Here is a 230,686-nt window from a genome sequence, read left to right on the forward strand (position 1 = left end):
ATCCTGCAATCTTCATATGACAAACCGAAAAAACATCAATCTGATTTCCGGCATCTTTCGCTCCCCGTATAAATGCATCCACCATAGCCGCCGTATTCCCCTTCGGACGGGGGCTGCCGTTTAAAACAAGTATTTTCACAAAAACACCTCCTTAATCCGCTGCTGTAACAGTAATCTCAATAGCTTTTGGCAAACCCTTAAGATCGTTTACATCTTCCAGTCGCCCAATAATCATCAAATCCTCATAAGCCTTAGATCCTTCCTCTCCGGCATACAGCAGCGCAAACCATCCACCCGCCAGATTAATATCGCCGTTTTTCCATCCTGCCTGACGCTCATTTGGATCACTTTTTCCTTCCTTGGCAGTACAGCAATAATCAATACCGGAATCGTAACCCGCTGTGTGAAATGGCAGGCGTGTTTCAAAATCCTTTGCCGCAACGGTGTCGTTTAATACCGCCGGGATTTTCCTGTCTCCAATATGTAAGATAATATCTTTCATGGTTTACTCCATCCTTTCTATTTGAAGTGTACTGTAACCGCCAATCAATTACAAACAGTTGTTAATAATGCTTTATCATCGTTGACAGGAATAGTTATGTTGCGTATAATTAAAAGAAGTGAAAACATCGGGAGGAACCTTTGTATATGATTGAAACAAGATTGTTCCATTATTTTCTTGCCATTGCAAGAGAACAAAATATAACAAAAGCTGCTGAATCTCTGTATATCACACAGTCCACACTCTCTAAACAGATGATGGATTTGGAACAGCAGCTGGGGAAACAGCTTTTTATTCGCGGAAAACGGAAAATTACCCTGACGGAAGAAGGTATTTTTTTGCGCAACCGGGCGCAGGAGATTATGGCACTTATTGAAAATACGGAGTCTGCTCTTCAAACAGATTCCACACACCTATGCGGGGATATCACCATTGGCTGCGGTGAAACCATTGTGATGGATTATATTGCCGAAATGTTATTTGCATTTCATACACAGTATCCGGAAGTTAAATTCCATACTCACAGTGGGGATGCTGACACTGTTTTGGAAAGATTGGATATGGGATTAGCGGATATGGGATTGCTGCTCGGTCCAATTCGACAAGAAAGGTACGACTATCTCAACATACACAGGAAAGATATATTCGGTCTTTTAATGCCTGAAAACTGCATATTGGCTGAGCAGGAATTTATCAATATTGACCAGCTAAAAACACTGCCCCTGATTTTGGCAGAGCAAACTTTTTCCGGTCATCAGGACTTAGACTGGTTCGGAACAGATGAATCTGTGTTAAATGTAGTTGCAACCTACAATTTAATTCATAACGCTACTTACTTAGTAGAACGAGGTATCGGTTACGCACTCTGCCTTGATCAATTAGTAAATACTACAGGAAGAAATTTAGCCTTTCGTCCTATCACCCCGGAACTGTCTGTTGATTTATATATCGTAACAAAGAAATACCAGGCATTCTCTCCTGCAGCAAAAGCTTTTCTGAATTTGGTAAAGCAAACCATTTCACACCAAATCAATCAAATGTAAGCAAAATATCTGTACAAGCAAAGTAACAAGCACCCTGCAATGCTGCAAGGTGCTATAAATATGTTCCTCAATTTTATAAAACTGTGACTTGACAATCATTCCTTTTAGAGTTTATATAGCGATGGCGGGGTTTCTCCGACAATAAAAAACGTCATGGCAGACTGATGTGTTCCAGCACACCAGTCCTGCACTAAGGTGAATCGACCACCCAGCACAACCGCAAAAGCGGCACCACGACAAGGCTATTATATCGCATTTGTCACAGCTGCACAATAAGCAAAATAACAGCGTGTGCATGGGAAAGAGGATACTATCCTTTGCATACGCTTTTGAAGATACGGGCAATACCCGACCCTATAATGAAAGGTCGGGATGACATGAACATTTTTCAAAACAAGGACAGCTTCTTTGGGTGTCCGGACTGTGAACTAACCGAAGACTCTCTGCTGTCAATTTTTAGACTGGCAAGGCAGATCCGTCTGCGGTTCGGCAAACAAGGGTATTTGCTGGAACACTACCTCTCCCTGATTTTTGAGGGGTTGAGCGAGTGTGAACTTACCTTTGAAACCGCTGATGAAGGATTCCGGACAGGGGGCGATTTACAAGGACTGCTGTTTCACGTACTGGATGGTACAGAGAGCCAGCCACAAAGCCCACACCCTCTTTATCCACGTATGAAGGAGATTTTGCTCAGTATGCTGATAAGTTGATTTTTCAGGAATGCTACACCAATCTCTCCATACTGGTATTTCATTTGGCAGACGAAGTTATGAAATCATCCACGCTAAAATTCATAAAGGAGCAGAAAAACAACATGGGCGGAGTGGTGGATATTGTCCGGCTCCAGAAAGTCTATGAACAAATTTTTCATGTGGCTGGTGAAGCCATGATGGAGGAATTAAATGAACGATCAAACAGCGGTTCATTATTGCACCTGCCACTGTCCTATTTGCTCAAGGATTCACAGATGAACTGCTCTATAAACTTACTTATCGTGACATTGAAACCAGCAGGCAGATGTTCCAGCTTCTTCTGGATATCATACCATCAGATATGGAAGAGGTATAAGGCTCATGGAAAAATATGAACCTTTAACTCTGGAGCAAATCAATATCCTTCTGAAATGCTATTACTTAAAGAGATACACAAAAGTTGCCATGACCGAAAACATAAGCGCTGACAAAGTAAAGCGGATAAAAGAGAATGCCTTCCGGTCAATCCGTCTGGCATACAGCAAGTCGTATATGCAGGGCAAAAGATTTGATGGAAAGGCCGTTCTGCAGCATATGGCAGAACGCTGCGGCATAACAGATGAGGAGTTAACCGCAATATTTGATGACTATATAGCAGAGGGTCTGGCTTCTGAGAACAAGCGATATTGGGAAAGGATAAAGAAAAAGGGAAATATCCCTACAGCGGCAGAACTTCTTGATTTCATTTACGATAAATTTGAGGTGGATATTGAAGGCTTTATTGGATAATTGAAAAGCATCCTAATGGGGATATTCTGTCTAATAGCAAGTTTTAATGCGCCATAACATTATCTGGGAGCAGCACCTTTTATGGATGCTGCTCCGTTTAAAATACACATATCTGATTATCGCTCCACCTCCAGGCTGATACCTGCCTTGAATTCTACTACAAACTTTTCTTCGTAAACCGTGACCTTTTCAATCATCTTTCTGACCAGTGCCTCATCGTAACTTTCAATATCTGCATCTTGGTTTTTTAAGAAATCCACCATCTCGGTAATCCGCTGTTTTAATCCATCCCGTTCGGCATTTTCCACCAAAGCATTCTGCTTCATTTCCCGGAGGCGATCTATTTCATCTGCAATCTCCGTATAATCTGCATTGCTGTTGGCAAGTTTTAGCAGTTCCTCCAGCCTGCCGTCCACATTATCAGTAGGCTGTTCTGCTTCAGAAAGTACTGCATCGATATTCTGCTGCAGCTGTTCAAGCACAGCATCCCGGCTATGGTAAGCAGTGTTGATTGCCTGCATGACCGCAGCCTGCAATTCTGTTTCCTGCACCGTTGGCACATCGCAGCACTGTGGACCATGTTCCACCCGGCTGACGCATCGCCAGACGATGGAGTACTTGCCACGGTTGTTCCATGCAATCCTGCGGTAAATATCACCGCACTTCGGCAGTAGACGATACTGGAAAGTGCATACTTGCTGCTGTACACCCGTTTCTTCCGAATGGCTCCGCTGTGGAGATTGGCTCGTCTGACCATTTCTTTCTGTACCTGCATATAAAAGTCACGGGGAATGATGGCTTCGTGGCTGTTTTCAACATAATACTAATATTCCTGCTGTTTTGATGCTTTCTACCATCTTCTGCATTCTAATCTCACTATAACGTTTGAAACCATGTCCCGGATAAGGCTTTAATTGAGAAATTTTTATTTCATTCAGTTCTGTATCTGATATGATCGGACTACCATCATCTCCAAAGATACTGTCAAGATCTCGCGGGCGTCTTATCATTTTACATAACCTCCTGTATAACTTCTAAGGCAAGTTTTTCAAATGCAATGGATGCCTTATCAAATAGCAATAATACTTTTTGTAATAGTGTCAATCAATTCAATCAATTCTACAATTTCTTTCTGTTCATCATTCGAAAACAAATAACCATATTTTTGGAAATGTGAATACATAATTTTCATATTCATCTCTGCTGCTTCATAGGCTTCTAAAAGCCCATTTTCTTGAAAATTTTTTTGAGAAGGCAAATTTATAATAATATGACCTAAAAGCTTTTCCTCTGGCAATACATTAAGTAATTCGGTATAAGCCTCTCTCAATCCTTTATATCGTTCTTGATTTACAGTGAATTTTTGTTTGCTTTTTTCAAGTTCTACTAAGCGTTTATTATTCTTAAATGCAATAAATAAAGAAAAGATACCTGTAACTAAGGATGCTATTACACCTGTCGAAAGCAATTCTAATATAATAGTAATGTTGTTATCCATTTTGCTCTCCTATTCTCATAATAACTTCCCTAAAATATATCCTAATATGGTACTAAGCAAACAAAAGAATAAGTTCCATAAAAATGTTTTAGGGAATGCCTTTTTTTCTTGCTTATTCAATGTGTTTTCCAAAAGTTTATTCAATGCTTCAACTTGTTCTTGATTCATAGAAGTTATTTGTTGACTTATTTCTGCTTCCTGTTTCATCTGCTCAAACAGCTTTTTTTGCTTTTCCATTTCAAGTAGTGCATTTTCAATAATTTCTTTAGAATTCTGCAAGTTCTTGCTAACATAATCAATGTTTTCGCTTATTACATTATCTTCTGATGTCTTTAATTTCTCTTTATTTAAGCTTGCTTTTATAGCTTTTAAGTCTACTCCTAAAAACGACGAAATAACTGATATAAGTACTTCCAATATTGCTGTGTTCATTTTATCCCTCCACGATATGTAGCTCATCAGTTTGCTAAACTTGTTTTATTTCTTTAAAATCTTATAACATTGGCTATTTTAGGGTTTGGGTTGTAGAGCATCCGCCCAATAACATAAAACAAGCACATAATAATATCCATCTTCTCATCTTACTCACTCCTTCCATTTTTCATTAGTTGATAAATATCATTTTGGATTTTTTTAATATAATTGCAGTAAATTCTTAACATGGCATCTACCTCTTTGGTTGGCATGTCAATAGGTTTTCTATTCATTCCTGTTATTGTTAGGAAAGCCTGTATTGAATCATAAAGAATATCTAATTTGATTTGTACATCCTCTAGCGTATGTATGTACCTCCTTATCAGCAACATACACTATCATACAAGTCTGCACATATCCATAAGAATTGGTATTTCTTTTTATACTATAATTCTATACTATTTTACGTCTTTTCGTATACTCTCTAGAATCTCTTTTTTTCCTGAACACTACATATATGCGAAAAGGTATAAAAAAGCCTGACTTTATATGAAAATCAGGCAAAATATTATTTACTAGCAAATATACACCAAAAGCAATTAAAAAGAGCACAAAAAACAATTAAATACAAATAAGAGTATAAAGAAATAATTCAAATGACTCATCTGATTTATAAAGAAAACATCTTTTCGGAATATGGAGAAGTTGCTAATCAGGTAATTTACGAATTGGAGCAAGAAAAGAAGATGGCAAATATAAGAATGCTTTCGTATCATGAAAACTGAGTTTAAGGCTAGACCTGTTTATTTACAAGGAGAAGATCGAATCAAAGCGTATTTCTTAATTTGTTTTATATCACCATTGATATATCGTTTACTAGAAGAAAAAAAAATAAAGAATATACAGTAGAATAAATAATTCATACATTACGAGAAATGAATGTATGTGAAATTGAGGAATATGGATATATCCCTACTTATAAACAAACAGATTTAACAGATAAATTGCATGAATAATTTGAGTTTCAAACGAACACGCAAATCATTAAGAGAAGCAAAATAAGAAATATTATTCATCAAACAAAACAAAAAAATTAGAATATACTACATATCGTTACAAAGCGAAAACTCAAGATTAGTCTTTATTTATCAGCTAATCTTGAGTTTTTCTCTCTCTTAAGGTGTCAAACTTGGGATATTAGAATTATAGCACATCATTCAGAATTTCACGAACGGTCATAGTCGCGCAAAAATCGAACTTGTGAGAATGATTGATATATCCTTAATATATAATAAATTTACTTTCTTTAATTTGAATAATTTAAATATTTTGAAGAAACAATATAACTAAATCTTGTTTATTGCTTTTACGAGAATACTGAAGCAAAAGTTTTTTATTCTGATATCATCTTAACTTGCTCTTTTTATAACCTTATTTGTTATTGGCTTAAATACTTTTAGTATTGGTCCTATTCCAAAAGCAAGAAGAATAGTTCCAACTTGTATTGGTCCTCCAACTAGAAATGCTAAACTAGCAATTGAAACATCGATGATTACTCTTAAAAGGAATGGATTTTTATTGATTTTTTCACTTATTGAAAACGATACAGCATCATAGGGAACCATGCCTAAATCACAATTCATATATAAAGACATTCCCAATGCAATACACACCATTCCAACACCAAATAATACAAAACTAGCAATTATTGACATAGAAGTCGGTAATACAGATTCCATTACTTCATTTATTACTTGTAAAATATATCCGAATGATATCATAGGAACTAAACTTCCAATTCCTAAAAATCTCTTTTGAATAAATAGAATGAGTACTGCGATGATAAACTGTGCAACAAGGGTAAATGTTCCTAAGGAAATATTAAGCATATTGGAAGAACCTACACATAAAGCATTAAATGGATCAATACCAAAATTTGTATAATTGCATAGCCCTGTTCCAAATGCCATAAAGATAATTCCACATATAATGATAATAATTTTTCTAATCATGGAAAATAGAAACCTCTGATAACATGTTTCTTAATCTCATGGCATCCCAAGGCAAGTGTTCAGCAATTGTTAATCCAACAATATTACTATATTTAGAAATATCGCCTAGAATTCTTCCAATGTGTTCTAACTTTAATTCTCCAATTGCAGCATCGAATGATTCAAGATATGGTTCGGCAGGATATATTGAACGAAAATCTTGAGGATCCAATACATCTAAATCGAAATGCACAGCTACATGCTTTATATTTTCCTTCTGAATCCAATCTACAAGAATATTACTATCATTTTTTAGTTGAGAAGGAGTAGCGTATGAAATCTTTTTGATATTGACAATTTGATCCTTTTCTCTTAAATCATCATAAATAAGACCAGCTAGCATTACTTTATTTTTATTAATCGGATTTTTCACCATTGATGCAAGTGTGGATCCTTCTCCGGAAATAAGATTATTTAAAACCATTTCATGGTTTCTAGTTGATGTTTCAACTGTAGATACATCTGGATGTGCATCTAGCCATAATATTCCCAGTTTTTCCCCATACTTCCCACTTAGATAGTCAAAAGGGACTTGAGATACAGAACAATCTCCTCCAATAACAATTATTCTATCTGGATTCTCTTGAATTAAAACTTCTTCGGTATCTTTCATTTGTTTTTTTAAGGCTTCTTCTCCTTCAATACCATTTTTTTGTTTTAATTCCTCATCAAAACTTATATTTACAGGTACTTTTACTGTCTTAATAGACGATACTTGAGGGACTATTATACTTAATAGTTCACTTCCAAATACATAATTTGGATTGTTGCCGCCCTGCCACTGTGGAATATCTAATCTTATTGTTTTCATAAATGCATCTCCTTAAATCTTGCTTTTTAATGACTGACCATTTGATTGAATAACTTCTTTATACCAATCAAAACTATCTTTTTTAAATCGTTTTAAGCTTCCTTCCCCTTTATCATTGCGATCTACATAAATAAATCCATAACGTTTTTCCATCTGACACTCACTATTACTTACTAAATCAATTGGCGCCCAACTTGTATATCCTAAAACTTCCACACCATCCTGCAAAGCCTCATAAACCTGTAACAAATGTTCTCTAAAGAAATTTATTCGATATGGATCATGAATTTTACCATTTTCTAGCTTATCTTTAAATGCCATACCATTTTCAACAATAAATAATGGTAATTGATAGCGATCATATAATTCATTTAATAAAATTCTTAATCCTTTTGGATCAATTTGATAGCCCCAATCAGAAAGTGTCAAGTACGGATTTTTAATAGTTGAAGCAATATTTCCTCGTGTTGTAATGTATTTGCTCTTATCTGCAGTAGCACAATCACTTGCATAATAACTGATAGAAATAAAATCAACTGTGTGTTTCAAATCCACAAGATCTTGATCTGTAATTTCAAGATGAATGTTATTTTCTTCAAAATAACGATTCATATAATTTGGATATTTACCTCTAACATGCACATCTGCAAAGAATAAAGTTTTTCTTTCTCTGTTTATTTTTTCTAGGACATCATCTGGTTTAGAAGTCAAAGCATAAATTGGAGCTCCTGCAATCATACATCCAATCTGTAAATTTGAATCTAACTCATGTGCAACTTTCGTAATAAGTGCACTTGCAACAAATTGATGATGGATTGCCTGATACAATATGTTTCTATTGATATCCTCAGGTACCCCTTGAATTCCTGCTCCATTAAATGGTGCATGCAGTGTCATATTTATTTCATTGAAAGTTAACCAGTATTTTACACGATCTTTGTATCTTTCAATCATAGTTTTTGCATATTTCAAATAGAAATCAATCAATTTTCTATTTTTCCACCCACCATATTTAATAGCAAGATTCAGCGGCATTTCATAATGCGAAAGTGTTACCATGATCGCAATATTGTGTTTTATTAACTCATGAAATAAATCATCATAATATTTCAATCCTGCTTCATTAGGTGTTTTTTCATCTCCATTTGGATAAATGCGTGGCCAAGCAATTGATACTCTCAAAATTTTGAAATTCATTTCAGATAATAATTCAATATCATCTTTATATTTATGGTAAAAATCGATTCCAATTCGTTTTAAATAATTTTCCTTTGGCGGTATAGAAACATCACCAAAGACACCATCAGGTAAAGCGTCTGCAGTTGAATATCCTTTACCATCTTCTAACACTGCACCTTCACATTGGTTAGCTGCAATCGCTCCTCCCCACAAAAAGTTATTAGGAAATTGTATTTCGTTATGCATCTTGAATTCTCCTATTCTATGGTTAACACTGTTTGTCCAGCTTGAACATTCTTTTCATTCGTCAATTGAATTGTTTGAAAATCATTTGAGTTGCAAACAACATGTATAATCATTGTTGGATAACCTGCTTTTTTCACTTTTTCTAGTTCAACTTCAACTAATAACTCCCCTTTCTTAACTGCTTGTCCCTGTCTAACATGACAGTTAAATCCTTCACCATTCATATTAACTGTATCAATGCCGATATGAAGCAATAGTTCTAATCCCTCATCAGTTAATATTCCAATTGCATGTTTTGAAGGAAAAACCGCTGTAATTGTTCCATTTGCTGGAGAAACTACTTTTCCATTTACTGGTTCTATTGCAAAGCATTGTCCCATCATTCCTTCTGAGAATACATTATCTGGAATATCACTCATTGGAATAACACTTCCTTCACAACTAGCATCAACATTAATTTTACCTAATGGAAGATTCTTTTGTTGTTCTTGTGAATCAAATCCCTCTGTATATTCATCATCTTTTACATCATCAAATCCAGTTACAATTACCCAAATGAATGCTACAATAAACGCCACTGTACATGATACAACAAACCAAATAAATGTATCTGTTAAGAATAATGGAATACCAATGATAGGTCCTGTTGCCATACCTGTTGCAGTTACATGGAAGAATCCAGCAATAGCACCACCTACTGCTCCACCAATACATACTCCGATAAGTGGTCTTTTTAATTTAGAAGTAATTCCATATAATGCTGGTTCTGTGATACCTAGAATTGCATTTAAAGCCGCTGTTCCTGCTAATGATTTAAAATCGCGATTTTTTGTTTTTAGGAAGACGGCAAATGTTGCTCCAGCTTGTGCTGAGTTAGAAGCGACATTTAGTCCCATTAAGTATTCAACACCGTATGTCGATAAAGACTGAACCATAACAGGTGTAAATCCATTATGAATTCCTAATAATACCATAATTGGGAAGAAACCAGAGAAAATGGCTCCAGCAATAACTCCATAATTTACATAAAATGTTAAGAAGTTTGAAGCAAGAACATCACTGATCATAGAGCCAACTGGACCAATCGCAACAATAACTAACACTCCAGTTACAAACACTGTAAGTAATGGAACCAAAATTGTTCTTAAAATACTTGGCACTACTTTAGCAAAGAATTTTTCTATATAGCTCATTACAATCACTGTCATAATAATTGGAAGAACTGAACTAGCATAAGAAGCACTAAATACTGGAATTCCTAATAAATGATGTGTTGTTCCGTCTCCAAGCATATTAATTAAATCAGGATGAAGCATAATTCCTGCAACAACCATTGCCAAGTAACGATTACATTTGAAATGTGTCGCTGTACTTACTGCTAATAAGAATGGTAAGAAGTAATATGCTGCATCTGAGAATAACATCAGCCATTTAAACATTTCGCCATCTGGTGAAATAACATTTGCAAACATTAATCCTAATAAAATTCCTTTTAATAACCCTGCACCAATGATAGCTGGTAAAATTGGTGTGAATATTCCTGTAAAAGTATCAAGAATTACTGCAAGTAGTTTTTTCTTTTCTTTTGGCACTTCATTATTCTTTGATAAACCTACTAATGGTTCAAATTCCAAAAAGACATCTGCAACTTTTGGACCTAAAATAACTTGATATTGCCCTTCTACAAGGTTCACCCCCATAACTCCAGGAAGCTTTTTAATTTGATCCTCCTTGATAATGTTTAAATCTTTGATCGTCATCCTTAAACGAGTAATACAGTGAGTGACTGCTGAAATATTTTCTTTCCCACCTACTAATTCAAGAATTTGTGTGGCTAATTCTTTATTTGTCATACTTTTTCCTCCTCTACATTTGCTTTAAATATTTATACTTTCTGTATTGACAATTGCATTATAGCAACCAATGTAAGCACATACAATATAGCTAAATATCAATGGTCTTAAAGTTTCAAACTAAGAAAAAAAAGAGAACTTTTTTTGAAATTATGAGTTTCAAAAATCCTCTTTCTTACTATAAATATTCTCCACATCTAAAGCATTCTTTATATGATAATCAAAATCTTTTACTAACAAACAGGCAAATAAAATATCTAAAATGTAATTCATTGATATTGCAAGTAACATCATTTCAAAACCAGCTATAATATTTTTATCATATACCTGTAAGTAATGATCACAAACATTTTTTAAATCATCAAATTCTTCTCCACCAATACCTAATGTATACTGGCCAATAGATTTAACCTTTCTAGCACTATATACTGCTTGCTTATTTCCTCCAGTAAATGAAAGAATAATGGATACTCTTTTATTGTTTTTTGTACTCATAACATAATGCTCATTTAAATTTGTGAAAATATTACACTGCTTACCCAATGTTTGAAATTTAAACATTGCTGATTCTGCTATTGCTTGTGTTACTCCTGAACAATAGAAATCAATTACTTCTGCATTTTTTATTTTTTGAACGATACTTCTCACTAATTCTTTATTTAACATCAAATTTGTGTTTACTATTGCAACATTATAAAAATGAGGCATCTTTCCTAAAATATCACTTACGCCACTATACTTATTGAATGGTTGTTTTAATCGAATATCTTTAATCTTATCTCTTTCATAATTTTCTTGTTGAATGACTCTTTTAAGTTCTTCATAGCTGCCTACACCTATTTTTTTACAAAACCTAAATACAGTAGATTTACTAGTTAATGTAATCATTCCTAAATCATCAGCTGTTAATTCATCTAAAGAATATGGGTTTTTCAAAATATAATCAGCAATACTTTGCTCAGAATGAGTAAATATTTCTTTTTCTAATTTATCAAAAATCACTTTAACACCTCCTGCCAAATTTATAATAATAACATGTGATCAACTACCTTTATTATATACTTAAATTAAGTAAATGTCATACTATAATCATCATTTAAATCACTATTATTTTAAACATATATTAGATTTTTTGCTTTTATGTTTTACCTTAAATCTCTTTTTTTCTCGAACACTAAAACAAGGAAAAAATGTACAAGAAAAGCCTGACTTTTATTAAAATCAGGCAAATTAGCATTTACTATCAGTTGCACCCCATTTTGAGTGCTTCAAATTTTGCTTATCAAAAAGTGTCGAAAAGCCTTTATTCATGGGCTTTTTTGCACTTTTATTTTCTCACTATCAGACACACACATTCGACGTGATGTGTAAATGGAAACATATCCAGAGGCTGCACAATTTCTGTACGATACCCCTTCTCTTCCAGCAGCTTTAAATCCCTTGCCAGTGTCCCGGGATCACAGGACACATAAACAATCCGTTTTGGCTGCATCATCACCATACTGTCAATCGTCTGTACATCACACCCCTTGCGCGGCGGATCTACCACAATCACATCCGGATGTGCCCCCTGCTCACACAGCTTTTTCGCATAGTCAGCCGCATCACTGCATACAAAATCAATATTCGCAATGCCATTCAATGCCGCATTCTTTCTCGCATCACGAATCGCCTGCGGTACGATTTCAATTCCCGTCACATGCTTGGCCTGCTGTGCTAAAAACATGGAAATCGTTCCAACCCCGCAATACAAATCCAATACGGCTTCCTTTCCCGTAAGCTGTGCAAACTCCAGAGCCTTTCCATATAATATCTCCGTCTGTCTTGGATTCACCTGATAGAAGGACTTTGAGGATATGGAAAATTTTAAGTCATGAATACTGTCAGTGATAGCATGCTCACCAAACAACAGCTGTTCCTTATCCCCCAAAATGACATTATCATCCCGTACATTCAGATTTAATATGACACTCTTTACAAACGGCAATGCCGCAGTCAGCTCCTGCACCATCTCCTTCCCATGTGGAATCTGAAAGGAACGCACAATCCAGACAACCATTACCTCATCACTGAAAAATGCATGCTTGATCAACAGATGACGAAACAGCTTCGCATTCTGATATTTCTCAAATAATTTACGCATTTCCTGTAATACCGCATTGATCCGCTCACTCTGAATCAGACACGTATCCGTATCGATGATGGCATTGGAGTTGATACGATAAAAGCCGGTAACCGTTTTACCTTTATCAACTCCGACCGGAATCTGCCCTTTGTTGCGATAATTGGTATAGCAATCCTGCATCCCCAGCACATCCTGCACCTCAATATCAAGGTGTGCTATCCGCTGCATCACATCCTGCACCTTCTGCTTCTTAAACCGCAGCTGCTCCGCATAGGACATATGCTGAAGCTGACAGCCTCCGCACTGCTTTGCAATCGGACAGGGGGGAGCAACACGCTGTGAGGATGTTTTACTTCTTTTCATCAGCCTGCCATAGCCAAATTTCTTTTTTGCCATCGTGACAACCAGCTCTCCCGCTTCCCCCTCCAGCATGCCCTTCACAAACAGCGGAAAGCCGTCTATCTTTACAACCCCGTGCCCGTCGTGCGTATATCCGCTGCAGACACCATATACCTGATCATTTTTCTTCATCTTCTCACCTCATTGAAAAAAGGGCAGGCCGCCCTTTTACTTGTTTTTCTTAGCTGCTTCTTCCTGCTGCTTTAACAGCTTTTCTGCGACGGATTTATTTTTCGGAGATGAAGGTGTAGAAACGTTCGGCTTCTTCGCTGCCGCTGTCTTCGTCTTGATCTTATAAATCTGATCATCCGCAGAATGCTTGTCATCCGGAATGAAATTATAAACATGCACTTCCAGATCATACATCTTATCGGAATCGTTATTTGTAAAATACTTCTTGATAGGAAGAATATCATTCACCTTATCATAGGCTTCATTCATAATACTCTTCACCTTGGCACTGCTGGCATCATCCTTAGTATCAATATTGATACGCAGGGTAGCACTGATCAAATTGACTTCAACGCTTTCAACACCATCCAGCTTCATTGCGGACTTCACCTTGTCCAGCTGCTCTTCTGTTATGGCCGGGTTCAGTGAATTGTCAAAACGGCTGCCGACCGTAGGACTTCCGCTGCTCTCCTTGGCACTCAGATAAATCCATCCAAGCAGCAGTACAGGAATCAGAATAACAATACCGGCAATCCAGTATAGTATCTTGCTCTTTCCGCCGCCTGCTTTTGTTTTTTTCTTCTTTTTACTCATGGGGTTCACTCCTGACTATATAGACAATGAGCATACTCCTTAGGAGTCATGCCTGATTACACGATTGTGTTTCTAGTATAGCACATTTACCAGTATAACACAAAACCGCGAGAATTACAGCGGGAATCTTCTTACGATTTCCTAAAATTGACAGCTTCACAGACAGGCTTTTTCAAAAGCTACCCTGCAATATATAAGCCGGTGTTTCGCATAGCATCCGTGCCTTACGCTCGCAGGCTTCATCACCGGCTGGCGCAACAGAATGCTAGCGCTTTTTCAACTCCTCCTGAATCAGCTTATTCGTCATCGCCGGATTCGCCTGTCCCTTGCTGGCCTTCATTACCTGACCAACCAGGAAGCCGACAGCACGGTCCTTACCGTTTTTGAAATCTTCAATGGATTGCGGGTTGTTATCCAGAACAGCGCTAACCATGGCAAGCAGCTCACTGCTGTCACTCATCTGCTTCATACCCTTTTCTTCCACGACCTTCTTCGGATCCTTGCCCTGCATGATGTCCTCAAACACGATTTTTGCCTGCTTGCCGCTTATTTCACCGGCATCCACCATATTTACCATATCCGCAAGATGCTTTGGATTACACGGATTATCCACCAGCTTGATATTTGCCTTATTCAATGCAGCTGTAACCTCAACGATCACCCAGTTTGCTGCCTTCTTATAGTTCTTTGTATACTGACATACCTCATCGAAAAAGTTGCTCAGCTCACGATTGGCAACGAGTACATCAGCATCGTATTCCTTCAGTGCATAATCGTGCATATAGCGTGCCTTACGCTCATCCGGAAGCTCCTCCATATTGTCCTGAATGTCTTTGATCCATGCCGCATCCAGACGAATCGGTGGAATATTCGGTTCTGGGAAGAACTTGTAGTCCACATTTCCTTCCTTTTTCCGCATCAGAATCGTTGTTTTCTGCGTTTCATCATAACGACGGGTTGCCTGTACGACTTCCTCACCGTTTTCCAGCAGCTCCCTTTGACGTGCCACCTCTGCATCAATCGCCTTCTGTACATTGGAAATGGAATTCAGATTTTTGACCTCGGTTTTGGTACCAAGAGCTTCACTGCCCTGCGGACGTATGGAAACATTGACATCACAGCGCATGCTTCCCTCTTCCATTTTAACATCACTGACTCCAAGGTAATACAGCATACTTCTCAGCTTTTCCACATAGGCAGCTGCCTCTGCCCCGTTTCGGATATCCGGTTCACTGACGATTTCCACCAGCGGTGTTCCCGCACGGTTGTAGTCTACCAGTGTCCCCGCATCGCTGTGAAACTGCTTAGCGGTATCCTCTTCCATATGAATACGGTTGATGCGGATATCCTTTTCCCCGTCATCCGTTTTAATGGTAATGACACCGTTGGAGCCAATCGGATGAAACTGCTGGGTTATCTGGAAGCCCTTAGGAAGATCGGAATAATAATAGTTCTTGCGATCAAACTTCACCAGCGGATCGATTTCACACTTCAATGCCGTTGCGGCCAGAATTGCCAGACGCACAGCATCCTTATTTACACAGGGGAGTGTTCCGGGATGTCCCAGATCCACTTCATTTACACAGGTGTTCGCTACCTCTCCAAAGGATGTCGGTGCCCCTGAGAACATTTTTGTTTTGGTTTTCAGCTCGCAGTGGATTTCAATCCCTATGACTGTTTCGTATTTCATGCGTCTACCTCCACATCATTACCTTTTAATCCTGTTTCCTCTTCAATCGCCAGTCCGATATTAAACAATGTCTGCTCATCAAATGCCTTCGCCGTCATATTGATACCGATCGGCATACCTTCCGCAAAGCCGGTCGGCATGGTCATGCTCGGATATCCGGAAAAGTTGCCCAGCACCATATGATTTTCAGCCACATTGTTATCTGCCCCAAGATGAGAATCCTTGGATTCCTCTGCCAGCGGCGCGATTGTTCCTGCAGCAGAGGCAATGACAACATCGCTGTTGGCAAGAACACGGTTCAGCTCCTCCACAATCAGGCGGCGAACCTTCTGCGCCTTGCGGAAGATCTTATCCTGATTTTCCACAAACAGAGAATAGCTTCCGATGACAAAACGCTTGCGTACATAGGAACAGAAGCCCTTTGTCCGGGTGTTGATCATGACATCCTCCACGTTTTCTCCAGCCTCACGCATACCAAAACGGATTCCATCCAGATTGGAATGGTTGGCTGTAGCCTCGGCATTCGCAATAATATAGTAGGTAGGCATCAGTGCCTTCATCAGCTTATCATCCATGCGCACATGTGTAACAGTAGCACCGCGTGCCTCCAGCTTCTTCATCAAAGCGTCAAAATTCTCACGGATTGCAGGATCTGCAACCGCCTCCTGTACATTATCCAAAACAGCAATTCGCTTTCCGCGAAGGTCATGATTCAGGTTAGCAGCATAGGCCTCCACTGCACGGTTGGATGAGGTCATGTCACGGTCATCGCGACCAGCCAGCACCTCCAGTGCAACCGCTGTATCCTGTACGGATGTGGTAAAATAACCCACATGATCCAGACTGGATGCATACGGAATGATACCATAGCGGGAGATTCTTCCATAGGTTGGCTTCATGCCGATAATCCCCTGGTATGCGGCCGGCTTGCGCACACTGTCACCGGTATCCGTACCAATGGCAAACGGAACGACTCCAGCCGCTACAAGTGCTGCACTGCCGCCGCTGCTTCCTCCGGAAATTCTGCTTTCATCCCAGGCATTGTTAACTGGTCCTGTGTAGGCATTGCGGTTGGTTCCGCCCATGCCCAGCTCATCCATACTGGCCTTTGCTATTACAACAGCGCCTGCAGCTTGCAGCTTATCAACGATATGCGCATTGTATACCGGGATATAATTATCCAGAATGCGGGAGGATGCCGTGGTACGGATTCCCTTCGTATTCACGTTATCCTTTAAAACAACTGGCATGCCATACATCGCTGCATCTGCGCCGATTGCTTCCAGCTCCTTCAGCTGCTCTTTCGGGTCTACAAAGGTAACAGCAGCATTCAAACGCGCCTGTGCTTCCTTCGCTTTTTCCAAAGCCTCGTAAACGCGGCCCTCCACGTCCTGCTTTCTCGCTCTTTCAAAATCCATTTTACTTCACCACCTTTGGCACATGTACATGCCCTGCTTTTGCACTTTTCACATTCAGAAGCGCGGCTTCCTGTGATATTACATTATCTACGCTGTCCTCACGCAGAAATGTCGTTTCTGCTTCAAACGGGTAGATCATTTCTTCAACACCCTCTGTATCAATGCCGTCCAGCAGCTCGATCTGCTGCAGCAATACCTTAAATTCCTCCTGCAGCTCACTGACCTCTTCATCATTCAGATCAAACATGATGTCATGTGCCAGCTTCTTGAAATATTCTGCACTAAATTCTTCCATGATTGCCTCCATTCCTTCGCCTTGCGCGATTCAGATTTCTGAAAAAGAGAATGCGTTTTGTTCGATACCGTCACATCTCTTTTCGATCTTCCCTTTTTTATTTATACCGTTGTATGAAAATCTTGAAAAGGCATAGCAACAGTTCCTACGAAATTCATTTTATTCTTCTTTTCTATTTCTGGATTAATACAGCAGTGTCTGTGCAACCGTACTGCTGGTACCCTTGTTTCTCGTAATGGTGGCGACATCTACATCATCCGCCTTGACTACGACCGTGATTTTAAAATTATTGCTGGAAAAGATGGAAAGCCGCTCATCCAGCAGCTGCACCGCCGCAATGACCTCATCCGCACTCTTGGCATGCAGCTTCACATTGATGCGCAGATCTGTCAGCTCATTATCCATGAAATGACCTTTGCCGATCATGTCGATATCCTGTCCCAGAAAATCCTGAAAGCTCGCCTTGTAGCGGTCGAAATAGGTTGCGTTTGTCCCGTCCAGCTTGGTTGCCGTGCTTGTTGGAAACAATGCCCATTTTTCATTGATTGCCTTGAATTCCGCATTGGTCTTGGATTCAAAATAGGCTTCCTCAAAGTACGTTCCCGGCAGCGTCGCATCATCGCTGGAGGTATTATACAGCGCTACATAAATCGGTGTGTTGTTTCCGATTTCCGGCTTTGCCTTTCGCAGATAATTAACCAGCTTACGCGCACATTCCTCGCCATACAGCTTCATTTTATCGCTATCGATGGTTGCCTCCTTTGGTTCCGTTCCGATTTTATCATTGAATACGAGCGCCAGTGACAGCCCCTTCAGCTCCTTGTTCTGATACCAGTCATATTCAAAGATATCCAGCAGCAGCACATCATTGGCTGTTATTTTTTTATCCCCGTCATCGGTTGGAAACACATCACCGACTGCAGGATTTAAACCGTTTGCATTTTTCTTGCTCGTTCTCCCCAGCAGTCCGCTGTTATCCGCGGAGGCATCCAGTGTATTGTAATCCAGATATTTTCCACCCCGAAAGGCATACGTCTTACTGGAGAAATATTCCTTGGAAAGCTCCATCAGCCCGGTACCGATGGTCAGGGTATCACTCAGATTGGTTTGCATCTGGGCATGCTTCTGCCCCGCATCACTCACTGAAAACGGCAGCAGTGCAGAGTATTCCCCTTCGTTGATGGCCTTTGTTTCCTCACTGCTTTTATCATTGTCCGCCTTGTTTTTATCTTCCTTATTACAGCCGCCGAGTACCAGCATGCAGCTGCAAAGAAGCAGAATCGGGACTGCTCTAGGTTTCCTGTTCATTTCCGTTCACCTCTTTCATAAAGGTATCCTCATCCATCGTCATGACACCGAGGGAATTCGCTTTGGTCAGCTTGCTGCCAGCCGCCTCGCCGTAAATGACAAGGTCGGTTTTTTTGGAAACAGAGCCGCTGACATTGGCCCCGAGAGATTCCAGCAACGCCTTGGCATCATTTCGTGTCATCTGCGTCAGCGTACCGGTCAGTACGATGGTTTTGCCGCTGAATGAGCTTTCCTGAATCTGCTCAGCCTCGGTATCCATCCGCAGGCCATAGCCCTTTAAATGGGCAATCAGCTCCATGTTCTTCGGCTCATGGAAAAAGGCGGTGATGCACTCTGCCGTAATCTGTCCGATATCCTTGATTGCCACAAGCTCTTCCTCATTCGCTGCCATCAGTGCATCCATGCTCAGAAAATGCTTTGCCAGAACCTTTGCGGCTTTCTTGCCAACCTGGCGGATGCCCAGTCCATAGATCAGATCCTCCAGCGGATTCTGCTTGCTGTCCTCAATGGCATCCAGCAGCTTATCTACCGACTTTTCCTTAAAGCCCTCCAGATCGATCAGCTCCTGCCGATGCTCCTTCAGGCAGTATATATCTTCAATGGTATTCAAAAAGCCCTGCTTATGGAAAAATTCCACTTTCTTATCACCCAGTGTATCGATATCCATCGCATCCCGACTCGCAAAATGAATCATGCTTTCCACAACACGGGCGGGGCAGTCCTGATTGATGCAGTAATGGGCAGCTTCCTCAGGAAAGCGTACCAGCTCACTTCCGCAGATCGGGCAGTGCGTTGGAAAGTGGTAAACCGCCTGCGTATCGTTTCTTCGCTCAAGCAGCGGTCGAACGACCTCCGGTATGATATCTCCGGCCTTGCGTACCACAACATCATCATGAATACGGATGTCCTTTTCCTTAATCATATCCTCATTGTGCAGCTGTGCCGCCGATACCGTTGTACCCGCAACCCGCACCGGCTCCAGTACGGCATTCGGAGTAATACGTCCCGTTCTTCCAACCGTTACCACGATATCCAGCAGCTTTGTGATAACCTCTTCGGCAGGAAATTTATATGCAATCGCCCAGCGCGGCACCTTGACCGTGGAGCCCAGACGATTTTGTGCGTCCAAATCATCCACCTTGATGACCATACCGTCAATCGCGTAGGGCAGATCATTTCGCTGCTCTGTAATTTCTTCGATAAACTGCCACACCTCATCGATGCGCTCACACACCTTACGAAGCGGATTCACCCGCAGATGCATTTCACTCATCTTCTGCAGTGCCTCTTCATGGGAATGAATATCGTATTCCTGTGCATTCACAAAGTAATACCAGAAGGCATCCAGCTTACGCTTTGCCGCAACCGAGCTGTCCAGCTGACGGATACTTCCCGCCGCCGCATTTCGCGGATTCGCAAACAGTTCTTCCCCGTTCTTTTCCCGTTCCTCATTCAGCATCTGAAAGCTGGCATTGGGCATATACACCTCTCCGCGCACTTCCACCTCACCCTGTAGCGGGATATGCATCGGAATGGATGGGATCGTTTTGACATTGTGCGTAACATCCTCACCGACAACACCGTCTCCGCGGGTCAGGGCCTGTACAAAGCGCCCGTCGCGATATATCAGGGACATGGCAAGTCCGTCAATTTTCAGCTCCACCACATAGCGTGCGTTTGGCACCACTTCCCGCACACGCTCGTCAAAGGCATGCAGATCCTCCAGATTGAAGGCATTGCCCAGACTCAGCATGGTGCGCTTATGCTCCACCTTCGTGAATGCGTCCAGTACGACACCACCGACGCGCTGCGTGATGGAATTGGGATCGCGGTACTGTGGAAATTCATACTCCAGTGCCACCAGCTCCTGATAATAGCGGTCATATTCCTGATCGCTCATGCTTGGCTGATCCAGTACGTAATATTCGTACGCCAGCCTGTCCAATATGCTTCGTAATTCTAAAATCCTCTGCTGACTCATTAGAAACCTCCTATTTTTTCGATAAAGCCGGATGGTCGATCTTGATCTTTCGGATTCCGAATTTCTGTTCGAAGGCAATCGTTGCCAGCTGTTCTTCCAGCTTGATAACAACACCGTCTCCGAAGCTTTCGTGATGAACCAGATCGCCTTTTCTTATTTTACCCTTTTTCTTAGGTTTCCTATCCTCATTTATGATTGGTGCACTATCAAATGAATCTGTGATGCGCACATCGCTTAATTTTCGCTCGGCCTGTCTTGCATAGCCGCTGCTTTCCTGAGGACGATGCTGTACCATGTCACTGTGCATGGACAGAAAGTCACTGCCGCTGAAGGTATCGACATCGCTGGAAAATGTATTCCGCGGTTTTGCGCCGACATCCTCGATACAGTCCTCGGGAAGCTCCTTGATGAACCGGGAGGTTGTTTTGATTTTATCCAGTACATAGCTGTAGCCGTAGGAGTCGGATAAAAACAGCTGTTTTTTAGCCCGGGTAAAGGCTACATAGGCAAGACGGCGTTCTTCCTCCAGCGCCGGTTGTCCGCCTTCTCCCACAGAGCGTTCATTCGGGAAGATTCCCTCGCATAGGCTGTACACAAAGACATTATCAAATTCCAGCCCCTTTGCGGCATGAATCGTCATCAGCTGTACAAAGTCCCCGTTCTCCTGTTCCTCCTTATCGGAATACAGGGAGATTTCCTGCAGGTATTCATTCAGGGTACCCTCCGGATGTGCTTCCACATAATCCGAGATATCCCCGATCAGCTCCTTGATATTTTCCAGACGCTCTATTTCCTTGTCTTCCCGCAGCATATTTAGATAACCGCTGTCCTCCAGCACCTTCTCCAGCAGCTGGTCGATGCTGATGGTATCCACCAACATGCGGCATTCCTCAATCATCGCAACAAACGCCTGTATGTTGGCTCTTGCCTTGCCCTTTCCGATTTCATATTCGCACAGGACATCATACATATTCGTTTCATCATGGTTTGCCTGCAGCTCAATGGTTTCCAGCGTCTTTGCACCGATTCCCCGCTTCGGAGAATTGATGACGCGCTTGACGGCAAGATTCTTGTACATCGCCTTGGGATCCTGTTCATCAAAGGGAGCCAACAGACGCAGATAGCTTAAGGCATCCTTGATCTCCGCACGGTCATAGAAGCGCACACCTCCGTAGATGCGATACGGAATATGAAAATCCAGCAGTGCTTTTTCCAGCCCTCTTGACAGAAAGTTGGAGCGATACAAGATTGCAATATCCCGATAGTCCACATGATCGTGATGCAGCGTCATGATTTTGCTGGCAACCCAGACCGGTTCGTTTGCATCATCCATAGCAGAGAAATGAATGATTTTATCCTCACTCTCCACACGGGTGAACAAATCCTTATCGATACGGTTGCGGTTATTCTTGATCAGTGCATTGGCACCGTTCAGAATCTGCTGGGTGGAACGGTAGTTCTCATTCAGCACAACGGTATGGCTGTCCGGAAAATCCCTTTCAAAATTCATAATGATATCCACCTGTGCACCACGCCAGGTATAAATCGTCTGATCGGGATCGCCGACCACGCACAGATAGCTGCCTTCCTTTACCAGCAGCTTGATGATGGCATACTGCAGATTATCGACATCCTGAAACTCATCGACATGCAGATAGTTAAAGCGCCGCTGCCATTTCGCGCGTACTTCTTCATTGTTCTTCAATATACGGTGGGCAAAAATCAACAGATCATCGAAATCCAGCGCATACATTTCCTTCAGACGCTTCTCGTAAAACTCGTAGACATCGGCCTTGATTTGTTCTCCCGCCCATTTGCCGGCACCCGCCCTGGCGGTTGCGGCATCTATAAAATTCGTTTTGTTGTTGCTTATGTACGACAGCACACTGTTGTAGCTGTAGCTTTTGACATCGATATGCATCTGCTTGTAGGCATCCCGCAAAATGCTCTTTTGGTCATCCGCATCCAGAATCGTGAAATTCCTCGGATATCCCAGCTCCAGAATGTCCTCCCGCAACAGACGCACACAAAAGGAGTGAATGGTGGAAATCGTAACCGCCTTGGCTACATCTCCCAGCAGATTCTCCACTCGCTCTTTCATTTCCCTAGCCGCCTTATTCGTAAAGGTGATGGCTAATACTTTATTCGGATATACTCCGCAGTCATTGATCAGATATGCAATTCTGGTCGTTACCACCCGGGTCTTTCCACTTCCTGCCCCCGCAATGATCCGCAGGTGATGATCCACACACTGTACTGCCTCTAACTGATGCTCATTCAATTGATCTAAAAACGACACAACATCACCTCTTATTTACCTTCTCGACTATTATACTATACTTTGTCTTCCTTTTCTTTAGAAAACAACTTCAATTATAACCCAAAACGGCATGGTACTCTATAGTTATTACGAAATTTTCAGAAATCTGCCATAGTATTTTAAATTTGTTTATACTATAATGTAGACTGACTAACTGAGGTGTGATACATATGGCAAAACAAAAACCGAAACGATACTATACCCGCACGATCGACCTGCTGTTTCTGCTGGCGTTTCTGATCGTGGGAATCGTATCCTTTACCATAGCATTTACCTTCGGCATCCTTCCTGTGAAATGGACGATGGCAGCCGCAGGTATCCTGCTGATTCTATTCCTTATATTATTTATGCTGTCCATGAAGAAGCTTCCCAAGTGGGCTGTGATCGTCAAGCGTCTGTTTATTCTTCTTTTGACGGTGGTTATCGGTACCGGGGGATATTTTCTGGATAAATCACGAAGCACTCTGCATAAGATGAGCAAAAATGCGGCAGGCTCCACCACGGAAATCTATGTGGTCGTGAAAAAGGGCAGCGGTATTGATTCCCTTTCCCAGCTGGAAGGCAAAACGATCGGCTATCAGAAGGGCGTCGATAAGAAAAATGCCGCCTATGCAAGGGAAAAGCTGGACAGCGAGGTTGGCAATACCACGCCCAAGGAAGAGCTGGATTATACAACGCTGTACAGCGATCTGAATCTGGAAACGGTGAATGCCTTTGTTATTTCCGATTCCTATTATGATATGTCCAAATCCAATATTGACGGCTTTGCGGACAGTGTGGATATCATTCAGACCTACAAAAAGAAAAATGATGCCGCCAGCGGTCCCGATATCGATGTCACAAAGGATACCTTCACCGTCTATCTGAGCGGACTTGATAATATGGGAAGTCCGGACCAGCAGACAAGAAGTGATACGAATCTGATTCTGATTGTCAATCCGAAGGCGAATCACATTGATATGGTGTCTCTGCCAAGAGACGGCTACATACCGAATGCCGCCTACGATTATAAAAACGACAAGCTGACGCATACCGGAAACGACGGGATTGAAAACAGTGTGGAAACGATACAGAACTTCTTCGGTATCCCGATTGATTACTATGCCCGTGTAAGCTTCAATTCCCTGATTGAAATTGTCGATACGATCGGCGGTATTGATGTGGATGTGGAAATTGACTTCTGTGAACAGGATGAAAATCGAAGCTTTAAGAAAGAAGATTTGATCTGTCTGAAAAAGGGCAAGCAGCACTTAAACGGCAAGCAGGCGCTCGCCTATTCCCGGCACCGTAAGACCAAGGGCTATGACAATGCCGGAAGAGAGCGTGCACAGCAGCGCATTATCAAGGCAATTATCAATAAGCTGATCTCCGCAAACGGGTTAACCAAGGTGAATGATCTGATGGATATTGCACCGAATTACATTATCACCAATATGCCGGCAGAGAAGATTGCGGATTTTGTATCCGGTGAGCTGAATGAGCTGAAGCCATGGACGATTTCCTCCATCACCAGCGATAACGGTGTCTATGAAGACCTGTATGTGGCAAGTCTGGATCCGTCCCTTGGTGTAAGCAATGTGTATCTATTCAGCCGGGATGAGGTGCATGCGGTTGTGAATGCCTATGATGCGGCACGCAGGCAGCTGCAGATGAACAGCTTTACGTTTAATTTGAATGATCTGTATGCGAATACTCCGAAGATCAATACCTCGGAAAACATACGCTATGCGGATATGGCAGAGAATCCGCAGTAAAGAAAACAAAACCATGCAGCGTCAGCGATGAGTGATATCGTTGAGGGCATGGTTTTTTGATGTTTGTTATCATGGTTTCATAATGCTTTGTCTATAAATACATCCGGGCAGTTTTCTGCCTGTTATTCAAATGGGTGTGTGTTTCCTGCGATTGTCCGCTGCAATCTGCATAATTTTTTTAAGCACACCGTATTGATCATTGGAAGCAATGATTTCAGATACCACTTTTTTTACTTGTTCCTGTGCATTTTCAGGCGCATAGGAATGTACAAAGCTCATCAGCATATCCATATCATTTCCACCATCTCCGAATACAGCAATTTTCTGTTTGTCCCATTGTTTCCGATGCGCCAGAAACATCAAAGCACTTGCTTTTGATATTGCTCTGTCCGTCAATTCAAAAACATTGGAATCGAAGGAAGCATTTACAATATCATTTTCAAACATAGTCAGTCTGTCGAGAAGGTCTGCACGTTTGTCCTGATGTAATTCCAAACCGTTTATTTTCAGAATATCCAACTTCAGGATTTCTTCACGCTTCGCTTGAAAATGAAACCGGCTGAGATATTCATCCAGATATCCGCTCTTTCCATTATCAAGAACCTTCTTTCTCCATATATCCCATTTCATATATTCCTCTATGTATTTTTTCCGTGGCAGCATCGTTAAAATTTTATCTTCTGTGAAAAATTCCAGGTTTGCATGCGGCATAGCATCCAGTATTCCCGCTACCGTCCTTTTCTTTATCGCCCCACGGAACAGTGTCGTTTTATCTTTATCCAAAATGAGTGCACCGTTCATAACGATAACATGAACCGGCAGCGCCCAGAGTCCTTCGCAACCTTTTACACCTGCAATCGTTCGCCCCGTTGTCACGACGAATTCATAACCATCCCTCAGAATCGCCTTCATGCCCTCATCCAGAATGGTATCCCATGCATAATCTGCATTTAATAATGTACCATCCAAATCACTTGCGAAATATTTAATCATAGAGTGCCTCCTCATCTTTTAAAAAAGACTTCATTTTTGAAGTCTTTCACCCTTGCTCTTATAATTTCTCTCCGTTACTTTCGATAACCTGTTTATAATAGTAGAAACTGTCTTTTTTATACCGGTTATAGGTACCGTTGCCATAATCATCTATATCCACATAAATAAAGCCGTAGCGTTTTGACATCTGTCTCGTGGATTCACTGACAAGATCAATACAGCCCCACCATGTATAGCCCCACAGCTCCACACCATCTTCATTTATGGCATCACTCATCGCCATGACATGCTCCTTCAGATATTCACAGCGGTACGGATCATGTATTTTTCCATCCTCTGTAATCTGATCACGTTCCCCCAGACCGTTTTCCACGATAAACAGAGGCTTCCTGTACCGGTCATAAATATCAACAAGTGAAATCCGCAATCCGGTTGGATCCGTCTGCCAGCCCCATTCAGAGGATGGCAGATATGGGTTTTTCACACCATTCACAGTATTTCCTGGTGCCATATCCAGACCTTCTGTTTCTGCAGCCATACAGCTGGTCATATAGTAAGAGAAGCTTACAAAATCAACTGTTCCCTCTTTTAAATCCGTCTCATCACTGTCTTTCCATTGTATGACATACCCCTTGTTTCTGATTTCATTGTTTAAATAATTTGGATATTCTCCAAACACCTGTATATCTACATAGCGGTAGATACTGCGCATCCGCTGCTGTGTCGCAAGATTGTCCTCCGGCTTACAGGTAAACGGATAGAAACACAGCTTTGTCATCATGCAGCCGATCTGTGCTCCGGGAACAAGCTCATGTCCCAGCTTCACTGCTCTTGCGCTCGCAACCATCTGATGATGCATTGCTTGATAAATCGCCTGTTCAAATGGGATATCAGCAAATCTGTCTTCAATCAGTGCTCCGCTTGTCACAGGATGCCTGAGCATAGCGTCCACCTCATTGAAGGTAAGCCAGTAAGTTACATATTTCCCAAAGCGTTCAAAGCAGACACGAGCATATTTTTCAAACAGATCAATGACCTCTCTTGAATACCAGCCACGATACTTTGTTGCCAGTACAACCGGTGGATCATAGTGGGAAAGCGTAACGAGCGGTTCTATGCCATATTTTTTACATTCCTTAAACATATCCTCGTAAAAAGCGATACCATCCTCATTGGGCTTCTCATCTCTTGGATCTGTAAAGATTCTCGCCCAGGAAATGGACATACGGAATATCTTATAGCCCATTTCCGCAAATAATTTAATATCTTCCTTGTAATGGTGATAGAAGTCGATTCCCCGTCTTTTTGGATAATTTGCATCCGGTCCAGCTGTCAGTGCTTCTTCTAAATCTCTGCTGCTGAATTGAAACTGCTTCGTAAAATCAGCAACGCCTACTTCACGATAAGGCAGACAATCTTCAATCGTCATACCTTTTCCATCCTCATTCCACGCTCCTTCAACCTGATTGGCCGCAGTTGCACCGCCCCACAGAAAGTCGTTTGGAAATTTCAATGGTGATGTATTCTTATACATAATTTTTCCTCCTATTTCAGAACCGTCAACAACGGTTCTCCTTTTACGATAATACCGCTTTCTTCATTCGCCAGCACATCCAGGTAGCTAGCGGAATTCGTGATGATAACAGGAGTGATCAGAGAATAGCCTTCTTTCAGAATTCCTGCCAGATCGACTTCCACCAGGATATCACCAGCCTGTACCTCCTGCTGTTCACGCACCTTCACATCGAAGTATTTCCCCTGTAAATTTGCTGTATTGATACCAATGTGAATAATACATTCCACTCCCTGCTTTGATGTCAGTCCGATTGCATGCTTTGTAGGATAAACCGCAGTGATTGTTCCATCAAATGGTGCAGCGATCACGCCCTCATCCGGATCAATCGCAATTCCCTTCCCCATACTACCAGAAGCAAACACGTCCTCCTCAACGTCACTCAGCTTCATCAGTGTGCCATTCATCGGTGCCTGTATTATTTCATTCCGGCTGTTTTCCACAGTCTTTGTATCTACAGCTGTACTTTCACAGCTGTTTTTTTCTTCAGATAAGCCCAATACCATAATCAACAGGAAGCCAAGGGCCGCAGACACGGCCATTCCCAAACATACTGCCCAGAATCCATCTCCCATGAAAACAGGCAAAGACAGGATACAGGAATTGACATATGCAGTTGACTGTCCACCAAAAGCACCGACGATTGCTCCACCGGCTGCACCGGCAATCATAACGGCAATCAGTGCATTTTTAAATTTCAGCAGTATTCCGTAAATTCCCGGCTCTGTTATTCCGATAAAGGATGATATAGCAGTGGATGCACCGATTGATTTTGTCTGTGTATTCTTTGATTTCACCCAGACTCCCATACAAACACCAAACAGTGCCAGTGTTCCCATTGTATTCATCGGCAGCAGGAAGTCAGACCCGAACTGATTGATATTTTCCAGTATTACTGCCCCCAGCGATAAATGCATTCCGGTTAATACGACCAGTAAGCGTGTACCACCAACAATAGCTCCGGCAATTACCGGTGATAAGTCATACAGGAATTTGACGACCATAACCAATCCCTGAGAAATATAGCTTGCCAGCGGGGCAATCGCAATCAGTGTCAGAGGTACCATCATCATCAATACGAGCATCGGTGTAAATACCAGACGCAAAACCTTGGGAATGAGCTTATCAATGAACGGATAAAACCAGCTCAATACCAGAACAGCAAGAACAATCGGAATACTGCTTGCCGCATATTTTACGAACGGAATCGGCAACCCCAGAAAATGCATAGGATCTGCCCCTGCCGCAAGACCCGCTGTCATGGTGGGATACAAAAGACAGCCTGCCAGCGCCAGTGCACAGGCGGTATCTGTTTTAAAGCGTTTGGATGCAGACCATGCTACTAAAAACGGGAAGAAATAGAATACACAGTCCCCCGCAATCGTAGCTACCTGAATAAAATCAGAGGCCGCATCAAATCCGCAGTAAGAGGTGAGAATCGTGATCAGACCCTTAATCATCCCGGTTCCTGCCAATACTGGTATCGTCGGCAGGAAAATAGCCGCCATGGTTTCAAATACGCCTGTGGCTCTGAATTTTTTCTTTTTCGCCATTGTCTCTTCATCATGGATGAACCCGGTCAGTGCAGTAACGGCATCATATACGCTGCCTACGTCGTTTCCGATGATGATCTGCAGCTGTTCCGTCTGATACTGCGCCCCCATTACCCCATCAATTTTTTTAATATGTTCCAAATCCACCTTTTTATAATCCTTTACATAAAAACGCAGCCTCGTCACACAGTGAAACATCTCCTTGATATTTTCTTTTCCGCCTACTTCTTTTAAAATCTGAGCGGCTGTTTTCTTCACGTCCATTACAGACTCCTTTCTACTTGTCAAAAAAGACCCAAATTAAGCTACCTTATAAGCTGTCTTATAAAGATAAGGTTAATTCAGGTCTTGCCTCTTTCATGAGTAACAATCCTAATCATTAGTCTCTCTAATTCGTTCAATATGTATTGTCAGATACAATCGTTCCTCATTTGTCAATGAGTACCCGAACTCCAGATTCATATATTTCACAATTCTGTTAACGCACTCATAGGAATCGGGATATTTCAGCTTTACAATTTCCAGTAGTTGAACATCTTCCTTCGCTTTGCCCTGTATTTTTTTAGCGGTTATGCGTTGTGCAAAAAATTTCAGATGCGTAACTAAGCGATAATATGAGATGGAATCCTCCTGAAATGTCATGTTGAAGAAATTTTTAATAACGGTCAGGGTATCCTGTACGATACGTGTCTGCTGAACCGTATCCTGCATACTTCCGCCTGTACTGGCATTGACGAAATGAAGCGCGATAAAGGCTGCTTCATCCTCCGGCAGCTGAACGTCAAATGTTGTATTGATCAATTCCACAGCTTCTTTGCCTGCTGCAAATTCATCTTTATACAGAACCTTAGTCTCCAGCAGCAGCCGATTCTCAATCAGCATACCTTCCCGATATCTCTGAATTGTAAAATTGATATGGTCCATCAATGATATGTACAGATTATCATTAAAATCGTGATTCAGCTTCAGCTTTGCATTCAAAATGATCTTCTCCGCTATCTCCAGAAAGTCCATTGGTATTTCGCTTAACATCTTCTGAAATCTCGCTGTTAATTCAGGAATCTGCTGTGTAAAAATACGTTCTATTTTTGAATCATCAATTTGATCTCCATATTTTTTCTGAAATGCGATACCATTTCCAAGTACAATGACATCCTCATGATTCTCATCCATTGAAAGCACAACGTTATTGTTTAATACTTTCACAATATTCACGCATATCCCTCCTTAAATATTAAATATAAAAAAAATACAGACCACCCAAAGTAACATCTTTTACTTTCGGTATTGCCTGTAACCAGTAACAATCCTCATCAAGTTTATTTTGTAAACGTTTACGAGATTATAGTATATCAAGTTCACGGTAATGTCAACCGAAAAATTTATTTTACAACTAAAAACCTATATAGCGGTAATACTTCCTTTGTTGAAAGATACCACCTTGGAATACCTACATATGCTTTTTCAAATTAACAAGATCTTAAATAGCAATACATCCTATCTGTCAACTCGTGGACAAATGTCCTTGAAAACGCTATCACAAATTGGCATAATGTCCATGGTCGTAAATATGTAAAGCGAGGTACAGACAATGCATGTAAGAGAAGAAATCAACGAAGCGTACGAGTATATCAGAAAGCGTACGCACTACACTCCCGCAATCGGAATCATTTTAGGGACCGGATATCATCAGCTTGCTGATATGATCGAACAACCTGAGCAGTACCGCTATGCGGATATCCCCCATTTCCCGGTGCCCGGTGTCGCAGGACATGAAGGAACCCTGATCATCAGGAGAATACAGGGGAAAGAGGTGGTAGTCATGAAAGGAAGATGCCATTGCTATGAAGGCTATTCACCCAGCAGGGTAACACTTCCTGTTCGTGTCATGAAGCGTCTTGGTGTAGAAACCATCATCATTACAAACTGCAGCGGGCAGGCCGGTGAATCCGTAAAGGCACAGGATTTATTCGTCATTCGCAACCATCTGAATTTCTCCGGCTTCAATCCTTTGATCGGAGAAAATTTAGAGGAATACGAAGAGCGGTTTCCCGACCTTGCCTATCCATATAATCGAGACTGTATACAGCAGATAAAAGAGCTTGCAGCACAGGAACACATTGAACTGAAGGAAGGCGTTTATGCAATGTTTTCGGGGCCGAGCTATGAAACCGTCATGGAAACCTATATGGCGGCAAGACTGGGCGCTGATATTGTCGGAATGTCCACCATTCCGGAGGTTATCATCGCCAATCACTGCGGGATGAAGGTTTTAGCCTTATCCGGTGTTCCATGTCCGGCAGCCGCCTATTCCGATCAGGAAATCACACATGAACAGGTAATGGAGAATTGTCAGAGCATTTCTGACAAAGCGATGATTCTGATTGGAAGATTCATCAAAGAATTATAGGAGGAGCCCATATGAATATCATTAAGAAGTCAACCGAACTAACCAAAAGCCCGATTTTTGCCATACTATCCTGTCTGCTCTGCATCCTTGCAGGCTACAGCATAAAGTCCAGCCTCATTGAAATCTTCGCCTCGGTGATGGGCATTATCAATGTATGGCTGCTATCAAAGGAAAAAATTTCAAACTTCATATTTGGTATTATCACCGTGCTTGCATATTTGTATATCTATTATACAACAGGCTTATACGCACTGGCGATTCTGGCCTGCTTTCAGGTCATCTTCAATATCTATGGATGGTATTACTGGGGAATGGGGGATGACGGCAACAGCACAAAAACATCCGGCTTAAACAGACAGGGGCAGCTTCTCTGGATTGCGATCATCCTGCTTCTGTGGGCTGTATGGGGTTATGTGGAAATCAATATCCTGCATGCTCAGAATGCCATCCTGGACAGTCTGACAGCTATCCTTGGCTTTATCGGTCAATACTGGCTGAGCAGAAAGCTGTATGAAAACTGGATTTTATGGATTATAAGCAATCTTCTCTTCATGGTAATTTATGTCCTGAACGGCTATTTTATCATGCTGATTCTGGTGATTATTCAATTCATCCTCTCCATTGCCGGATTGATAGAATGGTACGAAAGCTATCTCGAGCAGGGCAGAAATAAAATCATGTTCTGATTCGCATGGAAATACTTATATAATCTGTGATATTATACATATGATACACGTTGGAGGTACGTATGAAACCTGATCTGACAACCTTTATAGCCGCCTGTCCTGCCGATATCCGCTCTCATTTTCAGGAACAGACCTATTCCTTTCAGGATAAGCTGATGGAACAGAATAAAAAAAGTGACTGCATCTACATCCTGTTGAGCGGAATTGTAAAAAACTATCACTCTGAAATCAATGGAAATGTCTACATAGAGGATATTGATACCGGTGTGACGATTTACGGAGAGCTGGAGGCACTCATTGATAAAGAGACCGTCTCCACCGTGGAAGCCGTTACGGAATGCAGGGTGCTGAAGCTGGAAAATGCACAGTTTCTAAAATGGCTGCGTGCAGATAATGCATTTACCTTATATATTACGACGTTGATTGCACAGAGGAATTACGCTTGCAGTAAACAGGAAAGAGTAAATGCCTTTTACCCCCTGAAATACAGAATTATGTATATGATTTACAACACTCTGTGCAAAAAAGACCTCACGATCACCAAGGATCTTCTGGTAGAGGGAACGGGCTCCAATATACGCAGCATCAACAGGGTTGTGCATACATTGATCAGGGATGGGATTCTGGATTATAAGTCAGGTATTATAACGGTTCATTCCATGGAACGCCTGGAGGAAGAAATAAAGCTTTACAGCTAACGCAGCACTTGTTCACGCGTTGGATGAAACAAAAGTGTTTCCTAACGCTTATGCATCGGATATAAATCAAACAGCTGCAGTGGATTTCTATCTGTCTGACGAAAGCTTTTCTGATTGTTTTTTTCAGTAAGCATGGATTTCCTGACAGAAAGCTCCACCGTTGATTATCAAAACAGCTTTTCCATTGTCATAAGGATTCCCCGATAGGATGCTTTATGATAACCGGAAAGGATTGCTCTCAGGCGCAGCCTTGGCTGCACGTTTCGTGATGGCAGCTTTTCTGTTTTGAATATGTAAAAAGGCAGGACGAGAGCTGAGATTTGTAGTATACTGTACCTGCAAGCTATCAGATCGTTCTGCCCTGTTCTTTTACAGATGAATGACGTTGCCGCTTTCTGCGGATGCATGCACTGCGGCAGCGATTCTTGTCGCCTGTAAACCATCATACGCATTTGTCCGGAAGGAGCGCTGGTTTACGATGTCACTGACGAAGTCCTGCATCGGCTCCAGTCCAAAGCCGCTTGCATTATGTTCATCAAATTTCATGAAGATATAGTTTGGCAGACTTGCCTTTTTGTCAGTATAGGTTTTAACTCCCCGATAGGATTCATTCTTCAGATACTTGTGCTCCGTCACGATCACAAGCTGTCCGTCATTTGATTTCGGATACGTATTGGGAAGAATCCAGGAGTTTTCCACCGTCCAGCTGCTTCCATCCTCCATCGTCAGAATGGCCTGGATACTGTCATAGGTCTGATAGCCTTGCTTTTTTAGTACCTGTTTATTCCCGACTGCATACACGCTCTCCACCTCACTGCCGCTTACATAGCGAATCAGATCATAGCAGTGCACACCGAGAAACCAGGAGGGTGAGGATTGATCAGTCCAGGTAAACCAGTTCATAGGAACATCGATCACATCATCCAGTGACATATAGCCGCGGATGATGTTTTCTTTATCCATCAGGATTTCATCACGCATATTGTTATAGGCCGGATCCCAGCGTTTATGGAAGTCCACGGCAATCTGCACACCGTACTTCTCTGCCATGGCAATCAGTTCTTCACATTCTTCTACGGAGGTTGCCAGCGGTTTTTCAATCATCAGATATTTGATACCTGCCTCCATGGCAGCCCTTGCCGGTTCATAGTGATAAGGGTCCGGTGTCGCAATGCTGATAGCATCCAGCTTCTCTGCCGTAATCATTTCCTTGACATCTGCATAGCCTCTGATCTGATAGCGGTTTTGTGTGGCTGCTCTGCGCTCCTCGTTCAAATCACAGAACACCACCGTTTCCACATGCGGGTCACAACTATACGTATGGATATGATAATTACCGTAAATTCCGGCTCCTACCACTCCGATGTTAACTTTTTTCATACTACCTACCTCTTTCTTTTACCTATTAAAATACTTATTTCGCTCATAACGCATTAGACAATCTCACTTTGCCTGCTTCATTTTTTAAATCCCACGATCCTTTATACAGGGTTCGCCTTATTCATAATACTTCGCTTCAAATGCCGCATCCTCTTTCGCATAATAGCGCTCGATAACCTTTCCGCCAAACAGTACTGCGATATCAATGATAATCAGGATGCCTGCACCGATCACCGGTGTCTGAGCCAGGACGGTCGGCAGCCAGATAAACATATTTCCAAGAGCCATGGTCGTTGCCTGCTGTCCGGCCTGTACATAGCTCAGTCCGGCATTGGAGGCGAGCTCCGTGAACAGCGGTGCTGCCCAGCTTGAAATCCACAGCACGATCGGAATAAAAATCAGGCTGGATATAATTGTTCTTTTACGGTTACCGCGGTGAACGATGGTCGCAAAGCACACATAGAAGGCCGCAAACGGTACCTCACCAAGGGGCAGCGTGGTATTGCCGGGAAGAATTGCCGCAAAGACCATGAAGACCGGAATCATCAGAAAGCCGACACTGATTGTCACAGGATGTCCGATGGTTACCGCAGAATCCAGTCCGATATACAGTTCTCTGTCCTTAAAATGTGTGGTGAAGAATTTCTTTGCCTGATTGGATATCGGAATCAGACCGTTGACGATCATTTTTACCATTGTCGGAAACAGCATCATGATCGCAGCTGTCTTCATCATCACATCCGCAATCCCCTTGAAATCATAGCCGGCTACCACGCCGAACAGCAGTCCCATGATCAATCCCAGATAGATTGGCTGTCCCAGCACAGAGCCGATCACCTTTCCGATACCGTGCTCTCCACTCTCCTCTTCACTTTCCTTACGGTGCTTCAGATAGGGAATCCGGTCATATACCTTATCCAGCAGCATGAACAGCGGTGCACTTGCCGCCGCAAAGCCGTGTGGAATGGAGATGGCATCAATACCGATAATTTCCTGTGTGCGATGTGCCATGACATCTGCGACCTTCAGTCCCAGAATGGCATGCGTGACTCCTGCCAGGATTGCCAGCCAGTAGCTTCCGGTAAGGAGCTGAACAAAGCCTGCTGTTATAGCAAAATACCAGAAGTTGTAAATGTCGACATTTACTGTTTTGGTCAGCTTTAAAGCGACCAGAACGATATTGGTAATCAGAATGACGATAATCAGCGCAGCCCCAAGCAGACTTCCGAAGCCAACAGCTGCCGCCGGTGATCCGCCGACATCGATTGCGGTCAGATTCAGATCCAGCACCTTGACCATTTCATTGATGACCGGTGACAGGGAATCTGCCGTTAGGGTTGATACAATACTGACTCCGATGAGTCCGATTCCCACCGTTACCCCCGCTTTGATGGCCTTGGAAGGCTTCAGTCCGAAAATCAATCCGATGATGCACATCAGAATCGGTACAAATACATAGCTTCCCAGGTCGACGATATACTGAATGATGTCTAATACTGTCTGCATAATTTTCTCTCCTGTTCTTATCCGCACGCTATGCGAGAATATCCATAATCTGTTGCGTAACTGCTTCTTCATTGATGCCTGTCAGGTAGGCACTGCCGTGAACGAGCGGTGTTGTGAATTTCTTCTTTACCTTCATCGTCGTGATGATCAGATCCACCTGACCGTCATAGCTCTCTACCTCATGCAGGGTGCATTGCATGATTTCACAGGAAATCCCATGCTCCTTCAGTTCCTCCTCCACCTTTTCACGAACCATGCTGGAGGTTGCCAGTCCTGCCCCGCAGGCGATTACAATTTTTTTCATATTCGTAGCCTCTCCTTTTCCTTATGATTTCTGTCCTTCTATAAATGCATTCAGCTGCCTGCATACCTCATCTGCATCATGCAGCCTCACAAGCCGGATAAACAGCGTGTCATCCCCCAGCATCCGCATGATGGTCTGCAGCATTTCCAGCTGCTCATGGGCACTGCTGATTGCCATGAGAAACACCATGTCAACATCAATTTCACTGTCCGTATCCTCCATGTTGCAAAAGCGAATCGGATGCTGCAGGATAGCCAGTGCAACATGATTGCCGCTGATTGCCGGATCAAAGGCATGTGGAATAGCGATAGCAGCACATTTGGTACGCAGCCCGGTTGGATATTCCTGCTCACGCAGCAGCACCTTATCCGCATATGCCGCATCACTGCATCCATGTGCTTTCAGCTTATCCGCCAGATGGCGAATGACCTCTTCCTTGTCCTTTACACATACATCCGTTTCAATCAGCTGTGGTATGAATTGAAATCCCATCTTCTCTACCTCCCTTCGATTCCTTTGCCTGAAAACATTGAAACAGCTCCTGCGGCGTACTGCTTTTCAACAGGCTTCGCAGTGTCGCTTCATCCGTAACTACACTCGCCAGCATCTTCAGGATTCGCAGATGTGATTTTGAATCTACAGAAGCCAGAATCATCAACAAGCGGATCGGTATGCTTCCATCGTCAAAATATACCGGTTTTTTTAATGACAAAATGGAAATCTGATTTTTCCGCACGCCCTCCTCAGGCCTTGCGTGTGGAAGTATGATGTAGGGTCCGGCCATGAAGTAAGGTCCCCATGCCTCAATATTGCGAAGTATGGCTGCTGTATACCTCTCTTCCACAAAGCCGTTTTGAATCAATGGCTTCACTGCGGTTTCTATAGCGGATTTCCAGTCACAGGAGCGCTCCTGTATCTGAATGTTCTCAACGGACAGCACTTCTTCTTTCATTGCCTTCACCTCCATGCCTGAAAGATATGCATCTCTTTCCATGTTCATTATACAAATGACGGTAAACAGAAAAAAGTCCAACCTGACTGAACTTGAAAGTGCAAGTCGTTGGACTCTATCGTATTAAGAGAAAGCAAACTGCAGAAGCCTTCGCACCTCGGCTGCATTTTCGCATGCATCCAACCGTCTAAGAAGATCCCTGTTTCTGCTCAGCTGCAGGATTTCATGCAGGACATTCAGATGCTTGTCGTGAGCGGCGTCTGACAGTACAAACAGATACCGCAGCGAAGATACCTCATCAAAGGGTACATCCCGCTTGACTATCAGGAAGGACAGTCCCAGACGGAAGGCGCCATGCTCCGGCTTCGCATGAGCTACGGCAACGGAATTCGCCAGCAGGATATATGGTCCGTATTCATCCACCAGATGGATCATCTCCTGCACATAGCTGTTTTGAATGACACCGCGGCTCAGCAGCGGTGTGGATGCCGTCTGAATCATCTCCTTCCAGGAGTCCACCTGCTCCAGAACCTGTATATCCTCCTTTTGCAATATATCCAGCAGACCGAGCTGCTCTTTATCATGAATACCGACAAAGGAGTTTCCCCGGTTGAGATAGGCCAGAACATCCCGCTTCAGGGCGTCCATATCCGTTTCCTTCACATAGGAGGCGATGATGGAAAGCAGACCGCCCAGCTTTTCATTGTTGATTTCATAGCAGTCGAAATTCAGCATCATCATGGAAGCGATTCGTGCCTTATCCTTTCTGCTTAAAATCGGATGCACCTGTATTACTGGCACCTCGCTTTGTACATCGATTGTCGATACAATGAAATCCACCTGCTGCTCATATTCCTGCACATGCTCCAGACTCGCGGTATCCACAACCCGCACATTCGCATACAGCCCCTCGATTTCCCGCTTGAGAAGCATGGATGTGGAAATCCCGCTGGGACAGACAATCAGAATACGGATTTCATCATAGCAGCGCACCCCCTGCTTCAGATGTCCGCCGAAATGCATGGTCAGATAAGCGATTTCACTATCTATGATCGGCATCTGAAACAAATCCCTGAGGTCTTCGCATACCAGCTGTGTAATCATATAAATATCCTTGTACTGCTTCTGTATTTCATCGATCAGCGGGTTTACGACCTGGATGGAAAGACGGTTGTAATACATGGACAGCTTCAAATGCATATAGATGGAATTGATCAGGTCATTTTTATCATCAAAGGATACACATGCCGTACGCTCAAAGGTTTCCACAAGACGGCTGGATAATTCAAAGATGCGGATATCATGCTCATCATCCTGCGGACACAGCTCCCTGCTTGCCTTGGAGCCCAAAAGATGCAATGCGAGATACAGCCGCTCATGCACATTCAGCTCCTGAAAATAACGGTCAATCAAATCCAGCTCCTGTGTTTCACACAGATCACGTAGCTCCATGAGAGAAAAATCATACTGCTCCGGTGAATCGCGGATAATGCTCAGCATACAGGCGATGGATAGCAGATTGTCCTGTCGGTATTCATGCTCACGCTCACTGGATATTTTCTGTAGTCTTCCATAATAATCGTCCACCAGCGCTGTGTCCAGAAAGGGCAATGCGTGATAATTCACCTCATCCAGCAGCTGCTTCAGAAAATACAGCAGAACCGCCCGCTTGTTGAATGCCTTTCCCTCGATGCCGTATCCGTTTTTCAAATCGATGCGCAGCTCCAGACCATAGGCTTTCAGCTGCTCCTTCACATTCTTCAAATCACTGAACACGGTATTGCGGCTGCATTTTAACAACTGCATGATATCCTCCACATGAATAACTGCTTTGGGATAGATCATATAGCAGATCAGAAAGCTGACACGCTGCTGAGGTGTCAGTACATCCGGCTGCAGCTGCCGCTTTTGCAGAAGGGCGGATAGCTGCTGCTTCTGCTCATCCAACAGAAAATAACCGGCTCCCCGTTTGCACATCACAGGCTTTAGTGCATTCATCTGCAGTACCTCATTCGTTTTATTCACGATATAATACACACTTCGCCTTCCTGCATGCAAAAGCTGTGATATTTCATCCAACGCAATCGGTGTGCTTTGTTCCATAAGCAGCTGAATCAGCTGCAGCTGTTTTCCTGTAAACGGTATCATAACGGATCCCTCTTTCAATTCAAGTATCCTTATTCTATAATATTTGCGGCAAAAAATGCAAATCATTCCATATTTATCCTGATTTATAGTTTATTTTCATAAAATTCATAAAACGTTCACATAGAGTAATTACAGGTAATCTGGAATTTCCGTACTTTTTATACTATAATGTAGATTATTGAGGTGTTTTCATGGAAAATAAAAAACTAAAACGCAGGAGCCTGATTATCGATATCATCATGCTCGCTGTATTTCTGATGGTAAGTATTGTATCCTTCTATATCGCCTACAGCTTCGGACTGCTCCCAATCAAGTGGGTTACCATAGCAGCAGCAATCTTCGGACTGCTGTTTCTGATTTTACTGCTACTCGCATTTAAACAGATGCCGACCTGGGGCTTAGTCATCAAGCGGCTGTTTCTGATTCTGCTTGTCGCAATTGTTGGCACCTTCGGCTATTTCATGGAGAAATCCCGTACAACCATCAACAAAATGAGTAAAACGACCAAGGTCAATGATGACGGTACGACAACCATTACCACAAACCTGTACCTGATTACATCAAAAACCAGCGGTATCAGGAGTGAGGCAGAGCTTGCGGATAAGATTATCGGATTTCAGAACGGAAGTGATGCAGATAACCTTTCCTTTGCCAAGACCTCGGTATCCAAGGACATCAGCTCCTATACTGCCAAAGAGGAAATGGATTATACGACACTCTATGATCAGATGGAGCAGGGAAATGTATCCGCAATGGCAATCTCTGAAACCTTCTACAATATGTCGAAAGCAAACATCAAGGATTTTGAGAAAAATGTACAGATTCTGAAAACCTATTCCAAAACCGATACCATTAAGACCAAGGAACAGAAGGACATCACCAAGCAGACCTTTACCGTTTACCTGAGCGGTCTGGACAGTACCGGTTCTCCGGATCAGCAGACGCGTACCGATACCAATCTGCTGCTGATTGTCAATCCGGTCGCAAATCATATCGATATGGTTTCCATACCAAGGGATGCGCTGGTACCCAATACGGCCCTGAACAATGCCAATGACAAGCTGACGCATACCGGCATATATGGAATCGATACGAGTGTGGACACCATCTCACAGTTCTTCGGCATTCCGGTTGACTACTATGCACGTGTCAGCTTTAATTCCATGATTGAAATCGTCGATACGATCGGCGGTATTGACGTGGATGTGGAACTTGATTTCTGTGAGCAGGATGAAAACCGCAGCTTTAAAAAGGACGATCTGATCTGCCTGAAAAAGGGAGAGCAGCATCTGGATGGAAAGCAGGCGCTCGCTTATTCCCGTCACCGTAAAACCGAGGGCTATGACAACGCCGGAAGAGAACGTGCACAGCAGCGTATCATCAAGGCAATCATCAACAAGCTGATTTCCCCGTCCGCACTTGGCTATGTCAATGATCTGCTGGATGTCGCTCCCAATTACGTGATTACCGATATGCCGGCAAACCAGATTACAAAATTCGTTTCCAGTGAGCTGGATAATATGAAGCCCTGGACAATTTCCAGTGTCATTTCCGATACCGGTGTCTATGATTCACAGCAGGTCGCAAGCCTGAATCCGCTGGAGGGACCATATGATGTATATCTCTTCAACAAGGATGAGGTACACGCTGTCGTCAATGCCTATGACGGTGCAAGCAACCAGCTGCAGATGGAGAGCTTTCATTTCAACATGGATGATCTCTACAGGGATACTCTGCCAATCAACGATGATCCCAATATCATCTGGGACACCATGGCAAGCACGCCGCACTAACAGCCATACGAAAACACCCTATGACAGGGTGTTTTTTATGATTTCTTATACTGCACGAGTTGTAGCTGTGAAGGATGGGAAGGATAAAAGACAGGACAATGGAATGAGGATGTGCCTTTTGGCATAGCCTGCTGGCAGTACAAAAAAACGCTCTTTAAAGGATACTCTGCCTCCTTTAAAAAGCGTGATCAGCCTCTATTCAGCTGTGCAGCTCATCGCTGATGGTAACACGATGCTTGATTCCCTGACACCATTCCTTCAGCAGCGCAATATCCTGTTCATCACGCACAATGCACTCAAGAAACAAGGTGTCCTTTTCACAGTTTGCCTGAACAACCACGGTATAGTATTCATCCAGATTCTCCACAATTCCCTTGCAGATCACCGCTTCCTTTTCGAAGCTGAAGGCGTCCATGACATCGACCGGCTTCTCCAGCTTTTCCAGAAATGTCGGAATTTCCTTTTCGAAGGTATAGGCGTTTGCCTTGATCATCCATTTCCAGGGCTCCTGTGCATCCTTGTACGGTGCCATAAAATGCATCGTCTGTGTTGTCTCATCAAAGCTTTTTTCACTGCAGCCATGAGCAGGAATACTCCAGCTTCCGAAAGGATAGGAAACAACTCCGTTTCGATAGCCCAGATGCGCGATCTTCAGCTCATCCGCATGCTGAATCAGAATCTCACGGTGGATTGCCGTACAGATACTGCGATAGGCATCCATCGGCAGCGGAAGCAGATCATCCTTCTCATACGCCGCCTCCAGATAATCCAGAATGCTGTTGGCAATCTTATCCGTATATTCATTCATAGAGCTGTATGCAAAGTAACACTCCTTCCACAGCAGCACCATGGCGCAGTTGCGATAATAGCGTGCAGTACGCTTTCGATCATTCCATACAAAGAAATCATCTGCCAAGTCCTCGACATCCCTTGTCTGAAAATCATCTCTGTGAATATAACCCAGCGGTGTGACGACAAAGCCCTCTCTGTAGACAGGGTGATAATACTCCTGCGGCCAGGAGATGCATAATTCCTTTTCCTCATCGATATGATCCAGAACATAGCCCTGTATATCCTTCAGCCAGCGGTAAAAGTACTTGTATTTCAAATTTTCAAAATTGCGGTCCGTATAATATCCCGTCGGATCGTTTACCTCCAGCGGAATCTGGGAACCGCTGATGATCTCATCAAAAACAGTGCAGACAAAAGCATGGAATCCGGGTCCTGCGACATTGGTCTGTGCCGCAATACTCACAAAGCGGTCCTCATAGCCGCATTCAATGTACCCCTCCGGACAGATATCAATCATGACGGTGGCATCATAATCCTCCAGCTTCAGCTTTTTCTCATCGCATACCTGCTTTAGAAAAGCACTGAATGCCTCTTTGTCCGTTTCCTTTTCCAGCTGTCCTTCCAATACAATTTCAATAGACATTGTCAAAACCCCTTTCAAAAAGGAACTGATTTCTCAGTCCCTTATTCAACTGCCAATACACGATAGACATTTTTCATTTCCCCATCGTAGATGACATCTTTCTTGTAATTCTTTGTACGGTCATATTCATAATCCTGAATTTCGATAACGCTGATCGTCATGGACTTCTTCAGACTCTCCACTTCCGTTTCTGCATAGGTCAATGTCAGCTTGACATCGTATCCTCGGCAGGCAGAGCCGTTGTAGGTAAAATCCTTGGCTTCTACAGCATCCACCTTATAACCGGATACCTCCGGCAGGCTTTTCTTCCCGTATTCGTTTACGATGGTCGGATAATTTCCATAGTAGTATGCCTGTGCAAACTCCATGAAGTTGCGGATCTTATCGCTTGGTATAAACTGCAGTCCGCCAAGATCCTGGGCATCCTCTTTGTTGGATAATGTAAAGAAATCAAATGCAAAGCTGACTGCTACCATGGTAGCCTCCTCTTTTCTGTCCTCGCTGGTAATTGCTTGCGACAGCTTGTTATACGCCTCGATTTGCGCCTGAGTTGGATTCAAGGGCTCCACATATAAATCATTGGCAACCATTTTCACTTCCGCCTTCTCTTCATTTTTCGCTGTTTCTTTTTTCTTGCTGCTGTCGTCAGAGCTGCATCCGCTAACCATAGTTACCGATAGGATTCCGACGCAGAGAAGTAATTTCTTTGCTATTTGATTCATACAGACCTCCATAAAACGTTTATTAGTATATCATAATTTTTCAGGAAAACCTATGCGTTTTGACAAATTTAATAATTTCTTCAGAATACATGCCGCCTCCCTGAGAAAGCCGGGCACTTCCGCCCCCCTTCAGGTGATAGGCATCCGCAATTTCTTTGAATACCTTTGCGGAATCAAAGTCCATATCCTTGTGAGAGGCTACGACTACATGAACATTGTCATATGTCTTTGCCACGAAGATGACCGCCTTTTTGTAATTCTCCGTTACATATTTTGCGACATCCGCTTCTGATTTCACATCAATATCATCAAAGAAATGGATGATGATATCCTCCTCGCTCTGTCCAAGCTCTTTTCCAAACATCTCATAATACTTCTGCTTCCAGACAATGATATCCCGATTCAGCTGACGTGTTTCATTGATTAAACGGTTGACACCGGTATTTACATAGAGGTGGGATACAGCCAGGGAACGGCTTGCTTCATCCAGCACCTTATAGCGTCTGGAAACGCAGTCAAGCAGCTGATCGCCGACAAGATATTTAATTTTATACCCCTTTGCTGTTTTTTCATACCCGCTGATGTACAGCATCTGCAGGTAGCGAAGGGATGGAACATGCATACAGCCGCACATATTGTAATCCAGTGCCCCGATGCGTACAACACGCAGATCATCGCGGTCAAGGTTTTTACCCTTGGCCATTTTGCTTGCCTCTACCCTTGTCGGATACTGTATACTGACTTCAAGATCATCGCGAATCAGACCGTTGCACAGAACCTGCAGCTCAAATGCCATCTTATCGGTGAAATCCTCAAAGCTGAATTCAATATCATTTTCCTCATCCCCTACATGATGAGCCAGTGTCTCCACCTTATAAACATTGCCGAGAACCGCACTGATCAGATGCTGTGCCGTATGAATCTGACATTTACGGAAACGCTCATGCAGGTTCACACTCATAAAGACCGTACCCTCGAGTCGGGTATCCAGAAGGTGCCACATATGACCTTCCTCATATTTCAAATCCAGTACCATGTGCTCGTCGATCATACCGATATCACTGGCCATTCCGCCGCCTTCTTTATAAAAGATGGTATCCTTGCAGGCATGCCAGAAGAGGCCGTTATCTTCCCGGACTTCCAGAACCTTGGTGGAAAGCTCCGTTGTAAAGCAATTATCATACAGTTTGTTGATCATAAGTATCCTCCTTTTCCAGTGTATTTTCTTATATTCTACCACACTTTTGTGTCTTTTTCTCAAGAAACTCATGTAACTAACACGTTATCTCATGATATAATGGTATGCGTCAGGAGTTGATGAAATGAATCAGGTAGCGAAACATTGGAAGGACTATGAATGCATCGATGCCGGCAGCGGGGAAAAGCTGGAGCGATGGAAGGATATCATACTGCGCCGCCCCGATCCGCAGGTGATCTGGCCGATGGAGGAAAACAGCATGTGGAATTCACCGCATGCACATTACCACCGTTCAAAAAGCGGTGGCGGTAGCTGGGAATATAAAAAGAAATTCAAGGATAGCTGGACGGTCTCATATGGCGATCTGCGCTTTAAGGTTTCTCCAACCGGATTCAAGCATACCGGCCTGTTCCCCGAGCAGGCTGCGAACTGGGACTGGATGATGGATACGATTCAAGGCAGCGGACGTGAGGATTTGCGTGTGCTGAATCTGTTCGCCTATACCGGCGGGGCAACCATGGCATGTGCCAGTGCGGGAGCGGCAGAGGTCGTACACGTTGATGCCAGCAAGGGTATGGTGAACTGGGCCAAGGAGAATATGATGCTCTCCCATCTGGAGAATCATAAAATACGGTTTATTGTGGATGATGTGCTGAAGTTTGTTGCCCGTGAAAAAAGAAGAGGCAGAACCTACCATGCTATTATCATGGATCCGCCAAGCTATGGCAGAGGACCGAATGGAGAAATATGGAAAATTGAGGAACAGCTGTATCCGCTGATCTCCGCATGTATGGAAATTCTGGATGATGATCCGCTGTTTTTCCTGGTAAATTCCTATACGACCGGATTCCCGCCGACTGTATTGTACAATCTGCTGCGTACGACTGTTGGGAAAAAGCATTGTAACGGAGCGATTGCGGCAGGAGAAATCGGACTACCTATCACAACCGGTGACAGTGTTCTGCCATGCGGAATCTATGGTAAATGGGTAAGAGACAACAAATAAGCAGTATATAAAGGCCGGATAATCTCCGGCTTTTTATATTGATTATATGCCGAACTACCAGTGGGGAGCAGTTCAATCCCGTACTGCTATACCTCAGTTATCGAAAAGCAGATAAGGGAAGCACGCACATGCAGGATGAAGAAATGCAGAAGTATATAGAGTGATAATCAAACAAAAAAGCATAATGGCTGCCAACAGATTTAGAAAACTGCCTTTGATAATAATAAAACAGACTGCTATACAATGTTATGCATGGAAGCACTTATAAAAAGATAATATTCGAGCATCCTCATAAAATAGAAATATCCTCCTGTTGTATGCAGGAGGAAATGCGTTCCTCCCTCTTATGCTTACGGAAACGGAAATACGTTCTTCGTTTCATTTTAAAGCAGATACCTTAAGGATTCTTTCAGCGGATAATTGCAGAATCAAAACGATAAGCCTTATGATAATCGCCAAAACAGAGATGTACAGCTTATATACCTGCAGTCTATACGCTATACAGCAGCTTTTTATACACGTCTTATAAGGACTGTAACAGAGGAGCACTTGCTATATGCTGTCCATTTAAACGAAAACAAACACAGCAGCCTGAAATCGTGAATCCGATTCCATACTGCTGTGCATTTTATTCTTTATCGTGCATATCCTCGCGATATACAGTAAATCCGTTTTTCCCTCTTACCTTTGTTTCATACAATGCCTGATCTGCCTTTTCATAAAGCGTTTCAAAATCAGTGCCATGCTTCGGAACCAGCGCAATCCCTATGCTGGCAGACATATGCCAGGAAGCTGACTTCTTCTCACATTGCATCTCCATATTCTGTGAAAGGTCCTGTATACGCTTCATCAGCTGATCGAGCTGTTTATACTTGCATAATACCACAAATTCATCTCCCCCAATTCTTCCCAGAATATCTGTTTTTCGGAAATGGGAGCGAATCGCTTTCGTAAATTCCTGAATACAGTAATCTCCGAAGGCATGTCCGAACCGATCATTCGCCTGCTTGAAATTATCTATATCAAAGATGAAAAACGCATAATGCTCATCATCAATGTTCTTCAGCTGCAACGATATTGCTTCAATACACGCCTTTCTCGTATAGAAACCTGTCATATCATCAATGACGGCAAGACGCTCCTTCATCTTTTCATCATCTATGTTTTTCCGATATGTGAACATATGAATGCAATCATCCTGCGCAGACAGAAAGATATACGCATCTATCCGCATCCAGAAATAATCACTTCCATCTTGTGAAATCATAAAATCGTATTGCAGATGATTATTGCCTGCTTCAAATTCCCGTATAACATTTTTCGGAGTAAACAGAGTAACATAGCCGTCTCTAAATTCCTTTTTGATCTGCTTTTCCGCAATCATTGCCAATCCTTCGTCGTAAGGCAGCCCTTTCGCGCCCAGACTGTCGAAATAATTTGCTGTACGCTCTCCGACATAACTGTTTCTGGTAATATTCAATTCATAGATATTGTCGTAAAGCTCTTCTGTCGCTGTTCTGAAAATCGCCTGTTTTTCTTCCATCAAAGCGGTAATCTGCCGGTTAAAGCTTCGGATAACCAGCGTTATAATGCCAAGAACAATAAGTATGATGATAAGCATCATACATGCAATTTTCAGAATCTGCAGGTGCATCGCATTCAATAGTACACCTGTATCCTGCTGAACAATCAGATGCCAGGACAGTTCCGGTATATAGCAAGCCACCACATAGCTTTGTTGTACATCATGCTTTGTCCACAATTCAAGATTATTCTGTTCATCCTTCCATGCCTGTATGGATTCTCTAACATCCTGCTGGTTGTATTTTTCAAACCAGTCCACCTGCTCATAGCCACTGTTATCGGTTGAAATTTCTATATTCCCTGCGGAATTGATGAGGTATGCATTTACATTATACTTTTTTTCATATTCCCCCAACAGTTCCTTCAAATGCTGTAGACGAATGCCGACACCGACAATTCCAATCGTCTTGTTATGCTCATCTGTAATCTTACAATTTACAAACACTGTGATTTCATTGCTTGCTCCTTCCACCTCATCATTGTCAACATTAAGCGCATACTCATCCCTGCTGTACAGCAGATCATAATACCATTCATTTTCTCTGCTCTCCTTGGTTATCACACGATCCAAACCGCGGTAACTATAATATCTGCCGGATTCTGTAGAAACAAGAAATACGGAATCAAAGCTGTATTTTTCTTTATAGACATTTAAATACTCCCGTAGTGTTTCTATATAGCTTTGCTCAGTGAATTGCTCCTGCTCTTTTTCCAAATGATCCTTTAAAAAGCTGTCGTGTGCCATCGTCAAAGAGATATTGACGGGGCGTGTGAACATGGATGTCAGCTGATAATAGATACCTTCTGATGTAAGAGTTGAGACATGTTCTATAGTATTAAGTGAGCTTTGATAGTTTGCCTGGTATCCGAAGAAGGCTGTTAACATGAAACCGATAATCAACACAAAACCTATTACTATATTCGTTTTAAACAAACTATTACTTTTCATTGCACTCCCTCATTCCATTCCTGCGATTGTATAAATGCTGTCTTTTTTAAAATTATATCACTAAGCAAGTCAATATTATTTGAAAAATATAATGTTTATTTATTTTTTCTGAATAATATTACATTTGGCTAAGCAAAAAGGACTCTCGTGTGATGAAATCAAGTAGTCATATAGGCATAGAGAATATGAATATAAGACAATATGCTAAGCATCATAGATGACTAGTATAAGAAATGGATACCTTGCATAGTCTCGTAGTAATATCATTCTTCCGATTTTACGATTTTATTCTTTTATTACAGCAAGCTGACTTCCGAGATTTAACAAGGCAAACTGTAAAAGCGCAGCTATTTAAGCCGGCAATGCGACCAATGCTATAACATGGCAGGTTTGAGTAAAAAATCTACATCAGCTCAACGCACGATATGCAGAAATTGGTATAGCAGAGAAATAAAAATGCAGGCATTCGATATCGGATCAGCTGCGAAAGTTAATTTTCACAAAATCCAGAGCAGCTCCTAATAACCATTTATTAAATATTACATTTTCTATGATAAGTAATTGTAAAAAATAAATCGGTACGTGTTATAATACTGTATAGCAAAGGAAGGAGCACTGGCATATGAAGCAAACCACAATACCCCCGGCGCAGAGAGATTTCCTTACAGATGGCGGCGATGAGCAATGGCTGAAGGAGCGCTTTGATGCACTTGTTCCCCAACGCTATCCATCCTATGTCTTTGTCGATATGAATATCAAACGATTTCAGTATATAAATAATAAACACGGAAGAAAACGTGCAGATGCCGCATTGAAGCATCTTTACGAAATTGCTTCTCAGTTTTTAAAGGATGATGAGTATATTGCAAGAGTATGCAACGACGATTATAATCTGTTATTGCATTACTGTGATATGGATATCCTTATAAAGGAATTTCTGGTACCGCTGGTGGATGCTGTGTTTGATGATCCCGACGAAATCTTTTATCACAATATATATCTTTCATTTGGATTCTATTTTCTTGAACAAACGCCCTGCAGCTTTTATGAGGCGCAGAACAAAGCGCAAATCACAAGAAAGAAGTGTCCGCATCTCCAACGGCGCACCTTTTCCTATGATATCTATCATTCAGAGTTATACAAAGATTTCATGCGGTTCCATGAAACGGCGGATCGCGTTACGCAGGCTCGTTTTAAAAAGGAATTTATTCCGTATATTCAACCGAAAATCCGCTTATGTGATGAAGCAATCGTAGGTGGAGAGGTCCTGTTGCGCTGGAAAACCGCTGATGGCTGCCTGATTCCGTTATCCTCCTTTCTTCCTGTTCTCAACGCAAACGGAGATATCTATCTGGTGGATTTGAATCTGTTTGATACGGTTTGTTCCTATATACAGACAGCCCAGAAAAATGGAGAGCCGGTAGTGCCGATGAGCTTCAATATCACGAATACTTCCCTGTTTGATGAAGATTTTCTGCATGACTACCTTGACATATACAGCAAATATCAAATCAGTGAACAGTTAATCGAATTTGAGTTTATGGAAAATATTCGCTTTGACTATTATGATCAGGTCAAGGAAATGATAGTCGCTTTTAAGAAACGGGGATTCACCTGTTCGCTCGACGATTTCGGCAGCGGCTATTCCTCCTTTAACATTTTGCTTGAAAACCTGGTAGATGTCCTGAAAATTGACAAGATGTTTTTCGATAAACCGCTGAATCACAAACATCAGGAAGTCATTACCCACATCGTGAACATGGCGCATACACTGGGAATGAAGGTCTTGGCCGAGGGCATTGAAACAAAGGAATACGTTGATTTCCTAAAAAGCATCGGCTGTGACTATGTACAGGGGTATTACTATTACCGTCCGATGCCGCTGCATGAATTTCAAAATCTATTGAAAAAGGACAAGCATCGCAGTCAAACAACCTAGACGAAAAAAATACACCTTATCACGGGTGTATTTTTGTATATCTTATGAATGGAATACTCCCCTTTAAAGCTTCAGAGAGCTTCATTTTCTCCAATTCACTCAATAATGTGAGGCTGACAATTACGAACCTGTGATGCTGTACTGTCAACTCACGCTATTCCATAAGAGCGATACCGTTGGCTTGCCAATCAATTCAAGTAGGATTTCCAGATTCCTAGTTCCCGCTCTGCGCTTTCGTGAGAATCCGATGCATGAATCACATTGTTCACAAGCCGTACAGCTGCGGATGCCTTGTCATAGCTGTCATTGCTGTATTTTCCGCGAAGTGTATCTGCGCCTGCTTCCTGTGGATTCGTCTTTCCGGCAAGCGTCCTTGTCAGGGTGATGATATCTTCCTCCCCCTCATAGCTTACCTCCATTGGCATAATGGAATGCGGCCCGTCATAATAAAAGGAATTGAATAGTTTTCCCGGGAAATTAAAATCCTTACTCATGGAATCAATCACACCTGCATAATGATCAATCAGTGTTTTCATTACCTCCATAGTAACCGTGATCGTACAGCTTTTCTCAATCTCAAGACCATGTGCGCGAAGTTCATCCAAAACCTCCCGGACATGTCCGCTCTCAAATGCATCCGGCTTCAGCATCATAAATGTTTTCTGTTTCATAAGTGACCTCCTGTTTTCATTAGTATACACCATTTCACTGCATTATGGATAACTATCTCCCATATCTATCAAATCGTGGGACGCATACCTAGTGAGCATGAATATGAGAAATAAGCTCTGCAATGATTTCAACGCGGTTAAACGGTGTAATCAGATAGTACCCGTCAACATACGCACGCATTGCATCTATGGTCTGACAGCTGATGGTAACTGCCAGCCGTTGTGCCTCTTCTCTGCTTGTTCCCTCATATCGTGCAACGATTTCCTCATCCACTTCAATTCCGGAGATTTCATTGTTCATATACACGGCATTGCGATGTGATACTATAGGAAGCACACCTCCCAGCAGATAGGCATTCAGCGCTGTTCTTGCACGCTTAAGATTTATAAGAGCCTGCTGAGAATGTACGGGCTGTGTCAGAAAGCCTTCCATCCCCTGTTCCGCCTTTCGCTTTGCCTTCGCCAGCTCTGCTTCAAAATTAACCGCGTTCAGATTCAGAGCGCCGAACACCATGAAGGGATTGGAAAACATCGTTTCATTCAAATCCCGGATATAGCCTGCCAGAATCTGCGAATTGAAATTGAACACGCCCTTGACCTCCTGACGGTCCTCGCTGGGGATCGGATCACCGGTAACCACCAGCACATTGCTGATCCCTTCGATCTGCAGACCGAACAGCAGTGCTTTCGTGGCATTGATATTGCGGTCACGGCAGGTCATGTGCGGTATGATATCCAGAGCGAGCTCACGATGCAGCTTGCATGCCAGCAAAGAGCTGTCCACCCGTGCACGGGCAATCGGGCAATCTGCGATGGTAACAGCATCCACACCCGCTTCCTTCAGAAATTCCGCATTATTCATAAAGCGTTCTATCTCACAGTTCGCCGGTGGATCAAATTCTACCGCAATGATGGACTGATGCTTCTGCAACTTTCTGCGCAGCGGATTGCGGTCCTCCTGTACGATTTTTTCAGTGCTTGTGATGGCTGTGTCGTCTTTTGCACTCCGTCCTGTACCATGAGTGCTTCTTTTAGTTTCTGAATATAGACCGGTGTTGTACCGCAGCAGCCGCCTAGCAGCTTTGCGCCCTTTTGCCAGATTTGCTTCATTTCCCCCGCAAAATAGGAAGAGCTGTCTCTGAAATAGGTTCGGTTGGCCAGAATGGTTGGATATCCGGCATTAGGCATAATCAGAATCGGCTTTATCGTTCGGTCAATGGAATCCAGAAGTCGCTTCATATGCATCGGTCCGCATACACAGTTTAGTCCGCAGGCATCCACATCATCATCCTCCAGACAATCCTGCAGAAGCCGGTTCATCGCGATTCCCTGACGGCTGTATCCATCTGCAGTTACTGCAAAGGATACAACGATGCAGGCATGCGGACAGCGCTCCTTGATATACGAGGTCACAAGCCGCAGCTCATGGGTATTCAGAAAAGTTTCAAACAAAAAGCAGTCTGCCCCTTCTTCGAGAAAAACATCCGCTATTCGCTGATACTGCGCAGCCACAGAAACGTTTTTCTGTTCCATGATCGGGCCGATATCCGCGAATACCCTCGCCCTGCCTTGTGCGGCGTCTCTGGCTATGTGATAGCCTTCCTGCAGGATTCGCTGTATCATATCCCAGCTGCATTCCAGGTGCTGCTCGTTTGCTGAAAAGGTATTTGTCTTAATGGCATCTGCCCCCGCTTCAATGTATTCCTGATGGATCGCGGCAACCCGTTCAGGATGATTCAGATTGGCAAGCTCACAGGGCTCCTGATCATCCTCATACTTCTGTGCATAATATGTGCCAAACGCTCCGTCAAACAGGAAATATCCCTGTTCTTTTAACAGCTCTGTTATCATCCCAGCACCTCCCTTGCGATATCCGCACTTTCCTTAGCATCCTTTGCGTAATAATCCGCATGAATCTGCTTAGCATATTCCGGTGAGACAACAGCGCCTCCCACCATGATTTTACAGTCATGTCCGCTTTCATGCAGTGCTGTTATCGTATCCTCCATAGACTTCAAGGTTGTTGTCATCAATGCACTCAGCCCGATCAGACGCACCTGTTCCTTTATCGCCGTTTCCACCACTGCCTCTACCGCTACATCCTTTCCCAGATCGAATACCTGATAACCGTAGTTCTCTAGCACAACCTTCACGATATTCTTTCCGATATCATGGACATCCCCCTTGACGGTTGCCAGGATAATCTTCCCTTTCGATATGGATTCCAGACCGCTGGACTGCATATGCTTTCGTATTTCTTCGAAAGCGCACTGAGAAGCCGTCGCAGCATTGATCAGCTGGGGTAGGTAGATTTCCTTTTTTTCATAGCGGCTTCCCACGGCATCCAGTGCCGGAATCAGATGCTCATTCACGATCTGCAGAGGTTCCTTCATTTTCAAAAGCTCACAGCATTGATGACGGGTTTCCTCTTTCAGCCCGTGCATGATGCTGTCCTCAATATTTGCCTGAGAAGAGGCAGAAGCAGGCTTCATCTCTGCCTTTTTCTGCTGTGCATATATGCGGATATACTCCTGTGAATCAATATCAATCCCATACAGCACGCGATAGCTGCGCACAGCATCCATCATCGCTGTCTGATTCGGATTCATGATTGGCATACTCAATCCTGCCTGCATAGCCATTGTAAGAAAATTCTGATTCAATGTAATACGGGATGGCAGTCCGAAGGATATGTTTGATACGCCAAGCACTGTGTGAACACCAAGCTGTGAGCGGATGTCTGTCAGGGCCTGCAGGGTTTCTCTGGCACCGCTTTGCTGAGCCGAAACCGTCAGGGTCAGACAGTCCAGAAACACCCTGTCTCTCGCGATACCATACCGCTCTGCAGTTTCCACAATACGCGTTCCAATCACCAGACGTTCCCTAGCACTTTGCGGTATTCCGCCCTCATCCATGGTCAGTCCGACAACATTCGCTCCATATTTTTTTACAGATGGCAGTATGCGTTCCATAACACCGGCTTCTCCGTTTACAGAATTGACAATAGCGACACCGTTTACTGCACGGAGAGCAGCCTCAATCACATCCGGATCTGTGGAATCAATCTGCAGAGGAAGATCAATCACGGATTGCAGTTCCCCAATGACCTCCACCATCATCGCTTTTTCATCAATGCCCGGAAGTCCGACATTCACATCCAGAATATCGGCGCCTCCTGCTACCTCTTCCATCGCAATCGCCAGAATCTCATCCATGCGGTGTTCCAGTAAAGCCGCCTTCATCCGTTTGTTTCCTGTTGGATTTATACGCTCGCCGATCACATGCACATCCTGTATATGAAGACATTTCGTCGGTGTGCATGCATAAGAGCCGCTGCGCTGTTTCCGCAGTGACAGATCAATGGTCTCCGGCAGTGTTTTCTTCAGTTCCCGTATAAACTGCGGCGTCGTACCGCAGCAGCCGCCTACGTAGGTGACAGGAAGCTTTGTAAAGGCTGTGAGCATTTGAGCGTATCCAGACGCATTAATGCTGTAGGTATTGGTGACTGGATCCGGCAGTCCTGCATTCGCCTTGATGATAAGCGGCAGATTTGACATCGCTGCCAGCTCTTCGGCAATCGGCAGAATCTGATCCGGTCCCAGAGAACAGTTAATGCCGATGGCATCTGCCCCCAGCCCCTCTGCACACAATGCGAAGCTTGCTGTTGTACAGCCTGTAAAGGTGCGATGATCTGCCTCAAAGCTCATCGTCACGAATACCGGAAGCCTTGTATGCTCCTTCGCAGCAAGAATGGCTGCCTTTACTTCATACAGATCACTCATTGTTTCAAATACAATCAGGTCGGCACCGGCCTTTTCACCGACGATCACCTGCTCAGCGAACAGGTCATAGGCATCATCAAAAGGCAGATAACCGTTTGGTTCTAACAGTTCTCCGATCGGCCCGATGTCAAGTGCGACACGAACGCCGGGTTTACGCTTTGCTGCAGATTTTGCAAGCTGTACTGCGGTTGTGACAATTTCCTCCACGGTATACCGGGTCTTGGTGAGCTTTTTAGCATTCGCTCCGAAGGTATTCGTATATATGATATCGCTGCCGCTGTCTATATAGGCAGCATGTATTTCTTCTATGATATTGCCGTGTTCCATCATAAAGATTTCCGGTGATGCCCCGGCTGGCAGACCGTTCGCCTGCAGCTGCGTCCCCATAGCACCATCCAGAAACAGGATTCTATCTTCAGTTTCCACAAAAGTTACCTCTCTTTCGAAATTCACACTGCTTTGCGAGAAGGCAGTGCCCGCAGCCGCGTAATACTGCCGGCTGTATACGATCCGCGATACCGATAATTGCCGTAACACTCTTCATCGGTACCAGCAGACTGCTTTCATTCACATGGAGTCCAATCCGTTTTTGAGCATCCAGCGCCTGGATAAAGCCGGCCTGCAGAGTGATTGGCAAATCACCATAGCCACAGGAATAGCGGTCTGTCAAATAAGGATAGTGTTCACGCAGCTCCTCCTGTACCTGATCACAGACTGCTTCAATGGCTGCACTGGCACAGCTGTCAAACAAAACCGCCTTCATCATATCCTGCAGCTGCAGTTTTTTCATTTCCTTATCTATACGCGTGCCAAGGGTAGCTGCCATAAATATACAGGCATGGCTTTCCTGCAGCAGCCGTTTTATATCCTTCCCCGCAAGCTGCACATCACAGTCAAGAGGCTGATTATCGTGTAACTCAAATACGCGATACACAACACGCGGCTCACTAGATTGCATGACAAGCGTTTTCATTTCCCTCAGTGCATGCAGTGTCTGTTCATCAGGAACAGCATCACCATATCCGAGAAAATGCAGTATTTCCTCCTCACTGATATCCTTTAACTCTCTACGCATCTGTGCAGCCTCCTTATATATAAATAAAAAAGCTCTCCTCCATAGGACGAAAGCTGTATTTCGTGTTACCACCTATCTTCATATCCGCATGCTCAGCAGATACCTCACAAGTACGCCGAAAGGATTCGGTTATACCCTCACGCTGTAACGGGCGCTTTCCCGTCATGAACTCTGATTGCCCACGCAACTCCAAGACCATCTTCCTCAGGGATCCCCTGTTTTCTCACACCATACCCGAAAACTCTCTGCTAGCTTCACCCTGTCTACTCTTCTCTTCTTTGTTTTAATTTTGTTACATTTTATCATGATAATGTTTTCACGTCAATGAAAACGAATGAAAAAGAAAAGCAGATTACTCTGCCTATTTGTTACTGAACAACGATGAACCAAGCCAAAAGCACATTATTCATAGCATATTACCTTATTACTATTCACAGCTAACGCAAAAAGCAATGATAATCAATAAGATATATTGAACATTACTGTATGTAACGATCATTTACATATCCGTCTGCTGCATCTTTTCCTATTTCATTCATGTTCTTCAGGCGTGAACATCAACCATAGCTTATCATGAGCCTTTATCATTAACATTTATATTTGACAGCCTATTTCTATAGGCTCATACCCGATTTTCAGATTTGGAAACAGTACGCCTATTTCTCCATAAATTCTCTGATCATATCCAACCGGTTTTTTGTATCCTCATATCCAAGGTCGAACCAGCGTCCCAGCAAGTCTTTATCATGTGTATAGCGGGTAACGCCATAATCTGCGCTTGGTCGAAGAACGATTGCATTTCCCTCTTCCTCCAGTTCTTTTACAATCTGCCACTGCTTCTGGTAGTTGATATGACGGATTTTCAGATTTTCACGAATTTTTTTATTTCCGGGATACATAAGCTTTGCGAGCTGAATCTGCCAGCCCGGAGCGGGTTTACGAATATAGTTTTCTTCTTTTGTAGATATGAAAACATGCTTGGTATTCCCCTGCCGGATACTCTGTTCAATCGGGATCATATCGACCAGCCCTGCGTCCATATAGGTATGTCCTCTAAACTTATAAGGACGTGTCAGCAGGAACAGCGCACAACTTGCCTGCATAAGGATTTGTTCTTCCGGGTCAAAGTATTCCTTTGGAAAATATTCGACTTCATTGGTATCCATATTATATACACCGATATCCAGTTTTGTAGTGTTTTTCATAAAAGCTTCATAGTCCAGGGGTGCATGCTTCTCAATAAATTTACATACATAGCCGATTCCGAACACGCCTTTTTCATGAACAAGCGGAGATACCCCGATAGCTCCTGATTCACAGGCCGCATCCACTCCCGTAACACGTAGGCGATCTTTCTGCTTTGCGACAAACGGCAGCAGAACCTCTGCACCGGCACTTATACCAACAGTATATGGAAATTCAATATCATAATCCAGAAAACACTGCAGGACACCACAGGTATATGCAGCCTTTGTGCCTCCGCCTTCGCAAATCAAACCAATTTTTTCTGCCATTTTTCTACACCTCGCAACCCTTTTATTATACTATGAGCAGACAATTAGGTAAAGAAATAATTTACCTGTAAATGTAAATTAGATGTCTATCCTCACAAACAGACTCAACAGTCTCGCGATGCTGTACAGATTGCAGATAAAAAAGAGTAAAATCAAAGCAGCACTGCAGATATCATATGTGAAGCAGTACATTCTATAGAAAACCTGTCATTATGATACCCGCGAAAGATAGTATATTCAGCAATGATGCCTAGCATGACGATACATAAAAGGACAGTACAGATAATCAGATAATAGGGATGCATATCATGACTTTCCCCCATAGACAAACTGCACTTTCAACAGAAAATACTCGGTATGCACCGCTTGAAAGGACAATCTGGCAATAGCGTTATATTGTGAAGAAAACTGCACATCAGCAATAGAACATAACGTATTTCTGTTCCTGTACTGCACGGATAAGCAGACGCTCGGCACATGAGAGATTCTGAATAATCGTGTCCTCTCCATAGGCGCCATCTGCATAAAGCTGGCATGGAAACAATCTTTTCCATGCATTTATATTTTTCTCTTTCTGGACCTCTTTCAGAATTTCTCTAACCTCCTGCCAGGAGCGGATCACCAGAAGTGCTTTGTGTGATTCCTTATTTGAATATTCATCAATGACAGGAAATTCCTGTACATCGAGCAGATGCTTATAAAACGATTCCTCATGAAGTACCTGATAGCCGATATATTCGTCATCCAGTTCCAGCAGCTGGTTCGCAATGACATCATCTATAATAAACAGTGCACTTGTGTTTTTCATGTTTCTCACCTTCTTATGTATAATTATATAAGTCTTACAGTTAGTTTTTGGTTAGATACTCTGGGAAAAGAAGAAAACAGCCATAAATGGCTGTTTCTTCTAATATTTATGAATGCGCTGTTTCTGTGCTGTTATCATTCTCATCCAATTCTTTCCACTTTCTGCCAAACAGAACGAAGATTATTTGAACGATCAGGAATGCTGCCATGAGCAGTGTCCATTTATCCATCAGAATCATTGGAAGCGTGATATCTTCTGTAAGGAAGAATGCTATGACAGAGACGATTGCTGTAATTGTACTTGCTAATCGCAGCCATTTTCTTCTCTTATAGCGTTCGGATTGTTCGTCATCCTTGTTTGCCATAGCAGAAGTCTTATCGTCTTCCTCATCCTCTTCTTTTTTCAATTTAGATAGCAGAAGAATCAAGCCAAGGAGGACTGTACCGCCTGCACACAGCAGATTGATCAATGCCCATGAATCTTCAGAACCAGCTTTTGGTGTTGGATTATCCGGAACATCGGTTGTTTCTCCACCCTGCGGTTGATCCGGATTTTCCACATCCACTGTAGGTCCCGGAGTTGGTGTTGGTGTTGGAGTCGGCAATACCGGTCCGATGACTGGTGTAGCTGCCGGCGTTGTGCCTGGTGCTGCAGGTGCTGCCGGTACCGGAGTACCCGGAGTTTGCGGTGTAACTGCAGGAGGGATTGGTGTTACCGGTGTTGGAAGTACCGGTGCTGCAATCACTGCAAACCCTGCTGTAAACACTGTATCCTCTGCGAAATAGGTGTTTCTCAATGCATCTGTATTCGAATAAACATTTCCATTCGCTGTCCAGCTCACAAAGCTGTATCCGGTATTCGCTGCAGTGGCAACGAGTGCCTGAGGTCTGACGGAAGCTGTCGTACTGTTGCCAGGACGTGTTACATATTCAATAGTTGTTCCGGAAACAGAACCATTTGTACCTGCTGTGTATTCGAAACGCACCTGGTATTTATCCGGGATTCCATCCGGCGTTGTATCCGGATCATCTACTCCGCCTTTTGTATCAGCTGCGTAATATACATTAACAACGACACCATTGCGTTCGATTATTTCTGTATCTGCAATCGTAAATACATGGCCAGTAATATCAATTCTGTGTTCTGTTCCATACAGGATACTGCCATGCTCAATGTCATTCAATGTTGCTGATGGAGCAAGCTCTTCGTCCGTATCTTCATTGATGAATCGAACAACTGCGCTATACGTATTGATTGCATGATTCGCTGTAAATGCAGCACCTTCCCTGGATATGATCATATCCTCATTCGGAGTATCAGGTGTCCAGTTCACAAAGTGATATCCGTTATTCGCTGTGGTTGCAGGAATCTGGTTTGCCGCCAGCCTGCCAGTTCCATTTTCAGAATATTCACCTTTTTCATCATAGAGTGTTACATACGTTTTTTCAAAGCTCACAGAACCGTTTACAGCTCGGAATGTGACTTCTGTCTGATATTTATCCGGGATATTATCCGGTTTATCTGGATTCTCCGGATCAGTACCATGATTATCCTCTGCAAAGTAAGCATAGAATACTGTATTTCCGGTTACAACATAGCTTCCCGGATCTTTAATTTCGATTCCTTCTGGATGTTTAACATCTTTTACAATCCATTTATCAAATGCATAATTTGCATTCGCCTGTGGTATTGGCATTACATAATCCTTTATTTCACTGATTTTGGTATCAGCAAGTACACTATTATATAATGTTGTTCCCGCAAGTGTTCCATTGGCCTCTGCAACGAAGTTCACATTGTAATTCTCTTCTTTATAATCAGGCTTGCCGTTGCCGTTCTTGTCTTCTGCAAATTCAGCGTATACTGCAGTGTTTCCTGTCACCTTGTAGGTTCCCAGTTCTGCTGTTACGATGCCGTCTTTGTTTTCTACATCCTTCACTACCCATTTATCAAATGCATAGCCTTCATCAGCAACTGCCTTTGGTTCTTTGTATCCTTCTGCACTGTTGATCGCTGTGCCTGAGAGGTAGTTTTTATAAAGTGTAGTGCCTTCCAGTTTTCCGTGATCGCCTGCAACGAAGTTCACATTGTATTTCTCTTCCCTGTAATCAGGCTTGCCGTTGCCGTTCTTGTCTTCTGCAAATTCAGCGTATACTGCAGTGTTTCCTGTCACCTTGTAGGTTCCCGGTTCTGCTGTTACGATGCCGTCTTTGTTTTCTACATCCTTCACTACCCATTTATCAAATGCATAGCCTTCATCAGCAACTGCCTTTGGTTCTTTGTATCCTTCTGCACAGTTGATCGCTGTGCCTGAGAGGTAGTTTTTATAAAGTGTAGTGCCTTCCAGTTTTCCATGATCGCCTGCAACGAAGTTTACATTGTATTTCTCTTCCCTGTAATCTGGTTCGCCGTTGCCGTTCTTGTCTTCTGCAAATTCAGCGTATACTGCAGTGTTTCCTGTCACCTTGTAGGTTCCCGGTTCTGCTGTTACGATGCCGTCTTTGTTTTCTACATCCTTCACTACCCATTTATCAAATGCATAGCCTTCATCGGCAACTGCCTTTGGTTCTTTGTATCCTTCTGCACTGTTGATCGCTGTGCCTGAGAGGTAGTTTTTATAAAGTGTAGTGCCTTCCAGTTTTCCGTGATTACCTGCAACGAAGTTTACATTGTATTTCTCTTCTTTGTAATCTGGTTCGCCGTTACCGTTCTTGTCTTCTGCATAAAATACCTTAATCACGTTTTTCTCTACATCACTGCTAATTGTAAGTGGATTGTTTTGCGTTTTATCTAATGCGTAGGTATTCCCTTTATATTCAATAGATTTATCTGGATTTATGGAAATAACATTCTCAAATTTATCAGATTTTTTTACTGTGTCTGCTTTTATATTATCGTAATAATACTCGATGCTGTAACCAAAGCTGTCTTTTTCGAAGGCAGCTACAAATTCTGTATCCTTACTCAATTTCAAATCAGTTGTCGGAGCAGCCGGTGTCCATTTCAAACTATCCTGAGCATAACCTTTTGCTGCAGTTGCTGTTCCGATTTGATCTTTTTTCAGAGAACCAACTCCGCCATCTTCAGCTGTTGCAAATTTCCCATCTTTATAAAGATTGACATAGAATGTCTTGTTTTCAGCTTCATTCGCATGATCTGCATCAATCGTACCATTCACCGCTTTATAAATGACTTTTATCTGATATTTATCAGGTATCTTATCCTCATTTTCATCAGTTGCATAATAAACACGGATTACATTAGTCTTTTCATCTGTGCTGATTGTCAATGGATTGTTCTCTACGTTATCCAATACATACGACTTATTATTGTAAGAAACAGATTCCTCAGGTTTGAGTGTGATTACTTCTTCAAATTTATCAGATTTTTTAACTGTGTCTGCTTTTACATCATCGTAATAATACTCGATGCTGTAACCAAAGCTGTCTTTTTCGAAGGCAGCTACAAATTCTGTATCCTTATTCAATTCCAGATCAGTTGTCGGAGCAGTCGGAGTCCATTGTAAACTATCCTGAGCATAACCTTTTGCTGCAGTTGCTGTTCCGATCTGATCTTTTTTCAGAGAACCAGCTCCGCCATCTTCAGCTGTTGCAAATTTCCCATCTTTATAAAGATTGACATAGAATGTCTTGTTTTCAGGTTCATTCGCATGATCTGCATCAATCGTACCATTCACCGCTTTATAAATGACTTTTATCTGATATTTATCAGGTACGTTATCTCCATTTGCATCTTTGCTGTAATAGATTTTGATAATATTTTTCTCTTTATCCGTACCAACCTTGAGGCTGTCAGCTTTTGTAAACGCGTAACCTTCAATAGTTTGCTTATGATTTTCCCCATTGATTACATCACCATATTTCGCATCAAATGTTTCATCCGGTTTCAATTTTGTATTTGTATCTTCATCTATATGTTCAATGGTATATTTCTGATCTGTCTTTTTCCATTGTGCATACAATGCTACAGAGTTTTTTACTGTAAACCTTTCGCCTGCCGCATAGCTTGTACCGGAGCCATCAGCTTTCGTATTCCAGCCGGTGAATATATAGCCGGTTCTATTCGGAAAATCACGTATACTGCTATAGTCTTTCACAGTATACTCATTACCCGTTACCGCATGTTCTATGGATGATGAATCTAAGCCGTCAATATTAGCATAATATCCAATTTCAACTTCTACTGCTTTTATATAACCGTCTACATGTGGTTTGCCATTATCCTGTTTTTTAATAGAGTACCAGACAATGTTCTCCAGCTTCATAACTTTTCCTTTATCAACACCGTTATTCACAGTATATTCTGCAGGTATGTTACCACTAGGAATATAGATATAGTTACTGTCTACACCTTTTTCATTTGTAATCGGTTTTCCTTCAACATAAGCCTTCTGATAGGCATCTTTACTAATATATCCTGAAAATCCTGTACCTTGATCATGTGATATGTTGGAGCCGTTCCAGCCTGGACCATTCCAGCTGTTGATGTTTGACGGAACAAAATTATTGGGATCATAATTTGCCGACAAGTTATCCGGAAGCTTAGAACTTGGTAATAAAATAAAGTATTCCGCTTCATTCGTATACGCCTTCTTTTCGTATACTGCTTCAAATTTTAAATTCTTATTGATGTTCATTTCAGCAATATCCTTGTTTGAATAAAGTTTATTGCCATATCCTTCCAAATTCCAGCCTTTGAAATCCTTTCCTCCAAGGGTTGGGACAGGAATAGCCGATTCTGATATTTTCTTACCATTCTCAACCTGAACTATGCTATTCTCTGTCTGGTTATTATAAACTCCTCCAGCTAAATCAAATGTAACAGTAAATTTTACAGCTTCTTTATTCTTTCCTTTTGAATAGATAGTTGTAGGAGAGTTTATTATAATAGTTGCTGGATCAACTTTTGTATTACTGTTTTGTTCTCTTGTCCAAAAGTAATCTTCATTTCGTTTATCATAAAAACTTTTTGCCGCTGCTTCCGGGACATCTTTTTCATTGATTTTCTCGCCTTCGTTTACATAGATGGATCCTAATTTAGATAAATCCTCACTTGTTAAGAAATCAACTTTATAGGTATCTTTATCTGGTGTAGGAGGATTCATCATTCCTTGATAAACATCACAGCGTATATAGGTTACTACCTTGATATCCGTAGAATACTTCAGAACCACATAATGTCTATAAGGTAATACATCACTGCCAAGATTTCCTACCTGACCATTAGCACATGGTTTACCGTTCTCTCCAACCTGATTCGTATCATGGTAGACTTTTCCACTTCCGGTTTGAGCAGTATATTCAGTCGGATACAGAATACCATTTTCCGCTACATAAGTTCCATCAGCCTTGAAGCAGTTTTTGCTTGAAGCTGCAGAACATGTAACAGGCTTTGAAGCCTTTGCGTCTGCTTTTTTGCTGATCTGAGCTTTATTGACAGCCTTGTTTTTCTCATATACAAGAGTAACTTCATTGCTTGCTTTATCCAACACAGCCTCTGAAGCATTATCCTTAGATGCAGTATAGCCGTCAATAGCTTTTCCAGTGAAAGCAAGCTTTTCATTCAGCTTTCCTTCTTTCATATCGTCCGCAGTTATTTTATTTCCATTAGCATCCTGATAATGAATTGTCAGAGCAGCCTTTGTATAAACATTGATCACCAGATTCTTTTCAGATTCCCCAGCTTCTCTGTTATACACAATATTGTTTTTAAATGCTTCCCCATTCAAGGTCACCTGCTCAACAGCATATCCCTCTTTCGCAGTAACCTCTGTTTTTGCTGGATCTATAATTCCAGGAAACGTCAGTACCTTCGAATCCTTCAATACTCCGTCTACATTCACTGTAACATTCAGTTTTGAAACTCCCTCCGGTATCTCATTTGAGGTTATCGCATATTCTCCTGCCGGCTTATTTTCCATAGTGACCTGTACAAACTCACCCTCATAAGCCACATTGTCATTTGCTACGATTGTTCCCATAGAGGATGGTACCAGCTGCAGCATCATAACGATCGCTAAGAGCAACTTGCTGAACCTTTTTTTCATATACATCCTCTCCTTTCTCTTTTGTGTATATATAAAGTTTCTCCCACTTTACATTGCTATTATAATGTTGCCTGAGTTAGATTTTGGTTAGATTGATATTGCCGATAAAAAAAAGTTCATCAATGTATCAATGAACTTTTTATACGCTGTTACTGATTTGTATTTTGTATATAGTAATGCAGACGCTCTTTGCGGTTTCGAACCTTTCCCTGGAAGCTGGAGGATACCCGCTGTGCTATCCGATAGGCATCATCCTCACGCTGACATGGCAGCAGAACAAGAAACTGATAACGGTTCAGCCTTGTAAATACGTCCCCGCTTCTTAAAGAGCCTTTAATGGAAATCTCAGCCTTTTGCGCCAAAACATCCAGCCGCTTATCATCGCCATCCGTCTTAATCTCAAAAATGAACAGAAAATATCGGATATTCTCCCGTGCTGCATTTCTCATGGATATTTCATAAATATAGTCAAACGCTGTATTGTCACAGCATAATGCTCCGCTTGGAATCTCCTTGCTCCTATAATAGGTGGTAATTCCTTCTATATTCTTTTTTTCTTCATTATTGCCGATGATACTGGAATACAGCTCTTTCATTTTTTCAGATAGACTGACGGCATATTCACTCACCAGCATTCTTGTAGAGGTTTGATAATATTCGTAGGCAGAAGTATAATCTCCTTCGCTGATCAGTGCCTGTATATAATAGAAATGATTCTCTTCTACTGAAGGCTCCAGAGTAGCAGCCTTTAATGCGATCGTTTTCAATTCCGAATACTGTTCACTGCAAAGATAATATGAACACAGCTTATTCACAACCGTTAAAAATGCGTTGCGGAAATACTCTACCTTCTGAACAAACCACAGCTGATCTGTATCCTTATATAAGCTTCCATCGTACAGGTCAATGATGATTCGCGCACGCACTGCAGTCTTATCATCGTATGTGTCTATTTTTCCAATGGCTTCAAATTCCTTTTCAAACAGGGATGAATCAACGATTGTTTCTACTTCAGGCTGGAAACGATATCCCCCTTTTTCTGTTTGTATCATATCAATATCCTGCAGAGCCGTGATTTCTTTCAACAGCTTTCTCAGCCGAAAGATATTGAACTTCAAAGAGCTCAGTGGATTGTCGCTGTTATCCCAGAACAATTCCATTAAAAAATCCCTGGATACGTTCTTTTGGTCCTGTAGGATCAGAACTTCCAGCAGGCTGAGTGACTGACGGGAAAGATAATCCCTCATATTCAATACTGCATCACCATATTCGATAAGAAAGCCATCAAACAGATGGATATACATTTTGCTGTTGTTCATGAAACTCCTCCTTTATCAGGCATGTTTGAGTCTGCATATAAACCAGAGTATACACATTTATGCACTACAGCAGCTGGCACCCTTTACGAAATCCTGCTTTATGATGCTGCTGCATTTCTTGAACATTGTCCACACTAAGTATACTATATTTTTTTTAAATACTGCACTTGAAACTTAAATTTATGAAAGAAATAAGTTTTTTCCAAATCCTTCTGCTGCGATAATACATGTATGCTTCATGATTGGCGCAGTATCACTGCTATGAAACTACGATGCTTTTAATGACAAGAAAAAGACCCGAGGGTCTTTGCTTTACATCATAGGAGAAAACAGATTCAGAATCGCCCGCATTATACGGATTGGAAGCCGCACCTGATGACATTCCTCCAGCGTTACCTGATGACTTTTCGCCAGAGTCTCCAGATAATCCTTCTTCACATCCATTACCACCTTGCTGCGGTAGAACCATACACCGCACTCATAATGCAGATAGTATGAACGATAATCCATATTGACAGTGCCGACAATCGCCATTTTGTCATCGACGACAAAGCTTTTGCCATGAACGAAGCCCGGTGTGTACTCGTAGATTTTCACACCGCCCTCAATCAAATCCTTATAATTGGAGCGGGTTACGGCAAATACATACCATTTATCCGGTATATGCGGTACAAGGATGCGGACATCAATACCGTTTTTAGCAGCCAGCAGCAATGCTGTTTTCATTTCGTTATCAATCACAAGATAAGGCGTAGTCGCATAGACATAGCGGTTGGCACTGTTGATCATATTGATATGCGTGTATTCCCCGACATTTTCCTCATCCGTTGGAGAATCGCTATACGGCTGAACATAGCCGTCACTATGGATATGCTCAAACTCCTTAAAGTCCGGTTTATAGGAAAACACATCATCCTTTTCCTTTTCATCATAATTCCAGAATTGCAGAAACATCAGTGTCAGATTCCATACTGCCTCACCGCGAATCATGACGCTGCAGTCTTTCCAATGTCCGAAGCGTTCTTTCTTATTTATATATTCATCGGCAAGATTGATTCCCCCGGTCATTCCCACTTTTCCGTCAATTACTAAAATCTTTCGATGATCACGGTTGTTCATCTGCATAGCAAGACGCGGCTTGATCGGATTAAACACCTTTGCCTGAATGCCCAGTCTTTGAAGCGTCTGATAATAATCCTGCGGCAGTGTGGTTATACAGCCGGCATCATCGTACATAACGCGTACTTCAACACCCTTTTTCACTTTATCAATTAAAATATCCAGAATGGTGTCCCACATGACACCCGGTGCGATGATGAAATATTCCATGAAAATGAATTTTTCAGCTTTTTTCAATTCTTCCACCATTGCCCCGAATTTCGCTTCACCAACCGGAAAGTACGTCGTTTCAGTATGGTTATAAATAGGGAAGATGGCATTCTTCCACAGATAATTGGCCTGTTTATGCGCAAGCGGATCTTCCGCCTCCAGTGCTTCCATAATTTCCGTATTCTGCCATGATACTTCCTGATAGTTTTCCAGTGCCTCGCTGTCTCTTTTGCGCAGCTCCTTGGGAACCTTCTGTCCGCCAAACAGCAGATAAATCAGCCCCCCGAAAACAGGAACTGCCATGATCAGCAATACCCAGGTCAGCTTGTAGGTCGGATTGTCATTTTTATTGATAATATAGATACTCATACAGAAACTCAGCGCAATCAGGATGAAATAGATTGCCACGAAATATTCACTGAGCTTAAAGACAATACCGAAGAATACAAACAGCTGTATTAAAATCAATACTGCGACAATTAATATCTTATTATGTAAAAGGGACAGTAGTTTACGAATCATGCAGCTCCCTCCTTTTTTTATTTCTGGTTATGCAGATATTCTTTTACCATAGCTACATTGCCATCGAGTGTTTCCATATCAATATACTTATCCTTACCGGTTCCGGTCCCTGTAACACAGAGACTTCCTGCGTCATCCAGTTCTCCGCAGGATATGACAACCGCCTTTTTAAAATAGGCCATAGCACTCTGTGTACGCATATCCTCATTCAGCTTGATGACATCTATAGCTTTCTTCTTGGGATGATATTTGGCAATTTCATTTGCCAGCTTGCGGTTCTGCGGATTAAATCCGATCTGCACCGTATCGCCCCTTCCAATGCAGTCCAGACAGATCAGCGTTGGATTTTTACCTGCATTTGCAAAATCCTTGGCTGCTGCTTCTGCTCCGATGTATCGCATTTTGTTCTTATCTGTAAACAGGAAGCCCACTTTTTTTCGTTCATCCCTGCTCAAACCCTTTGCAATTTCAACAGCGGCTGCGATGGATGCGGAATTGCGGTTATAGTTATGTGCGTTGTGAAAACCATGCATCATCCAGTACATCAGCATAACCGTTAACAGGAACAGCCCGAAAGATATTAAAGATGCCAGACCTGTTGAAGTGATCAGCGGCTGAAGTCCGTACAGACCTCCGAAAATAAGGGCAAAGAAAACGAATATCGGAACATAGGTTGCCACCATCGTCTTGTTTGCGGTCTTAGTTCCGTCAAAAGGAAAATACAGCACCTTTTTCCAGAACTTTCTTTCCGGTGTATCATAAGGAACGACAACCACCGTCTTGATCTGCTTCATGTTCCCATACAGATAGTTATGTGCGCGTGACAGCAGCTTCTTTCCTTCTATCCTTGTGGATTCATAGCCCAGCGCATGAAATTCCTGATTCAGAACGTCAATAAAGCGTTTCTTCTGTCTGCGGCTAAAGCGCGTGCCATATGTTTTTGTATACTTCTCCAATACTGTTTTATCCATATATATGCCTCCTGAAACTAATATTCTTATTATACTAGAAATAAAAGAAAAATTATAGTAAATACTGGACATACCGTAGAAAAAAAGCATTTACAGCTTTGAATCCCCTTTCATTTCCCCGATTGTGACAAAGCCGCATCACTATGTGATGTTTGATATGCCGTCTCCTGATTTACATCCGCCTCTATTTTTTCGTATTAACATGCACTGCAATAGATGTTCTATTTAAATATGTACAGGTATAGAGAAAAAACTCACGATTGCTCATGAGTTTTCTGCTTTAAATACAAATGTTTTTAGGCTTTACCGCTCTTCTTTCTGCGTCTGATCACAACAGCAGCTCCACCTGCAAGCAGAGTAAGCATACCGGCTGCGGCAGCGGATGTCGTATCTCCTGTATCCGGGTTCGTTGCATCCGGTTTCCCGCTCTCCTTTTTCTCATCCTCCTGCTTCTTATCTTCTTCCAGCTTCATCGGTGAAAGAGCACGATAGGCTTTCTGCAGTGCTTCATATGCTTTCGTAACATCTGCCGCACTGACATGCTCATCCTTCAATACAGCTTCCGCCTGCTGCAGGGCTTTTTCGAAGGCTGTCCAGGAAGCTGCTGTATAGCTTTCTTTCTTAACCGTTTTCAGTATCTTTACCAGATCCTCCAGCTGCTTTTTGTTCACTGTTTCTTTCACAGCTTCAAGAGATGCTACCGCTGTATTCACAGCCTTTACAGCGTTATCAACGTCACTCTGCAATGCATTCTCATCCGCCATGATTTTTTCAGCGGCCTTCACTGCCGCAGTAAGTCGTTTATAGCTTTCCGCTGTATAGCCGTCTGCTTTGATGCTCTTCGCCTGTTTGAGTACGTTCTCCAGCTCTGTTTTATCTGCTTTCTTGATATTCTTCTGAAGCTGTTTCACTGCAATATCAAGCTTTTCAACGGCATTATCAATCTCACTCTGCGTAGCCTCGGCTTTATCCAGTACAGCCTGTGCTTCCTGCAATGCGGCTGTGAATTGTTTCCAGCTGTCCGCAGTATAATCGTTTTCTTTGTAATTCTTCGCAGCCTCGACCGCTTTCATAAGCTCTGCCTTATTGGTCTGTACAGTGACAGTAATCTGCACTGCAAGACCATCCGCTGTCCCTTCCACAAGATAGACGCCCGGCTTAGATGTATCCACAGACCTTGTATTCCAAGTGATCGGCTGAGCAAGCACTGCTCCGTTATCATAGCGGATGTTCACCCGCTGAGGCAGCTTCTTATCCACATCAGCTTCTTTGTATGCCACGCTAATTGGTGCTAATGTTTCTTCTGCTTTCACCGGTTTCGCATCTGTATATGCGATCGTAACATTGTTAAAGACCGTGTCAGATTTGAAGGTCTGAATACCGACAAAGCCCTCTGCCGGAAGATCCGCATGATCTCTGCTTCCGATTTCCAGATCATTCACATAATAGGTTAATTTTCCGGCGCCGTCATAGACAAGCTTCAGATGATATGGTGCCGCACGTTTTGTAGAAGGTACAAGCTTGCTTACTGCCCATTTCTCACCATTCTCATTTTTGAACAGCTTCGCAAGATCACCGTTTGCCGTGCGTTCGATATTGGCACAGAACCAGGATGCAGTCACATTGTTCTTATCCTTAACTCCGAAGGTGATACCGGCGGCAACTCCTGTATCCGAAACAATATCCATATCGGCTTCCAGCGTGAATGCCTGGTCCTTATACACTTTGGCATCCGACATAAAGAAGCTGTCTCCACCGGTATTCCTTCCCATCATACCGTTATCTGTAATACTCCAGAATGCGTTTCCTTTCGGCCATGTGGTTATATTTGTCTGGAAATCCGGTACGAATATCTGCACACTGATTTCCTTTGAAATCCCGCCCACAGTCGCTTTGACCTTGTAGGTTCCTGTTTTATTTCCCTTCAGAACGATGCTTCCGTCCTCTTTCTTGACAAGCGTCAAGCCCTTATGCTCCCATGCAATATCGGAAGTATCGCTGATATTCGGATAAATGTTTGTATCAATTCTAAATTCACTATCAATCTCAGCACGTTGGGGTGCAGAAAGATACAGCTGTGCTTGTTCAGTTTCGGAACCGGATTCGCCCGAATACATTGATTTCATATCATAGATATGCAGCTTATCAATGGTAACATCTCCATCCTCACAGAAAAATTCCATACCGATATTGCTGTTTTCCTGATACATTGCTGTTGAAATGTTAGCTTCTCCGTCATTTCCAAAGGCCTCCACGGCACCCTGATCAATCAGGATGCGCAGCTTCACCTTGTTGCCTGCCATCGGCTTCAGCGTATAGGAGAAGTCTCCGCTGTTCACATGATAACCCGCATTTCTGCCATCTACATACATTTTCTGCGTATCCTGGTTATACTTGAACATCAGTTCTTTTCCATTTCCCTGACGCAGCTTGAATCCAAATTCCTTTGCACTTCCCAGTGTAAATTCACCCTCCAGGTCATAGCGGATACCGGATACTCCCCGCAGGATATTGGTGTCGGAGGAGGATACCCTTTTGTTTTCTGTCTGATACAAAATATGTTTCGTATCCCTTAGCTGTTCCACCTCTTCAACAACATTGGAGGTTACCGTATAATTTCCATCCTTGTCCTGCTTCAGACCATATTCCTGCGGCAGTGACTGCAATCCCTTATATGTCTTGCCGTCAAATTCGATGAAATCCTGCAGCCAGCTGATGCCGATCTGTCGATTTTTACCGGTGCCGTCTTTAAAGAATGTCATGGTTGCGTATTTTCCGAAGCCACCCCATGGATTAGCATTGGAATCAATGTCCATCTTTTCTGATTCTGCACTCCATTTATAAATACCATTCGTATCCTTTTTCATGCTTCCCACGATATAGAAACCGGCGCTGCCATTGTAAATCCATTTTGTTTCCCCGGTTCCGTTCACTTTCGCAGGAATCAGTCCCGGACATTCTGAATGAATCTGATCACCGTTTTTATAGGTCAGATTCTGAGATCTTGTCCAATGAATCAAATCGCTGCTGGTGAATATCTGTGCAGCGCCTCCTGCGGTTACCATATACCATGTCTTGCTATCATCACCGTCAATCTGGAAAACCTTCGGATCACGGAAATCGTTTCCTGAAAGTGTATTGCCTTCATTAGGAAGTACCGGATTTCCGGCATACTTCTGCCATGTCACACCGTGATCTTTACTGGAAGCGATTGCCTGTGCCTGTTTTCCTGTTTTCTCATTATGATATGTGTAGATAGAAACCAGCTTTGATTCTCCTGGTTTATTATCTGTAAATAGACCGGAAGTATTCTCTGTATCCTCTACCGCAGAGCCTGAGAAAATCAGCCCATGCTCATCAATCTGCAAGCCCAGCGGCTGCTGTTCCCAGTTGACGAGGTCCTTGGAACGGACATGTGCCTGTGACTGCTTATAGAAATTATTATTCGGAGAGTACTGGTAGAATAAATGCCAGTAGCCATCTGTGGAATCGTATACCATTCCGTTTGGATCATTCATAAAGTTGATCTGCGGCGTCACATGGAACTGTGCACGATACGGCTGTTCTGCCAGCTCTGCTGTGGAAAGCCATTTATTAACAGCAAAGTTGATATTCCTGCTGAAACCGTCTTTTTCCACCGTTATTTCCATATTCAGAAAGTTCATATCGAAGTCCTCTGCAGTCAGTGCAAAGGTATCCGTTACCTTCTGCTTTTCCTTTGTAACTTTTCCGTTTCGATCCTTTAGGGTGATATAAACATCTCCGTTGGATTGCGGCTTTACGTCTACACGATCCACTCCGGCAGGAATATCCATACCATAGTTCTTCACTTCCGGATCAAATGCCGGTGTGATCGTGACCCCATCTGTCAGAACCTGAAAATCACTTAACTGAGCATCCTCTACAATCGGTAAATCGGAAGCAGCCTTATGATTCAGATTCTGGTACATGATATTGCCTTCCCATGTCAGCAATCCCAGATATCCTTCTCCCTTGTGCCGGCTATCCTTTTCCCGCATAATCCCCTTGCCGTTCGCATACACATAAATATCTTCCCCAACTACGACAACCTTCATGTCATAAGAGCCGTCCGCATTCGGTTCAACATCACTCAAGGGAACCTCAGCAATGCTGGCACCACTCGGAAATTCAAATAATTTGAATATATTATTTTTGTAATCTGCATTCATTACATAACAGCCATCCTTCGGATTTGCAGGATTCTGTACGCGGAACATCAATGCTCCCGCACCATTCTTATCCAGGTTGTTGATGTTTGCAGAGTACTCGAAATTTTCTATCTTCGTATCAGAAATAGCAAAGTTATCTCCGGAACCCTGTGAATGCATTCCGTTATCTGTTATTTTCCAGCTGCCCTGAAGCCCACGCAAATTTTCAAGGGTCGTATGGAACAGACTTTCATCCACTCTCACCGTTCTGTCTGTGAACTGTACATTAGAAAATTCAGCTTCTGTACTGAACGTCAGCAATCCGATATAACCGCCTGCCCAGTCATCCATGTTTCCACTCATGATATTTTCAGTGCCGCCTTCGCTTATCACCTTGTGTGTAAAGTCACCATTTGCCTTTATATCCAGATCCAGATGAACCGTTTTGGATGAGTCATAGCCGTTCAATACCTGCATAGGTTGATAGTTATGATCTCCAGGTACCCGGAACATGCGCATTTTATTTTCGCCTTCATGGTGAATGACATTTGCCGCTCTCCATGCATTGCCCGGCTGACTGCGATCACCAACCCCGACCAGCAGCGCTGCACAGGCAGCGTCCCCGCTCTTGATATTCAAATCAGCGCTATAGTGAAAATCATCCGCAATCTCTTTCATATCCTCACTCATTGCAAAATTATCACTACCCGTATTCCCCATGGCTATTTTGCCATCTGCTGCATGCACATTGCTTCCTGTAAAATTACTAAGTGCTACCGGTGCCGCTTCCTTTACCTCAGGAATCTGTTCATTCGTCTGTGGCATCTTTGTTTCCTGTTTTTCCGGTATCGTTTCAGCCAGTACGTTAAAAGGAATTAAATTCGATACTGCCATGGAACATGACATAAAAGCAGCCAGCATCCTTGTCGTTTTTCTCGTCATACAATCTCTCCTTTTCCTTTTTTCAAACACCGTTTTGATGTTCTATTTAAAGTATATCGAAAGTAAAAATGTCTACACAGTGAATTTTGTAATCACTTACATTGACATTCGTTAAACTGTTTATAGTTAAGCTAAACGTTGAAAATGACTGCATTCAGTACGTAGGCTGCAGCTTTGCACCACTCTGCAAATACCATATTGCCAGCTGCGTACGATCTCTCAGCTGCAGTTTTTCCAATATGATGCTCAAATAATTGCGTATAGTGCCCTCTGTAAATATCATTTTTTCAGCAATTTCACGATTCGACATTCCATACGCAATCGCCCCGATGATATCCCATTCTCTGCCGCTCAGCTTCTCAACACATAAATCCACACGTCTATGCTCCTGATTCTCCTGCTTTACTGTTTTCCCGCAATGAATCATACGAAGCATCTTTGCACCGACATCCGGATTCAGAACACTGCCGCCTTCTACTCTACCGTTGTTTCAATCGAATATTTCAATTCTCTAAGCGATATCCCTTTGAGAATATATCCGCTGGCTCCATAGGCAAGTGCCTTTAATACATACTCATCATCATTGAAGGTTGTTAACATCAACACATGAACATCCGGATACCTCTGCTTTAGAACCCGCGTGCTTTCCACGCCATCCATAACAGGCATACGGATATCCATCAAAATAATATCCGGCTTCTCATTCTCCAACTGCTGCAATACCTCTTCCCCATTGGCAACGATACTAATCACCCGAAGCCCCTCGATAGAATTTAAAATAATTTTCAAACTCTCGCGAATTAACTGCTGATCTTCAGCTATCATGATTTTTATCATATTTTTCCCTCTGCAATGTCTCTAATAGTATACATTCTTGTATAGTTAGTTTCTACGAAAAAAATGATGTGTTATTGGCTGATCAGCACAAAAAAACAGCAAAAATCTGCTGTTTGCGTCGTATTTCATAAAGTATAATTAAATGAATACTTCCCCTGTGACAAGAGGATCACACCCAGCTGCTTTCTGCTGCCTGCGAAAATTTCTGAGGCCTGTATTATTCTGCTTGTAAGCAGTGTCATACCGTTTCTACCCTTATAAAACAGTCATCTGCCGCGGAATCCTCCTTTCCTTTGACAACACTTAACGGCTCTTTATCATGCATTACTGTGCTTAACACCTATATTCTAATGCGGCAAAAAACGAACGTCAACTAACATTTGTAATCGTTTACAATATGTAAAAGCAGCTATATGCGAATTATCATAAAACCATCACAGCATTTCAATTCCCTTCCTGTATATAAAAACATCCGGCTGGGTAGACCGGATGCATCTCATCATATTATAAGGTTATTTCTATCACGTTTTCGAAAGGGTTATTATATGCACGGACATAAACGAGCGGTTTCCCGCTCATACTGCTGATAACCGACTCCACACGAATGATGGGAGTGTTCATTTTGATTTTCAGCAGATTCGCAAACTGCACCGGAACCAGCATGGGGATAAACTTCTGTGTAACACGTCCGTTTTTTACATAGTCGTTCATATCCAGCAGATTTTTCAGGTTCTTCATATCTGCATCCGATATCTGGTTTCGAATAAAGAAAATTTCCTCTACGCTCGTCGGCTTTGCATTGACGGTATTCAGCCTGACGACGCTCAGCACTTGGTCATCCTGATCAATTTCCAGTATCGGTGCGATATCCGCAGCATCTTTTACATTAAAATACATGACGATGAACTCGCTGATTTCTTCCTGCAGCATTTCCGCAGCTGTATTCCTTTTCAGCAGCTTACGGTCAGCGACAAAGGTTCCCTTGTTTTTATCGCGGTAGAGGAAACCTTCCTCAACAAGCTCATCTATTGCTTTACGAACAGTCATACGGCTCGCATCGAAGCGAACCGCCATATCACGTTCTGAATCAATCGGTGAATTGGCAGCCTTATCTTCAATTTCCTGCATTATTAGGTCTTTGATTTTTCGATAGATAGGAGTTGCCATAGTTTCACCTCTTTCCTGATTCTAGCGCATGAAGCCAAAGGATTTCCATGGTTTGATGTAATCCAGCAGCATGGTCTCATCTTCCGGAATATGACCGATGACATTCTTTCTGCCGTCATTCGGCATATCCTTCAATACAATATGCAATTCTCCTTTATAGCGTGAATATTCATCATTTACAATGACAACATCTCCACGTTTTAAATCACGGGTATTCTTCGGCGGCACACTTTCCTTTGCGTAGGTAACGCGCGGCATGGTGCTTCTCGCCATATACTCGCTCATATCTCCACGGACAAAATGCGGGTGTTCGTAGAGTATTTTTTCTTCTGTCGGGTGAAGATCCGCTTCAAAATCAATCTTAAAGGTAAGCTTACCAGGATCAATTTTTGAAAGCGTAGAGAGTTCTTCCTCACTCGCATAAGCATTTGCGATGATGACATCATCCACCACTCTTGTAGCAAACAGATGTCTGGCCTGCACATCAATCGGCAGGTCGCGGTGTATTTCCAAAGTGCACAAGCCTTCGTTTACCGGCCAAGGGCCATAGGTTCCCTCTTCCTGAGAGGATACGAAGGCTGCCACTTTAATATTCAGATTCTTGATATCCTGGCTGCATTTTTCAAAATGCTCATAGCTGATTCCGCTGTATCGCTGCGGATAAAAGTTATGACAGGTAATAATATTATCCAGCTTCGGATAATGGCTCATGATGTTGTCCAGATATTTCGTACCCAGACTTGCGTTAATTTCAATTTTCAGATTTTGCGGGTTATACGTCATTAAGGCTTCCTTTAAGGAGTCAAAGCCTTCATCCAGACGGATGCCGTCGGCATGCATCTCGGCGAAGAATGACAGATCGTCATAGGAAACATGCAGTTTCTCAAATACAAATGGCGCAACATCCAGTATGACTTCCATTCCATAGGAATGTGCGTGGTCGATCAGTTCCCTAAATTCCGCAAGGATTTCCTCACGTTCTTTCTCAACACTTAGCAGACAGGTGAAGATTCTTTTGAATCCGTATTTTGCAGCAAGTGTTACATATGCTTTATCTTTCTCCAGAGTTGAATGCTCCGGATAAAGAGAAATTCCTAATCTAGCCATGATTAGCTCCTCCTTTGACAAGCAGCCAATACTATTACGATTCGGTTGCTTCTGACTTCTCTTTCTCTTCGTTCTGAATGTAGCTTTCCATGTTACGCAGCAGCTTCACTGCCTTCTTTTTCGCACCGCGGTTGTAGAAAAAGGACATGATTTTAAAATTCACGCTCTTTGCTCCGCTGGCTCCGGTAAAGTCTTCCATATACGTTACACCGATATGATCTTCATCCAGCTGTTCAACTTCATAGGAAATCGTGTTGATACCCTGACTGCTTTCAAATTTCGCCTTGTAAATTCTCGGAGCTTCAAAATCCGTAATCGTCACTTTGACTTTTCCTTCACGCTTCATTTTGTTTTTCATATCCTTCGTGTAGGAATACCCCTTGTGAATCTGCTTTGGACGAACATTCTTGCCCGTTGATGCTGTGACATCATATGCGACAGACTCAGCGATTTTCTCAAAGAATACCTCCGCATTCACATACAATTTTTCTTCTACTTTGATCATGTGCTTCTCCTTTTTATTTCTTTTTTACGTTCTTTTTGTCCTTGTAAACCATAAAGGCTCCAAGACATACAACAGTGACACCACAAATACAATACAATATTTTTTGTGAAAAGTCATTATAAGTTTGAGAATACATCATGATGATGCAGCCGATTGTTACAGCAAATAAGCCCCAGCGTGTCATAAATATCACCTTTTTCCTATGTTTTCGCTCTTTTTACTTTGTTGTTACCTGAAAGTACATAACGCTTCCGATTGGTGTAGCCTTGATGGTTTTCTTGGCAATGGCACATGCCTTGTCCAGATCCTCGGTGTTTACGTTAAATGCAAGCTTGATTCCCGTTTTTCCCTCATATTTGAAGCTGACGCCTTCCTCCGTCGTCTTCTCCAGCAGATCAATAATAAATTCCTGATTTAATCCGCAGCTGATGTATATCATTCTGTTCACCTCTAGTTTCCCTTATTTTTAATTACTTTTTGATTTCCTTATATAAATCCATAAATTCCTGAGACAGGATTTTGAATGCTTCCGCACTCATCAGCTGATCTTCAGCGTGTGTCAGCAGCAGCGTCATCTGTGTCGCTTCTCCCCCTGCTTCCTGCTGAATCAGCTTTGCATGTGAATGATGCCCTTCCGTAAAGGATTCATCTCCTTGTTTAATAAGCTCCTGTGCCTGTTCAAAATTACCGACTTTTGCTTCCTGAATAGCTTCAATATATAATGAACGCGCCATTCCCACGCTTGAGATAATTTCAAAACAGATCAGTTCTAAACCTTCCATATTGTCCTCCTTATAGTAAGTAAGGGAAGAGTAAATATCCTCTTCCCTTTCTATTTACTTTTTCTGCTATAGTTTTTATTCTTCTACGTTGTTCATTCTGTTTGCAACGATAACAAACGGAATCCAGCAGAGCACTGCTACAACCAGGTTGATTGCGGCGATAACTCCGGCCATCAGACTACCACCTGTTGCCAGGATTGCATAGATTACTGGTGGAACTACCCAAGGCACTGTGATGAATACCGGTGGGATCAGTCCGGAAGCTGTTGCAAGATAAGCGATTGTTGCCAGAATAACCGGTGTAATCAGCCAAGGAATAAAGTAGATAGGGTTTAATACGATTGGCAGACCGAAGATAACCGGTTCGTTGATGTTGAAGCAGCCCATTGGCAGACTCAGTTTTGCTACTGCTCTTGCATCGTCTCTCTTGGAGAAGATCATGATGGCAATCAGCAGTGCAATGGTACATCCGGAGCCACCCATCCATACAAAGGCATCGAAGGAACCACGTGTCCATACGAACATTTGGTCAACAACATCATTCAGTGATTTTCCTGCAGCCATAGCAGTATTGTAGATGTTTGTATTGTCGTTCAGCAATGGAATATATCCACCGTCCAGAATTGGAGCCAGTACGTTTGGTCCGTGCAGACCGAAGAACCAGAATACCTGTACAGCAAATACAAGAATGATGATAGCGCCAAGACCCTGTGACAGGTTCTGGAATGGAATCTGCAGATACTGGTTGATCAGCTCAGGCAGACCGTTTCCTAAGAATTCTGTACATAAGAACTGAATGATACCTGCAGTGTAGATAGCGATGGTACCCGGAATAATTGCAGCGAATGCTTTGGATACTGCTGGCGGTACCTGCTCAGGCAGCTTGATGGTAACTTTCTTAATCATCAGTTTCGCATAAATGATAACAGAAACCAGACCGATAATCAATGCAGAGAACAGACCACCGGAGTTTGTCCAAGCATATGGCAGGAAGCCCCAGCCGGTAGCATTATTCAGTAATATAGCATCTTTCGTGTCATTCAACGCAACATCCAGTCCTGCACTTTTCAATGTGTTCAGTGCATCAACTGCAACATCAGGAAGCTGATAGTTGAAGGTAGCGCTCTGTGCTAAGATCGTAACGAAGGAAGCCAGTGCAACAAGACCTCCAGCAAGCGGGTTCACATCATAGGCCTTAGCCAGATGGTAACCGAAGGAAAATGCAAATGCAATGGCCAGCATTGCCAGTGTTCCCCACCATACATTTCCGTTGATTCCAATCAGCCACTGGAATGTTTCTGCGATATGCCAGTCCGGCAGATAATTGTTTGGCAGATCACGGAAGAATACGTTTAATAATGTAGCGACAGCACCTGCCATGGTAATTGGCATGATACCGATGAATCCATCACGAATCGCTACCAGATGTTTCTGAGAACCGATTTTCGCCGCAATCGGCACAAAATGTTTCTCCATCCACGCTGTGAATTTTTCCATTTTTCTTTCTCCTCCTAAAAATGAATTATTTTACACTGTCCGGTAAAAGGAGCCACCTGTTACCGATAGTGACAATGCCATTGTGAGGGATTTTACATCCCAAGAAGCTTTAACGCCTGTTCCAGAACCTTCGCTCCGTTCATGGTGCCGTATGCCTGCATGTCGATGACTGCAACCGGTTTTCCTCCTGCAATCGCCTTCATTTTGGATTCCAGGAAACGAACCTGAGGTCCCAGAAGCATAACGTCCATTTTTTCTACATTGTTGACAGCATCCGCATCACCGACAGCCCATATTTCTGCTTCGATTTTTTTCTCTTCCGCTGCTTCCTGCATTTTCTTAACCATCATACTGGTTGACATTCCTGCAGAGCATACAAGTAAGATATTTGTCATGAGTTTTACCCCTTTCTAGTGGTCTATACCACTTGGTACACCCATATGATACAACACCCCTTTAAATAATGCAAGCGTTTTCTTTCTAAATTTCTAAAATTTTCTTGCCAGATACCTCTACATTTTTCGAGCATATGAAAATAACCCTTTATTTATCGCATTATTCTAACATCATTATCGTTTTAGTTATTTTAAAATGATGTTGCAGATTTGTGATAATTTCTTTTGAAAAAGCTTTTTCCGATGGTTTATACCATAGTCCAAGTGGTCTAAACCATGGCATCATATAGGTGTACCATATAGCACAAGCAGATGTTTGAAAACAATATCTTTCCGTATGCTTTAACTGCTGAATATGTCGCTGTGCAAAATCCGTAAAACAATAAAGAAAGCAGTATTTCTGATTTAAAATCATACCTTTCCGTTGTCTGCAGTATCTTTTAATCTGCTGTCATTCATCCATACTGCAGATTCCCTTATCCCATTTTCAAATATGGGTTTTATCTGTCACTTTTTCTTTACATAAGAATGCCTTCTCTCAAACTGCACTCCTCTACCAGACATAAACACAGCAAACATTTTATAAATACGCAAAAGACACAAGATCACCTGCCTGATAATCTTGTGCCTGATTGCTTGCCGCGGAAGTGCCGTACATAAGGGCTTGGGCTTGATCTGCTGCTTAAATATACAGATCAGGACTCATCTTCATTCAAATCAAACAGAACCTTTGTATAGTCCTTTACAAAATAACGAAAATTCGTTCTTCCTTTTCTGATGATCGCATGGCCCTCTGCTTCCAGCTTTTCTTTCTGAGCTTCCACCCCGCCCGGGTATTTCGCATTCAGCTCGCCATTTGCTTTTAAGGTTCTCCAATAGGGCGTCTCATCCTTTGATCGCTGATAGCTCGCCCAGGCCGCAATGGATACAAAAATACCTGCGGTAATCGGTTCTGTAAAATCCGCATGATTCACCTTTGCAAAATACTCGCGCAAATCGCCCACGGTAATCACTTTTCCATATGGAACCTTTCTCATTCTCTCATCATAGTCAATCGGCGGTGCGAAGTACATGTTGCTGCTACCGTATTTTTCAATGCTTTTAAAATCTGTTATTATTTTATACTTCGGCATATCCTTGCTGTCGTGCAGCATAGCATTGAAATCCTTCCTGTCTTCATTTGCCATCATTGCCACCTCCTATCGTAAGCGAAGTATGGTTTTGTAATATATGCAATGAGACTGTTTAAGAAAAGTTTGCATACTGTGATTTTTATCCTCAGCGCCTACATAAGAAATCACATTTAAATTGGTATTTATTCTGCATCCGGCCTTACCACAGGAATTATAATTCTTATAAGGAAACACCTTGAGGTACAGTCTCCATATGAATATGTGGTTTATCCTGCTTCCAGTATTCCTTCAGCCCCTAGCCCAAGAAAACTTTTCTGATGTACAGTCATCCAGTTAATGACGATGTGTTTATACTGGCTTCGCTTTTTTCCTTACCATTATCATGAGAAAAACGCTTCTGTTCTGCGTAATGTGTTCTCACCGAAGGTTATGTGAAGCCATACAGTTTTCATGTTGCTATTCAATCATGATTGGGATCTGTTCTCCAGAGCGTATCAAAACAGAGTCGGCTTGCTTTTTCGCACTCTTCAAACGTCTTTCCATTCTGTGAGAACAGGAACTTCTATAAACGTATACTCATAGTTTTTCATCCTTCACTTCTTTTTCTTTCCCCTTTTTTATACATTTGACATATTCCGCAACCATAAACACATTATTCAAATCTTTTTCATCAAGTCCCCGAAATGCAAACAGATCATCATATATCTGTTCTGAACCCTCCACACAGAAATATCCGCTTACCAGATCAATTCCGATAAATACCTTTTGTTCATCTGTATGATATGTAATCGGACACGGCTGCATATTATCCGGCAGTTTTTCTTTAAACACTCGATTGCACATGATATTCTCAATCACTACGTTGTCCGCTTCTTTTGTTTGAATAGGATGCACCTCATATTTGTCTCTTACATACGCATCTAGTTCTTTTCCTGTTTTTCTATTGGGATACAGGAAACCTCTATGTTCATCATATAGTTTTTTCCATTCTTCCACCATGTCAGCTGCAGCTTCCTGTGTCAGCATTTTGATCACCTCCGCTTTACATGTATGTCTTATAACGCCTAAGATATAATACCGATTATCAAATTCTAGCCGTCAACGTATACGCCCTTGTTCTGCCTCATGATACCATCCTTTCAAAGCTGCGTCAATTTTTTATGCGTACAGCAATCTATGTATGCACATACTATGTTACTATTCACCAATCTATATTGTTGAAAATAGCTTAGCTAAGAGTGAAAAGACTATTATCGTATTGCAGTAATCTTATAAATAACGGGATGCACCTCAATTTGCCCCCTTATTGATTTCTTATTCCATGCTGAACAGTAACCTTACTATCTGCTTTTTCTGTTAATAAAAAGATACAGCCATCACATAATGCAATGCATTGTATCTTTTGTAGATGCTTATTCTTCTATAGCTTCGCACATCTGATCCGCCATCGTCTTTAGAATGATACAGCAGCTTGTCGCTCCCGCATCCAGATAGCCTCGACTTCGCTCTCCAAGTCTTGCCGCTCTTCCGATCTTCGCCACAAGCTCCTTCGTATGCTCCTTCCCTGCCTCGGCTCCCTTTTGCAATGCACGCAGACACGCTGCATAGCTTCTGCCTTCCTGTAGCGCCTGCTCATATGCCCTTGTCGCCGGTGCGAGTGTATCAATCAGCGTTTTATCGCCTTCCTTTGCCCCTGCAAGCTCCTGCAGCCCCTGCAATGCATCCTGCAGGGCTTTCAAGAATACTTCCTTTGTGATCCTTTCTTCCTTCCTGCTTGCCTTCGCCAGCTTCGAAAACATCGTTCCGTAGATCGGCCCCATGCTTCCTCCGATGTCCATCACCAGCGTCCGTGAGATCGTCTTCATACTCTCGGAAAAGCTCATATCCTCACGCAGCCGCTCCTTCGCCATCAGAAACCCCTTGTTCATATTGACACCGTGATCGCCGTCTCCGATCGCCCCGTCGATCTCACTCAGATATGCAGCGTTCTCATGAATCGCATCACATACTGCCTGAGCTATCTTCGCATTACACTCATTTCTGATATAGTCCATCACGGCCTCCTCACCTGGGTCAGTCCCACACATTCACAATCCATATCCAGACATTCCTTCAGTTCCTCATCCAGCTTCATCATCGTCAGTGTCACTCCATTCATTTCCAGTGATGTGAAATAGTTTCCTACATAGGAGCGGTATACACGGATACCAGCCACTCGTAACAGCTTCTCCACCTCATCGTAGAAGATGTACTGTTCCATGACCGGCGTCGCTCCCAGTCCGCTCACCAGAACTGCGACCTCATCCCCGCTCACAAACGGTGCATCGCGGATGACCATGTCCACCATCTCCTGCGCCATCTGCTCTGCCGTTCCCAGGCGCTCCACACGTACCCCCGGCTCGCCATGATGTCCGATACCGAACTCCATCGTCCCCGGCTCGATTTGGAAATTCGGCTTTCCGTTTGCGGGGATCGTACACGGCCCCAGACCGACGCCGACACTTCTTGTATTGTCGATCGCCTTTTGTGCCGCATGGATGACCGCGTCCAGATCCGCTCCCTGTGCCGCCTTTGCGCCGCCGATTTTCCATAGGAAGATTTCTCCGGCAACGCCTCTGCGCTTGGCGATGTCCTCCTTTGGCGCACTCGCCACATCGTCATTTGCCACGACGGTCCTCACCTCGATGTCATCATCCTCCGCAAGCTCCATCGCCATCTTCACATTCATATTATCTCCGGCATAATTGCCATACAGCACCGCAACTCCCATGCCCTGATCCACGGCACGGATAGCGCCATAGAAGCTTTTCGCGGTCGGTGAGGAAAAGATTTCCCCTACAGCGACGGCATCTACCATGTGTTCACCGCAGTAGCCGATGAAGGCCGGCTTGTGTCCGCTGCCTCCTCCGGTTACGATTCCCACCTTTTTCTGTTTATTGAAGGAATTGCTGATGATGACTCTTGGATTCTCTTCCTCCACATGGATGATATCCCGATGACATTTCGCAAACCCCTTGAGCATATCCTCTACGACCATGTTGGGATCATTGATGATTCTCTGCATTCTGCTGCACCTCCTTATCCTCTGTATTCCTGTTCGATCTCCATGATGCGTGCCACCTTTTCCGCACTGGCACCACCCGCAAAATCACATTCCAGCCAGCGCTCCGCCAGCAGCTTTGCATATTGGGGCGCAATGACTCTGGCTCCCATGCACAGCACCTGACAGTGATTGGATTTGATACTGCGCTCCACGGAGAACAGATCATGTCCGACTGCTGCACGGATGCCGGGAATCTTATTGGCGGTGATCGCCATACCGATGCCGGTCCCGCATAGCAGGATACCACGCTCACAGCTTCCATCCGTTATGCACGCACACAGCTTTTGTGCGGTATCCGGATACAGGGACGGCTCTTCATTATAGACCCCGATATCCTTCACCTCATGCCCCAGCTGTATGATATATTCCTTCATTGTTTCCTTCAGGCGGTATGCCGCCTCATCACATCCGATGACCAGTTTCATAAGTACTCCTTTCCAGCTCCTGCTGATCCTGTGCAGGGCTGCTGAATCCATCCTCTGTATCTCATTCGCTTGAAAATCACGGTTTCCCCGGCATCTGTAGAAATGATAAGGAAAGAAAAGCCGCAGCATATGCACACGGCTTTCCCTGCCAGCTACAGCTTCGTGATTGCGAAAACCGTTTTTACCGGATGATTTTCAAAATTCACCAGCTGATACTTCACTCCTGCCGGGATAAAGAACGTATCTTCCGGCTCCAGCACGAAGCTTTCCTCCAGATCGACCAGATTGACCGTTACCGGACCGTCTACACAATACAGTGCTGCGTCCCCCTCGTGAGTATCCGGATCAGAGCATCGCGGTCCATAGCCGCCTGCCGGCAGTATGAACTCTCCGAAGTGACCGTAATCATTGCTGGTGATGAAACGCATCAGCATCGGATGCTTGGTTCCATGCACATTGTTCAGCTTTTCAAAATCTCGGACCGCATAGACCGCACCGGTTTCTCTTGCTTCCTTGGGATCGATGGGCCACGCACCGATATCATCCGTACAGCCCTGACGGGAGATATCCTGAATCTTTCCACGCATATCCGGAAGCGTATCGTTGTTTGGTCCTTTATAGAACTTCGTTTCCTCATCGCTTGGGATCACTGCAGGCGGAATGGATTCACTCCATGCCTTCGGTGTGATGAAATACAGGATTCTTGCCTTCTGATCGGAGAAATTGTGACAGCAATGCCATGCCCCCTCCGGCATGAACAGCCCCTCTCCTGTTTCCAGATAAGCGAACTGTCCGTTACCGCTTCGCTGAACGACCGGGCCGTTCAGGATGTAATAGGATTCATCACCCGGATGAATATCGAGCGGTGCAAAGACGCCGCCCGGACCCAGCTCATAGATACCGAGCATGAAGGTATCCGTGGTAATCATGGTGAAGGTGTTATCGGAAGTAAATGCATTGTTGGGCGGATACAGCGCTGTGGAATACTCGCTTTTGCGAATCAGCGTCGTTTTTTTATCCTCTAATTTAAAGGGGAAATTCCCCATGATATCAAATAGTTTTGCCATAGTCCTGTGTCCTTTCCTATTCTTCAGCTTCTACTGCAGGCTTCCGCAGCAGGATCAGTAAAGCTGCACTGACTGCGCCGGCAATCAGAAGTGCTGCAATAAACAGAAGTGCGTTATTCAATGCGAACAGTACAAACAAGCCGCCATGCGGTGCACGCATGGTCAATCCGAATACATAGGATAATGCACAGCCTACTGCGGAGCCTGCCATCAGAGAAGGAATTACCGTCAGTGGATTTGCGGCCGCAAACGGAATGGCGAATTCGGTGATCATACTGAATGCTCCGGCAAACAGACCGGGTACCGCTGCACGTTCCTCCTTTGTAAATTTGTTTTTGACCAGTGCCGCAACCGCGATTGCCAGCGGAGGTGCCATACTGCCGATAAAGTTCGCTGCCATCGGCATGTAGTTTCCGGCATCCATAGCAGCAAGCGCGAAGGCATAGGCAACCTTATTGCAGGGACCACCCATATCAAAGGCAAGCATACAGCCCTGGATGATACCCAGCAGGACAAGATTTCCGGTTCCCAGAGAGTTCAGCATATCGGTTAAAGCCGTTGTTAATGCAGATAGCGGTGTACCAATAACGTATACCATGATCAAACCGATTGCCCCTACCCCGATGATTGGAATAATCAGTGTTGGCAGCAGTGATTTCAATGCCATCGGCAGATTAATTTTCTTTAACAGATTCACAAGGTAACCGGCAATGATACCTGCAATCAGGGCACCAAGGAAGCCGGACCCCTGCATATCCGCAAGTGCACCGCCGACCATACCGACAGCAATACCGGGCTTATCCGCAATGGAATAGGCGACATAGGCACCCAGAACCGGCACCATTAAGGCAAATGCCTTTTTTCCTAACCAGAAAATGGTTGAAGCGAAGTTCCCATATTCTTCCACGGAATTGGGAATGTCATAACCACCAATGGCGAAGCCCAGAGCAATCAGTATTCCTCCGGCGATAACGAATGGCAGCATATAGCTAACACCTGTCAACAGTGCCCCTTTTATTTCACTAAGTTTTTCTTTCATGACTTTTTTCGTCCTCCTAAATAACATACTGTATGAATTATTTCAGTGTTTCGAAAATGATATCCGGCTTCTGAATCACCTGATGCGGTGTATGTCTGACAATCTTATCCTTATAAGCGTCAAAGCGTTCTGCCTTACTGATTCCCACGTCATTGGCAAAAACGATCAGGTCTGCCGTCTTGATATCCTTTTCCGAGAGCTTGTTTTCAATCCCTAAAGCTCCCTGCATCTCCACCTTGCACGCATACCCCTTCTTTTTGCATTCCTTTTTAATAGCCTCTGCGGCCATATACGTATGAGCGATGCCTGTTGCACAGGATGTAATTGCAACAATTTTCATAAAATTCACCTTCCTTTCCGTTCCCATTGTGTTCCTTACGCACAATTCGATTGCAGGGTATTGATAGCCTGAATGATTTCTTCATAGCTTTGTGCATGCTCCAGTACTTCGATAAATTCTTCATGCGTCAACAGCCCGGCCAGTGTGGCAAGCACCCGCAGATACTGATCTGAGCTTTGATTAGCGGCAATCGCCAGCATGAAGACATAGCGTACATCGCCCTCCTCATCATGGGAGCAGTAGCGGAATGTCTGCTTGCAGCGGCAGAAGCCTATCCCCGGTTTTACTACAGCATCGCATTTGCCATGCGGCAGTGCAATCATGTTTCCCATATAGGTGGAACCCAGGGTTTCCCTTTCCTCCAGCGCTTTGATATATTGCTTTGCATCTGTCACGATACCGGCTGCCTCGAATTTTGCGGCCAGTGTTTCAAACATGGTTTCCTTATCCGTAAACGGCTCGACATCCAGCAGAACGGTATCCCTGATCAAAACCTTCGATAAATTTACTTCGTTCATAACGATTCCTCACCCCCGGTGCTACTTTCCGTTTTTGAATACAGTCAGTACTCCCTTTGCATATTCTTTCATAAAGCGGTAGCTTTCCTCTTCCACCTCATGCCAGAAGGCTTTTCCATCCCGTTCGTTCAGGTATTCCCGGATATGCCTGCTTGCGGCTGTTGCCATGTAGCTGTAATAGTTGACCTTGGAACAGCCTGCTGTGATCGCTGCACGTACCTGTTCTTCGTCCACTCCGCTGCCTCCATGCATGACCACGCGCGTTTCCTTCGGCATTGCAGCTCGGATTGCCTTCACTCTCTCGATATCCAGTAGCGGCGGCTCCGCATAGATGCCATGCGCTGTTCCAAAGCACACCGCCAGTGCATCCACACCGGTTTCTCTCGCAAATTCCGCTGCCTGTGCCGGATCAGTAAACGTCTTTTTAATACTTTCATGTGTCCAGCCCATGCTTCCTCCATGAGAATCTTCTTCCGTGCTAGTCATAATACCCAACTCAGCTTCCACTGTGATGTTTAAATCGTGAGCAATTTTCGTAAATTCCTTCAGCTTTGCCATGTTTTCTTCAAACGGCAGCGCACTCAGATCATACATGATGCTGGAAAAGCCACAGCGGATCGCACGCATGACGAAGCTGTAATCACTGCCATGATCCAGATGCACACATACCGGCACCTTTGCCTGCTTTGCATACTCCACCATCTTTGGACCAATGCTTTCAATGGGAATCAGTGGATCATGTACCTGCGCATGGTCGATAATGATCGGCACATTCAGCTCCTCAGCCGCATCCACAACCGCACGCAGTGTTTCCATATTCGGTGTGTTGATACAGCCGATGGCATACCCCTTTTCTTCTGCTTCCTTCAAGATTTCTTTCATGTTCACTAACATTTTCTATATATCCTCCTTAATATGTCTGCTGTTTATACGCCCAGCCCGGCGGCAATACGCTTTAAATTGGCTAATCCCTGTACAGCCAGCTCTTCTCCGGTATCCGCAAATTTACGCCAGATGGCACAGTTCGCATTCAGCTCTTCAAAGCTTGGATCAAAGGATTCGATGACACACGGTCCCTCATATCCGATTTCATGCAGCGCTGTGAAGAATTCTTCCCACGGCACCAGGCCCGTCCCCGGGATACCGCGGTTGTTTTCACATACATGCACATAGCCCAGATAGTCCTTTCCACAGGTGAGAACCGCCTCCCTATAGCTGGTTTCTTCCCGTATCATGTGGAAGCAGTCCAGATGCACCGCCATGTTTCCGGTTCCTACCGCCTTGCAATAGCGTACACCCTCCTCTGCAGTATTGATGAAGTGGGTTTCAAAGCGGTTCACCGGCTCCACGCATATTCGCAGCTGCGGATGTGTTTCCTTCGCATACCGGGCAGCTTCACGCATCGCTTCCACAGAATGGTTCCATTCCTCATCCGTCTTCGGTTTCCCGCTCAGACAGCCCCAGCCGGCATAATTCACACCGCCGAGGATGGTACTGCCTAGTTCTTTGTTGATATCCACCAGTCTTTTGAGAGCCTCCACTCCGTTTTTACGGATTGCCTCATCCGGAGAAATCAAATTCGTCTTTGCGTCCAGAGTCGTTGTTGTGACAACCTCCAGCTTCGTCTTTGCCAGCTCTGCCTTTACCAAAGCAGTAGGAAAGGTTTCCGGATGGGCAATGGCGATATCGATGGTAGAAAAGCCCAGCTCCTCCGCCTTGGTGATGACCCACAAATCCTTCTCTGAAAACACTTCACTCCAGATAAAGGTATCTACTCCAAATCTCATCGTATTCCTCACTTTCTATGCGGTGATTCCACTCTGCTGCAGAATCTCCCAGATTTCCATTTCATCCCTTGCATTCTTCAAGGCCTTGATATTTGATCGATCATCAATGAATGCATAGAATTGCTGGAAAAAGTTATATACTTCGGACTGCGTATTGAAATCAATGGCCATTAAAAATACAATCTCAATACGATCCTCGTATGTCCAGTTCATCGGACGCTTTAAACGCATGACAACAATGCCGCTTTTTTTCACATATGTCTTATAGCCATGCGGTACTGCAATACTGTTTCCAATAGAAGTCGGTGTTGTCTTCTCCCGCTCCCATATCTTCTTCTCAAAACCTTTTTTCACATATCCTTTTTCATAGAGCAGCTGACAGCCTCTGGATATGACATCCTCCTTTCGCTTGGCATTCACATCACACAGAATCAGCTTCGGATCAAACAGCTGGAAGGCTTCATCCCGATCCGCTACTTCCACATTCTGCTTCTCTGTAATTGCCCGGCTTATCTTTTCAAGATCGTCATCGCTGATTTCGCGACTGACAAGCAGGACATTTTTCTTCAGCTCCAGCGGTACGGTCGTAATAATCAATTCAAATTTAGTAATGGAGCTTTCCTTTATATCCTCATAATGCAGAATCTTGCTGATGGCCAGATTTTCCACATTGCGCATTATTTTATTCGCCTGATACTTGGATGTATGGAAATCGGCTGCCGAGATAAACACGGCATTGACCGGATGATCCGATTCATCGATTGCATTGTTGATCAGCATGACGATATAGGCGATATCATCATCCGTGAAGCTGATTTTCAGGCAGGATTCCACTTCCTCGATCGTTGTCAGCGTAATACCGTACAGGCTGGGAAAACGATGCTTGATATCCTGACGGAAATCGTACCGTTTGGATATGGCGAAGGTCTCCTGCGCCTTCTTTTTCTGGATAAAGAGACTCACATCATGGACAAGTCCCTCACTGATCACAAAGCGCTTGTTGGCGACGATTGCTTTGAGATGCTCCAGAAACTCCCTGGTAATCGCATCAAAGTATTCCATATTGATTTCATCATCCAGTCCATGGTTGCTGAAGACGATGAACTGAGCCGCCATGCATCGGATTTCCAGTCCCAGATAGGCCTGCAGACCGTGAATTGCCGTATCAAACAGATTCTTAGCGGCAGTGTATTGATCGTTATTGACATTCAGCTTGTTCATGATATTCTTTTCCACAATAACATTGCCCTTGCGAACTCTGCGCAGCGTCACGGCAACATATTCCATAAGCTGCCAGTAGTCTGTATCCGTGAATGTCATTTCCAGATCATCCTCCACATCCTTTAACAGCTCCTGCAGATACAGGATATCGAAGTCGTCATACATTTCCAGAAAGTAGTTATAGAATTTTTCTGAAATACGGTAATCCATTCCCTCCGGCACCTGTTCACTGCCATAGATTTCATTCATGAACTCCTTATTATTCTCCAGAATCGCCTGTCGGATATTAAACTCTCCACCCGCCACACCGATTCCCATATTGCGCTTCTTCACAATTTTTAAATCAAATTTTAACAGCCACTGCTCCAGCACCTCCAAATCCTTTGTAATAACGTTGCGTGCCACATTCAGTTCCTCGGCAAACAGCTGTATCGTATAGCTGGAATTGTATTCAAACAAGACATCCAGTATATATTTTTTACGGTAATTATAGGATGAGGAATGATCACTGTTCTCCTGTAGCAGCTGTAAAACAGCTTTTCGCTGATGATCATCCGCAGATAACCAGACACCCTTACCGGGGATGGAATTCAATAGGACACCTGCCTTCTGCAGTGTCTTCTTTACATAATCCAGATTGTGCTTGATGCTGCTTCTCGAAACACCGATTTCATTCGCAATCACGGACGTGGTGATCGGTTCTTTTTGTTCCAGCAGCAGGCGTATGGTTTTTTCTGTCATCCGGTCAATCACGAACGATTCCTCCCTTCGTTGTATGCGGTTTCTTTTGCACCTTTATCTTACCGTAAACGATTCAGAATTGCTATGCTTCATAAATTCGCTTTGTGCACCATCTTGGTGCAAATTGAAAGCGTTATCAGCATTTGCACCATACTTGGTTCTTTTTGAAAAATATGCAAAAAACACTTGTTTTCCCGGGATTATTCAATTTCATAAAAAAACACAGCTGTTGGATAACAGCTGCAGCTTTACTAATGTCCGCTTAACTGAAGCAGAAAAACGGACAATCTTGAAATGAAAACCTATAGATAAGGCCTTCCCTGTTGCCATTTCGTAGGTTTTCACTTTCGCAAAGGTTTTATGAAATGTCGTTTTACTTACTATCGATAAATTTAACCAGAAAAATCTTATTGCATAGGACGAAGACTTTGTTATGTAGGATGCACAAAGACAATGATAGTATCCTTACGTATTTGGCTTTATCAATTCCTTAACCGCTTTGGGAAGCATTCCATACAAACGCTTGCCTGTGTGGTTTTCTAAATAAAACAATACTCTTGTAATGATGGTGTTATCTCCGCTTTTTCTGGATAAAATCATTTTTTCAGATGTACTTTTTTCTTATATACATCGCCGCTATGACGGTGCCTGCCCTCTGTTATGGAAAGGGAATCAAACAGGTTGAAGCTATTGTCCCGTTCAGACAGTGCTCATGCTAAATTCAAAAGGATCAATGTATCGAAAGAAACGATGTACCTGATTCCTTTTGCTTATGCTGATAAACCGCAGCTTCATGACTTCTTTGCGTTATTGTGTAAGCTTTTGTGTGATATACTGCTGTGTTTCTTCATCTGCGAATTTTATTAAATATTCATAGTTGTGCGCGGAAATGTAATCTGTGATTCCGGCTGTATCCATTGTCTTTTTCAAAAGATGGGAATACAGTGTCTGGTCATCATGTAACAGAGAGCTGATTTCCATAAAATAATAGTCCTTGTATTCCAGCGAAATCATATCAAATATCTCTTCTATCGAACTGCAGGCCTCCAGTTGTTGCTTTAAAGCCTCACTGCGATAATCCTCCACTGTCTTTCCTTCCTCTATCACGATATCTTGAAATGGAAATACCAGCTGCCGGTAGTCCTCCCGCTTTTTTCTGGCTTTTCCATATGTCAACAGATACTTCCATAGATATTCCTTATGTTTCTGTAAATCAAGCATGTTCTCACCTCGTTCTGTTATTATACAATATTTTATCGATATCAGGCAACGGTAAGAGCTGTCATTTTGATACATCCACTACCTCCTGCTGAAAATGGCTGTGTACTTTGGGACATGGAGCCCTGCCCCTGCATCATGAAAAGTCTCCCTGCTGATATATGCCATCTTCCTTTTTCTGTATCTCCGTGATATAATCAGAAAAACAAGGAGGCGTATTTATGGAGAAGAAACAATATGTCTGCCCGAAATGTGGTAACACACAATATGAAAGTGATCAATTTCAGGCAACAGGCGGTAATTTTTCAAAAATCTTCGATGTACAGAACAAGAAATTTATCACGGTTTCCTGCACTCGCTGCGGTTATACTGAGCTGTATAAACAGGAGACAGATGCCGGATGGAATATCCTCGATTTCTTTATAGGGAATTAGAAAAGCTGTAACGTATTGCTTTCACAGTAATCGCGTTACAGCTTTTTATATACAGTACTAATGCTTTTCAAGCTCTTCAAGCTTTCTGCCTATTTTGTGATACAGCCGCAAATATAAAATAAAAACCGCAAGTATCAAAAGCAGAATCACACCGGAAACCTGAATTCCTAATGTAGTAATGGAGGATGCATTTACACCCAGCCATAAAAAGGCAAGAAGCCCTATGATAAAAGCCGAACAAATGGCCAGCATGGTAAGCAACGACCTCCAGCTTGTCAAAAGTCGCTTATATAAAGCAATCCTTGATGTTCGATCACTGAAAATCTCCGGTTTTGTGCCAGTTTCCATCTCTGTACGAAAGTAATTCCACACACCATTAAACTCGCCTTTTTCATGATAGATATTGTCCCATCCCGCCTCTTTGTAATTTTCCACATACTGGTCAGGGTCACGAATATCTTTTTCATAATATCCAAGGTGATAATAATAATTTTTCGGCGTATCTTTTTTAAATATGTATTGAATTCCGTTTTTCCTTACGAAATGAAGCCCTTTCTCTGACATGCTGTGCAGATACTCTGCTTCTTCATCCATATCGGAAACAAAAAACAGCTTATACTTTTTCACATTCTCAGCAGGAGCTGCGCTCACTGGCTTTTCTATTTCCTGCGTAGCTTGCTGTGGCTTGCCGTCCGCATCCGCTTTTAGCTCTTCCATCATTTTATCCAGACTGTCTGACGCAATCAGCTCTTCCTTATTTTCGTCATCCGAAGAAATCTGATCAAGTCCAGATTCCGAAGTTGTGCTTTGTTCTTTTTTTTCTTCACTCATGGCGTACCCTCCATTTCCTCTGTATCAATACCGTAATGCTATTGTTCTGTCAAAAACAGCTGAGCAAGCTTTGAAAATGTATCCACACTTGCTGCATAATCATCCGCTTCACCGAATCCAAAGGAAGCATAGATGAATGGTATCCCTGCCTTACAGCAGGATACCTGATCTGTCTTTGTATCACCGATATAAACAGGCTGCTGCAGGTGATTGCGTTCCACTATGGATTTCAGATTTTCAAACTTCGCTTTCCCAGTTCTTCCGGAGCATTCATAATCTCTGAAATATTTCTGAAGATCATGTACAGCAAACATTGCCTCAATATAACCATCCTGACAATTTGATACTATATACAATGGATACCGCGCTGACAGCTTTTCCAAAGTATCCTCAACATGGGGATACAGCCTACCGCCATGCTTTCGCAAATACTCACATTCGAATTCACAGCAGGTTTCGATAAGTCGCATCCGCTTTTCATAGGATAGCTCAGGAAACAGTCTTGCCGCGATATCCTCATTCAAAAGACCCATCACAGACGCGAGCATGTCTGCTGTTATAACTTTACCTTCGATTTTTTCCCGCTCCAGAATAACCGTATATGCTTCAGCGATTCTCTGCGTCGCATCCCAGAGTGTGCCGTCAACATCAAAAATAATTCCATCTGTTTTCATATGAACCTCTTCTATCAAACTGTAACCGTTAATTATCGTAGCATATTTTACAGAAAATGGCTACACTATTTCATGCATTCGCAGCAATTCGGATAAGAAAATTCGCATACCAGAAAAACTCATCATGGACTAGATCCATACGGATAATCGTATGCTCCTGCAGGGACAGCAGTTCCTGAGATAGCGGCTTCATAAGCAGAGTGTCCTTTCTGTGTGAAAATTGTCTTCCGTAATGCAGCGTTAAACGACTGCTTTTTATTTGAAAAGAACGCGGTCCCCATGTACTCGATTTCCCATAGGATGTTTTTTTATGCGCCAGCTGCCTGTTGAACATTTTCAAGGCTGTCTGATACAGCAACCAGCGACTGTGAACCTCAATCGCGTCGGAAAAGCATAAATCCGCATATCTAATGCTGGATGGGTGCTTGTGCAGCTGATGGATCAAATCCTGTAAATCCGTGTGATAGACCTCCTCATATGCAAGCAGATGTTCCTTTTGTTCTTTTGTTGCATGAAGTCTTATTTTAATCGTTCGATACATAACTGATTACCTCCTTTTACCCTTATATACGGATGGAAGAGGTGAAATTCCTAAAATTTATTAAATTTTTTATTTTATTATTTTCATACCTTGCAGATCATGGAGATGATACGCATAGCAGTTATAACTCTTTGCTTTTACAGAGGGCCAGAAACTCATCATTTTACATCACCATATGATGGATAGCTGCGATTATTTCTTCTCTCACTTCATTTTTCAGCGCATGAGGTTATGTGTGCTATGCAGGATATGGGTATACATACTCATACAAATTTCTGTTTTAAAGGATGCAAAACCACGCAGTATCTACTTATGTATGCATATTCCTGAGCAACGATACGGCAGTTACTATTCAACTGTCTTAGACTGAGAAAACACGTGTACTACTAGAGATATCACCGTTGTTGCTATTGCCTGTATTTATATGATTACAGTATTTGAATATATTATGATGTGTGGACAATAGTAACTAATCGGGATGGGATATATGCACAAATTTAAAAATTAGGTATGGACTTTTAAAAACGATTATGATATACTTTTATGGCAGTGAAATAAAACGGTTTTATCTAACCACTTACTGCTGATCAGAGCTGGAGTAGTACTCAAGAGGCTGAAGAGGTGCCCCTGCTAAGGGTATAGGTCGGGAAACTGGCGCGAGAGTTCAAATCTCTCCTACTCCGCCATAAAAAAGTGAAACATCGCAATTGCGATGTTTTTTTATATACAGATCGTAGAAGAGAATTGAACACAGATTCTATGGTGTCGACTTAGGAGTAGGGCATAGGAAACGGTTAAGTGAACAGGCTATACTGTGAAACTCCAGGCATTCCAACAGCTGTGCATTCATTATGAAGTGCCCTATAGAAAAAGGAGGCTGGATAAATGATCATTACGTGAAATTGATCAAAACCAAACCTCGTTTTCATAATATGGTTCCGTTTAAGAAAGAAATTTTTTGCGATCCCTGCTTCTGCTAATCCTCAAAAAGTACGGTAGAAAGATAACGTTCTGCAGTATCTGGCAAAAGAACAACAATTCGCTTTCCTGCAAACACATCCCGTTTCGCAAGCTGTAAGGCCGCATACATAGCTGCTCCACTGGAAATGCCGACTGCAATTCCCTCTTCCTGTGCAAGTTTTTTTGCTGTGGAAATAGCAGCTTCATCCTTGACCTGCACAATCTCATCTACAAGCTCTCCATGATAGTTTTTTGGTATAAATCCTGCACCGATCCCCTGAATTTTGTGCGGGCCTGCAGCTCCACCGGATAATACCGGAGAATTTTCAGGCTCCACAGCCACCATCCGGATATCCGCATTCTTTTCTTTCAGATAAGCTGCAACTCCACTGATTGTGCCACCGGTGCCGACGCCTGCGACAAATACATCAAGCTTTCCATCTGTATCTCTCCAGATTTCCTCTCCGGTATGAAGATAATGAGCGTTGGGATTGTCCGCGTTTTCAAATTGCTGAAGAATGATGGAATTCGGTATCTCCTTATGCAGCTCCTCAGCTTTGGCAATTGCTCCCGTCATCCCCTTACTTCCCTCAGTCAGTATCAGCTCAGCACCATATGCACGAATCATTTTCCTGCGCTCGACACTCATAGTTTCCGGAAGAACGATCATTAGGCGTATACCGAGAGCCGCCGCAGTCATCGCCAAACCGATACCTGTATTACCAGACGTCGGCTCAATCAGTACTGTGTCTTTGTCAAGCCTTCCTGCCTTTTTAGCCTCCATAATCATTTGATATGCAATGCGATCCTTTACACTTCCGCCAGGATTGAAAGCCTCTGTTTTCACCAGAATCTCTGCCTTTTCCTCTTTATTCAAACGATGAACCCTGATCAATGGCGTGCTGCCAATCAGTTCGGTTATGCTGTTATATATTTTCTCCATGTATTTGTTCTCCTTTTCTTATCCATCTTCTTTTGTTATTTTATATAAACTAAGGCGAGGTAATAACATCGTGTCGTATGATGAAACTTGTCAGCAATATGAATTTTCAGTTTCACTCTTCCATCTCCTATCATTTTACTGGGATTATATGTTATTTTCCTTTGATTGTCAATGCATAAGATTCAATATTCCTATAATTTTTGTATGATATGCTTGTCTTTTTGATATATATCAACTAAAATATAAGATAAGAATTGATGGGAGAGATATGATATGAAAATTTCTACAAAGGGCATTTATGCACTGGAAGCCATGATTGAGCTGGCCTCAAGAAATACTGCATGTGTCAGTATTCGCGATATAGCTGCTGCCAGAAACTGCTCGGTGAAATATCTGGAACAGATTTTCAAACAATTGAAAAAAGCACAGCTCCTGATAAGTATACGCGGCAAGGATGGCGGCTATCAGATTGCAAAGGATCCTGAAGAAATAACGGCAAAGGATATTATTCTGGCAGTTGAAGAGAAACTGGATCCTGTTGTATGTCTTTCCCATACATGTACTCGCTCCGGTATTTGTCGGACACAACCGGTGTGGATGGGTATGCAGGAACAAATCTACAAAGTCCTTGAGAGTAAGACACTGAAATATCTAACTGATATTTATAGAAATGAGGTGAGTGCATGAAGCTGTCAACAAAATCACGATATGCGGCAAGATGTTTAATTGATCTTGCTATATACGGTAAAGACCACCCGCTGTCAATTACAGAAATAGGTGCACGTGAGGAAATTTCCGAACGCTATCTGGAGCTGATCTTCGCAACATTGAAAAAAGCCGGGTTCATCGCAAGTGCCCGGGGAAGCCAGGGTGGCTATCAGCTGATACGTCCGATTGAAAGTATCACGATTTATGATATCATTGCGTTGATGGAAACCAATACAAGCATCGTCAACACACAGGATGGACGAGATCCAATGAAGAGAATACTGATGCGTGAGGTCTGGTCTTTGATTGATGACAATCTAAAAGCATACCTTTCTGACCTGACTATTGCGGAATTATCATTATCTTAAAGAGATGCACGCAGCTTCTTTTTTAAAAACTCCATCTTTCATAAAGATGGAGTTTTCGTACTGTATAAACAGCACATGAGATTCAAGTCCCTGGACGTTTCTTTATGAAGCTGCTATGCAGTCTCAGGTGCGCCCTCACCAATCCCTGAACAGTACCAATGGTATTCAGGGCAGACTCTCATTCAGAGAATCTCAGGTGCATGAAGAATATTCATAGCACCGACAACATCACGATGATGGTGAAAACCACAGCGGCAGGTATAGGTTCTTCCTTTCACGTTATTGATTTTTCCACAGGAAGGACAGCGTTTGCTGGTAAGTCTTGGATTCACGTAACGAATATGGATTCCTGCAAGCTTTGCTTTATACGCTATAAATTGCTGGAGACGCTGATAGGACCAGCAAATCTGTTCATGCTTTGAAAATTTTTTTTGTAAATGGTACAGCTTTTCCAGACAGATAATCTGGATTTTCTGTTCAATTGCAAAATTTACAATCTCACGCGCAAGGCAGTGATCGATATAGCGTTTGTAATCATTCAGACGATGGTACTGCTGTTTCTTTTTACCCTGCGTTCTCTTTATAAATTCATCCGCTCTTTTTCTGATCCTTCTTGTGTGATACCGGATTTCTCTGCCGTTCCCGACAAATCGGATTACACCATCGCAGGTATAACAAACTGCCGGACATCGCATACCAATATCAACTCCCATTTTCCTTTCCTCGTTCAGAATTCCGGCAGTATTCGGTGTATGGACACAAAGCAGCAGATAAGCGTAGAAATCGTGATGTATTTCTCTTATATCCGCTTTTACCAATTCCCCACTGCATAACCGCTTCCACTGCTGTTTATGTATTTCGGTTCTGATACGCAGTTCAGGAACAAGAAAGCTTTGGCCAAACGTGAATACAATTGAATTCTTCTCAAGCTGCATAGATTTCGCCATACAGGAAAAACTGCTGGGATACACGGCCCTATGCTGCAGTCTGCGCTCCTCATACAGAGTCTTCGCATAGTGCAGTACCTGATTTTTGGAATAAAATGCGATATCTGAACTGACCCATTTATATGGTATAAATATGACACTTCCCAGCTTTTGATATCGTCTGATGATCCGCTCGACCTCATCCTGAAAGCGCCTGCTGTATGCACGGAGTGTCTGTTTTTCATCATACGTGGCCTGTAACTGCAATTTAATGGTAAGATACATGTAATTTTCCTCCTTTCACTATATACATACGATTAAAATTTTCAAAACTCCTAAAAAAAGGCAAAAAAAACCTATATAAGGCTAAAAAATATAAATTATCTGAACATTGAACGGTTAATGATACAGTAAATACAATTTTTAACATATCTTGTTCAATTACTAAGTATCATAGCAGTCTAAGTTAAATATAATAGCTAATCTAAAACACGCATACAAGCTAACCTGTATGCACTGCTTCTCTTGAACGGTCCAGTCACTTTTCGATCTGCCTCCCGTCTCAACCATCAACGCGTTGAAATCGTGGGTTGGCTCGCATGTTTGTGGTTACCATGCCACACACAGTATACCGATCATGGGTTCGCTGTTTATATACACAGCCGGTTATGCATTCAGCTGAAAGCCTGCCACGGCGCAATCGGGTTCCCTCATCTACTCCTGAAATTTGTTGGTCAAAAAGTTGGCAAACTTTTTGATAGCGAAAAAAAAGCCGAAATCTATCGGCTTTTATCATTCTATGGAGCAGATGAGGGGAATTGAACCCCCGTATCAGCCTTGGCAAGGCTGTGTTCTACCATTGAACTACATCTGCATAACTGGCGGTCCAGATGGGACTCGAACCCACGATCTCCTCCGTGACAGGGAGGCATGTTAACCACTACACCACTGGACCAGCATATTCAAACACATTTCAAAGATTTAAATGGCGGTCCAGATGGGACTCGAACCCACGATCTCCTCCGTGACAGGGAGGCATGTTAACCACTACACCACTGGACCTTCAGCTTGTATTATCACAATGCCTGTATATAATACCACGAAACTTCATTCTTGACAAGTAAAAAATGAAAAATTTATTGATTTCTTATCACTTTTTCCTATACCAATCATCGTCATCACTTCCTCAGCAATAATGAAAAAGAGATTCCAAAAAGGAACCCCTCATGTATTCATATACTCAGGCTTACCCGAATTGCCCGATTGATCTTTTCCAGTGTTTTTTCATCCAATGTACAGATCCACTGCCCCAATCTCTTCTTATCTATGGTACGCAGCTGCTCACAGAGGATCATAGAAACATAGCTCAGTGAATCATCACTAAATATGACGTGTGTGGGAATTGGCGGCTTTGACATCTTTTTTGAAATAGGAGCAACAATAATTGTTTTTGAATAGCGGTTACCTTTATCATTCTGCACGACAACAACCGGGCGAACGCCTCCCTGCTCGCTACCGACAACCGGAGAAAGATCTGCATAGTATACATCTCCTCTCCTTATCATTACTTCATCACAGCCACCTGCATGCTCATAATCACCTGCATCATTTCCTCCGGGCTCAGGTCATCAGAAAATACAGTGAACTCGACATTATCATACACCGCACTTAGATGGTTTCCATCGTAGAATCCTACCACATCCAACGCATCCATCATTTCACCGGGCATAATCACAGTCTGCGTCTCCTTTACACTTTCCTTCTTTGTTTCCACAACCGTAAAATTCTTATCTCCCGTATACTCCAGAACATGCTTCGTCTGTCCGTTCGCATTCATACTGCTGATATTTTCAAGCTTGGCATCATACACCATAACCGGATATAAAGGCAAATCGGCAGCCGTTATTGCAGATGTAGCCTTTGACTTTTCCAGAACAGTCGGTGCCTTGAAATAATCATCCTTGATTTTTGCATTATAATCCGACTTTGTAAACACAATTTTAAGCTCAGATGTATTGTCCTTGTTATAAATCTGCAGCCACTTCAGCTTGGAATCCTTATCAAACATGATTTCCTCATGATCGAAGTTTTTATTATTTGGATAAGATACCTTGCTTGTCACAAGATAACCGCCCTTCTCCTCCTTAATCGCTGCATCCTTTCCCTTCACAATATCTGAAATTGACTGCAATAGATACGGTTTTGGAGAGTTCATCGGCCAGTCTCCCTCAAACTTGAAAATCTGATTCAGACTTGGTGTTACTACAAAAACTCCAGCATCATTTCGAAGAATAATCTGTTCCTGATTCAACTCCTTATCCGTCAATGTCACCTTGAAGAAATCCTTATCGGCCTTCTTATAACCGACCTCCACAGCATATGTCTTCACATCCTCACCCTTCGCAATTTCCATATTGCCTTCCAGGATATAGGAATTCATATCAGACATCTTTTTCTCAAACTGCTTATCAAAGGATTTTGGTTTCATTGCGAAGATGAGTGCGATAGCCAGAACGACAATACCAACGCCTGCAATGATTTTTGATTTCATATTAAATCTCCCTCCTGCTCACCCTACTTTATGCCAGGATTTCCGGAATCATTCATAATTGAAGAATATTTTCATAAAGTAGAACAGGTGAAGAAAATGAAAAAAACACAAAAAATATGTCTCATTATTACGATTCTATTCTGTCTGAACTATGCTTTATCCATGCTCTTGGGCTTTCACTATCTGACACAGCTGATAACCTCGATTCCATGGCTGGAAAAACTGATTGCGTTTGTAATCGGTGTATGTGCCTTTATTGACATTCTCACATTCCGTCCTGAAGAATAAAATCGCATCAATTAGCCATCCCTTCAAAGGAATGCAAATGCTCTCGCAAATCAAAAATCAGACAAGCTTAAAGACTCTATGTAATACAGATTTAGATTAAAAAAACGATACAAAAATAAAAAGCTCCGATTACAGCTTCGGAACTTTTCAGTAATTCTATGCATGACTCTGTGCAGCTTCTTCTAGTTCAATCCCGGGATCCGCTGTCAGATCAAAATCTCCGCGCACACCATGCGTGTACGCAATATATCCTGCAACGGCAATCATTGCCGCATTATCTGTACAGCAGGACAATGGAGGAATAATGAATTCAATATCCTTATATTTCTCAGCAAGACCCTTTTCCACCTTTTCACGCAGACAGGAATTTGCGGCAACACCACCTGCAAGCACCATCTGAGCAGGATGATATTTTTGCAATGCATACTCCGCACGCTCCAGCAGGGCGCCAAACGCGGTTTCCTGATAGGATGCAGCCAAATCAGCGGCAGTAAAGGTTTCATTTTTCCGCTTACAGCGATCAATGAACTGCAATACACTGCTCTTCAGGCCACTAAAGGAAAAATCCATTGGATTCTCTGTTTTCGGTCTTGCCAGCTTATACATTGGCTTGCCTTCCTTAGCAATTTTATCCACATAAACACCACCTGGATACGGCAGTCCCAGCACTCGTCCTACCTTATCTCCAGCTTCACCAATAGCATCATCCTGTGTAGTGCCAAGGATTTCAAAGCTCCACTCATCCTTCATATAAACCAGCTCCGTATGTCCACCGGATACCACTAGTGCCAGCAATGGAAATTTCAAATCCGTAATCAGCCGATTTGCATATATATGACCGGCAATATGATGCACCGGTACCAATGGCTTATGAAAAGCCCATGCAAGCGTCTTAGCCGCCTGCACACCGATATGCAGACAGCCTACCAGACCCGGTCCCTGCGTAACAGCAACCGCATCAATGTCTTCCATCACGACATTCGCTTTATGCAATGCCTCCTCGATAACCATAGATATGTTTTCCACATGAATTCTGCTTGCAACCTCTGGAATAACACCACCAAATTCCTTATGTACATCAATCTGTGTTGCAACGACATTGGACAAAATCTCTTTTCCATCCGCTACAACCGCCACAGCTGTTTCATCACAACTGGATTCCACAGCCAGTATGAGCGTCTGTTTCATACCAAATTACCTCCCAGGGCTTTGCACATCACAATGGCGTCTTCACCATTATCATTGTAATACCCTTTACGTATATTCACCTTCATAAACTCATAGGAATCATAAAGACAGCGCGCTGCTTCATTCGATGGACGCACCTCCAGCATGATTGTTTCACACTGTTCCTGCTCTGCCGATACAATCATAAAATCCATCAGACTGCGGCTATACCCTCTTCTCTGAAAAGAAGGATGTACAGCAATATTCGCCAGCTGACAGCACTCAAATGTTATCCAGAAATCAATGAAGCCAGCAATCTTTTGATTCTCTTCCAATACATAAAAATGACCAAATTCATTCTCATGCAGCTCGTAAAGAAACATTTCCTTTGTCCAGCGACTGCTGAAGCAAATCTCCTCGATCTGCATGATGTACTCCAGATCCCTGTCTGCAGCCCTGCGGATCATGGCTTTACCTTATATGCATCCGACTCCTTTAAATAACGCGGAGTTAATGTATGTACATTCTCAATCTTTCTATAAAATGGACGCAATGCGATGAAGTTTTCAAGAAACTTTGGTTCCTCCGCCTTCAGATCAATCAGCTCACAGTCTCCAAATAGCTGATAATCCGCTTGATTCAGAAGCAAACGAATTTCATCCAGTGTCAGAATCTGTTCCTCTTCAACAAATTTACCACCCTGTAAAGCTCCTGTATAAGCACGCTGACTTCTTGCATCCAGCATGACAAATGCACGCTCATGAACTCCTGCATAAAGCTGCAGAGTGGAAACAGCGTATAGCGGTATATGCTTTCTGGTACATAAAACCTTCGCAACGCACATTGCTATCCGCACACCTGTATAGCTTCCCGGTCCGTCTGTAATCACAACTTCATCCACATCATCACTATCCCAGCCGGCTTCCTTCATCAGGCGCATCAGCTCCGGAAATATGGTCTCCGATTGTCTCTTCCATGATAAATTAGCAGTGCCGCATATCATACGATCATTTTCATACAGACCGATAACCAGATACTTGTGCGCACTGTCCAAGCATAATGTTTTCATTATAACGCCTCCACAATTTTTTCATACACTTCGCCTTTCGGATCAAATGTAAACATTCGTTTTTCATCTTCCCCCTCTACTCTGGTAATATCGATGTGTAATCGCTCCTCTGGAAGCTGACTTTCAATAAAATGCGGCCATTCAATCACACATACACCATCATCCTCAAAATACTCCTCAAATCCGAGATCCTGAGTGATTCCCTCCAGCCGATAGGCATCAATATGGTAAACCGGCATGGAAGTACCCTGATATATTTTTAAAATGGTGAAGGTAGGCGAATTGATTGTTTTTTTAACACCAAGCCCCTTACCGAGATATTTTGTAAATGTTGTCTTACCGGCTCCCAGATCACCGCTTAATGTAATCAGCATTCCCGGTTTTATAAGAGAAGCTAATTTCAATCCAAGTTCTCCGGTTTCCTCCAGCGAACAGACAGGTATTTGTTTCATCGTTCTCACCTCTTATTTCTTCTGCAGTGCTTTCTTCCTCTGCTTCATTGCCCATTGCGATAGAGCATACAGTGATTTGTAAACAGGTAAATCAAACTCTCCGATAAATTCATTAATCGTAGGATTATAATTAGCCTTGAATTTGGTAAGACCGCCTTTCAAGCTGCCTTCGATCCCTCCCATATTACTCCAGCGACAGCCCTTTTCAAAGCTCCATGTCATGCAGCTGTAAAAGCTGGCATAAGGCGCCATATAACGCTTATAGCGCTCGTCCATTCCTGCATACAGTATTTCTGCAGTCGGTCCGAATTTTACACATAACGCTCCGGAAACAACCGCGATATCTCCATCACGCTCCAGATTCTCATGCAGCTCCTTTACCTCGCGACTAAGAGAGGCGTGAAGCTCTTCCAGTGTAAAGCGTTTTTTCTTCGCATTATCCGGACATTTTGCCAAATCTCTTTCATTCTGCTCATATCGCTGCTTTGTATCCTCATACAGCTTGCGAAGCGGCAGCTTGGCCAGAAAGATGACGGCATCCTCACCGTAGATTTCCATAAGACGCTGAAAATATTCCTGATCCCGCAGATGAATATTTTTACGCTCCTCCGTACAATGCATAACCCTTGCAAAATCCTCTACACCATCCATATGATAAGGCAAAACCTCAATCATTTTCTTCTGAACCGTCTGTAATGCTTTCTTACAGCCTTTGGACAAGGTAGCTTTAAAGTCATCACAGGCGTAAACATTAGCGTGATAACGCGGTTGAATGGTATCATCAATATGCTTTGTGAATCCCTTAAATACAGCCCCCTGATCCTGCAGCATCTGTATCATAGCATCGATATGCTCATAATGGTTCTCATTTGCTTCTTTTATTGGATAATCGTTACAGTGAACAGCCGGATCAAAGGTAATAAACAGGCATCTGTACTTCCTTGCATAGCGCTTCAGCTCTTTCATGAGAAATGCTACAAGCGCAGTATCCGAAAAATCCAAAACCGGTCCACGTGGAATATAAAACATACTGAATCCCAGTGGCAATGGCTTGATGAGAATCATGCAGCTTGCTACCAGCTGATTTTGATATTTTACACCTACAATTGTGTGCTTCCAGTTTTCCTTTACAAGGCCCCAGCTGCTGGATTGCAGAAGATTGCATAATTCATGTTTGCTTACAAACGCATCATGCTCCTTTGCATCGACTTGTTCTATAAATTGATATTGCATACTACCTCCATAGAACTATTTGTTCTTTAATTTCTTATAAAGTGCATACGGCCCCTTTTGGATTGGCAGAATAAAATCACCAACCAGCTCTTCCACGACACCGTGAAAGCCTTTTTTAAACTCATAAACCCCATAATCCTGCGCATTCTTATCAAAATCGCCGGATAAGCCATAGAAATTATATTTGCAAATTCCATGCTTCAGAGCATATTGCAGCATATGCCACTGAATTGCATACGGCGCATTATATTTCTTAAAGGTATCATATGCGGCGCTGTAAAGGTAGACAAGCTCATCTTGCGACTGAATAAAAAACGACGTAGCCATCGGTATACAGGCTCCATGCTCCTGCTCCAAGGTATCCGCATCCTTATATTTCTTTTCATTCAATGCCAATGCTTCATCCACTACCCTTTTCTTCTTGATAAATTTCTTACTGTTCGGCAGTTCTTCAAGCTTGGCGAGTATCTCTGCATGCTCAATTTCCAGCTCCTGCTTTTCCAAATCCAGCTTTCTACGGAAATCATTTAAATCGAGATATGCCAAAAGTAGCTTCGCATCCTCACCATAAGCAATCATTTGATTTCGATAGAATTCCGGCTCACGCTCCGCAAATTCACAGCGCTGTGAGGTATGATGCATCATATCAAGAAAGATGTCCAGTTCATCGATAGACAATTCCCGCACCTGTATTCCCTGCTTTAAGGTTTTATTCACAGACCAGCGTGTCTGTTGATGCATTTCCTTTAGGAGCGTATTCTCATCCTTGCCATCCAGGTATAAGGCAAACATCCAGCGAATCTCTGAAATCACCTGAAAATCCTTGGTAAAGCCCTGATGCTCATATCCTGAAGCAATCATATTGTCCACTACATAGGAATGATCAAAGCCATTTTCCACCAGCTCACCATCGATATCGCGCTCTTTATATAATACATTTGGATCAACAACTAAATATAAGCCCTTTTTTTTCTTCAAATATGCGGCTAGCTCCTTCGTAAAAAAACGCAAAAGCTCCACGTTATGATAATCCATTAGAAATCCGCGTTGCGCATAGTAAAACCGGTACAGCTTCATTACCGGTATGGATGTTAATGGAGTTGCACAGATAACTTTATCCTGCTCCTTTACTCCAACGTACTCAACATCCCAATGATTGATTTTTTTTAAATCCATCGCCTTCAGCGAGTTCATAAAATCCCGATAGGGATGCTGATTCCGGAATGCTTCATATTCCTGAGGTGTCAACGTTGTAAACTCCAAAATTTCGTCCTCCTTTTCAAATCTATCATAATCAGTATGCATAATCTGTATGCTCTTTGCTCATATCGTCAAAACAGTATTATTATACCACGTTTGTTGATGATTTTTTTAATTAAGGGCGAAAATTAAGAGATCTTTTCTGTTTTATAAAAAAAGCACATATAATCGTCTGTGAAAGTAATAAAATGGATCCATAGAGCATGCCTTCTATTTTCACAACCATAGATAACCAGCTGTCTTATTCTTACTATACACGAATACAATACACATATAGAGTCACACCTCAACTGCTTATAAGAATGAAATTTTACAGGGTGTTAATGAAGGATACAGATTCATAAAATTATATTTACTATATGTATTATTATGAATCTATGCAAAAAAAAGACCCATCGAATGATGAGTCAGATTACCTGGCAGCGTGCTATCTTCACTGGAGCCAGTCCAGATATTGTCGCCGCTGATATGCTTAACTTCTGTGTTCGGGATGAGAACAGGTGTGTCCACATCGCTATCGCCACCAGATCACTTTGAGGTCGTCCCCTCAAAACTGAATAACAGTTGACAGTTTCTTTTGTACCACTTGGTACGTGTGATTAAGTCCTCGACCTATTAGTATCAGTCAACTCCATGTATCGCTACACTTCCATCTCTGACCTATCCACCTCGTCGTCTTCAAGGGGTCTTACTTCGTTCTACGAATGGGAGATCTCATCTTGGAGTAGGCTTCGCGCTTAGATGCTTTCAGCGCTTATCCCTTCCCTACTTAGCTACCCAGCTATGCTCCTGGCGGAACAACTGGTGCACCAGCGGTAGGTCCATCCCGGTCCTCTCGTACTAAGGACAGCTCTCCTCAGATCTCCAACGCCCACAACAGATAGGGACCGAACTGTCTCACGACGTTCTGAACCCAGCTCGCGTACCGCTTTAATGGGCGGACAGCCCAACCCTTGGAACCGAATTCAGCTCCAGGATGCGATGAGCCGACATCGAGGTGCCAAACCTCGCCGTCGATGTGAACTCTTGGGCGAGATCAGCCTGTTATCCCCAGGGTAGCTTTTATCCGTTGAGCGACGGCCCTTCCATTCGGCACCGCCGGATCACTAATCCCGACTTTCGTCCCTGTTCGACTTGTTTGTCTCACAGTCAAGCACGCTTCTGCATTTGCACTCGTCGATTGATTTCCATCCAATCTGAGCGTACCTTTGGGCGCCTCCGTTACTCTTTAGGAGGCGACCGCCCCAGTCAAACTGCCCACCTGACACGGTCCCTCACCCAGTTCATGGGTGCAGGTTAGAACTTCAATCAAACAAGAGTGGTATCCCAACAGCGGCTCCTCGTATACTGGCGTACACGTCTCACAGCCTCCCACCTATCCTGTACATCTTTGATCAAAATTCAATATCAGGCTACAGTAAAGCTCCATGGGGGTCTTTCCGTCTAGTTGCGGGTAACCTGCATTTTCACAGGTACTAAGATTTCACCGAGTCTGCTGCCGAGACAGCGCCCAAATCGTTACGCCTTTCGTGCGGGTCAGAACTTACCTGACAAGGAATTTCGCTACCTTAGGACCGTTATAGTTACGGCCGCCGTTCACTGGGGCTTCAATTCATTGCTTCTCCTTGCGGATGACAAATCCTCTTAACCTTCCAGCACCGGGCAGGCGTCACCCCCTATACTTCGTCTTGCGACTTTGCAGAGAGCTGTGTTTTAGTTAAACAGTCGCTTGAGCCTCTTCACTGCGGCTCTCTTTTACAAGAGCACTCCTTATCGCTAACTTACGGAGTCATTTTGCCGAGTTCCTTGGCAACAGTTCTCTCGCTCACCTCAGGATTCTCTCCTTGCCCACCTGTGTCGGTTTTGGTACGGGCCGCTATGGAATCATTACTAGAAACTTTTCTTGGAAGCTGGCATCATGTGCTTCAGTACTTGTCCGAGGACGTTCCCTTACCTATCACATCTTACATCCCGCTGACGCATTTCACTGTCAGCCTGCTATATGCTTCGACCACAATCCATTAAGTGGCTCACACTAGCCTTCTCCGTCATTCCTTCATTTCCATCGCGGGTACAGGAATATCTGCCTGTTTTCCATCCACTACGCCTTTCGGCCTCGCGTTAGGTCCCGACTTACCCAGGGCGGACGAACCTTCCCCTGGAATCCTTGGGCTATCGGTGTGTAGGATTCTCACCTACATCTCGCTACTCACACCGGCATTCTCTCTTCCATGCTCTCCACTGCTCCTTACGGTACGGCTTCTACGTGCATGCAACGCTCCCCTACCACTTGCATTACTGCAAATCCGCAGCTTCGGTAGTATGCTTAGCCCCGGTACATTTTCGGCGCAGGGTCACTCGACTAGTGAGCTGTTACGCACTCTTTGAAGGATGGCTGCTTCTGAGCCAACCTCCTAGTTGTCTGTGCATCCCCACATCCTTTTCCACTTAGCATACATTTTGGGACCTTAACTGGCGGTCTGGGCTGTTTCCCTTTTGACCATGGACCTTATCACCCACAGTCTGACTGCCGAGTATGTCACCATGGCATTCGGAGTTTGATTATACTCAGTACCCCGGGATGGGGCCATCGTACATTCAGTGCTCTACCTCCATGCGACTCTACCTCGACGCTAGCCCTAAAGCTATTTCGGGGAGAACCAGCTATATCCGTGTTCGATTGGAATTTCTCCCCTAGCCACAACTCATCCGCCAACTTTTCAACGGGGGTCGGTTCGGTCCTCCATTCAGTTTCACCTGAACTTCAACCTGGTCATGGCTAGATCACACGGTTTCGGGTCTACATCATCGTACTGTCGCCCTATTAAGACTCGCTTTCGCTTCGGCTCCGTATCTTCTACTTAACCTCGCACGATAACGTAACTCGCCGGTTCATTCTACAAAAGGCACGCCATCACCCTTTAACGGGCTCTGACTTCTTGTAAGCATACGGTTTCAGGTTCTATTTCACTCCGCTCCCGCGGTTCTTTTCACCTTTCCCTCACGGTACTGGTTCACTATCGGTCACTTGGGTATATTTAGCCTTGACGGATGGTCCCGCCTGCTTCCGACAAGATTTCTCGTGTCTCGCCGTACTCAGGATACCACTAGGCTTCACATCGCTTTCAGTTACGGGACTTGCACCCTCTCCGGTCGGCCTTTCAATGCCGTTCTCTTAGCCTTGCTCTTGCCATCTCGTGGTCCTACAACCCCCAGATCAAGATCTGGTTTGGGCTCCTCCGCGTTCGCTCGCCGCTACTTACGGAATCATTCTTATTTTCTTTTCCTCCGGATACTTAGATGTTTCAGTTCTCCGGGTACCTCCCTCATGAGCTATGTATTCACTCATGGGTGACAGCTCATTACTGCTGCCGGGTTTCCCCATTCGGATATCGACGGATCTTTGTGTACGTACCACTCCCCGTCGCGTTTCGCCGTTTGTTGCGTCCTTCTTCAGTTCCAAGTGCCTAGGCATCCACCGTACGCCCTTATTCACTTAATCACATTAAGTTCAAAGCGTTCATTTCTTTGCTTAGGTTTTTGCTTGAGTTTTTCTGTTTTGTTTAACTTTCTACTCGTGAATATCTATGTTTGTTTACAACTTTCGTTATAGACCTTCATATGTCTTCTGTTATTCAGTTTTCAAAGATCGACTTCTTTTTTCGTTTGGAAGATCAGTCTTCCAAAACTGAACAGGAAATGTTCGATAACTCTTCTTTTGTACTTTCTCCTTAGAAAGGAGGTGATCCATCCCCACGTTCCCGTAGGGATACCTTGTTACGACTTAACCCCAGTCATCGGTCCTACCTTCGACGGCTCACTCCCTTACGGTTATGCCACCGGCTTCGGGTATTACTGACTCCCATGGTTTGACGGGCGGTGTGTACAAGGCCCGAGAACGTATTCACCGCAGCATGCTGATCTGCGATTACTAGCGATTCCGACTTCATGAAGTCGAGTTGCAGACTTCAATCCGAACTGAGACGATCTTTATGAGATTCGCTTCTTGTCACCAAGTCGCTGCTCTTTGTGGTCGCCATTGTAGTACGTGTGTAGCCCAGGCCATAAGGGGCATGATGATTTGACGTCATCCCCACCTTCCTCCGGTTTGTCACCGGCAGTCTCGCATGAGTCCCCCAACTTGATGCTGGTAACATGCGACAAGGGTTGCGCTCGTTGCGGGACTTAACCCAACATCTCACGACACGAGCTGACGACAACCATGCACCACCTGTGTGATCCATAATTATCCCCCCCTATCTCTAGGGTATTTGTTTCCATGTCAAGGCCTGGTAAGGTTCTTCGCGTTGCTTCGAATTAAACCACATACTCCACCGCTTGTGCGGGCCCCCGTCAATTCCTTTGAGTTTCACACTTGCGTGCATACTCCCCAGGCGGAGAACTTATTGCGTTAACTGCAGCACTGAATTTCTCCAACACTTAGTTCTCATCGTTTACGGCGTGGACTACTAGGGTATCTAATCCTATTTGCTCCCCACGCTTTCGTGCCTCAGTGTCAGTTACAGACCAGGCGACCGCCTTCGCCACTGGTGTTCCTCCATATATCTACGCATTTTACCGCTACACATGGAATTCCATCGCCCTCTTCTGCACTCCAGCATACCAGTTTCCATAGCTTACAATGGTTGAGCCATTGCCTTTTACTACAGACTTAGTACGCCACCTACGCACCCTTTACGCCCAATGATTCCGGATAACGCTTGCCACCTACGTATTACCGCGGCTGCTGGCACGTAGTTAGCCGTGGCTTTCTGGTAAGCTACCGTCACTCCCATAGCATTTCCTCTATGAGCCGTTCTTCACTTACAACAGAGCTTTACGATCCGAAGACCTTCTTCACTCACGCGGCATTGCTCGTTCAGGGTTTCCCCCATTGACGAAAATTCCCTACTGCTGCCTCCCGTAGGAGTTTGGGCCGTGTCTCAGTCCCAATGTGGCCGTTTACCCTCTCAGGCCGGCTACGCATCATCGCCTTGGTGGGCCGTTACCTCACCAACTAGCTAATGCGTCGCAGGTCCATCCATGTTCACGCCTTGAAGGGCGCTTTAATATACAGAGCATGCGCTCCGTATACCTATCCGGTTTTAGCTACCGTTTCCAGCAGTTATCCCGGACACATGGGCAGGTTACCTACGTGTTACTCACCCGTTCGCCACTAAGTCTTTTTGGAAGCAAGCTTCCTGAAGACTTCGTTCGACTTGCATGTATTAGGCATGCCGCCAGCGTTCATCCTGAGCCAGGATCAAACTCTCCATTTGATTTAGCTCTAACGCATGACTTGCGTTTGAATTTCATTTTAGTTATCGTTATTCCGAGAATATTGTTTCTCAAATAATTGACGTTTCCTGTTCAGTTTTCAAAGACCGAAATTTCTATTTCGTTTGCCGCTGTACTCATCAGCGCTCGTATATAATACAACACATATCCCTGTGTGTCAACAGCTTTTTTTATTTTTTTAACTTTTTTATCATATTTCTTTCATATACCGCATAGAAGCCTTATTTCATTCTTTTATCCTCATCCATATAGCGCAGGTATTTATCATACAATGCCGATATTTCCCGATGCTCAAATGGTGAATTTTGCAGACGGATATCCACCATCAGACGATCCAATCCATGATGAATTGCTTTATCCAGCTTTTGGCTATACCCCATTTCCGCAGAATGCTCCTGATATTCATCCTCATCCAGCAGCGTAGTTTTCCCTGTTGGTGAAACCTTGACATCCAGATCATAATCAATATTCTTTATTGCTTCTCCGTCATAAAGGGATGGGGATGCCAGATTGCAGTAATAATGGATACCCGATTTTCGAATCATGCAGATGACATTGTACCACTTATCCGGATAAAAGAAGCAGATTGCCGGTTCTCTGGTCACCCACTTGCGTCCGTCCGATTCACTGACAAGTGTTTTATTGGTTACTGCAACAATACGCCGTTCATTCGCTTCGATAACATAACCCTTTGCCCAGGTTCTGTGAAGACTCCCATCATGCTTATAGCTCTGGATATATACATATTCTCTTTCTTGTATTTCCATGACGTCCTCCTGTGAGTATCTATTATAGCAGATAAAACCTTGAAAGCAAATGCATACAAGTGTAATTTTCCTACCATACTATTGTATGAAAGGAGATGTATGACTGATACATAGAGTCATACGAGTGAACACTATGCTGACACCAAAAGACGTATTGTATATGGAAGATATTCTGGATCAGACGCTTGTTTTGAATAAGCGTGTTGCCAATGATATCACAATGATTCAAAGTGAAGATGTTAAAACCTGTTTTGAGAACGTACAGGAAAAATTGAAGGAGCACTACCAGACATTACTGGCTATCCTGGAAAGTGAGGCAAAATAACATGGCTGATAAATCAAAGAGCTATGGCGATAAGGATATCGCTACCAACCTGCTTGTTACATTAAAGCATATGAAGGCTGAATTAAATACCTTTACACAGGAAGCAAGCAATGATGAGCTGTTTACAAAAATCGATGAGGTTTATACCTGTGTATCCACTCTGCAAAGAGATGTCTTCAATATGATGACAGCTCAGGGCTGGTATAAAATGACTGCGGATTCAGCAAAAAACATTTCCAAGGCTTATACGAAGTTTTCAAAAAGTGAAAGTGAGTTATCCTAATAGGAATTATTCACTCAATCACGCGTAATTGATAAAGCTGTAAATATAGGAGGAAGAAATAATTTCTTGCATGGAAATTTATTTCTTCTTTTTTTATTTATGCCTGTTACTTGAAGCGGTATGAGTTTCCATAGATAACTGCTTTTTCTTTTTATAATTTCATGATACGATATCTTATATATTAAGAGAGGTCGGATTATGAAAGAGAAAAAGTATGAATTGATTCTGCAGCAGCTGCAAGCCTTGCTGGAGGGAGAGCATGATATGATTGCTAACATGGCAAATATGGCAGCATTATTATTCCATGAGCTTCCGGATTTGAATTGGGCGGGATTTTATCTTATGAAAAATAACGATCTTGTTCTCGGTCCGTTTCAAGGCAAGGTTGCCTGTATGCATATCCCGTCAGGCAAAGGGGTTTGCGGAACCTGCGCGCTGCAACGCTGTACACAGCTGGTAGAAAATGTACACACCTTCCCCAGCCATATTGCCTGTGATAGTGCAAGCAACTCAGAAATCGTGATACCCTTGATAAAAGAAAACACCCTGCTGGGTGTTTTGGATGTAGATTCACCTATCCTAGCCAGATTTGATACTATAGATCAGCATTATCTGGAGCAGGCTGTAGCAATATTGCTTCAGTCTCTGTGAATATGGAAATAGGCTGTGGCTAGCGTAATAGCTTCTCTGGCAGAGAACATGCGGCAGCGTCCGTTCCCAATGTAAGAGGTTTTCACAACGCTCCGCTCTTCCATTGCTTCTCCGATTTCGGAGAAGTTTTTTGTATGATAATCCAGATCAAGCATATCCTTCCATATGGTCTGTTTATTATTTTCTATAGGAGCACTTACCAGACGGATGGGAAGCTGATCTCCCGAATAGCGGGCAAGATGAAACATGCTACAGCTTTCATATTCACAGCCGAGCAGAATGGTATATCCATTGAACTCCACAATTTTACCAAGTGGAGAATCCTTACTGAGTCCAAAATGCAAAGGGTGACGATCACAAATCAGCTTCGCATATTTGCCCCATGCCGCAAAGCTGTACAATGGATGATAGGAACGCACAACTCCTTCATTGCGAAGAAACTGTAGTGCAAGCGCATCCTGGGGCGCACTCAGTTTTCGATCAAACGGAAAAGAAGACGCACGCACATCATCCCAGTAAACACGTTCCACCGTTTTTTTCTGGCAGGATGGATCAAGCAGCTGAGGAGTAAAGGTTGGCATGACCAGTGTACCCTCATAGCCGACGGCATCGATCAGTGCTTCTATCAGCGCCTGCTCACCGCCAATTAAATAGCCCAGTCTCTGCAGGTCTGCCTGAACCAGAAGTACCATTCCCTTCTGTATCCCCAGTGACGTGAGCTGCTGTACAATTTCCTCTTTTGAAGAAACCGTCGCAGTATCCTGATTTAATGTAGTAAATACAGATCGTTCAGCCATTTTAACAAGTCCTTCTTTTCCAGATAACCTTCTTTGCTATTTTCAGGCAGCAGACTTCCCTGATAAAAGTAAAAGGTTGACGGCAGGCTTTGAATTTTTCCTGTCGTTATTTGCAGTTCTTCAACAGCCTGCTTGATGTCCGTATCTTCTTCGTTGGTATCCATCTTGAGATAATAGATTTCAAACGGTGTTTCTTCTTCTATCTCCTGTATCACTTTTTCATACTCATCACAGGAATAGCAGTTATCCGAGGTGATATACAGCATGAAGGAATTCTTTTTCGGATCCTGCAGTCTGACTAAAACTTCCTGAGGAGTCAGTTCAATCGGTTCTCCCTCATGATCATTACCACATCCCTGCAGTAAAAACATCATGCAAAACAGACAGAGCAGTACTTTCTTCATGAACAGCTACACCTCGCTTTCTGGTTTTATTTTACCACAGAATATGCATTCTCTGCTATTTTTTTCAGTAATCCACAGAAAAAGTCATCCTGCGATCGTTTTTGGTGGGGAAATGAATACGCAGAATGACTATTTGAAGTATAGCATACAATGAAGGATGAAAATAATCATTTGCTCAAGCTGTTATTTATACAGCAGCTTTCGGCCGGTAACATTGCCCGATCATATGTGAGGCTCCCATATGAAGGCATTGACCTATAAACTATTTATGAAATATAGTCATTTTTTTCATGAAATATCCTACCGAAATCCATACAGTGGAAATCCCTAGATCACCTCTGGAATACCACAGGGGACTGGATCAACACAAAGTTAAGCACTTTTTTCGTCTTTTCTTTCGTCCTTTTAATCTCATGGTATTAAAAAAGCCTTTATTTAAAGGCTTAACTTACTTTATGGTGCCGGTACCCAGAATTGAACTGAGCGCTGAGCATTACCATTGCTCTGTATTACCACTATACTATACCGGCAGCTATGCTTTATGATTGGAAAGCTATTATATTATAATAGGCATTGCCGATTTTTTCAACCATAAAACAAAATTTTTTAGTTTTTTTCCAGATACGCTTTCAGGTGACGGTAAACTGCAGCAATCGGCAGCCCCATAACATTGAAATAATCTCCATGAAGTTCTCGCACAAACAGCTTCCCCATTCCCTGAATTCCATAGGCTCCAGCTTTATCATATGGCTCACCGCTGTCAAGATATCGCTCAAGCAGTTCTTCCTCAAGCTCATAGAAGGTCACACTTGTTTTTTCATGAAAAAGCTCAGCTTTTCCTTTCCAAACAATAGCCACACCGCTGACAACCGTATGAGTTTTACCGCTTAGCTGCTTCAACATACGATAGGCATCCTCCCGATTCTCCGGCTTGCCCATCATCTGATCTTTGAAGCACACCATCGTATCCGCACCAAGAACAACAGCCTCTGGGTGCTGTTCCCATACGGTAAGTGCCTTCTGTCTGGCTATCTGTTCGATCGCAGAAGCAATCGGCAGGGAACGGTCAAAATATTCCTCACAATTCGCAGCAACAATATCAAAGGGATACGATAGGTCTTGTAACAGCTCCTGTCTTCTGGGAGATGCGCTTGCCAGAATCAGACGTCTAGTCATGATGCAGTTCTCCGTGAAGCTTGTGAAGCTGATGTCTCAGAAAAAGATAGCAGAACACGAACAATCCGATAAATCCGGTCGCAAACATTCCCACAATCCGGAAAACCATCGAGGAAAAGAATTGTGATGGAAACAGATTGATCATCAAATCGGTAGCCGGATTCAGCAGCCATAAATCATTGCGAAATGCCAGCTTGTGAAAGGTTGTCCAGAATGCATCGAAGTCAACATATGCCCAGCCTGCCAGCATGGCGAAGAACACCGCTGCCAAAATTGCTGTTTTCATATAATTGATGCTGAAAATTGTCAGCATTCCACTTTTCAGACGAACTGCCATGTACACCAGAGAGAGCACAAGCAGAATAATCGCTACATTTCTCAGCACCATGGCAAATCGATACAGATTGCGCACATCCACCATATGGGAGGATTCTCTCGCATTGAAAGCCTTGGTTTCCGTCCCCCTAACCGCTACGGTGACATCAATATTGTCCCGGCGGTCCTGCAGATAATCCAGCAGTGCATCCGTTGCCTTGTTGAGATCCTTCTCCGTCATCCCTAAAGACTGTGCAGTTTCCAGTGATGCATATTCCGTTTTATAAAAACCCTTATTGAAGCAATTTATGTTTATACTCGTAACCAGTAAAATCACGATTGTGCAGACAGCAGCAGTATATGCCGCCAATGTCGTTAGTTTTTCTAACAGCTGTTTCATAGGATACTCCTTATATATTAAATGGCTTTTTATATCGTACCATATTTCAGAAAAAAAGAAAATCACCTTTTTTAAAATCAGACATTTACAAAGCAAAGCCCGCTACTGTTCATTGAGCAATTCTCCATACAGAAAGAAAACCATGAGGAATAACCCTTAAAGTACGAGTCTATTGTCATAGGATGGTTTTGTTTTTCCTCTTATCTGAGCATGTACATACAATATAGATTCAGGAAAATAACCACAGCTCCTGATTCGGAACACCAATTCAAATGCGACAAAAGCGTCAGCATGGAAAAAGCGGGATTCCCCGCTTTCTGATAATCCTGTGCAATGATTATTATCCGCACATTCCGCTCACCGTTATTCTACTGCAATCAGGCGCAGATTGCTCACACCGCGGCAGCTGCGCAGACGCTCCAGTAGTTCATCGATGGATACCGCCATTTCGCATAAATCAAAGGATAGTACCACCGATGCCCACTCATGTATCGGAATATTCTGATTGATGGTTAAAATATTGGCATTGACGCTCGACATCGTGTTCAGTACCTCTGACAAAATTCCTTTATCATGATGCAGCATAAGAGATATCACAGCCTTTCGCTCACTCATCCCCTGAGCTGGAAGAAAGACATAGTCCTTATATTTATAATATGTTCCGCGGCTGATTCCGACACGCTTGACAGCCTCGCTCACCTGCTTTACCTCACCGTTTTGCAGCAAGGAGCGCGCTTCAATGACCTTGTCCAGCACATCCGGCAGAATCGTACTGTCTACAATATAGTATTTCTCCATCAGCATACCTCGCTTTGCACACCGTCATAGGTCGCACGCAGAATACGAGCATCCCAGGATGGATACTGATTCTTTATTTTTTCAACAAGCACACGGGCTGCGGCTTCCTCCTGTGTCAGAGCAATCATCGTCGATCCGCTTCCGGATATATACATGGTAATCATATCCGTTTCCCTGCACAGACTGCGGACATCCTCATATTCCATAATCAATTTCTTGCGGTAGGGCTCCTGCATCTGATCTGTGCAGGCTTTTCCCATAATCATGGCATTCCCGATTTCCATCGCCTTTGCCAATGCCGCACAGCGCCCCATCTGATAGACAGCGTCCCGATACCTCATGGTATCCGGTAAAACCTCCCGTGCCGCTTTGGTGCTAACCTCATAATCGGGAATCATTGTCACAAACAGCAAATCGCGTTTTACACCGTAACGAATCATATTCGGCTTCCCGTCTTCCATGAAGGAAACACACAGACCGCCAAAGATGGCCGGAGCAATATTATCCGGATGTCCCTCCATCTGTGTTGCCAGATCAAAGAGCTCATAGCGGTTCATGCGGTTATGAAACAGGGCATTCGCTCCGGCAAGTCCTGCGACGATACAGGTTGCGCTGCTGCCAAGTCCTCTGGCATAGGGTATATCGGTATCCACTGTGATGCGGATTCCCGATACGCTTTCCCCCATATACTGAAGCCCCTTTACAAATGCCTGATAAAACAGATTCTCTTCATTGCAGTAGGCTTCTTCACAGCCCGCAATTTCCAAGCCCTCTGCAATCACCTCAAAAGTCACTGTCGCAAAGTCGTCAAGCGCAAGACCAAGACAGTCATAGCCGACTCCCAGATTCGCACTTGTTGCCGGAACACGTACCTTAATCATGGAATATTTCCTCTCCGATGGTTTCCACAAAGGAAGACATATCATTCTTATCTATCAGGTGGCTGTGCAAAATGTCCATTTTCGCAAGCTCTGCCAGCGGCTTCGGCATTGCAGAACCGCTTTTCTGCTGCAGCATTTCCATACAGGCAAACTCATCCGGGATTGTCTCATTAAACAAAGCCTCGTAAACAGCAGGTGCAAATTTATATGGACTGGCTGTGGAAAGCAATACACATTTATGCATGGAATCCTCTTTTTCATAGTCCTTCATCACCTTGTAGGCAATAGCCGTATGCGGATCCATAACATAACCGCTCTGTTCATAAAATTCACGCATACTCTGTGCACATGCCTCATCATCACAATAGCCGCCCGCAAAATCCTCACGGACAGAGGTGAAAATATCCTCACGCACCTGATAGCGTCCTGTTGCTTCCAGCTCGTTCATCAGCTGTGCGATATAGTCAGCATCCTTGCCACTCTTGTAGTAAAGCAGCCGTTCCAGGTTGCTGGAAATCAGAATATCCATACTCGGAGAGATGGTTTTATAGAACGGACGGTTTCGATCATAGACACCGTCCTTTAAAAAGTCAAAGAGCACATTATTGGAATTGGATGCCACGATAAATTTGTTTACCGGCAAGCCCATCAGCTTGGCATAGTAACCGGCAAGCACATTCCCATAGTTTCCTGTCGGCACACAGAAATCCACTTTTTCACCGAATGTGATTTCCTTTGTCCGTACCATATCCTTATATGCATACACATAATATACAACCTGCGGAATCAGTCTACCGATATTGATGGAGTTCGCGCTGGATAAGGTGATACCCTTTTCCTTCAGCCGTGCAGACAGCTGTGCATTCTGAAAGATCCGCTTCACATTGGACTGGGCATCATCGAAGTTACCCCTGATGGCACAGACACAGGTATTGCTTCCCTTGGTGGTTACCATCTGCAGACGCTGAATATTGGATACACCCTCATCCGGATAGAAGACCGTGATTCCGGTACGCGGTACATCCAAAAAGCCCTCAAGGGCAGCCTTACCGGTGTCACCGCTGGTTGCGGTTAAAATCATGACATGTTCATCGGGTTGCTGCTGCAGGGATTTGCTCATCAGCTGCGGAAGCATGCGCAGCCCCACATCCTTAAAGGCGCAGGTAGGACCATGAAACAGCTCCAGAATATTGGTGTTCCCCGCCTTATGAAGCGGCGTGATGTGTTCATCTCTGAATTTGCCCTTATAGGCATTTTCCACACAGTCCTTTACTTCTTCCTCGGTAAAATCCGGTAACAGCAGCTGCAGAACAGTTTCCGCCATCTGCTCATAGGTCATCTGCATCATATCCTGCAGCGGCAGACGCAGCGTATCCAGCGCATCATAGACAAACAGGCCGCCATCCTCTGCAATGCCCTTTACGACCGCTTCCTTGGGTGTGCGCGCCAGCGCTTTGTTTCTCGTACTTGTATATATTTTCTCCATGTTCCAATCTCCTTTTTTTTCGTCTTGCAATTCTTTTTTTACTATGATACAATGTTCGCAATAAAAAAACAAGTGTTTTTGAAACAAAGACACAAAAATTTATTGAGGAGGAATTATATGAATATAGCAATACTCGGTTATGGAACCGTTGGCTCGGGAGTAAAGGAAATTATTGATCACGCGGTAACAAAAAGCACCAAACAGTTGCACGTATCCTATATACTGATTCGTAAAGGAAAAGCGAAAACACTTCCTTATATGTGTGATGATATCCGGACGATTTTACAGGATACTTCTGTGGATATCATCGTGGAAACGATGGGTGGTCTTGAGCCTGCCCATACGTATATTCTGCAGGCATTGAAAAGCGGCAAGCATGTCGTTACAGCCAACAAAGCGGTAATCGCAGCTTATCTGAAGGAGTTCACAGATGTCGCAAGAGAGCACAATGTCCGCATTTACTATGAAGCAAGCACCGGAGGTGGAATTCCCTGGATCGAAGGACTGGCAAAGGCGATGCGAATCGATGAGGTTGACCGCATCCACGGTATTTTCAATGGTACCAGCAATTATATTCTGGATCACATGCAGCGCTACCATGCATCCTTTGAGGATATTCTGAAGGAAGCGCAGGAGCTGGGCTATGCGGAGGCAGACCCAAGCGCTGATATCGACGGCTATGATATTTGCAACAAGCTGCGTATTTCTGCCAGTCTTGCTTATGACTACCATGTACCGGATACCTTCCCGGTATTCGGCATCCGCAATATCACGAAGCAGGACGTGTCGTATTTTTCATCTTTAGGCTATGCTGTACGTCTGATTGCCAAAACCCGGCGCAACGCAAACCGTTATGGCTGTGTTGTTGAGCCGGTGCTGTTTGAAGCCGGTTCTCTGGAAAGCAATACACAGGACAATTACAATCTGATTACGCTGCATGGGAAAACCATTGGAGATTTGAAGTTTTTCGGTCAGGGTGCCGGAAAGCTTCCGACTGCCAACGCCATTGTACAGGATCTGATCGACCTCAATGAAGGCGTTTGTCACATGGATCCTTCCTTCACCAATACGATGAGCTATGATGAGACACTGTGTCTGCGTGATTACATCCTGCGTGCAGATGAGGCGGCACGTGATGAGCTGCAGGATTTCAGCTATGAGGTGAAATCCTTTGAAGGGCAGGAGTATCTGCATATTCAGAAGGCTGAGGTATATGAAATGCATCAGGTGATGGAGCGGATGCTAAAGACAGATGTCCATGCCTTTATGGCCAGCATCTATGAAAGGGAGGATGACTAGCAGTATGATGAAAATAACAAAGTTTGGCGGTTCGTCGGTTGCGAATGCACAGCAGTTCCGCAAGGTTAAGCATATCATTGAAAGCGATCCGGCCCGGCGCTTTGTCGTTGTCAGTGCATCCGGACGTGAGCATAAGAAGGATAATAAGGTGACCGATCTGCTGTATCTGATTGAGGCCCATTTAAAATACAGCGTCGATCATTTATCCCTGTTTCATCTGATAGAGGAGCGCTTTATATCCATTAAGAATGATCTTGGACTGAGCTATCCGATTGAGGAGGACCTCGCAAAGCTGAAAGGTCAGCTGAATAAGACAATGTCCACGGATTATCTGGTTTCACGAGGAGAATATCTGACCGCTAAGCTGATGGCGGAGTATCTTGGCTTTCCATTTGTGGATGCAAAGGATATCATCACCTTCCGTTATGATGGGAAAATTGATTTTGATGCGACAAAGTACCGAATGGATAATACAATGAAGAAGCTGGACCGTTTTGTCATTCCCGGCTTCTATGGCGCACTGCCGGATGGCACCGTGCGTACAATGTCACGTGGTGGAAGTGATATAACGGGTTCAATTCTGGCGGATATTCTAAATGCGGATATGTACGAGAACTGGACAGATGTTTCCGGCATACTGATGGCTGACCCGAGAATTGTCCACCATCCAAAACGCATCAACACCATCACCTACTCCGAGCTGCGTGAGCTTTCCTATATGGGGGCAAGTGTTCTGCATGAGGAGGCAATTTTTCCGGTAAAGGAAAAAAACATCCCGATCAATATCCTGAATACCAATCATCCGGAGGAGGGTGGTACCATCATCGTGGAGAAAGATGATCATCCAAGCGAGCAGATGATTACCGGTATCGCAGGGAAGAAGAATTTCACCGTTATTGCCATTTATAAAAACCACATGTCGGATGAAGTTGGCATTATCCGCCGGGCGCTGGAAATCTGTGAGAATTACCGGATCAGCATCGAGCATATTCCAAGCGGGATCGATTCCTTCAGCATCGTTGTCAATTCCGAGGATGTGAAGGATATCATTTACGATATGGTGGGCGATATGAAGAAGGCCTGCAATGCCGATGAAATCAAAATCATTGATAATATTTCCCTGATTGCCACGGTTGGCCGTCAGATGATGTATCGTCCGGGTATCAGCGGGAAGCTGTTTGCTGTGCTGGGAAAGAATAATATCAATATTCGCATGATTGCGCAGGGAACGGACGAAATGAATATTATCGTCGGTGTGGAAAACAAGGATTACGAAAAAACAGTGGAAACCATTTACAACAACTTTGTTGTTTAGACACACCGCATGCTTCACAATTCGCGCATACAGAACATATAGATAGAATATGAGGAGAGAGTGAAATGAAAACATACAAGGTCGCAATACTCGGTGCCACCGGTGCTGTAGGTCAGGAAATGATAAAGATTTTAATGGAGCGCAGCTTCCCAATCTGTGAGCTGCATCTTTTGGCAAGTGCAAGAAGTGCAGGGAAGAAGCTTACCATTGCCGGTAGGGAGTATACCGTTGAGGAAACGACAGAAAACAGCTTCGACGGCATGGATATCGTTTTAGGAGCTGCAGAAAATGATATTGCCGAAAAATATCTGCCGATTGCCGCAGAAAAAGGAGCTGTTGTTGTGGATAACAGCTCAGCTTTCCGACTGGATGAGCAGGTACCGCTGATCATTCCGGAGGTGAATCCACAGGCAGTACATGAGCATCACGGCATCATCGCCAATCCAAACTGTGCAACGATTATCGCACTGGTTGCGCTACAGCCGCTGCATGCATATGCAAATGCAAAGCGTATGGTCGTTTCCACATATCAGGCTGTCAGCGGTGCAGGCGTCAACGGAATCCGTGAGCTCAATCAGCAGGTGGGTGCGCTGGCACATGGCAAGGAGGTATCAGTTTCCACCTTCCAGTATCAGATTGCCTATAATCTCATTCCGCAGATTGGCGGCTTCAACGAGGCCGGCTATTCCAGCGAGGAAATGAAGATGCAGAACGAAGGACGCAAGATTATGAGTAATCCTGAGCTTTGCGTAAACTGTACCTGCGTACGCGTTCCTGTGATTCGTTCCCATTCCGAATCTATTATGGTAGAGTTTGAGAAGGAAATCAGCGTAGAAAAGGCAAGGGAGCTGCTGCAGGGGGCACCGGGTGTCAGACTGGTGGATGAGCCGCAGGAGCAGGTATATCCGATGCCGCTGGATACCACCGATCAGGATCTGGTGTTTGTCGGTCGTATTCGTGAGGATATGAGCGGGCATGCGAATGCATTAAGCTTCTGGTGCTGTGGTGACCAGGTTCGCAAAGGGGCCGCTACCAATGCGGTTCAGATTGCTGAGCTTGTCATTCAGGAAAAGGAAAAACAGCAGGAATAAAGGAAAACTGTTCCTACTGATATGTAAAGCTGCAATAAAAATCTCAAATTCCGTTCACTGTGACAGAATTTGAGATTTTTTTGTTCGGTATCTTCCTGTACTTGTTCTTATAGTAAGGCTTCCTTCTGTTCGCATTTTCGTATTTACCAGGCAGTAAATATACGAAGCGGTATGCATGCAGTATCCACTGCAATATACGTGCCATTCAATCGCCATCAACCTGCGATTTATCCGTTGCCGCATACAGGATGCTTTTTATACAGCGGTATGTGTCCTCGCATTGTTCCAGCATTGGCATGTGACAGGCATTTCTTATAAAATGAAACTGCAACCGTTTTACTGTTTCCCAATGTAGATTCAAATCCTGAATCCGATTGGAATACTCACAGATTCCGCGATCTCCATAGATCATGTGTATCGGTACGGTGATATCCGTCAGTGGACTGTAATCAAACTGCTCCTGCAGCTGCTTCGCCAGTGAGTCCTGATACCATACGGCTTCCTTTGCCATCTCCTTTTGCAGTTTAACACCCAGCGTTGCCATACTCTGCTTCATAACGAGATTACGATAAAAGGGCTCTGCCGGACATAAATTGCTCTCTATGCAAATAACGCATTTCACCGGCACACCAAAATCATGTGCCAGCTGCAGGGCAAGGATTCCGCCCATGCTGTGTCCGATAATAACATCAATATCCCTGGGAAGCTGTGATGCAATCCAGGAAGCCAAATCCATCACCTGAGCTGCCTGTGCTGTAACCTCATGCGAATACTCCATAAACAGCAAATCATGTTCTTTCAGGCAGGAAGCTGCCTGTTTCCAAAGCTTGGATGTACAATACAATCCCTGCAGCATCAATATTCTCATGTTCCTTTTCCTCCTATAGGCGAATGGAGAAATTTTCATATCGAAATTCTCCACTGCCATGCTGAAGCAGACCCTTTTCCTGCAACTTTTCCCATGCCTGTGCTGTCTCCTGAATCAGTGAAGGCCCCACTTCGATTGTATCATGGGCAGGCAGCAGGCGCTGAAGCGCTAGCTTTTGCAGCCTTTGTACCGACAGCAGATATGCCTGTGGATCAGTGGACGGATAATCACAGTACAGAACACCTTTATAGATAAGATCCCCGCAGTACAGCCATTCCCGTTCCAGATCAAAAAAGCACATATGTCCAGGAGAATGCCCCGGTGTATGCAGGACACGGATATGACGACCGCCAAGATCCAGGATATCCCCATCTCTTACAATGCCTGCATTTCCCTGCCATACAGTATAGGCGTCCAAATGAAAATCACCTGGAAAAGAACAGGGCTCTTTCATCAGCTGCTGCTTCACCACATTAAGCGGCAGTGGAAATTCTCCATTCAGCCAGGAATACTCCCGTTCATGAACCAGTACATCAATATAGCTGCCATGACTGCCGATATGGTCCCAATGCACATGTGTAGCAATTACAGTAACCGGCAATGCAGTCAGCCGATCTGTTATTTTACGAATATCCGCGACCCCCAGACCACTGTCAATCAGTAAAGCCCTCTGCTTTCCAAGCAGCAGATAACAATTTGTATTTTCATAATGCTTATGCTCTGAAATCACATAGGTTGTATCATCCAGCATTTGAACCTGAAACCAGTCCTTCATACATACACCTCCGCTACCCATTCAGTATAACACTTACAGCATCAGCCGCAAAGCAAGAATGCTTTCACCTTCCTGTTTCCAGCTTGAAATAAATTTCGCATATATCTGTAAACAGCAATATACAAAAGGAATCCATCAGCTGACAGAATATTTCCTATATTATGATGCGAGTCACCTCAGAAAGCAGAATAGAATAGTAAAAAAACCTGTATCCAGAAAACCGATATAGTTTCGGCATCCGTTTTACAGGCTACAGCTTTGCTTGATATCAGGCATTCTTCATTTCATTTGCTACGGGCTCTGAAACAAACTCTTCTGCTTCCTCTTCCACCTCTTCTTCGATTACATCCTCAATACACAGACGAAGTGTACTTGTCAGATCATTGATTTTCTTCAGAACCTCACCGATTCCATAGGCCAAAAAAGCGAAGCCAAAGTAAGGTACACAGCCGGTGAAATACAAATTGAGAATATCTGTCAGCTGCAGTGTATATGTTGTTTTATAGCTTTCCACCGTCAGATACGCCTGATAGATTTCAAAAGCGGCAATTGCCAGGAAGATAACAGAGGCCACATAAAAGACGATACTTGCCTTGGAGATTTTCATTTCTTTTTTCGTTTTCATGATTTCAACCTTTCTTTACGTGTCCCTATTATCTACTACAAATGTGTGAATAATATGTGTACTATGTGAATTTTTAAAGAATTTTTCAGGTAAGCGTTCCCACCTATCATCAACGGATTCACTCTATGGTATCCCTGATTGTATCGTATTTCCTCAGTGAACCATACCGTTCCTGATACAATTCTCTTATTTTTTTCAAAAACATCTGGATTATTCATGAAAAATATAGTATGATAAATAGGCATTTAGGAAACGCAGACGTGGTGGAATGGCAGACACGCTACTTTGAGGGGGTAGTGAGCGTATGCTCGTGTGAGTTCAAATCTCATCGTCTGCACCATTTTGATAAATAAGCCGGTAAATATCGGCTTTTTTATATGGTTCACAGTATGCAGATCATTATATTCACTCTGTTTGAGACTGCTGCTGCCTTTTATATGAATAAAAATCAGGCATCGATCTCAGCATCCCAGATCAACAGCCTGATTTTCAAACGCATTCGGGTATCTTCCCCGTTTCTTATTTTATTATATTTTCTGAACTCAAGACTAAGCTAGCGTCATATGTTTATACTTTCTCAGCCATGAGCAGCATGGATAACGGCAAGCCCATTGCATCATATACATCCGACAGTCCGATATCATAATCATATTCATTCAGCAGCTTTACACTCATACCGCTTTGTATGGTGCTGTTAACAAGCTCTGAAATGGAGTGTGAAAAGCTTGTGAATGTCTTGGATGCATAATCTCCGGAAATATACCCCATCCCATTGTTTTCAATCCATGGCTCCTCCGTAAAATATTTGTGCTCCAGCAGTCTAACGGCATCATCACAGTAGCACTCCTCTCCCGGCAGAGGGAGCATATTCATGAGTGGATGAAAATCATGAAGCAGCATAATGCCCTTTGGCTTTAGACAGTCGGACACCACCTGAAAAAGTGCGTTTACATCCTGAAACCAGGTAATTGCACCGATCGTAAACAGGATCACATCGAATTTCTGATGATATTCGCTTCCTATATCCAGAATATTCATAGCTAAAAAGCTACATGGTACATGCAGCTGCTTTGCATGCATTTGCCCCTGTGCAATCAGATTTTCTGCAATATCAAAGCCGGTACCAACTGCCCCATAGTGTCTGCAGATGGATAGCAGCTCCCTGCCGTTGCTGCAGCAAAACTGCGCAACATGTTTTCCAGCAAGATTCAGTTGATCAAGCTCAGCCTGTAATGCGGGCTGAATGTAATAAGCGGATGACGCCTGGAGGTTTTCAACGACTGCATCTCCCCAGCCATTGATTCTATTGTTGAACGCTTCCTCCCAAGCTTCCTTGTTCATTTCTATATAGCTCATGTTTTCTCTGTACTCTCTTTCCTATCATTATATTCATCTTATTTAGCCTCCTTCCCCAGTATGCAAGCATAACTGATTTCTTAAATTATATCATAAATCTGGAGCATACAGCCTGGTTTTCGTAATTAGAGCTGCTGCAAACTCACCATACCTTCTATTATATTATGCGTGTGATATAATTTTCTGAAATTTCTGCATGGAACTGGTGTTTTGCCAATACTGCAGCCCTTTCTGAACATAGGATAAGGTAGAAAACAGAGATATCTGTTTTCTGAAGCTGCAGTGATAATTTCATTCCATGATCATTTTTCATCCTGAATGATCGTTTTACCAAATCGTCTCCTCCCCTTATCATCGGATCAATTACGATTCGGGATTTCATCATTGATTCTACTCTTTCCCCTTTCCAGAAGAAAAAGAATCCTGTAACAAGAAAAATTCCTACTCCCTTATGGGGTAATCCAAAATTAGGAGAATACAACACGAATGTATTTATCAATAGCATTTGCATCCTCCTATTTGCAAACACCCTGGAGTAAGAAAGAACAAGGGAAAAGCAGCCACTGTAAAAAGCAATGTCATCAACTTAAGGTATCTTGACAAAAAAAGAGTATTCAGTATAGAGAACAATCAATATGTTCCTATAGAGGATACTTTTTTTTGAAAAATAAGTGCGCAAAAAAACACGAATTTGGTACTATCATACTATTTCACACTACATCAATAAGAATAACGATAAGTCATTCTATGTTTATTCAATCGCTTTTTCTGTCTGCTATATATGCTATTTCTGTCTTGGCGTATTGGACAGAGATGACGCATCATCTCTTTATCCATTTTTACTGATGCTTTTTTGGCTAGCTTTGGATGATCATAATACACAAATATCTTCAGTAGATAGTGTTTCAATTTTCCACTCGCATAATTTCTATTAAATGCCATCTCATATTTATATCTTTCCTGTTGTATGGTACTTAAGTTTTCTTTTGAACATACGATATCAGATACAGCATTGTATACTAATGCACATGCGTATATATCCTGCTTTATCAATTGTTCCCGATAACCTGAGAATTCTTCCATCTTTAATTGTGACTTCATGGAGCGATAGCAGGTTTCTATGTCCCAGCGCAGATGATACAGTTCCTTCATACTTTCTGTATCAAAATCAGTTTCAGAAAGATTTGTCAATAATATCTCTGTAGCTGTACTTCCGTCATTGAGTACGATTTGGAATTTCACAAAACGTAAATGGTAGGTAGTATTCATAAGTTTTATCCGAAATGATCTATCCTCACGGAAGTGATTACTCCGCAATCTACCATATATGACATCAATCCATTTATCATCTTCATCATCACGAAGTTCTTCACATTCCCTTTTAAAATCATTTGCTTTTAATCGAAAGACAAAATATTGACCGCTTTCTAACATCTGATCGATCAGCTTAATAGAAGGATATCCTCTGTCAAATATACAAACCATTTTTGATCCTTGAGGTAAGATATCTCGTGCATAACCCAAATGATCTTCTGCGCTTGATTTCTCACTGTATTTATACGAATTTATAGATATATCTATAATACATTTATTAATGACATCAAAAATACTGGAAGCAGAACCCATCACAGGATCATTATCGCCATCGTGCAATTTTGTTTTCCAAACCTCTTTATTATCTCTCCATTTAGGTATCAAAAAATCGCTTCCATCAATCGCCATAATATAATAATCATTTAATTTTAATAATTTCTTTTCTGCATATACATCTCTGTTGATATCATGAAGAATTGTACGAAGGGCATCAGGGTTAAATTTCATCCGCGCATTAAAATAACCTGTTTGTGATATTTCTATATTTTCATCAACTTGTTCAATGAAATCAGAAATTTCATTCTTCTGTGATTTTCCGGTTGTGGCAAGCATCTGCATAAAGATATGAGGCAAAAGGATTTTTCTCTTTCTCGTATAAGCATTTTGATTATTTCCACGGATAATATCAATATATTCAGTATCGAGCAGAAAAGCGGTTCTATGAATCCTGTTTAGATAAGATTTTTCACACGACATCATAAGGACTCCTCCGGATAAACCAATAATGGTTTATTCTTAGCATAAGCAGCTTTAAGATAAGGGATCTGATCAAAAGTGACTTCTCCAAGATAAGCAACAGTCTCCTGAGAAACTTTTTGTACCATTTCTAGTAGATTTCACAATACTGGCATAGATTTTGGATCCTTTTTTTCCAAGTTCTCACATACATAACAGCACCATCGTACACACTACAAATCAATTTAGATATATATTAAATAATGTGTAATCATCCTTTCATTTCACACTACAATTATAGCATAATTAAAGGTGAAATAGATACCCATTTTAGGTAATCATTTCACCTTTTTTCGTTTTCTATACAATAAACCACACATTTGTCAAGATACCTTAAGTTGATGACATTGCTGTAAAAAGTGACTGCTTTTTCAATTATAGACTTTTACGATGAAATATAATAACTGCCGCTGCCAGCTGAAGCAGGGTAACAGTAACTGCACAGACTGCAGGCTTCAGAAATTCCTGCATCGTGATGCCATCGGTAAGATAAGACTGGTACTGTGACAAAAACACAAAGGGTGAATAATCTGCCACCGCAGCAAACATCGTTATCAGCACACAGAGCAGAAACAGGCAGCCGGCACACAGCAGACTTCCGGAAACAGTCCCCTTATACACGCCCCCCAGAATCATAGAGGCTGTCATCATCAAACCAAACAGCCATACCCCAGTCACAAGCGGAAACAGATGCGGCACGAGAGAGCTTTCCCAGAATACGAAATTGTACAGAAAGGTAATCAGGAATGAGCATCCCAGAGACAATGTCCACAAGCATGATATGGAAATAAATTTTGCGGCAAGAACGCTGTTGCGGGGCATCCCTTTTGCCAGCAGCGGTATCAGAACCCCCTTTCCGATTTCATTCGCCATTGAGGATGAGCACATAATAATGATTGCTATCAAGCCGATCTGCGCCGTATTTTTGAAGAACTGGAGCCAGGAATCAAGTACGACAGGCTGTGGAATCTCCATATGCATACCCTCCGGCAGAAAGCCTGCGACCAGCTCCGGTAAATAACGTGCACTGACTGGATTCATAAATCCCAGTGCTGCAAATACAATCAATAATATGACAAGCTTATAGGAACGTACTGCCTCCAGCAGCTCCTTTTTCATAAACGCTGTGAATCCCTTCATTTTGTCACCTCCAGAAAATACTGTTCCAGAGTCGGACGCATGCGCTCCAGCCTCTGCAGCCGCAGCCCCTGCGCATTTACAATAGCTAAAACCTGCTGCTGTGTTTCCATATGATCCGGCAACTGCACTGCATACGGATGTGTCTGTTGTACGGCAATGCCCCGTTTTCGCAATGCTTCCAGCAACAGCGAGCACTCCTCCTCACACTTAGTTTCCACATAAAGCGATGCAGTTCCCTTCATCTGCAGCAGCTCATGTAAATTTCCGCTTACGGCGATCTTTCCCTCATGCAGAATGGCGATGGAATCACAAATGCTTTCCACATCACTCAGGATATGTGTGGAAAACAATACCGTCGTTTTCTCTTTTGCCTTTTCCAGTATTGTCAGAATCTCCTTGCGACCCTGCGGATCCAGCGCCGATGTCGGCTCATCTGCTATCAGCAGCTTAGGCTCATTCAGCAGCCCCTGCGCAATCGCAAGGCGCTGCTTCATCCCTCTGGAAAACGTGGCACATCGTTTTTTTCCGGTCTCTGATAATCCCACCAGCTGTAATAGCTCATCAATCCGTGTCTTTGCCTTCTGCGCAGCAAGACCGGATATCTCAGCACACAGCTGCAAATACTCCCGTGCTGTCATAAAGCCGTAAAATTCAGGGACATCACTGACATAGCCGATATAACGGTTCGTTCTGGTATTTCCAAAAACAACCGGCTCCTGCATAATATACAATTCCCCGGCATCCGCCTTTTCCAGACCGAGAATCGTTTTCATTGTCGTTGTTTTTCCCGCACCGTTTTTTCCTATAAACCCGAAGATACTGTGCTGCGGTACCGTTAAATCGATGCCCTGCAGAACCTTCTGCCTTCCGAAGGCTTTATGCAGATTGCGTAGTGTTAATACATCCATTGCTACTGCTCCTCTCTGCCGATTACAAAATAGAGAATCGGCCCCAGAAACTGAAGAAACAAAATAACCGGTATCCAGATCCATTTGTTTCCTATCCTTACGTGCGGATGACGAATCAGATGAATCAATGCAAATATAGCCAGACCAAGCTCCAGCAGAATCAGCGGCAGTAATGCCGGCAGATATTCCATAAGTGTATCCATTATGCTCTCTCCTTTTCAGCCTTTAGCTTCTGCAAGCAGGCCTGATAGCGTGGTTCTTCCTTCAGAAAATCAAATACAGGCGGCTGCAGCTCCTGAATCAGTGAATCCAGAATAACTCCGCCGTCTCTGGGAGCCTGTGTGCGCAGCTGTAAAGACTCCATCCAGGCTTCCACCTCCGTAAAATATATATCCCTATGAATCTTCATATGGGCAAGATCGTATCGGATAATCACGTCGACCATCCGTTCCAGCATATGCAAGGCGGATTCCTTATCCCCGCGCTGTGCATAAACCATGGCGCAGGACATATAGACCATCGTTGAGGTGATGGTATGCAGTGCATCGATATGAAACAGCTTCAGCATTTCCAGCATACGGTGCATTGTTTCATCGCACAACTGCTCATCCTCCATATTCATCATCATGTAGCTTGCCATATCCTGTATTACGAACAACAGATGCTGATAGATGCAAATTTGAAAGATGCGGCTGGATTGCTTTGGCTTTCCCAGCATTTGATAGCACGCTGCAATCATCTCACTGTCCTGTGCGATTGGCTTTGCCTCTTCACCGAGAAGCTGCAAGGCCTTTTGCGGCTGACGGCTGGTAATCAAATAGGTTATTTTCAAAGAGATTGCATCCTTTACCAGACTGTTTTCCTCACTTTCCGCAATCACACGGTCACACAGCTCCTCGCTGCGCTTCATAACCTGCTCCGGTTGTTCATGCAGCATGTAGTGATTAAGATAAAGCCCTGCCATCTGCAGCAGAAAGGGAAAGCAGGAATAATATTTGCGTATCAGCTCCTCACTGTGAGCATACGCATTGGCGCTGTCCCGGCTCCATTCAGCACTGAGCTGCAGATACAGCTTGTTTACAGCCTCCATACTCAGCTGCGGTTCATATCCGATCAGCTCATCCACACTGACATTAAACAAAGTGGCCAGCTGGGGCAGCAGCAGGATATCCGGCAGGGTCGTTTCGGTTTCCCACTTGGAAACACTGGATTTCGATACACCCATATAGGCAGCCAGCTCTTCCTGCGTCATGTTCGCGTCTCTTCGCAGCGCGATAAGCTTTTTTCCAAGTCGAATCGTCGTCATTGTTCATTCCTTCTTTCTGCTTTTATTATATCGTTTCCCCGCAGAGTTACAATGGCATAAAACGCAACTTCAGGAAGAAATATTTCCCAGCAAGAAACAATATATGCCGGCAATGCATACTCCTTAGTCTATCGGTTCATCAATATCAAATAGAATTTTTTCCAGACATATGCCATTCCCATTGACACATATGTGATCAGGCCTGAAATCATATAAGTATTACAAACGGCTCTCACAACATAAAAAACAGCTTCTCAGGCTGAGGCTGCTTTACAGCTTTATCTGAAGGTACAGATGTATTCTATGCTATGCATTTATGGGTGATGGGTATAAAATATCCGTTTGCTTGGCCCTGTCTGAAAAAGGTTCAAGCAACTGAAAACACTACGTCCTGCTGATAACAGACAGACGCTTTCCAACACCTGCAAAAAAGGGCACAAACGTATGATTGCGTCGTACCCTCCTCACAGCGTAATTATCCTCTAGTTAAGATAGGCGAATTCTGTTTTATAACGGCTTATAGCTCTTCACCATTGGATGCAATCACTTTTTTATACCAGTAAAAGCTTTTCTTTGGTGTACGCTCATACGTACCGTTGCCATAATCATCCAAATCCACATATACAAAGCCGTATCGCTTAGAAAATTCTGATGTTGTCTGTGATACAAGATTAATCGGACACCATGCGGTAAATCCGAATACCTCTACCCCGTCACGAATTGCTTCCTTCACCTGTGTCAACTGCTTCTGCAGGAAATCAATTCGGTAATCATCGTGAACCATACCATCGGCTTCCACCTGATCATAGGCACCGAAGCCGCACTCGGAGATAAAGATCGGCAAATGATAACGGTCATACATATGATTCAACGCAATACGCATACCGATTGGATCGATTGCCCAGTCCCACGCACTGTATTCCACATAATTGTTTTTCTCAGCACCCATTAAATTGGAGGTATGCAGCTTTAAGGAATCACCGTTATATCCTGATACAATACTGCTGTAATAGCTGAAGCTCATGAAATCAACAGTCCCCTTTTTCAATACCTCTTCATCTCCCTCCTGCATAGGAAGAACAACGTTATTCTGTTCAAAAAAGCGTTTCATATAGTATGGATATTCTCCCTTGCACTGCACATCCGGAAACAGTAAATCCATACCGGTATCAAAAAGCTGCTGCAGATTATCCTGTGGACTGCAGGTTTTCGGATAATACACCTGCTTGCTCTGCATATTCCCTACCTGCAATGTTTCATCAATTTCATGTGCTGCAAGAACACAGCGTTCTGTTGTCATATTCTGCCGCAGGCATTTTCTTTCCCTCCTGCAGTATCTATATGGAATATTTGCGGGAGAGGAAAAGATACTGACATGAGGAAAAGTAAGCTACAGCAACTACGGCTATATGTATATCCGATATACACGATACTGTGTATTTATTTACTATTATCCTATAAAACAAAAAAAGCGCTGATATAGAGCGCTTTTGTGCTTATCATGGTGCAGGAGAAGAGATTTGAACTCTCACGCGATTGCTCGCACTGCCGCCTGAAGACAGCGTGTCTGCCGTTCCACCACTCCTGCATGTTTCATGATGCTCAATTATAATACACTGAAAAAAATGATTTGTCTACCCCTAAATGGAAAAAAATCATTTTTTTACTTTACTTTCCCTGCAATGATTGCAAATGCTGGCAGGTATCCCATGTGTGCATGGCAGGACATATATTTTTCAAAACAAAAAAAGACGCTGATATAGAGCGTCTGACTCAACAAATGGTGCAGGAGAAGAGATTTGAACTCTCACGCGATTGCTCGCACTGCCGCCTGAAGACAGCGTGTCTGCCGTTCCACCACTCCTGCATGATTGAGTGCCCTACAATAATACACTAAAATCTTTATTTTGTCTACCTTAAAAACATATTTTCCCTATGAAATTTCATTTCGTTTTTCCTTACTATGATGCCTCCCCCTTGTCTGCATCATCTTACCGGATGATTTTATATGCTTCATTACCTTTTAAGCGCCAGTACCCTTTTAACCTGCGAATGCAATCACCATACGATAGCCGCTTATTCTCCAGTTTCTGCGTGTCTTTTATATAAGAAGACCTGTCTGCTTTTCTTTTATGAATTACCTAATGTTCAGAAATTTCAATAAAAGACATCAAAGAAGTTGACAGATCATGCAGTTTCACAGATTCTGTACAAAAGAACAGCCTGTGGAATGCAAGCTGTTCCATATTTATTGCGATAAAGCAAGTTGTTGAAGCATTCTTATGTTTCCTGCACGTTTTTCTTCTTCGCCAGTACTGCCTGTATGAGCATCTGCATTCAAAGAAAGCCCTATGCCTTCCTCTTTATCTATATTTTAAAGAAGGATACACGATATCTCTATTGCTTTCAAATTTTGATGCCGATGGTTGACCAGCTTTACATATGAGAAAAGGTATATACCGTTTTCTGCTTATACGGATGCCGTGCATCATAAAATGGATGCACTTCGGCATTCCTGATATTTACACCGTTTGGCAGGTCCTGTGTTTCCAGCGCCAGAGCGATAAATGCCTCTCCCCTTCGATGATGATTCAATACAAGATTCTCATCATCAAAATAATTTGCACTATACAAAACCAGAGAAGGCGCATCAGTAGTCATATCCAGACGTCTTCCACTTCCTGCATGATATAAGGTGATGCCGTTAGGCCCCAGCAAAAACGGCGTATCATATGCTCTGGTATATTGAAACTCGGGATGGCCAAGCTTATAGCGCTTTTGTATCGGTGTCAGATTCCGGAAATCAAAGGCACTTCCGGCTTCAATTTTCTCTTTTTCAAACGGATGTCCATCCGGATGAATTTTCAGTTTTTCCACACTGTCAATACGCAGGTCATGCTGCAATATGGATTCCCGCAAATTTCCCGACAGATTGAAATACATATGGGAAGTCATATTCATCAGCGATTTCTGCGGAGGTGTTCCATGGTATTCTATTATCAGATTGTTTCCACTGAGCCGATACCATATATCATAGCGGTAGGTACCCTGTGGAAATCCGTCCATGTCATGACGGCATTCCAGATGAAAATGCAGTGCCTGTTCCTCCTCTTCAACATGAAACAACTGTCTGGATATACCACCCGTACCACCATGCAGATGATGACAGCCGTTATTGATTGAAAGCTGATGAACGGTGTTCTCCATTGAATAGCTGCCATAGGCGATTCTTCCTGCCACCGGTGAGACGACTGCATTCAGATACGGCCCCTGCTGTCGCTCATAGTCCATGATATCGGGAAAAGCAGCGACCACATTCTCCATATTGCCGCTTCGATCCGAGGTTTTCAACTCCGTAATCACAGCATCGAAATTCAAGGCTGTCATATGTATAGCCTCATTCTGAATTGTATATGCATAAACAGCACCTTGTGAAAATTCTGCAACCTTTTTTTTCATGATTTACTCCATTTCTCTTTCGCATATTGCGCAGACACAAATATAAAAGGACAAATGCAGTGATATCCATGTGCATATTGCTGCATTGCACCTTCCTACACAATCGAAGCAAACGTACAGTTCATAGACCCGCAGCCTTCAGTACCTGTTTCAAATGATTTTCCATATATGCATGCAGCAAAGGATGTCCCCAGGAATACAGTCAGATGTTTCTAAAAACTTTCCACCCCGTTTTACATGACATTGCATTCTGTACCATTCCTCAGCAAAACGTAATCTCAGCCTTCACAGCTCCGCCAGTTTCCCTGCACCGTCACCAATGGATGCGATATAGAAATCCGGTTCATATCCGATTGCCTGTGTATACTCTCTGCGCACTGCAGCTGTGAAGTCCTCAATATCATCATTTCTGACAATTGCAATCGCACAGCCTCCAAATCCTGCTCCTGTCATCCGTGCCCCGATTGTCCCTGACTGGTTCCATGCACTTTCCACAAGCGTATCCAGTTCTATCCCGGTAACCTCATAATCATCACGCAGGGAGATATGAGAGGCATTCATCAAAGCACCAAATTCTTCAATATCGTTTTTTTCCAATGCCGCTATCGCTTTTTTCACACGTATGTTTTCCAGCACAGCATGACGGGCACGCTTTCTTTCCACCGGACTGGTGATGACGTGCTGCACCTTCTCAAATTCCGTTTCCTTCAGATCACATAAATTTTTAATCTTCACAACCGTTTGGATTTGGGAAAGCGCATGCTCACACTCAGCACGTCGTTCGTTATACTTGGAATCCGTCAGTCCGCGCTGCTTGTTGGTATTCATGATAATAATACTAGCCTGTTTTAGCTGAACGGGTGCATAGGTATATTCCAATGTGCCGGTATCCAGTGCGATCGCATGATCCTTTTTCCCCATTCCGATGATAAACTGATCCATGATACCACAGTTCATGCCGACAAACTGATTCTCTGCTTTTTGCGACAGCTTGATAATATCCAGCTTACTGATGGGAAGCTGAAAGGTTTCTTTCAGAATTGTTCCAGTCAGCACCTCCAGCGATGCACTGGAGGAAAGCCCTGCCCCGTTTGGTATGTTGCCTTCAATCAGTATGTTTAAACCACATGGAATTTCAAAGCCTTCCTGCTGCAGGAAGTACAGGACGCCTTTTACATAATTCGCCCAGTCATCCTTTTTATCATAGTGCAGCGTTTGCAATGCAACGTCAATAATCCCTTTCTCTTTAAAATTATTGGAAAATAAACGCATACACGAATCTGTTCGTTTTGAGACAACAGCATAGGTACCAAACGTGATGGCACATGGAAACACCATGCCGCCGTTATAGTCAGTATGCTCTCCAATCAGATTTACACGTCCCGGGGAAAAGAACAATGCCTCACCCGGTACCTCGAATATATCTGTAAATTCTTTAATCAATCGTTTTTTCATGAAGTATCCTCCTGATTAAGTCCCTGCTCAGATATACAGCCTTTTATGAGCAGGCATAGTGCTTTTTTATTGCTGAGAGACTCGCAGCACCACACCTTTCTTGAAGTGTGAACAGCTTGCGCATATCCATGCTTCTGCAGCCAACAACGGAATTGTATCCTGTTTGACAACATGCGCTGACCTTAGCTTTCATCAAAAGATGAACGCCTTGTCAAATCTGTTACGCCTGCTGCTGTGCAAAAGCATGAAAACGGTTACTCCTCATATACATCATAAGCTTTCCTAACCGCACAGACCTTAACTATCTTGATAAAAAACAGCATTATTTTAAGAATATCCCCTTATTTTTGATATCAAATGCGCCAAAAACAGGATTTTATAGTATGATAGATTATAATCATAATCAATACCGGAGGCAGATATGCAGATTATAACGGATGAAACAAAAAAAGAAATAAAGGCACATGGAAGTCACACATTCCCTTTGCTGGTCAGCTATGAGAAAATAACCGCTTACGATTCCGGTTCTTTTCTCTGGCACTGGCACCCGGAAATTGAAATGACACTGATCACCGGCGGAGAAATGCTGTACAGAATCAATCATCAGGAATACCATGTCAAAAAAGGGGATGCATTGTTCTGCAATGCAAATGCCCTGCATGCGGGAACCATGTATCATGAGCAGGATTGCACCTATATTTCCGTAACCTTCGATTCCAGACTTCTGTCCGGATTTGAAGGGAGTCTGATACACAGGAAATATGTGAAGCCGCTTGTGAATGACCTCTCCCTTTCCTCCTTCTGTTTTAACGGCAGTGCACCATGGCATTCTGCTATTACTGCCGCTATTCAGCACATTGCTCTGTACGATGAGGAAAAAGCGGATGCCTATGAATTGGCAATCCTGATGGAGCTTTATACGATATTAGAAACACTGCATCTCCATATGCATCCTGCACGCAAGCTTTCAACCTCTGATATGCTGAATTACGATAGAATCCGTACCATTCTGCTGTATGTGGAAAACAATTACAACCGCGAGCTCACCCTGCATGATATTGCAGGTCAGATTCATGTCTGTAAAAACGAATGCTGCAGAATCTTTAAGAGCTATATGCATCAGTCTCTGTTTGAGTTTATTCTGGAATTTCGAATTGAGAAAAGTATCGGCTTTCTCATGAACGGCTCTTATTCCGTTTCGGAAATTTCGCAGCTGTCCGGATTCAATGACTCCAACTATTTCTCACGGGCGTTTAAAAAGCAGAAGGGATGCTCCCCTCTACAATACAGGAAAAAAATGAAAACGCAAGGCTGAAGCCTTCTGTCTCGCTATGTGGATCTGGATGATTATGGTAAAGGAAGCGGGAAACGATTGAAAAAGGATTCCTTCTATTGGTATCAGCATGTCATTAAGACAAACGGTAAAGAGCTGTAAATCGAAGGAAAGTTTATGGTTATTTGATTCAGCATCCTATGCTGCACAAGAATGTATCTGCTGCTTGCTATAAAACTTTTGCATCCTACAAAAGAAGGCTATCCCTGCATATGTTGAGCCACTCCATGTATTTCCCTTTTTCATACAGATCGTCCTCTCTTGACATATTTTAGCTCAATGTTATGATAAAGAAAAAAATGGAAAGGAAGTGCTGTCATGAAATGTTCTGCCGGTATGCTGGATTTGCTGGAGGCACTTACGCTACCCGAGCAGCCTGTTTTATTTCTGAAGCTGACGATACAGCCCCATATCTGTATGGAAAGATTAAAGGATGCAGTTAGTCAGTGTATAGCGTTTCTGCCCGAGCTTGCTTTACGCTATGATAAAAAGCATAACTGCTGGAGGAAACAGAAGGACGATACTTTTTCTATGATTCAGGAGGTTGAAGACTTTGACTTTTCAAGCTGGGACATTGAGCACCATGCACAGCTCTGCATACAGATTATACATAAAGAACAGCAGGACCTTGTATGCATCGGATACAGTCATATTCTGTGTGACGGAGATGGAGCTACACAAATCCTTCGCCTGCTGACAGCCTGTTATCGCCAGGAGACTGTCTCCTTTCAAAACTGCCGAACCCCCGAATCCCTTCCGATCATAAAGCTGAAAAAAATAAAAACCAAAAGAAGAAAAACAATTCCTGCCGCACTTCCTTTTGCTCCCCATCCCCTGCATACCAGCGAGCTGCATCAAAGCATTCCACGAAAGCTGTTACAGCAAATTTGTCCATCTGCGTGTACAGTGAACGATGTTCTGCTATGTGCCTATGCCCAGACACTGCACAGCATCTCCGCAGCGAATGCCGTGACAATTCCCTGTCCGGTAAATCTTCGTTCCTATCTGCAGAAAAAGCCAAGCTGGTCCATTGCAAATTTCGTTGGAGATTTTCAGGTAACACTGCATGGTCTGGATCATCGCGACTGGCGGGAGCTGCTTGCGGATGTCCATCAACAAATGCAGGAGGAAAAGGCACGCTGTTCTGATCTGCATACCATACAGCTGTTACATCCGATTATGAAGCACCTTCCTCTTGCCGTCACAAAAGCTGTCGCAAAAGCAGGCTTTCACTCACCGGAAATCTCCTACACAAATCTGGGAAAGATCGATGCGGCATCCATCTATTTTAACGACTGCACGATTACGCAGCTGTATCTTCTGGGCAGAGCCCGCATATACCCGTCCTTTCAGATATCAGTCTCTACATGGAAGGATACCTGTACCTTAGCCTGTCATGTCACAGGAGACACGTTACAGCTAATGCATGCACAGAAAATTCTTACAACCATGTGTAGACTGCTGCATACATATGCCGGACAACCCGAATCAAAAACAGAATGACCTCTGCCATTCTGTTTTTCTATATGCAACTACGTTTCCACTTCATTATTCCACACACGATCTGCTATGTAAAAGACCTGTATACGTACAGAGGTTTCTCTCGGACATATCCATAGCAAAGCAGACTGCCGCTGCAAGCATTAAGCTAAAACGTACATACAGCATGTTGTCCTTCCATCTCTGCCATTTGAAATACTGTATTCTTCATCAAAACGAAATTGAGTCCTAAACAACTGAGAGTCGTATCACTTTTTGATAAATGTAATGATGACACAGCATGCCATGAATATGGCAGTAAGAAGCAGAATCCAATCGTTGTGTGTAAGCAGACTGCATACAGTTAATACAAATGCGGCTGCCATTATGATTCTGTAAAATACTTTCTCTTTCATTTTCAGCTTCCCTTTCTTTGATATATACAAACGGACTTGTCCAAGCATCCGGCAGGTAACGCCTTATCACGGCAGGCCTGAGACGATTGTCTTTCCCTTGCATCGCCTCGCGTTTTAAGCCCTCATCGACGCCACTTCTTCCCTGCTACCTGCAAAGCATATTCTGCTTGATCATTTCCAATGCCCTTTCAAAAGGTACGCATGATGCATATCGGTTCTTCCAAATAAAATTATTGTAATAATCATAGGTTTTCTTTGCCGGCATATAATCGTTATCCACCGTGCTGTTTGTGTAAGCAGGAACAATCATGTGAAATCCATGTTCAAATCCGCATATGATCGTTGCATTGATACAATACTCTGTCTGCAATCCTGCAATCATGATCGTATCCTCTCCTTTATCTCTTAAATATTCCGTCAGTCCTGTGTCTTTAAAAGCGCTGTTTACATTCTTATCAACTATTTTTTCTCCGCAAAGCGGCTTGAATTCATCGTATATGTCAAAGCCCTGTGCACCCTTTGTCAACGCATTTTCAGCACCATCATCGTGACGAACATACACCACCTCGACACCATGCCTTCTGGCTTGCGCTATCAATGTTTTTATGCGGCTTTCAAGAAGCTGAAATTCATATAATGCTTCATTCATAATCATTGTCTGCGTATCCACAATCAAAAGCACCATTTGTTTTCTCCATTCTCTCATAAAGACCGTAATGGCCTTTTTTCCCTTAACCTGATTATTCCTCTGCTATTATGCATTCTCACGATTTCGCCCGGAGCGCCTGTAATACCATATAGCTGCCAGCATGGAAATCAGAAAGAAGATACCCGCATACAAAAAGGATAACCGTGGTCCCGCTGCATAGATAAATCCTGCGAACAATGCCCCGGCGATCATCCCCAGACTTTTCATCGCATTGTAAAAGCCCATGACCATGCTGCTGTGCTCAGCACTGGATGCCGAAGCACAAAGATCCTGCAGTAAAGGGATATAAATAGCATTTAATGCAAAGAAGATGATATTGATAAGGATAAACGGCAGAATATCCTCCAGCATCGTTATGGCGATCAGCGTGACACCGGCTCCTCCCAGCACATAGATGACAGATTTCTTAACGTTGGTCCTCTTCATGATCCATACACAGATCGTAGTATTGGCAATCAGCGATATAAAGCCGACCACGGCCTTCAGCATACCGTTATAAGAGGAATTGAAATGAAATTGATCCTTAATAAAATAATTGAAATTCTGATCATATGCCGTTGTTGCCGTTGAGGTCAGAAAAACCGCAAAGAATAAAACAGCGAATGTCAGCGTCATAAAGCGACGGGCATCCAGAAATGCCTGAAACGGATTTGCTTCCTTCCATATGCTGACAGACCTGCCTGTTACCTCCCTATCCTCTCGCAGACATATCGCAAACAGCATACCGCACAGAATGAGGACACCGCTTTGCAATGCAAAGGTCAACGGAATGGAAACGACACCGGCAAACCCGCCGATCAGATAGCCGAAAGCCGCAAATACGGTCGTGAAGGTAGCGGATAACGCCAGATAGCGTCCCCTGTTCTCCATTGTGCTTGTATGAATGATATAGGTCAGAAAGCTGACCATAATACCACCGACAAAGAATCCCGATAAAAGGCGGGCAAGCATAATGGTGGGGAGTGTTTTCATGATGGCAAACAGCAGCTGTCCGATGCCGTAGCCCACACAGCAGATACCCAGAACCCGGCGGCTTCCCATACGCGTGACCTGCTTTGCCCAGAAGGGAGAAAACAGAAAATTGGTGAATGCCATACCGGCATACAGCATACCGAAGGAATAATCCGGTAGCTGAAGATTCTGAATGAGTGTCGGCGTAATCGGATGTGCAAAATTAGCAGCCAGACTCTCCAGAGCAACTGCGAAGAAAAACAGCTGCAAATGATATTTAGACAGAAATGATTTCATGGATGAATTGTTCATATATCGCTCCCACTTTCTACAACATGTCAAATCTTACTATGAATACGGTGGAAAATCAACTGAGAAACTACGTAAGCACATAAAAAACAGATGCCGGTTTCCAATGGAATGCATCTGCTTTTGCTTATTTCTGCTTAATATATTTCTGTTCAAACACAGAGACAGGAATCGGACGGTCGATTAAATACCCCTGCAGACCGTCACAGTCCAGCTGCTTTAAAATATCAAATTGCTCCTTTGTTTCGACTCCCTCCACAATCAGCTGCATCTGCAGATTGTGACAGATTTGAACAAGGGAGGATATCAGCATCTGTGAACGGCGGTTATTCTGCAAATCCTGCATCATACTGCGATCCAGCTTCAGCGTATCCAGCTGCGCATTGATAAATAAGGCCATATTGGAATAGCGTGCGCCGAAATCATCAATGGATATGGAATATCCCTGCCGTTTGATGCGCTCCATTATCATAATCAGAAATTCATTGTCCAGACTCTCGTCATTTTCTATGATTTCAATCTCCAGATACTGCTTGGGAACATTGTAGTTTCCCCAGATGCGTTCCAGTTCTCCCAGAAAATCCGCCATACGTAAGGTGTAGCGTGAAAAGTTCACACTCAGCGGTGTAAGTCTTCTGCCTTCCGCATGCCAGCGGCTGAGCAGTCTGCATACCTGTTCAAAAGCAAAGAAATCCACGTACCGGATCGTGCGTGCCTCCTCCAGAGATGGAATAAATTCATTGGGCATAATCAGGGTACCCGTTTCATCGTGATAACGAATCAGTGCCTCTCCTCCGATAAGCTCCTTTCTGAAATTCACCTTCGGCTGCAGATACACCTCAAAGCGCTGCTGTTCCAATGCCTGCATCAAGACGGAGCGGTCCGCAAGCTGCAAAACCGTATCGTTACAGCAGCGGTACCGGTTGGAATTTGGATTTTTCCGATAGAACTGCATTTTATCCTGATACATGTATTCATCTGCATCTGTTATCCTGGAGGATATATCCTGACAGGTGGATGTCCATATATGTCCGATTGCCCCCTTGCAATTCGCACTGCCGATGATTGCCTGCTTCAGAATTCCCACCTGCTCCAGAAATTCCTGTTCCTGCATTCCCTGAACAAACACAACGAATTCATCCCCGCCGATTCGATAGATGGCGCCGGTGTCAAACACCTTTTTCAATATGGATGCTCCTTCTGTCAGCACCTTATCTCCATAGGTATGTCCCAGATGGTCGTTGATATCCTTCAATCCGTTGATATCCATATAGACGATACCAAGGGGAATCTGCCTGCCATTGAGCTGATTCAGATCCTGAAGGTAGCGATTTCGATTATACACACCGGTTAAATCATCGTAATAGCTGTTATGCAGCAGGCGGTCGTTCAAATCCTTTTTCTCCATCGCCACACTCATGAAATAGCTGATGGTTTCCAGCATGGAGAAATTCCGCATATAGTCAGGTGCCGGATTATCCACACCGATAAATCCGATGCTTTTATTATTCTGAACGATCGGAGAAAGCGCAATGCTGTGTATATTCTGTACGTGCAGCACCTCATAGGTCTGTGGAAAGCTTTTCTGTATACGTTCCACATCCGGTATGGAAACATTTTTCCCCTGCTCGATAAAATCCTTCCAGATTGCGAGCAGCTCAACATCCATATTCTGACAGAATTCCATGGATGATTCCACACCATCGCTGCACCACTCATAGGTGTTGTTCATACATCCGTTCTGCAGCTCAAACACATAGGCGCGCTCTGCATGCATGAATTCACCGATTTCTTTCAACAGCTGATCCATATAGCTCTGCATATCATTGGATATATACATCAGACGGATACAGGACACGGTTTTCATTTCCATCTGCAGAGCCAGATTCAGACGCTCATGCTCCAGTTCCAGATTCTGACGAATCCTCATCATATCCTCAACATCGGTATAAACGACATAAACGACCGGTATGCCGTCGATCTGTTCTTCCGCAAAGGTACCGGTCATATGAATCCGCAGACAGCTCCCTCCTTTTACAGGAAGGCGGCAGAAGCATTCGTACTGCTGACTTTTGTTTCGATATGCATGCTCAACAATTTCCTTCAGCTTTTCAAAATCCTTTGGAGTCTGCTGAAAAAACAAGGTCGCGCTGTCATGAAACAGGATGTGATATTCCTCTTCACTGTATCCGCACATCGTATAAAACGTATCATTTGCCCATAATGTTGAAAACTCTTCATTGAGAAGATATTTACACACGCCGATGCGCATGGCACCGAGCTGGTTTTCCGTATCTTCCTTCCAAATTTGTGTATTCATCGTATCATCCTTTTTCTACTATCCCTTGCTTTTTATAAACAGCATACATCCGCATATGTAATCCATATACCGGAAGTCTTCCTATGCTTGTAACGTTTTGCGAAAGGCTTCCCTGCGGCCATGCTATCATCCATTCAGGTAGCTGATGAAATCCTTTTGATACAGGACATAATCAACTGAGGACTGCTGTCTTCCCAACTGATCTGTCCAGGAATTTTCATTCACCCGCACTCTGGTAAAGCCAAGCTGCTCATACACATGCTGTGCTCTTGTATTGTTCAGATTCACAAACAGGATAATCCTGTGACAGCCTTGCTCATGAAAGAGGGAGGATATCAGCATACTCAACAGAACTTTTCCGATTCCCTTGTTCTGCCGGGAAGCATCGCATAGCTTAATGCCTATGGCAGCTGTTGCATCAGCTTTCCATCGCACACTCATTTCGCCAATCGCGATATCGTCCATTTCTATCATCAATAAGCGATGGGATGTATCGCAGTTTTTTATCGTTTCCGCAATTTCCTGCACCGTTTCCCCTGTACCGTTTGGAAATCCTGCATGTGCCATCACCCTGCCATCATTCCACCATTGTGCAAGCTGCCCGGCATCCTGCACTACAGCATCCCGTATGGTTGAGTTTTGATATCTAAGCAGCATCTTCGTCCTCCAAGCAGTATATACGCTTATTACATGTGCAGGCATTTCTGCATACCGCTTTCATAGTGTCAGTTCTATTGTATACCGTTTTTTCCATAAAGGATACTTTTTTAAAAAAATCTTTACAGAATTGCATTTATCCACGTTTCCAGAAGGCTCATCCAGCCTTCGCATTCCGGCTGCAGCTTCTCTCCGTCGGCTCGCTGACTCAGTCTGCCGGCTGTAGACAGGCCATGTGCACCTTTATCATACATATGAAATTCACACAGCACACCCTTCTTTACCAAGGCAGAGGCAAACAGCAGAGAATTTTGTACGGAAACCGTTGGATCGGTATAGGTATGCCACAGAAAGGTTCTGGGTACATCCTTATGTACCTGCAGCTCCAGTGATACATGGTTTCGCAGCTGCTCATCCTCCGCATGCTCCTGCAATAGATTTTGTATGCTTTCCTCATGTGCATAGGCACCGGCAGTGATAACGGGATAGCATAGAATCTGGGCAAACGGACGCAGGTCCGTTCTCTGAATATATTGTGTGATTATCGGCTGATTCCAGTTTATACCAAGACTCGCCGCAAGATGTCCCCCTGCTGAGCAGCCCATAAGAAAGATACGGTCCTGACGGATATTCCAAGCCGTGCAGTTATCCTTCAACAGCTGAAACGCCGCCGCAGCCTCAAGCAGTGCCCGGGGATAGGCAGCCGGAGCACAGGAATAACGAAGCACGGCTACCTGCAAGCCCATGGCATTTAACCGTATGGCAAGCGGTTCCGCCTCCCGATCGCTGGTATAGCGGTATGCACCGCCGGGCATCAGCAGCACTGCCGGACGCCTTGTGCTGTTCAACAGCTCCTTTGATGCATCCATAAAATACGTCTGCAGGACTGCTCCTGTTGCTTTTCCCTGCAGCTGTATCTGAATCGTTTCTGTACGCATACGCTCCTCCTATACAAAAAGCCGGATATCTCCAGCAGATATTTCTTTTATTCCCTGCTTCCCTAGCGATATCGTTCCTGATCGAGAAAGAACATCGTAAAGGTTGCCCGTGACAGCAAAACATCTTCGTCATTGAAAATAAAAACCTCGTAAACTCCGGTCGTTCTGCCGGCTGATATTTTCTGTGCGATTCCGATCAGCTTGCCGCCTCTTCCCGGCTTGATATAATTGATCGTACCGGACAAGGTAACGCTGTCCCGACCCGAGGTAAAGCTCGCTGCCCCGGCTGCGGTATCTGCGAGAGAATAGAGTGCACCACCGTGTACAAAGCCATGTACATTCAAAATCTGTTCATCAATGATCATCTCAACCTTCGCATAGCCTTCCTTCACCTCCACGACCTGCATATCGTTGCTTTGCAGATATTGAGAAGAGGAATTCAGGCGCTTCTTTTGTTGAGGTAAGATAACGTAACCTTTTTTGCAGAGGGCGTTATCTTACCTCTTTTTGATGTATGTTAGATAGCATAACTCTTTACGTCGGCTCCTATCTGTCTGAAATAGGAGATACTTTCGGTAGGCTTGTCGCCCGTATCAACTCTGCCGACAAAGCTATAAAAGATTTCGATTTTGCGGGTGTTCGTTTCCTTATCCAGTTCGTGAATAAGAATACGGTCAATAAATTCATGGACGTTTTCGTAGGTCAGTTCGGTAATGGCGGTGTATCTGCGTACCAGTGCGACAAACCTTTTCACGTCCGCGCTGCGCTCGGTGGCGTTGTCGATTTCCTGTGACAGCTCCGCAATCCTCCGGGTCAGCGTCTTTTTTTCTTCATCATAGCCGGAAGTCAGAAAAGCAAACTGTTCATCAGAAAGTTTCCCTAAAGCGTTGTCCTCGTAGAGCTTGCGGAATAAGATGTTCAGCTCGCTAATGCGGCTCTGCGCCTTGTCAAGCTCTTTCCGCTGCTGTGTCAGCGTCTTTTGTACTGCCTTTGCGCTGCACTCGTTGGCGGTTTCGATAAACTCCTGTTCATGCTCTTTCACATAGGACAGCACCCTCTGTAAATCAGCAAGGACAAGTTCTTTAAGGACGCTCTTTCGGATATAATGGGTAGTGCAAAGCTCGCCAGTCCTTATCCTGTTTCGGTACTTTCCGCAAGTGTAGGCGTGTTTGCGTTCCAGTGTCCCGGCTCCCTGTTGCAGATACATTTTATAGCCGCAATCTCCACAAAAGAGAAGTCCCGAAAAAATGTCAATTTCATCAACCTTTGTAGGGCGGTGTTTGGTAGCAATCCGTTTCTGTGCAAGGTCAAAGGTTTCTTCGTCAATCAAAGGTTCGTGCGTGTTGGGGAAAAAGTATTGCTTTTCCTCCGGGTTCTTTTTCGTCTTTTTCGATTTGTAAGATACCTTATAGCTCTTGCCCGTAATGGTATGCCCCAAATATTCTTTGCGTCCAAGAATATCATACAGTGTCTTATCCGGCCAGTTATAAATACAGGTCGGGTGCGGGCGCGGGTGGCGGCAACTGCCGGAACGACGGTAGCGCAGTTCTGAAACAGTAAGTACCTCATGTTCCCGTAGCCAGTTCTGGATTTCGCAGATACGGTCGCCGCGCACATACATAGCGAAAATCTGTTTTACAATGTGCGCCGTTTCCGGGTCGGGCAATAGATGATTGCGGTCGTTTGGGTCGGCTATGTAACCATACGGCACTTCGCCGTTGACACGCTCGCCTTTCTGTGCCTTTGCCTGTTTAACAGCCCGGATTTTCTTTGAGGTGTCGCGGGCGTAAAACTCGTTGAACCAGTTCCGCAGAGGGGTAAACTCGTTATCTTCCCTCGCTGTGTCTACACCGTCGTTAATGGCAATGTAGCGCACTTCATATTCGGGGAAAACAATCTCTATCAGTTCGCCGGTTTTCAGATAATTGCGTCCCAGACGGGAAAGGTCTTTTGTTATGACGGTCGCCACGTTCCCGGCTTCAACCTCATGCAGCATGGCTTGAAGCCCCTCACGCTCGAAACTCACGCCGGAAAATCCGTCGTCTACAAAAAAGCGCGTATTGAAAAAGTGGTGTTCGTCAGCGTACTTTTGTAAAATCAGCTTTTGGTTCTGTATGCTCTCGCTTTCCCCGGCCTGCATATCTTCCTGGCTCAATCTGCAATATAAAGCGGTAATCTTGTCTGTCTGTAACATTTTGTCCTCCTTTCCGACGACAGACAAGCATGGTATTTGTACTGTCTATATTATACCACATACCGCTGCCTGTGTCATGTATAAAATGTGAAGAAACGCCCTATTTTCAGGCGTTTACGGGGTTCAGCTCCATGTCTTTGCGAATGAGCTTTTTTATCTTTTTATCCAGTGTGTCCGTTGCGCGTTCACTTGCAGACGAACATACAAGGTAAGTAACTTTTCCGATTTTATGCTCCGTTGTGGTAACGGGCGTTTGGTTTTGCGTCAAAGAAAATCCCCCTTTCTTTCGCAAACATATAATACAGTCTATGAATAGCAGCAAGTCCACTATTCAATAAAACAAAGGCTTTAATCGGACGGTTATTAGCATAACCTCATGGGAATTTCACCCCCGGCATGGTTCTCATGCAGCCCTACCCATTGCCTGCGACGCTCTTAACGCTCGGACTGTGGCTGTAAGGAAGTATCATTGTATATTCTGCGTGTCGTTGCCCGCAAACCGCTACACTTGCTTTCCGGCGCGGTGTTGGTCGCTCGGCTGTCCGGGCGGTGATAACCTCGCCCGGATAGCGTCATGGCGCACCCGCCGTATGGCTCGACGCAAAAGGAACGTATCCGATTTGCCCTATGCTGCGCCGCCGTTATCTTGCGCCGCTTTCTTTTTCAAGGTTCAAAATGGCTGTGCTACCCGCGTCAACAGCGGAACGGAAAAGGGGGTGAGAGAAAGCGTCCCGCCGCCGTTGCGGTTATTCCTCTGTCCTAAAGGTGAGGACAGCCATCATCAGTTTTGCTTGCAGCCGTTCCCGAATGTCGTGGTCTACGCCGAAATAGACGTTCCCGCGCTCGTCGTACAGCTTCCGCATGGAGAGGCGGGCTATGTAGCCGCTAAAATGCTGCAAGACAATCTTCATGGCGTCCGGGTCGCCCTTTGTCGCTGCCACAATGACAGGATAGGGAACAAGGGCATTTTCCGGGTAGCCGGGTTCGTTACCATTCGTCCCATTCATCAGCATTTTCCTCCAGATATTTTCTTAATTTCTCAAAAGAGCTTGTCCGCCTGTACTGTATCGTGCTTCTCGATGTATTGAACAACTTCGCAATCTCGGTGTCGTTCATTCCCTCGAAATAGTACAGGAGTACGGCTTTGCGCTTTTCTTCCGGCAAAGTACGGATTGCTTCAAGAAGCAGCTTCGGCGTGATTTTCTTCCCGGCTTTCTCAAAGACGGTTTCGGCGGTTTCCCGTTTGAAATATTCATCAAAGGTATGAAGCTGCCGCGCTTCGTCTAAGGGCAAATCGGAAAAGGTGACTTCCCTTGCCTTATGCCTGTGCAGCTCCCCTGTGAGCGTCACACGCTTCATTGTGCAGCACCGTATTACAAAACTTCTGAAAAGCACATTGTTTGTAAAACTCCCTGCTATTAGGTTCCACATTCTCACCTCCTTTCTCGTTGGAAAGTTGGTGGTGCTTCCCCCCTTTTCGCGGGGCAATACGGCGTTTTTGAAAAACGCCGAAGATTTTTTGAAATTTTTTTCAAAAAAATTTTTTGAGCAGCAAAATACGCCTGTCCGAAAAGCCCGGACAGGCGTATAGGTATTGTAAGCAGTATTTAGATGATTAGACAGTTCATAGTCAAGGGTAGAGAGGTTCCCGGCGGTGGTCGGGCTTTTTTTTGATATGTCAATGACCGTCGGATTTTGTCGATAGGGTATGTGCTTCATGGCGGCTACCTCCTTTAGCCGCCGCTTTTAACAGTGATACCGCGTCATTTCATTAGAAGATAAAAAGAAACGGCGGCTTTGATTTTTCAAAGCTGCTGCGGAAATCAAAGAACGACAAGCAACAGTTCTGATTTTGCTCCAATATGGTTATTAGGGGCACAAATTAAAATCAAAAAAGAGCCGATAACAGCAGTATTTCAAACTGCATATTATCGGCTCTGCGTCTGTGCGTCTGGCTCTTTTAATTAAATTATTTCTGTTGTTTTTTTGGCTTTATTATATGTATTAGCTAACTGTCCACAAGCTGCTTTAATCTCTCTACCATGAGAAACTCTCATGGTAACTTCAAGTCCTGTTTGCTCTAATTGATGTTTGAACGCAACCATTTCTTTGTTTTTGTGGTGCTCTAATTTTTTGAATTACTCGTCGGGTTGTATTGCAGCACGTTAATCATAACATTTTTTGCCCTTAAACCATTTTGCAAGTTGCCTTATATCTGAGGAACGGTCATTTATACCTGGTAAAAGCAAATACGCAAATACCACTTTTCGATTATGCCTTTGAGAATAGGACAATGCTTGCTTTAACAACATCTTCAATAGCGTACATGTGCATATGAGGAATGATACAGTTTCTCGCAGCCTGTGTTGCTGCATGTAAAGATATTGTCAACTGAATTTTTAGATGTTCTTCGCGCAATTTTTTTAATTGATTAACTGGACCAACTGTTGATACGGTAATGCCGTCGGTTGGAAAGTTAAGTCCATTTCTATCTCGAAGAATATGGATTGCTGCAATCAAGTTGTCGTAATTGAATAAAGGTTCTCCCATTCCCATAAAAACGATACGATTTACTTTTTGACGTATCAATACAACCTGCTGCACAATTTCAGACGGTGTTAGATTACGAACAAAACCATTGCGTCCGGACTCACAAAAAATACAGCCAACAGAACAACCAACTTGCGTACTTACGCAAACAGTCCCACCATCTCGCCGTTTAATAAAAACCGTTTCAATATACCTGTTATCTTTCAATTCATAAACATACTTTTCAGTATCGCTACTTTTATAGACTTTTTTTGTTGATATTGATAGATTTTCTTTGTGAAATGGCTGTTTATACAATTCCGTATATAAGGCTCTTGCTTTATCCTCTCCAATTACTTCCGACATTTCTTTGTAAGTAAATCCGTATGGGTCATTCAATATTTCCGTAGGTGTACTTTTAGGTAAGTGTTTCATTTAAATATCCTTCCTTTTCAAAATTAAAAAGTTTGTTTTTCAGAGTTTTTGATTATGATTTCTAGTTTTTCAACATCAACGATATGCGTTAATTTACATTTAGGGCAGAAAAGAGGAAAATTTCTTAATACCGTATTATAAAATACTTGAACCCTCGTCTTTCCGTTACAAATTGGACATTTTATCCAATATTTTTCAAGCATAATATTTCTCCTTTTGCGCAAAAAAATGCAGGTCAATTCTCAACATGAGCATTGACCTGCATTTATACATATAATACTACAACAAAATTAAGGCATAGTTTTTATACTATGTCTATACGTCGTTAGTTTTGTTGTATAGCATACGCAAAATAAGCATGACAAAAAAGCCCATATTGAAAATGGGAAAAATCTTTTTTGATTTCAATGCTTATCGAATACGCATGCTATGTAACATAAACATTCCCCCCCCCCTTTTATATAATATTATATACAAAAGCAGCTTGTTGTCAACATATATATATATGAATTATTTTGGCTAACTGATAGAACTATGTAGACATATCCAAGAAGAAAGGGGAACAGTAAAATGTAAGAGGGTGAATAACTATGGCAAAAAAGACCAGTACCAAAAATACGACTTCAAGGCTTTTGGGGCAGCGATAAAGGCAGCGCGTGAAGGACGCAAGGAAAGCCGCAAGAAAGTAGGCGACGAAATGTTTATCTCGCCGCGCTACCTTGCGAACATTGAGAACAAGGGGCAGCACCCAAGTTTACAGATATTCTTTGAGCTGATACAGCGTTACCATATATCCGTAGACCAATTCCTGTTAGACACGCCCGCTGCAAAGGACACAAAGCGGCGGCAGCTTGACGCGCTCCTTGACGGTATGAGCGATACAGGCATACGGATTGTGACCGCAACGGCAAAAGAGATTTCCGAAGTCGAAAAAGAGGGCGAATAGGAATGTCCGGCTTAAAACTGAACAGGATTTAGAGAGCGTTGTAATCTTTTTTGAGATTGCAGCGTTTTTCTTTTGCGGAAGTTTGGCAAAATCGCTTTTTCTCCGTAGTAAGGGATAAGAGCCTAAAGGATAAAAACATTCGTAGCAAGCATAGGAAGCGGGTACCCACTTCCGTATTTTCGCCCTCCCGCGCTGCGGCGCGTCGGTTGAAAATGGCTTGTTGGGAAGTGTCCCAAACCCTCGGAACGGAAAGGAAAGGAGTGAACACATGGACGGACGGAAAAGGACGGTGCAAATCAAATTCAGAGTGACGGAAGCGGAACGGGATTTAATACTGGAAAAAATGAAGCTCGTACCCACCCGGAACATGGCGGCGTATCTGCGGAAGATTGCCATTGACGGGTATATCATTCAGATAGACCACGCCGATATAAAGGCAATGACAGCAGAGATACAGAAAATCGGTGTCAACGTCAACCAGATAGCACGCCGCGTAAACGCGACGGGGAACGCATACCAAGAGGACATAGAGGAAATAAAGGGGGTGCTTGCAGAGATATGGCGGTTACAAAGATTAAGCCTATTAAAAGCACTCTAAGCAAAGCCCTTGACTATATCGAAAACCCGGACAAGACGGACGGGAAAATGCTTGTGTCCTCTTTTGGCTGCTCCTATGAAACGGCAGATATTGAGTTTGAATATACCTTGTCCCAAGCACTCCAAAAGGGGAACAATTTAGCCTTTCATCTGATACAATCCTTTGAGCTGGGGGAAGTAGATTATCAGAAAGCCCATGAAATCGGAAAGCAGCTTGCCGACGCGGTAACAAAGGGGCAGCATGAGTATGTACTCACGACGCATATTGACAAGGGGCATATCCACAATCATATCATTTTCTGCGCCGTAAACTTCGTAGACCACCACAAATACAATTCCAACAAAAGGAGCTATTACGGCATACGGAACATGAGCGACAAGCTGTGCCGGGAAAATGGCTTGTCCGTCGTCGTCCCCGGCAAGGGCAGCAAGGGAAAGAGCTATGCGGAGTACCAGGCAGAAAAGACGGGTACAAGTTGGAAAGGCAAGCTGAAAACCGCCGTTGACGCACTTATCCCCCAAGTTTCCAGTTTTGAGGAATTGCTAACGCGGTTACAGGCGGCGGGCTATGAGATAAAGCCGGGGAAATATGTATCATGCCGCGCCCCCGGACAGGAACGCTTCACCCGCCTAAAAACCCTCGGCGCAGATTATACAGAGGAAGCCATAAGGGAACGGATAGCGGGCAGACGGACAAAGGCGGCGAAAGCTCCCAGAGAGCAGCGCGGCGTATCGCTGCTTATCGACATTGAGAACAGTATCAAGGCGGCGCAGAGCCGGGGCTATGAACAGTGGGCGAAAATCCACAATCTGAAACAGGCGGCAAAGACTATGAACTTTCTCACCGAAAACAAGATTGAACAGTACGCGGATTTAGTTAGCCGGATTGAGGAAATGGCAGCGGAAAGCGGACAGGCGGCAGACGCATTGAAGAACGCCGAAAAGCGGCTTGCGGACATGGCGGTGCTTATCAAGAATGTTTCCACCTACCAAAAGACAAAGCCCGTCTATGACGCATACCGCAAGGCAAGGAACAGGGAGAAATACCGCGCCGGACAGGAACAGGCGATTATCTTACATGAAGCCGCTGCAAGGTCATTGAAAGCAACGGGCATTGCAAAGCTCCCGAACCTCGCCGCGCTGCAATCGGAGTATGAAGCCCTTCAAGCGCAGAAAGAAGCCCTTTACGCCGACTATGGGAAGCTGAAAAAGAAAGTCCGGGAATATGACATTATCAAGCAGAACATTGACAACATTTTACAGGCAGACAGACAGCCGGAACGGGAAAAGGGAATGGAACACTGATTAAGCAAAAAATGATTTTCGTATAGAAACAGAAAGCGGTATGTGGTATAATAAAATTATCTACAACTTTTGAAAGGATTTGATAGTACATGACAAAAGGAACACCAGCTAATATTAGTCAGCTTGTCAAAGACGCAAACAATAAATCATCATGGAAAATTAGGCTTGCTGCGTTGAATGAACTAAAACAATATGATTGTCAACAATCAAGAGATGTTATTACTCGTCTTGCTCTCCATGACAAAGTTTATAAAGTTAAAGAGGAAGCATTTAGAGCAGCACAAGCTATGGGGATTACTTACCGCGGAAATCCTATTCGCTTAGGACGTAAAGATATTGGTTTTAAGACAAAAGACTTTACTAAAGTTTTTCTACGTATCAAACGTGAAAAATCAATGGAAGAATTAGATTTACAATTATTCAAGGAAGCGTTCAAAACAATCGCGGCAGAAATGTATGATGTAATGGAATTTGAAAAGGGTCAAAAATTTGATGATTGGATTACAAATACATACAAATGTTTGCCAAAGAAATAAAAAGAACAGGGCGCGGAAAGTCAGTATATGACTTCCGCGCCCTGTCTTTTTGTGGGTGCTGTTGTGGTAAATGTTACGCAATAGAACGCCATTTTCGGGGGAAAAGGTATAAAGTATCGCCTATCCGATTTTCCCGCCCGGAAAGCCTTGCAAATCAAGGGATTTTCCGCGCCTACTGCGTAACAGGGGCGCGTCTTTTCCTCATGCGCTCGGCGGCCTGTCTGCGGGTGATACGCTTCCGGCAGTCGGGGCAGTATTTGACGCTGTTAGAGCTTGACGCAAAGGACGTGCCGCACTCGGTACATTTCTTCCTGTCCCCGGTTTGGTAAAGCTCCGCATAGAGCAGCTTATCAGCGGGAAGCACCGCAACCTTAAACCACTTGCAGAGAAGCGAATAGGAAATGAGCTGCGGACATACGCACTCGTCCCCGTCGTCCAGTAAGATACAGTTTCCATTATCGCAGTTGCAGCACGTCCGGCGCACAAGGGCGTTGACTTTCCGGCTCTGGGGCGGCGTCAGCCGCTTGACCTCGCTCATACTTCATCAGCGGCGTAAATGGGAAGCCCCGCAAACTCCGCTTCGGTCATGGCTTCCACTTTGGAGAGGGTACGGGCAGCAAAGCCCCGCATTTCCCCGTCCATAAAGGGCAGCGCGGCGTTCATGGCGACGATAAGCCCCTGTCGGCTTCCGGTCTTGTAAATGCTCAAAAGGTTTGTTTCTTCTACAGTCAGTTTTGTCATGTTCACACCTCCAAATCGTGATTTTTATTCTTTGCCGCCGCCTTTTTCGGGGCGGTCTTTGCCTTGTCTGTTTTAAGCTGCGCCCGGATAGAGGGGCGGGGCTTCCGTATCTCCCTGTCCCGGTTCTCCCTCTTGTCAATCAGCGCATACGTCCCATGTCTGCCCTCGATTTTGGAAAAGGAAAGGGTCTTGTAGGGCAGCATGGAGAAAAGACGGTCAGTGTCCTTTGTAGCCGCAAGCTGCATGAACGCCGGGGAAAGCTCTACCATGAAATGGGTCTTGTTTGGGCTGTTCGGCGTGTCGTGCCGCTTCATTTCCCACACAATGCGCCGCGCTTCCGTTTCAATCAGCCCGTCCCGCAATGCGGCGATATGCGCCTTGAAATCTCCCGGTGGAAGCTGCTCCCGGCTGCGCCGTTCTTCCTGTAAGAGCGATTGCAGCGCGTCCGGGTCGTTGGGTACGGCTTCAAAGCGTTCAAACTTCCCAAGCTGCGGGTCTGGGGTTCCGTCAAAATATCTCCCGGCTTTCTGTACCCTTTCCCCACGCTCATAAAACAGCTTCACCGTATCGGCGGGCAGCTCCTTTTCCTTGACGCGCTCATAATGGCGGGAATAGTCAAGCTCATACAGATTGCCCTTGATTTTCCCGCGCTCCTTTCCCGTCAGCTCGATTGCATAGGCAAGTACGCGGTCGCTTGTCTGCTCCATGTAGAAACGCCATGTATTGTGGGGCGCGGTGTCCTTTAGGAAAACGTCGCGCTCCCTAAAGCAATGCGTCCCGGACGGGCGGCAGAACCACAAAAGGGTCTTGTCCTCCCTGTGGGGGCTTGCCGCCGCCTTTGCGATAATCTCCTTGTCAATCTCCAAGTCGCTCTGGTAAAAGCCTGTATTCTGCTTCATAATCGCTTCAAGGGAAGCGAACAAATCCACGTTTTCAAATCTGCTCTGTTCCGGCATGGGTCAGCTCCTTTCCAAGTCCTGTGACTTCTGCTTTGCGTTTTTTCTTCTGCGCCTTTTCCTTGTCGGCTCTAAGCTGCGCCCGGATAGAGGGCTTCTTTTCCGGCTTCGCTCCCTTGACGCGCTCCTTGTCGGCTTTGACCGCATTAGCCAGGTCAACAAGGGAAATCGTTTCTCCCGCCTTGACCTTTGCTTCCAGTTCGTCAACGGTAGGGGTGTTGTTGATGATACCGTCAAAGTTGTTGTCGTTCTGCTCTACGGTGTCCTCGACGTGCTTCAAAGGGTTTGCCTTTTCCGGCTGCTCTGCGGCAACGGCAAACGCCCGCGTCCCGTTCCCCATAATCAGATACTTTCCGTCGTCGGATTGATGATGAAAGCCATATCCGGCGGCTTCTATCTGCTCCCGGCTCATGGCGGTTACATGGAAAGTCCCTCTCGGTGTTTTGACAGTTTCGCCCGTTTCCAAGTCGTCCGGGGTAAGCTGTTTCTGCTCCTGTAAAAACTCCGGCACTTGCCGGAAGCCCGCGCTGTCAACATAGTGCGCCGCGTCCTGTCCGTCCTGATGAAGCACTACCACGTCGGAAACGGAAAGGCTGTGTCCCTTAAAGTCTTTGGGGTGGTCGATATTGAAACGGGTATAAATATCTTCAAGGGAAGTCCCCGGCGCAAGGGGCGCGGAATAGACAAGCTCATAGTTCGCCCTGTCAACCACATTCCCCGCCGCCTGCAGGCGGTCGTAAGGCTCAAAGCGCAAGTCCCTTGTTTCGTCCCCGCCTTTTATCTGGTAAATGGAAAAGGTGTCCTTGTCCGGCTCGGCGGTCTTTGCCGTTTCCTGTGCCTTTGCGTAGAGCTGCTTTACGTCGCCCTCGGTCAGCTCCCCGCTTTTGAGCTGCCCCATAAGCTCGCGGCATTTCTCCGGCGTTCCGGTGAAAAGAACGTCGCCCATTTTCGCCCGCCCGTTCTCCTGTGTCACATAGGCTTGCAAGAGGTAGCTGTTTTCCCGGCTGTCGCCGTAAGGGTTCCGGCGCACTCTGTAAATCGTTTCCGGGGTAAAGGCTTCTTTCGGGGCTGCGTCCGCTTTTTCCTGTGCGCCGGATTTCCCCGGTGCGTCTGCTTCCGGCTCCGGCTTCTCTTTCCCGGCTGTATCTGCCTTTTCCGGGGCTTCCGGCTGCGGCTGCTCCGGCGCGGCTGCCTGTTCCTCTCTGGTGGGCTGCTCCTGTCCGGCGGTTTGCTCCTTGTCCTGTGCCTTTTGCAGTTCCGCAAGATTTTCGTCTATGGAATTGATAATCTCGGCGGCTGCGCTGCGTATCGTTTCAAGGGAGCTTTTCAGTTCGGACAGCTCCCGCCCGCTGCTCCACCCGGCGACGTAGCCGAAAGAGTAGTCCGACGTGTCAAGCCCGTAATGTTGGCAGACGGTATAGGCGACGCTTTCCGCTTCGACTTCGCGGGTGCGGCGGTCAATGTGGGGCTGCTGCTCGTCCTTTGGCGCGTTGAGGTCAATGTCGTGCAGCTTCGCATGGGCGATTTCGTGAATAGCGGTCTTTAAGGTCTGTAATTCGCTCATGCCCTCGTTGATAGCAATGCGCTTGTCCTCCAAGTGGTAGTAGCCATGAGAGCCGCCCTCGATATTCTCAAAAGCGATAGGAACGGGGGGAAGTCTTTTCAAGGGCTGCGAAAAAATCCTTGTAGCGGTCAACGTCGCCTGTCAGCTCGTCAACCGCAATGTCCGGCAGCTCCTTTCCCTCGGTCTGGGAAACGTCAAAGACGGATACCACCTTGTAGGCGGGTATGGTGATTTCCTTTTCCTCGGTGACGGGCTTTCCGTCCTTGCCGATTATGGGCTTCTGCGTGTGCGGGTCGATTTTCTGCATTTCCTGTTTGATTTTATAGGGCGACGGGGCAATGATTTTAATTCCCTTTTGCCCTTTCATCACGTTTCGCTCAAAGTTGTTCTTCCAAGCGGAAAAGCCCGCCACAAGGGAAGCGTCCGGCTTCTGCATGGCGATAAGGACGGTGTTTCGGAAGCTGTAATTATGGAATTTTGACATGACTTTCAGATATTCCTTGTAACGCTCGCTGTCAAAGAGTTCCGCAATGCCCTGTTCCAGACGGTCGGTAATCTCTTTTAATTTCTCGGCGGGCTTCTCGCTCGTCAGCACGATAGGGATAACCGGGCGCGGCTCCTGTGGCTGCTCTGCGGTCTGCGCGGTTCTCTGCCCCGGCGCGGCTGCGTCCATTTCTACCTTTTCCGGGTCGGGGATTGACCGCTGCGGGGGCTGCGGCGTTACCCGGTATTCCTCCGGCACGTCGCGCCCGTCGTACCATTCTGTAAAGGTGTTGCGGTTGTTGTAGATATAGCCCTTTTCGGTAAACATACCGTCGTCGTTAATGGAAGCGTCGCGCCCATATTCCTCATACATGAAATACTTTTTCGCTTCTTCGGGAAGTTCCGGTTCTTCCAGTTCATCAACCAGATAACGCCCGTATTCTTCTTCATTGTGGACGGACGGATAAATCCAGTAGCAGTCAAGGTTCTGTGCAAGGTTGATAATGTCCTGTAAGCTGTCGGCATGGTCGCCGTATTCAATGGCTGCAATGAATTTCTCCCGGTCGTCGTCAAACTGCATTTCCAAGAGCTTCCCTAAATAGTTCAGCTCGTCGGGGTGGGAATACTCGCTTAAATGCTCCGTCAAGCCGGGGATAGTGGATTGAAATTCTGTGAAATGCCATTCCTCATAGTGCTTGAAGTCAATCCCGATACGGTCAAAGACTTCTTTCAGATGTTCGGCAGTCGTGGGGAATGTCACCCATTCGCCCGCGGGTCTGCCCTCGGTGTACTTCCCAAGATTGGAAAGATAGCCGCTTAAAATCGGTTCTGCCATTTGTTCGCTCCTTTCTTTTTCAATCATGCGGTGCATAAGCTCAAAATCCTCAATGCTCATGCTCCCGTCAAATACATAGGGGTTAAAATCCTCCCCGTCCCGGTAGGGGTTTTCGGAAAAGGGAAGCCCCGCTTCATGGGCGGCTGCCCTCGCTTCCTCGATAACCTCCGGGGGAAGCCTGTCGTCATGCGCCCCGATAAAACCGTCAATATCGTTCATGCTGTTTTCGTAGTGGTAGCGCACTCCGGCGGTCAGCTCGTCAAGGCTCATATCCTCGCCTAAATGCCCGCAATAGTAGCCGTTAAGGATAACGGCGGCGGGGTCGGTGCTTTTGATTTCCTCTAACCGGCTCCTGTCCTCCGGGTAGAGCGTATCGTCCATATCAAGATGAAAATATTCCGCGTTCCATGAACGCCCCTGTTTCCAGAACGCCACCCATGCGATACCGTCCCTAAGCTCGTCCTGATAGTCCTTTACGGTGTCCCGTAAACTTGCCATAGTTGAAAAACCTCCTTTCTCTGGGGCAGCGTCATAAGCTGCATTTTTTGGCTGCATAGCCTACTACGGCACACCCGCATTTCTGCCAAAGTTTTTTGAAGATTTTCAGAGGGTGAAGCCCTCCGCAAAAGAGGGTTTGGGAAACTTCCCAACAAGCAAAATCCCCGTCCGGCGCGTCAGCGTCGTAACGGGGATTTACGGAAGTGGGTACCCGCTTCCTATGCTTGCTATTCAAGTTTTTAGTTCTTCTGCACTTCGATACGGTAGTTGACGTATTTCCCGCCAGTATCGGCTAAAACGATAGTTCCGTCGTAGGTCTTGCCTGTTTTCGGGGAATAGAGCTTTTTCACATTCGCCTTGCCGGATTTAAGGAGCGCGGCGGCAATCTTCGCGGAAAAAGCGGTCTTGCGTTCCTCGAAAAAGCGGTCGTTCTTCCACATGACAAAGGCACATTCTTTGTTGCTGCAATAATAGTTTTTCTTCCCCTCATGGACGGGGGAACCGCAACGGGGGCATTTGCCGACAGAGGGCTTTTCCTCCCGGAACAAATCCTTTTTCCCGTCCAGTGCTGCGGCGTGTGTCTGCACAAGCTCCCGCGTCATAGCTTCAATGCCGGACAGAAATTCGCCGGGGTCTGCGGCTCCCTTTGCTATCTGCGTCAGATTGTTTTCCCATTCTGCGGTAAGCTGCGGGGAAGTCAGCATATCCGGCAGCACTGATATAAGGGCGGCTCCGTTCTGCGTGGGGATAAGCTGCTTCCCCTTGCGCTCTGCAAAGCCGCCCTTTACCAGTTTTTCAATGACGGCGGCGCGGGTGGCGGGAGTGCCAAGCCCCCGGCGTTCCGCGTCCGGGTCGGTGTCCCCGTTCCCGGCTCGCTCCATAGCAGAGAGAAGCGACGCTTCGCTGTGGGGCTTCGGCGGCGTTGTGGTATGCTCCGTTACCTTTGCGGCGGGGTTAGGAAAGCCCTGTCCCTCGGAAAGCTCCGGCAGCGTCACGCCCTCATTTTCCCCGTCCTCTGGGTCGGGTTTATCTTTCAGCGTCGCCCGGTATCTGTGTTCAATCTCTTTCCACCCGTCAGAAAGCACCGTCTTTCCCCGCGCCGTAAACTCCGTATCAGCGCATGAGAAAACCGCCGTAACCGCTTCATAAATATGCGGCTCGGCGGTGGCAAAAAGCAGACGCGCCCCCGCAAGGGTAAGGATATTTTTCTCGCTTTCCGGCAGCGCGTCCGGGTCAGCCTTTGCAAGCTCCATAGTGGGAATGATTGCGTGGTGGTCTGATACTTTTTTACTGTCTGTTACCTTTGCAACCTCCGGCGTGAAGCCCAAGCCCTCCATAAAGGAAAATTTCTCACAAAGCAGCTTGATAATGCCCGCTGCGGTGCCGCCCATGTCGTCAGTAAGAAAGCTGCTGTCCGTCCTCGGATAAGTCAACAGCCGCTTTTCATAAAGGGATTGTGCAAGGTCAAGGGTCTGCTTCGCGGTGTAGCCGAAAATGCGGTTCGCTTCCCGCTGCAAAGAGGTAAGGTCAAAGAGCTTCGGCGGGGCTGCGGTTTTCTTCTCTCTGGTGAGGGAAACGCATACCGCCGTTTGTGTTTCGCAAGCCCCTTTCAGCGCGGCGGCTTCTGCCTTGTCTGAAATCCTTTCACTTGCCGCTTCCGCGCCGGATAAATCAAGGCGAACATGATAATATTTTTCTTTCTGGAAATGGGAGATAGCCGCGTTCCGGTCGGTAAGCATTTTTAAGGTCGGGGTCTGGACGCGCCCCACGTTCAAAGTCTTTCCATACAGGCAGGAGAAAAGCCGGGTGGCGTTAATGCCGATAAGCCAGTCAGCCTTTGCGCGGCAGAGGGCAGACGCAAAGAGCGCGTCATATTCCCGCCCGTCTTTGAGGGAAGCAAAGCCCGCCTTAATCGCCCCGTCCTCCATTGAGGAAATCCACAAGCGGCGCATGGGCTTCTTGCAGCCCGCCGCTTCGTAGACAAAGCGGAAAATCAATTCTCCCTCGCGCCCCGCGTCACACGCATTTACCACTTCGGAAACGTCGGCGCGGTGCATAAGCTCTTTTAGGGTTTTGAATTGCTTCCCCTTGTCCGGGTCAACGGTGTACTGCCATTCCTCCGGCAGAATGGGTAAGCTCTCAAAACTCCATTTTTTTATATTGCTCCCCGTAGGCGGCAGCTTCCGCAAGCTGTACCAAATGCCCGACGCACCATGAAATGAGGTAGCCGCCGCCCTCGATAAATCCGTCTTTCTTTTCTTTAACGCCAAGCGCGGCGGCGATAGTCTGCGCCACGCTCGGTTTTTCTGCAATTACAAGTCTAAGTGCCATGAAAAAATCCTCCTTTCAGCATTCCAGCTCACTTGCCTTTTTCTCCTGTACCTGTTTCAGACAGTAGCCCACACAAGGGAGCTGCCCTTTGTACGGGCAGGAAGCGCAAGCCGGGGAATGGGGAACGGGCGGCGCATTGTCACGCCGCCCGCCCGGTCTTTGTATCATCATCTTTTCAAAGGGATTGTCGGTAAACAGGGTCATGCTTCCTCGTCCTCCTGTTCTTCATCAGAAAGCCCGTCCCCCTCGTCCGGCTCCGGCTCGTCCTCGTCGTAGTCGTCAAAATCGAAATCTTCAAGGTCGGTGTCGCCCTTGACGCTCTGCTTCGGCTTCATAAACTTAAAATAATAGAACGCGCCCCCGCCGCCAAGAAGTGCCACGACAAGGAAAAGCACAAGCCCGCCCGCATTGCCTTTTTTCTTTGGGCTGCTCCGGCGGTTCTTCGGTTTCCGGCTCCGCTTCCTTGCCGCTGCAAGCGGTCATGTTGTCCTTGCAGACGGGGCAGCTCACATTTACTTTCCCGGCTTTGCATTTATCGGTACAACTGCAAACGGTGGGCGGGGGCTGCTTCGGTGCTTCCGTCCTCCATAAGTGCTAAGAGGTCGGCTTCGTCTACTTGATTAAGGAAATGTACAGTATTCTCGCCCTCGTCGTCCCGGTCAATGAGGATATAAAAGTAATTGCCGTTTTTGGTCGTTACGGTGATAAGCTGCTTGTTGCCGCCGAAATCGTCTACAAGGGTCGCGTTCCCGTCCGGGGTAAGGGGTTCTTCCTTTTGGGGTTCCTCGTAGACAACGCCGCTGTCGTCGGTGTCGTCCTCTCCCTCCGGGGTCTGTGCAAAAGCGGTGACGGAAAAGCCGCCCATAAGTACAAGGGCGGCGCAAAGTGCGGTCAGTGTTCTAAGGATTTTCTTATTCATTCTCGGTGTCCTCCATTTCTTCGTTGTCATGGTCTGCGGGTTCTGCGGGGTAGCCCGGCGCGGCTTCCATGCCCGGAATACCGCCCCCGGAAAGCATAGCGGAAAGCTCATGCGGGGAAAGGCGCATGGAGCGCACAAGCTGTACGATTTGCAGGTTTTCCGCTTCGGTTTTCTGCGCTTCAAGCCCCCCTTAATTTATTCTGGTACTCGGTGATTTTCTCGCGGGTCTTTGCAATCTCCTTGTCGATACGTTCAATTTTGTTCATAGCCATCAATAAATTTCTCCTTTCAGATTTTCATTTTTTTGTTGTCAGTTCCAATTCATTAAGCCGTAGCCCTTGATACAGCCATAATTGACGGGGTAGCTCTTTATCTTGCAGGCGTCGCCGGAATTGCCCTCGACGGTATAGACGCGCTCCCCGTCCGTCCCGATAACAAGCCCTACATGGTCTGCGCTCCCGTCCCCGTCCCAGTCGAAAAAGATAGCGTCGCCGGGGGCGATATTCTCATAGCCCCTCGCGCCCCATTGCCCGCGTGACTGGAACCAGGGTACGCCCTGTGACTGGCACCCGGCAAAGCGCGGCTCGCTTTTCCCGGCTTGATTGTAGCACCATGAAACAAAACAGGCGCACCATTCCACGCGGCTGTTAAATCCGTACCAGCTCCAAAAGGGTCGCCCGCCCACGTTGCCGACTTGCCGCTTCGCAAGGTCTACAACGGCAGTGTTGCCGGGGCGTGTGCCGTTTACAAGCTGTACGCCGCTTAAATCCTCGGACGCGCCCATATCGGGGGAGCCGCCGCCGAAAATCAGCGGTTTGTTGCCGCTTGTTTCCAGATAGACGCGGTACATTTCAAGCTGCTGTGGCGTTAGAAGTTCCTCCGCAATCTCGGAAATGGGCTTGTTCGTCAGCTTCACGTTGAGGATATGGTACTCGTAGGGTACTTCCTCGGTGGTCGTTTCCCCGGTTTCCGGGTCTGTGCTTGTTTCTGTGCGGTAGCGGATTTCCGTTTCTTCCGTCAGCGTCAAGGTGTACTGCATGGCAAAGACGCGGTTTAATTCTGCCTGTGCGCTCTGCGGGGTATAGGTCTGTAAAAGTGCGGTGAGGTAGGACGCTAACTCATGGGGGGTTATGCCCGATACTGTCAAGGTCATAGCGGTATTCGTCATAGCCGGGGTGGGTGCTTTCGATATTGTCAATCTGCTGCTGAAGCTCGTTTTCCTTTGCGGCATAATTATTTTCCGTCGCCACAAGGTCGCTGTCCTCCGACGTGTAGGAAGTCCCAAGTATGCCGTTCATCAAGCCGGAGAACATGGAGCCGCAAGAGGAAAGCCCCGCCGATACCATGATGAATAAGAGCAGCGCGGCAATGGCGATACATACGCCCGCCGGGTGCCGCCCTACAAAAGCGATTGCCTTTTTTGTTTCCTCGGCGGTCTTTTTTGCCGCCTTGCGGGTGTTCTCTGCGGCTTTCTGCGCCGTTTTTGCGCCGCCTTTCCTTGCCGACTTTGCATACTGCCGCTTGATTTGCTGCTTCTGCATGAAGCGGGAAAGGGGATTGCCCGCAATCTGCGGATTGTCATGCAGGGCTTTATGGTACTGGAAATCCACATTCGCCTTGAACGCCGCTTTCTCTGCCTTTGCCGCCGTCCGGTAGGGTTTGAGCTTGTGGCTGTGGTAGCCCTCCTTGACTTTCCGCGCCCCGTACTTTGCGCCGCGCTCTGCCAGTTCTTCGGATTTGTGCGCCCCCTCAACGCCGGAATTGTCCTTTTCAACGGAATGTATCTTGTTGTGGACGAAAATACCCGCTTCCTGTGCGGGGCGGGATAGCGGGTTATTGTGGGGCTTATTCTTTCCTATGGGCTTTTCCTGTTCCTCAAAATGTAGGCGGGTCTTGCCTTTCCCGGTGGCTTCATCAAAGGTGCGCTCCCGTACAAGTTTCTTTTCTTTGGGGATAGCCGCCTTTGCCGCGTCCAGACGGTCGGCTGCTTTGTCCGATTTTCGGATATACCTTTCAAGCTCCGGCGTTGCCCGTTCCTCGTCGGTAAACTGCAAGCGGGAAGATTTTTCTTTTGCTGTGGCTTCTGCCTGTGCTTTCCTCGCCGCTTTTTTACTCGCCTTTCTGGTACGCGCCCCGTCGATACGCTCCAAGACGCGCTCGGCTGCGGCGGTGTCCTGTTCCCGTTCTGCCCCCGGCGCATGGGGAAGCGGCGGCGCGGCGGCTGTGGGCGCGGGAGCTGCGCCGCCCGGTATGGTCTGCGCTGCCTGTTCCGGCGGCTGCGGTGCTTCGGTCTTTGCAAAGTCCGCGTCCCTTATCCGCTTGCTGATACGTTTCTTTTTTCCCGGTGGCGGCGTTTACCTCGACAGCCCCCCTCGCGGGTCATTTTCTGCGTGACTTTTTCACGCGCTTTATATTGTTTTATGTGTCTGTCCCTCCAATCCGCGCCCTTGCAAGGGCGCAATACTCGGCGTTTATCTCAATGCCTATATAATGCCTGTCAAGCTGCCTTGCGGCTGCCCCCGTCGTGCCGCTGCCGAAAAAGGGGTCAAGCACAACGCCGCCTTTCGGACAGCCCGCCTTGATACAGGTTTCGGCAAGTTTTGGCGGGAACGCGGCGAAATGCCCGCCCTTGTAGGGAACGGTATTGATAAGCCACACGTCCCGCCTGTTCCGCATGGTCGGCATGAGGGCTTCGTCGTAGTAGCTGCCGCTTCGCGCCCGGTTAAGCCCCTGTACTTTCCCCTGTCCAGGTATTTCGTCCGCATATTTCTGTCCCGCGCTGCGCCCGGTGCGGTACCGCGCCGCCGTTGTGGGGGCTAACGGCTCGGCTATGGCGGCTGCGTCATAGAAATATTTCTTTGACTTCGTAAGCAGAAAGATATGTTCATAGCAGCGGGTAGGGCGGTCTTTCACGCTCTCCGGCATGGGGTTTTCTTTCTGCCAGATAATGTCGCTCCGTAAATACCACCCGTCAGCGCGTAGGGCAAAGGCTAAAAGCCAGGGAATACCGATTAAGTCCTTTTGTTTGCAGCCGGAAACGCGGTTGTTTCTTGCAATCTGCTGTCCGTTTCTGCCTTTCGGGTTCTTCGGGTCTGCATGGTAGCCTTTATTTCCTGTGCCGCAGTAAGTGTCCGCGATATTCAGCCAGAGCGTACCGTCAGAACGCAGTACCCGGCGCAGCTCGCGGAAAACCTCGGTCAGCCTGTCAATGTACTGCTCCGGCGTGTCCTCCCGCCCAATCTGCATATCAAGCCCATAATCTCTAAGCGCATAGTAGGGCGGGCTTGTGACGCAACAGTGTACGCTTTCCTCTGGAAGCTCCCGCAAGGCATAGAGCGCGTCCCGGTTGATGATTGTGTCAGTTTTCAGCCCGTTCATGCTTCGCCCACTTCCTCCGGCTTCGTCGTCATTACCCGGTAAAGCTCGGTGTCTTTCGGGAAGCGGTCTACAAAGGGCAGCACCACGTTCCCGTAGAAGATAAGCCCCTCGCCCGCTTCGGTGTGGGTGACATATTTCATCTGCTGCGGGGAGATGTTGAGCTGCTTTGCAAGGATAGCCCGGTCGCCCGCCGCTTGATTGAGCATGAGGACAAAATCGCTGTTCTCAAAGATATTCTCCACTTCGCGGGAAGCAAGCAAATCTTTGACGTTCTGTGTAATGGCTGTGGGTATGCCGCCCCATTTACGGAAACGCTTCCAGATTTCAACGGAATAGGCGGCGGTCTGTTCCTCTTTCAAGAGAAGATGAAATTCGTCCATGTAGTAGCGGGTGGATTTCCTCTCTGCCCGGTTGACGGTAACGCGGTTCCATACCTGGTCTTGCACAATGAGCATACCTAACTTTTTGAGCTGCTTCCCAAGCTGCTTGATGTCAAAGCAGACAAGGCGGTTATTCAGTTCCACGTTGGTACGGTGGTTGAACACGTTAAGGCTCCCGGAAACGTAAAGCTCCAACGCCGCCGCGATACGCGCCGCTTCCGGCTCCGGCTGCTTCAAAAGCTCGTCGTACAGGTCGCCCAAAATCGGCATTTTCTCCGGGTCGGGGTCTGCAAGGAAAGGGCGGTACACGTTCCGAACGGCGCGGTCAATGACGGTCTTATCGACGGGCTGCAAGCCCTCCTTGCCGCCGATTACAAGCTCGCAGAGGGAAAGGATAAAGTCGGATTTCAGCGCAAGGGGGCTGTCGTCCTCGCTGTAATTGAGGTTAATATCCATAGGGTTCACATACTGGGGCTTCCCGTCAATGCCCTTGCCCGTAGGCGACAAGCGTATCACTTGCCCGTCAAGCCGCTGCACAAGGGAAAAATACTCTGCTTCTGGGTCGCAGATAATAATGTCGTCGTCTGTAATGAGGAAAGCGTTTGTCATTTCCCGTTTGGCGGCAAAGGATTTCCCGCTTCCCGGCGTACCCAAGATTAAGCCGTTGGGGTTCTTTAGCTGCTTGCGGTCGCAGAGTATCATGTTGTTAGACAGGGCGTTTAAGCCGTAGTACAAAGCCGCGCCCGTCTGGAAAAGCTCCTGTGTGATAAAGGGGATAAAGATAGCGGTGCTTGACGTGGTAAGTCCTCTTTGAATGGGGATAAGGTTCTCCCCAAGCGGTACAGAGGACATAAGCCCCGCTTCCTGTTGGTAGTCAAGGCGGGTTAAGGCGCAGTTGTTCTTCTGTGCAATGCCCGCCGCCGCGAATACGTCATTTTCCAGTTTCCGCTTCGTGTCCGCCATGTTCACCACAAGGAACGTCAAGAGGAACATTCTTTCATTCCGGCTCTGCAAGTCCTGTAAGAGGTTCTTCGCTTCGCTGCCGAACGTGGCAAGGTCGGACGGGATTATATCCATGTCGTAGCCGCTGCGTACCGCTTTTTTTCTGTTCCTCGATTTTCATTTTGTCAAGGTCGGTGATTTTCCGCTTGATTGTCTTTATGGCTTCGGTCTGGTCGATACTGTGGATATGCAGATTGACGATAACGCCCGTTTCCAAGTCCAGAATGTCGGATAAGATACGGTCGTTTAATTCCGGGGCAAGGACTTCAAGGAATGAAACCGCGCCGATTTTGCGCCCCATGCGGAAATACCGCCCCTCGCCAAAACGGAAAGAGGACGGGGCGATAAAGTCCTTTGTGGAAAGCCCGGACGGGGCAAGCCATGAAAAATCAAAGGAAAACTGCCCGCCCTCCGGGTGGAAAATGCCATGCAGCATTTTAAGGCGTTCATAGCCTGTCATGGGGCGGGCAGACACGCCCAAGAGCTTAAAGTTGTTCAGCACGTCCGTTTCGATACGGGCAAGGCGGGATTTCGCCGCGCCCAGACTGTCGGCTTCAATGGCAAAGGTGATATATTTTGCTTTGACAAGCCCGTTGTTTCCCTTTGCAAGCTGGTTTTTTCAGCATATCCCGGTATTCTGTGCGGATAGAGTTGAAAGCGTCCTCCTGTGCCGGGATATTGACCGCCTTTTTCCGCTTCGCCGCGCTGCGTCCCTTGATTGATGAAAGAGAGCTGCACCGAAACGGAAGCGTCAAAGTAGTTGAGGAAGTCGCACCAGTTCTCAAAAATGGCGGTCTTGTCGTCTGCCTGTGCAAGCTGATAGTTAATATCTTCAAAGGCGACGGTCTTTGAGTATTTCCGTCCCGTAACCTTGCAGATACCGTCCGGGTACATCTGGATATAGGGGATTGTCTGCTGCGCGGTGTGCGCTTTCCCGTCGCCCTTTGCCTGTCTGATGATTTCCGCAATCTGCTTTTTCTCGGCGCGGGTGAGCTTGCGGGGTGGGTTAGGCTTTGCGCTTCCCGCCGCGCTGTTTCTTCGTGTTTCCTTTTGCAATCGCTGATACCTCCTTTTCAAGTTTTCTCTGCCGTTCTAAGACGGAATAAAAGTTGTCTGTCCTGTATGGTCGTTCTTTGGGGGCTATGAATTTCGTCCGTATGATGTTCTTCACCACCACTTCAAGGGGCTGTCCATGCTTTTCATACATGGCGAACAGGAAACAGGGCAGCATGACGGCAATCATAGCCATAGACGCAAGGCTTGTGCCTGTGCTGTCTTTGAGCAGAAAGAAAAGCGGCAAGCCGAACAGGAGAGCCGCCGCAAAACATACAATCTGCCGTTTGGTAAGGTTGAACGCTACTTTTGTCTTGACTTTGGATAAGTCTTTGGGTACGGGTACATACGCCAAGTGAAAACCTCCTTTCTCTGGGTTTGGTGTTGCTGTAATTTTCCATAAGGGTAATCAAGGCAAAGGTCAATCTATGCCCTTTGCCCGCCCGTATTATATGGGGGTTATCCGCGTCAAGGTCGGGTCGTATTTTCGCCGCTTCGCTCTGAAAATCTCCACCCTGCCCTTGACACGCCGCTAATGCGCGGAAAAAATCGACTTCGCCAGTGCGCCGGATTTGAACAGGGAGAAACAGAGGATAACGGTGTAGGCTGCAAGGGAGAATATCGCGCTGTGCAGATTGTCCGCTATTATCATGTTGTTCACCAGTACGGCGTAAATGCCGACGCATATCATAATGAGGAAGCCTTGAAAACCGATAGCGAACAGGGATTTTAGGTAGTTGTTTCCTATCTGCCCCCATTCCCGGTTAGTCATAGTTGCAAACGGGATAGGCGATACCGAACAGTAAAGGTAAATTTCTATCATACGCCCGTAGAGGATAACGGTTATCAGTACGGACATGATTTTCATGCACAAGCTCACAAGGCTTGTTTCCATGACAAGTAAGAGCAGTTCGGGGATTTCCATAGCGTCAAGCCCGCTTTGCATGGAAGCAAGGGCGGCGGCAACATCAATCTCTGTGCTGCCGCCGATTACCCCCCGCCGCGCCGGAAACAACGTGCTGCGCCATATCGAACACCGCCATAGTGATGTCAAAGGTGTGCGTCACAAGGTAGACTGCCACAAACGCCTTGAACACCCACTTGAAGAACATGGAAGTGTCAACGTCGTGCATATTGTTCTTTTCCGTTACCATGCTGATAAGCTCATAGCATAGGACGTAGGTAATGACAAGCCCCGCAATGGGTACGATTACATTCTCACTAAGCGTCTGTATCATGGAGAATATATTTGCGTTCCACCCTTGCGGGGTCTGCCCTACCTCTGCGGCGATAGTGCCGACTTTCTCGTTCACGTCCCCGAACATAGTTGACAGATTACCGTTTATGGCTCCTATGAGGATTTCCTTTATCCATTCGTTAATCGCGTCAAGTATGCTCTGCATAAGCCTTTACCCGCGCTTCTTAACCGAACAGCCCGGAAAGCAGCGGTACAAGGGTCATGCCAATAAGGGCAACGCCGCCGCCCGCCATGAGCTGCTTCATGCCCTGGCTTTTCGCGCCCGGATTGTCGTTGCCGTAGCCCTCCATCAGATTGATTACGCCCCAGATACCAAGCCCGGCTCCAAGTGCTACAACAAGGGTCTGCAAAACGTCTACTGCGCTATTGAAAAATGCCATAAATATATCCTTTCTGCCGCGTCTGCGGCTGTCCGACAAGCGGACAAAAGGCGGTCAGCATATGCCGCCGCACAAAAAAACCGCCCTCTGGTAAAGGCGGCTGTCCCCGCGCTGCGTAAGTCCTGCGGCGCGGCGGTATTCAGTTGTAAGGGGTGCGGATTTTGCCGCTGTGTACTGCGCCGGAAAGTGGGGGCGCGTATCATGTAGCCGGTATGGATAGATGTGATTGCTTCAATCGCTCCTTTCTGTGTCCCGCTGTGCTGCCGGACGTTTTTTTCAGACTTGCGGGAAGTGAATAGCTTGCGCAGCAAGGTGTTCGCTTCCCACAAGTTCACAAAGGGGTAGCTGCCGCAAGGCAGCGTAGGGGAAGTGTAGCTTCCCCTGTCCCCCCGGCGGTCTGCCATGCTGTCATTGTTGCGGGATAAGCCCCCCGGCGCGTGACATACTCCGTTGCAAAGCGGCGGTGTTCCGCTTCCTTTTTCCCGCCAATACTCCCATAATGCAGCGTCGGCGGCTTCCGCAACATTCATTAAAAACCGTTCAAGCTGCTTTTGTTTTTTCCTCTGCGCTACGTTTCCTCATGGTCTGCGTCCTCCTGTAAGTCTGCTGCGTCAATCTCGTAATAGTCAAAAAACCTCGTCGGGCTTGACAATGGCGGGGCGGCGTTTAAGGTGCTTTTTCCATGTCAAAGGCGTTCTTCGGGTCTGCGTCGGACAGGTACTTGTATTTCGGGTGCTTCGTTATGTCGAATTTGTCCGAAAAGAACGGGCGCACCCCTCGTAGCTGCAAGATACATTTCCCTCCGTCCATGACTGCGATTTCATCTTCCGTCATAAGCTGCTTTCCCAATTTCTGATAGTTCAGCCCATGCGAAAGCTCCCGCCCCCTTGTTTCGGAAGTGTTGAAGCTGTCTATCGTTTCCTTGCCTAAAATCTCCGATATTTCTTTGAGCGTCGTTTTTTCCTTGCCGCCCAAGAAAAGGGTGGTGTCGCAGTTGCCGACTATGGTATCGGCGTTGTCCTTGTAGATTGCTTTTAGCTGTGACTGGCTCTGCAAGATGATTGACGCGGATATTTCCCGGCTCCGTATCGTTGCAATGAGCTTTTCAAACTTTGGTATCTGCCCGATATTCGCAAATTCATCAAGTAAGCACCGTACATGGACGGGAAGCCGCCCGCCGTATTCATCATCTGCCTTGTCGCATAAAAGGTTGAATAACTGTGTGTAGAGAATACTCACGACAAAGTTAAAAGTATCGTCGGTGTCGCTGATAATGACGAAAAGGGCGGTCTTTCTGTCGCCTATGGTGTCAAGCTCCATTTCGTCGGTTTCCATAAGCTCCCGCAGTTCCTTAATGTCGAATGGGGATAACCTCGCGCCGCAGCTAATCAAAATCGACTTCGCCGTTTTGCCCGCCGCAAGTTTGTATTTGCGGTACTGCTTGACCGCAAAATGCTCCGGGTCTTTTTTCTTCCAGACGTTCAAACATGAGGTCAACCGGGTTCTGGAAATCCTCGTCGTCCTCGCGGGCTTCCGACGCATTTATCATTTCAAGCAGCGTCGTGAAGTTTTTCTCGTCCTCCGGGGCTTCATACCAGATATAGCCGATTAGCGCGGTGTAGTAGAGCTTTTTCCGCTTTCACCCAGAAATCCTCGCCGGATTTTTTCCCCGTCGCCTTTTGTGTTGGCGATAATGGTATTGACTAACTTCAAAATGTCCTTTTCGCTCCGCAGATAGGCAAAGGGATTGTATTTCATGGATTTTTTTGAAGTTAATCGTATTTAGCACTTTGATACGGTATTTGTACCGCTGTAACATTTTCCCGGTTTCCAAAATCAGTGTTCCTTTCGGGTCAGTGACGATATACGACGTTGGAAAATCCTTTGACGTACATTGCATGAGCGACGGTTTCACAAAGAACCGGGTCTTGCCGCTGCCGGAACCGCCGATTACAAGGATATTTTTGTTTCTTGCGTATTTCGGCTGCTTCGGGCGGCTGTTCATGGTGAGCCGTTCCGTCTGCGTTAAGGGGATATTGTTCTCAAATACCGGGTCTGTGTACGGCTTTATGTCGTCAGCCCCGCCCCAACGCGCCGAACCGTATTCTGTCCCGCGGCGGTATTTCTTCGCGTTCTTGCCTTTGGTGTAGATAATCAGCCGGACAATGACCGCCCCCGCAATGCCTAAAGCTAAGTCTGCCGGGTAGAAGCTCGGCGCGATACTGGAAAAGGCGGCGGTAAAACCGTCCCCAAGATGTAGCAGCTTTGCGCTCGCGTCCGCGCCGGGGGAGAGCCGGACAGCCGCGCCCACTTTATCAAAGAGCCAGACAAAGAGCAGATACGGGAGATTTAAGATAAGCAGCTTCTTGATTTCCGGCTTCATAGCGATACCTCCCTGTCTTTGTTCTTGACCTTTGCCCGTTCCGCGTTCTTGCCCTGTGCAGCTTCTTTGAGGGTAGAGAGCAGCTTTCGGATTGAGGGCTTTTTCTCCTGTGTCAGCTTTTTTGCGGAAAATTCCTTAAAGGCGGCGGTCAGCACGTCCGCGTCCCGCCCCTTGAAGAAAACCAGATAGCGGGGCGGGCTTTCCGTCGCGTCCTTTTTCAGCGCAAAGTCGATACCGTACTTTTTCGCCGTACTCTCAAAGGCTTTGATATTGCCCTCGGTAATCTCAATGTTGGAAACGCCCGCGTTCTGCTTCATAAGCTGCTTTAAGCTCTGCTTGCCCTGTGGCGGTTTTGCAAGCTGCTTTTTGCCCTTTGACAGTATGGCTTTCATTGCCTTTTGGAGCGTCTGCGCGGTCAGCTTCCCGGTCTTGATGTAAAGGGCTATGGTCTTTTTCGTTTACTTCGTCCTGCAATTTGTCGCGTCCTCCTTTCGCGTTTCTTTATGGGGCGGCGGTCAGATACGCACCCGCAGCCCGTTCAAGTCCTCGGCTCTGATACCCACAAGATACCAGTTGTCGCCGTACTCAATCCGGGTCGGCTTCCACTTGCCCCGCACGAATACGTCAAAGCACTCGCCGCAATGCAAGCCCCCGTAGTAGCTGTTTAAGTCAAAGCGGATGTCGTAACGGTCGGTGCGCTCGTCAAATACCAATGCTCCTGTCATTTTCTGTGCCATAATAAAATCCTCCTTTTGTGGTTGTGGGTGGTTACAGGCTTTCGCCCTCATTGCATGAATAATAGTCCGGGTCGCCGTACTGCGGCTTTTTCGGTGACAGTGCGCCGCTTGCCATGTCATGGGCGACAAGGGAAGTGTAATAGTTGCCGATTGTGGACGGGGGCGTTGAAAAGGGCGGCTTTCAGATATTGCTTGATGTTGCGGATTTTGGTTGTGTTCTCCCGCATACAGTCAAGCACAAAGCGGATATGCTCGCCGTCTAGTTTCATAAACTTTGACTTCACAAGCTCTGCCGGGTAGTCGTCCCCCGCAATCCGTACCCGCTTTCTGGCGGTGCATACGGTTTCAAGCATGAGGTCTACAATCTCGTCAAGCCTGTCACTGTCAAACTTCATGTCCTGTTTGAGAATGTGGTAGTCGATATTGTCCTTGATGATTTCCCGGTATATATCAACTGCGCTCTGTGCTGTCGCTTCCGTTCCTTTCCGTTCCGGCGGCGTAGCCGCTTCTCTGCAAGGAGAGGGTTAGGGGAAAGGATAGGAATGGAATGGGTACTTTGTTCATCAGTAATTATTTTTTCTTTTTTTGGTAAGTCAGTTCTTTGTATATCTTTATTTAATTGCGTCGGATTTTCCAACGTAGGTTTTTCCAATGTTGGTTTTTCCTGCGTTGGATTATCCAATGTTGGATTTTCCAATGTAGGTAAATCCGGCGTAGGCGGCTGCGGCTGCTCGAATATCACATAGTCCGCGCCCCGCAAGCGTCCTTTCTCGTCGCGCTCCCTTGACCGGACGATATACCCGGCACGTTCAAGCTCCTTAATGGCTTCGCGGATAGCGTCTATCTTCTCCCGGTTGATAAGGGATAAGCCTTTCAAGGTGTAGTCCCAATCTTCGGGGAGTGACAGCATTTGCGACAGCAGCCCCTTTGCCTTTAAGGAAAGCTCCTTGTTGCGTAGGTGGTGGTTGCTCATTACGGTGTAGCCCTTGTTCCGTTCCACTCTGAAAACTGCCATAGTTCATAGCTCCTTTGCTTTGGATTTGTTACGCAGTAGAAGCGCAGTTTCGGGGGATAAGGTATAAATCCCTTGCCGCGCCAGATACACACCCGGAAAACCGCTTGTAGCAAGGCTTTTTCTGCCCCTACTGCGTAACAAAGGGCATGAAAAAAGCGGCGTTCCTGTTCTCCCATGTAGAGAGTAAGAAACGCCGCTTCTGCGTCGTATTCAGTTTTTAGTACAATACCCTGCTTGTCCGTCGCTCGAAAAACCTTGATTTTCCAGTGTTTTCAAAAGTATCGTTATCTAACGTCAGCTTTAATTCATCCATTGTTTCCATGGGAAAGTCTCCTTTTTTACATAATACAATACCTTCTGTATGCTCATCATTATACCACGATGACCTGAAAAAGCGCAGCTATTTACAAGTCCGATAACAAAAAACAGATGTTACTGAGTTACTTTTAAAAACAAGCAAAGCATACAGCAGGAAGCGCATGATTCATTATTGGAGAAGAAAATCCAATCATGCTCTATGTACAGGACAGTGCATGTGTTTTCGTCTTGCAGCACCGTAATCCGTGCGGTTACCTTCGGCATTTCATGTATCTGCATGCATTTCACCGAAAGGCATCTTCCTGCCGTTTTGAGAACAGCGAATTCTATCTCTGATTTTATTGTACCTACCTCGCAGATCCCCGCCTTATGCGAAGTCTATTGACATCCGGAAAAATATCTGATAGTGTCTTACTGACAGGAGGTGATCCTATGCTGACAAAAGAGCGCTTCTTTCGCATACTGGAGCTACTCGATCATAAATCATTCATTACAATACAGGAGCTGATGGAGGTTTTAAACGCAAGCAAATCCACAGTCAACCGCGATCTGATCGAGCTGGAAAAGCAGGGATTGATCCAACGGGAGCGCGGCGGTGCTATAAAAAAAGAAATGCCTGCGACACTCAGCAGTTATCGGGAGCTGCCCGTTATGGATAAAGAACATATTCACAGTGCACAAAAGGATATGATCTGCGCACAGGCAGCCGCTATCGTAAAGGACGGGGATTGTGTGTATGTGGATTCCGGTACGACCCCCAGCTATCTGATTCCATATATTGCAGGTAAAAACATCAAGCTTGTCACCTCCAGCATTTATGCATTACGCAAACTGCCTGCCTCCTTTCCCGGCGAGCTTTTTCTGATTGGCGGAAAATACGACATGCGTTATGATATGAGTGTCGGTTACCTTACAACCGAGCATATACGTAAATTCCATTTTGACCATGCCTTCTTCAGTGCAAGCGGTGTTGAGCTGGATTCTCAGGAGGTTCTGGCTATTGATTTCACGATAAGTGAAGTGAAAAGCACCGTGCTGCAGCGCTCTCGCTCCTCCCATCTTCTGATTGACGATTCCAAGCTTTCCATACGGGCACTTTGTACATGGGCTGTGCTGTCTGATTTTCAGGATGTATACATCAATGCCTTTGAGGCCATGCGGGATATGGAGCTGCCGCAGCATTTCATTATTTGTAAATAGAACTCATTGCAGTTCTTTTTTTTACACTGTCATACAGTGGTAAAACAGCTGCGGCACGACTGCTTTCACAATGTCTAACACCCTTGCAGCTGCTGCATAGTATACGCTAAAGGGGGAATGACGATGCATGTACTATCTGCCCTGCTGTTTGCCGTATCTGCGAATATCGACTGTCTTGCCATAGGTCTGTCCTATGGCATCCAGTCTGTAAAAATCGATGCCCGAAGCAATTTGATCATTGCGGTGATATCCACTGCGGGTACCCTGATCTCCATGCTTGCAGGAAAACCGCTGGCAGCACTCTGCTCAGCGGATACTGCCAACCGAATCGGAGCTGTCCTGCTGATGCTGATCGGCTGTTGGATTCTGTTTCAAAATCACAGGACACAGCAGAAAAGTCTGAAGGCATATGACCGTGATGCATCCAGCAGAATCGACCAGAAGGAAGCGGTCGTTCTGGCATTTGCACTCACGATCAATAACATGGGACTGGGGATATCCGGAAGCATCACCGGACTGCCGATTCCTGTAACCTGCCTGTTTACCTTTCTATGCTCGCTGCTGTTTATCGCTGTATCGCAGGTCGCAGGAAAAAGCTGCATAGCTTACTTAATTCATAAATATGCAAGAGATACAGCTGCGTGGATGATTATTCTGCTGGGAATTCTGGAATGCTGTATATAAAACAGCCTGCGGGGTATCAGGGTTCTTACTTCAGGGTGTTTGCAAAAGGGAGAATGCAACCCTATTGATAAATACAATAGGGTTAAATCCCTGTTTTAAATTTACTCACCATCGCGTATGAATAAAATCAGCTTCGCATACTTTTTTTCATTATGAATGACAGCAGTGCCAACGAAGCAAATGCGCCCAGATACCAGACTGCCAGCACACGCAGCTGCTGTAATGCTGTATGCAGCAGCTCCTCCATCTGCACATAGGATATCCGCACAAGCAAAGGAAGTACATAGCTGATACACAAAAACAGCAAGGCCGCAAACAGGCAGCTGAGCGCTGCATTTCGAAAAGCACGATACCTCCCTGATGCAGAAACCAGCATGCTTACAAAGGATACCAGCATAGCTCCGCACAGAAGCCGGATCGTATCATTTTGCATACCGAACTGCACAAGGCGCACAGCCAGAAGGGCGGGTACGCTGAGGGATGCTCGTGTATCCTCAGCCAGTGCAGACAGACGGGTGTTCAGGTGCAGCTGACGGGTTAGAATCTGAAGCAGCAGCTTTTGCTGGGAGGCAGTTAGATTTATATTCTGAAACAGTGCCGTTTGCTCCTTTGAAAGCAAATCTGAAAACTGTGCATCCAAATCCGGAAGCTGTGCTGTTTCATCCGCTACACATTGTATAAAGGCAAGTCCGGCAGTATCCAGAAAGGATGTCCAGTCTGATTGCTTCTGAAGATTCTCCTGCAGCGTATCAAGCTGCTGCAGGATGGACTGCTCCAGAAGAAAACCGCCAGGCACCTGTTCCAGCGCATCCTTAAGCGGCTCTTTGATATCCAGATGGGAAACGACAAGCGCACTCATTCCCTGTTCCTTCACCTGCCGCAGGGTCACAGCTCCTCCCAAAAGCAATGCAGTGCAGAGAAACAGCAGCGTGCTGACCCATAAAAGAAGTCTTCTCATCCTGTCACCTCCCGGCGTTTTTTCCTGCCAGCTCCTATTTCGACTACTTCCTTCAGCTTCGGATAGGCGTATAAAAGAAACCGTTGGTAGCCGCACTGTGTTTCATTCATAAAAACACTGCGCAGACGTTTGCAGTTTCCATGGCACATCGGCTGAAATGGACAGGCAGCACACAGCTGCGGCTCTTCCCTGTATGCAAACGCCTTCGCACGGCTGCAATCACGTGCCGCAAGCAGATCGGTATCCAGAACATTGCCGCAGTGATATTCATCCAATACATAAAAATCACAGGGATACAAAGAGCCGTCGCTTTCCACAACATACTGAAACTGACACTCTCCCAGTATTCCGCAGGTACCTGGTGTTTTTCCCTGCAGGAGCAGCAGCAGGTTATCAAACAGGGCAACGCTTTGATACTGCTTGTTTTCCACATCCTGTATCCAGAGATCAAAATAGCTGCGATAAAACTGATAGAACAGCTCCGGTGTCAGTGAATATGCACTCTGTTTTTCCTGCAAAGGGGCAAGGCAGGGAATCAGCTGTACATGGGAAAAGCCGTGCTCCTTATAAAAGGCAAACAGCTTCTTCGGCTCCCTGGCCAGCTGCCTGCTTAAAACGCTCAGAATATTGAAGTCTACATGATGTCTGCGTAACAGCTGTATGGCACGCATCACGTCCGCATACGTACCGGCATTCTTGCGTTTTCGATACAAATCATGCTGCTTTCGCCATCCGTCCAGAGATACGCCGACAAGAACATTGTGCTTATGAAAAAAGGAGCACCATGCCGCATTCAGCAGACAGCCGTTGGTCTGAATGGCATACCGCACATTCTGCTTTGGCTGGCGAAGCTGTTTTACGGCATCCGCAAACTGCTCATAGAAGGGCAATCCGGCAAGCAGCGGCTCTCCGCCCTGAAAGGCGAAGGTGATATCGGCATCCCCATCTGCAGCTTGAAACACCTTCTCCAGCAATGCCACAGCTACCTCATTGCGCATACGCCCGTAGTTCGCACAGCTTCGATTTTCTGCAATATCCTTATAGAAGCAATAGGTGCAGTTCAGCTGACAGCCTGCGGATACCGGCTTGACCAGAAATGATAATGTCTTCATATGCATCCCTTCTTTCCACCGCTAAGTATAGCATGTCTTTATAGTATATCACAAGACAGCTGCTGCTTTCACCTTGAAGCAAAGCCATGAATTTCTGCTTCGGTTCTCTCTTTCGGACGCTTCCTGCATGGTACGATACAGACTTTTCATCTGATATTTATGGATACGGTGATGTACATGTGCTGTATGAATCATTCAAGCTGCCTGGACAGGATGAAAAATTCTTTCGAATACATCACGCTTTCCTGCCCGACGGTATTTCTTTTTCGAGCATTCACCGCTCTTTCGTTTTGACATGCATACGAAAGCATCAAAAAAAATTTCTTTACTGACAGTGTGCAAGATCAAAAAAGGGAATGCAATACCACTGTAACCTATCAATGATATTTGAATACCCCTTTTTCAAACACCAGAACGTAAGGAAACCTCACAAAAAAAGCATCCTGCTTCTTTGCATACGCCTTGAAGCACAATGCTTATTGTCTGTTATATACATCTCTTTTTTGATGCCTATGCCTCTTCGTCTTCAAACGGATAGCGCATTCCCCACTGTCTGCGTACTTCATCCATCAGGGCTACTACATCACTGGATAGCTTCAGGGTGCTGTTGTTCGCTGTTGCGCTGACGGCAGCCTCCATATCCCGTAGCTCATATACCAGTGCATCACTGCGTGTTCCCGCATCCAGTGTTTCTGTCCAGCCATCTCTTGTATAGCGAATCTGAAGGCTGTCTGCTCTTGGATATTCACGGATTTCCAGATATCCCTCTTCTCCGGCAACAATACCTACCTTTGGCAGCTTGGCCCGCATGGTTAACGTAACCGTAGCCATTTCATCTAGTGAATTGCGCAGGATGATACCGCTCATTTCATCCACACCTGTTTCAAAGGGAATCATATTCGTGAGAACGGTATCCGGCTGTGCATGCAGAAACCAGCGCACAAAGGATAACGCATAGGTACCGATATCCAAAAGGGCTCCTCCGGCAAGCTGCGGGGAAAAGAATCTGTTCGTGACATCGTATTCCTTACAGCTCCCAAAATTAACCTGTATCATTTTCAGCTTACCGATTGCGCCCTGCTCAACCAGCTCTTTTGCTTTGGCAAACACCGGCATGTGAAAAATTGTCATTGCCTCCATCAGAATCAGCTGCTTCTTTTGTGCCAGTGCCATTGCTTCCTGCAGCTGTCTGTGGTTTACTGTGATTGCCTTTTCGCAAAGTACATGCTTGCCATGCTGCAAAGCGCGCATTATATAGTCATAATGGTAGGTATGCGGTGTTGCGATATAAATAATATCCACCTGCTCATCTGCAAGCAGGCTTTCAATATCGTAACAGTGCTCAACCGTATATGCACTTGCAAATGCCGTTACCTTCTCCATGTGACGTCCAGCGACGGCATAAATCGTACCATGCTCCTTCATCAGTGCCTCGGCCATCTGTACAGCAATTGCGCCCTGACCAAGAATACCCCAGTTCCATTTTTTCATATTCTCATCCCTTTCCTGTTCACATTTTAAATACCCGCAGCATGCTGTGCAATACATGCAATCTGTTATTTCTTATCAGACACTGCTTTTTTTCAATAGCGCAAAGCCCTGATCGCTAACAACCAGAATCGCGGTGACCTCTCTTGTCAGCAGGGATGTATCAACAACCCCCGCAATGCTTTTCAATGCATGATTCAGTTTCTTTGGATCCTCAACCTTATCAAACCATACATCCGCCAGTACATTGCCATGATCACTCATTACAGCACCGTACTTTCCTTCCCCATGCTTACAGACAAAGCGGCCTTGCAGCTCCTCCACGCTGCGTTTCACATAGGCTGTTGCATCCTCCAAAAGCTCCATGACAACCGGTACATGAAACTGCAGGGTGTCTGAAAGCTTGCTTTCATCAATCAGCAGCATATATTCCTCTGCCATATTGGCAATCAGCTTCTCCCGGACATGAATTCCGCCTCCGCTTTTCAGCGCATAAAATTGACGGTCTGCTTCATCACAGCCATCAAAGGCGATATCCACATGGGATATCTGACGCAGCGGAAGAAGCGGCAGTCCCAGCTTTATACAAAGCGTTTCCGTTTCCAGAGACGGCGTTACGATTTGCACCTGCTTTCCGCTTTCCTTAACAAAGCGTGCAAGATGAGCGATAGTTGATCCCCCTCCCAAGCCGATTACCATGCCGTCCTGTATATATGCCAAGGCCTTTTGTGCACAACGTTTTTTCATAATGTTCTTATCTCCTTTTCCTGTATCTCAGGGCTTGTATCCCTCTGCCCTTAGCAGGCTTCCCGTTCCTTCAGCTGCACCAGCAGCTCTTCCACCGTTTTCCTGTCGGCAATTCCCTTGGAAAATGCACTGGCACTGCCACATGCTGTTCCATAACGCAGTGCCGCAGCATAGGACTGCTCACGCAAATAACCGTATAGAAAGCCCGCAACCATGGAATCACCGGCACCGACGGAATTAACAACCTTTCCCCTGCAGGCCGGTGCATGATAAACCTCCTGTGTTTCAGTGAGCAGTAAAGCTCCCTGCTCCGCCATGGATACCAGCACATTGCGTGCACCCATCGCCTGCAGCTCCTTCGCATAGACAAGCAGATCCTCCCTGCTGGAAAGCTCTACCTCAAACATTTCCGCAAGCTCCTTATGATTGGGCTTGATCAGAAACGGATGATAGACAAGCGTGGACATCAGTGCTTCCTGCCTTGCATCCACACATACACGGATGCCGCTCCCCTGCAGATGCTGCATGATATCCGCATAGATATCCTGTGGAATACTGCCGGGTACATTCCCGGACAGCACCAGAATATCATCCTTTTTCAATCGATCCAGCTTTTTTATAAGCTGCTCCAGATGCGTATAGCGAATCTGCGGTCCCTGTCCGTTGATTTCACTTTCCTCCTGCGCATGCACCTTTACGTTGATTCTCGTAAAGCCCTGCTCCACCTTCAGAAAATCCGGCTGAATGCCCATGGCCGCAACCCCCTGTTCCAGTGCATCCCCTGTAAAGCCTGCGATAAAGCCCAATGCACAAGATTTCATCCCAAGCTGTGCCAGCATACTGGATACATTGATTCCCTTTCCCCCGAAGATCAGATCCTCCGCCTTGGTGCGCATAATTTCACCGGCTGTCAGCTCGTTTACTTCAACCACATAGTCAATTGAAGGATTTAATGTCACTGTATAGATCATTCTTCTACCTCGATAATATCCGCTTCCTCCAGATATTCCTTCTCCACACCCTTGCCTGTGATGATCGTCGCATCACTGATATCCGCCGTCGTGATAGAGGTACAGGTTCCGAATTTACCGGAATCCGCAAGCACATAGCACTTCTGCGCATGCTTCATCGCCTCCATCTTGACATACGCCTCATTGGTATCCGGTGTTGTAAAGCCGCTGTCCACCGTTATACCGTTGGTTCCGAAAAATGCCTTGTTGAAATTGTATTTCTGCAGGGAGGAAACAGCGCCGAGACCTACCACCGCTTCCGTTTTGCTTTTCAGCTCACCGGCCAGCAGGAAGGTACGAAAGCCCTGCGCAGCCAGCCGTCTTCCATGCTCCAGCCCGTTTGTCACATAAATTGCTTCCTCTTCCTTCAGATATTCCACCATGTGCAGGGTTGTGCTCCCGGCATCGATATACACAAAGTCATGCGCCTGAATCAGCGATGCGGCATAGCGTGCAATTCGCTTTTTCTCTTCCACATGCTCCTCACTGCGCGCAGCCACCTCAGTTTCATATAACCCGTATTCCTTATGCAGCAGCGTTGCACCGCCATGTACCTTTTTCAGTTTTCCCATCTTATGCAGTGCCACCAGATCCCGCCGTATGGTGGATTCACTGATGGACAGTGCCTGTGTCAGTTCCAGAACCGTGACAGTTCTCTGCTTTTGCAGAATGGACAGAATTGCCGCAAAGCGTTCTTCAGCAAGCATCGTCATTCCTCCTCTTTGTTATAAGTATACGTTCTATAATCGCCATTGTCAATCACATTCAGTCAAATTATTGCAGGAATGTTTGACCGATTATGAAAATATCTGCAGGTTTTCTTGTCTGTAGCCCGCAACAGACATCCGGTAATCTCTGGCACACGTAGAAATATGACGCTGAAAAGAATAGACCGGGGTAGCATCCGCACTCAGTATGTGCATAGGTAACGACAGAAAAAAGAAGCAATCTCCTATGCATGCAGCAGGGGTATCTGCCTCTTCTGTCTTACTATCTGCTCTTGTTCATTGATAGCAATGGTTTTCAATATTAACGATTTATGGAACGTGCCATACGGATGTAGGTATGACGTTTTCCCCTGATTGCGATACTGTAGGTCATCAGATTTTCAGGATTCATGCCGCCAACAGCAGCATCACCGATATGATGAAGGTCCGTACCAGCCATTTTACACATCAGGGCAATTTGTTCCATGGTTGATGCAGACGCACCTTCCTGAGATGTTCCAATGGCCGTCAGAGACAGCTTTCCAATGCTGTGGATATAGGTAATCATATCCTTTACAAATTCGAATGTGATACCAGGTACGGTACCGGGTGCCGGCAGCAGGATCACATCGGCTCCGGCGGAAGCAAAATCCTGAATTTGTTCTTTGCTGATGATACTGCATCCTGCTTCCTCCTTCGATCCGGCAGCATGCATTTTGCCTGCCATAAGTATCATGTCATCTCCTGCTTCCATGCGGATGGCTGTAAGCGCCTGTATGATTGCATTGTTGTCGACACCGGTTCCCGGATTCCCCGTAAGCAAAATATAATCAAAGCCAAGCTCTTTTGCTTTTCTGACATTTTCGAGCGTGGCCAGCCGCCCAGCAGGCAACAGCTCACGTTCACTGAGCAATTCACCGCTGCCTACCGGTTCAAGATTCACTCCGATCAATCTTCCAGTATACGATTTCAGTTTCCGAATGATCTCATGAGCTTCCCCCTCGATTCCCGGAATGCTTGGTTTATTGCAATCAAAGGCGTTCAGCAACAGCATATCTGCACCGAAAGCACAAGCAATCTCCGCATCGCTCACAGGAGCCAGCAGCTGCATTTGACCAAACAGAGACAATTCCTGAACCAGAATTCTTCCCTCGCTTGCCTCAATGGCTGCAAGGCGTTCCTCTTTACTCATTTTTTCAAGGTCAGAAGTATTGCAATCCAATAGTCTTTTCATTTTTCACTGATCTCCTTTCTAAGCAGTATCTGTTCTTCCACAAGATCCTTTGCAAGAACCGTAGTCATTACATGATCCTGTGCGTGCACCATCATAAAATTCAGAGTTACATCGCATGTTCCGGAACACTCCTGTGTGAGAATCTGATATTGCACCTGATGTGCATCATTTATTTTTTCATCACATTGCTGAATCATTTTTTCAGCAGCTTTAAAATCTTTTTTTCTGGCAGCTGCCAATGCCTCGAAAGCCATACTTTTTGCATCTCCGGCTAAAGAGATGAGTTTAAAAGCTAATTCTGTTGTTTTATCCATTGGGCTCTTCTTCCTCCTTCGGCAATAGCTGCCTTTCATAAATCTTCATAAACGGATACCAGATCAAACCATCGATTGCCATTAAACAAATGACCAGTATTCCCGCCTTCCAATCCATTGTTGAAAGAATAGCGGCGAAAGGTGCTGGGGCTGTCCACGGTGCATTTATATATGCAGGAGCTACAAGACCGATTGCAGTAACAACCCAGCCGATAATCGTATTCACCATGGGAACGATCGTAAACGGAATGATCATAATCGGGTTCAAAAAGATTGGAAGACCAAAGATCAATGGCTCATTTATATTGAAGATACTTGGTATGACAGCAATTTTCCCCAGTTCCTTCATCTGTTTCGATTTACTCTTTAATAACATAAAGCACAGAATCAGCGTTGCTCCGGCTCCGCCGATACCGATATAGAAACTAAAGAACGGGTCTGTATAGATATTCGTAGCTTCCATTCCTTTCGCAATCATTTCAGCATTCGCCGTCGTATTCATTAAAGAGATCGGGTTAATGATAGCCCCGACGATCGTAGTCGGATGCACACCGAATCCAAATAGAAATGATTCCAGACCAATAAGCAAAGTAATCATATACACGTTATCTACACTTGCCTTCACATTGGCAAACATGGAAAAGAAGATGTCCGGTATCAGCTTCCCTGTTGTCACCTGACAAACCAAAGAAAGACCGAACAGGATGATAACTGCTATTCCAAAAGGAAATAAAGATGAAAAGCTGTCGGAAACAACAGGCGGAACCCCCTTCGGCATACGGATTGTCCAGCCCTTGTCATCTACAAAGCGCATAATTTCAACAGAAATCAGCGCAACGAAAACGGATAGCAGGATACCCTGACTCTCCATCGCCGATGTCAGTATACTTCCGTCTTTGATTGGTGTAATAACCATGATATAGATACAAACGGTTGATAATACATAGCTCAGTGGTTGCTTTTTATATGAGTTCGTTAATGAGTAGGCGGAAGCGATACAGATAAACAAAGACATGATTCCCATAGATGCATGATAAGGTGCCATAATATATCCAGCATTTGCCTCTGCAAAATGAAGCCACGCTAAGAGAAACGAATCCAGGAATACGATACCGGTACTGATATCCGCAGTAAACGGCGGAGCAGCTATAATAAGAAACAGACTTCCGATGATGGTGAAAGGAATCGCTGAAACGATACCGTCCCGCACTGCAATAAAGTGTCTCTGACTTCCAAAGAATTGGGCAATCGGCATCAGCCGTGATTCCAGCTTTGCAAGGAGATTAGACATTCTGTATCCCCCCTCGCACCATGTCCATGATTTTCTTCCCGTTACATGTTCCATAAGCAAAGGAATCCAAAACCATGACACTAACTCCCAAAGGCGTGCAATAGCCTTCGATCATCTCTTTTTGATAGCGTACCTGAGGTGCCAGCAATACCAGGTCATACTTCCCTGCCACCTCCTTAACATCCTGAGAAGATTTCGCCTCAATCGTCCAATTCTTCTCATTTTCCGTAAGCTCTTCTTTCATCGCATTCACTACAATGCTTGTGGAAGCTCCCATACCGCATACTAATAAAATATTCATAATACTCCTCCTCATTTTTCAATTTGATAATCGTTTATAAAGCTTTGTCGCACTTACATGAGCCAGATCGATCAATGGTCCATACAAGAGCGTAGCGATCACTGTTCCATATCCCACAGGTCCTTTAAATAGAAATGCAAATATCAGTCCGATTCCTTCACATAGTAACATAGAAACTGAAATGCTGAAAGAATATCGGCGCTTTATACTGAGCATGAAATAGTCGATAGCCGCCGGGAGATAATTGGCAGTCAAATAAGTTCCGCATCCGATTGCTATCACAGCAACACCACACGCATAAACAATCGCAGAATGCCCTGTGAATAAAGCAGAAATATATGACAACCCATATGTAAATCCATCCACCATGGTTCCCATGGCAATCGAAATCAAAAAGCTTTCCAAATGAATGCGTTCCTTATTCAGCAGGGATCCCAATATGATTTGACTGATTGATATCATTGTCATCCAGGTTCCGATACTGAAGCCAAAGCGATCATACAGTCCAATACTCACAGCATCCCATGAGCTCACACCGATATCTGCATAGATTGTAAGAGTGATACCCAAAGAAAACAGAAGAAGACCTATGACATAAAAGCTTACCCGAAGTAAGGTATTCCTACTTTTCATGATGTGTACTACTCCTTTGACTGTTGTACGGCCGGTACACATAAATTATGTCATTTTTACCGGTAAAGTAAATACCAGCCTGGTCCTTAATCTTGCGGACAATCCTGAAAACACAGTTTTTCCTTAGCCTTATGGACAAATTTCATAAACCAATAGAACAGCGGATGCAACGGGTTATGATATAATAAAGAAAAGGAGAGCAGAAATATGGATGATTTAGCCTTTCAGATTATAAATGAATTATTAAGTCACAAAGAAGCTGTCAGTAGCGGGCAATTGGCAATGAGCTGCAGTGTTTCCTCCAAATCGATTCAGCGCTGTATTTCTGCTTTGAGAAAAAGCAGTGAAGCTCACGGCTATTCCATTAACACAAAGACGGGAATCGGCACAGAAATCGTTATTCATGACGAGCATACATTCAAGCAGTATCTTTCAACACTATGCAGCAATCCCACTTTGGATACTCCGGAAAAAAGAAAGAGCTATATATTACAGTGTCTATTGTACAGTAACGATTACATAAAACTGTATGACCTGGCAGAAGAGCTGTTTGTTTCCTTATCACTTTTAAACAGGGATTTAAAAGAAATAAAAAAAATACTGGCACAATTTCATTTGCATGTCGTATCCAAGCCGAATACAGGTATTCGTATAGAAGGAGAAGAAAAAGATAAAAGACGCTGTATGGCACAGCTTTGTTTTCATGAAAAAACAACAGATTATCTTATGTTTGCAAACCAGCTCAATAAAGGAGGAACACTGAATCTCATTATAGAACAGGCCATTATACCGGTTCTATCACAAAAGAACATGCATGTGTCCGATGTTGCGGCACAAAGTCTAGCCATTCATTTACTCATTGCTAGTGAAAGAATCAAGAATAATCACATCATCACCTTACGTAATGAGTCACAGATTGCATTGCTGCAGAAGGACGAATATTCTGTTGCCGAGATGATTGCAAAGCATGCGGAATCCGTCTTTCAGATACGTTTTCCCACATCCGAAATCTGCTACCTGACGCAGCACATCCTTGGAAAGCGGCATTATGAGTCGAATATCGATGATTATAAGATCCAATCCATGAATGATCAAGAGGTTTTGCTGCTGGTCAATAAAATGCTGAGAAGTATATTTGACCATACGAAGATAGACTTCTTTTATGACCGCGATCTGAAAAAGGATTTAATTCTTCATATGATTCCTTTTATTGACAGAATGAAAAATAATCTTACCATTCATAATCCGATACTGGACGATATTAAGAAAAAATACAGCTTTGCGTTTGAACTTTCTGCTATTGGATGCTCCGTAGTCGGAAAGTATCTTAAGACCGCGATATCCGAAGATGAAATCAGTTACTTCGCCCTGCATTTCATTCTTGCCCTGGAACGCCGCAAAGAGATCGATACACCGGTCAACATTCTGATCATATGCAGTACAGGGCGTGCGACATCCCAGCTTCTTGCATATCAGATCAAAAAGAAATTTGCTTCAAGCATCAATACGATTAAAATCATTGAATATTACATGCTTGATACCATCGATATATATTCATATGATTATGCTTTTTCCACAGTCCCTATTGAAAAAAAGATGCCGATTCCTGTTCAACAGATCAGTAGTCTTCCGGACATTCAGGATTATCAAATCATTGAGGAAGCACTCAGCATGCAAAGACATAACATTGATATTCATTCCATTATAAAAGAGAATCTCTTCTATACGGATATCACTGGCAGTGACCGTACCGAAGTCTTGTGCTCCATGATACAGAAATTAAAAAAGGATATCGATCTTCCTGATGATTTTCTCGAATTGATTTTGGAACGTGAATCCTTCGCAGCTACAGATCTGGTAAATGGTGTCGCCTTACCGCATCCAAACAGACCTGTATCTGCGCAGAGCTTTGTTTCCATTGGTGTTTTGAAACATCCCGTTCTTTGGGAAACAAAACATGTTCAAATCGTGTTTCTGATATCGATAGCTCCCGCACAGGAACAGACAATTTCTGTATTCTTTGAAATGCTTTCAGATTTTGTTACGCAAGAGAAAAAAATAAGACAGTTTCTGAAGAAACCAAGCTATGATTATATGATACAGCTGATTTGCTAAGACGCAGACCTGTATGCCATTTCTTGAATCAGAAATAATAACCTTTTGATATCTCCTACATAAGCTGTATTCAGATAAAGGGACAGTTAATAGAAAGCAGGAACGATGTACATTTGTAAGAAATCTAAAAAAATGCACAGTATCTGTAGCGAAAAAAAATGAAATATTATGCATGTGTAAAGGTGATGTAGAAACGAAAAAAAATACGACATTAACAGGCTCCATTAAAACCGTTTTTAAAGCGGGCTTTAAAGGTACCTTTGACTAGGTTCAACAGATGCCAGGAAACGGTATGGATGAGTACACAAACTAAAGACCTGCTGCCAAAGAGATCCTTCAGAAACAGAAGCATGCATGCAAAGTAATCTCGAAACATATTGTTTAGCTTTGAAAATCAGATTGAGAAAGGTGATTTACTTCTTTCAGTTTTACATGATATAATTTCCATAATCACGCAAAACGCATTGTGTTCATTTATAAAGAAAGCACCTATAGCTTCAACCTGACCGCCAAAGTCAGACCTCTCTATAGGTACTTTTTTTCACATTGCCTTTTTGGGAATGAGTCGAGAAGGAAGAAACGCAATCAACGCCTGTGTTGAGAGAATCTGCCTTGCTTACCATTTCCCACGATATTTTTTCTGTTTTACGGATTACTGCTTATACCTTTGAAAGGATGAAGCGGCAGCTTCCCTTGATGGTCACCTTGCCTGTATTTGCACTGGCGAATACAGAATCTCCCTTGCGGATGCTCAGCATGGTATCATCACTTTCGATACTGCCCTCACCATCCACAATGACAAAGGACGCAAAGCTTTCCTCATCCACCTTCACACTGCACTCTGTTTTCACATCATACACATAGGTTGTGAAATATTCGCAGGTGGCCATCATGGCACACTTGTAGGTACCGTAATCCTTCTCTTCACCAATCGGCTTGAAATCACTTTCCAGCGGTGTCAGATTGGAAACATCAATGGCCTTCTCAATGTGCAGCTCTCTCGGCTTTCCATCCTTACCTACGCGTCCGAAGTCATACACGCGGTAGGTCGTATTGGAATTCTGCTGAATTTCACAGATTACGATTCCTTCCCCGATCGCATGAATGGTTCCAGCTTCAATGAAGAACACATCTCCCTTGTGTACCGGTACCTTTTTCAAAACATCCAGAATGGTGTTGTCCTCAATCCGCGCACGGAATTCATCCTTTGTGATTTCCTTATTCGTTCCATAATACAGACTGGCACCCTCTTCGGCATCCAGAATATACCACATCTCTGTTTTTCCATATTCCTTTTCCACACGCAGCGCATAATCATTGTCCGGGTGAACCTGTATGGACAGATTGCCTTTTGCATCGATAAATTTAATCAGAATCGGGAAAAATTCAAATGCGTTTCCTTTGGTGCCAAGTGCATCCTTTCCCAGCTTTTCCACATACTCACTCAGTGTCAGTCCCTTGTACTCTCCACTGTCCACAATACTCTGTCCGTCCTTGTGTGTGGATAACTCCCAGCTCTCCGCCACAATATCAAGATCGGTTTTCTTGTTGTAGTTTTCCTTTAATTTCGTTCCGCCCCACAAATAATCCTTAAATGCAGGGAGCAGTCTTACCAATGCCATACTAAATTACCTCCAATTTCTTCAGGGCCTTATAAATCCCCTCTTCTTTTACGGTTCCGGTGACCATGCTTGCCACTGCGTCCAGTATTGGATCATGCTTTCGCATCGCGACACCGTGCACCACACCAGCGAGCAGCTCTACATCGTTATCCCCATCTCCAAACGCGATCGTCGCGTCCATGGGAATGTGAAAATAATCGATGATCGCTCTGGCTCCTACTCCCTTGTGTATCGTCTTCTTTGCGATGTCAAAGGTATTGCAATTGCGGTGATAGGAACACAGATACGTTTTTTCCAGCTCTGCGCCGCTTGTTTCCAGCTGTTTTCGATTTGGGAATGTCAGTGTGATTTTTCCAATCCTGCCTCTGACATCCTCAAAGCCGCGGTATTTGACGAAGTTATCTTCCGGTATCTTAAAATTATCCATAAAATGCAGATATTCCGACTCTTTCAGATCCTTTACATAACAGAATTTCGTTCCCTCCAGTATATAATTGATAGATAAGCTATCCATATACTGAAGCAGAGACAGCAGTTCCTCATCGGAAAAAACATCGTTGTGGATTACCTTACCATGCACAGTTACATGCGCACCATTGCTTGTCACATAGCCATCCAGATGCAGATCCTTCGCTCCGTTTGGAATATAGCTCAATGCTCTTCCGGTTGCCAGCACACACAGGTATCCCAAATCCTGCAGACGGCTGATCGCAGCTTTTGTCAACTGCGTAGGAACATAGATTTCATCTCTTTCATCTACCAGCGTTCCGTCATAATCGTACAATACGAGTCCTTTTACCATAATCATCCTCCGTACAGTTTAATTATAGGAGAAACAGGTTAGGATTGCAAACAGGAATCTCGACATTTCTGAAAGAAGAGGGGTTTGCTTGAGGGGAAACATGATGATCGCAGGACATGTTGTAAACTATGTTATATGAATGCTTTGTGTATGCAAACATTCGAATCTGTTTTCCTTACATTGTGACTGTTGCATAAGACTTAATGGATTTCGTATTCTAGACTGTCCCTCGTGAATTTACTAGACATTATAAAAAAATCCCTTACAATAAAGGTTGAATAGCTGGGAGGATTTATATGAACATAAAAGCAGTATTTTTTGACATTGACGGTACCTTTTACGACCATACGACCAATCGTGTGCTGCCATCCACAAAGGAAGCAGTACGAAAGCTGAAGGAACAGGGCATCAAGGTCGCCCTATGCAGTGGAAGACCCCTGCAGCTGGCAGCTGAATTACCGGTATTCGATGAATTCTGCTGGGATGGATTCATCGGTGGGAGCGGTATTAGTGTGTATGATGAAAACAGAGAGCTGATTTGGGAAAATGCATTTACAGAAGACCAGCTGAAAAAGCTGTTTGCGATTGCAGAGAAGCACGAGCTCCCCTTGTATGTGAATGGGGAGAAAACCTTTCTGACAAGACCACTGCCTGCCAAGAAAGAATTTGTTCTGGATCTGTTTCATTTGGGCGTACCGGAAATACGAAGCTGGAATCATGAACGCGTGGATGTGCTGAGCATTTTTGAAAACCGTGATTATGACTTCCGTATGTTTCAAACGGTGGAGAACATCAGAATGCAGCCGTCCTGTGACTACATCATGGATATTTTGAAAAAAGATACCTGCAAGGCGACCGGCATCAAACAGCTGATGGCTTACTGGGGGCTGGAAAATGAAGCATATATGGCGTTTGGTGACAGTATGAATGACTGTGAAATGCTGCAGGAGGCTGCCGTTGGTGTTGCCATGGGGAATGCCATGGATGCCGTAAAGGCTTATGCCGACCATATCTGCGGCAGCAGCGATACACCTGCTATCCATGACACCCTGCAGGCTTACGGACTCATTCACTAAAACAGGAGGCACAGGCTATGAAAATAAACGCTGTATTTTTTGATATCGACGGTACATTTTTCGATCATGTGAGCGGTATGGTGCTTCCGGAAACACTGACAGCCGTAAAAAAGCTAAGAGAAAACGGCTATAAGGTCTGTTTGTGCAGCGGCCGTGCCAAGGAAATGGCAGAGCAGCTGGGTGTTTTACAAATGACTGCATGGGATGGCTATGTCGGCGGTGCCGGAGTAAGTGTCTACAACGAACGTATGGAGCTGATCAGCGAGCATGCCTTTACCAGAGAACAGACGGCACGTATATTTGAGCTTGGCAGGCAGTATGATATCTGTATTCAGTCGCATGGAACGTATGAATTCATGACGAAGCCGCTGAATCCGTATGCCCGGCAAACCTTTGCGGAATTTCACTGCGAGGTTCCCGAGGTACGGGACTGGCACGAGGAGCCTCTGGTCGCCATCAGCGCATATGAGAAAAAAGGCTTTGACTGGAGTATGTTTGATGATATTGAAGGTATTGAGCTGCAGCATCCCAATGACACCTGCGTAGACTTCATGCAATGCGGCATCAATAAAGCGACCGGGATTCGGGAGCTGATGGATTTCTGGGGTTTTCCACATGATTCCTACATGGCGTTCGGTGATTCTTTGAACGATATGGAAATGATACAGGAGGCAGCGTATGGCATTGTTATGGGAAATGGAAAGGATGCCTTGAAGCCGTATGCTGATCTGGTCATCGGTCCCAGCAATGAGCCGGGAATTTATCATACCCTCAAGGAGCTGCACATGATTGATTAGGATGAGGGAACTGTATTTTCAATTCTACAATGCGGATAGAAAATCTGTATTCAAAGACAATATATGAAGAAAATCAGAGCTGTCAATGAAGGCTCTGATTTTTGTTTTTTATCAAAGAGAGAAACTCTGTTACAGGGTCTGCATATACGTGGTAAAACCAAGGATCAGCACATTGAAGAATCCATGGAGTATAGCAATCGTGTAAATAGAGAAATGATCCGGCAGCTTGATAATAAGTGCTGTAAACACTCCTCCAATCAGGAAGCTGATGATCAGCTGCAGCCTGCAGAAAAGTAACGATATGGAAAGCATTTTCCCTATTGAATACAGGTCTTTTTCATGCAGGATTCAAATACTTCCATCCTGCTGCAAATAGCGGCGGATGTCCTGAATCTGCCGTCTGGTGTCATAATACCCCATCCAGTACAGACTGCCCAGCTTCTCCAAATCCGGCTCCAGTCTTCCCACTGTAACCGGCTGTGAAGGTGCGATGACATAGACACGTTTTTGCTCCTGCAGAATTTCCAGCGCCTCGCATTGCCGATTATAATTGGCATCCATTTCCTCCAGCGCTTTCATAAATTTCGGGTACGGTCTGTAGATCGTCTTTCCCAATGGCAGCTTTCGGGTGATACTGTCCGTTTTCTTACGATAGGACAGCGGTCGCGTCCGCACGACGATAATTTTTTTATAGCCCTCCCGCAAAGCCCAGTCAAAGGGTATTTTATCACTGCAGCCACCGTCCAGATACGGATAGCCCTCCATCCATACCATTTTGGAAATAAACGGCATAGAGGCTGATGCCTGCACCGCCTGAAAGATATCGCGGCAGTGATCCTTTTCAAAATATGCCGGCTCTGCTGTTTCACAGTTGGTCGCAACAGCGATAAAGCGGCGGTCAAATTGAAAAAAACGTTTCTTATCAAACGGGTATTCCTGATCTGCCTGATGAAAGGCAAATGCAAAGCCAATCAGACCTTCCCCGTTTTGCAGTGCTTTTCTTCCCACATACCGCTTGTCATGGCGGTATTTTAAATTCATGCGGATTGATCTGCCAATCTGACCGGATACATAATTCAATCCATTCATGGCTCCTGCGGATACACCGATCGTACAGCGCAGATTGATGTTTTCCAGCATAAGAGCATCCAACACACCCTCACCATACAGTCCGCGAAATGCACCGCCCTCCAGAACAATGCAGCCTTCCTGTACCATTGTGGATGCATTCCCGTGCGGCAGCTGATGAAAGCCGGAATATATTTTATTCATTCCATCACCTCTCACAATCCCATAATGAAGCAACTGCTATCATGGCATTGGCACGGCTCATGGTTACAGTCATTCATTCGTTGGAATTTTACGTAAGCAATACTAGCACAACTCTATCCCATAGTCAAACAATAGGAAATGAAAAACCGAAAGCATCATCACCTTCGGTTCATTTATAAAATAAATATCAAACAGAGAGCTTACAAAGCTGCCTTGTTTAATCGGAATACGGACACGAACATTTCATCATACAGGAGAATATGCTCTCCCATTCTTCCTGCGCTGACCACCTCATCACGCAAAATGCGAAGTCCCGGCTTTACTCTGATCATCAACTCTGTAATTTCCTCAATGGTCTTCTGTTTTTTGCTGTGAAAAACCAGCTCTTCTCTTCCGATTTCCAGAAAAGCCTGATATAGTTCTTCCGGATAATCGCCAAGCCAAACATTTGGATAGTGCATGAGCATATGCCATGCATCATCAATCTTGATTTCTTCTTCCATATCTCACTCTCCTTGCTATATTGTATTATAGAGTAGAGAAAATATACAGAAGAAGGCTAAGGTAAATTCTGGAATATGCTTATATACTTTGTTGCGCATTCCTCATAAATATAATTCTGTACAACCGATACTTATGTGTACAGAATTAGGAATAGATTACATAAATGCAATTTTAATGGGATAAGCTCACAGTTCTGCCGCTGTCCCTGGGATATACATGCGTCACATGGTTACCCGTTATATCCCTAGATAATGCAAGGTAGCTCACAGCTTTTTTCTTTCATGGACCAGTGCTTGTTTCATATTGAGATAGATACTCTTTATGTTTACTACCTGTGTATGCCGCTACTGGTCCATTATATCATATATACAATTCTTCACCTTAATACTAATATCCCTGCTTTGATGGTTTCACCTTGCATCCGCAAGTACCACAGACTTTTTTAATTCCTGTTAAGCATTTAAACGGCGAGCTCATTCAATTCATACGCATAATTCAGCTTGTCTTTTGTCCTGAATGAGCCTTGATTCTTATATCGTCCATAAATATAGCTTCTGATTTTAAAATTCAAGGGAGATATTCGTCATAATTTAGCCTTGATTTTATGAAATACAGCCTATACGATTCCAAAGAATGCTAATGCTATACTTAATGCAAATACACTAAGTAGAATTGTCGTTGTTTTTATTTTCTTTCCCAATAAGAAGTACATGATACCGAACATTGCCAAAGGTAATAAGCCTGGCATTATCTGATCAAGATAAGTCTGAAGCGGCTGTGCAAATTTACCACTACCTACCATTATTGGAAGTTGAAAGCTTACCAGTGAAGCTGTCATACATCCGATAACCATCAGACCTACAGCAGAAGCAATATAAGTAACATTATCCATGATACCTGAATTCAAAAACTGTTTAAAGAAATTAGTACCTAACTCATATCCTTTAAACAAGCATATATATCTTAAAGGAATGGTTGGTATATTAACGATTAGAAGGAATAATAATGGACCCAGAATACTGCCATTAGCAGAGAAAGAAATAGCAATACCTGCAGCGATGATACGTAAGGTTCCCCAGATCAAAGAATCACCGATACCTGCTATAGGACCCATCAAGGAGGCTCGAACAGCACTGATCGAGGTTTCATCAAAGTCAGGGTTATTTGCATTTTCTTCTTCCATGGCTGTTAGAATTCCATATAATAATGTTGATAAATGTGGAGTAATCGCCATAAATTCCACATGTCTCTGTAATGCGCGGGCACGTTTTTCCGGATCATCCGCATACAGTTTCCCTACAACTCTTGACATCGTATAGGCAGACCCTAAGTTTTGCTGTCGCTCAAAATTCCAGACAGCATCCTGTCTCCAAGACCTCCAGAAAACTCCCATCAAATCTTTTCGATCTAATTTTTTAACATCACTAGAATTCGTTTTCATCACTTAATACCTCCTCTGAAATCTTATTATTATTTGTTTGTTTAATCGTCAAAATAACACCTACAATAACACATGCCATCAATGCTACGCCGAATACCGGTATTTCCAGATATGCCGATAACAGGAAGCCACCAAAGAAGAAAGCAGCGACATCTTTACTGATAATCATTCTAACTAACATGGCGAACCCGATTGCAGGAATAATGCCCGTAGCAATCTCCAATCCATGATTTATGAATGGCGGAATAGCAGCCACGATATCTTTAATTAACGGAGCACCTAAGTAGTAAGAAACAGCTATAATTGCAGATAAGGAAACAATTTCAAAAATCCATCCAATCGTCTCTGTTCTTTCAACACCGCGAGCATCTCCTGCAGCAGCACATTTATCTGCATGACCACAGAATACAGGGGAAGTAATAAGCACTCTGAGCCCAGTTTTAATCATCAGTACCAAAGTAGCAACCGGCACTGCTAAAGCCACCGCAGCACTTGGTTCTCCACCACTGTTAATAACGAAGCTTGTCCCAATAATAGCACCTGATACCATTTCCGGAGGACAGCTTGCTCCTACCGGGAATGCTCCCAACCAGATAAGCTCCAAGGTAGCTCCTGTCATGATTCCAGTTCTGATATCCCCCAAAACCAAACCAACTAGCGGAGCCATAACGATCGGCCTGTTCCACATGGTACTGCCCACTCCATCATGAGCGAAGCCAAAAGCAGCTACCAATGTAATCAATAATGTTTGTACTAATAAATCCATCTTTTCTTACCCTTTCCTTTCATTAAATAAGTGTCATTACATCTTGCTTTGAATCATCCGGAACCATACGAACTTCCAACTCAATACCTTTATCATTCAGTTTTTTCAGCAATTCAATCTCTTCATCATTGACAGAAAGTGCTTTGGAAATCTGACGTTTTCCTGCTTCATTTTTAATGCCGCCCAGATTGATTGAAGTAATTTTGTCATAACCAAAAGCTAATCTGGATACATCTTCAATGTTTTCACAAAGTATCATTAGATTATATTTGTCTGTAACTCCGGCATTTAATGCTTTGATAGAGTCATCTATGCTTTTCATGACCAATTTCACGCCATTAGGCTTTGACAATCTTAAAGCTGTCATTCTTAATTCATCTTTAACAACAGCATCACTGGCAATTAAAATGCAGTCAGTACTGATACTTTTTGTCCAGGTAAACACAACCTGTCCATGTAATAATCTATGGTCTACACGAACTAATACAATCATATCTTATTCTCCCTTTACTAAAGCATCTCTTACAGCAATCAATTTCTGTACATTCTTTTCATCGACAGTTCCTGTCGCAATATGAGTATCTTTGACCCAGCTTCCAACAATACCGCCATCTGCTACTGCAAATTGCTTGGTACAGTTTTCAGCTGTCAAGCCGGCACCTACGATTAACGGGAAATCGCCGATAATATCTCTGAATTCCTGAATTTTTTTCATGCTGGTTTCCTGACCGGTTTCATCCTGTGAAACCGCAATTGCATCACAGCGTGTCATAGCAGTTTTCAAATCTTCTTCCAGGCTTTTTCCGGATAAGTATGGTGTATGTTTAAAACGAACACCGCCGATGATATATCCGGGATATCTTGAACGATATAATTTGATGAATTCTGCAAAGCTGATGTCTTCACGCTCAATTAAATTACCTGCAATAGCATCAATCTGCACAAAGTGTGCTTCATATTTAATAGCTAATTCAAATGTCAAAGTGTTCTGGTATAAGCAATTAACTCCATAAATGTGATCTTTGTAGTTTTCCTGAAGATATTCTAAAACTGGAATCATATGATTATAGGTTCCAAAATAGTTTTCGACTAATACCGCATCAGCACCATTGTTGTAATACGTATCGATTTCCTGCTTAGCTATTTCAAATACTTCTTCATCTGTATTTCCTTTAAGATGTAACATTCCGATAATAGGTTTTTTCCAATTAAAAGCTTCTAAAAAATTTTTATTCATTTTATTTGTCCTCCTTTTAAAGTTCTTTTATGTTGCTACATGTGTTATTACAGAATAATAAGTTTAACATCCTTTACAATGATATTTAGGCAACTATCTTGTAAAGCTTCACAATTATCCCGTAGCCAGAAATTCTTTTTTCATGTCTCTCTCTCCTTCCTTTCCTAAAAATCTTCTTCTTCCTGTTTATCTATGCTTTTTCTACAGGTGATTCCTGTTTTAGCCTCATCCATAATATGTGCCATACGCTTCTCACTGACATCATCATGATCGCCCAGCAATACACTCAGCACCAGGTTCAAATTCATACCCGACAGAATCGTTACATCGCCAAAGGCTGTCAGCTGCGATAAAGCCGTATGAACACTGCCTCCCAGAATATCAGCCAGTATGATCCATGCATCCCTGCTGTTTTCTATCTTCAAACGAAGCTGATCTGCATAATCCTGCGGATTCTGACCCGGATACAGGCAGAACACTTCCACACCCTTTGTAAGATCACCAATGATCATGGATGCGGAATGCAACATACCCTTTGCCAGCTCACCATGTGATGCCAGAATTATGTTTGCCATATCTCTCATCTCCCTTCACTTTCTTACGTAGCAAAAAGCGTGCCAACTTAGCCTGCTCCATATAAAAAAACAAAATAGCTGCCGCTTTCTGCAATTTTTCTTTCCAATCTCCCCTATAAACTCTCTCAATATGATTCTTTTTGTGAGCTATAGCACATGAGTTTCTTTTCAAAATGTATATGTATCGACGCTATCCCGCTTTTTATCGACGCTAATCCAACAGGGAAGTGCTGTTAAATAAAAAAACTCCATCATGAACACACTTTCCACCCCGGATACTGTAAACGCTCGATACCGATCGTGCATGTGAGTACCGTCTATGCTTCTGTGAAATATGCACATAAGCAGCTTCTTCTACATTTCATTATTTATAAATCGAAAGCCGTCGTATAAAGAGTACTTTCTATGTCATGCTTTCCTGTATTATCAGGCTACAAAGAGTACTTTCTATGTCATGCTTTCCTGTATTATCAGGCTACTATGCGCTCTGGCTTTCGAATATCATCCCATATATAAAATGAAAGCCTTTAACACAGGGATTTTCTCCCGATGTAAAGGCTTTTTGTTAACCATCGTTATGGTCTACATAATTGAAGATATACCCGATTTCCTCGACTGGAATCTCCACACCGTAATACTCCTCCACGACACTGAATGCATGCTTTACACACTGAATGAAGGCAGCTTCCTGCTGTGCAAAATCCTCGATATCTGTAAAAATCTCAATTTCTCTTCTTGTCACTAGGCGTTCAATCAGACAGCATATATGCACATACAGTCCGAAGCAGGTATTGTTGGTAAAGCGCAGTCCCAGCTCCAGCTGCAGCTTGTCAATCGCATCCGCAACATGCTCCAGAAGCTTGTTTGGATTGAGAATCGTCAGATTGTTCATAATATTTGATAAAGAAAAATTCTTCAGTATGTTTTGCTGGAAGGTCTTCATCTCCTCCTCCCGCATATAGTCCCGGAAATAGATGTTCAATGCATCCATTGTATCATTGATAATCAGGTCCTCAATCGGAATGAAACGGATTCCCTCAATATTGGGATTCAGCGTGCCTACTATGCAAATAACCTCATACGCGTCGAAAAAGGCGTCGTGCATCTGCTTCTCCAGCAAAGTATTATAATCATAGGTCAAAACCTGAATCGGAAAGTTATGCGGCAGGGAATCCGTCAGAATTGTTTTCAGCTTCTCTGCCGTATTGATCCCGCTGGCACAGGAGCATAAAATCACCTGCTCCTTTCTGCGATGCTCTACGATATGATAATGATATGCACTGTAGGTCTGCACGGCATCAAATATCTCCTGCATGCCGGCTCCCTGAATCATACCGTTTCCAACCTCAAGTGCCAGCTTGGTTGTCACATTGTTCATAATACCGATATTGGCATTCTGATTTTCTATTCCCTTATACAGGTCCTCCAAAGAGCCCATGTCCACCAATAGAAACAGTTCCTCAAAACGACCGATTTTGCTAAGATATCGGTTCAGACGCTCAATGATTTCCTGTGTCGTGACATGCAACGGCATATCGATGGAATCAAAGACATAACGCCCCAGAAATTTGTTCACGGCATCCGCAAGAGAACTGGCGGTAGAAAAGCCATGTGCGATGATGATACCGATCCGCTTGTTCAAATCCTGCATACGATTCAGCAGCTTCAGGTGCAGACACAAAATCACCGAAATCATATCCTCAAATTTCAAATCCAGGTTATTTTCAAGATGCTCACGGATTTCCCCGGCAATCGCATATTCTCTGGCAAGCTTCTGCTTCAGAAATTTCTGCAGGGCTGCCATCTGCTTGCGATTCGCCTCCTGCCAGTTGCCAAGCTCCAGTGTATTCTGCATACAATCCGCAATACATGCCGTAATGGCGATCAGGTCATTGTTCACATACTTGAAGCCATAGCGCAGAGACAGCATATCGAAGATATTCGAAACAATCCCCTGAACATACTCATTTCCCGATAATGCTGCACTGCTTCGCAGCATCGTGGCCTCCTGATAAGAATGCATCGCTTTCCCTGCTTCATCAAGACAGACAGGAAACTCATGCGGGGCCTGAAATGCCGCAAGGATATGCTCCAGCAGCTGAATGATGGGGCGCTCCTTCAATACAAAGCTTTTCAGTTCATGAACAGGAATCATACGCTGACTTTCTCTGGACACCGATTTCCCGCTATCCTTTCTTTCCCGCAGCTTCTCCGGAAGATTGAACGCACGGATTTCCAGAATACTGCTTTTTTGATCAGATGCAAATAATGCATTTACACAGCTTGCCTGTATCGCATTCTTTAATTCTCCGATGTTCCCTTCGCATTCACAGCTTAACAGCAGACGGTATACAAGCGATGATATATGAATCGACTTATGAATACGCTTTTCCTCATCCTGAAATATGGAATGAATCAGCTGCAGCCGCTCGTGAGAGCCGCGCTCCGCAAGGGATGGGACAGTGACAATCATTGGAATCCTTCGCAGCAGTGTTTTTAAAAGGACCTCCTGCGGCTTCTCCGTAGTCGCAAATATCAGACGGACACTGGATGTATACCATTTTTCATTATCGCCAACCATATGATAGATGCCTTTATCCATAAACAGAAACAGCTTTTCCTGGCATTCCGCCTTCAGACAATGCACCTCATCCAAAAACAGAACACCGCCCTCTGCCAGCTTGATCAAACCGGGATTATCCCTGTCAGCTCCGGTAAACGCCCCTTTTTTGTGACCAAACAGGTTGGCAGTCAGCAGCTCCGGATTGTTCGCATATTCACTGCAGTTTACAATCAGAAAATTTCTATCCTCCGCTATCAGTCCCTGATTTATTGCATACTCATACATAAGCTGCGCCAGAAAGCTTTTTCCGGTTCCTGTCGGTCCATACAGCAGAAGCGGAAGACCGGAGGGCGGATAGGATATCGTCGCCTTACACTGATTTACCAGCGAAGCCAGACTTTCATCATAGCCAATCAGCTTCTCAAAATCCTGCGGCTGATGCGGCTGCAGCGCTTTTTGAAATTCCTCAAGGGAAATGAATTCACGCTGATGCAGTGAAACACCATACATATCCTCTATCGTATCCCCGTCATAAAAAACGACCGGCCTGGTATTGATTTTAAGCAGGCGTCCTTCGGCAAACAGCTGATTGAGATACTGTGAAACCATATTGCGGCTCAGCTGCAGCTGTTCACTGATATACAGCGAGTTCCCCTGATCGCTCATTTCAAGCTTTGTAGCCTCCACCACATAGGCATATACCTTTTCCAACATACTGTCACCGACTCCCTTTCCTTATGATAAGTGTATAGGGCAAAGATTTGAAAGTCAATGTGGAAACTTATGGAAACGCGCAAATGTTGGCACGCTTTTTGCTAGGTTATAAAAAAGAGTGATAGAGGTGATGATATGACACAATTCCTGCAGCAGAATCAGACCATGAAGCAGACACACATCCTGACACACAAGAATCAGCAGGCATTAAAGATTTTGAAGATGGACAGCCGGGAATTGCTGGAGCTGATTTCCGAATGTGTACAGCAGAATCCGTTTCTTGACTTCCATCCCAGTGCACAGGGTGACGATTATCTTTTGCAAAATGCGATACAGCGACCGTCCTTACAGGAGGATCTGTATATGCAGCTGCACACGCTGCGTGAGCCCTATGATGAAGCTATCTGCGCCTATCTGATTGAATCGCTGGATGAACACGGCTTTTTAAGCGGCTCTGTTTCCGCATATTGTGAGGACCTGCAAATTGATGAGGAGACACTGCTGGGTCAGCTTCGCATCCTGCAGGGTTTTGAGCCCTGTGGAGTTGCGGCACGCAGTATTCGCGAAGCCCTGATTCTGCAATGCAGGAAAACCCGTAATACCATGGGGGAACAAATCCTTTCAGAATATGCACAGGAGCTTGCTGAGGGTGATTTAGCGGCAATCGCAGGAGGGATGCAGCTGAGCGTCAGGGAGGTAAAGGAGGTCATTGCTTCCCTGCGCACCTGTAATCCGGATCCCTGTGCCGCGTACGCAAAAGAACACGTGGAGACGATATTGCCAGAGGTGGAAATCTGTGTACAGGACCAGCAGCTTCAAATCGTACCCATGCGCTATGGCGCTACGCTTGTGCAGGAGCAGTATGTGCAGGCAATCGAACAAAATGAGCAGCTGAAAGCCTATTTCCGTGAGGCGAATCTGCTGTTTGAAACACTGAATCGCAGAAATGCCACGCTGTTACTGATCATGAATGAGCTTGTTAGCATACAGAAGCATCATTTTCTGTTTGGGGATGAGCTGCAATCCTGCACGCTGCAGCAGCTAGCAGATCAACTCGGTCTGCATGTTTCAACCGTATCACGAGCCTTACAGCACAAATACTACCTTTTTCACGGGGAATGCTATCCCATCCGCAGCCTGCTGTGTACAGCCACTGCACAGGGTGACAGTAGTGATGCGGTACAGCGGGCAATCACAGAAATCCTGCGCCATGAGGATCCCTCACATCCGTTCTCCGATCAGCAGCTCGTCATCAAGCTGAGGACGATGGATATCAGCGTATCACGCAGAACCGTCACCAAATATCGTAAGCTTCTGCATATTCCAAGCAGTACACACAGAAAGCATACATAAAAAAAGAAAAAGCGGCAACACTTTACAGCAGAGGTGTCGCTATGAAAAAAACAAATACAGGCCATGCACAGGAGCAGCCTTTGAACTGCTGTGTCATGACCATGGGAATCAAGCATGCAGAACAGCTTGTGCTGCTGTTTGGAAAAACGCGGGTGATACAGCTTATGAATCAGCTTTCTGAACAGGCACAGCACCTGCTTCCCAAAAGAGCGCAGATTGCACAGCTTTCAGATTACCGTCTGCTTTTTCTACTACCATCCTATACACGACTGGATGCGCTGCGTCTGGTATATGACCTGGATGACTGCTGTGATGCAATCGCGCAGCAGCTGTATGCGGCACGGCTTGCTTTATCGTTCGGCATCTGCCTGCCGTATACCTTGGATACTCTGGAGGATGCCATACAGTGTGCGGAATACTGCCGCCTTCATGATCGTGACTGCGAGCGGTTTTCCACATCCTATGCCTTTTATTCCAGACAGGCCAAGGAACAGCTGCATCACCGCTACCAGCTGGAACAAAAAATTCTAAACGCCCTGCACCGACAGGAATTCGAGCTGTTTCTACAGCCGAAAGTCAATACAAAGACCCGGCAGGTCGTTGGTGCAGAGGCACTGCTTCGCTGGATTCATAACGGCGTCTGTATACCCCTGCAGGATTTTCTTCCTGTCGCAGATCAGAATACCTGCATCCGACTGCTGGACACCTATATGTTTGAACGCGTCTGTCAGCTTCTTGCACAGCGCCATGCACAGGGACAGCCGCTCCTTCCTATCAGTATTAACGTATCCAAAGCTTCCTTTGAGGACGGACACTACTATCTTGGAGAAATCCTCGATATCTGTAAACGCTATGGTGTTGATCCTTCCTTGCTGGAGCTGGAGCTGCATGAGGATATTCCCTTTGAACATAAAGAGCAGGTACAGATGTTTGTGCTGAGACTGAAGGGGGCGGGACTGCGTTGTTCTCTGGATGATTTTGGAAGCTCCCGCTGCAACCTGCATGTCCTGAGCTGGATCGATGTGGATATGGTAAAGCTGGATCATTCCTTTTTTGCCGGTCCATGGAACAGCCGCCAGCAGATACTCTTACAGCACATCATCCCTATGCTGCACAGGCTTCACATCCCCATACTTGCGGAAGGTGTGGAAACACAGGAGCAGGTACAGTTTCTCACAGACCTGCACTGCACGCTGATTCAGGGCTTTTATTACTCCCCACCGGTTTCTGTTCATCAATTCTTCCAAGAAAATGAAATTATCGAGTAATTCATTGCTGAAGCACATTCTGGCAATACGCAATGATCCAAAGAACGAAACGGCATCGATTCATGCTATCACATATACAGAGTTGCACATATAAGTATTGTCGGGTAATTTCACGGTTTATCCATTTAGACAGGAGAACCACAGAAATGTAAAAAGGAAGCACATGTCTGCCGCTAAGCGTACAGACCCTGCTTCCTTTTGTTTAATTGAAATGCATATCAACTCTTACTTGTCAGAATGCTGACCTGTATGTCTCCCTGCTTACAGCTTGTCCAGCTGTTCCCCGATAATCCTCCAGGCGGTCTCATTGTCCTTTGCAAAGGTTTCGGCATTCGCATGAAAATTCACCGGCATACTTCCCATATACGCCGTAAAGCCGAGACGCTGATACATGGAAATTGCTACATAGCTGTTCGTCTGTGTCGTCAGATACAGAGGATGCTCACAATGCAGACTGCTGTACAGCTGAATCGTTTTCAGCATCAATGACTTCGCAAGTCCCTTTCTCTGATGCCGTTCATCAACACCAACCCAGTGCACCCGCATACGGCGCTCACCGAAATGATATCCCTTCCAGACGGAGGATGTACCTGCAAGCTGTCCGTTTTCATCAACCACCAGAATCATATTCTGCTGAAGCTCCTTTGGTTGAGCTTCGAAGGTTTCTTCAAAATAACGTCTGCCCGCCTCCATGCTATCCAGCTGACCAAGCGATACATGCAATGCAATCCAGGCCTCCTTATAGGAAGACTCATAGGGGTGAAAGGAATACCCCTGTGCCAGTGGGATATCCGTGATCACCGGTGGCTGTGTCAATACCATCAGCACCGGATAATAGGGAATACGCTTATCTAAGGTTGTCATAGGTTCCTCCATTCTCATAGCTGCATGCGTACGATTCTCGCATGTATAGCGTTATGCATTGACTGCTTTACAAATTATCATCCCTTATCCTGAAAAAAGGATGCGAAGCAATCGCACCCTTATCCAAGCTCAATAGAGTAGGAATAACGCTCTCCCGGATAATAGGAAATCGTATACTCCAGAACGTTGCCTTCATGATCATAGGATACACGTTCTCTGATTAGCAGCGGATCGCCTTTTTTAATATCCAGCTTCTCCGCTTCTTCTTTTCGGGCCGTTATCGCCTTGAAATTCTCACGCGTTTTCACCGGCTTGCGGATATTCAGCTCATCCAGCAGCGCATACATGCTCCCTGTATATTTTTCATCCTCCAGCGGCAGATTTCTGTCTCTGGAAAAATAACTGACAAAATACACAATCGGCACATCATCCCCGGTCCGCACACGATCCAGCCGATACACCAGATCACCCTTTTTGCATCCGAAGATATCCGCCACATGCCGGTCTGCCTTTACAAGCTCGATATGTGCCCAGCGTGTCCCCGGCTGTATACCGCGCTCCAGCATTTCATTTGTGAAGCTTTTGATACCTGCAAGCTGCTCTTCAATTTTATTTTGAAACAGAACTCTGGTTCCCTTGCCGCGGGCACGCTCAACGAGCCCTTCACTCTCCAGCTGTGCGATTGCCTGACGCGCAGTAATTCTGGATACATGAAAGATTTCCTGCAGCTGTGCTTCACTCGGTAAGGAATCACCAGGTGCATATTCCTTTGATAAAATCTTATCCTTGATGATCTTCTTTATCTGTATATATAACGGAACGGCTCCCTTGCCAAAATCCAGCTTTTCCATGAAGTCACCTCCATGTAACTATTATATCATGTATGCGTATATTTTAGGAGTTATTTCTTACGTAAGCCTTCATAATTCCGATTTTGCTGCCGACAGACTCTCCATAAGGACGAATCGTATATTTACCGGTGCTTGCCGGAACAATGAAGGTTTCCGCATAATGGACAACAAACGGTTCGAATTTTCCTTCTTCACTTTCCACAACAGCTTCTCTTCCTTCCACAAGATTCAGCATGTTGACGGTACCGGCGGTATCATGATGGGTGATGGTTTCTGTCCAGTATCTTCTTGTTTCGATGAATTCCAGCTCATGCAGACCTGTGTGTTCTTCCACATAGTCCTCTGTGCGTTTCACCTCATGAATTGCATTTACAAGGTTTTCCTCACACCATTTTGTCGTACGGTCCCACTGAATAACCTCTTTACCATGCTCCACATGTACCGGTCTCGGGCGGCCATCCAGACCAACGCGTCCCCAGTCCCACAGCTTGAAGGTAAAGATATACGGAGTTGCACTGATTTCCAGCACCATCGCCTCACTACCGGAGCAGTGGCAGGTACCGGCAGGAATCAGGAAGTGGTCATGCTTCTTCGCAGGGAACTTATTGATGTATTTCTCTGCATCAAATTCAATTTCCCCTTTGTTTGCACGGCGTAAATCCTCAATCATCTGCTTTTGATCCACACCGTCCTTCAGACCCAGATATACACAGGCACCCTCTCCGGCATCCAGCATATAGTAGCTTTCATCCTGTGTATACTGCATACCGAACTGCTTTTTGATATATTCTGTCAGCGGATGTACCTGCAGACTCAGATTCTGTCCGCCCATGGTGTCCAGGAAGTCAAAACGAATCGGGAATTCCGCACCGAAGCGTGCATAAACCTGATCACCAAGCAGCGGCTTTGGCTGATACAGCACCAGATCCATTGCCGGAATCTCCACGACAGCATCTGCAAATTCCAGGTACAGGGAGTTTTCCTCCGGTACACCGTCAAAGCTCCATGCGAAATTGGATTTTTCACGGTCAAGATCACAGACCTCCTTCATCCACTGTCCACCCCATACACCCGGGTCGAAATACGGAACGGTACGGAACGGCTGCTGTGCAATCTGCTTCAATGCATCGCGCAGTGCAGTACCAGGAATCATTTTCGGATCATTTGCCTTATTGGTATCAATCAGCCAGTCGATATCCTCAAACACTGACATCTTGTGCTTATCGGCAATCCGCCATTCAATGAAGAATCCGCGCTTATTCTTACGCAGCGGGTCTTCGTCATAATTGCTGCACTTATAATTTCCCATACCCGCACGATAACGCATCTGAATTTCCCAGCGTGCCATATCGAAATACACCAGCTTATCGCCAGGATGTACCAGTGATGCTCCAAAGCCGTACACGATTACGAGACCATCGGCTTTTTCCACCTGCTGTTTCGCGGCCTCCAGCTTCTCCATATCAATAAAATCAGAAACCTCTCCATAATACATCTTGCCGAATACGCGGTCATCGGTAAGGATATACTTCAGCTGCTCTGTAATTGTTTTTTCTTCCTTGAATACATCTATCATATTGATCAGCACGGAAGGCTCCAGCTTTTTCAGCTCTGTAAGGATTTCCTCATCCCGTACCCCCGGATACACATCACATGTGATGACATACTTTCCGGATGGGATTTCCTTTTTCAACGTATCCAGAATATTGTTGTAGCCGACAACAGCAGCGTGCTCATGTCCTTTGATTTTTGTTGATGGAAATTTGTTGTAATTGCTTTTCATCTCTAGTCCTCTACTTTCTCAAAACGAAGGGTTCCTTCTTCTTTATATACGCGATATCCAAACGGCTGACGTTCAACTGCGGCATAATCATGGCCTGCATCACATGGCCAGCAGGCACCGATTTTCATCGGCTCCTCACCGGTATTGATCAGCCGGTGTGCAAGATGTCCGTCAATATGGTGAAGAGAGCCGGGATAGGTTTTTTCTGCCCAGGTTGTCCCATCCTCATCCATCAGCATCAGCAATCCTTCTCCGGCAATGCAGAAATAAAATTCCACACATTTCCGGTTTTCATGCCAGTGTCCGCGGGTCATATTGCATTCGCCGTTTACCAGTACGGGATACAATACAGTCAGCCCCCAGTTCAGATTGCCTGCGCGTTTGTCATCCCCCTGCGTATAGTGATAAACCTCATACATCAGCGTATCATCCGCAAGTGCAGATTCTGTACGATAGAAGCCTTTCGCATCCTGATACAGCTTGACGGAGGTGTTTACCTCACTGCCTCTGATTACATCCTGAAAATCATGAATGACTTTTGGTTCAATGACGTTCATTTATGAAATTCCTCCCATTCCTTTTCCTTCAGCTGCGGTCTTGATACAAACAGAAAGCGATCCGGGTCTTCAATAAACTGCGTATAGATCGGCTTGCCCGGCTCCAGATCAAATTGCGGATAGTCGTGTGCAGCTATCACGTGCAGCTTTGCATTTTTGTAGGCAGGATTTATTTCCCAGGTAATATTACCAGCCTCTACGACCGGAAAATAGGCAATTCCATGATGGGCACGCACTTCCTCATAATCAAAGCCGAAATCCCGAACACACCATGCACCGAAGGTCAGCGGCTTTTCCACATTGGCGTTGATGGTCGCATGCACCCAGCCCGGTGGAACGATGACAACTTCCCCTGCTTTCGCATGGACTGCGTAACAGTTTCCCGCATCGTCCTTTCCATATTCCTGCATATAGATAAAGGCTTCACCGTCCCATATCTCATACACCTCACAGGTTGAAGACTGGCAGGACGGGGATATTGCGTGAATATGCCCCTGGGAACGTACCGGTTCCTTTCCAAGGGTTCCCTTTGCATAGGTCACAGCACCATACAGCAGATTGCGTTCTGTAATCGCTGTGTGATCCTGCTTTCTTCCTACATCCATAACAATGCTGTAAAGAATTTCAGGGCCTGTACAGGATGGATCCTGCAGGGAGGAGCGGATTGCTTCCAGCGTTCTTTTTTCCGGCTTCGGACCAAACACGTCCGGTCCATAGACAAATTCCATATCCTTCTCTCTGCTTTCGATATCAAAGCCAGGATAGAATTCCATATAACCACCTCCTAGTTGTTATATCATTATGTCATTTACACCTGTATTGTATCCTGTTTCCCTTCTTCTGTCAACCGCTAAAAAGAAAAAAAACAGGCAAAATTTGCATCCCTTTGCATACTGCTCACCATTCATCTGAAAAGAAAAAACCGTCACCTGAATGACAGTTAATTCTCTCTGCGAATCAATCGCATCTTAAACTTATTACGATCTCCGCGGTACTCCGCAATCGAATATTCCACTGGCTCATCCTGCTGTGTATAGGCAACCGTTTCCACATGCATCAGGACGCCGTCCTCCTCCATATTCAGAATCGTACGCTCCCTCTGACCCGCTTTTCTTGCCTCTACAGTACGATCGACATAGGCAACCTCAGTCTGATATTTCTGTGAGAAGATATCATATAAGGAAGACTGTTCGAAATCCTCCAGCTCGATATCCAAAAAGTGCTCATACGGTACGAAGGTATTGACCAGAACCATCTCCTCATGATCTGCATAACGAAGGCGCTGGAGGTGAAATACCCGTTTGCTTTTCGGATAAATCTCCACACACTTCTCCGGCAGCTCAATCACCTCACTGACGATTACTCTGGTGGATGGGGTCAGATGAAGACTGCGCATTTCCTCATCAAAGCTTCCCAGCTTCTGAAAGAAGTAGCCTTCAATTTTCGGACGTGACACAAAGGTCCCCTTTGCTTTATGCCGTGTGATGTAGCCTTCATTGATCAGTTCGGAAAAGGCCTGTCGCACAGTTGGACGCGAAATATCCAGCAGCTCACAGAACTCCGCTTCGGTCGGCAGCTTGTCCCCGGCCTGAAAAATCCCCTGCTTCAGCAGCTCCACCAGCTGTGTCTTCAGCTGAAAATATAAGGGCACCGGTGATGCCTTACTGATTGTAAACTGTTTTGCGATTCGCTCATCCATAATTGTCCGACTCCTTTTCACAATATCTTAATTATAACGGATTGACTTCTGTTTGACAACTTAAGTTCGTAATGTTATAATGTAATTACATTAAAGGAGGGTATTATATGGATATCATCAATACACTAACAGAAAAATCACTCGCCAAATATTTCGATCACACCTTTTTAAAGGCATATGCGACAAGAGCAGACTTTGAAAAGCTATGTAAGGAAGCTAGGGAGCTGGGTACTGCAATGGTCGCAATCAACTCCGCACAGGTACGCGTTTGCAAAGAGCTGCTGAAGGGATGCGATGTGCATGTGGGTGCTGCAATTTCCTTCCCGCTGGGACAGACTGTTTTGGAAATCAAGGTGGAGGAAACAAAAAAAGCAATACAGGATGGAGCTGATGAAATTGATTATGTCATCAATATCGGTGAAGCAAAGATGGGACACTGGGACTATATTGAAGAGGAAATGCGTCAGATTACAGAAATCTGTCGTGCGCATAAGGTAATCAGTAAGGTCATCTTTGAAAACTGCTATCTGGAAAAGGAAGAAATTAAAAAGCTGGCGGAAATCGCAAAAAAGGTGAAGCCGGATTATATCAAAACAAGTACAGGCTTTGGAACCGGCGGAGCTACGCTGGAGGATGTTCGTTTGATGAAGGAAACAGTCGGGGATGATGTAAAGGTCAAGGCTGCCGGAGGTGTGCGTGACTGGGAAACCTGCAAGGCTATGATTGAGGCAGGTGCTGAACGAATCGGTACCAGCAGCTCCATTGCTATTCTGGAAGGCTTCCGAAACGAAAGAGGTCAGCAGAAATGAAAACAATGGTGATTACAGGAGGTAACGGATTTATCGCATCTCTGGTAAAAGAGGCTATGCAAAGCTCCATGGAGATCATCCCACTTACAAGAAAAGAGCTGGATTTAGGGGATACTGCTGCTGTTCGCAGCTGGTTTAACACCCATGATTACGATTATGTTTTTCATACCGGAGCTATGGCACAGACAGCGGACTGTGAAAATCATCCGGAGCTGACACACCGCATCAATGTGGACGGTACAAAGGAAATCGCCAAGGCCTGTAAAGAGAAGAATGCCCGCTTGATTTTTATCAGTACCGAGCAATGTTTCAATGGCAAAACTGAGGAAGGACCGTTCACAGAGGATACACCGTTATGCTCGGTTACGGCATACGGCAATCACAAGGTGGAATGCGAAGACTTTATAACCTCCGTGCTGGAGGACTACATCATACTGCGCTTTTCCTGGATGCTTGGCATGAGTCGTCCGGGAATCAAGGCATCACCGAACATTATCCGTAACGTTATGAATGCCATGTTCTATCAGACACCTGCTAAATTTACGGTGAACGAGATTCGAGGAATGACGTATGCACAAAAGCTGGCGGATGTATTTGATAAAATTATCGAGCTGCCTTCCGGTGTCTATCATGTATCCGATACCAACACGCATAACACCTATGAGTCCGCTAAAATCGTAGCACAGAAGCTGGGATTCACACAGGAACAGATCGATGCCTGCATCCTTCCAAATCATGAGCGGTATGCAGATCGCTTCCGTGATTATCGTCTGGATACTCAAAAGCTGAAAGCACATGGAATTGATTTTGGTACCTTTGAAGAAAATGTGGATGCCTGTCTGAAGGATTTCGGCTGGCTAAAATAACACGAAAAAGAATATCCTGTTATTGGTGACAGGATATTTTTTATCAGCATACATAGAAATATAATCCGTCAAATCAGAATATTCCAAAGAGTGCACTTACGAACCGCATTGGTAATCTTATCAGATTGCCTTTTTTTATCCATACGATCAAAGCGTTGATTCCATAATCCCCTTCACACTCTTTAGGCGGAAATAAATAGATAACATTTTTCTTAAACAAGCTTGATGTCTATATATAGATACTATATTATCCGCTTTCATATGATCTAATTCAACCTAATAAAATCAATAGATCAGCATTTTCCCTTCCGAAATTAAACAGCTTTATGCTTAATTACAGCATATCACTGCCTGCTATACCTTTTCTTCCTACCTTCCAGTTTCTAATGACGATTATCACTACAATTTTCATCTGAAAATGATATAATAGACTGGTAGTATATGGAGGAATGATTATGAAAATAGCATATCTGATGCATTCAGACCGGAAATACGATGAGGTTGTAGAAACGATCAATCAGCTTACCAAACAAGGGGATCACGTTTTTATCATGATAAATGATGATGATCTCAGAGAGCAGGTTCAATTTGTGTACATGGATTATTCCAGAGTACATATTTCCCACACACAGGAATTCGCTCAGGAAGGCGATATGTCAATGGCAAGGGGTACACTGATTCAAATGAAGGAAGCTGTTCAGATAGGCTTTGATTATTATATCAATTTGAATGATGGTATGATGCCGATAAAAACGAGGGAGGAAATTACCGCATTTCTGGAAGAACAGAATGGTAAGGATCTCTATTATGTGGAAACATCTGAGAAAGAGGAGCCTGCGCTGCGTAAAAAGACTTTAAAGTATTATCCCTTCACAAATCTTCTGGCCTTTCCCAGAGGAAAAGCGACACGTGCAATTACCAGAGGCTTTGGAAGCTTACTGTATGCTTTGCACATCCGCAGAACTCTGGATGATGTCATTCAAATTGGCAGTCCCTGGTTTATGCTGACGCATACCAGTGCACAGATCCTTGCAGATAATTTTGACTATTGCTCCACGACTTTCAAATTATCCTGGTATGCCGAGGAAATGTATATTCCTATGATGCTGGATAAGTTTGGCAATAAATGTGTTGAGCATGTAAATAATGATTATCGTGTTGTAGGAAACGGAAAATGGGAACGCAGTCAAAACACACGCCCAACAACGCAGGAGGCGATTGACCGATATCCGGAGGCACTGTTTGCGGGTGCTATTCTCGTTGATGAAGATTTCACTCTATATGAAAAATATTTCGATGTATATAATGCCAATTTAGAAATGGAAGAATAACTGATCATCGGTTATTCTTTTTTATCGTAAATGAATATCACTTTCTAAGGTGATTCAGTCATAGTGTTCCTTTTGCCGCCTATTGTATAGCATATATTGGAAACATGTTCCGATATCATAAAGATCAGCTTTCTTTCGGCTTGTGAATGTTTAAAATGCAGAATATCAAAATACTTTTGAAGCATGATAACGCTTATACCTAGTACAAACGGAAGCACTTACCTTTTTTTGTATGAATACAGGATTGCTGTATGGATGCTGCATGAAACATAAGCATTTCATCTAATTCATTTAACCAGGCTGGAATTGTAACATTTTACTTATCGCTCTTTTGTTATAACGTTTATTAAGTTTAATGGAAGTAAGCTCAATCATCCTATTAAACACGCCATTTGCATAGTTGATCGTAAATGAATCACTCATTACAGGAATTTCTTCTTTGTTTTCTTTTTCTCACATCCAAACAAAGACCTAACACTCATTGGCCGTCTCAATCGCCTGCTCTGATGTGTCTCCACACGTGATAGCTTCTGGCAAATCCGGAAACGTAACAGTATAGCGACTATCTTCTTTTTCAAATAACGCTGGATAAATCTTTTGCAGGAAAAGGAACAGCAATGCTTTTATTGGTCACAGGATTATGCAATATTCTACGGTAACCTACCTGTTGTATCTCAATAAAAGTGCCCTGTTTAAGCAGTTTCATCATCTGCTTTGAAGTCATCCCATCATATGATTTTCCTTCGTCTTTAAATACGCTTAGATGTGTATGTCAATATTTTCATACACATTTATACACGCTATAAACACGAAAAAACTTCCCATAGGAAGTTTTCATACATCAGAATTAGAAAAGGGATATTCTTAAAACCCTTTCAATTCATCAATCATTGCTAAAACATGCTTCTTCCCATTACGGAAGCTCATGAAGGACATAATGGTGAATCCACCAGATAGAATTGCACCAACCAGAGCAATCCATTTAACTACATTTCGGACTGTATCACTGATATCCGGTAAAATAGGATCTTTCATGCCAGTAAATCCCCAGACACAAAGGCCTGCAGTCACAAGGAAAATAATCCCTCCAACCTTGACCCAGCTTCCGAGCCGTCGTACCAGTATATTTTCAGACTGTATTTTCTGTTTCAATGCATCCTTCTCTGATTTCTTCATCACTTATACCTCCTGTTATAAAGAAATCATCCCCACTTGGGAGGCAGGGATGATATTTCTATTTTTTTGTTAATTAGTAAGACAGATTTGGATCGAAGAATCCAACAAGAACACCGACGATAGCTACAACAACCATCAGCAGCATAATTTTGATTGGACTAATTGCTTTCTTAGCCATTAACCACCAGCAGCCCAGTACGAACAGCAGAGTCAATACGCCAGGGAATGCGCCATCCAGTTTTTCCTGCAGTAATACAGGTACTTCCTGAGTTCCTGTAACCTTTTCGATTACTTTGGAACCTTCAATAACCATTTCTGTTTTATTCTGAATAGAAGTTGTCAGCTGTACAGAAGTAGTAATAGATACCCAAGTACCAGCCATAGCACCAACGATTACCTGACCCATAACGATTACGGATTCACGTAATGCAGTTGCCTGCTCACCAACGATAACTTCTACAGCAGAACCACCAAGTTCATAACCTTTGTTATAGATCCATTTCTGGAAGAAGATACTAGTCACGTTCCATACAACGATATAGAACAGAGGACCAATAATGGATCCGCCTTCCGCAAGACCTAATGCAATACCTAATAATACTGGAATATACGTACCAACGATCAGAGAGTCACCGATACCAGCCAAAGGACCCATCAGACCTGCACGAATACCATTGATCATTTCATCATCGATTTCTTCAGCACCGTTTGCACGAGCTTCTTCAAGACCAGCGGTAATACCAACTACGATAGAACCAATCTGAGGCTCTGTGTTGAAGAATGGATAATATGTCTGCAGCTTTTCAGCCTGCTCATCTTTCGTTTCATATAATTCCTGGATAATTGGTAACATGGACCACATGTAACCGAATGTCTGCATGTGCTCATGAGAGAAGCAAGTCAGGTTACCATAGAACCAACGCCAGAAAGAACTATTTAATGACTTTTTCGATACCTTTTTCATAATTAAATGTCCTCCTCATCATCGTCAATTCCTGCAGGACCTGCTGCAGCTCTGTTTCTAATCATTGTCATCTGATAGTTAATCAATGCAAATACAGCACCAACTGCAGTTGCAGCAATCAGCGTCAGGTGCATAGAACCTGCCAGTGTGAAACCAAATAAGAAGAAGATCAGGTCAGTTGCCTTGTTTACAACGGATTTCAGCAGGATTGCGATTCCGACTGCAGGCAGCAAGCTACCTAATGTAAACAGGGATTTCATATACCAGGAACCCATAGGCAGTGCTTCCTTGAACTGGTCAACAGCATCTGCACCATAATAAACAATCAGCATAACTGGGATGAAGGAAATCAGTAAGTGAGAGATAAGAGGGAAAATAACTTCAACCTTACCGACAATACTGAAATCTTTCTTGTCCAGACGAGCCCATCCAATGTGCTGCCAAACAAGGTTCATCATCGCAGTTCCGTAGAACTGTACAGTACCTACAGTACCAACCATAGCACCTAAAGCACCTGCAAGACCGCTTGCTTCAGAACCACCAAGGTCAAGACCCTGAGATTTTGCAAGAGCCCAAGCCAGAGGGATACCAATGTAAGAAACGGCACGTAAATCCGCTGCTACGGTACCACCTGGAGTTACCAGCGCGATATAAATAATCTGCATAGGGATTGCAATCTGAATACATCCCTTAACGTCACCAAGGATCAACCCTACAAATACGGATGCGATCAATGGTCTGTTCAATGTGTAGTTACCAACTGTAGTACCTAAACATGCAATTGTGGAGGCCGCACAACAACTCATAAGACCGAGTAAAGCAGCCTGTACCCAAGAAATCATAAATTCATCTCCTTTTCCTTTTTGAATTTATCTAATCTAATTCGAACACAAATCTCCCAATTTATTAGTATCCGAATTTAGATCTGAATTTTGGCCAGGAACCGATAGCAGTTTCTTCCAGCAATGCAAAGAATACATCGTAACCAGCGTTTGTCATCGCTTCGCATGCTTCTGCTTCTTCCTGTGTGATGGACTGGTTCTGTCCCAGCTTGGTAGCGCCCGGACGGTCGTTGCAAGGTCCGATAACAACACGTTTTACATCACTTGGTACAAACTTGTTGTCAACCAGCAGCTCTTTCATGTCAACCGGATTCTTCGTAATCAGGAAGTATCGCTTGTTGCTGTCAAGCACCGTCTGTGCCTTCTCAAGGAAGTGTTCCTTTGTCCATACAAATACTTTTTTGTCTGTGGATGCTACGAATGACTGTTTCAGAACAGGTGTGGTAGCAGCCTTGTCGTTTACTGCGATAATACCGTCACAAGGATATTCCTTGGACCAGCGTGTGATGATCTGACCGTGAATGATACGATCGTCAACTCGTACAAAACTAATCATGATTTATGTCCTCCTTAGATTAAATTCCGATGTTTAAATATCGTCTTCCGCGTCATCGCTCTCTACCTTGAATTCAGTAAGACCGGCATGACCCTCGCTCAGCAGTGTTTCTTTCAACAGCTCTGCATCGTCAAAATTATCTTTCATCAATACGGCGGTGATTGCCAGCGGCATATTCATACCTGCAATCACTAATGTGTTTGGCATCAGGCCTTTTTCATCAAGAACAGCCAGTGCGTTGGTGAATGGAGATCCACTCAGAATGTCTGCCAGCAGAATAACACTGTCGTCTGCATTCAGCGGCTCAACCAGTGTTCTGAAGTTAGCTGCAAATTCATCAGCACTCATATCTGCCTTCAGACTTGTACTCAGGACATCGTCACGTTCCCCTGTCATCATTTTGACAGCGGAATGCAATCCCGGTGCAAATTCACCATGACTTACCATAATCACGTATTTCATTTGTCGTCCTCCTTTTTTTCACGGACACAGAACAAAACTACGGTGTGAAAGGCCAAAAAAATATTTTGGCTTCCCTACCAAATCCTTTTTCTTACCTGCCTTATGCATTTACCTATACCTTATGAGACATGCTGAAAAATCCCTGTTTTCTATGCAAAAGCATAAAAAAACAGATGATTTTCCACGATTATTATCTGTACTGTTAAGTATACGTTTTGAAACACCAGACCATACCAGCTCTGTCTGTGTTATGGCAGCTTTCACATTTCGAAGTGACCAGCTTTCGTTGAAATGTAATCGCTTACCTCCGCTATTTACATTGTAATCTTACACCACGTTCCTCGTAATTTCAACTGTTTTGATAAATTTTTCTCACATAATTACAAATGTAATCACACATTTTAACCAAAATGTCCTATCTGAAATAGAAAAAAACGCATATTTACAGCTATTTTTAGCAGTATACACGTTTTTATGTGAATATTGTGTGAAAAATTTATCTTACAAAACTTACCAGAATACGTGCCTTCCCACAGATTTCAATGTCCGCACAGCCCGCCGGTACGAAAATATTCTCAGTAAATGCAAATGGAAGCTCTTCTCCCTGATAGCGAAGGACACAGTCTGCGGAAACATTGCTCAGACAGTAAAAGCGCTTTTCATCCTGCGGCAGCACGTAGTTTCCCGCAACATCCACCAGGCGCACACTGAATTCCCTCCGGTCAACCAGCAGCTTCTCCTGTGTGGTATCCGCATCCGTAAAAGGTGATGCCACTTTATTACAGTGCAGTCCGAAATCTGCGACATCAAAGCTTTTATCGATATGCAGCTCTCGCTCCCTGCCATTCGCATCCTGACGATGATAATCATAAAACCGATAGGTCGTATTGGAATTCTGTCCAATCTCGAGTGCGAGAATGCCTTTTCCCAGTGCATGCAGCATACCGGCATCAATGCATACGAAATCACCGGCCTCCACCTCGACCTTGCGCACATAATCCTCGACCTGATCATTTTCGACAGCTGCTTTGATCACCGCTGCATCCGACGCAGTCGTTCCGGCCACCAGCGTAGCTCCCTTATCTGCTTCCAGAATATACCAGGATTCTGTTTTCCCTTCATCGTTTTCATGCGCTCTTGCATATTCGTCATACGGATGTACCTGAATGGATAAATCCTCTCTGGCATCCAGATATGCAAGGCGAAGCATCTGATGCAGCTGTTTTTCTCCCAGTATGGATTGCGGATCCGCCTGAATCAGCTCATCCAGCGTTTTCCCTGCATATTCTCCATTCAGTATAACGTTTTTTGCATGCGGATGGGCACTGATCTCCCAGCAGGTGCCCAGCCCTTTTTCTTCCATACCGCGCATGGTTGTCAGACGGTCGTTTGCCCATATGGTCTTATCATATACAGGCTTCAGCTTCATAGGATACATACTATCTACCTCTTTCCTTCTTCCTTTTTCAAACTGATTATACAATGGAACCAGCCGAAAAGCAACTCATTGTAATTACATTATAACATATTTTTAAGATTTTATTTGAAACCGATTGCAAGTATATTGTTATATTGTTATAATAATTGCAGAGGGGTGAGCTTATGTACGCATCTGTAATTACTGACCAGATCGATGAGGATCTGGAAACCGCCTTACGCATAGCCAGGCTTTATGGTTATACGCACGTGGAGCTGCATAATGTGTTTGGAAAAAGTATTGAAGAATGCAGCCTGAAGGAAATCAACACCATTCGCACCTTGCTGAATACCTACGAACTCAAGGTTTCCTGTATCGCCAGTACCGTCTTCTTTCTGTGTCCGCTGATGGAGAACGATAAAGTAAGTCTGTTTAATCCGGCATTTCATGCGATTGAAGGGGATGTCCCTACACATCTTCGCTATTTGAAAAATGCATGCCGCATTGCTAAAAAGCTGAACTGTCCAAGGGTACGCATCTTTCCTTTCCGCTTTCCGGATAACCGGCCGCCTGCCTATGGCACACAGGAGCATATCGCTCTGATTATGAAAAATGTCCGACAGGCTGTGCAGATTGCGGAGGAGGAGCATGTGACGCTGGTGCTGGAAAACTGTCCGTATTCCCACCTTCCTAAGGGCCATATGAGCATTCAGATCGTGAAGGCCATAAAAAGTGACTATCTCAAGCTGCTATGGGATCCGGCAAACAGCTACCGTGCCTATAAGGAAAATGTCCCTGCGGAGTATCTGACCTTTTCACTCGAGGAGGAGCTGCATTATATCTATCCTTGGATCGATCACATCCATATTAAGGATTATGCATACAATGCCGCACTGGAAAAGCCGTTTCAGCATGTTGCCTTCGACATGGGAGATATCGACTTCATGATGATTTTTTCCAATCTGCGAAAATACGGATATGAGAATGCCGTATCGCTGGAAGCAGAGACTGATTATAATGAAACACTCGAGAGTATGAAACGCATGCAGGACTGGGTTACATTGTCCGATAATACCTGATGCCTAAAAAAACCTGTTTTCCTTACGCAGAGCAAGCTGCCTTGAGGAACAGGTTTTTTTATAAGAAAATTTAAGTATACAAAAGCACAGATAAAACCCGCCCTTTTCAGAAGCGGGTTTCTTTTATCATCAACTCATCAGCATCTGAATGCCTAAGAAAATAAGCAGGATTATGATAGGAAGTCCCAGCAGAATGACATAGGCGAAATTCACCTTATGCACGACCTTGTTCCAGTTTTTCTCTACGAAATAATACCGGTCATCATCGGTTTTCATAATGACATCGGTTTCCATCAGATTGGCGATGGTGTATGCAATCACCGAGGTGGACAGTCGAAGATTTTTAAATGCATCGTATCCAACAGCCGTATCCGGTGTGAACGCGTAATGCTTTTTCAGAACATCCATAACCATCCTCGCCGATGTCTGTCCTGTTGTTGTTTTTTTCTTAGCCATAAAAACACTCCTTTAAGTTATTTACTATGTTGTTTGTACTCTATTCTATAACAAAAGTCACAGCTTCTGCAACACTTTTTACAACATGTGCAGCTTCCCTGCGCACTTCCTGTGCTGCCGAAGCCATACAGAAGCTGGCTTCCACCTCATGAAACAGTGGAATATCGTTGGCACCATCCCCGATGAATGCGACCTCCTCCTGTGACAGCTTCCAATACTCCAGTGCCTGTAAAAAGGATTTTCCCTTATCGATTCCCTTACGGGTGATTTCAATGTAATCAAAGGATGTCGGCAGGATTTCATAGGCATCCTGAAATTGCCTGCGCAGAATCGGCAGCCAGGTATCCCGGCGTTCCTGTGTATACGTATGGATACTGATTTTCACCACCGGCTCCTGCTTCTCCTTCAAATATCGCAACAGATCCCGATCAGCAATATCACCGAGGTAGGCAAGCTGCTCTCTTACCTCGTTCCAGTGCTCCGGTGCATACTGCTCCCTCATAAAGAAGAAGGTGCTTTGCTCATTGCAGACAAAGGGATTGATCTCATCCACATGATCCTTTAAAAACTCCATAATGCGTACTGCATCCCCGGCTTCAATGTGCTCCTCCATGACCTTCTCATCATGAATCCAGATAGATCCACCGTTATTTCCGATAATCATATCCGCAGCAAGTCTATAACGGCTGATCAGCTTCTGACAGAAGCCGTAATCCCGCCCGGTTACAATACCAAAAGCAATGCCGCGCTCTGCCAGCGTATGAATCGCCTGCACATCCTGCTGTTGTATGTTGCCATGTACATCGATCAGCGTTCCATCCAGATCACTCAGAAACAGCTTCATCATCACACACCCTGTCAATCAATCCATAATGTAAAAGTGCCTGTGCAATTCCGTTTCTGCTGCACAGCCCGCTCACATAATCCGCTGCTTCCTTCACAGCCTCTCTGGCATCCCCCATCGCAACGCCGATGCCACATGCTTTTATCATTTCCAGATCGTTGTAATCATCCCCGAAGCTGATCACATCCTGCATGCTCCAGCCCATCGCTTCACATATATGCGATACGCCCGTTGCCTTGTCATGGGCACCGTTGATATCGTAAAAGCAGGTATCAAACGGTGTAAACAAAAACTGCGGGAAGCGCTGTTTCATCATTTCCAGATCAGCATCCTCTATTTTAGCGACAGCTGCCAGGGGCATGGTATCCTGCAGATAGCCCTCGGATTCCCGCTCATCCACCAGAATATCCAGTCGTCCCAGAAAATTCTGCAGCATATTGGCAATCCGCTTATAGCCGTGATAGCAGTGTGCCGCATCCTGACACTGAAACATCAATGCATTATCCGTCTTTTTAAAGGCATGGATCAGGCTTCGTGTTTCCTCCATGGTAAAGCTGTAATGATAGAGCACCTCATGCTGTGCATTGCGCACAAATGCACCGTTGCTGCAGACGAAGTAATCAAAGCTCACCTGCTCCAGCAGACTCTGCTCCATAGCAAAAGGAGGTCTGCCACTGGCGATTGCCAACTTCACTCCCTTCCTTGAAAGCTCATTCAGAGCATGGACACACGATGCAGGAACCCTGCGGTTCCCTTTCGTTACCAGAGTTCCGTCAACATCAAATACCGCTAGTTTAATCATAGCTTCCTCCTCCAGATTTCTTTATTTATTTTTATTTTTCTTGCGTTTCTTCCACGCCAGAAAGCACTCATGCAGATAGACACCCATCTTTTTGGATACCACTACGTGCTGGCGCTCCGTTGTCAGAATATCGATATTCTTGATAATGGATTTCATGGGATCCATCGACAGAATGGAGCGAAAGCGATAATGCGCTTTTTCATATACAAAGCCGTCATCATCCACGATTGCCCGCCGCTTCACGATGGAGTCAAGTGCCATACCCGCACTGATAATCGCCATCAATGCAAGCGCAAAGCAGACATACAGCTCATCCTTCGTATTCTTTTCCATCACAAAGATACCGATGATGCCAATCACAGAAAAGCCCAGGAAAAAAATCATATACGGCAGATACTGATTTACCATGGTATAGCCGTCCTTATGCTTATTCAGATATTCCTTTCTCACCTTCTCATTGGCAAGAAACAGGCGCACATTCTGTACGGTCAGATAAATACCGTAGCACAGAACTGCTGCACAGATAATATAATCCATTGTATCAAATTTACTCATACGAACTCTCCTCACATTTCTAATTCGTATTATACACTATTTTCTCACAGAAATTAAGGAGCAGGTGATAACCGGTTACATTTGTTAATCCAGACGTTTGTATAATATACCAAGTCCCAGCGGTACAAATCCGCTCAGGCCGATCAGCGCCAGTGTTAAATCGGCCCCCAGGGAGGATACCATCGCTCCGGCTATCACCGGGGTGACCAGCAGAGAAAGTCCCACATAAAAGGCGGAGGCGATCGTCTGCCCGCTGCTTCGCAGATGAATCGGTGTTGTATCGTCCACCAGTGTTTTGCTGGTGATCATGATCAGCGGATAGGTGATGCACTGCATCAGCGTGACCACGATCATCATTTCCGGACTCTGTACAACGGCATAGCCCAGAAAGCGGATGATATACATAAAGGTACCAAACATCATCAGCTTATAATCACCGAATTTCTTCAACAGCCACGTTCCTGCAAAAAACAGCGGCAGCTCGGTAAATGCCTGGATACTCCATCTGGCACCGACCATGCCCTCCTTCGCGCCCAGTGCCATCATTTTATCCACCGTCGTGTAGATATCCGCAGTCGCAATCACGTTGATAAACAGGAAAATCAGAACAACGACAACATATTTTTTATCCAGCAGCAGCTCCTTTAAATCCGAGGCATGAATCCCGCCGCTTTTTTCCACCTTAACCGCATCCTGCATGAACATCGTTAAAAGGATGTTTAAAACCGCAAGACCCGCAAACACATAGCCCAGTGCGGGATAGCCGTAATGCTCGACAACCAGAGCACCGATCGGACTGCCGATCATCCAGCCAATCGCACCGAATGCACGTATCGGACCAAAATTATTGCGGCAGGTTTCACTCGTTTCCAATGTCCAGGTATCCTGCACCGCCAGCGTGGTACGAAACATACCGCCAACCAGGGATATAAAAATCAGATGCAGAAAGAAATTGCGCTGTGTCACCTGATACATCACCAGCGTGGAAAGGACAAATATGATCAGACAGAGGTTAAAGAACTTCTTATCCGTTTTATACTTATCGCATAGATAACCGATAAAAAACTGCGTGATGATAGCTACAACAGCCGTACCGGACAGTATGATGCCGCGCTCCACAACATCATAGCCGACATATTCCAGAAAGGTCTGCATATAGCCGTAAGGCAATACAAAAGCGACATAGGACAGAAAGTAGAACAGGCACAGCATGGCCACGTTTTTCTTTTGACTTCGCATAGTTATTCTCCCTTTTATAGAAAAGGACCGGCGAATTTGCATCCGCCAGCCCGCATTGATGGCGTTTTCCCATCAGATATTTTCTTATCCTGTACCTGTGCTTTGCGGCGGACGACAGCCCAAGCGCTCAGGAATGGTCAGTTCCCTGTACAGGCTTTCATGGTTCAATGATTATATTATTCCATATTGGCGTGTCTTCCGAACATCGTATCGGAATCCTTGCCTCTGCGCTCCATCAGCATCATAACAGCGATATCCATGAAGATTCCCTCGCTTTGTTCAAACAGAGATCCCATCGGCTGAATGGATTTGATGTCCCCCTGCTTCGCACTTTTCGGTGAAGGTGCGCTGATTTCAATGACGACATCCGCCATATTGGCGATGCTGGAATTAGGATTGATGGTGATGAGTGCTACCCGTGCTCCCATTTCCTTTGCTTTTGCGGCATGGTTGACAAGCGATTTTGTTTCTCCGCTTCCGCTGCACACCACCAGTACGCCGCCTTCCTTGATATTCGGTGTACATGTTTCCCCAACGACATAGGACGCCACACCCATATGCATCAGGCGCATGGCAAAGCCCTTCACCTGAAAGCCGCTTCTTCCTGCACCCGCACAGAACACCTCGTCTGCCTCATCAATCAGCTGAACGAATTTCTCCGCCTGTACCTCATCAATGGAGCTCAGTGTGTGTGTAAGCTCCTGCAGAACGATCCCTGCATATTCCTTATTGTTCATTCCCTGCTTCCTCCTATTTCAGATGCTGCTTCATTTCTTTTGCGGCAGCTGCACGATCCTTTGCATTGCAGATGGCACCGCCGACAACGACAACCGCAGCCCCCTCGGATGCAATCGCATCAATGGTCGCAAGCTTCACCCCGCCGGCAACGGCAGATTTCGCATGTGTGATAACACGGTTGACGATCATCAGCTCATCCAGCGGATTCTTTCCGGTCTGCTGTACATCAAATGCCGTATGCACACATATATAATCCACACCCATGGCGTCGATTTCCTTTGCTCTAGCTTCCAAATCCTTTACCGCGATCATGTCGATCATGATTTTTCCATTGTATTTCTTTGCGGCCTTCACAGCGCCCAGAATGGTTTCATCGTTGCTCGCTCCCAAAACGGTAACGATATCCGCTCCGGCTTTAAATGCTGTTTCCGCTTCCAGTTCTCCTGCATCCATAATTTTCGCATCCGCCAGAATTTCGATTTCCGGGAAATGCTGTTTAAACTCTCTTACCGGACGCATGCCCTCCTCGATGATAAACGGTGTTCCCACCTCTGCAATATCAACGCTGCCTCTTGTTTCCTGCAGCAGGGTCATGCATTCCTCCAGTGTCAGTGTATCCAATGCCAGCTGTAATTTCATAATCCTAGTTCTCCTTTACCATAATCAGTTGTTTGACCTCACTCACGCAGTCCTGCTGTCCTTCCTGCAGCTCGTTGGTAATCATGACATCATAGTCTGAAAACTTGGCGAACTGATAGGTGGCTGTCTTTGTGAATTTACTGGAATCACAAAGCAGGATGTTCTTTCTGGAATGCGCCAGAATATGACGGTTTACCTCCGCATGCTCCATGGAAAAGGTCATCGGACCATCCATATCCATAAAGCCGTCGCATCCCATAAACGCAATGTCAATACGAACCGTATCAATGACATTGGTGGCGTAATATCCGACAAGCGCACGTCCTTTTTTCTGAAGCTTTCCCCCGGTCATAATCAGATCCAGCCCGCTGTCACAGATGATATCCGCAATCGGCAGGGAATTGGTCAGTACCGTGATGTTCTTCTTCAGACGCAGCAGCTTCGCCAGCTGCAGACAGGTGCTGCCTGGATCCATGTAGACAATGGCATCATCCTCAATAAATTCCAGTGCCTTACGCGCAATCAGCTGTTTTTCCAGCGTATGCTCCTGCAGCTTGACATCAAAGGGCAGCTGATAATAGGCATTGCGAACGACAGCGCTCCCATGCTTTTTCGTCAGCACGCCGCGTTCCTCCAGCACCTTGAGATCCTTACGTATCGTTTCCGTTGTCACATCCAGCTGCCGGGCCAGCTCTCCAACCCGCACTCTGCCTTCTCCCAGAACTCTCTGATACAGCGCATTCCGTCTGGCTTCACTTGCTTTCGACATGTCGCTTCACCACCTTTGCACATGGTTAGTGTACGTTTTTCTTTGCCTATCGTCAATCTGATTTCGCAGTTTTCCAAAAAAAGAAGCATAAAAAATTGGTTTTAAGACGAAATACTGCGAAAAATCGCAAAGTTTTGGTTTTAGGTATTTGAAACATATTCTTTTTTGTTGACTGTGCTATAATACTCTTGGTTTAAAGGAGGAAATCGCATGAATTCTTTTGACTTACATATGCATTCCTGTTACAGCAACGATGGTGAATTTACACCACAGGAGCTGATTCATATGGCTGATGCAGCCCATTTAACAACGATTGCACTGAGTGATCACAACACGCCGAAAGGAATTGCGGATATGGTTCGTCTGGGAGAGGCAAAGGGCATCCGCGTAATTCCCGCTATGGAATTTGATACGCTGTTTGAGGAGCTGGAGGTACACGTGCTCGGCTACGGTATCGACTATGAGCAGCCTTATTTTCAAAGCCTTTTCGATTCTTTGAGTGAACGAAAACAAGCCGTGCAGATAAAGCGTGTAGAAAAAATCAGAGAGGTCTTCGACCTGGATATCGATCCCGCTGCGCTTTTAAAGCGATATGCAGGTAAAAATCCGTTTCCTGCAATTGTGCACCATATCATGGAACAGTATAAGGATAAGAAAGAGTTTGCGGATTATCAGCCCGGAGGCAGACGCTGTGAGCCTCAGCCGGTGAATTTCTACTGGGATATGTGCAGTGCCGGAAAGCCCTGCTATGTCCGTGTGGAATATCCATCCCTGAAGGACACCGTACAGCGCATTCACGATGCCGGGGGTATTGCCGTACTGGCACATCCATGGCTGAACTTCTATCAAAAGGAGGAACGTCTGCAAAAAGCACTGGATGAGGGAATCGATGGAATCGAGGCCTACAGCAATTATCATGAAGCAAAGCATAACCGCTATTATGATACCTATTGCCGCCGGCATGGTGTCCTGATGACCTGCGGCAGTGATTTTCATGGGAAGATGAAGCCGAAAATTCGAATGGGAGAATACGGCTATGAGAAGGATGACGGTGAGGACATCCTGCAGGCTTTTTTAAAGCGGCTGGCAAAATAAAAGAGCATATATGAAAAAAAGCCAATGCGCACAGGAATGCGAAGCTATCCTGTAGACATCGGCTTTTTCATATGCAAAAATGAAATGAAAAGGCGTCTTCCCGCCATGCAAGGTAAAACTGCGACGGTTTCCTTATTCGGCGAAACCTCTGCCAAAACCGTAATGCTTTTCAAACAGCAGCTTCATTCTATGGGAGGCCGAAGCAGAGTCTACGGCTTCCTTCAGCTGCGTATCCTTAATTTATTTAACAGCTCACACAGCTTTTCACGCTCCTTTTGTGACCGCTGACGGATATGATTGATAAACCGGTACTGCCATTCCTGCTCCTGCTCAATCTCCCTCAAATCGGCATCATCCAGCTTCCATGCCTCATGAAAATTACCACCTGCAGGATGTAACAGCTTTAACAGTACAGCGATTTCCTCCAGCGACAGCTGTTCATAATACGCATCGTACTCCTCATTCATGAAAACAGCATTTTCCAACAGATCGATCAGGTCATAGGCACTGATCTTCTGGGAGCGCAAATGCTGAATTTTGTCCTGCAGGCAGGCATATTTCTCCACCTCCTCCAGCAGCGTCAGAAACGTTTCCTCATCTTCTCCCTGTGTCAGGTCGATGACAAAACGGTCATCTACTGCTTCCTCATACACAAGCAGGGCATAAGCATCCCGGACAAAGACCTGTAGCTGCGCCTGCAGCTGTTCTTCAAACAGTGTGAGATAGTCTGCCACGCTTTTCCCCATGCTGGCAGCGATTGCATGATTGACCTTCTGAACAGCCTCCTTCAGTGAACAATGCCTCAGCAGCGCCCGCAGACGCTTTACATCCTGTTCTGCCAGCAAAAGTGAGGGCTTCTGAAACAGCATGAGGGATGCAAAGCACTGATACCAGAGCAGCTCACAAAGATTCAAGCCTAAATATTCCACAGTCACTCCCTTTTGCTGTTCATAGCGTCGGAGAAATTCCGGCAGCTCTTCACGAAAGTATTCGCAAAAGGTATGCTCCAGTGCAAAGCGTTCCATATAATACAGGACAAGATCCATCCCATCGAGGTGATACATATCATGAAACAGAGGAATCCCATCCACCAGCGGATAGTCCAGATCCTCTGTGGTGTGACTGTAGTATAAAATCCCCTCATAGGTGCTCAACTGCCCGAGATAGTGCGGTATCTGTTCATCCATCACACTGTTGTAGCGCTCATTGCAAAACGGCAGACGGTTTCTGCGCAGCTGATTCAACAGGTTTCTTGTCTGCTGCTCCTTATCCTGTAAAACAAGCAGACCGCGTTCAAAGCATGCATCTATTTCCAGTTCCTGCAAAGACCGTTCTTCCATCTTCTCCAGTCCCTGTAAAACCACATAGCTGATGGTGTTTAAAATACGTTTATGATCCGCCATGCTCAAAGAGGTGCTCTGCTTATGGTTGAGCAAAAGGACAAGCTCCTGCGCCATATGTTCGCACTGCTTTAACAGATATTCCCTACGCTTTTTTGTGATTTCCCCTGCCTCCTGTGCATGCTGCAGCAAGACATACAGCGAATTGCAAACACGCTGTTTTCCAACGGTATATCCCATATGCTATTCCTCCTGTGACCTTTTCACTCGCTGTAAAATACGCAAAGCGAGCTGCCGGTTGATTTCACCGTGATAAAGAAGATACTCTTCATACAGTATCTCACACAGCGCCTCATCCGATACCTGCCAGCTTATATGACTGCGTACATGGTAATACAGCCAGATCGACTGCTTTAAGTGCAGCATATATGTTGGAAGTGCCATGTAGGGAGATTTTAAAAACGGCCCCAGTATGTCGAACAGACGGTCCTCTTTTGTTTCCACCCATCGATACCGTCGCAATGCCTGCTGCTGTGTCTGATACAATTCCTGCATCTGCTCCTTACGCAGCTCTAGTCCGATGCAGGCAAGCTCCCTTCTGAGACCGCTTTCCCCTTCCTGTAATACCTCCAGTATGTTCTGCCAACTCATTATGCATACCTCCTTATCCGTGTCTAATAGATATATCACGGACACTGTTTGCATACAAGACTGGAAAAAACGGTCCATTTGTGTTATGATATAGACAGAAAAACTGAGAAAGCATACGATTTGGTATGCTTTTTTCATGTCGTCCCCTTGCTATCAAATACAGCCCATCAAATTCCCTTCTTCCAAGTCTGTAGCTTCTCACATACGGGTGAAATTAAAGCCGCATTCGAATGATTACATAAAGCCTTACATTTTTGTGATAGTGGAATACAATTGAATATGATATAATGTACATGCTGTTGGGAAGGTGCGAAACATTATGAAGCAAATACCGAATATACTGTCCGCAGTCAGGATCATACTGTCATTTCTGCTGCTGGCTCTGACAAAGAATACAACCTTGTTTCTGATTGTCTATCTCATCATAGGAATCAGCGATGTCCTGGACGGAGGGCTCGCCAGGTCCCTGCATGTGCAGAGTGAGCTGGGTGCCCGTCTTGATTCTATCGGTGATCTGGCATTCTACTGCATTTCACTATACATCGTTTTCTTTCAGATGAATTTGAAAATCATGAATCTGATTTCCATGCTGGTGCTGTGTGTCTTCGTACTGAAGCTTGCGGCGCTGCTGCTGACAAGATGGAAGCATCATATCTGGGCGAGTATGCACACCATAGGCAATAAGCTGACCGGGTTGCTGTTGTTTCTGCTCGTTCCGCTTTGCGTGGTAACCAAAAGTCTACCGCTAATTCCGGTTGCACTGGTAATCGCCTGTTCCTACTTAGCTACCTTTGAGGAAATGCTGCTGATTCTGTCACGTAACACGTATGATATCAATACGAAATCATTATTAAAAAAATAGGAAGCCGATATGCAGCTCCAACTCAGATTATCTGGTAAGAAGAAGGTTTGAAGCCATAAAGCATTC

Annotated in this window: 204 protein-coding genes, 8 tRNA genes, 3 rRNA genes, 22 pseudogenes and 1 other annotated feature (1 of these 238 running past the window's edge); of the genes and pseudogenes, 44 read left to right on the forward strand and 193 right to left on the reverse strand. The window is 44.6% G+C overall.

The features are described 5' to 3' along the window. Positions 1–139, reverse strand: partial view of a flavodoxin family protein gene (locus G4D54_17465; protein ID QJA04102.1) — the start only. It extends 386 nt beyond the left edge of the window; 139 of the gene's 525 nt are visible here — the first part of the coding sequence; its start codon is at positions 137–139; its stop codon lies beyond the left edge, outside the window. A gap of 12 nt (positions 140–151) precedes the next feature. Then, complete coding sequence (locus G4D54_17470; GenBank protein QJA04103.1) at positions 152–502, reverse strand: hypothetical protein; 351 nt, start codon at positions 500–502, stop codon at positions 152–154. Positions 503–648: 146 nt separating this feature from the next. On the opposite strand from G4D54_17470, the gene G4D54_17475 reads away from it, so the two are divergent. The 4 genes from G4D54_17475 (at position 649) to G4D54_17490 (ending at position 3,026) form a co-directional block, all read left to right on the forward strand. Continuing rightward, positions 649–1,545, forward strand: coding sequence for a LysR family transcriptional regulator (locus G4D54_17475; protein QJA04104.1), 897 nt, complete (start codon positions 649–651; stop codon positions 1,543–1,545). A 317-nt stretch (positions 1,546–1,862) separates the two neighbouring features. After that, entirely contained in the window at positions 1,863–2,255 is a 393-nt protein-coding gene (locus G4D54_17480) for a hypothetical protein (GenBank protein QJA04105.1), read from the forward strand. A gap of 104 nt (positions 2,256–2,359) precedes the next feature. Beyond that, positions 2,360–2,632 (forward strand): hypothetical protein, encoded by a 273-nt coding sequence (locus G4D54_17485; protein QJA05232.1) that lies wholly within the window; start codon positions 2,360–2,362, stop codon positions 2,630–2,632. Then, positions 2,619–3,026, forward strand: a complete 408-nt coding sequence (locus G4D54_17490; GenBank protein QJA04106.1) for a hypothetical protein — start codon at positions 2,619–2,621, stop codon at positions 3,024–3,026. The genes G4D54_17485 and G4D54_17490 overlap by 14 nt, the downstream gene beginning before the upstream one ends. Before the next feature lie 116 nt (positions 3,027–3,142). Here G4D54_17490 and G4D54_17495 read toward each other — a convergent pair. The 17 genes and pseudogenes from G4D54_17495 to G4D54_17575 form a co-directional block, all read right to left on the reverse strand. Further along, a pseudogene (locus tag G4D54_17495) lies at positions 3,143–3,801 on the reverse strand (hypothetical protein). Between the two features lie 37 nt (positions 3,802–3,838). Further along, positions 3,839–4,036: a hypothetical protein gene (locus G4D54_17500; protein QJA04107.1), complete on the reverse strand. Its 198-nt coding sequence runs from the start codon at positions 4,034–4,036 to the stop codon at positions 3,839–3,841. Between the two features lie 59 nt (positions 4,037–4,095). After that, a complete protein-coding gene (locus G4D54_17505; GenBank protein QJA04108.1) occupies positions 4,096–4,524 on the reverse strand; it encodes a hypothetical protein in 429 nt (142 codons plus the stop codon). Positions 4,525–4,539: 15 nt separating this feature from the next. Further along, on the reverse strand, positions 4,540–4,956 hold the full coding sequence (locus G4D54_17510; GenBank protein QJA04109.1) for a hypothetical protein: 417 nt from the start codon (positions 4,954–4,956) through the stop codon (positions 4,540–4,542). 1,391 nt (positions 4,957–6,347) lie between these two features. Beyond that, the gene (locus G4D54_17515; protein QJA04110.1) at positions 6,348–6,950 is read right to left on the reverse strand and encodes a hypothetical protein; all 603 of its coding nucleotides are present in this window, start codon (positions 6,948–6,950) and stop codon (positions 6,348–6,350) included. Further along, complete coding sequence (locus tag G4D54_17520) at positions 6,943–7,800, reverse strand: arginase family protein (GenBank protein ID QJA04111.1); 858 nt, start codon at positions 7,798–7,800, stop codon at positions 6,943–6,945. Before G4D54_17520 ends, G4D54_17515 begins: the two co-directional genes overlap by 8 nt. A gap of 12 nt (positions 7,801–7,812) precedes the next feature. After that, positions 7,813–9,225 (reverse strand): family 1 glycosylhydrolase, encoded by a 1,413-nt coding sequence (locus G4D54_17525; protein QJA04112.1) that lies wholly within the window; start codon positions 9,223–9,225, stop codon positions 7,813–7,815. 11 nt (positions 9,226–9,236) lie between these two features. Next, complete coding sequence (locus G4D54_17530) at positions 9,237–11,078, reverse strand: PTS transporter subunit EIIC (GenBank protein ID QJA04113.1); 1,842 nt, start codon at positions 11,076–11,078, stop codon at positions 9,237–9,239. 159 nt (positions 11,079–11,237) lie between these two features. Next, positions 11,238–12,080 (reverse strand): MurR/RpiR family transcriptional regulator, encoded by an 843-nt coding sequence (locus G4D54_17535; GenBank protein ID QJA04114.1) that lies wholly within the window; start codon positions 12,078–12,080, stop codon positions 11,238–11,240. Between the two features lie 325 nt (positions 12,081–12,405). Then, positions 12,406–13,734 carry a 23S rRNA (uracil(1939)-C(5))-methyltransferase RlmD gene (gene rlmD, locus G4D54_17540; GenBank protein QJA04115.1) on the reverse strand — a complete coding sequence of 443 codons (1,329 nt, stop codon included), beginning with the start codon at positions 13,732–13,734 and terminating at the stop codon, positions 12,406–12,408. Positions 13,735–13,770: 36 nt separating this feature from the next. Next, on the reverse strand, positions 13,771–14,367 hold the full coding sequence (locus tag G4D54_17545) for a hypothetical protein (protein QJA04116.1): 597 nt from the start codon (positions 14,365–14,367) through the stop codon (positions 13,771–13,773). 265 nt (positions 14,368–14,632) lie between these two features. Next, a complete protein-coding gene (gene gatB / locus G4D54_17550) occupies positions 14,633–16,057 on the reverse strand; it encodes an Asp-tRNA(Asn)/Glu-tRNA(Gln) amidotransferase subunit GatB (GenBank protein ID QJA04117.1) in 1,425 nt (474 codons plus the stop codon). Beyond that, positions 16,054–17,475: an Asp-tRNA(Asn)/Glu-tRNA(Gln) amidotransferase subunit GatA gene (gene gatA / locus G4D54_17555; GenBank protein QJA04118.1), complete on the reverse strand. Its 1,422-nt coding sequence runs from the start codon at positions 17,473–17,475 to the stop codon at positions 16,054–16,056. Before gatA ends, gatB begins: the two co-directional genes overlap by 4 nt. Position 17,476: 1 nt before the next feature. Next, complete coding sequence (gene gatC, locus G4D54_17560; GenBank protein ID QJA04119.1) at positions 17,477–17,770, reverse strand: Asp-tRNA(Asn)/Glu-tRNA(Gln) amidotransferase subunit GatC; 294 nt, start codon at positions 17,768–17,770, stop codon at positions 17,477–17,479. A gap of 183 nt (positions 17,771–17,953) precedes the next feature. Next, positions 17,954–19,078 carry a CamS family sex pheromone protein gene (locus tag G4D54_17565; protein ID QJA04120.1) on the reverse strand — a complete coding sequence of 375 codons (1,125 nt, stop codon included), beginning with the start codon at positions 19,076–19,078 and terminating at the stop codon, positions 17,954–17,956. Further along, positions 19,062–21,059 (reverse strand): NAD-dependent DNA ligase LigA, encoded by a 1,998-nt coding sequence (gene ligA / locus G4D54_17570; protein ID QJA04121.1) that lies wholly within the window; start codon positions 21,057–21,059, stop codon positions 19,062–19,064. Before ligA ends, G4D54_17565 begins: the two co-directional genes overlap by 17 nt. 10 nt (positions 21,060–21,069) lie before the next feature. Continuing rightward, on the reverse strand, positions 21,070–23,358 hold the full coding sequence (locus G4D54_17575; GenBank protein ID QJA04122.1) for a UvrD-helicase domain-containing protein: 2,289 nt from the start codon (positions 23,356–23,358) through the stop codon (positions 21,070–21,072). 191 nt (positions 23,359–23,549) lie between these two features. On the opposite strand from G4D54_17575, the gene G4D54_17580 reads away from it, so the two are divergent. Continuing rightward, a complete protein-coding gene (locus G4D54_17580) occupies positions 23,550–25,133 on the forward strand; it encodes an LCP family protein (protein ID QJA04123.1) in 1,584 nt (527 codons plus the stop codon). Between the two features lie 126 nt (positions 25,134–25,259). Here the strand turns inward: G4D54_17580 and G4D54_17585 are convergent, their stop codons facing one another. The 4 genes from G4D54_17585 to G4D54_17600 form a co-directional block, all read right to left on the reverse strand. Continuing rightward, positions 25,260–26,126: an HAD-IIB family hydrolase gene (locus G4D54_17585; protein QJA04124.1), complete on the reverse strand. Its 867-nt coding sequence runs from the start codon at positions 26,124–26,126 to the stop codon at positions 25,260–25,262. Positions 26,127–26,184: 58 nt separating this feature from the next. After that, on the reverse strand, positions 26,185–27,660 hold the full coding sequence (locus G4D54_17590) for a family 1 glycosylhydrolase (protein ID QJA04125.1): 1,476 nt from the start codon (positions 27,658–27,660) through the stop codon (positions 26,185–26,187). A gap of 11 nt (positions 27,661–27,671) precedes the next feature. Beyond that, positions 27,672–29,516, reverse strand: a complete 1,845-nt coding sequence (locus G4D54_17595; protein QJA04126.1) for a PTS transporter subunit EIIC — start codon at positions 29,514–29,516, stop codon at positions 27,672–27,674. Positions 29,517–29,624: 108 nt separating this feature from the next. Then, positions 29,625–30,467 carry a PRD domain-containing protein gene (locus G4D54_17600; GenBank protein QJA04127.1) on the reverse strand — a complete coding sequence of 281 codons (843 nt, stop codon included), beginning with the start codon at positions 30,465–30,467 and terminating at the stop codon, positions 29,625–29,627. A 376-nt stretch (positions 30,468–30,843) separates the two neighbouring features. Here G4D54_17600 and G4D54_17605 point away from each other — a divergent pair, with 376 nt between their 5' ends. The 3 genes from G4D54_17605 (at position 30,844) to G4D54_17615 (ending at position 33,046) form a co-directional block, all read left to right on the forward strand. Then, positions 30,844–31,662 (forward strand): purine-nucleoside phosphorylase, encoded by an 819-nt coding sequence (locus G4D54_17605; GenBank protein ID QJA04128.1) that lies wholly within the window; start codon positions 30,844–30,846, stop codon positions 31,660–31,662. An 11-nt stretch (positions 31,663–31,673) separates the two neighbouring features. Further along, on the forward strand, positions 31,674–32,348 hold the full coding sequence (locus tag G4D54_17610; protein QJA04129.1) for a nicotinamide riboside transporter PnuC: 675 nt from the start codon (positions 31,674–31,676) through the stop codon (positions 32,346–32,348). 62 nt (positions 32,349–32,410) lie between these two features. After that, on the forward strand, positions 32,411–33,046 hold the full coding sequence (locus G4D54_17615) for a Crp/Fnr family transcriptional regulator (GenBank protein ID QJA04130.1): 636 nt from the start codon (positions 32,411–32,413) through the stop codon (positions 33,044–33,046). A gap of 369 nt (positions 33,047–33,415) precedes the next feature. Here G4D54_17615 and G4D54_17620 read toward each other — a convergent pair whose 3' ends face one another. The 6 genes from G4D54_17620 to G4D54_17645 form a co-directional block, all read right to left on the reverse strand. Beyond that, a complete protein-coding gene (locus tag G4D54_17620; GenBank protein QJA04131.1) occupies positions 33,416–34,426 on the reverse strand; it encodes a Gfo/Idh/MocA family oxidoreductase in 1,011 nt (336 codons plus the stop codon). 117 nt (positions 34,427–34,543) lie between these two features. After that, positions 34,544–35,932: a PTS galactitol transporter subunit IIC gene (locus G4D54_17625; protein ID QJA04132.1), complete on the reverse strand. Its 1,389-nt coding sequence runs from the start codon at positions 35,930–35,932 to the stop codon at positions 34,544–34,546. A 28-nt stretch (positions 35,933–35,960) separates the two neighbouring features. Next, a complete protein-coding gene (locus G4D54_17630; protein QJA04133.1) occupies positions 35,961–36,236 on the reverse strand; it encodes a PTS sugar transporter subunit IIB in 276 nt (91 codons plus the stop codon). Between the two features lie 21 nt (positions 36,237–36,257). Beyond that, positions 36,258–36,728 (reverse strand): PTS sugar transporter subunit IIA, encoded by a 471-nt coding sequence (locus tag G4D54_17635; GenBank protein QJA04134.1) that lies wholly within the window; start codon positions 36,726–36,728, stop codon positions 36,258–36,260. Beyond that, on the reverse strand, positions 36,697–37,188 hold the full coding sequence (locus G4D54_17640) for a PTS sugar transporter subunit IIA (GenBank protein QJA04135.1): 492 nt from the start codon (positions 37,186–37,188) through the stop codon (positions 36,697–36,699). Before G4D54_17640 ends, G4D54_17635 begins: the two co-directional genes overlap by 32 nt. 123 nt (positions 37,189–37,311) lie before the next feature. Next, the gene (locus tag G4D54_17645; GenBank protein QJA04136.1) at positions 37,312–39,336 is read right to left on the reverse strand and encodes a BglG family transcription antiterminator; all 2,025 of its coding nucleotides are present in this window, start codon (positions 39,334–39,336) and stop codon (positions 37,312–37,314) included. Positions 39,337–39,527: 191 nt separating this feature from the next. Between G4D54_17645 and G4D54_17650 the strand changes: the two genes are divergently transcribed. Next, positions 39,528–41,129 carry an LCP family protein gene (locus G4D54_17650; protein QJA04137.1) on the forward strand — a complete coding sequence of 534 codons (1,602 nt, stop codon included), beginning with the start codon at positions 39,528–39,530 and terminating at the stop codon, positions 41,127–41,129. A 199-nt stretch (positions 41,130–41,328) separates the two neighbouring features. On the opposite strand, the gene G4D54_17655 is transcribed toward G4D54_17650, so the two are convergent. The 3 genes from G4D54_17655 to G4D54_17665 are packed head-to-tail and all read right to left on the reverse strand — an operon-like array spanning position 41,329 to position 44,484. Next, a complete protein-coding gene (locus G4D54_17655; GenBank protein ID QJA04138.1) occupies positions 41,329–42,564 on the reverse strand; it encodes a hypothetical protein in 1,236 nt (411 codons plus the stop codon). Between the two features lie 41 nt (positions 42,565–42,605). Continuing rightward, complete coding sequence (locus tag G4D54_17660; protein ID QJA04139.1) at positions 42,606–43,286, reverse strand: ferrichrome ABC transporter substrate-binding protein; 681 nt, start codon at positions 43,284–43,286, stop codon at positions 42,606–42,608. A gap of 40 nt (positions 43,287–43,326) precedes the next feature. Next, the gene (locus G4D54_17665) at positions 43,327–44,484 is read right to left on the reverse strand and encodes a hypothetical protein (GenBank protein ID QJA04140.1); all 1,158 of its coding nucleotides are present in this window, start codon (positions 44,482–44,484) and stop codon (positions 43,327–43,329) included. 124 nt (positions 44,485–44,608) lie between these two features. On the opposite strand from G4D54_17665, the gene G4D54_17670 reads away from it, so the two are divergent. Beyond that, a complete protein-coding gene (locus G4D54_17670; GenBank protein QJA04141.1) occupies positions 44,609–45,490 on the forward strand; it encodes an SAM-dependent methyltransferase in 882 nt (293 codons plus the stop codon). Between the two features lie 628 nt (positions 45,491–46,118). On the opposite strand, the gene G4D54_17675 is transcribed toward G4D54_17670, so the two are convergent. After that, entirely contained in the window at positions 46,119–48,023 is a 1,905-nt protein-coding gene (locus G4D54_17675) for a GGDEF domain-containing protein (GenBank protein ID QJA04142.1), read from the reverse strand. Between the two features lie 622 nt (positions 48,024–48,645). Here G4D54_17675 and G4D54_17680 point away from each other — a divergent pair. Next, positions 48,646–49,962: an EAL domain-containing protein gene (locus G4D54_17680; GenBank protein QJA04143.1), complete on the forward strand. Its 1,317-nt coding sequence runs from the start codon at positions 48,646–48,648 to the stop codon at positions 49,960–49,962. 188 nt (positions 49,963–50,150) lie between these two features. Here G4D54_17680 and G4D54_17685 read toward each other — a convergent pair whose 3' ends face one another. The 39 genes and pseudogenes from G4D54_17685 to G4D54_17875 all read right to left on the reverse strand — a co-directional run bounded on the left by G4D54_17685 (position 50,151) and on the right by G4D54_17875 (position 92,016). Continuing rightward, positions 50,151–50,633 carry a nucleoside-diphosphate kinase gene (locus G4D54_17685; protein ID QJA04144.1) on the reverse strand — a complete coding sequence of 161 codons (483 nt, stop codon included), beginning with the start codon at positions 50,631–50,633 and terminating at the stop codon, positions 50,151–50,153. Between the two features lie 88 nt (positions 50,634–50,721). Next, positions 50,722–51,543, reverse strand: a complete 822-nt coding sequence (locus G4D54_17690; GenBank protein ID QJA05233.1) for a homocysteine methyltransferase — start codon at positions 51,541–51,543, stop codon at positions 50,722–50,724. Next, positions 51,534–52,484, reverse strand: a complete 951-nt coding sequence (locus tag G4D54_17695; protein ID QJA04145.1) for a hypothetical protein — start codon at positions 52,482–52,484, stop codon at positions 51,534–51,536. The genes G4D54_17690 and G4D54_17695 overlap by 10 nt, the downstream gene beginning before the upstream one ends. Further along, entirely contained in the window at positions 52,481–54,841 is a 2,361-nt protein-coding gene (locus G4D54_17700; protein ID QJA04146.1) for a dihydropteroate synthase, read from the reverse strand. Before G4D54_17700 ends, G4D54_17695 begins: the two co-directional genes overlap by 4 nt. Further along, positions 54,831–55,490 (reverse strand): 5-methyltetrahydrofolate--homocysteine methyltransferase, encoded by a 660-nt coding sequence (locus G4D54_17705; GenBank protein ID QJA04147.1) that lies wholly within the window; start codon positions 55,488–55,490, stop codon positions 54,831–54,833. The genes G4D54_17700 and G4D54_17705 overlap by 11 nt, the downstream gene beginning before the upstream one ends. A 39-nt stretch (positions 55,491–55,529) precedes the next feature. Continuing rightward, positions 55,530–55,778 (reverse strand) — a binding site (T-box leader). Positions 55,779–56,146: 368 nt separating this feature from the next. Beyond that, positions 56,147–57,004, reverse strand: coding sequence for a patatin family protein (locus tag G4D54_17710; GenBank protein ID QJA04148.1), 858 nt, complete (start codon positions 57,002–57,004; stop codon positions 56,147–56,149). A 415-nt stretch (positions 57,005–57,419) separates the two neighbouring features. Next, positions 57,420–57,812, reverse strand: a complete 393-nt coding sequence (locus tag G4D54_17715) for a hypothetical protein (protein ID QJA04149.1) — start codon at positions 57,810–57,812, stop codon at positions 57,420–57,422. Positions 57,813–57,918: 106 nt separating this feature from the next. Next, on the reverse strand, positions 57,919–59,898 hold the full coding sequence (locus tag G4D54_17720; GenBank protein QJA05234.1) for a hypothetical protein: 1,980 nt from the start codon (positions 59,896–59,898) through the stop codon (positions 57,919–57,921). Positions 59,899–59,934: 36 nt separating this feature from the next. Beyond that, positions 59,935–60,450: pseudogene (locus tag G4D54_17725) on the reverse strand (hypothetical protein). Positions 60,451–60,642: 192 nt separating this feature from the next. After that, a pseudogene (locus G4D54_17730) lies at positions 60,643–61,095 on the reverse strand (hypothetical protein). A gap of 63 nt (positions 61,096–61,158) precedes the next feature. Further along, a pseudogene (locus tag G4D54_17735) lies at positions 61,159–61,590 on the reverse strand (hypothetical protein). Between the two features lie 189 nt (positions 61,591–61,779). Beyond that, a pseudogene (locus tag G4D54_17740) lies at positions 61,780–62,469 on the reverse strand (InlB B-repeat-containing protein). A 915-nt stretch (positions 62,470–63,384) separates the two neighbouring features. Then, a pseudogene (locus G4D54_17745) lies at positions 63,385–63,879 on the reverse strand (hypothetical protein). A gap of 149 nt (positions 63,880–64,028) precedes the next feature. After that, a complete protein-coding gene (locus G4D54_17750) occupies positions 64,029–65,198 on the reverse strand; it encodes a transcriptional regulator (protein ID QJA04150.1) in 1,170 nt (389 codons plus the stop codon). Positions 65,199–65,510: 312 nt separating this feature from the next. Then, complete coding sequence (gene cls / locus G4D54_17755; protein QJA04151.1) at positions 65,511–67,049, reverse strand: cardiolipin synthase; 1,539 nt, start codon at positions 67,047–67,049, stop codon at positions 65,511–65,513. Between the two features lie 17 nt (positions 67,050–67,066). Continuing rightward, on the reverse strand, positions 67,067–68,020 hold the full coding sequence (locus G4D54_17760; GenBank protein QJA04152.1) for a Zn-dependent exopeptidase M28: 954 nt from the start codon (positions 68,018–68,020) through the stop codon (positions 67,067–67,069). A gap of 296 nt (positions 68,021–68,316) precedes the next feature. After that, a complete protein-coding gene (locus G4D54_17765; protein QJA04153.1) occupies positions 68,317–73,131 on the reverse strand; it encodes an LPXTG cell wall anchor domain-containing protein in 4,815 nt (1,604 codons plus the stop codon). Between the two features lie 154 nt (positions 73,132–73,285). Beyond that, complete coding sequence (locus tag G4D54_17770; protein ID QJA04154.1) at positions 73,286–73,567, reverse strand: response regulator transcription factor; 282 nt, start codon at positions 73,565–73,567, stop codon at positions 73,286–73,288. A gap of 38 nt (positions 73,568–73,605) precedes the next feature. Next, positions 73,606–73,968 carry a response regulator transcription factor gene (locus G4D54_17775; GenBank protein QJA04155.1) on the reverse strand — a complete coding sequence of 121 codons (363 nt, stop codon included), beginning with the start codon at positions 73,966–73,968 and terminating at the stop codon, positions 73,606–73,608. Between the two features lie 504 nt (positions 73,969–74,472). Then, on the reverse strand, positions 74,473–75,135 hold the full coding sequence (locus G4D54_17780; protein QJA04156.1) for a GntR family transcriptional regulator: 663 nt from the start codon (positions 75,133–75,135) through the stop codon (positions 74,473–74,475). A 21-nt stretch (positions 75,136–75,156) separates the two neighbouring features. Further along, entirely contained in the window at positions 75,157–76,242 is a 1,086-nt protein-coding gene (locus tag G4D54_17785) for a DUF871 domain-containing protein (GenBank protein QJA04157.1), read from the reverse strand. A gap of 34 nt (positions 76,243–76,276) precedes the next feature. Continuing rightward, entirely contained in the window at positions 76,277–76,747 is a 471-nt protein-coding gene (locus G4D54_17790; GenBank protein QJA04158.1) for a DUF3284 domain-containing protein, read from the reverse strand. Positions 76,748–76,964: 217 nt separating this feature from the next. After that, positions 76,965–77,186, reverse strand: coding sequence for a hypothetical protein (locus tag G4D54_17795; GenBank protein ID QJA04159.1), 222 nt, complete (start codon positions 77,184–77,186; stop codon positions 76,965–76,967). A gap of 31 nt (positions 77,187–77,217) precedes the next feature. Further along, on the reverse strand, positions 77,218–77,529 hold the full coding sequence (locus G4D54_17800; protein QJA04160.1) for a PTS lactose/cellobiose transporter subunit IIA: 312 nt from the start codon (positions 77,527–77,529) through the stop codon (positions 77,218–77,220). Between the two features lie 75 nt (positions 77,530–77,604). Next, complete coding sequence (locus tag G4D54_17805) at positions 77,605–79,026, reverse strand: PTS sugar transporter subunit IIC (GenBank protein QJA04161.1); 1,422 nt, start codon at positions 79,024–79,026, stop codon at positions 77,605–77,607. A gap of 92 nt (positions 79,027–79,118) precedes the next feature. Further along, positions 79,119–79,421 (reverse strand): PTS sugar transporter subunit IIB, encoded by a 303-nt coding sequence (locus tag G4D54_17810; protein ID QJA04162.1) that lies wholly within the window; start codon positions 79,419–79,421, stop codon positions 79,119–79,121. Positions 79,422–80,116: 695 nt separating this feature from the next. Continuing rightward, positions 80,117–80,608 carry an MGMT family protein gene (locus tag G4D54_17815; protein ID QJA05235.1) on the reverse strand — a complete coding sequence of 164 codons (492 nt, stop codon included), beginning with the start codon at positions 80,606–80,608 and terminating at the stop codon, positions 80,117–80,119. Between the two features lie 522 nt (positions 80,609–81,130). After that, positions 81,131–81,580 (reverse strand): hypothetical protein, encoded by a 450-nt coding sequence (locus G4D54_17820; GenBank protein ID QJA04163.1) that lies wholly within the window; start codon positions 81,578–81,580, stop codon positions 81,131–81,133. A gap of 386 nt (positions 81,581–81,966) precedes the next feature. Next, positions 81,967–82,608: a dihydroxyacetone kinase subunit L gene (gene dhaL, locus G4D54_17825; GenBank protein ID QJA04164.1), complete on the reverse strand. Its 642-nt coding sequence runs from the start codon at positions 82,606–82,608 to the stop codon at positions 81,967–81,969. Then, on the reverse strand, positions 82,608–83,618 hold the full coding sequence (locus tag G4D54_17830) for a dihydroxyacetone kinase subunit DhaK (GenBank protein ID QJA04165.1): 1,011 nt from the start codon (positions 83,616–83,618) through the stop codon (positions 82,608–82,610). Before G4D54_17830 ends, dhaL begins: the two co-directional genes overlap by 1 nt. Before the next feature lie 14 nt (positions 83,619–83,632). Further along, complete coding sequence (locus tag G4D54_17835) at positions 83,633–84,082, reverse strand: RpiB/LacA/LacB family sugar-phosphate isomerase (GenBank protein ID QJA04166.1); 450 nt, start codon at positions 84,080–84,082, stop codon at positions 83,633–83,635. Positions 84,083–84,234: 152 nt separating this feature from the next. Beyond that, entirely contained in the window at positions 84,235–85,149 is a 915-nt protein-coding gene (locus G4D54_17840) for a cupin domain-containing protein (protein QJA04167.1), read from the reverse strand. Positions 85,150–85,165: 16 nt separating this feature from the next. Continuing rightward, positions 85,166–86,188 carry a PTS fructose transporter subunit IIC gene (locus G4D54_17845; GenBank protein ID QJA04168.1) on the reverse strand — a complete coding sequence of 341 codons (1,023 nt, stop codon included), beginning with the start codon at positions 86,186–86,188 and terminating at the stop codon, positions 85,166–85,168. Between the two features lie 37 nt (positions 86,189–86,225). Continuing rightward, a complete protein-coding gene (locus G4D54_17850) occupies positions 86,226–86,528 on the reverse strand; it encodes a PTS fructose transporter subunit IIB (protein ID QJA04169.1) in 303 nt (100 codons plus the stop codon). A 35-nt stretch (positions 86,529–86,563) separates the two neighbouring features. Further along, positions 86,564–87,046 carry a PTS sugar transporter subunit IIA gene (locus G4D54_17855; protein ID QJA04170.1) on the reverse strand — a complete coding sequence of 161 codons (483 nt, stop codon included), beginning with the start codon at positions 87,044–87,046 and terminating at the stop codon, positions 86,564–86,566. 21 nt (positions 87,047–87,067) lie between these two features. Continuing rightward, a complete protein-coding gene (locus G4D54_17860; GenBank protein QJA04171.1) occupies positions 87,068–87,940 on the reverse strand; it encodes a class II fructose-bisphosphate aldolase in 873 nt (290 codons plus the stop codon). Positions 87,941–87,972: 32 nt separating this feature from the next. Then, on the reverse strand, positions 87,973–88,833 hold the full coding sequence (locus G4D54_17865) for a sugar phosphate isomerase/epimerase (GenBank protein ID QJA04172.1): 861 nt from the start codon (positions 88,831–88,833) through the stop codon (positions 87,973–87,975). A gap of 15 nt (positions 88,834–88,848) precedes the next feature. Beyond that, a complete protein-coding gene (locus G4D54_17870) occupies positions 88,849–90,807 on the reverse strand; it encodes a PTS transporter subunit EIIA (GenBank protein ID QJA04173.1) in 1,959 nt (652 codons plus the stop codon). A 795-nt stretch (positions 90,808–91,602) separates the two neighbouring features. Next, entirely contained in the window at positions 91,603–92,016 is a 414-nt protein-coding gene (locus G4D54_17875; GenBank protein ID QJA04174.1) for a hypothetical protein, read from the reverse strand. Between the two features lie 218 nt (positions 92,017–92,234). On the opposite strand from G4D54_17875, the gene G4D54_17880 reads away from it, so the two are divergent. Then, positions 92,235–92,447 (forward strand): DNA-binding protein, encoded by a 213-nt coding sequence (locus tag G4D54_17880; protein QJA04175.1) that lies wholly within the window; start codon positions 92,235–92,237, stop codon positions 92,445–92,447. A 57-nt stretch (positions 92,448–92,504) separates the two neighbouring features. Here G4D54_17880 and G4D54_17885 read toward each other — a convergent pair whose 3' ends face one another. The 3 genes from G4D54_17885 to G4D54_17895 form a co-directional block, all read right to left on the reverse strand. Further along, positions 92,505–93,278, reverse strand: coding sequence for a DUF2812 domain-containing protein (locus G4D54_17885; protein QJA04176.1), 774 nt, complete (start codon positions 93,276–93,278; stop codon positions 92,505–92,507). A gap of 38 nt (positions 93,279–93,316) precedes the next feature. Continuing rightward, positions 93,317–93,952: an HAD family hydrolase gene (locus G4D54_17890; protein QJA04177.1), complete on the reverse strand. Its 636-nt coding sequence runs from the start codon at positions 93,950–93,952 to the stop codon at positions 93,317–93,319. Between the two features lie 70 nt (positions 93,953–94,022). Further along, a complete protein-coding gene (locus tag G4D54_17895) occupies positions 94,023–94,493 on the reverse strand; it encodes a hypothetical protein (protein QJA04178.1) in 471 nt (156 codons plus the stop codon). A 595-nt stretch (positions 94,494–95,088) separates the two neighbouring features. Here G4D54_17895 and G4D54_17900 point away from each other — a divergent pair. Continuing rightward, a tRNA-Ser gene (locus G4D54_17900) sits at positions 95,089–95,179 on the forward strand. Positions 95,180–95,469: 290 nt separating this feature from the next. Here G4D54_17900 and cysK read toward each other — a convergent pair. Then, entirely contained in the window at positions 95,470–96,396 is a 927-nt protein-coding gene (gene cysK, locus G4D54_17905) for a cysteine synthase A (GenBank protein ID QJA04179.1), read from the reverse strand. A gap of 273 nt (positions 96,397–96,669) precedes the next feature. Between cysK and G4D54_17910 the strand changes: the two genes are divergently transcribed. After that, the gene (locus G4D54_17910; protein ID QJA04180.1) at positions 96,670–97,083 is read left to right on the forward strand and encodes an Rrf2 family transcriptional regulator; all 414 of its coding nucleotides are present in this window, start codon (positions 96,670–96,672) and stop codon (positions 97,081–97,083) included. Further along, complete coding sequence (locus G4D54_17915) at positions 97,080–97,472, forward strand: Rrf2 family transcriptional regulator (protein QJA04181.1); 393 nt, start codon at positions 97,080–97,082, stop codon at positions 97,470–97,472. Before G4D54_17910 ends, G4D54_17915 begins: the two co-directional genes overlap by 4 nt. Positions 97,473–97,654: 182 nt before the next feature. Here G4D54_17915 and tnpB read toward each other — a convergent pair whose 3' ends face one another. From tnpB to G4D54_17945, 6 genes are all read right to left on the reverse strand, one after another. Continuing rightward, positions 97,655–98,683, reverse strand: a complete 1,029-nt coding sequence (tnpB, locus tag G4D54_17920) for an IS200/IS605 family element transposase accessory protein TnpB (protein QJA04182.1) — start codon at positions 98,681–98,683, stop codon at positions 97,655–97,657. Positions 98,684–99,198: 515 nt separating this feature from the next. After that, positions 99,199–99,272, reverse strand: a tRNA-Gly gene (locus G4D54_17925). 5 nt (positions 99,273–99,277) lie between these two features. Continuing rightward, positions 99,278–99,353 (reverse strand) — tRNA-Asp (locus G4D54_17930). A 31-nt stretch (positions 99,354–99,384) separates the two neighbouring features. Beyond that, positions 99,385–99,460: transfer RNA gene (locus tag G4D54_17935), tRNA-Asp, on the reverse strand. A gap of 170 nt (positions 99,461–99,630) precedes the next feature. Continuing rightward, positions 99,631–99,963 carry a type II toxin-antitoxin system PemK/MazF family toxin gene (locus tag G4D54_17940; GenBank protein ID QJA04183.1) on the reverse strand — a complete coding sequence of 111 codons (333 nt, stop codon included), beginning with the start codon at positions 99,961–99,963 and terminating at the stop codon, positions 99,631–99,633. Continuing rightward, entirely contained in the window at positions 99,963–100,949 is a 987-nt protein-coding gene (locus tag G4D54_17945) for a hypothetical protein (GenBank protein ID QJA04184.1), read from the reverse strand. Before G4D54_17945 ends, G4D54_17940 begins: the two co-directional genes overlap by 1 nt. A gap of 96 nt (positions 100,950–101,045) precedes the next feature. Between G4D54_17945 and G4D54_17950 the strand changes: the two genes are divergently transcribed. Continuing rightward, positions 101,046–101,237 carry a hypothetical protein gene (locus tag G4D54_17950; GenBank protein ID QJA04185.1) on the forward strand — a complete coding sequence of 64 codons (192 nt, stop codon included), beginning with the start codon at positions 101,046–101,048 and terminating at the stop codon, positions 101,235–101,237. Between the two features lie 156 nt (positions 101,238–101,393). Here the strand turns inward: G4D54_17950 and tsaD are convergent, their stop codons facing one another. The 10 genes from tsaD to G4D54_18000 form a co-directional block, all read right to left on the reverse strand. Then, positions 101,394–102,425: a tRNA (adenosine(37)-N6)-threonylcarbamoyltransferase complex transferase subunit TsaD gene (gene tsaD / locus G4D54_17955; protein QJA04186.1), complete on the reverse strand. Its 1,032-nt coding sequence runs from the start codon at positions 102,423–102,425 to the stop codon at positions 101,394–101,396. Further along, positions 102,422–102,871: a ribosomal protein S18-alanine N-acetyltransferase gene (gene rimI / locus G4D54_17960; GenBank protein QJA04187.1), complete on the reverse strand. Its 450-nt coding sequence runs from the start codon at positions 102,869–102,871 to the stop codon at positions 102,422–102,424. The genes tsaD and rimI overlap by 4 nt, the downstream gene beginning before the upstream one ends. Further along, positions 102,868–103,473, reverse strand: coding sequence for a tRNA (adenosine(37)-N6)-threonylcarbamoyltransferase complex dimerization subunit type 1 TsaB (tsaB, locus tag G4D54_17965; protein QJA04188.1), 606 nt, complete (start codon positions 103,471–103,473; stop codon positions 102,868–102,870). The genes rimI and tsaB overlap by 4 nt, the downstream gene beginning before the upstream one ends. Continuing rightward, on the reverse strand, positions 103,473–103,925 hold the full coding sequence (gene tsaE, locus G4D54_17970) for a tRNA (adenosine(37)-N6)-threonylcarbamoyltransferase complex ATPase subunit type 1 TsaE (protein ID QJA04189.1): 453 nt from the start codon (positions 103,923–103,925) through the stop codon (positions 103,473–103,475). The genes tsaB and tsaE overlap by 1 nt, the downstream gene beginning before the upstream one ends. Before the next feature lie 12 nt (positions 103,926–103,937). After that, the gene (locus G4D54_17975; GenBank protein QJA04190.1) at positions 103,938–105,158 is read right to left on the reverse strand and encodes an aminoacyltransferase; all 1,221 of its coding nucleotides are present in this window, start codon (positions 105,156–105,158) and stop codon (positions 103,938–103,940) included. A 15-nt stretch (positions 105,159–105,173) separates the two neighbouring features. Further along, positions 105,174–106,463, reverse strand: a complete 1,290-nt coding sequence (locus tag G4D54_17980) for an aminoacyltransferase (protein QJA04191.1) — start codon at positions 106,461–106,463, stop codon at positions 105,174–105,176. Between the two features lie 369 nt (positions 106,464–106,832). Continuing rightward, positions 106,833–106,946, reverse strand: a 5S ribosomal RNA gene (rrf, locus tag G4D54_17985). Between the two features lie 66 nt (positions 106,947–107,012). Then, positions 107,013–109,923, reverse strand: a 23S ribosomal RNA gene (locus tag G4D54_17990). Positions 109,924–110,144: 221 nt separating this feature from the next. Continuing rightward, positions 110,145–111,697 (reverse strand): 16S ribosomal RNA (locus G4D54_17995). Together the 16S, 23S and 5S rRNA genes form the textbook arrangement of a ribosomal RNA operon. A gap of 240 nt (positions 111,698–111,937) precedes the next feature. Next, complete coding sequence (locus tag G4D54_18000; protein ID QJA04192.1) at positions 111,938–112,483, reverse strand: DUF402 domain-containing protein; 546 nt, start codon at positions 112,481–112,483, stop codon at positions 111,938–111,940. A gap of 133 nt (positions 112,484–112,616) precedes the next feature. On the opposite strand from G4D54_18000, the gene G4D54_18005 reads away from it, so the two are divergent. From G4D54_18005 to G4D54_18015, 3 genes are all read left to right on the forward strand, one after another. Beyond that, positions 112,617–112,808: an oxidoreductase gene (locus G4D54_18005; GenBank protein QJA04193.1), complete on the forward strand. Its 192-nt coding sequence runs from the start codon at positions 112,617–112,619 to the stop codon at positions 112,806–112,808. A 1-nt stretch (position 112,809) separates the two neighbouring features. Next, a complete protein-coding gene (locus G4D54_18010; protein ID QJA04194.1) occupies positions 112,810–113,091 on the forward strand; it encodes a spore coat protein in 282 nt (93 codons plus the stop codon). 198 nt (positions 113,092–113,289) lie between these two features. Beyond that, complete coding sequence (locus tag G4D54_18015) at positions 113,290–113,742, forward strand: GAF domain-containing protein (GenBank protein ID QJA04195.1); 453 nt, start codon at positions 113,290–113,292, stop codon at positions 113,740–113,742. Here G4D54_18015 and G4D54_18020 read toward each other — a convergent pair. From G4D54_18020 to G4D54_18055, 8 genes are all read right to left on the reverse strand, one after another. Then, positions 113,730–114,539 carry an AAC(3) family N-acetyltransferase gene (locus G4D54_18020; GenBank protein ID QJA04196.1) on the reverse strand — a complete coding sequence of 270 codons (810 nt, stop codon included), beginning with the start codon at positions 114,537–114,539 and terminating at the stop codon, positions 113,730–113,732. The genes G4D54_18015 and G4D54_18020 overlap by 13 nt on opposite strands. Beyond that, on the reverse strand, positions 114,509–114,943 hold the full coding sequence (locus tag G4D54_18025; protein ID QJA04197.1) for a thioredoxin fold domain-containing protein: 435 nt from the start codon (positions 114,941–114,943) through the stop codon (positions 114,509–114,511). Before G4D54_18025 ends, G4D54_18020 begins: the two co-directional genes overlap by 31 nt. A 456-nt stretch (positions 114,944–115,399) precedes the next feature. Next, positions 115,400–115,473: transfer RNA gene (locus tag G4D54_18030), tRNA-Thr, on the reverse strand. Between the two features lie 76 nt (positions 115,474–115,549). Then, positions 115,550–116,119, reverse strand: a complete 570-nt coding sequence (gene maf, locus G4D54_18035; GenBank protein QJA04198.1) for a septum formation protein Maf — start codon at positions 116,117–116,119, stop codon at positions 115,550–115,552. After that, positions 116,112–116,834 carry a TIGR01906 family membrane protein gene (locus G4D54_18040; protein QJA04199.1) on the reverse strand — a complete coding sequence of 241 codons (723 nt, stop codon included), beginning with the start codon at positions 116,832–116,834 and terminating at the stop codon, positions 116,112–116,114. Before G4D54_18040 ends, maf begins: the two co-directional genes overlap by 8 nt. A 363-nt stretch (positions 116,835–117,197) precedes the next feature. Next, positions 117,198–117,632 carry an ACT domain-containing protein gene (locus G4D54_18045; GenBank protein QJA04200.1) on the reverse strand — a complete coding sequence of 145 codons (435 nt, stop codon included), beginning with the start codon at positions 117,630–117,632 and terminating at the stop codon, positions 117,198–117,200. Further along, positions 117,632–118,513 (reverse strand): homoserine kinase, encoded by an 882-nt coding sequence (locus G4D54_18050; GenBank protein QJA04201.1) that lies wholly within the window; start codon positions 118,511–118,513, stop codon positions 117,632–117,634. Before G4D54_18050 ends, G4D54_18045 begins: the two co-directional genes overlap by 1 nt. Beyond that, positions 118,506–119,999: a threonine synthase gene (locus tag G4D54_18055; GenBank protein ID QJA04202.1), complete on the reverse strand. Its 1,494-nt coding sequence runs from the start codon at positions 119,997–119,999 to the stop codon at positions 118,506–118,508. Before G4D54_18055 ends, G4D54_18050 begins: the two co-directional genes overlap by 8 nt. 117 nt (positions 120,000–120,116) lie before the next feature. On the opposite strand from G4D54_18055, the gene G4D54_18060 reads away from it, so the two are divergent. The 3 genes from G4D54_18060 to G4D54_18070 all read left to right on the forward strand — a co-directional run bounded on the left by G4D54_18060 (position 120,117) and on the right by G4D54_18070 (position 123,704). Next, complete coding sequence (locus tag G4D54_18060) at positions 120,117–121,298, forward strand: homoserine dehydrogenase (GenBank protein ID QJA04203.1); 1,182 nt, start codon at positions 120,117–120,119, stop codon at positions 121,296–121,298. A 4-nt stretch (positions 121,299–121,302) separates the two neighbouring features. Further along, complete coding sequence (locus tag G4D54_18065; GenBank protein QJA04204.1) at positions 121,303–122,613, forward strand: aspartate kinase; 1,311 nt, start codon at positions 121,303–121,305, stop codon at positions 122,611–122,613. Between the two features lie 65 nt (positions 122,614–122,678). Beyond that, complete coding sequence (locus G4D54_18070) at positions 122,679–123,704, forward strand: aspartate-semialdehyde dehydrogenase (GenBank protein QJA04205.1); 1,026 nt, start codon at positions 122,679–122,681, stop codon at positions 123,702–123,704. A 205-nt stretch (positions 123,705–123,909) separates the two neighbouring features. On the opposite strand, the gene G4D54_18075 is transcribed toward G4D54_18070, so the two are convergent. The 3 genes from G4D54_18075 to G4D54_18085 all read right to left on the reverse strand — a co-directional run bounded on the left by G4D54_18075 (position 123,910) and on the right by G4D54_18085 (position 125,972). Then, complete coding sequence (locus tag G4D54_18075; GenBank protein ID QJA04206.1) at positions 123,910–124,572, reverse strand: alpha/beta hydrolase; 663 nt, start codon at positions 124,570–124,572, stop codon at positions 123,910–123,912. A gap of 13 nt (positions 124,573–124,585) precedes the next feature. After that, positions 124,586–125,347: an MBL fold metallo-hydrolase gene (locus tag G4D54_18080; protein ID QJA04207.1), complete on the reverse strand. Its 762-nt coding sequence runs from the start codon at positions 125,345–125,347 to the stop codon at positions 124,586–124,588. A gap of 268 nt (positions 125,348–125,615) precedes the next feature. Further along, on the reverse strand, positions 125,616–125,972 hold the full coding sequence (locus G4D54_18085; protein QJA04208.1) for a hypothetical protein: 357 nt from the start codon (positions 125,970–125,972) through the stop codon (positions 125,616–125,618). 254 nt (positions 125,973–126,226) lie between these two features. On the opposite strand from G4D54_18085, the gene G4D54_18090 reads away from it, so the two are divergent. Further along, a tRNA-Leu gene (locus G4D54_18090) sits at positions 126,227–126,312 on the forward strand. A gap of 227 nt (positions 126,313–126,539) precedes the next feature. On the opposite strand, the gene G4D54_18095 is transcribed toward G4D54_18090, so the two are convergent. The 13 genes and pseudogenes from G4D54_18095 to G4D54_18155 all read right to left on the reverse strand — a co-directional run bounded on the left by G4D54_18095 (position 126,540) and on the right by G4D54_18155 (position 137,705). Next, positions 126,540–127,328: a class I SAM-dependent methyltransferase gene (locus tag G4D54_18095; protein ID QJA04209.1), complete on the reverse strand. Its 789-nt coding sequence runs from the start codon at positions 127,326–127,328 to the stop codon at positions 126,540–126,542. A gap of 157 nt (positions 127,329–127,485) precedes the next feature. After that, entirely contained in the window at positions 127,486–127,833 is a 348-nt protein-coding gene (locus G4D54_18100; protein QJA04210.1) for a hypothetical protein, read from the reverse strand. 215 nt (positions 127,834–128,048) lie between these two features. Beyond that, positions 128,049–129,401 carry an IS4 family transposase gene (locus G4D54_18105; protein ID QJA04211.1) on the reverse strand — a complete coding sequence of 451 codons (1,353 nt, stop codon included), beginning with the start codon at positions 129,399–129,401 and terminating at the stop codon, positions 128,049–128,051. Further along, positions 129,398–129,557, reverse strand: a pseudogene (locus G4D54_18110) (2-C-methyl-D-erythritol 4-phosphate cytidylyltransferase). The gene G4D54_18105 and the pseudogene G4D54_18110 overlap by 4 nt, the downstream one beginning before the upstream one ends. 255 nt (positions 129,558–129,812) lie before the next feature. Beyond that, on the reverse strand, positions 129,813–130,577 hold the full coding sequence (locus G4D54_18115) for an ABC transporter permease subunit (protein ID QJA04212.1): 765 nt from the start codon (positions 130,575–130,577) through the stop codon (positions 129,813–129,815). Continuing rightward, on the reverse strand, positions 130,574–131,485 hold the full coding sequence (locus G4D54_18120) for an ABC transporter ATP-binding protein (GenBank protein QJA04213.1): 912 nt from the start codon (positions 131,483–131,485) through the stop codon (positions 130,574–130,576). The genes G4D54_18115 and G4D54_18120 overlap by 4 nt, the downstream gene beginning before the upstream one ends. A 2-nt stretch (positions 131,486–131,487) precedes the next feature. Continuing rightward, complete coding sequence (locus G4D54_18125) at positions 131,488–131,688, reverse strand: PLDc_N domain-containing protein (protein ID QJA04214.1); 201 nt, start codon at positions 131,686–131,688, stop codon at positions 131,488–131,490. After that, positions 131,688–132,791, reverse strand: coding sequence for a helix-turn-helix transcriptional regulator (locus G4D54_18130; protein ID QJA04215.1), 1,104 nt, complete (start codon positions 132,789–132,791; stop codon positions 131,688–131,690). The genes G4D54_18125 and G4D54_18130 overlap by 1 nt, the downstream gene beginning before the upstream one ends. Positions 132,792–133,308: 517 nt before the next feature. Next, positions 133,309–134,091 carry a family 1 glycosylhydrolase gene (locus tag G4D54_18135; protein QJA04216.1) on the reverse strand — a complete coding sequence of 261 codons (783 nt, stop codon included), beginning with the start codon at positions 134,089–134,091 and terminating at the stop codon, positions 133,309–133,311. A 202-nt stretch (positions 134,092–134,293) separates the two neighbouring features. Next, positions 134,294–134,379, reverse strand: a tRNA-Leu gene (locus G4D54_18140). A 193-nt stretch (positions 134,380–134,572) separates the two neighbouring features. After that, positions 134,573–134,658: transfer RNA gene (locus G4D54_18145), tRNA-Leu, on the reverse strand. A gap of 569 nt (positions 134,659–135,227) precedes the next feature. Continuing rightward, positions 135,228–136,250 (reverse strand): aldose epimerase, encoded by a 1,023-nt coding sequence (locus tag G4D54_18150; GenBank protein ID QJA04217.1) that lies wholly within the window; start codon positions 136,248–136,250, stop codon positions 135,228–135,230. A gap of 285 nt (positions 136,251–136,535) precedes the next feature. After that, positions 136,536–137,705, reverse strand: coding sequence for a galactokinase (locus G4D54_18155; GenBank protein QJA04218.1), 1,170 nt, complete (start codon positions 137,703–137,705; stop codon positions 136,536–136,538). Between the two features lie 421 nt (positions 137,706–138,126). Here G4D54_18155 and G4D54_18160 point away from each other — a divergent pair, with 421 nt between their 5' ends. Together G4D54_18160 and G4D54_18165 are read left to right on the forward strand one after the other, a co-directional pair. Beyond that, positions 138,127–139,020, forward strand: a complete 894-nt coding sequence (locus G4D54_18160; GenBank protein QJA04219.1) for an AraC family transcriptional regulator — start codon at positions 138,127–138,129, stop codon at positions 139,018–139,020. A 336-nt stretch (positions 139,021–139,356) separates the two neighbouring features. Further along, positions 139,357–140,541 (forward strand): hypothetical protein, encoded by a 1,185-nt coding sequence (locus tag G4D54_18165; protein ID QJA04220.1) that lies wholly within the window; start codon positions 139,357–139,359, stop codon positions 140,539–140,541. 245 nt (positions 140,542–140,786) lie between these two features. Here G4D54_18165 and G4D54_18170 read toward each other — a convergent pair whose 3' ends face one another. The 13 genes and pseudogenes from G4D54_18170 to G4D54_18230 form a co-directional block, all read right to left on the reverse strand. Further along, on the reverse strand, positions 140,787–140,933 hold the full coding sequence (locus G4D54_18170) for a hypothetical protein (GenBank protein ID QJA04221.1): 147 nt from the start codon (positions 140,931–140,933) through the stop codon (positions 140,787–140,789). A gap of 145 nt (positions 140,934–141,078) precedes the next feature. Further along, positions 141,079–141,618, reverse strand: coding sequence for a cysteine hydrolase (locus tag G4D54_18175; GenBank protein ID QJA04222.1), 540 nt, complete (start codon positions 141,616–141,618; stop codon positions 141,079–141,081). Between the two features lie 69 nt (positions 141,619–141,687). Next, positions 141,688–142,905, reverse strand: a complete 1,218-nt coding sequence (locus G4D54_18180) for an MFS transporter (GenBank protein QJA04223.1) — start codon at positions 142,903–142,905, stop codon at positions 141,688–141,690. Positions 142,906–143,029: 124 nt separating this feature from the next. Further along, complete coding sequence (locus tag G4D54_18185; GenBank protein ID QJA04224.1) at positions 143,030–145,222, reverse strand: sensor domain-containing phosphodiesterase; 2,193 nt, start codon at positions 145,220–145,222, stop codon at positions 143,030–143,032. A gap of 126 nt (positions 145,223–145,348) precedes the next feature. Then, positions 145,349–145,879 (reverse strand): GNAT family N-acetyltransferase, encoded by a 531-nt coding sequence (locus G4D54_18190; GenBank protein QJA04225.1) that lies wholly within the window; start codon positions 145,877–145,879, stop codon positions 145,349–145,351. Between the two features lie 122 nt (positions 145,880–146,001). Next, complete coding sequence (locus G4D54_18195; protein QJA04226.1) at positions 146,002–146,817, reverse strand: alpha/beta hydrolase; 816 nt, start codon at positions 146,815–146,817, stop codon at positions 146,002–146,004. A gap of 62 nt (positions 146,818–146,879) precedes the next feature. Then, the gene (locus tag G4D54_18200; GenBank protein QJA05236.1) at positions 146,880–147,284 is read right to left on the reverse strand and encodes a PaaI family thioesterase; all 405 of its coding nucleotides are present in this window, start codon (positions 147,282–147,284) and stop codon (positions 146,880–146,882) included. A 50-nt stretch (positions 147,285–147,334) separates the two neighbouring features. After that, the gene (locus tag G4D54_18205) at positions 147,335–149,011 is read right to left on the reverse strand and encodes a DUF4368 domain-containing protein (GenBank protein QJA04227.1); all 1,677 of its coding nucleotides are present in this window, start codon (positions 149,009–149,011) and stop codon (positions 147,335–147,337) included. Between the two features lie 106 nt (positions 149,012–149,117). Further along, the gene (locus G4D54_18210) at positions 149,118–149,339 is read right to left on the reverse strand and encodes a transposase (GenBank protein QJA04228.1); all 222 of its coding nucleotides are present in this window, start codon (positions 149,337–149,339) and stop codon (positions 149,118–149,120) included. Between the two features lie 418 nt (positions 149,340–149,757). Beyond that, positions 149,758–150,018, reverse strand: coding sequence for a helix-turn-helix domain-containing protein (locus G4D54_18215; GenBank protein QJA04229.1), 261 nt, complete (start codon positions 150,016–150,018; stop codon positions 149,758–149,760). Next, positions 149,999–150,440, reverse strand: a pseudogene (locus G4D54_18220) (RNA polymerase sigma factor). The gene G4D54_18215 and the pseudogene G4D54_18220 overlap by 20 nt, the downstream one beginning before the upstream one ends. 535 nt (positions 150,441–150,975) lie before the next feature. Then, positions 150,976–151,975 (reverse strand): annotated as a pseudogene (locus G4D54_18225) (23S rRNA (adenine(2503)-C(2))-methyltransferase RlmN). 23 nt (positions 151,976–151,998) lie between these two features. Continuing rightward, complete coding sequence (locus tag G4D54_18230) at positions 151,999–152,178, reverse strand: conjugal transfer protein (GenBank protein ID QJA04230.1); 180 nt, start codon at positions 152,176–152,178, stop codon at positions 151,999–152,001. Positions 152,179–152,555: 377 nt separating this feature from the next. On the opposite strand from G4D54_18230, the gene G4D54_18235 reads away from it, so the two are divergent. The 4 genes from G4D54_18235 to G4D54_18250 all read left to right on the forward strand — a co-directional run bounded on the left by G4D54_18235 (position 152,556) and on the right by G4D54_18250 (position 155,359). Next, complete coding sequence (locus tag G4D54_18235; GenBank protein QJA04231.1) at positions 152,556–152,921, forward strand: helix-turn-helix transcriptional regulator; 366 nt, start codon at positions 152,556–152,558, stop codon at positions 152,919–152,921. Positions 152,922–153,189: 268 nt separating this feature from the next. Continuing rightward, the gene (locus G4D54_18240; protein QJA04232.1) at positions 153,190–153,519 is read left to right on the forward strand and encodes a MobC family plasmid mobilization relaxosome protein; all 330 of its coding nucleotides are present in this window, start codon (positions 153,190–153,192) and stop codon (positions 153,517–153,519) included. Beyond that, positions 153,480–154,823, forward strand: coding sequence for a relaxase/mobilization nuclease domain-containing protein (locus tag G4D54_18245; protein QJA04233.1), 1,344 nt, complete (start codon positions 153,480–153,482; stop codon positions 154,821–154,823). Before G4D54_18240 ends, G4D54_18245 begins: the two co-directional genes overlap by 40 nt. An 89-nt stretch (positions 154,824–154,912) precedes the next feature. Continuing rightward, complete coding sequence (locus tag G4D54_18250; protein QJA04234.1) at positions 154,913–155,359, forward strand: HEAT repeat domain-containing protein; 447 nt, start codon at positions 154,913–154,915, stop codon at positions 155,357–155,359. Positions 155,360–155,531: 172 nt separating this feature from the next. On the opposite strand, the gene G4D54_18255 is transcribed toward G4D54_18250, so the two are convergent. From G4D54_18255 to G4D54_18320, 14 genes and pseudogenes are all read right to left on the reverse strand, one after another. Further along, positions 155,532–155,897, reverse strand: a complete 366-nt coding sequence (locus G4D54_18255) for a conjugal transfer protein (protein ID QJA04235.1) — start codon at positions 155,895–155,897, stop codon at positions 155,532–155,534. Beyond that, a complete protein-coding gene (locus G4D54_18260) occupies positions 155,894–156,100 on the reverse strand; it encodes a conjugal transfer protein (GenBank protein ID QJA04236.1) in 207 nt (68 codons plus the stop codon). Before G4D54_18260 ends, G4D54_18255 begins: the two co-directional genes overlap by 4 nt. 2 nt (positions 156,101–156,102) lie before the next feature. Continuing rightward, the gene (locus G4D54_18265; protein ID QJA04237.1) at positions 156,103–157,056 is read right to left on the reverse strand and encodes a hypothetical protein; all 954 of its coding nucleotides are present in this window, start codon (positions 157,054–157,056) and stop codon (positions 156,103–156,105) included. Positions 157,057–157,059: 3 nt separating this feature from the next. Further along, positions 157,060–160,436, reverse strand: a pseudogene (locus G4D54_18270) (DUF4316 domain-containing protein). A 239-nt stretch (positions 160,437–160,675) separates the two neighbouring features. Beyond that, positions 160,676–162,767: pseudogene (topB, locus tag G4D54_18275) on the reverse strand (DNA topoisomerase III). 15 nt (positions 162,768–162,782) lie between these two features. Further along, positions 162,783–162,971 (reverse strand): hypothetical protein, encoded by a 189-nt coding sequence (locus tag G4D54_18280; GenBank protein QJA04238.1) that lies wholly within the window; start codon positions 162,969–162,971, stop codon positions 162,783–162,785. After that, a pseudogene (locus G4D54_18285) lies at positions 162,968–163,686 on the reverse strand (DUF4366 domain-containing protein). The gene G4D54_18280 and the pseudogene G4D54_18285 overlap by 4 nt, the downstream one beginning before the upstream one ends. Next, a pseudogene (locus G4D54_18290) lies at positions 163,679–163,958 on the reverse strand (DUF4315 family protein). The pseudogenes G4D54_18285 and G4D54_18290 overlap by 8 nt, the downstream one beginning before the upstream one ends. Before the next feature lie 38 nt (positions 163,959–163,996). Beyond that, positions 163,997–166,013: pseudogene (locus G4D54_18295) on the reverse strand (CHAP domain-containing protein). Positions 166,014–166,104: 91 nt separating this feature from the next. Further along, positions 166,105–167,064: a site-specific DNA-methyltransferase gene (locus G4D54_18300; GenBank protein QJA04239.1), complete on the reverse strand. Its 960-nt coding sequence runs from the start codon at positions 167,062–167,064 to the stop codon at positions 166,105–166,107. Then, positions 167,061–169,502 (reverse strand): annotated as a pseudogene (locus tag G4D54_18305) (conjugal transfer protein TraE). Before G4D54_18305 ends, G4D54_18300 begins: the two are co-directional and overlap by 4 nt. Next, entirely contained in the window at positions 169,453–169,854 is a 402-nt protein-coding gene (locus tag G4D54_18310) for a PrgI family protein (protein QJA04240.1), read from the reverse strand. The pseudogene G4D54_18305 and the gene G4D54_18310 overlap by 50 nt, the downstream one beginning before the upstream one ends. Before the next feature lie 177 nt (positions 169,855–170,031). Further along, a pseudogene (locus G4D54_18315) lies at positions 170,032–170,902 on the reverse strand (hypothetical protein). 19 nt (positions 170,903–170,921) lie between these two features. Next, on the reverse strand, positions 170,922–171,137 hold the full coding sequence (locus G4D54_18320) for a conjugal transfer protein (GenBank protein QJA04241.1): 216 nt from the start codon (positions 171,135–171,137) through the stop codon (positions 170,922–170,924). 212 nt (positions 171,138–171,349) lie between these two features. Here G4D54_18320 and G4D54_18325 point away from each other — a divergent pair. Further along, a pseudogene (locus G4D54_18325) lies at positions 171,350–171,562 on the forward strand (hypothetical protein). Between the two features lie 143 nt (positions 171,563–171,705). Here the strand turns inward: G4D54_18325 and G4D54_18330 are convergent. The 6 genes and pseudogenes from G4D54_18330 to G4D54_18355 all read right to left on the reverse strand — a co-directional run bounded on the left by G4D54_18330 (position 171,706) and on the right by G4D54_18355 (position 175,272). Beyond that, a pseudogene (locus G4D54_18330) lies at positions 171,706–172,686 on the reverse strand (type IV secretory system conjugative DNA transfer family protein). A 40-nt stretch (positions 172,687–172,726) separates the two neighbouring features. Next, a pseudogene (locus G4D54_18335) lies at positions 172,727–173,520 on the reverse strand (type IV secretory system conjugative DNA transfer family protein). Continuing rightward, positions 173,517–173,966: a PcfB family protein gene (locus G4D54_18340; protein QJA05237.1), complete on the reverse strand. Its 450-nt coding sequence runs from the start codon at positions 173,964–173,966 to the stop codon at positions 173,517–173,519. The pseudogene G4D54_18335 and the gene G4D54_18340 overlap by 4 nt, the downstream one beginning before the upstream one ends. 69 nt (positions 173,967–174,035) lie before the next feature. Then, positions 174,036–174,257 carry a DUF5348 domain-containing protein gene (locus G4D54_18345; protein QJA04242.1) on the reverse strand — a complete coding sequence of 74 codons (222 nt, stop codon included), beginning with the start codon at positions 174,255–174,257 and terminating at the stop codon, positions 174,036–174,038. Between the two features lie 31 nt (positions 174,258–174,288). Continuing rightward, positions 174,289–174,652: pseudogene (locus G4D54_18350) on the reverse strand (hypothetical protein). After that, positions 174,649–175,272 (reverse strand): annotated as a pseudogene (locus G4D54_18355) (helix-turn-helix domain-containing protein). The pseudogenes G4D54_18350 and G4D54_18355 overlap by 4 nt, the downstream one beginning before the upstream one ends. A 750-nt stretch (positions 175,273–176,022) precedes the next feature. Here G4D54_18355 and G4D54_18360 point away from each other — a divergent pair. Together G4D54_18360 and G4D54_18365 are read left to right on the forward strand one after the other, a co-directional pair. Beyond that, on the forward strand, positions 176,023–176,790 hold the full coding sequence (locus G4D54_18360) for a DeoR/GlpR transcriptional regulator (GenBank protein QJA04243.1): 768 nt from the start codon (positions 176,023–176,025) through the stop codon (positions 176,788–176,790). Between the two features lie 123 nt (positions 176,791–176,913). Next, a complete protein-coding gene (locus G4D54_18365; protein ID QJA04244.1) occupies positions 176,914–177,474 on the forward strand; it encodes a sporulation protein in 561 nt (186 codons plus the stop codon). Positions 177,475–177,601: 127 nt separating this feature from the next. Here G4D54_18365 and G4D54_18370 read toward each other — a convergent pair whose 3' ends face one another. The 11 genes from G4D54_18370 to G4D54_18420 form a co-directional block, all read right to left on the reverse strand. Continuing rightward, the gene (locus tag G4D54_18370; protein QJA04245.1) at positions 177,602–178,432 is read right to left on the reverse strand and encodes a hypothetical protein; all 831 of its coding nucleotides are present in this window, start codon (positions 178,430–178,432) and stop codon (positions 177,602–177,604) included. Further along, complete coding sequence (locus G4D54_18375) at positions 178,429–179,544, reverse strand: SPASM domain-containing protein (GenBank protein ID QJA04246.1); 1,116 nt, start codon at positions 179,542–179,544, stop codon at positions 178,429–178,431. The genes G4D54_18370 and G4D54_18375 overlap by 4 nt, the downstream gene beginning before the upstream one ends. Before the next feature lie 510 nt (positions 179,545–180,054). Further along, positions 180,055–181,035: a Gfo/Idh/MocA family oxidoreductase gene (locus tag G4D54_18380; GenBank protein QJA04247.1), complete on the reverse strand. Its 981-nt coding sequence runs from the start codon at positions 181,033–181,035 to the stop codon at positions 180,055–180,057. A 75-nt stretch (positions 181,036–181,110) separates the two neighbouring features. Continuing rightward, entirely contained in the window at positions 181,111–181,779 is a 669-nt protein-coding gene (rpiA, locus tag G4D54_18385) for a ribose 5-phosphate isomerase A (GenBank protein ID QJA04248.1), read from the reverse strand. Between the two features lie 50 nt (positions 181,780–181,829). Next, positions 181,830–182,750: a 1-phosphofructokinase gene (gene pfkB / locus G4D54_18390; protein QJA04249.1), complete on the reverse strand. Its 921-nt coding sequence runs from the start codon at positions 182,748–182,750 to the stop codon at positions 181,830–181,832. Then, entirely contained in the window at positions 182,747–183,496 is a 750-nt protein-coding gene (locus G4D54_18395; protein QJA04250.1) for a DeoR/GlpR transcriptional regulator, read from the reverse strand. Before G4D54_18395 ends, pfkB begins: the two co-directional genes overlap by 4 nt. Positions 183,497–183,818: 322 nt before the next feature. Next, positions 183,819–184,730, reverse strand: a complete 912-nt coding sequence (locus G4D54_18400; protein QJA04251.1) for a haloacid dehalogenase-like hydrolase — start codon at positions 184,728–184,730, stop codon at positions 183,819–183,821. Then, positions 184,727–185,044, reverse strand: a complete 318-nt coding sequence (locus G4D54_18405) for a PTS lactose/cellobiose transporter subunit IIA (GenBank protein QJA04252.1) — start codon at positions 185,042–185,044, stop codon at positions 184,727–184,729. The genes G4D54_18400 and G4D54_18405 overlap by 4 nt, the downstream gene beginning before the upstream one ends. Then, positions 185,037–186,335 (reverse strand): PTS sugar transporter subunit IIC, encoded by a 1,299-nt coding sequence (locus tag G4D54_18410; GenBank protein ID QJA04253.1) that lies wholly within the window; start codon positions 186,333–186,335, stop codon positions 185,037–185,039. Before G4D54_18410 ends, G4D54_18405 begins: the two co-directional genes overlap by 8 nt. Beyond that, positions 186,328–186,636: a PTS sugar transporter subunit IIB gene (locus tag G4D54_18415; protein ID QJA04254.1), complete on the reverse strand. Its 309-nt coding sequence runs from the start codon at positions 186,634–186,636 to the stop codon at positions 186,328–186,330. The genes G4D54_18410 and G4D54_18415 overlap by 8 nt, the downstream gene beginning before the upstream one ends. Positions 186,637–186,654: 18 nt before the next feature. Next, entirely contained in the window at positions 186,655–187,269 is a 615-nt protein-coding gene (locus G4D54_18420) for a membrane protein (GenBank protein QJA04255.1), read from the reverse strand. 207 nt (positions 187,270–187,476) lie between these two features. Here G4D54_18420 and G4D54_18425 point away from each other — a divergent pair, with 207 nt between their 5' ends. Further along, positions 187,477–189,384 carry a transcription antiterminator gene (locus G4D54_18425; protein QJA04256.1) on the forward strand — a complete coding sequence of 636 codons (1,908 nt, stop codon included), beginning with the start codon at positions 187,477–187,479 and terminating at the stop codon, positions 189,382–189,384. 659 nt (positions 189,385–190,043) lie between these two features. Here the strand turns inward: G4D54_18425 and G4D54_18430 are convergent. Both G4D54_18430 and G4D54_18435 read right to left on the reverse strand, forming a co-directional pair. Next, entirely contained in the window at positions 190,044–191,006 is a 963-nt protein-coding gene (locus G4D54_18430; GenBank protein ID QJA04257.1) for a mannose-6-phosphate isomerase, read from the reverse strand. A gap of 1 nt (position 191,007) precedes the next feature. Further along, on the reverse strand, positions 191,008–191,808 hold the full coding sequence (locus G4D54_18435; protein ID QJA04258.1) for a Cof-type HAD-IIB family hydrolase: 801 nt from the start codon (positions 191,806–191,808) through the stop codon (positions 191,008–191,010). 296 nt (positions 191,809–192,104) lie between these two features. Here G4D54_18435 and G4D54_18440 point away from each other — a divergent pair, with 296 nt between their 5' ends. The 3 genes from G4D54_18440 to G4D54_18450 all read left to right on the forward strand — a co-directional run bounded on the left by G4D54_18440 (position 192,105) and on the right by G4D54_18450 (position 193,978). Beyond that, positions 192,105–192,884 carry a Cof-type HAD-IIB family hydrolase gene (locus G4D54_18440; protein QJA04259.1) on the forward strand — a complete coding sequence of 260 codons (780 nt, stop codon included), beginning with the start codon at positions 192,105–192,107 and terminating at the stop codon, positions 192,882–192,884. A gap of 17 nt (positions 192,885–192,901) precedes the next feature. Next, entirely contained in the window at positions 192,902–193,681 is a 780-nt protein-coding gene (locus G4D54_18445; protein ID QJA04260.1) for an HAD family phosphatase, read from the forward strand. 63 nt (positions 193,682–193,744) lie between these two features. Further along, entirely contained in the window at positions 193,745–193,978 is a 234-nt protein-coding gene (locus G4D54_18450) for a hypothetical protein (protein QJA04261.1), read from the forward strand. Between the two features lie 51 nt (positions 193,979–194,029). Here the strand turns inward: G4D54_18450 and G4D54_18455 are convergent, their stop codons facing one another. The 8 genes from G4D54_18455 to G4D54_18490 all read right to left on the reverse strand — a co-directional run bounded on the left by G4D54_18455 (position 194,030) and on the right by G4D54_18490 (position 202,753). After that, positions 194,030–194,953: a patatin family protein gene (locus tag G4D54_18455; GenBank protein ID QJA04262.1), complete on the reverse strand. Its 924-nt coding sequence runs from the start codon at positions 194,951–194,953 to the stop codon at positions 194,030–194,032. 200 nt (positions 194,954–195,153) lie between these two features. Beyond that, positions 195,154–195,456 (reverse strand): hypothetical protein, encoded by a 303-nt coding sequence (locus G4D54_18460; protein QJA04263.1) that lies wholly within the window; start codon positions 195,454–195,456, stop codon positions 195,154–195,156. Positions 195,457–196,073: 617 nt separating this feature from the next. Next, positions 196,074–196,898 carry a PTS system mannose/fructose/sorbose family transporter subunit IID gene (locus G4D54_18465; GenBank protein QJA04264.1) on the reverse strand — a complete coding sequence of 275 codons (825 nt, stop codon included), beginning with the start codon at positions 196,896–196,898 and terminating at the stop codon, positions 196,074–196,076. After that, complete coding sequence (locus tag G4D54_18470) at positions 196,882–197,664, reverse strand: PTS sugar transporter subunit IIC (GenBank protein QJA04265.1); 783 nt, start codon at positions 197,662–197,664, stop codon at positions 196,882–196,884. The genes G4D54_18465 and G4D54_18470 overlap by 17 nt, the downstream gene beginning before the upstream one ends. A 22-nt stretch (positions 197,665–197,686) precedes the next feature. Next, positions 197,687–198,157 carry a PTS sugar transporter subunit IIB gene (locus tag G4D54_18475; GenBank protein QJA04266.1) on the reverse strand — a complete coding sequence of 157 codons (471 nt, stop codon included), beginning with the start codon at positions 198,155–198,157 and terminating at the stop codon, positions 197,687–197,689. 3 nt (positions 198,158–198,160) lie between these two features. Beyond that, positions 198,161–198,901 (reverse strand): membrane biogenesis protein, encoded by a 741-nt coding sequence (locus G4D54_18480; GenBank protein QJA04267.1) that lies wholly within the window; start codon positions 198,899–198,901, stop codon positions 198,161–198,163. Positions 198,902–199,065: 164 nt separating this feature from the next. Continuing rightward, positions 199,066–199,476 (reverse strand): PTS sugar transporter subunit IIA, encoded by a 411-nt coding sequence (locus tag G4D54_18485; GenBank protein QJA04268.1) that lies wholly within the window; start codon positions 199,474–199,476, stop codon positions 199,066–199,068. 565 nt (positions 199,477–200,041) lie between these two features. After that, positions 200,042–202,753 carry a sigma 54-interacting transcriptional regulator gene (locus tag G4D54_18490; GenBank protein ID QJA04269.1) on the reverse strand — a complete coding sequence of 904 codons (2,712 nt, stop codon included), beginning with the start codon at positions 202,751–202,753 and terminating at the stop codon, positions 200,042–200,044. Between the two features lie 135 nt (positions 202,754–202,888). On the opposite strand from G4D54_18490, the gene rpoN reads away from it, so the two are divergent. Continuing rightward, positions 202,889–204,106, forward strand: a complete 1,218-nt coding sequence (gene rpoN / locus G4D54_18495; protein ID QJA04270.1) for an RNA polymerase factor sigma-54 — start codon at positions 202,889–202,891, stop codon at positions 204,104–204,106. A gap of 41 nt (positions 204,107–204,147) precedes the next feature. Continuing rightward, the gene (locus tag G4D54_18500; protein ID QJA04271.1) at positions 204,148–205,374 is read left to right on the forward strand and encodes an EAL domain-containing protein; all 1,227 of its coding nucleotides are present in this window, start codon (positions 204,148–204,150) and stop codon (positions 205,372–205,374) included. Positions 205,375–205,635: 261 nt separating this feature from the next. Here G4D54_18500 and G4D54_18505 read toward each other — a convergent pair whose 3' ends face one another. The 6 genes from G4D54_18505 to G4D54_18530 all read right to left on the reverse strand — a co-directional run bounded on the left by G4D54_18505 (position 205,636) and on the right by G4D54_18530 (position 211,128). Next, complete coding sequence (locus tag G4D54_18505) at positions 205,636–206,238, reverse strand: GNAT family N-acetyltransferase (protein QJA04272.1); 603 nt, start codon at positions 206,236–206,238, stop codon at positions 205,636–205,638. Between the two features lie 119 nt (positions 206,239–206,357). Continuing rightward, a complete protein-coding gene (locus tag G4D54_18510; GenBank protein QJA04273.1) occupies positions 206,358–207,089 on the reverse strand; it encodes a GntR family transcriptional regulator in 732 nt (243 codons plus the stop codon). Positions 207,090–207,132: 43 nt separating this feature from the next. Continuing rightward, the gene (locus tag G4D54_18515; GenBank protein ID QJA04274.1) at positions 207,133–208,872 is read right to left on the reverse strand and encodes a mannose-6-phosphate isomerase; all 1,740 of its coding nucleotides are present in this window, start codon (positions 208,870–208,872) and stop codon (positions 207,133–207,135) included. Between the two features lie 2 nt (positions 208,873–208,874). Further along, positions 208,875–209,429, reverse strand: coding sequence for a cupin domain-containing protein (locus G4D54_18520; protein ID QJA04275.1), 555 nt, complete (start codon positions 209,427–209,429; stop codon positions 208,875–208,877). Next, complete coding sequence (locus G4D54_18525) at positions 209,426–210,202, reverse strand: glucose-6-phosphate isomerase (GenBank protein QJA04276.1); 777 nt, start codon at positions 210,200–210,202, stop codon at positions 209,426–209,428. Before G4D54_18525 ends, G4D54_18520 begins: the two co-directional genes overlap by 4 nt. Positions 210,203–210,369: 167 nt before the next feature. Beyond that, a complete protein-coding gene (locus G4D54_18530) occupies positions 210,370–211,128 on the reverse strand; it encodes a GntR family transcriptional regulator (GenBank protein QJA04277.1) in 759 nt (252 codons plus the stop codon). A gap of 107 nt (positions 211,129–211,235) precedes the next feature. Between G4D54_18530 and deoC the strand changes: the two genes are divergently transcribed. The 3 genes from deoC (at position 211,236) to G4D54_18545 (ending at position 214,134) form a co-directional block, all read left to right on the forward strand. Then, positions 211,236–211,937 carry a deoxyribose-phosphate aldolase gene (deoC, locus tag G4D54_18535; GenBank protein ID QJA04278.1) on the forward strand — a complete coding sequence of 234 codons (702 nt, stop codon included), beginning with the start codon at positions 211,236–211,238 and terminating at the stop codon, positions 211,935–211,937. Next, entirely contained in the window at positions 211,934–212,803 is an 870-nt protein-coding gene (locus G4D54_18540; GenBank protein QJA04279.1) for a sugar nucleotide-binding protein, read from the forward strand. Before deoC ends, G4D54_18540 begins: the two co-directional genes overlap by 4 nt. Positions 212,804–213,258: 455 nt before the next feature. Further along, positions 213,259–214,134 carry a beta-1,6-N-acetylglucosaminyltransferase gene (locus tag G4D54_18545; protein ID QJA04280.1) on the forward strand — a complete coding sequence of 292 codons (876 nt, stop codon included), beginning with the start codon at positions 213,259–213,261 and terminating at the stop codon, positions 214,132–214,134. A gap of 199 nt (positions 214,135–214,333) precedes the next feature. Here G4D54_18545 and G4D54_18550 read toward each other — a convergent pair. The 7 genes and pseudogenes from G4D54_18550 to G4D54_18580 all read right to left on the reverse strand — a co-directional run bounded on the left by G4D54_18550 (position 214,334) and on the right by G4D54_18580 (position 219,572). Further along, positions 214,334–214,737 (reverse strand): annotated as a pseudogene (locus G4D54_18550) (HicB family protein). A gap of 261 nt (positions 214,738–214,998) precedes the next feature. After that, positions 214,999–215,310 carry a hypothetical protein gene (locus G4D54_18555; protein QJA04281.1) on the reverse strand — a complete coding sequence of 104 codons (312 nt, stop codon included), beginning with the start codon at positions 215,308–215,310 and terminating at the stop codon, positions 214,999–215,001. Positions 215,311–215,383: 73 nt separating this feature from the next. Then, entirely contained in the window at positions 215,384–216,274 is an 891-nt protein-coding gene (locus G4D54_18560; GenBank protein ID QJA04282.1) for a PTS system mannose/fructose/sorbose family transporter subunit IID, read from the reverse strand. 2 nt (positions 216,275–216,276) lie between these two features. Next, the gene (locus G4D54_18565; protein ID QJA04283.1) at positions 216,277–217,116 is read right to left on the reverse strand and encodes a PTS sugar transporter subunit IIC; all 840 of its coding nucleotides are present in this window, start codon (positions 217,114–217,116) and stop codon (positions 216,277–216,279) included. A gap of 64 nt (positions 217,117–217,180) precedes the next feature. Further along, complete coding sequence (locus G4D54_18570; protein QJA04284.1) at positions 217,181–217,672, reverse strand: PTS sugar transporter subunit IIB; 492 nt, start codon at positions 217,670–217,672, stop codon at positions 217,181–217,183. 33 nt (positions 217,673–217,705) lie between these two features. After that, complete coding sequence (locus G4D54_18575) at positions 217,706–218,134, reverse strand: PTS fructose transporter subunit IIA (protein ID QJA04285.1); 429 nt, start codon at positions 218,132–218,134, stop codon at positions 217,706–217,708. Positions 218,135–218,630: 496 nt separating this feature from the next. Further along, positions 218,631–219,572: a mannose-6-phosphate isomerase gene (locus G4D54_18580; GenBank protein QJA04286.1), complete on the reverse strand. Its 942-nt coding sequence runs from the start codon at positions 219,570–219,572 to the stop codon at positions 218,631–218,633. Positions 219,573–219,736: 164 nt separating this feature from the next. Here G4D54_18580 and G4D54_18585 point away from each other — a divergent pair, with 164 nt between their 5' ends. After that, positions 219,737–220,630, forward strand: coding sequence for a sugar phosphate isomerase/epimerase (locus G4D54_18585; GenBank protein QJA04287.1), 894 nt, complete (start codon positions 219,737–219,739; stop codon positions 220,628–220,630). A 129-nt stretch (positions 220,631–220,759) separates the two neighbouring features. Here the strand turns inward: G4D54_18585 and G4D54_18590 are convergent, their stop codons facing one another. The 8 genes from G4D54_18590 to G4D54_18625 all read right to left on the reverse strand — a co-directional run bounded on the left by G4D54_18590 (position 220,760) and on the right by G4D54_18625 (position 226,672). Continuing rightward, positions 220,760–221,086: a hypothetical protein gene (locus tag G4D54_18590; protein QJA04288.1), complete on the reverse strand. Its 327-nt coding sequence runs from the start codon at positions 221,084–221,086 to the stop codon at positions 220,760–220,762. A 40-nt stretch (positions 221,087–221,126) separates the two neighbouring features. Further along, the gene (locus G4D54_18595) at positions 221,127–221,930 is read right to left on the reverse strand and encodes a Cof-type HAD-IIB family hydrolase (protein ID QJA04289.1); all 804 of its coding nucleotides are present in this window, start codon (positions 221,928–221,930) and stop codon (positions 221,127–221,129) included. After that, positions 221,911–222,732 carry a Cof-type HAD-IIB family hydrolase gene (locus tag G4D54_18600; protein ID QJA04290.1) on the reverse strand — a complete coding sequence of 274 codons (822 nt, stop codon included), beginning with the start codon at positions 222,730–222,732 and terminating at the stop codon, positions 221,911–221,913. Before G4D54_18600 ends, G4D54_18595 begins: the two co-directional genes overlap by 20 nt. A 21-nt stretch (positions 222,733–222,753) precedes the next feature. Next, a complete protein-coding gene (locus G4D54_18605) occupies positions 222,754–223,287 on the reverse strand; it encodes a hypothetical protein (GenBank protein ID QJA04291.1) in 534 nt (177 codons plus the stop codon). Between the two features lie 84 nt (positions 223,288–223,371). Continuing rightward, positions 223,372–224,526 (reverse strand): MFS transporter, encoded by a 1,155-nt coding sequence (locus tag G4D54_18610; protein ID QJA04292.1) that lies wholly within the window; start codon positions 224,524–224,526, stop codon positions 223,372–223,374. 176 nt (positions 224,527–224,702) lie between these two features. Further along, on the reverse strand, positions 224,703–225,263 hold the full coding sequence (gene hxlB / locus G4D54_18615) for a 6-phospho-3-hexuloisomerase (GenBank protein QJA04293.1): 561 nt from the start codon (positions 225,261–225,263) through the stop codon (positions 224,703–224,705). Between the two features lie 13 nt (positions 225,264–225,276). Continuing rightward, positions 225,277–225,903, reverse strand: a complete 627-nt coding sequence (gene hxlA / locus G4D54_18620; protein ID QJA04294.1) for a 3-hexulose-6-phosphate synthase — start codon at positions 225,901–225,903, stop codon at positions 225,277–225,279. 4 nt (positions 225,904–225,907) lie between these two features. Continuing rightward, on the reverse strand, positions 225,908–226,672 hold the full coding sequence (locus G4D54_18625; GenBank protein QJA04295.1) for a DeoR/GlpR transcriptional regulator: 765 nt from the start codon (positions 226,670–226,672) through the stop codon (positions 225,908–225,910). A 210-nt stretch (positions 226,673–226,882) separates the two neighbouring features. Between G4D54_18625 and G4D54_18630 the strand changes: the two genes are divergently transcribed. Next, positions 226,883–227,767, forward strand: coding sequence for a PHP domain-containing protein (locus G4D54_18630; GenBank protein ID QJA04296.1), 885 nt, complete (start codon positions 226,883–226,885; stop codon positions 227,765–227,767). 221 nt (positions 227,768–227,988) lie between these two features. Here the strand turns inward: G4D54_18630 and G4D54_18635 are convergent, their stop codons facing one another. Together G4D54_18635 and G4D54_18640 are read right to left on the reverse strand one after the other, a co-directional pair. Continuing rightward, entirely contained in the window at positions 227,989–229,347 is a 1,359-nt protein-coding gene (locus tag G4D54_18635) for a hypothetical protein (GenBank protein QJA04297.1), read from the reverse strand. Between the two features lie 3 nt (positions 229,348–229,350). After that, a complete protein-coding gene (locus tag G4D54_18640) occupies positions 229,351–229,758 on the reverse strand; it encodes a hypothetical protein (protein QJA04298.1) in 408 nt (135 codons plus the stop codon). A gap of 319 nt (positions 229,759–230,077) precedes the next feature. On the opposite strand from G4D54_18640, the gene G4D54_18645 reads away from it, so the two are divergent. Continuing rightward, a complete protein-coding gene (locus tag G4D54_18645) occupies positions 230,078–230,620 on the forward strand; it encodes a CDP-alcohol phosphatidyltransferase family protein (protein ID QJA04299.1) in 543 nt (180 codons plus the stop codon). Positions 230,621–230,686 lie beyond the last annotated feature (66 nt).

The organism is [Clostridium] innocuum, assembly GCA_012317185.1.
Lineage (GTDB): Bacteria > Bacillota_I > Bacilli_A > Erysipelotrichales > Erysipelotrichaceae > Clostridium_AQ > Clostridium_AQ innocuum.

Bases quoted from the DNA above. Each gene is read 5' to 3' on its own strand.
- G4D54_17470 (QJA04103.1), bottom strand. From the start codon at position 502: ATGAAAGATATTATCTTACATATTGGAGACAGGAAAATCCCGGCGGTA.
- G4D54_17475 (QJA04104.1), top strand. From the start codon at position 649: ATGATTGAAACAAGATTGTTCCATTATTTTCTTGCCATTGCAAGAGAA.
- G4D54_17485 (QJA05232.1), top strand. From the start codon at position 2,360: ATGGGCGGAGTGGTGGATATTGTCCGGCTCCAGAAAGTCTATGAACAA.
- G4D54_17490 (QJA04106.1), top strand. From the start codon at position 2,619: ATGGAAAAATATGAACCTTTAACTCTGGAGCAAATCAATATCCTTCTG.
- G4D54_17500 (QJA04107.1), bottom strand. From the start codon at position 4,036: ATGATAAGACGCCCGCGAGATCTTGACAGTATCTTTGGAGATGATGGT.
- G4D54_17505 (QJA04108.1), bottom strand. From the start codon at position 4,524: ATGGATAACAACATTACTATTATATTAGAATTGCTTTCGACAGGTGTA.
- G4D54_17510 (QJA04109.1), bottom strand. From the start codon at position 4,956: ATGAACACAGCAATATTGGAAGTACTTATATCAGTTATTTCGTCGTTT.
- G4D54_17515 (QJA04110.1), bottom strand. From the start codon at position 6,950: ATGATTAGAAAAATTATTATCATTATATGTGGAATTATCTTTATGGCA.
- G4D54_17520 (QJA04111.1), bottom strand. From the start codon at position 7,800: ATGAAAACAATAAGATTAGATATTCCACAGTGGCAGGGCGGCAACAAT.
- G4D54_17525 (QJA04112.1), bottom strand. From the start codon at position 9,225: ATGCATAACGAAATACAATTTCCTAATAACTTTTTGTGGGGAGGAGCG.
- G4D54_17530 (QJA04113.1), bottom strand. From the start codon at position 11,078: ATGACAAATAAAGAATTAGCCACACAAATTCTTGAATTAGTAGGTGGG.
- rlmD (QJA04115.1), bottom strand. From the start codon at position 13,734: ATGAAGAAAAATGATCAGGTATATGGTGTCTGCAGCGGATATACGCAC.
- G4D54_17545 (QJA04116.1), bottom strand. From the start codon at position 14,367: ATGAGTAAAAAGAAGAAAAAAACAAAAGCAGGCGGCGGAAAGAGCAAG.
- gatB (QJA04117.1), bottom strand. From the start codon at position 16,057: ATGAAATACGAAACAGTCATAGGGATTGAAATCCACTGCGAGCTGAAA.
- gatA (QJA04118.1), bottom strand. From the start codon at position 17,475: ATGGATTTTGAAAGAGCGAGAAAGCAGGACGTGGAGGGCCGCGTTTAC.
- gatC (QJA04119.1), bottom strand. From the start codon at position 17,770: ATGGAAGAATTTAGTGCAGAATATTTCAAGAAGCTGGCACATGACATC.
- G4D54_17565 (QJA04120.1), bottom strand. From the start codon at position 19,078: ATGAACAGGAAACCTAGAGCAGTCCCGATTCTGCTTCTTTGCAGCTGC.
- ligA (QJA04121.1), bottom strand. From the start codon at position 21,059: ATGAGTCAGCAGAGGATTTTAGAATTACGAAGCATATTGGACAGGCTG.
- G4D54_17580 (QJA04123.1), top strand. From the start codon at position 23,550: ATGGCAAAACAAAAACCGAAACGATACTATACCCGCACGATCGACCTG.
- G4D54_17585 (QJA04124.1), bottom strand. From the start codon at position 26,126: ATGATTAAATATTTCGCAAGTGATTTGGATGGTACATTATTAAATGCA.
- G4D54_17590 (QJA04125.1), bottom strand. From the start codon at position 27,660: ATGTATAAGAATACATCACCATTGAAATTTCCAAACGACTTTCTGTGG.
- G4D54_17595 (QJA04126.1), bottom strand. From the start codon at position 29,516: ATGGACGTGAAGAAAACAGCCGCTCAGATTTTAAAAGAAGTAGGCGGA.
- G4D54_17605 (QJA04128.1), top strand. From the start codon at position 30,844: ATGCATGTAAGAGAAGAAATCAACGAAGCGTACGAGTATATCAGAAAG.
- G4D54_17610 (QJA04129.1), top strand. From the start codon at position 31,674: ATGAATATCATTAAGAAGTCAACCGAACTAACCAAAAGCCCGATTTTT.
- G4D54_17615 (QJA04130.1), top strand. From the start codon at position 32,411: ATGAAACCTGATCTGACAACCTTTATAGCCGCCTGTCCTGCCGATATC.
- G4D54_17620 (QJA04131.1), bottom strand. From the start codon at position 34,426: ATGAAAAAAGTTAACATCGGAGTGGTAGGAGCCGGAATTTACGGTAAT.
- G4D54_17625 (QJA04132.1), bottom strand. From the start codon at position 35,932: ATGCAGACAGTATTAGACATCATTCAGTATATCGTCGACCTGGGAAGC.
- G4D54_17630 (QJA04133.1), bottom strand. From the start codon at position 36,236: ATGAAAAAAATTGTAATCGCCTGCGGGGCAGGACTGGCAACCTCCAGC.
- G4D54_17635 (QJA04134.1), bottom strand. From the start codon at position 36,728: ATGGGATTTCAATTCATACCACAGCTGATTGAAACGGATGTATGTGTA.
- G4D54_17640 (QJA04135.1), bottom strand. From the start codon at position 37,188: ATGAAAGAAGAAGTGCTGTCCGTTGAGAACATTCAGATACAGGAGCGC.
- G4D54_17645 (QJA04136.1), bottom strand. From the start codon at position 39,336: ATGATACCGTTTACAGGAAAACAGCTGCAGCTGATTCAGCTGCTTATG.
- G4D54_17650 (QJA04137.1), top strand. From the start codon at position 39,528: ATGGAAAATAAAAAACTAAAACGCAGGAGCCTGATTATCGATATCATC.
- G4D54_17655 (QJA04138.1), bottom strand. From the start codon at position 42,564: ATGTCTATTGAAATTGTATTGGAAGGACAGCTGGAAAAGGAAACGGAC.
- G4D54_17660 (QJA04139.1), bottom strand. From the start codon at position 43,286: ATGAATCAAATAGCAAAGAAATTACTTCTCTGCGTCGGAATCCTATCG.
- G4D54_17665 (QJA04140.1), bottom strand. From the start codon at position 44,484: ATGATCAACAAACTGTATGATAATTGCTTTACAACGGAGCTTTCCACC.
- G4D54_17670 (QJA04141.1), top strand. From the start codon at position 44,609: ATGAATCAGGTAGCGAAACATTGGAAGGACTATGAATGCATCGATGCC.
- G4D54_17675 (QJA04142.1), bottom strand. From the start codon at position 48,023: ATGAAAAGTAATAGTTTGTTTAAAACGAATATAGTAATAGGTTTTGTG.
- G4D54_17680 (QJA04143.1), top strand. From the start codon at position 48,646: ATGAAGCAAACCACAATACCCCCGGCGCAGAGAGATTTCCTTACAGAT.
- G4D54_17685 (QJA04144.1), bottom strand. From the start codon at position 50,633: ATGAAACAGAAAACATTTATGATGCTGAAGCCGGATGCATTTGAGAGC.
- G4D54_17695 (QJA04145.1), bottom strand. From the start codon at position 52,484: ATGATAACAGAGCTGTTAAAAGAACAGGGATATTTCCTGTTTGACGGA.
- G4D54_17705 (QJA04147.1), bottom strand. From the start codon at position 55,490: ATGCGTAGAGAGTTAAAGGATATCAGTGAGGAGGAAATACTGCATTTT.
- G4D54_17710 (QJA04148.1), bottom strand. From the start codon at position 57,004: ATGGCAGAAAAAATTGGTTTGATTTGCGAAGGCGGAGGCACAAAGGCT.
- G4D54_17715 (QJA04149.1), bottom strand. From the start codon at position 57,812: ATGAAAAACACAAGTGCACTGTTTATTATAGATGATGTCATTGCGAAC.
- G4D54_17750 (QJA04150.1), bottom strand. From the start codon at position 65,198: ATGAACAACAGCAAAATGTATATCCATCTGTTTGATGGCTTTCTTATC.
- cls (QJA04151.1), bottom strand. From the start codon at position 67,049: ATGATTCGTAAACTACTGTCCCTTTTACATAATAAGATATTAATTGTC.
- G4D54_17760 (QJA04152.1), bottom strand. From the start codon at position 68,020: ATGGATAAAACAGTATTGGAGAAGTATACAAAAACATATGGCACGCGC.
- G4D54_17765 (QJA04153.1), bottom strand. From the start codon at position 73,131: ATGACGAGAAAAACGACAAGGATGCTGGCTGCTTTTATGTCATGTTCC.
- G4D54_17770 (QJA04154.1), bottom strand. From the start codon at position 73,567: ATGCTTCGTATGATTCATTGCGGGAAAACAGTAAAGCAGGAGAATCAG.
- G4D54_17775 (QJA04155.1), bottom strand. From the start codon at position 73,968: ATGATAAAAATCATGATAGCTGAAGATCAGCAGTTAATTCGCGAGAGT.
- G4D54_17780 (QJA04156.1), bottom strand. From the start codon at position 75,135: ATGGCAACTCCTATCTATCGAAAAATCAAAGACCTAATAATGCAGGAA.
- G4D54_17785 (QJA04157.1), bottom strand. From the start codon at position 76,242: ATGGCTAGATTAGGAATTTCTCTTTATCCGGAGCATTCAACTCTGGAG.
- G4D54_17790 (QJA04158.1), bottom strand. From the start codon at position 76,747: ATGATCAAAGTAGAAGAAAAATTGTATGTGAATGCGGAGGTATTCTTT.
- G4D54_17795 (QJA04159.1), bottom strand. From the start codon at position 77,186: ATGATATACATCAGCTGCGGATTAAATCAGGAATTTATTATTGATCTG.
- G4D54_17800 (QJA04160.1), bottom strand. From the start codon at position 77,529: ATGGAAGGTTTAGAACTGATCTGTTTTGAAATTATCTCAAGCGTGGGA.
- G4D54_17805 (QJA04161.1), bottom strand. From the start codon at position 79,026: ATGGAAAAATTCACAGCGTGGATGGAGAAACATTTTGTGCCGATTGCG.
- G4D54_17810 (QJA04162.1), bottom strand. From the start codon at position 79,421: ATGACAAATATCTTACTTGTATGCTCTGCAGGAATGTCAACCAGTATG.
- G4D54_17815 (QJA05235.1), bottom strand. From the start codon at position 80,608: ATGGCAAATGAAGACAGGAAGGATTTCAATGCTATGCTGCACGACAGC.
- G4D54_17820 (QJA04163.1), bottom strand. From the start codon at position 81,580: ATGCTGACACAGGAAGCTGCAGCTGACATGGTGGAAGAATGGAAAAAA.
- dhaL (QJA04164.1), bottom strand. From the start codon at position 82,608: ATGGACTATATCAGAAATGAGTGTAATGCGAAGATAGCTCAGGCAGTA.
- G4D54_17830 (QJA04165.1), bottom strand. From the start codon at position 83,618: ATGCAGAGAATCATCAATGATCCCAACATGGTCGTAGAGGATATGCTC.
- G4D54_17835 (QJA04166.1), bottom strand. From the start codon at position 84,082: ATGAAACTGGTCATCGGATGTGATGAGGCGGCATACCGCCTGAAGGAA.
- G4D54_17840 (QJA04167.1), bottom strand. From the start codon at position 85,149: ATGGCAAAACTATTTGATATCATGGGGAATTTCCCCTTTAAATTAGAG.
- G4D54_17845 (QJA04168.1), bottom strand. From the start codon at position 86,188: ATGAAAGAAAAACTTAGTGAAATAAAAGGGGCACTGTTGACAGGTGTT.
- G4D54_17850 (QJA04169.1), bottom strand. From the start codon at position 86,528: ATGAAAATTGTTGCAATTACATCCTGTGCAACAGGCATCGCTCATACG.
- G4D54_17855 (QJA04170.1), bottom strand. From the start codon at position 87,046: ATGAACGAAGTAAATTTATCGAAGGTTTTGATCAGGGATACCGTTCTG.
- G4D54_17860 (QJA04171.1), bottom strand. From the start codon at position 87,940: ATGTTAGTGAACATGAAAGAAATCTTGAAGGAAGCAGAAGAAAAGGGG.
- G4D54_17865 (QJA04172.1), bottom strand. From the start codon at position 88,833: ATGAGATTTGGAGTAGATACCTTTATCTGGAGTGAAGTGTTTTCAGAG.
- G4D54_17875 (QJA04174.1), bottom strand. From the start codon at position 92,016: ATGCTTGATTTACAGAAACATAAGGAATATCTATGGAAGTATCTGTTG.
- G4D54_17880 (QJA04175.1), top strand. From the start codon at position 92,235: ATGGAGAAGAAACAATATGTCTGCCCGAAATGTGGTAACACACAATAT.
- G4D54_17885 (QJA04176.1), bottom strand. From the start codon at position 93,278: ATGAGTGAAGAAAAAAAAGAACAAAGCACAACTTCGGAATCTGGACTT.
- G4D54_17890 (QJA04177.1), bottom strand. From the start codon at position 93,952: ATGAAAACAGATGGAATTATTTTTGATGTTGACGGCACACTCTGGGAT.
- G4D54_17895 (QJA04178.1), bottom strand. From the start codon at position 94,493: ATGTATCGAACGATTAAAATAAGACTTCATGCAACAAAAGAACAAAAG.
- cysK (QJA04179.1), bottom strand. From the start codon at position 96,396: ATGGAGAAAATATATAACAGCATAACCGAACTGATTGGCAGCACGCCA.
- G4D54_17910 (QJA04180.1), top strand. From the start codon at position 96,670: ATGAAAATTTCTACAAAGGGCATTTATGCACTGGAAGCCATGATTGAG.
- G4D54_17915 (QJA04181.1), top strand. From the start codon at position 97,080: ATGAAGCTGTCAACAAAATCACGATATGCGGCAAGATGTTTAATTGAT.
- tnpB (QJA04182.1), bottom strand. From the start codon at position 98,683: ATGTATCTTACCATTAAATTGCAGTTACAGGCCACGTATGATGAAAAA.
- G4D54_17940 (QJA04183.1), bottom strand. From the start codon at position 99,963: ATGATAAGGAGAGGAGATGTATACTATGCAGATCTTTCTCCGGTTGTC.
- G4D54_17945 (QJA04184.1), bottom strand. From the start codon at position 100,949: ATGAAATCAAAAATCATTGCAGGCGTTGGTATTGTCGTTCTGGCTATC.
- G4D54_17950 (QJA04185.1), top strand. From the start codon at position 101,046: ATGAAAAAAACACAAAAAATATGTCTCATTATTACGATTCTATTCTGT.
- tsaD (QJA04186.1), bottom strand. From the start codon at position 102,425: ATGAAACAGACGCTCATACTGGCTGTGGAATCCAGTTGTGATGAAACA.
- rimI (QJA04187.1), bottom strand. From the start codon at position 102,871: ATGATCCGCAGGGCTGCAGACAGGGATCTGGAGTACATCATGCAGATC.
- tsaB (QJA04188.1), bottom strand. From the start codon at position 103,473: ATGAAAACATTATGCTTGGACAGTGCGCACAAGTATCTGGTTATCGGT.
- tsaE (QJA04189.1), bottom strand. From the start codon at position 103,925: ATGAAACAAATACCTGTCTGTTCGCTGGAGGAAACCGGAGAACTTGGA.
- G4D54_17975 (QJA04190.1), bottom strand. From the start codon at position 105,158: ATGCAATATCAATTTATAGAACAAGTCGATGCAAAGGAGCATGATGCG.
- G4D54_17980 (QJA04191.1), bottom strand. From the start codon at position 106,463: ATGCATACTGATTATGATAGATTTGAAAAGGAGGACGAAATTTTGGAG.
- G4D54_18000 (QJA04192.1), bottom strand. From the start codon at position 112,483: ATGGAAATACAAGAAAGAGAATATGTATATATCCAGAGCTATAAGCAT.
- G4D54_18005 (QJA04193.1), top strand. From the start codon at position 112,617: ATGCTGACACCAAAAGACGTATTGTATATGGAAGATATTCTGGATCAG.
- G4D54_18010 (QJA04194.1), top strand. From the start codon at position 112,810: ATGGCTGATAAATCAAAGAGCTATGGCGATAAGGATATCGCTACCAAC.
- G4D54_18015 (QJA04195.1), top strand. From the start codon at position 113,290: ATGAAAGAGAAAAAGTATGAATTGATTCTGCAGCAGCTGCAAGCCTTG.
- G4D54_18020 (QJA04196.1), bottom strand. From the start codon at position 114,539: ATGGCTGAACGATCTGTATTTACTACATTAAATCAGGATACTGCGACG.
- G4D54_18025 (QJA04197.1), bottom strand. From the start codon at position 114,943: ATGAAGAAAGTACTGCTCTGTCTGTTTTGCATGATGTTTTTACTGCAG.
- maf (QJA04198.1), bottom strand. From the start codon at position 116,119: ATGACTAGACGTCTGATTCTGGCAAGCGCATCTCCCAGAAGACAGGAG.
- G4D54_18040 (QJA04199.1), bottom strand. From the start codon at position 116,834: ATGAAACAGCTGTTAGAAAAACTAACGACATTGGCGGCATATACTGCT.
- G4D54_18045 (QJA04200.1), bottom strand. From the start codon at position 117,632: ATGGAGAAATACTATATTGTAGACAGTACGATTCTGCCGGATGTGCTG.
- G4D54_18050 (QJA04201.1), bottom strand. From the start codon at position 118,513: ATGATTAAGGTACGTGTTCCGGCAACAAGTGCGAATCTGGGAGTCGGC.
- G4D54_18055 (QJA04202.1), bottom strand. From the start codon at position 119,999: ATGGAGAAAATATATACAAGTACGAGAAACAAAGCGCTGGCGCGCACA.
- G4D54_18060 (QJA04203.1), top strand. From the start codon at position 120,117: ATGAATATAGCAATACTCGGTTATGGAACCGTTGGCTCGGGAGTAAAG.
- G4D54_18065 (QJA04204.1), top strand. From the start codon at position 121,303: ATGATGAAAATAACAAAGTTTGGCGGTTCGTCGGTTGCGAATGCACAG.
- G4D54_18070 (QJA04205.1), top strand. From the start codon at position 122,679: ATGAAAACATACAAGGTCGCAATACTCGGTGCCACCGGTGCTGTAGGT.
- G4D54_18075 (QJA04206.1), bottom strand. From the start codon at position 124,572: ATGAGAATATTGATGCTGCAGGGATTGTATTGTACATCCAAGCTTTGG.
- G4D54_18080 (QJA04207.1), bottom strand. From the start codon at position 125,347: ATGAAGGACTGGTTTCAGGTTCAAATGCTGGATGATACAACCTATGTG.
- G4D54_18085 (QJA04208.1), bottom strand. From the start codon at position 125,972: ATGAAAACGAAAAAAGAAATGAAAATCTCCAAGGCAAGTATCGTCTTT.
- G4D54_18095 (QJA04209.1), bottom strand. From the start codon at position 127,328: ATGAGCTATATAGAAATGAACAAGGAAGCTTGGGAGGAAGCGTTCAAC.
- G4D54_18100 (QJA04210.1), bottom strand. From the start codon at position 127,833: ATGCTATTGATAAATACATTCGTGTTGTATTCTCCTAATTTTGGATTA.
- G4D54_18105 (QJA04211.1), bottom strand. From the start codon at position 129,401: ATGATGTCGTGTGAAAAATCTTATCTAAACAGGATTCATAGAACCGCT.
- G4D54_18115 (QJA04212.1), bottom strand. From the start codon at position 130,577: ATGAAGGGATTCACAGCGTTTATGAAAAAGGAGCTGCTGGAGGCAGTA.
- G4D54_18120 (QJA04213.1), bottom strand. From the start codon at position 131,485: ATGGATGTATTAACACTACGCAATCTGCATAAAGCCTTCGGAAGGCAG.
- G4D54_18125 (QJA04214.1), bottom strand. From the start codon at position 131,688: ATGGATACACTTATGGAATATCTGCCGGCATTACTGCCGCTGATTCTG.
- G4D54_18130 (QJA04215.1), bottom strand. From the start codon at position 132,791: ATGACGACGATTCGACTTGGAAAAAAGCTTATCGCGCTGCGAAGAGAC.
- G4D54_18135 (QJA04216.1), bottom strand. From the start codon at position 134,091: ATGACAACAGAACGCTGTGTTCTTGCAGCACATGAAATTGATGAAACA.
- G4D54_18150 (QJA04217.1), bottom strand. From the start codon at position 136,250: ATGAAAAAAAAGGTTGCAGAATTTTCACAAGGTGCTGTTTATGCATAT.
- G4D54_18155 (QJA04218.1), bottom strand. From the start codon at position 137,705: ATGAAAAAACGATTGATTAAAGAATTTACAGATATATTCGAGGTACCG.
- G4D54_18160 (QJA04219.1), top strand. From the start codon at position 138,127: ATGCAGATTATAACGGATGAAACAAAAAAAGAAATAAAGGCACATGGA.
- G4D54_18165 (QJA04220.1), top strand. From the start codon at position 139,357: ATGAAATGTTCTGCCGGTATGCTGGATTTGCTGGAGGCACTTACGCTA.
- G4D54_18170 (QJA04221.1), bottom strand. From the start codon at position 140,933: ATGAAAGAGAAAGTATTTTACAGAATCATAATGGCAGCCGCATTTGTA.
- G4D54_18175 (QJA04222.1), bottom strand. From the start codon at position 141,618: ATGGTGCTTTTGATTGTGGATACGCAGACAATGATTATGAATGAAGCA.
- G4D54_18180 (QJA04223.1), bottom strand. From the start codon at position 142,905: ATGAACAATTCATCCATGAAATCATTTCTGTCTAAATATCATTTGCAG.
- G4D54_18185 (QJA04224.1), bottom strand. From the start codon at position 145,222: ATGAATACACAAATTTGGAAGGAAGATACGGAAAACCAGCTCGGTGCC.
- G4D54_18190 (QJA04225.1), bottom strand. From the start codon at position 145,879: ATGCTGCTTAGATATCAAAACTCAACCATACGGGATGCTGTAGTGCAG.
- G4D54_18195 (QJA04226.1), bottom strand. From the start codon at position 146,817: ATGCGTACAGAAACGATTCAGATACAGCTGCAGGGAAAAGCAACAGGA.
- G4D54_18205 (QJA04227.1), bottom strand. From the start codon at position 149,011: ATGTTACAGACAGACAAGATTACCGCTTTATATTGCAGATTGAGCCAG.
- G4D54_18215 (QJA04229.1), bottom strand. From the start codon at position 150,018: ATGAATGGGACGAATGGTAACGAACCCGGCTACCCGGAAAATGCCCTT.
- G4D54_18230 (QJA04230.1), bottom strand. From the start codon at position 152,178: ATGCTTGAAAAATATTGGATAAAATGTCCAATTTGTAACGGAAAGACG.
- G4D54_18240 (QJA04232.1), top strand. From the start codon at position 153,190: ATGGACGGACGGAAAAGGACGGTGCAAATCAAATTCAGAGTGACGGAA.
- G4D54_18245 (QJA04233.1), top strand. From the start codon at position 153,480: ATGGCGGTTACAAAGATTAAGCCTATTAAAAGCACTCTAAGCAAAGCC.
- G4D54_18250 (QJA04234.1), top strand. From the start codon at position 154,913: ATGACAAAAGGAACACCAGCTAATATTAGTCAGCTTGTCAAAGACGCA.
- G4D54_18255 (QJA04235.1), bottom strand. From the start codon at position 155,897: ATGAGCGAGGTCAAGCGGCTGACGCCGCCCCAGAGCCGGAAAGTCAAC.
- G4D54_18260 (QJA04236.1), bottom strand. From the start codon at position 156,100: ATGACAAAACTGACTGTAGAAGAAACAAACCTTTTGAGCATTTACAAG.
- G4D54_18265 (QJA04237.1), bottom strand. From the start codon at position 157,056: ATGCCGGAACAGAGCAGATTTGAAAACGTGGATTTGTTCGCTTCCCTT.
- G4D54_18280 (QJA04238.1), bottom strand. From the start codon at position 162,971: ATGACCCTGTTTACCGACAATCCCTTTGAAAAGATGATGATACAAAGA.
- G4D54_18300 (QJA04239.1), bottom strand. From the start codon at position 167,064: ATGAACGGGCTGAAAACTGACACAATCATCAACCGGGACGCGCTCTAT.
- G4D54_18320 (QJA04241.1), bottom strand. From the start codon at position 171,137: ATGGCATTTTTCAATAGCGCAGTAGACGTTTTGCAGACCCTTGTTGTA.
- G4D54_18345 (QJA04242.1), bottom strand. From the start codon at position 174,257: ATGGCACAGAAAATGACAGGAGCATTGGTATTTGACGAGCGCACCGAC.
- G4D54_18360 (QJA04243.1), top strand. From the start codon at position 176,023: ATGCTGACAAAAGAGCGCTTCTTTCGCATACTGGAGCTACTCGATCAT.
- G4D54_18365 (QJA04244.1), top strand. From the start codon at position 176,914: ATGCATGTACTATCTGCCCTGCTGTTTGCCGTATCTGCGAATATCGAC.
- G4D54_18370 (QJA04245.1), bottom strand. From the start codon at position 178,432: ATGAGAAGACTTCTTTTATGGGTCAGCACGCTGCTGTTTCTCTGCACT.
- G4D54_18375 (QJA04246.1), bottom strand. From the start codon at position 179,544: ATGAAGACATTATCATTTCTGGTCAAGCCGGTATCCGCAGGCTGTCAG.
- G4D54_18380 (QJA04247.1), bottom strand. From the start codon at position 181,035: ATGAAAAAATGGAACTGGGGTATTCTTGGTCAGGGCGCAATTGCTGTA.
- rpiA (QJA04248.1), bottom strand. From the start codon at position 181,779: ATGAAAAAACGTTGTGCACAAAAGGCCTTGGCATATATACAGGACGGC.
- pfkB (QJA04249.1), bottom strand. From the start codon at position 182,750: ATGATCTATACAGTGACATTAAATCCTTCAATTGACTATGTGGTTGAA.
- G4D54_18395 (QJA04250.1), bottom strand. From the start codon at position 183,496: ATGCTTGCTGAAGAACGCTTTGCGGCAATTCTGTCCATTCTGCAAAAG.
- G4D54_18400 (QJA04251.1), bottom strand. From the start codon at position 184,730: ATGAAAAGACTATTGGATTGCAATACTTCTGACCTTGAAAAAATGAGT.
- G4D54_18405 (QJA04252.1), bottom strand. From the start codon at position 185,044: ATGGATAAAACAACAGAATTAGCTTTTAAACTCATCTCTTTAGCCGGA.
- G4D54_18410 (QJA04253.1), bottom strand. From the start codon at position 186,335: ATGTCTAATCTCCTTGCAAAGCTGGAATCACGGCTGATGCCGATTGCC.
- G4D54_18415 (QJA04254.1), bottom strand. From the start codon at position 186,636: ATGAATATTTTATTAGTATGCGGTATGGGAGCTTCCACAAGCATTGTA.
- G4D54_18420 (QJA04255.1), bottom strand. From the start codon at position 187,269: ATGAAAAGTAGGAATACCTTACTTCGGGTAAGCTTTTATGTCATAGGT.
- G4D54_18425 (QJA04256.1), top strand. From the start codon at position 187,477: ATGGATGATTTAGCCTTTCAGATTATAAATGAATTATTAAGTCACAAA.
- G4D54_18430 (QJA04257.1), bottom strand. From the start codon at position 191,006: ATGGCATTGGTAAGACTGCTCCCTGCATTTAAGGATTATTTGTGGGGC.
- G4D54_18435 (QJA04258.1), bottom strand. From the start codon at position 191,808: ATGGTAAAAGGACTCGTATTGTACGATTATGACGGAACGCTGGTAGAT.
- G4D54_18440 (QJA04259.1), top strand. From the start codon at position 192,105: ATGAACATAAAAGCAGTATTTTTTGACATTGACGGTACCTTTTACGAC.
- G4D54_18445 (QJA04260.1), top strand. From the start codon at position 192,902: ATGAAAATAAACGCTGTATTTTTTGATATCGACGGTACATTTTTCGAT.
- G4D54_18450 (QJA04261.1), top strand. From the start codon at position 193,745: ATGAAGAAAATCAGAGCTGTCAATGAAGGCTCTGATTTTTGTTTTTTA.
- G4D54_18455 (QJA04262.1), bottom strand. From the start codon at position 194,953: ATGAATAAAATATATTCCGGCTTTCATCAGCTGCCGCACGGGAATGCA.
- G4D54_18460 (QJA04263.1), bottom strand. From the start codon at position 195,456: ATGGAAGAAGAAATCAAGATTGATGATGCATGGCATATGCTCATGCAC.
- G4D54_18465 (QJA04264.1), bottom strand. From the start codon at position 196,898: ATGAAAACGAATTCTAGTGATGTTAAAAAATTAGATCGAAAAGATTTG.
- G4D54_18470 (QJA04265.1), bottom strand. From the start codon at position 197,664: ATGGATTTATTAGTACAAACATTATTGATTACATTGGTAGCTGCTTTT.
- G4D54_18475 (QJA04266.1), bottom strand. From the start codon at position 198,157: ATGATTGTATTAGTTCGTGTAGACCATAGATTATTACATGGACAGGTT.
- G4D54_18480 (QJA04267.1), bottom strand. From the start codon at position 198,901: ATGAATAAAAATTTTTTAGAAGCTTTTAATTGGAAAAAACCTATTATC.
- G4D54_18485 (QJA04268.1), bottom strand. From the start codon at position 199,476: ATGGCAAACATAATTCTGGCATCACATGGTGAGCTGGCAAAGGGTATG.
- G4D54_18490 (QJA04269.1), bottom strand. From the start codon at position 202,753: ATGTTGGAAAAGGTATATGCCTATGTGGTGGAGGCTACAAAGCTTGAA.
- rpoN (QJA04270.1), top strand. From the start codon at position 202,889: ATGACACAATTCCTGCAGCAGAATCAGACCATGAAGCAGACACACATC.
- G4D54_18500 (QJA04271.1), top strand. From the start codon at position 204,148: ATGAAAAAAACAAATACAGGCCATGCACAGGAGCAGCCTTTGAACTGC.
- G4D54_18505 (QJA04272.1), bottom strand. From the start codon at position 206,238: ATGACAACCTTAGATAAGCGTATTCCCTATTATCCGGTGCTGATGGTA.
- G4D54_18510 (QJA04273.1), bottom strand. From the start codon at position 207,089: ATGGAAAAGCTGGATTTTGGCAAGGGAGCCGTTCCGTTATATATACAG.
- G4D54_18515 (QJA04274.1), bottom strand. From the start codon at position 208,872: ATGAAAAGCAATTACAACAAATTTCCATCAACAAAAATCAAAGGACAT.
- G4D54_18520 (QJA04275.1), bottom strand. From the start codon at position 209,429: ATGAACGTCATTGAACCAAAAGTCATTCATGATTTTCAGGATGTAATC.
- G4D54_18525 (QJA04276.1), bottom strand. From the start codon at position 210,202: ATGGAATTCTATCCTGGCTTTGATATCGAAAGCAGAGAGAAGGATATG.
- G4D54_18530 (QJA04277.1), bottom strand. From the start codon at position 211,128: ATGGATGAGCGAATCGCAAAACAGTTTACAATCAGTAAGGCATCACCG.
- deoC (QJA04278.1), top strand. From the start codon at position 211,236: ATGGATATCATCAATACACTAACAGAAAAATCACTCGCCAAATATTTC.
- G4D54_18540 (QJA04279.1), top strand. From the start codon at position 211,934: ATGAAAACAATGGTGATTACAGGAGGTAACGGATTTATCGCATCTCTG.
- G4D54_18545 (QJA04280.1), top strand. From the start codon at position 213,259: ATGAAAATAGCATATCTGATGCATTCAGACCGGAAATACGATGAGGTT.
- G4D54_18555 (QJA04281.1), bottom strand. From the start codon at position 215,310: ATGAAGAAATCAGAGAAGGATGCATTGAAACAGAAAATACAGTCTGAA.
- G4D54_18560 (QJA04282.1), bottom strand. From the start codon at position 216,274: ATGAAAAAGGTATCGAAAAAGTCATTAAATAGTTCTTTCTGGCGTTGG.
- G4D54_18565 (QJA04283.1), bottom strand. From the start codon at position 217,116: ATGATTTCTTGGGTACAGGCTGCTTTACTCGGTCTTATGAGTTGTTGT.
- G4D54_18570 (QJA04284.1), bottom strand. From the start codon at position 217,672: ATGATTAGTTTTGTACGAGTTGACGATCGTATCATTCACGGTCAGATC.
- G4D54_18575 (QJA04285.1), bottom strand. From the start codon at position 218,134: ATGAAATACGTGATTATGGTAAGTCATGGTGAATTTGCACCGGGATTG.
- G4D54_18580 (QJA04286.1), bottom strand. From the start codon at position 219,572: ATGTATCCTATGAAGCTGAAGCCTGTATATGATAAGACCATATGGGCA.
- G4D54_18585 (QJA04287.1), top strand. From the start codon at position 219,737: ATGTACGCATCTGTAATTACTGACCAGATCGATGAGGATCTGGAAACC.
- G4D54_18590 (QJA04288.1), bottom strand. From the start codon at position 221,086: ATGGCTAAGAAAAAAACAACAACAGGACAGACATCGGCGAGGATGGTT.
- G4D54_18595 (QJA04289.1), bottom strand. From the start codon at position 221,930: ATGAAGCTGTTTCTGAGTGATCTGGATGGAACGCTGATCGATGTACAT.
- G4D54_18600 (QJA04290.1), bottom strand. From the start codon at position 222,732: ATGATTAAACTAGCGGTATTTGATGTTGACGGAACTCTGGTAACGAAA.
- G4D54_18605 (QJA04291.1), bottom strand. From the start codon at position 223,287: ATGAGTAAATTTGATACAATGGATTATATTATCTGTGCAGCAGTTCTG.
- G4D54_18610 (QJA04292.1), bottom strand. From the start codon at position 224,526: ATGCGAAGTCAAAAGAAAAACGTGGCCATGCTGTGCCTGTTCTACTTT.
- hxlB (QJA04293.1), bottom strand. From the start codon at position 225,263: ATGAACAATAAGGAATATGCAGGGATCGTTCTGCAGGAGCTTACACAC.
- hxlA (QJA04294.1), bottom strand. From the start codon at position 225,903: ATGAAATTACAGCTGGCATTGGATACACTGACACTGGAGGAATGCATG.
- G4D54_18625 (QJA04295.1), bottom strand. From the start codon at position 226,672: ATGTCGAAAGCAAGTGAAGCCAGACGGAATGCGCTGTATCAGAGAGTT.
- G4D54_18630 (QJA04296.1), top strand. From the start codon at position 226,883: ATGAATTCTTTTGACTTACATATGCATTCCTGTTACAGCAACGATGGT.
- G4D54_18635 (QJA04297.1), bottom strand. From the start codon at position 229,347: ATGGGATATACCGTTGGAAAACAGCGTGTTTGCAATTCGCTGTATGTC.
- G4D54_18640 (QJA04298.1), bottom strand. From the start codon at position 229,758: ATGAGTTGGCAGAACATACTGGAGGTATTACAGGAAGGGGAAAGCGGT.
- G4D54_18645 (QJA04299.1), top strand. From the start codon at position 230,078: ATGAAGCAAATACCGAATATACTGTCCGCAGTCAGGATCATACTGTCA.